Annotated in this window: 193 protein-coding genes, 3 tRNA genes, 2 pseudogenes and 3 riboswitches (1 of these 201 cut by a window edge); of the genes and pseudogenes, 71 read left to right on the top strand and 127 right to left on the bottom strand. The window is 72.7% G+C overall.

From position 1 onward, the window contains the following. Positions 1–73: 73 nt before the first annotated feature. From A6A08_RS10435 to mraZ, 4 genes are all read right to left on the bottom strand, one after another. On the bottom strand, positions 74–2,047 hold the full coding sequence (locus A6A08_RS10435) for a penicillin-binding protein 2 (protein ID WP_073702364.1): 1,974 nt from the start codon (positions 2,045–2,047) through the stop codon (positions 74–76). Then, positions 2,044–2,475 carry a hypothetical protein gene (locus tag A6A08_RS10440; RefSeq protein ID WP_073702365.1) on the bottom strand — a complete coding sequence of 144 codons (432 nt, stop codon included), beginning with the start codon at positions 2,473–2,475 and terminating at the stop codon, positions 2,044–2,046. Before A6A08_RS10440 ends, A6A08_RS10435 begins: the two co-directional genes overlap by 4 nt. Before the next feature lie 9 nt (positions 2,476–2,484). After that, complete coding sequence (gene rsmH / locus A6A08_RS10445) at positions 2,485–3,537, bottom strand: 16S rRNA (cytosine(1402)-N(4))-methyltransferase RsmH (RefSeq protein ID WP_073702775.1); 1,053 nt, start codon at positions 3,535–3,537, stop codon at positions 2,485–2,487. A 281-nt stretch (positions 3,538–3,818) separates the two neighbouring features. Beyond that, positions 3,819–4,250, bottom strand: coding sequence for a division/cell wall cluster transcriptional repressor MraZ (gene mraZ / locus A6A08_RS10450; protein WP_073702366.1), 432 nt, complete (start codon positions 4,248–4,250; stop codon positions 3,819–3,821). A gap of 510 nt (positions 4,251–4,760) precedes the next feature. Here mraZ and A6A08_RS10455 point away from each other — a divergent pair. From A6A08_RS10455 to A6A08_RS10465, 3 genes are all read left to right on the top strand, one after another. Next, positions 4,761–5,753: a MoxR family ATPase gene (locus A6A08_RS10455; protein ID WP_073702367.1), complete on the top strand. Its 993-nt coding sequence runs from the start codon at positions 4,761–4,763 to the stop codon at positions 5,751–5,753. A gap of 62 nt (positions 5,754–5,815) precedes the next feature. Then, entirely contained in the window at positions 5,816–7,078 is a 1,263-nt protein-coding gene (locus A6A08_RS10460) for a DUF58 domain-containing protein (protein ID WP_073702368.1), read from the top strand. 8 nt (positions 7,079–7,086) lie between these two features. Beyond that, positions 7,087–9,492, top strand: a complete 2,406-nt coding sequence (locus A6A08_RS10465; RefSeq protein ID WP_073702776.1) for a DUF3488 and transglutaminase-like domain-containing protein — start codon at positions 7,087–7,089, stop codon at positions 9,490–9,492. 327 nt (positions 9,493–9,819) lie between these two features. On the opposite strand, the gene A6A08_RS10470 is transcribed toward A6A08_RS10465, so the two are convergent. The 12 genes from A6A08_RS10470 to A6A08_RS10525 form a co-directional block, all read right to left on the bottom strand. Continuing rightward, positions 9,820–10,224 carry a DUF3040 domain-containing protein gene (locus A6A08_RS10470; protein WP_073702369.1) on the bottom strand — a complete coding sequence of 135 codons (405 nt, stop codon included), beginning with the start codon at positions 10,222–10,224 and terminating at the stop codon, positions 9,820–9,822. A 242-nt stretch (positions 10,225–10,466) separates the two neighbouring features. Next, on the bottom strand, positions 10,467–11,720 hold the full coding sequence (locus A6A08_RS10475) for a DNA polymerase IV (protein WP_073702777.1): 1,254 nt from the start codon (positions 11,718–11,720) through the stop codon (positions 10,467–10,469). A gap of 126 nt (positions 11,721–11,846) precedes the next feature. Then, a complete protein-coding gene (locus A6A08_RS10480) occupies positions 11,847–12,644 on the bottom strand; it encodes a methyltransferase domain-containing protein (RefSeq protein WP_073702370.1) in 798 nt (265 codons plus the stop codon). A gap of 48 nt (positions 12,645–12,692) precedes the next feature. Then, positions 12,693–13,106: a transcription antitermination factor NusB gene (nusB, locus tag A6A08_RS10485; protein WP_073702371.1), complete on the bottom strand. Its 414-nt coding sequence runs from the start codon at positions 13,104–13,106 to the stop codon at positions 12,693–12,695. Further along, the gene (gene efp / locus A6A08_RS10490; RefSeq protein ID WP_073702372.1) at positions 13,106–13,669 is read right to left on the bottom strand and encodes an elongation factor P; all 564 of its coding nucleotides are present in this window, start codon (positions 13,667–13,669) and stop codon (positions 13,106–13,108) included. Before efp ends, nusB begins: the two co-directional genes overlap by 1 nt. Positions 13,670–13,804: 135 nt before the next feature. Next, entirely contained in the window at positions 13,805–14,905 is a 1,101-nt protein-coding gene (gene aroB / locus A6A08_RS10495; protein WP_073702373.1) for a 3-dehydroquinate synthase, read from the bottom strand. Next, positions 14,902–15,414 carry a shikimate kinase gene (locus A6A08_RS10500; RefSeq protein WP_073702374.1) on the bottom strand — a complete coding sequence of 171 codons (513 nt, stop codon included), beginning with the start codon at positions 15,412–15,414 and terminating at the stop codon, positions 14,902–14,904. Before A6A08_RS10500 ends, aroB begins: the two co-directional genes overlap by 4 nt. Before the next feature lie 29 nt (positions 15,415–15,443). Further along, on the bottom strand, positions 15,444–15,905 hold the full coding sequence (locus A6A08_RS10505; protein WP_083609051.1) for a DUF998 domain-containing protein: 462 nt from the start codon (positions 15,903–15,905) through the stop codon (positions 15,444–15,446). A gap of 105 nt (positions 15,906–16,010) precedes the next feature. Further along, complete coding sequence (aroC, locus tag A6A08_RS10510) at positions 16,011–17,192, bottom strand: chorismate synthase (protein WP_073702376.1); 1,182 nt, start codon at positions 17,190–17,192, stop codon at positions 16,011–16,013. Positions 17,193–17,237: 45 nt separating this feature from the next. Continuing rightward, positions 17,238–18,284, bottom strand: coding sequence for an A24 family peptidase (locus A6A08_RS10515; protein WP_073702377.1), 1,047 nt, complete (start codon positions 18,282–18,284; stop codon positions 17,238–17,240). Positions 18,285–18,402: 118 nt separating this feature from the next. Beyond that, complete coding sequence (locus A6A08_RS10520; protein WP_073702778.1) at positions 18,403–19,170, bottom strand: SseB family protein; 768 nt, start codon at positions 19,168–19,170, stop codon at positions 18,403–18,405. 11 nt (positions 19,171–19,181) lie between these two features. Next, positions 19,182–19,688, bottom strand: a complete 507-nt coding sequence (locus tag A6A08_RS10525; RefSeq protein ID WP_073702779.1) for a MarR family winged helix-turn-helix transcriptional regulator — start codon at positions 19,686–19,688, stop codon at positions 19,182–19,184. Positions 19,689–19,839: 151 nt separating this feature from the next. Here A6A08_RS10525 and A6A08_RS10530 point away from each other — a divergent pair, with 151 nt between their 5' ends. The 4 genes from A6A08_RS10530 (at position 19,840) to A6A08_RS10545 (ending at position 24,859) form a co-directional block, all read left to right on the top strand. Further along, the gene (locus A6A08_RS10530; protein ID WP_073702378.1) at positions 19,840–20,382 is read left to right on the top strand and encodes a YceI family protein; all 543 of its coding nucleotides are present in this window, start codon (positions 19,840–19,842) and stop codon (positions 20,380–20,382) included. A 196-nt stretch (positions 20,383–20,578) separates the two neighbouring features. Next, the gene (locus tag A6A08_RS10535) at positions 20,579–20,890 is read left to right on the top strand and encodes a DUF2470 domain-containing protein (protein ID WP_073702379.1); all 312 of its coding nucleotides are present in this window, start codon (positions 20,579–20,581) and stop codon (positions 20,888–20,890) included. Positions 20,891–21,108: 218 nt separating this feature from the next. Beyond that, entirely contained in the window at positions 21,109–23,829 is a 2,721-nt protein-coding gene (locus tag A6A08_RS10540; RefSeq protein WP_073702380.1) for a serine/threonine protein kinase, read from the top strand. 112 nt (positions 23,830–23,941) lie between these two features. Further along, a complete protein-coding gene (locus tag A6A08_RS10545; RefSeq protein ID WP_073702381.1) occupies positions 23,942–24,859 on the top strand; it encodes an aldose 1-epimerase family protein in 918 nt (305 codons plus the stop codon). 20 nt (positions 24,860–24,879) lie between these two features. On the opposite strand, the gene A6A08_RS10550 is transcribed toward A6A08_RS10545, so the two are convergent. The 10 genes from A6A08_RS10550 to fmt all read right to left on the bottom strand — a co-directional run bounded on the left by A6A08_RS10550 (position 24,880) and on the right by fmt (position 35,007). Continuing rightward, positions 24,880–25,467 (bottom strand): NTP transferase domain-containing protein, encoded by a 588-nt coding sequence (locus A6A08_RS10550; protein WP_073702382.1) that lies wholly within the window; start codon positions 25,465–25,467, stop codon positions 24,880–24,882. A 173-nt stretch (positions 25,468–25,640) separates the two neighbouring features. Beyond that, positions 25,641–26,801, bottom strand: a complete 1,161-nt coding sequence (locus A6A08_RS10555; RefSeq protein ID WP_073702383.1) for an XdhC family protein — start codon at positions 26,799–26,801, stop codon at positions 25,641–25,643. A 114-nt stretch (positions 26,802–26,915) separates the two neighbouring features. Next, positions 26,916–27,377, bottom strand: a complete 462-nt coding sequence (locus A6A08_RS10560; protein WP_073702384.1) for a PH domain-containing protein — start codon at positions 27,375–27,377, stop codon at positions 26,916–26,918. A 104-nt stretch (positions 27,378–27,481) separates the two neighbouring features. Then, positions 27,482–27,955, bottom strand: a complete 474-nt coding sequence (ribH, locus tag A6A08_RS10565) for a 6,7-dimethyl-8-ribityllumazine synthase (protein ID WP_073702385.1) — start codon at positions 27,953–27,955, stop codon at positions 27,482–27,484. 105 nt (positions 27,956–28,060) lie between these two features. Then, positions 28,061–29,350 carry a bifunctional 3,4-dihydroxy-2-butanone-4-phosphate synthase/GTP cyclohydrolase II gene (locus tag A6A08_RS10570; protein ID WP_073702386.1) on the bottom strand — a complete coding sequence of 430 codons (1,290 nt, stop codon included), beginning with the start codon at positions 29,348–29,350 and terminating at the stop codon, positions 28,061–28,063. 91 nt (positions 29,351–29,441) lie between these two features. Further along, positions 29,442–30,068 carry a riboflavin synthase gene (locus A6A08_RS10575; RefSeq protein ID WP_073702387.1) on the bottom strand — a complete coding sequence of 209 codons (627 nt, stop codon included), beginning with the start codon at positions 30,066–30,068 and terminating at the stop codon, positions 29,442–29,444. 118 nt (positions 30,069–30,186) lie between these two features. Further along, positions 30,187–30,317: riboswitch (FMN riboswitch) on the bottom strand. A gap of 71 nt (positions 30,318–30,388) precedes the next feature. After that, positions 30,389–31,462 carry a phosphatase PAP2 family protein gene (locus tag A6A08_RS10580; protein WP_073702388.1) on the bottom strand — a complete coding sequence of 358 codons (1,074 nt, stop codon included), beginning with the start codon at positions 31,460–31,462 and terminating at the stop codon, positions 30,389–30,391. 228 nt (positions 31,463–31,690) lie between these two features. Then, complete coding sequence (gene rpe, locus A6A08_RS10585; RefSeq protein WP_073702389.1) at positions 31,691–32,362, bottom strand: ribulose-phosphate 3-epimerase; 672 nt, start codon at positions 32,360–32,362, stop codon at positions 31,691–31,693. Between the two features lie 169 nt (positions 32,363–32,531). After that, positions 32,532–34,001 carry an RsmB/NOP family class I SAM-dependent RNA methyltransferase gene (locus A6A08_RS10590; protein ID WP_073702390.1) on the bottom strand — a complete coding sequence of 490 codons (1,470 nt, stop codon included), beginning with the start codon at positions 33,999–34,001 and terminating at the stop codon, positions 32,532–32,534. Between the two features lie 70 nt (positions 34,002–34,071). Continuing rightward, complete coding sequence (fmt, locus tag A6A08_RS10595) at positions 34,072–35,007, bottom strand: methionyl-tRNA formyltransferase (protein WP_073702391.1); 936 nt, start codon at positions 35,005–35,007, stop codon at positions 34,072–34,074. Between the two features lie 249 nt (positions 35,008–35,256). On the opposite strand from fmt, the gene A6A08_RS10600 reads away from it, so the two are divergent. Both A6A08_RS10600 and A6A08_RS10605 read left to right on the top strand, forming a co-directional pair. Next, on the top strand, positions 35,257–37,416 hold the full coding sequence (locus tag A6A08_RS10600; RefSeq protein ID WP_073702392.1) for a primosomal protein N': 2,160 nt from the start codon (positions 35,257–35,259) through the stop codon (positions 37,414–37,416). A 70-nt stretch (positions 37,417–37,486) separates the two neighbouring features. Continuing rightward, positions 37,487–38,278 (top strand): class I SAM-dependent methyltransferase, encoded by a 792-nt coding sequence (locus tag A6A08_RS10605; RefSeq protein ID WP_073702393.1) that lies wholly within the window; start codon positions 37,487–37,489, stop codon positions 38,276–38,278. Between the two features lie 37 nt (positions 38,279–38,315). On the opposite strand, the gene A6A08_RS10610 is transcribed toward A6A08_RS10605, so the two are convergent. From A6A08_RS10610 to A6A08_RS10625, 4 genes are all read right to left on the bottom strand, one after another. Further along, complete coding sequence (locus A6A08_RS10610; RefSeq protein WP_073702394.1) at positions 38,316–38,855, bottom strand: DinB family protein; 540 nt, start codon at positions 38,853–38,855, stop codon at positions 38,316–38,318. Next, entirely contained in the window at positions 38,846–39,556 is a 711-nt protein-coding gene (locus tag A6A08_RS10615; RefSeq protein WP_242422323.1) for an SAM-dependent methyltransferase, read from the bottom strand. Before A6A08_RS10615 ends, A6A08_RS10610 begins: the two co-directional genes overlap by 10 nt. Before the next feature lie 313 nt (positions 39,557–39,869). Further along, positions 39,870–40,241 (bottom strand): hypothetical protein, encoded by a 372-nt coding sequence (locus A6A08_RS10620; protein WP_143181738.1) that lies wholly within the window; start codon positions 40,239–40,241, stop codon positions 39,870–39,872. Between the two features lie 333 nt (positions 40,242–40,574). Continuing rightward, complete coding sequence (locus A6A08_RS10625) at positions 40,575–41,930, bottom strand: aminotransferase class V-fold PLP-dependent enzyme (RefSeq protein ID WP_073702397.1); 1,356 nt, start codon at positions 41,928–41,930, stop codon at positions 40,575–40,577. Between the two features lie 60 nt (positions 41,931–41,990). Next, a riboswitch (SAM riboswitch) is annotated at positions 41,991–42,105 on the bottom strand. A gap of 215 nt (positions 42,106–42,320) precedes the next feature. Here A6A08_RS10625 and A6A08_RS10630 point away from each other — a divergent pair. The 4 genes from A6A08_RS10630 to A6A08_RS10645 all read left to right on the top strand — a co-directional run bounded on the left by A6A08_RS10630 (position 42,321) and on the right by A6A08_RS10645 (position 45,893). Next, positions 42,321–42,704 (top strand): DUF3870 domain-containing protein, encoded by a 384-nt coding sequence (locus A6A08_RS10630; protein ID WP_073702780.1) that lies wholly within the window; start codon positions 42,321–42,323, stop codon positions 42,702–42,704. A 4-nt stretch (positions 42,705–42,708) separates the two neighbouring features. Next, complete coding sequence (locus A6A08_RS10635) at positions 42,709–44,007, top strand: CaiB/BaiF CoA-transferase family protein (protein ID WP_073702398.1); 1,299 nt, start codon at positions 42,709–42,711, stop codon at positions 44,005–44,007. Positions 44,008–44,122: 115 nt separating this feature from the next. Further along, positions 44,123–45,313: an acyl-CoA dehydrogenase family protein gene (locus tag A6A08_RS10640; protein WP_073702399.1), complete on the top strand. Its 1,191-nt coding sequence runs from the start codon at positions 44,123–44,125 to the stop codon at positions 45,311–45,313. A 112-nt stretch (positions 45,314–45,425) separates the two neighbouring features. Then, positions 45,426–45,893, top strand: coding sequence for a nitroreductase/quinone reductase family protein (locus A6A08_RS10645; protein WP_073702400.1), 468 nt, complete (start codon positions 45,426–45,428; stop codon positions 45,891–45,893). 43 nt (positions 45,894–45,936) lie between these two features. Here A6A08_RS10645 and A6A08_RS10650 read toward each other — a convergent pair whose 3' ends face one another. The 6 genes from A6A08_RS10650 to ruvC all read right to left on the bottom strand — a co-directional run bounded on the left by A6A08_RS10650 (position 45,937) and on the right by ruvC (position 52,493). Then, positions 45,937–48,114 carry a bifunctional (p)ppGpp synthetase/guanosine-3',5'-bis(diphosphate) 3'-pyrophosphohydrolase gene (locus A6A08_RS10650; RefSeq protein ID WP_073702401.1) on the bottom strand — a complete coding sequence of 726 codons (2,178 nt, stop codon included), beginning with the start codon at positions 48,112–48,114 and terminating at the stop codon, positions 45,937–45,939. A 583-nt stretch (positions 48,115–48,697) separates the two neighbouring features. Further along, positions 48,698–49,252, bottom strand: a complete 555-nt coding sequence (locus A6A08_RS10655) for an adenine phosphoribosyltransferase (protein ID WP_073702402.1) — start codon at positions 49,250–49,252, stop codon at positions 48,698–48,700. Positions 49,253–49,431: 179 nt separating this feature from the next. Then, positions 49,432–49,797, bottom strand: a complete 366-nt coding sequence (yajC, locus tag A6A08_RS10660) for a preprotein translocase subunit YajC (protein ID WP_073702403.1) — start codon at positions 49,795–49,797, stop codon at positions 49,432–49,434. 324 nt (positions 49,798–50,121) lie between these two features. After that, positions 50,122–51,165 carry a Holliday junction branch migration DNA helicase RuvB gene (gene ruvB, locus A6A08_RS10665; RefSeq protein ID WP_158069276.1) on the bottom strand — a complete coding sequence of 348 codons (1,044 nt, stop codon included), beginning with the start codon at positions 51,163–51,165 and terminating at the stop codon, positions 50,122–50,124. A gap of 108 nt (positions 51,166–51,273) precedes the next feature. Next, on the bottom strand, positions 51,274–51,894 hold the full coding sequence (gene ruvA / locus A6A08_RS10670; RefSeq protein WP_073702405.1) for a Holliday junction branch migration protein RuvA: 621 nt from the start codon (positions 51,892–51,894) through the stop codon (positions 51,274–51,276). 50 nt (positions 51,895–51,944) lie between these two features. After that, positions 51,945–52,493, bottom strand: coding sequence for a crossover junction endodeoxyribonuclease RuvC (gene ruvC, locus A6A08_RS10675; protein WP_073702781.1), 549 nt, complete (start codon positions 52,491–52,493; stop codon positions 51,945–51,947). Positions 52,494–52,789: 296 nt separating this feature from the next. Here ruvC and A6A08_RS10680 point away from each other — a divergent pair, with 296 nt between their 5' ends. The 4 genes from A6A08_RS10680 to A6A08_RS10695 all read left to right on the top strand — a co-directional run bounded on the left by A6A08_RS10680 (position 52,790) and on the right by A6A08_RS10695 (position 57,241). Further along, the gene (locus tag A6A08_RS10680; protein ID WP_073702782.1) at positions 52,790–53,587 is read left to right on the top strand and encodes an NUDIX domain-containing protein; all 798 of its coding nucleotides are present in this window, start codon (positions 52,790–52,792) and stop codon (positions 53,585–53,587) included. Positions 53,588–53,612: 25 nt separating this feature from the next. Continuing rightward, positions 53,613–54,722, top strand: a complete 1,110-nt coding sequence (locus tag A6A08_RS10685) for a molecular chaperone DnaJ (RefSeq protein ID WP_073702406.1) — start codon at positions 53,613–53,615, stop codon at positions 54,720–54,722. A gap of 81 nt (positions 54,723–54,803) precedes the next feature. Continuing rightward, a complete protein-coding gene (locus A6A08_RS10690; RefSeq protein ID WP_073702407.1) occupies positions 54,804–55,799 on the top strand; it encodes a hypothetical protein in 996 nt (331 codons plus the stop codon). Beyond that, positions 55,796–57,241, top strand: a complete 1,446-nt coding sequence (locus A6A08_RS10695; protein ID WP_073702408.1) for an adenylosuccinate synthetase — start codon at positions 55,796–55,798, stop codon at positions 57,239–57,241. Before A6A08_RS10690 ends, A6A08_RS10695 begins: the two co-directional genes overlap by 4 nt. 81 nt (positions 57,242–57,322) lie before the next feature. Here A6A08_RS10695 and A6A08_RS10700 read toward each other — a convergent pair whose 3' ends face one another. Continuing rightward, the gene (locus tag A6A08_RS10700) at positions 57,323–57,832 is read right to left on the bottom strand and encodes a hypothetical protein (protein ID WP_073702409.1); all 510 of its coding nucleotides are present in this window, start codon (positions 57,830–57,832) and stop codon (positions 57,323–57,325) included. 144 nt (positions 57,833–57,976) lie between these two features. Here A6A08_RS10700 and A6A08_RS10705 point away from each other — a divergent pair, with 144 nt between their 5' ends. Then, positions 57,977–58,402 (top strand): PPOX class F420-dependent oxidoreductase, encoded by a 426-nt coding sequence (locus tag A6A08_RS10705; protein ID WP_073702410.1) that lies wholly within the window; start codon positions 57,977–57,979, stop codon positions 58,400–58,402. Positions 58,403–58,625: 223 nt separating this feature from the next. On the opposite strand, the gene A6A08_RS10710 is transcribed toward A6A08_RS10705, so the two are convergent. The 8 genes from A6A08_RS10710 to A6A08_RS10745 form a co-directional block, all read right to left on the bottom strand. Beyond that, a complete protein-coding gene (locus A6A08_RS10710; protein WP_073702411.1) occupies positions 58,626–59,375 on the bottom strand; it encodes a YebC/PmpR family DNA-binding transcriptional regulator in 750 nt (249 codons plus the stop codon). Further along, entirely contained in the window at positions 59,372–59,980 is a 609-nt protein-coding gene (gene pdxT / locus A6A08_RS10715) for a pyridoxal 5'-phosphate synthase glutaminase subunit PdxT (RefSeq protein WP_073702412.1), read from the bottom strand. Before pdxT ends, A6A08_RS10710 begins: the two co-directional genes overlap by 4 nt. A gap of 129 nt (positions 59,981–60,109) precedes the next feature. Further along, positions 60,110–61,021, bottom strand: coding sequence for a pyridoxal 5'-phosphate synthase lyase subunit PdxS (gene pdxS, locus A6A08_RS10720; protein ID WP_073702413.1), 912 nt, complete (start codon positions 61,019–61,021; stop codon positions 60,110–60,112). 241 nt (positions 61,022–61,262) lie between these two features. Next, on the bottom strand, positions 61,263–61,787 hold the full coding sequence (locus A6A08_RS10725) for a hypothetical protein (RefSeq protein ID WP_199866912.1): 525 nt from the start codon (positions 61,785–61,787) through the stop codon (positions 61,263–61,265). Between the two features lie 58 nt (positions 61,788–61,845). Beyond that, on the bottom strand, positions 61,846–63,039 hold the full coding sequence (locus tag A6A08_RS10730) for a glycosyltransferase family 4 protein (protein ID WP_073702783.1): 1,194 nt from the start codon (positions 63,037–63,039) through the stop codon (positions 61,846–61,848). An 8-nt stretch (positions 63,040–63,047) separates the two neighbouring features. Further along, entirely contained in the window at positions 63,048–64,034 is a 987-nt protein-coding gene (locus tag A6A08_RS10735; RefSeq protein ID WP_073702415.1) for a phosphatidylinositol mannoside acyltransferase, read from the bottom strand. Between the two features lie 28 nt (positions 64,035–64,062). Then, the gene (gene pgsA / locus A6A08_RS10740) at positions 64,063–64,713 is read right to left on the bottom strand and encodes a phosphatidylinositol phosphate synthase (protein WP_378699747.1); all 651 of its coding nucleotides are present in this window, start codon (positions 64,711–64,713) and stop codon (positions 64,063–64,065) included. Positions 64,714–64,836: 123 nt separating this feature from the next. Further along, positions 64,837–65,412 carry an HIT domain-containing protein gene (locus tag A6A08_RS10745; RefSeq protein ID WP_073702416.1) on the bottom strand — a complete coding sequence of 192 codons (576 nt, stop codon included), beginning with the start codon at positions 65,410–65,412 and terminating at the stop codon, positions 64,837–64,839. A gap of 187 nt (positions 65,413–65,599) precedes the next feature. On the opposite strand from A6A08_RS10745, the gene A6A08_RS10750 reads away from it, so the two are divergent. Continuing rightward, positions 65,600–66,055, top strand: coding sequence for a GNAT family N-acetyltransferase (locus A6A08_RS10750; RefSeq protein WP_073702417.1), 456 nt, complete (start codon positions 65,600–65,602; stop codon positions 66,053–66,055). Positions 66,056–66,309: 254 nt separating this feature from the next. Here A6A08_RS10750 and A6A08_RS10755 read toward each other — a convergent pair whose 3' ends face one another. From A6A08_RS10755 to A6A08_RS10775, 5 genes are all read right to left on the bottom strand, one after another. Next, on the bottom strand, positions 66,310–67,965 hold the full coding sequence (locus tag A6A08_RS10755) for a DUF885 domain-containing protein (RefSeq protein WP_083609057.1): 1,656 nt from the start codon (positions 67,963–67,965) through the stop codon (positions 66,310–66,312). Between the two features lie 118 nt (positions 67,966–68,083). After that, complete coding sequence (locus A6A08_RS10760) at positions 68,084–68,677, bottom strand: ATP/GTP-binding protein (protein WP_017572034.1); 594 nt, start codon at positions 68,675–68,677, stop codon at positions 68,084–68,086. 34 nt (positions 68,678–68,711) lie between these two features. Then, positions 68,712–69,128, bottom strand: a complete 417-nt coding sequence (locus A6A08_RS10765; protein ID WP_236567640.1) for a DUF742 domain-containing protein — start codon at positions 69,126–69,128, stop codon at positions 68,712–68,714. A 98-nt stretch (positions 69,129–69,226) separates the two neighbouring features. Then, on the bottom strand, positions 69,227–69,628 hold the full coding sequence (locus tag A6A08_RS10770) for a roadblock/LC7 domain-containing protein (protein WP_014909276.1): 402 nt from the start codon (positions 69,626–69,628) through the stop codon (positions 69,227–69,229). Positions 69,629–69,860: 232 nt separating this feature from the next. Next, positions 69,861–73,136: a nitrate- and nitrite sensing domain-containing protein gene (locus A6A08_RS10775; RefSeq protein WP_073702419.1), complete on the bottom strand. Its 3,276-nt coding sequence runs from the start codon at positions 73,134–73,136 to the stop codon at positions 69,861–69,863. A gap of 809 nt (positions 73,137–73,945) precedes the next feature. Between A6A08_RS10775 and A6A08_RS10780 the strand changes: the two genes are divergently transcribed. Beyond that, a complete protein-coding gene (locus A6A08_RS10780) occupies positions 73,946–75,028 on the top strand; it encodes a D-alanyl-D-alanine carboxypeptidase family protein (RefSeq protein WP_378699763.1) in 1,083 nt (360 codons plus the stop codon). Between the two features lie 75 nt (positions 75,029–75,103). Here the strand turns inward: A6A08_RS10780 and A6A08_RS10785 are convergent, their stop codons facing one another. The 6 genes from A6A08_RS10785 to A6A08_RS10810 all read right to left on the bottom strand — a co-directional run bounded on the left by A6A08_RS10785 (position 75,104) and on the right by A6A08_RS10810 (position 80,802). Then, positions 75,104–75,769 (bottom strand): hypothetical protein, encoded by a 666-nt coding sequence (locus A6A08_RS10785; protein WP_073702421.1) that lies wholly within the window; start codon positions 75,767–75,769, stop codon positions 75,104–75,106. A gap of 35 nt (positions 75,770–75,804) precedes the next feature. Then, entirely contained in the window at positions 75,805–76,029 is a 225-nt protein-coding gene (locus tag A6A08_RS28735) for a hypothetical protein (RefSeq protein ID WP_073702422.1), read from the bottom strand. Positions 76,030–76,150: 121 nt separating this feature from the next. Further along, on the bottom strand, positions 76,151–77,185 hold the full coding sequence (locus tag A6A08_RS10795; protein ID WP_073702423.1) for a LacI family DNA-binding transcriptional regulator: 1,035 nt from the start codon (positions 77,183–77,185) through the stop codon (positions 76,151–76,153). Between the two features lie 150 nt (positions 77,186–77,335). After that, positions 77,336–78,733, bottom strand: a complete 1,398-nt coding sequence (locus A6A08_RS10800; RefSeq protein ID WP_073702424.1) for a GH1 family beta-glucosidase — start codon at positions 78,731–78,733, stop codon at positions 77,336–77,338. A gap of 381 nt (positions 78,734–79,114) precedes the next feature. Further along, a complete protein-coding gene (locus A6A08_RS10805) occupies positions 79,115–79,849 on the bottom strand; it encodes a methionine ABC transporter permease (protein ID WP_073702425.1) in 735 nt (244 codons plus the stop codon). Next, positions 79,846–80,802 (bottom strand): methionine ABC transporter ATP-binding protein, encoded by a 957-nt coding sequence (locus tag A6A08_RS10810; protein ID WP_073702426.1) that lies wholly within the window; start codon positions 80,800–80,802, stop codon positions 79,846–79,848. Before A6A08_RS10810 ends, A6A08_RS10805 begins: the two co-directional genes overlap by 4 nt. Before the next feature lie 442 nt (positions 80,803–81,244). On the opposite strand from A6A08_RS10810, the gene A6A08_RS10815 reads away from it, so the two are divergent. Both A6A08_RS10815 and A6A08_RS10820 read left to right on the top strand, forming a co-directional pair. After that, positions 81,245–82,288: a hypothetical protein gene (locus A6A08_RS10815; protein WP_073702427.1), complete on the top strand. Its 1,044-nt coding sequence runs from the start codon at positions 81,245–81,247 to the stop codon at positions 82,286–82,288. Positions 82,289–82,795: 507 nt separating this feature from the next. Continuing rightward, positions 82,796–83,872: a hypothetical protein gene (locus A6A08_RS10820; protein ID WP_073702428.1), complete on the top strand. Its 1,077-nt coding sequence runs from the start codon at positions 82,796–82,798 to the stop codon at positions 83,870–83,872. Between the two features lie 102 nt (positions 83,873–83,974). Here the strand turns inward: A6A08_RS10820 and metE are convergent, their stop codons facing one another. Continuing rightward, entirely contained in the window at positions 83,975–86,290 is a 2,316-nt protein-coding gene (gene metE / locus A6A08_RS10825) for a 5-methyltetrahydropteroyltriglutamate--homocysteine S-methyltransferase (RefSeq protein WP_073702429.1), read from the bottom strand. Between the two features lie 150 nt (positions 86,291–86,440). Further along, positions 86,441–86,603: riboswitch (cobalamin riboswitch) on the bottom strand. 272 nt (positions 86,604–86,875) lie between these two features. Between metE and A6A08_RS10830 the strand changes: the two genes are divergently transcribed. Further along, on the top strand, positions 86,876–88,423 hold the full coding sequence (locus tag A6A08_RS10830) for a polysaccharide deacetylase family protein (protein WP_073702785.1): 1,548 nt from the start codon (positions 86,876–86,878) through the stop codon (positions 88,421–88,423). A gap of 228 nt (positions 88,424–88,651) precedes the next feature. Next, positions 88,652–90,193 carry a polysaccharide deacetylase family protein gene (locus A6A08_RS10835; protein ID WP_073702430.1) on the top strand — a complete coding sequence of 514 codons (1,542 nt, stop codon included), beginning with the start codon at positions 88,652–88,654 and terminating at the stop codon, positions 90,191–90,193. Between the two features lie 260 nt (positions 90,194–90,453). On the opposite strand, the gene A6A08_RS10840 is transcribed toward A6A08_RS10835, so the two are convergent. The 3 genes from A6A08_RS10840 to A6A08_RS10850 all read right to left on the bottom strand — a co-directional run bounded on the left by A6A08_RS10840 (position 90,454) and on the right by A6A08_RS10850 (position 94,654). Beyond that, entirely contained in the window at positions 90,454–91,605 is a 1,152-nt protein-coding gene (locus A6A08_RS10840) for a quinone-dependent dihydroorotate dehydrogenase (protein WP_073702431.1), read from the bottom strand. Next, on the bottom strand, positions 91,602–92,528 hold the full coding sequence (locus tag A6A08_RS10845; RefSeq protein ID WP_073702432.1) for a proteasome assembly chaperone family protein: 927 nt from the start codon (positions 92,526–92,528) through the stop codon (positions 91,602–91,604). The genes A6A08_RS10840 and A6A08_RS10845 overlap by 4 nt, the downstream gene beginning before the upstream one ends. A gap of 374 nt (positions 92,529–92,902) precedes the next feature. Then, positions 92,903–94,654 (bottom strand): ABC-ATPase domain-containing protein, encoded by a 1,752-nt coding sequence (locus A6A08_RS10850; protein WP_073702433.1) that lies wholly within the window; start codon positions 94,652–94,654, stop codon positions 92,903–92,905. Positions 94,655–94,786: 132 nt separating this feature from the next. Between A6A08_RS10850 and A6A08_RS10855 the strand changes: the two genes are divergently transcribed. Next, the gene (locus tag A6A08_RS10855) at positions 94,787–95,407 is read left to right on the top strand and encodes a hypothetical protein (protein WP_073702434.1); all 621 of its coding nucleotides are present in this window, start codon (positions 94,787–94,789) and stop codon (positions 95,405–95,407) included. Between the two features lie 773 nt (positions 95,408–96,180). Here A6A08_RS10855 and A6A08_RS10860 read toward each other — a convergent pair. Both A6A08_RS10860 and A6A08_RS10865 read right to left on the bottom strand, forming a co-directional pair. Then, positions 96,181–96,966: pseudogene (locus A6A08_RS10860) on the bottom strand (PhzF family phenazine biosynthesis protein); the annotation flags it as partial. Between the two features lie 86 nt (positions 96,967–97,052). Continuing rightward, positions 97,053–97,490 (bottom strand): Lrp/AsnC family transcriptional regulator, encoded by a 438-nt coding sequence (locus A6A08_RS10865; RefSeq protein WP_073702435.1) that lies wholly within the window; start codon positions 97,488–97,490, stop codon positions 97,053–97,055. Positions 97,491–97,624: 134 nt separating this feature from the next. Here A6A08_RS10865 and A6A08_RS10870 point away from each other — a divergent pair, with 134 nt between their 5' ends. Genes A6A08_RS10870 through A6A08_RS10880 form a run of 3 tightly spaced genes read left to right on the top strand, consistent with a single transcriptional unit; the run spans position 97,625 to position 101,091 of the window. Next, complete coding sequence (locus tag A6A08_RS10870; RefSeq protein ID WP_073702436.1) at positions 97,625–98,737, top strand: thiamine pyrophosphate-dependent enzyme; 1,113 nt, start codon at positions 97,625–97,627, stop codon at positions 98,735–98,737. Then, on the top strand, positions 98,738–99,766 hold the full coding sequence (locus A6A08_RS10875; protein ID WP_073702437.1) for an alpha-ketoacid dehydrogenase subunit beta: 1,029 nt from the start codon (positions 98,738–98,740) through the stop codon (positions 99,764–99,766). Further along, on the top strand, positions 99,763–101,091 hold the full coding sequence (locus A6A08_RS10880; RefSeq protein ID WP_199866898.1) for a dihydrolipoamide acetyltransferase family protein: 1,329 nt from the start codon (positions 99,763–99,765) through the stop codon (positions 101,089–101,091). Before A6A08_RS10875 ends, A6A08_RS10880 begins: the two co-directional genes overlap by 4 nt. Before the next feature lie 95 nt (positions 101,092–101,186). Here the strand turns inward: A6A08_RS10880 and A6A08_RS10885 are convergent, their stop codons facing one another. From A6A08_RS10885 to A6A08_RS10895, 3 genes are all read right to left on the bottom strand, one after another. After that, positions 101,187–102,083 (bottom strand): hypothetical protein, encoded by an 897-nt coding sequence (locus A6A08_RS10885; protein WP_073702439.1) that lies wholly within the window; start codon positions 102,081–102,083, stop codon positions 101,187–101,189. A 696-nt stretch (positions 102,084–102,779) separates the two neighbouring features. After that, a complete protein-coding gene (kynU, locus tag A6A08_RS10890) occupies positions 102,780–104,018 on the bottom strand; it encodes a kynureninase (RefSeq protein ID WP_073702440.1) in 1,239 nt (412 codons plus the stop codon). A gap of 97 nt (positions 104,019–104,115) precedes the next feature. After that, complete coding sequence (locus A6A08_RS10895; RefSeq protein ID WP_073702441.1) at positions 104,116–105,045, bottom strand: tryptophan 2,3-dioxygenase; 930 nt, start codon at positions 105,043–105,045, stop codon at positions 104,116–104,118. A 203-nt stretch (positions 105,046–105,248) separates the two neighbouring features. Between A6A08_RS10895 and A6A08_RS10900 the strand changes: the two genes are divergently transcribed. After that, positions 105,249–105,722 carry an Lrp/AsnC family transcriptional regulator gene (locus tag A6A08_RS10900; RefSeq protein WP_073702442.1) on the top strand — a complete coding sequence of 158 codons (474 nt, stop codon included), beginning with the start codon at positions 105,249–105,251 and terminating at the stop codon, positions 105,720–105,722. Positions 105,723–105,859: 137 nt separating this feature from the next. Then, positions 105,860–106,141, top strand: a complete 282-nt coding sequence (locus tag A6A08_RS10905; protein ID WP_073702443.1) for a DUF4031 domain-containing protein — start codon at positions 105,860–105,862, stop codon at positions 106,139–106,141. Between the two features lie 52 nt (positions 106,142–106,193). Here the strand turns inward: A6A08_RS10905 and A6A08_RS10910 are convergent, their stop codons facing one another. Genes A6A08_RS10910 through A6A08_RS10920 form a run of 3 tightly spaced genes read right to left on the bottom strand, consistent with a single transcriptional unit; the run spans position 106,194 to position 109,227 of the window. Further along, positions 106,194–106,883, bottom strand: coding sequence for a metal-dependent phosphohydrolase (locus A6A08_RS10910; RefSeq protein ID WP_073702444.1), 690 nt, complete (start codon positions 106,881–106,883; stop codon positions 106,194–106,196). Positions 106,884–106,915: 32 nt separating this feature from the next. After that, on the bottom strand, positions 106,916–107,578 hold the full coding sequence (locus tag A6A08_RS10915) for a response regulator transcription factor (RefSeq protein WP_073702445.1): 663 nt from the start codon (positions 107,576–107,578) through the stop codon (positions 106,916–106,918). Between the two features lie 41 nt (positions 107,579–107,619). Further along, positions 107,620–109,227, bottom strand: a complete 1,608-nt coding sequence (locus tag A6A08_RS10920) for a sensor histidine kinase (RefSeq protein ID WP_073702446.1) — start codon at positions 109,225–109,227, stop codon at positions 107,620–107,622. 265 nt (positions 109,228–109,492) lie between these two features. Between A6A08_RS10920 and A6A08_RS10925 the strand changes: the two genes are divergently transcribed. After that, positions 109,493–110,752: an MFS transporter gene (locus A6A08_RS10925; RefSeq protein WP_073702447.1), complete on the top strand. Its 1,260-nt coding sequence runs from the start codon at positions 109,493–109,495 to the stop codon at positions 110,750–110,752. A 96-nt stretch (positions 110,753–110,848) separates the two neighbouring features. Next, positions 110,849–111,316, top strand: a complete 468-nt coding sequence (locus A6A08_RS10930) for a VOC family protein (protein WP_073702448.1) — start codon at positions 110,849–110,851, stop codon at positions 111,314–111,316. Positions 111,317–111,430: 114 nt separating this feature from the next. Here A6A08_RS10930 and A6A08_RS10935 read toward each other — a convergent pair whose 3' ends face one another. Beyond that, the gene (locus tag A6A08_RS10935) at positions 111,431–112,201 is read right to left on the bottom strand and encodes a DeoR/GlpR family DNA-binding transcription regulator (RefSeq protein ID WP_073702449.1); all 771 of its coding nucleotides are present in this window, start codon (positions 112,199–112,201) and stop codon (positions 111,431–111,433) included. 234 nt (positions 112,202–112,435) lie between these two features. Here A6A08_RS10935 and A6A08_RS10940 point away from each other — a divergent pair, with 234 nt between their 5' ends. Continuing rightward, a complete protein-coding gene (locus A6A08_RS10940) occupies positions 112,436–113,155 on the top strand; it encodes a glycerophosphodiester phosphodiesterase (protein ID WP_073702450.1) in 720 nt (239 codons plus the stop codon). A gap of 124 nt (positions 113,156–113,279) precedes the next feature. On the opposite strand, the gene A6A08_RS10945 is transcribed toward A6A08_RS10940, so the two are convergent. Further along, positions 113,280–115,226, bottom strand: coding sequence for a GDSL-type esterase/lipase family protein (locus A6A08_RS10945; RefSeq protein WP_073702451.1), 1,947 nt, complete (start codon positions 115,224–115,226; stop codon positions 113,280–113,282). 328 nt (positions 115,227–115,554) lie between these two features. Between A6A08_RS10945 and A6A08_RS10950 the strand changes: the two genes are divergently transcribed. Beyond that, positions 115,555–116,256 (top strand): exonuclease domain-containing protein, encoded by a 702-nt coding sequence (locus A6A08_RS10950; protein WP_073702452.1) that lies wholly within the window; start codon positions 115,555–115,557, stop codon positions 116,254–116,256. Between the two features lie 35 nt (positions 116,257–116,291). On the opposite strand, the gene A6A08_RS10955 is transcribed toward A6A08_RS10950, so the two are convergent. The 3 genes from A6A08_RS10955 to A6A08_RS10965 form a co-directional block, all read right to left on the bottom strand. Then, positions 116,292–117,047, bottom strand: a complete 756-nt coding sequence (locus tag A6A08_RS10955; RefSeq protein WP_073702453.1) for a glycosyltransferase — start codon at positions 117,045–117,047, stop codon at positions 116,292–116,294. A gap of 2 nt (positions 117,048–117,049) precedes the next feature. Continuing rightward, on the bottom strand, positions 117,050–117,619 hold the full coding sequence (locus A6A08_RS10960; RefSeq protein ID WP_242422329.1) for a UTRA domain-containing protein: 570 nt from the start codon (positions 117,617–117,619) through the stop codon (positions 117,050–117,052). Positions 117,620–118,336: 717 nt separating this feature from the next. After that, positions 118,337–118,410: transfer RNA gene (locus A6A08_RS10965), tRNA-Ile, on the bottom strand. A 265-nt stretch (positions 118,411–118,675) separates the two neighbouring features. Here A6A08_RS10965 and A6A08_RS10970 point away from each other — a divergent pair. Continuing rightward, positions 118,676–119,665: a malate dehydrogenase gene (locus tag A6A08_RS10970; RefSeq protein ID WP_073702454.1), complete on the top strand. Its 990-nt coding sequence runs from the start codon at positions 118,676–118,678 to the stop codon at positions 119,663–119,665. 191 nt (positions 119,666–119,856) lie between these two features. After that, a complete protein-coding gene (locus A6A08_RS10975; RefSeq protein ID WP_073702455.1) occupies positions 119,857–122,367 on the top strand; it encodes an RNA helicase in 2,511 nt (836 codons plus the stop codon). Between the two features lie 30 nt (positions 122,368–122,397). Here A6A08_RS10975 and A6A08_RS10980 read toward each other — a convergent pair whose 3' ends face one another. Further along, entirely contained in the window at positions 122,398–122,868 is a 471-nt protein-coding gene (locus A6A08_RS10980; protein WP_073702456.1) for a deaminase, read from the bottom strand. Beyond that, positions 122,865–123,569, bottom strand: coding sequence for a dihydrofolate reductase family protein (locus tag A6A08_RS10985; RefSeq protein ID WP_073702457.1), 705 nt, complete (start codon positions 123,567–123,569; stop codon positions 122,865–122,867). Before A6A08_RS10985 ends, A6A08_RS10980 begins: the two co-directional genes overlap by 4 nt. A gap of 542 nt (positions 123,570–124,111) precedes the next feature. Here A6A08_RS10985 and A6A08_RS10990 point away from each other — a divergent pair. Continuing rightward, a complete protein-coding gene (locus tag A6A08_RS10990) occupies positions 124,112–124,999 on the top strand; it encodes an SAM-dependent methyltransferase (protein ID WP_073702458.1) in 888 nt (295 codons plus the stop codon). A 337-nt stretch (positions 125,000–125,336) separates the two neighbouring features. Here A6A08_RS10990 and A6A08_RS10995 read toward each other — a convergent pair. The 3 genes from A6A08_RS10995 to A6A08_RS11005 all read right to left on the bottom strand — a co-directional run bounded on the left by A6A08_RS10995 (position 125,337) and on the right by A6A08_RS11005 (position 127,741). After that, a tRNA-Asn gene (locus tag A6A08_RS10995) sits at positions 125,337–125,409 on the bottom strand. 233 nt (positions 125,410–125,642) lie between these two features. Next, entirely contained in the window at positions 125,643–127,268 is a 1,626-nt protein-coding gene (locus tag A6A08_RS11000; RefSeq protein ID WP_073702459.1) for a cellulose binding domain-containing protein, read from the bottom strand. 400 nt (positions 127,269–127,668) lie between these two features. Then, positions 127,669–127,741: transfer RNA gene (locus tag A6A08_RS11005), tRNA-Asn, on the bottom strand. A gap of 159 nt (positions 127,742–127,900) precedes the next feature. On the opposite strand from A6A08_RS11005, the gene A6A08_RS11010 reads away from it, so the two are divergent. Further along, positions 127,901–128,236: a hypothetical protein gene (locus A6A08_RS11010; RefSeq protein ID WP_073702460.1), complete on the top strand. Its 336-nt coding sequence runs from the start codon at positions 127,901–127,903 to the stop codon at positions 128,234–128,236. Further along, positions 128,236–128,757: a hypothetical protein gene (locus A6A08_RS11015; protein ID WP_073702461.1), complete on the top strand. Its 522-nt coding sequence runs from the start codon at positions 128,236–128,238 to the stop codon at positions 128,755–128,757. Before A6A08_RS11010 ends, A6A08_RS11015 begins: the two co-directional genes overlap by 1 nt. Before the next feature lie 10 nt (positions 128,758–128,767). Here A6A08_RS11015 and A6A08_RS11020 read toward each other — a convergent pair whose 3' ends face one another. From A6A08_RS11020 to dnaG, 4 genes are all read right to left on the bottom strand, one after another. Further along, positions 128,768–131,734: an FAD-binding and (Fe-S)-binding domain-containing protein gene (locus tag A6A08_RS11020; RefSeq protein WP_073702786.1), complete on the bottom strand. Its 2,967-nt coding sequence runs from the start codon at positions 131,732–131,734 to the stop codon at positions 128,768–128,770. A 117-nt stretch (positions 131,735–131,851) separates the two neighbouring features. Then, the gene (locus tag A6A08_RS11025; RefSeq protein ID WP_242422332.1) at positions 131,852–133,177 is read right to left on the bottom strand and encodes a glycoside hydrolase family 18 protein; all 1,326 of its coding nucleotides are present in this window, start codon (positions 133,175–133,177) and stop codon (positions 131,852–131,854) included. Positions 133,178–133,311: 134 nt separating this feature from the next. After that, positions 133,312–134,397, bottom strand: coding sequence for an RNA polymerase sigma factor RpoD (rpoD, locus tag A6A08_RS11030; RefSeq protein ID WP_073702462.1), 1,086 nt, complete (start codon positions 134,395–134,397; stop codon positions 133,312–133,314). Positions 134,398–134,501: 104 nt separating this feature from the next. Next, positions 134,502–136,385 carry a DNA primase gene (dnaG, locus tag A6A08_RS11035; RefSeq protein ID WP_073702463.1) on the bottom strand — a complete coding sequence of 628 codons (1,884 nt, stop codon included), beginning with the start codon at positions 136,383–136,385 and terminating at the stop codon, positions 134,502–134,504. Positions 136,386–136,699: 314 nt separating this feature from the next. On the opposite strand from dnaG, the gene A6A08_RS11040 reads away from it, so the two are divergent. Together A6A08_RS11040 and A6A08_RS11045 are read left to right on the top strand one after the other, a co-directional pair. After that, entirely contained in the window at positions 136,700–138,223 is a 1,524-nt protein-coding gene (locus A6A08_RS11040; RefSeq protein ID WP_242422334.1) for a hypothetical protein, read from the top strand. A gap of 123 nt (positions 138,224–138,346) precedes the next feature. Beyond that, positions 138,347–139,975 carry a substrate-binding domain-containing protein gene (locus A6A08_RS11045; protein WP_073702464.1) on the top strand — a complete coding sequence of 543 codons (1,629 nt, stop codon included), beginning with the start codon at positions 138,347–138,349 and terminating at the stop codon, positions 139,973–139,975. A gap of 31 nt (positions 139,976–140,006) precedes the next feature. On the opposite strand, the gene mmsB is transcribed toward A6A08_RS11045, so the two are convergent. The 15 genes from mmsB to ppdK all read right to left on the bottom strand — a co-directional run bounded on the left by mmsB (position 140,007) and on the right by ppdK (position 160,506). Then, entirely contained in the window at positions 140,007–141,296 is a 1,290-nt protein-coding gene (gene mmsB / locus A6A08_RS11050; protein ID WP_073702465.1) for a multiple monosaccharide ABC transporter permease, read from the bottom strand. Further along, positions 141,293–142,873: a sugar ABC transporter ATP-binding protein gene (locus A6A08_RS11055; protein ID WP_073702466.1), complete on the bottom strand. Its 1,581-nt coding sequence runs from the start codon at positions 142,871–142,873 to the stop codon at positions 141,293–141,295. The genes mmsB and A6A08_RS11055 overlap by 4 nt, the downstream gene beginning before the upstream one ends. Then, a complete protein-coding gene (gene chvE / locus A6A08_RS11060; protein WP_073702467.1) occupies positions 142,870–143,964 on the bottom strand; it encodes a multiple monosaccharide ABC transporter substrate-binding protein in 1,095 nt (364 codons plus the stop codon). The genes A6A08_RS11055 and chvE overlap by 4 nt, the downstream gene beginning before the upstream one ends. A gap of 30 nt (positions 143,965–143,994) precedes the next feature. Further along, entirely contained in the window at positions 143,995–145,518 is a 1,524-nt protein-coding gene (locus A6A08_RS11065) for an alpha-N-arabinofuranosidase (RefSeq protein ID WP_073702468.1), read from the bottom strand. A 70-nt stretch (positions 145,519–145,588) separates the two neighbouring features. Then, a complete protein-coding gene (locus tag A6A08_RS11070; RefSeq protein ID WP_073702469.1) occupies positions 145,589–146,659 on the bottom strand; it encodes an arabinan endo-1,5-alpha-L-arabinosidase in 1,071 nt (356 codons plus the stop codon). Between the two features lie 52 nt (positions 146,660–146,711). After that, positions 146,712–147,608 (bottom strand): carbohydrate ABC transporter permease, encoded by an 897-nt coding sequence (locus A6A08_RS11075; protein WP_073702470.1) that lies wholly within the window; start codon positions 147,606–147,608, stop codon positions 146,712–146,714. Between the two features lie 2 nt (positions 147,609–147,610). After that, positions 147,611–148,558: a carbohydrate ABC transporter permease gene (locus A6A08_RS11080; protein WP_073702471.1), complete on the bottom strand. Its 948-nt coding sequence runs from the start codon at positions 148,556–148,558 to the stop codon at positions 147,611–147,613. 17 nt (positions 148,559–148,575) lie between these two features. Beyond that, the gene (locus tag A6A08_RS11085) at positions 148,576–149,907 is read right to left on the bottom strand and encodes an extracellular solute-binding protein (RefSeq protein ID WP_073702472.1); all 1,332 of its coding nucleotides are present in this window, start codon (positions 149,905–149,907) and stop codon (positions 148,576–148,578) included. A 90-nt stretch (positions 149,908–149,997) separates the two neighbouring features. Then, positions 149,998–151,434, bottom strand: a complete 1,437-nt coding sequence (locus tag A6A08_RS11090; protein WP_073702473.1) for an L-fucose/L-arabinose isomerase family protein — start codon at positions 151,432–151,434, stop codon at positions 149,998–150,000. 23 nt (positions 151,435–151,457) lie between these two features. Continuing rightward, a complete protein-coding gene (locus A6A08_RS11095) occupies positions 151,458–152,150 on the bottom strand; it encodes an L-ribulose-5-phosphate 4-epimerase (protein ID WP_073702474.1) in 693 nt (230 codons plus the stop codon). After that, the gene (gene araB / locus A6A08_RS11100) at positions 152,147–153,823 is read right to left on the bottom strand and encodes a ribulokinase (RefSeq protein ID WP_073702475.1); all 1,677 of its coding nucleotides are present in this window, start codon (positions 153,821–153,823) and stop codon (positions 152,147–152,149) included. Before araB ends, A6A08_RS11095 begins: the two co-directional genes overlap by 4 nt. 126 nt (positions 153,824–153,949) lie before the next feature. Continuing rightward, entirely contained in the window at positions 153,950–154,966 is a 1,017-nt protein-coding gene (locus A6A08_RS11105) for a LacI family DNA-binding transcriptional regulator (RefSeq protein ID WP_073702476.1), read from the bottom strand. A 145-nt stretch (positions 154,967–155,111) separates the two neighbouring features. Then, entirely contained in the window at positions 155,112–156,362 is a 1,251-nt protein-coding gene (locus tag A6A08_RS11110; protein ID WP_073702477.1) for a deoxyguanosinetriphosphate triphosphohydrolase, read from the bottom strand. Between the two features lie 50 nt (positions 156,363–156,412). Then, the gene (locus A6A08_RS11115; protein WP_073702478.1) at positions 156,413–157,474 is read right to left on the bottom strand and encodes a YdcF family protein; all 1,062 of its coding nucleotides are present in this window, start codon (positions 157,472–157,474) and stop codon (positions 156,413–156,415) included. Positions 157,475–157,809: 335 nt separating this feature from the next. Further along, entirely contained in the window at positions 157,810–160,506 is a 2,697-nt protein-coding gene (ppdK, locus tag A6A08_RS11120; protein WP_073702479.1) for a pyruvate, phosphate dikinase, read from the bottom strand. Positions 160,507–160,923: 417 nt separating this feature from the next. On the opposite strand from ppdK, the gene A6A08_RS11125 reads away from it, so the two are divergent. Next, positions 160,924–161,697, top strand: coding sequence for a hemolysin III family protein (locus A6A08_RS11125; protein ID WP_073702480.1), 774 nt, complete (start codon positions 160,924–160,926; stop codon positions 161,695–161,697). A gap of 139 nt (positions 161,698–161,836) precedes the next feature. Here A6A08_RS11125 and A6A08_RS11130 read toward each other — a convergent pair whose 3' ends face one another. From A6A08_RS11130 to A6A08_RS11150, 5 genes are all read right to left on the bottom strand, one after another. Continuing rightward, entirely contained in the window at positions 161,837–163,219 is a 1,383-nt protein-coding gene (locus A6A08_RS11130) for a permease prefix domain 1-containing protein (protein ID WP_073702481.1), read from the bottom strand. Continuing rightward, positions 163,219–163,593 (bottom strand): PadR family transcriptional regulator, encoded by a 375-nt coding sequence (locus A6A08_RS11135; protein ID WP_073702482.1) that lies wholly within the window; start codon positions 163,591–163,593, stop codon positions 163,219–163,221. The genes A6A08_RS11130 and A6A08_RS11135 overlap by 1 nt, the downstream gene beginning before the upstream one ends. 371 nt (positions 163,594–163,964) lie before the next feature. Next, a complete protein-coding gene (locus A6A08_RS11140; protein ID WP_199866899.1) occupies positions 163,965–165,353 on the bottom strand; it encodes a glycine--tRNA ligase in 1,389 nt (462 codons plus the stop codon). A gap of 183 nt (positions 165,354–165,536) precedes the next feature. Then, on the bottom strand, positions 165,537–165,833 hold the full coding sequence (locus tag A6A08_RS11145; RefSeq protein WP_073702789.1) for an antibiotic biosynthesis monooxygenase: 297 nt from the start codon (positions 165,831–165,833) through the stop codon (positions 165,537–165,539). Positions 165,834–165,957: 124 nt separating this feature from the next. Next, the gene (locus tag A6A08_RS11150; protein ID WP_073702484.1) at positions 165,958–169,650 is read right to left on the bottom strand and encodes a CDP-glycerol glycerophosphotransferase family protein; all 3,693 of its coding nucleotides are present in this window, start codon (positions 169,648–169,650) and stop codon (positions 165,958–165,960) included. Positions 169,651–169,982: 332 nt separating this feature from the next. On the opposite strand from A6A08_RS11150, the gene A6A08_RS11155 reads away from it, so the two are divergent. The 4 genes from A6A08_RS11155 (at position 169,983) to A6A08_RS11170 (ending at position 172,607) form a co-directional block, all read left to right on the top strand. Then, positions 169,983–170,354: a DUF6703 family protein gene (locus A6A08_RS11155; RefSeq protein ID WP_073702485.1), complete on the top strand. Its 372-nt coding sequence runs from the start codon at positions 169,983–169,985 to the stop codon at positions 170,352–170,354. 156 nt (positions 170,355–170,510) lie between these two features. Continuing rightward, positions 170,511–171,347, top strand: coding sequence for a metal ABC transporter ATP-binding protein (locus tag A6A08_RS11160; RefSeq protein WP_073702486.1), 837 nt, complete (start codon positions 170,511–170,513; stop codon positions 171,345–171,347). Then, on the top strand, positions 171,340–172,239 hold the full coding sequence (locus A6A08_RS11165; RefSeq protein WP_073702487.1) for a metal ABC transporter permease: 900 nt from the start codon (positions 171,340–171,342) through the stop codon (positions 172,237–172,239). The genes A6A08_RS11160 and A6A08_RS11165 overlap by 8 nt, the downstream gene beginning before the upstream one ends. Continuing rightward, a complete protein-coding gene (locus A6A08_RS11170; RefSeq protein WP_073702488.1) occupies positions 172,236–172,607 on the top strand; it encodes a Fur family transcriptional regulator in 372 nt (123 codons plus the stop codon). The genes A6A08_RS11165 and A6A08_RS11170 overlap by 4 nt, the downstream gene beginning before the upstream one ends. Before the next feature lie 60 nt (positions 172,608–172,667). On the opposite strand, the gene A6A08_RS11175 is transcribed toward A6A08_RS11170, so the two are convergent. From A6A08_RS11175 to recO, 4 genes are all read right to left on the bottom strand, one after another. After that, positions 172,668–173,486 carry an SGNH/GDSL hydrolase family protein gene (locus tag A6A08_RS11175; protein ID WP_073702489.1) on the bottom strand — a complete coding sequence of 273 codons (819 nt, stop codon included), beginning with the start codon at positions 173,484–173,486 and terminating at the stop codon, positions 172,668–172,670. An 89-nt stretch (positions 173,487–173,575) separates the two neighbouring features. Further along, positions 173,576–174,373, bottom strand: coding sequence for an SGNH/GDSL hydrolase family protein (locus tag A6A08_RS11180; RefSeq protein ID WP_073702490.1), 798 nt, complete (start codon positions 174,371–174,373; stop codon positions 173,576–173,578). Beyond that, a complete protein-coding gene (locus A6A08_RS11185) occupies positions 174,373–175,197 on the bottom strand; it encodes an isoprenyl transferase (protein WP_073702491.1) in 825 nt (274 codons plus the stop codon). The genes A6A08_RS11180 and A6A08_RS11185 overlap by 1 nt, the downstream gene beginning before the upstream one ends. Next, the gene (gene recO / locus A6A08_RS11190; protein WP_073702492.1) at positions 175,194–175,925 is read right to left on the bottom strand and encodes a DNA repair protein RecO; all 732 of its coding nucleotides are present in this window, start codon (positions 175,923–175,925) and stop codon (positions 175,194–175,196) included. The genes A6A08_RS11185 and recO overlap by 4 nt, the downstream gene beginning before the upstream one ends. A gap of 328 nt (positions 175,926–176,253) precedes the next feature. Here recO and A6A08_RS11195 point away from each other — a divergent pair, with 328 nt between their 5' ends. Next, on the top strand, positions 176,254–177,141 hold the full coding sequence (locus A6A08_RS11195) for a CAP domain-containing protein (RefSeq protein ID WP_073702493.1): 888 nt from the start codon (positions 176,254–176,256) through the stop codon (positions 177,139–177,141). Between the two features lie 321 nt (positions 177,142–177,462). On the opposite strand, the gene leuA is transcribed toward A6A08_RS11195, so the two are convergent. Continuing rightward, on the bottom strand, positions 177,463–179,133 hold the full coding sequence (gene leuA, locus A6A08_RS11200) for a 2-isopropylmalate synthase (protein ID WP_073702494.1): 1,671 nt from the start codon (positions 179,131–179,133) through the stop codon (positions 177,463–177,465). Positions 179,134–179,586: 453 nt separating this feature from the next. Further along, on the bottom strand, positions 179,587–180,651 hold the full coding sequence (locus A6A08_RS11205) for an alkene reductase (protein ID WP_073702495.1): 1,065 nt from the start codon (positions 180,649–180,651) through the stop codon (positions 179,587–179,589). 165 nt (positions 180,652–180,816) lie between these two features. Between A6A08_RS11205 and A6A08_RS29350 the strand changes: the two genes are divergently transcribed. Further along, complete coding sequence (locus tag A6A08_RS29350) at positions 180,817–181,329, top strand: winged helix-turn-helix domain-containing protein (protein WP_143181740.1); 513 nt, start codon at positions 180,817–180,819, stop codon at positions 181,327–181,329. After that, on the top strand, positions 181,229–182,488 hold the full coding sequence (locus tag A6A08_RS11215) for a M14 family metallopeptidase (RefSeq protein WP_073702496.1): 1,260 nt from the start codon (positions 181,229–181,231) through the stop codon (positions 182,486–182,488). Before A6A08_RS29350 ends, A6A08_RS11215 begins: the two co-directional genes overlap by 101 nt. A gap of 45 nt (positions 182,489–182,533) precedes the next feature. On the opposite strand, the gene A6A08_RS11220 is transcribed toward A6A08_RS11215, so the two are convergent. From A6A08_RS11220 to A6A08_RS11235, 4 genes are all read right to left on the bottom strand, one after another. Further along, positions 182,534–182,884 (bottom strand): hypothetical protein, encoded by a 351-nt coding sequence (locus A6A08_RS11220; RefSeq protein ID WP_073702497.1) that lies wholly within the window; start codon positions 182,882–182,884, stop codon positions 182,534–182,536. 227 nt (positions 182,885–183,111) lie between these two features. Continuing rightward, entirely contained in the window at positions 183,112–184,827 is a 1,716-nt protein-coding gene (gene gcl, locus A6A08_RS11225; RefSeq protein WP_073702498.1) for a glyoxylate carboligase, read from the bottom strand. A gap of 226 nt (positions 184,828–185,053) precedes the next feature. Further along, the gene (locus A6A08_RS11230) at positions 185,054–185,935 is read right to left on the bottom strand and encodes a 2-hydroxy-3-oxopropionate reductase (protein WP_073702499.1); all 882 of its coding nucleotides are present in this window, start codon (positions 185,933–185,935) and stop codon (positions 185,054–185,056) included. 195 nt (positions 185,936–186,130) lie between these two features. Continuing rightward, a complete protein-coding gene (locus tag A6A08_RS11235) occupies positions 186,131–186,928 on the bottom strand; it encodes a hydroxypyruvate isomerase family protein (RefSeq protein ID WP_073702500.1) in 798 nt (265 codons plus the stop codon). A 398-nt stretch (positions 186,929–187,326) separates the two neighbouring features. Here A6A08_RS11235 and uraD point away from each other — a divergent pair, with 398 nt between their 5' ends. The 6 genes from uraD to alc all read left to right on the top strand — a co-directional run bounded on the left by uraD (position 187,327) and on the right by alc (position 193,569). Beyond that, a complete protein-coding gene (gene uraD, locus A6A08_RS11240; RefSeq protein WP_073702501.1) occupies positions 187,327–187,881 on the top strand; it encodes a 2-oxo-4-hydroxy-4-carboxy-5-ureidoimidazoline decarboxylase in 555 nt (184 codons plus the stop codon). Next, entirely contained in the window at positions 187,878–188,222 is a 345-nt protein-coding gene (uraH, locus tag A6A08_RS11245; protein ID WP_073702502.1) for a hydroxyisourate hydrolase, read from the top strand. The genes uraD and uraH overlap by 4 nt, the downstream gene beginning before the upstream one ends. A gap of 399 nt (positions 188,223–188,621) precedes the next feature. Beyond that, a complete protein-coding gene (gene pucL, locus A6A08_RS11250; protein WP_073702790.1) occupies positions 188,622–189,518 on the top strand; it encodes a factor-independent urate hydroxylase in 897 nt (298 codons plus the stop codon). Positions 189,519–189,740: 222 nt separating this feature from the next. After that, positions 189,741–191,252 carry a nucleobase:cation symporter-2 family protein gene (locus A6A08_RS11255; protein WP_073702503.1) on the top strand — a complete coding sequence of 504 codons (1,512 nt, stop codon included), beginning with the start codon at positions 189,741–189,743 and terminating at the stop codon, positions 191,250–191,252. A 174-nt stretch (positions 191,253–191,426) separates the two neighbouring features. Continuing rightward, the gene (locus A6A08_RS11260; RefSeq protein WP_073702504.1) at positions 191,427–192,353 is read left to right on the top strand and encodes a LysR family transcriptional regulator; all 927 of its coding nucleotides are present in this window, start codon (positions 191,427–191,429) and stop codon (positions 192,351–192,353) included. 88 nt (positions 192,354–192,441) lie between these two features. After that, a complete protein-coding gene (alc, locus tag A6A08_RS11265) occupies positions 192,442–193,569 on the top strand; it encodes an allantoicase (protein ID WP_073702505.1) in 1,128 nt (375 codons plus the stop codon). A gap of 123 nt (positions 193,570–193,692) precedes the next feature. Here the strand turns inward: alc and allB are convergent, their stop codons facing one another. Next, positions 193,693–195,042, bottom strand: coding sequence for an allantoinase AllB (allB, locus tag A6A08_RS11270; RefSeq protein ID WP_073702506.1), 1,350 nt, complete (start codon positions 195,040–195,042; stop codon positions 193,693–193,695). After that, positions 195,039–196,346, bottom strand: coding sequence for a DUF6986 family protein (locus A6A08_RS11275; RefSeq protein ID WP_073702507.1), 1,308 nt, complete (start codon positions 196,344–196,346; stop codon positions 195,039–195,041). The genes allB and A6A08_RS11275 overlap by 4 nt, the downstream gene beginning before the upstream one ends. Positions 196,347–196,629: 283 nt before the next feature. Here A6A08_RS11275 and A6A08_RS11280 point away from each other — a divergent pair, with 283 nt between their 5' ends. Next, a complete protein-coding gene (locus tag A6A08_RS11280) occupies positions 196,630–197,364 on the top strand; it encodes an IclR family transcriptional regulator (RefSeq protein WP_073702508.1) in 735 nt (244 codons plus the stop codon). Between the two features lie 179 nt (positions 197,365–197,543). On the opposite strand, the gene era is transcribed toward A6A08_RS11280, so the two are convergent. The 6 genes from era to A6A08_RS11310 form a co-directional block, all read right to left on the bottom strand. Then, on the bottom strand, positions 197,544–198,512 hold the full coding sequence (gene era / locus A6A08_RS11285) for a GTPase Era (RefSeq protein ID WP_073702509.1): 969 nt from the start codon (positions 198,510–198,512) through the stop codon (positions 197,544–197,546). Between the two features lie 9 nt (positions 198,513–198,521). Continuing rightward, positions 198,522–198,866: a cytidine deaminase gene (locus A6A08_RS11290; protein ID WP_073702510.1), complete on the bottom strand. Its 345-nt coding sequence runs from the start codon at positions 198,864–198,866 to the stop codon at positions 198,522–198,524. Then, positions 198,863–200,260 carry a hemolysin family protein gene (locus tag A6A08_RS11295; protein WP_073702511.1) on the bottom strand — a complete coding sequence of 466 codons (1,398 nt, stop codon included), beginning with the start codon at positions 200,258–200,260 and terminating at the stop codon, positions 198,863–198,865. The genes A6A08_RS11290 and A6A08_RS11295 overlap by 4 nt, the downstream gene beginning before the upstream one ends. Next, positions 200,257–200,745, bottom strand: coding sequence for an rRNA maturation RNase YbeY (gene ybeY, locus A6A08_RS11300; RefSeq protein ID WP_073702512.1), 489 nt, complete (start codon positions 200,743–200,745; stop codon positions 200,257–200,259). Before ybeY ends, A6A08_RS11295 begins: the two co-directional genes overlap by 4 nt. A gap of 142 nt (positions 200,746–200,887) precedes the next feature. After that, a complete protein-coding gene (locus tag A6A08_RS11305; RefSeq protein WP_073702513.1) occupies positions 200,888–202,003 on the bottom strand; it encodes a PhoH family protein in 1,116 nt (371 codons plus the stop codon). 311 nt (positions 202,004–202,314) lie between these two features. Then, entirely contained in the window at positions 202,315–202,665 is a 351-nt protein-coding gene (locus A6A08_RS11310) for a histidine triad nucleotide-binding protein (protein WP_073702514.1), read from the bottom strand. Positions 202,666–202,985: 320 nt separating this feature from the next. On the opposite strand from A6A08_RS11310, the gene A6A08_RS11315 reads away from it, so the two are divergent. After that, positions 202,986–203,516 (top strand): SigE family RNA polymerase sigma factor, encoded by a 531-nt coding sequence (locus tag A6A08_RS11315; protein ID WP_073702515.1) that lies wholly within the window; start codon positions 202,986–202,988, stop codon positions 203,514–203,516. Next, positions 203,513–204,298 (top strand): hypothetical protein, encoded by a 786-nt coding sequence (locus tag A6A08_RS11320; protein ID WP_073702516.1) that lies wholly within the window; start codon positions 203,513–203,515, stop codon positions 204,296–204,298. The genes A6A08_RS11315 and A6A08_RS11320 overlap by 4 nt, the downstream gene beginning before the upstream one ends. A 101-nt stretch (positions 204,299–204,399) precedes the next feature. Here A6A08_RS11320 and A6A08_RS11325 read toward each other — a convergent pair whose 3' ends face one another. The 3 genes from A6A08_RS11325 to hrcA are packed head-to-tail and all read right to left on the bottom strand — an operon-like array spanning position 204,400 to position 207,294. Further along, positions 204,400–205,137: a 16S rRNA (uracil(1498)-N(3))-methyltransferase gene (locus A6A08_RS11325; protein ID WP_073702517.1), complete on the bottom strand. Its 738-nt coding sequence runs from the start codon at positions 205,135–205,137 to the stop codon at positions 204,400–204,402. Continuing rightward, positions 205,134–206,276, bottom strand: coding sequence for a molecular chaperone DnaJ (gene dnaJ, locus A6A08_RS11330; RefSeq protein WP_073702518.1), 1,143 nt, complete (start codon positions 206,274–206,276; stop codon positions 205,134–205,136). The genes A6A08_RS11325 and dnaJ overlap by 4 nt, the downstream gene beginning before the upstream one ends. A gap of 4 nt (positions 206,277–206,280) precedes the next feature. Beyond that, on the bottom strand, positions 206,281–207,294 hold the full coding sequence (gene hrcA, locus A6A08_RS11335; protein ID WP_073702519.1) for a heat-inducible transcriptional repressor HrcA: 1,014 nt from the start codon (positions 207,292–207,294) through the stop codon (positions 206,281–206,283). 181 nt (positions 207,295–207,475) lie between these two features. Between hrcA and A6A08_RS11340 the strand changes: the two genes are divergently transcribed. From A6A08_RS11340 to A6A08_RS11350, 3 genes are all read left to right on the top strand, one after another. After that, entirely contained in the window at positions 207,476–208,315 is an 840-nt protein-coding gene (locus A6A08_RS11340; protein ID WP_073702520.1) for a DUF3097 domain-containing protein, read from the top strand. Between the two features lie 944 nt (positions 208,316–209,259). Next, positions 209,260–209,589 carry a DUF4870 domain-containing protein gene (locus A6A08_RS29240; protein ID WP_073702791.1) on the top strand — a complete coding sequence of 110 codons (330 nt, stop codon included), beginning with the start codon at positions 209,260–209,262 and terminating at the stop codon, positions 209,587–209,589. Positions 209,590–209,635: 46 nt separating this feature from the next. Then, positions 209,636–210,259, top strand: coding sequence for a DUF4870 domain-containing protein (locus A6A08_RS11350; RefSeq protein ID WP_073702521.1), 624 nt, complete (start codon positions 209,636–209,638; stop codon positions 210,257–210,259). 75 nt (positions 210,260–210,334) lie between these two features. Here A6A08_RS11350 and hemW read toward each other — a convergent pair whose 3' ends face one another. Both hemW and A6A08_RS11360 read right to left on the bottom strand, forming a co-directional pair. Further along, complete coding sequence (hemW, locus tag A6A08_RS11355; protein WP_073702522.1) at positions 210,335–211,567, bottom strand: radical SAM family heme chaperone HemW; 1,233 nt, start codon at positions 211,565–211,567, stop codon at positions 210,335–210,337. Positions 211,568–211,645: 78 nt separating this feature from the next. After that, positions 211,646–212,731: a LacI family DNA-binding transcriptional regulator gene (locus tag A6A08_RS11360; RefSeq protein ID WP_073702523.1), complete on the bottom strand. Its 1,086-nt coding sequence runs from the start codon at positions 212,729–212,731 to the stop codon at positions 211,646–211,648. Positions 212,732–212,828: 97 nt separating this feature from the next. Here A6A08_RS11360 and A6A08_RS11365 point away from each other — a divergent pair, with 97 nt between their 5' ends. From A6A08_RS11365 to A6A08_RS11385, 5 genes are all read left to right on the top strand, one after another. Further along, positions 212,829–214,430 carry a glycoside hydrolase family 13 protein gene (locus A6A08_RS11365; protein WP_073702524.1) on the top strand — a complete coding sequence of 534 codons (1,602 nt, stop codon included), beginning with the start codon at positions 212,829–212,831 and terminating at the stop codon, positions 214,428–214,430. Positions 214,431–214,571: 141 nt separating this feature from the next. Further along, positions 214,572–215,846: a maltose ABC transporter substrate-binding protein gene (locus tag A6A08_RS11370; protein ID WP_083609067.1), complete on the top strand. Its 1,275-nt coding sequence runs from the start codon at positions 214,572–214,574 to the stop codon at positions 215,844–215,846. A 263-nt stretch (positions 215,847–216,109) separates the two neighbouring features. Beyond that, positions 216,110–217,357 (top strand): extracellular solute-binding protein, encoded by a 1,248-nt coding sequence (locus tag A6A08_RS11375; protein ID WP_073702525.1) that lies wholly within the window; start codon positions 216,110–216,112, stop codon positions 217,355–217,357. Positions 217,358–217,359: 2 nt separating this feature from the next. Next, complete coding sequence (locus A6A08_RS11380) at positions 217,360–218,973, top strand: ABC transporter permease subunit (RefSeq protein ID WP_073702793.1); 1,614 nt, start codon at positions 217,360–217,362, stop codon at positions 218,971–218,973. Continuing rightward, positions 218,973–219,878, top strand: coding sequence for a sugar ABC transporter permease (locus A6A08_RS11385; protein WP_073702526.1), 906 nt, complete (start codon positions 218,973–218,975; stop codon positions 219,876–219,878). Before A6A08_RS11380 ends, A6A08_RS11385 begins: the two co-directional genes overlap by 1 nt. Positions 219,879–220,215: 337 nt before the next feature. On the opposite strand, the gene lepA is transcribed toward A6A08_RS11385, so the two are convergent. Next, positions 220,216–222,057: a translation elongation factor 4 gene (gene lepA / locus A6A08_RS11390; RefSeq protein WP_073702527.1), complete on the bottom strand. Its 1,842-nt coding sequence runs from the start codon at positions 222,055–222,057 to the stop codon at positions 220,216–220,218. 251 nt (positions 222,058–222,308) lie between these two features. Between lepA and A6A08_RS11395 the strand changes: the two genes are divergently transcribed. From A6A08_RS11395 to holA, 5 genes and pseudogenes are all read left to right on the top strand, one after another. Further along, positions 222,309–223,283 (top strand): hypothetical protein, encoded by a 975-nt coding sequence (locus tag A6A08_RS11395; RefSeq protein ID WP_073702528.1) that lies wholly within the window; start codon positions 222,309–222,311, stop codon positions 223,281–223,283. Between the two features lie 257 nt (positions 223,284–223,540). After that, the gene (rpsT, locus tag A6A08_RS11400) at positions 223,541–223,810 is read left to right on the top strand and encodes a 30S ribosomal protein S20 (RefSeq protein ID WP_073702529.1); all 270 of its coding nucleotides are present in this window, start codon (positions 223,541–223,543) and stop codon (positions 223,808–223,810) included. A gap of 144 nt (positions 223,811–223,954) precedes the next feature. Continuing rightward, positions 223,955–225,325: a helix-hairpin-helix domain-containing protein gene (locus tag A6A08_RS27055; RefSeq protein ID WP_083609069.1), complete on the top strand. Its 1,371-nt coding sequence runs from the start codon at positions 223,955–223,957 to the stop codon at positions 225,323–225,325. Between the two features lie 7 nt (positions 225,326–225,332). Next, a pseudogene (locus A6A08_RS11410) lies at positions 225,333–227,672 on the top strand (ComEC/Rec2 family competence protein); the annotation flags it as partial. A 101-nt stretch (positions 227,673–227,773) separates the two neighbouring features. After that, positions 227,774–228,736: a DNA polymerase III subunit delta gene (gene holA, locus A6A08_RS11415; RefSeq protein WP_073702530.1), complete on the top strand. Its 963-nt coding sequence runs from the start codon at positions 227,774–227,776 to the stop codon at positions 228,734–228,736. Between the two features lie 142 nt (positions 228,737–228,878). Here the strand turns inward: holA and A6A08_RS11420 are convergent, their stop codons facing one another. Beyond that, a protein-coding gene (locus A6A08_RS11420; RefSeq protein ID WP_073702531.1) for an amidohydrolase family protein crosses the window boundary here: on the bottom strand, positions 228,879–229,003 show its final stretch. It continues 1,084 nt past the right edge of the window; only the last 125 of its 1,209 coding nucleotides appear in the window; the start codon falls outside the window, past its right edge; the stop codon is at positions 228,879–228,881.

The raw sequence follows: 229,003 nt of genomic DNA on the forward strand, positions 1-229,003 counted from the left end.
CAACTTCTGGGGACCAGTTCAGTCCGCCGGGGAGTGCGGGCCTTCGCCGTGTCCGGGGTCGACCTCAGTACGTCTAAGGCGTGTTCTCGAACAGGCGGATGGCGGGCGGGTCCGTCTCCGTCGGCGGGACCTTCAGGGACTTCAGGGCGAAGGACATGATGTCGTTGAACACCGGCCCGGCGGCCTCGCCGCCGTAGTAGGTCTCCTTCGGGTTGTGCAGGACCACCTGGACCACGACCTGCGGGTCGTCGGCGGGCGCGAAGCCGGCGAAGGTGGCCGTGTAGCCGCCGCCCTCGTAGCTTCCCGTCTCCGGGTTGATCCGGTTGGCGGTGCCGGTCTTCCCGGCGACCCGGTACCCCTCGATGCGGGCCTCGGGCGCGGTGCCCTCGTCGCTGGTGACCGCCTCCAGCATCAGCGCGAGCTGCTCGGCGGTCTCCTCGCCGACCACGCGCCTTCGCTCGGGCTCCTCCGCCGGGGTGAAGCGGCCGTCGGGGTCCACGGTCCCGGCGACCACCCGGGGGGCCACCCGCACGCCGCCGTTGGCGATGGTGGAGTACACCGACGCCATCTGCACGGCGTTCACCGACAGGCCGTGGCCGATGGAGACCGACGGAAGCTGGGTGCCCCACCAGTCCTCGGGGTCGGTCAGCAGGCCCGCCTCCTCGCCGGGCAGCTGCAGCCCCGTCGGCTGGCCGAGCCCGAAGTCCTTCATGTAGGAGTGCAGGACCCCGGCGCCCACCTGGTCGGCGATCTTGATGGTGCCGACGTTGCTGGACTGGGCCATGATGCCGTTGACCGTGAGGCGCTGGGTGCCGTGGTCGGTGGAGTTGCGGAAGGTCTGGTCGAGGTACTCGATGCTGTAGGGCACGGTGTAGACCGTCTCCGGGGTGGTGACCCCCTCCTCCAGCGCGGCACCCAGGGTGATGACCTTGTTGGTGCTGCCCGGCTCGAAGGTCTCGGCCACCGCGCCGTTGAGCCACTCCTCCGAGCTGCTGCTGGAGATGTCGCTCGGGGAGTAGGTCGGGTAGTCGGCCATGGCGAGGATCTCGCCGGTGCCGACCCGTTCCACGATGACGCTGCCCGCCTCGGCCTCCAGCTCCTCCACCCTGTCGGCGAGGGTCTGGGCGGCGTACCACTGGATCTCCTGGTCCAGGGTCAGCCGCACGTCCTGGCCGGGCACGGGCTCCTGGACCAGGCCGCCCGCCATGGGGATCTGGGTGCCGTCCATGCCCACCTCGACCCGGCGCTTGCCCGCCTCCCCGGCCAGGGTGTCGTCGAGGTAGCCCTCCAGCCCCTCCAGGCCATGGCCCTCGGCGCCGACGAAGCCGACCAGGTCGGCGGCTCCGGTCTCCCCCGGGTAGGCGCGCTCGTAGGAGACCTGCGAACCCAGCCCGGACAGGCCCAGCTCCTCCAGGTCCTCCCACTCCCCCGGCCGGACCTCGCGGGCGATCACCTCGTAGCGGCCGGGCTTGGCGTCCACCTTGGCCGCGACCTCGTCCCTGTCGAGGTGGAACCGGGCGGCGAGCTCGTCGATGAGCCGGGTGCGCTCCTCCGGATCGACCTCCTGGGGGTCCACGAAGACGGTGCGCACCTCCAGCGACAAGGCGAACGGCTTGCCGTCCGCGTCGGTGATCTGGCCGCGCAGGGTGGGGATGTCGATGGTCTGCAGGCGCGTGTTGGAGGCCGCCTCGGCGTAGTGGTCGGCCTCCAGCCCCTGGATCTGCACCAGGCGCCCGGCGAAGAGCAGCAGGATCACCAGGATCAGTACCCCGCCGACCTTGATGCGCCCGTGCGGCCGGCCCCTGCGGAAGGTGCGGCGCAGCAGCGGCGGGGGCGGGGGTGGGGACGCCGGGCGGCGGCGGACGCGTTCGCCGCCGCGCGCCTCGCGCGGCACCCGTCCCCGGGAGCCCGCGGACGAGCGGGGACGCGCTCCGCCGTCGGGGCGCCGCGGTTCGCGCTGGGGGCGCTTACTGGGCCGAAAGCCCGAGCGGCTGGCCGCTCCGGGCCTGCGGGGGTCTCGGGGGCGCCGGTCCCTGGGTGTGCTCACTCACCGCTCCCTGCGTTCCCTGTGACCTCACCGCGCCCGGGGTCGAGGAAGCGCGGTGCCTCCCCCTGCTCCATGCCCATGGCCTCGGCCTCCTCCGCGATGCGCTCGGGGCTCTGCAGGCGGGCGACGGTGTCGCTCAGCTCCTGCTCCTCGTAGGACATCTGCTGGTTCTGCTCCTGGAGGTTGGCGATGGTGAAGGCCCCCTCGGCCACGACGCCGCGCAGCACGAGCAGGCCGACCAGGGCGCCGCCGAGCAGGCAGAGGATGAGCAGGACGAAGGGGATGCGCGGCGCCCGCGCCTGGGCGCCCGCCCTGGCGCGTGCGCGTTCCGCGGTCGGGGGCGCGGGGGCGCGTCCGGGGGCCGCGGCCCCCGCCGCGGCCTTCCTGCCGCGGGCGGGTGCGCGGCGCGTGTCCGTCCTCGTGCTCATCTGGTCTCCCTACTGCCGCGGCGGCCGCACGCGTTCGGCCGCACGGAGGCGGGCCGACTGGGCGCGCGGATTGCGTTCGTTCTCTTCGTCCGTGGGGAGTTCGGCCCCCCTGGTGAGAAGCCGGAGCTCGGGCTGCCGGTCGGGGAGGGGGACGGGCAGGTCGGCGGGGGTGGTGTCGGTGGACAGTGCGGCCAGCGCCCTCTTGGTCATCCTGTCCTCCAGGGAGTGGTAGGACAGCACGGCGATGCGCCCGCCCATGCCCAGGCGCGCGACGGCCGCGGGCAGGGCGCGTTCGAGGATGGACAGTTCGGCGTTGACCTCGATGCGCAGACCCTGGAAGGTGCGCTTGGCGGGGTGGCCCCCGGTGCGGCGGGTGGCCGCGGGGATGGCCTCGCGCACCAGCTCGGCCAGCTCGCGGGTGGACTCGATGGGCGCCTGGGCGCGGCGGCGCTCGATGGCCCTGGCCACACGCGAGGCGAAGCGCTCCTCGCCGTAGGTGCGCAGGACGCGGGTGAGCTCGGCGAACGGGTAGGTGTTGACCACCTCGGCCGCGGTGAGGGACTGGGTGCGGTCCATGCGCATGTCCAGGGGCGCGTCGTGGGCGTAGGCGAAACCGCGGTCGGTCTCGTCCAGCTGCGGCGAGGACACGCCGAGGTCGAGCAGGACCGCGTCGGCCTCGGCCGCGCCCGCCTCGTCCAGGGCTCGCGGGATGTCGGAGTAGACCGCGTGCACGAAGTGGGTGCGGTCGGCGTGGGGGGCCAGGCGTTCGGCGCTGCGCTCCAGGGCGGTGGTGTCGCGGTCGACGCCGACCAGGCGCATCTCGGGGCACGCCTTGAGCAGTGCCTCGGAGTGGCCGCCCAGGCCCAGGGTCCCGTCGACGAGCACGGCTCCGGGCCTGCTCAGGGCGGGGGCGAGCAGTTCCACGATCCGGTCGAGCATCACGGGTACGTGCAGGGGGTCGAGTCCGGCACGGGCCGCCGCCACGCGCGCCTCGATGCCTCGTTCGCCGTCCGGGCGGGCGCCGTCGTCCCCCGAGCCGCCGTGCTGCCGGATGTCCCCCATGCGCTGCTGTTCCTCCACGCTGTCACCGTCTTCCCCCGAGTCGCCGCGGCCGCACCATGACCGGTGCGCGCTCCACGGTGTCCCTGCGTGGCCCGGCGGATTCCGGCGGGCCTCCGGACACGGCCGCTATTGTCCACCTTTCGGCGGACCCGCGTTCACGACCTGGCACCGGGGAAGTCGCGCCAGCTCGCGGGACACCGCGCCCGGAGGCCGTTGCCGGACTCCGGCTTGCGAGGGTGTGGACTGTGTGCTGGTCGGACCGGCGGCGACTTCCGCCGGGGTCACAGCACCCCGGGCAGCACCTCCTCCGACAGCTGCGCGAACGCGGGCTCCTGCTCGGCCTCGTAGTCCGACCACGCCCCGGCGTCCCAGATCTCCAGGCGCGTGTTGGCGCCGATCACGACGCATTCGCGGTCCAGACCCGCGTACTCGCGCAGCTTGGCCGGAATGGTGACCCTGCCCTGCCTGTCGCAGCTCTCGTCCGAGGCGCTGGCGAAGAGGACCCTGCTGTAGTCGCGGACCGCCTTGGCGGTGACCGGGGTGCTGGCGAGCGCGTCGGTGATGCGCCGGAACTCCTCCGTCGGAAAGACGTAGAGGCAGCGTTCCTGGCCCTTGGTGATCACCAACCCCCCCGACAGCTCGTCGCGGTACTTCGCGGGAAGGAAGAGCCGTCCCTTCTGGTCGAGGCGCGGCGTGTGGGTGCCGAGGAACACGCTCCCACCTCCTCTCCCTCGAAGCGGAGAATTCACCCTCTCCACGTTGCTCCACCTTACTCCACTCTTCCCCACCGTCAACAGCTCCAATCAGGATTCAGACCCCGAAGAATCGATAAATGCGCAGGTCAGGACGCTGAGCGTGGAGGTGGGGGAGAGTGGAGCGCGAAGTGGGGGCGTGGAGTGTCGCCGGGTCGGCCCGAAGCGGTGTGCGGGTACCGCACGGGCGTCCTCCGACGACCCTCGCACTCCCGGCCCGGGCCACGTGCGGGTTTCGGGGAGGAGGCCGCGGTCCGCCGGTGCGCTGACCAGCGTCCCCGGCTCCCGCACGAGGGGGGGAAGTGACCCTGATTGGCGCATATTGTGCTCTCGCGGGTGGCTGGTGCGTATCCTGGTGGTCCTCCTTGGGCCACCCGGCCAGGGTTGAGACCGACCAGGGGGAACCGGGGGGCTTGCGAGCCTCGGTTCCGCAGACCGACACACGGAGCCATAGGGAGCGGGAGGGGTCTGGTGTCACTCGGCACACACCACGGCGGTCGCGGGGGCGGCGTCCAGGAGGACGTCGGTGAGATCGTCGCCGTGGCCGACCGCGTCCGCGGCGCCATCGAGACCGTCATCGAGGGCAAGCCGGAGGTCCTGCGCCTGGCGCTGACGGTCCTGCTCGCCGAGGGCCACCTGCTCATCGAGGACGTTCCCGGCGTCGGCAAGACCATGCTGGCCAAGGCCCTGGGCCGGGCCGTCGACTGCTCCGTGCAGCGCGTCCAGTTCACCCCGGACCTGCTGCCCAGCGACATCACCGGCGTCAGCGTCTACCACCAGGACCGGCGCGAGTTCGAGTTCAACCCCGGGCCGGTGTTCGCCAACATCGTGCTGGGCGACGAGATCAACCGGGCCTCGCCCAAGACCCAGGCCGCCCTGCTGGAGTGCATGGCCGAGCGGCAGGTCAGCGTCGACGGCCAGACCCGCACCCTGGAGCGGCCGTTCATGGTGGTGGCCACCCAGAACCCCGCCGACATGGAGGGCACCTACGCCCTGCCCGAGGCCCAGCGCGACCGGTTCATGGCCCGCGTCTCGGTCGGCTACCCCGCCCCCCAGGCCGAGCTCGACATGATCGACTCGCACAGTTCCCGCTCACCGCTGGACGGCCTGGCGCCCGTCACCAGCGCCGCCCAGATCCGCGACCTCGCCGACCGGGTGCACTCGGTACACGTGGCCCCGGGCATGCGCCGCTACGTCGTGGACCTGGTCAACGCCACCCGGACCGCCCCCGAGCTGCGTCTGGGCGCCTCTCCCCGCGCGACCCTGCACCTGGTGCGGGCCGCCCGCGCCTACGCCGCCCTGGACGGACGGCACTACGTCGTTCCCGACGACGTGCAGGCCCTGGCCGTGCCGGTGCTCGCGCACCGCCTCCTGCCCGGGCCGGAGGCGCAGATGGAGCGGCTCTCCCCCGAGCAGATCGTGGCCAAACTGGTCGCGCGCCTGCCCGTCCCCGGCCCCCAGTAACCCCGCTCCCCCGACACCCCGCCCCTTCGTCCCCTGTTCGCATCCGCCCCGAGAGAGGGTCCATGCGCCCGCACCGAACCCTCACCGCACGAGGCGCCTGCATGCTCGCCTTCGGCCTGGTCGCCCTGGTGTCCGGTCTCCTCGTGGGACAGCGCGAGATCGTGGGCGTGGGCGTGCTGCTGGTCGCCGTCCCGCCGCTGTCGGCGCTGACGGTCCTGGGCGCCGCCTCGCGCCTCGTGCACAGCCGTACCGTGACCCCCGCCCGGATCCGGGCCGGATACGACGCCCGGGTGCAGGTGCGCGTGGGCAACTCCTCGCCGACCTGGCCGGTGGCCTCGGTGTCGGTGTCGGACACGCTGCCCGTCCCACTGGGTGTCGAGCCCCGCTACACGGTGGGCTACCTGGGGCCGCGCGCCGTACGCGACGTCGGCTACCTGGTACGGCCCGCCGTACGCGGGAGCTATCCCATCGGCCCCCTGCGGGTCGGGGTGACCGATCCGCTGGGGTGCGTGCGGGTCAGCCGCCACGTGGGCGCGCCCTCGCACCTTCTCGTGACCCCGGTGACCGTCCCGCTGGGCCCGCTGGGCGCCGCCGACGGGTCCGCGGGCGAGGACTCCCCGCGCCGTTCGGTGAGCGGCGCCGGGGAACAGGACCCGGTTCCGCGCGAGTACCGGTACGGAGACGACCTGCGCAGGGTGCACTGGCGATCCACCGCCAAGCACGGTGAGCTGATGGTGCGCCGGGACGAGCAGCACTGGCGCGAGAACAGCACGGTCCTGCTGGACACGCGGCGCGGCGCGCACGGCGCCGCGGGCCCCTCGGGGTCCCTGGAGACCGCGGTGAGCGTGGCCGCCTCCGTGGCGGTGAACCTGCTCGGAAGCGGGCACGACCTGCGCTTCCACACCGAGCGGGGCCGGATGGAGACCGCGACCGCGGCCGGCGTCCTGGACGGCCTGGCCGTCACGGAGCCCTCCGACACCGCGGGTCTCCTCGGCGGGATCGGCATGATGGCCGACGCCCGAGGGACCGCCGGCCTGGTGGTGGCGGTACTGGGCGCGGTCGGCCCGGAGGAGGCCGCCGCGCTGTCCCGGACGGGCGGCGGGCTCCGCGTCGCCGTACTGTGCGTGCACGCCGCCTGGCCCGGACCCGACACCCTGGGCGGGGTCCGCGACGTGCTGGCCGGCGCCGGGTGGCACGTCATCGTCCTGTCCTCCGCCGCCGAACTGCCGCCGCTGTGGAGCCGCGCGACCGGGTCGACCGCGGCGGCGCCCACCGCGAGGACCGCACGCACCGGCCCGCACACCCCCGGGAGGGGACCGCGTTGAGAGCACTGATGCCCCTGGGTTCCCTGGCCTGCATGCTGATGGCACTGCCCCTGCTGGGTTCGCTCGTGCGCGGCGGGACGTGGTGGGTCCCGGCCTTCGTCATGATGGCGGCGGTGGCCGGCGTGTCCGCGCTGTACCGGTTGAGCCGGTGGAACACGTTCCCGGTGCCGTTCCTGCAGGCGCTCGTGGCGGCTCTCCTGGTCACCCCGCTGTTCGCCGGGCACGTCGCCCCCCTCGGGCTGCTGCCCACCGACCAGGTGCTGGCGCACCTGGTGCTGGCGTTCGAGCAGGGCGTGGACACCATCAACGGCAGCACGCCGCCGGTCTCCTCCTCCGCCGGGGTCATGCTAATCATCGCGCTGGCCCTCACGATCCTCACGGTCGCCGCGGACTTCCTCGCGGTGACGGCACGCTGCCCCGGCATGGTCGGCGGCCTGCTGCTGGCGCTGGTGTCGGTGCCGCTGATCGTGGACGACTCCGGAGTGGGCTGGCTGCCCGCGGCCGCCTGCGCGACCGGCTTCCTGCTGCTGCTCGCGATGGACATGTGGCTGCGCGGCCACGAGTGGGGGATGCCCGTCCCCGAGCCCGGCCGGCACGGTTCCCGAGCAGGGGCCCTGGGGGCGGTGCGCAGGGCGGTGACGGTGTCGCTGGCCTCGGCGGCCGCGGTGCTGCTGGCTCTGACGGTGCCGCTGGCGCTGCCCTCGCTGCGTACCGACGCGCTCCACACGATGGCCGACGGAACCTACATCGGCACGGGCGGCGACCTCATCACCACCACGCACCCGCTGGTCTCCCTGCGCCGTGATCTGGCCTTCTCCGACCGCACGGTGCTGACCTACCGGACCGACACCGAGCAGCCCGAGTACCTGCGCACGTACGTGCTGGACGAGTTCGACGGCGTGAACTGGACGATGACCCCGGTGAACGCCTCGATCGACGCCAGGGTCGACGGAGAGCTGCCGCTGCCGACCGGGTGGGGCTCGGCTCCCTCCGATGGCGTGGTGACCACGCGGATCTCGCTGGACTCGGAGACGCCGCGGATGGACTTCCTGCCACTGCCGTACTGGGCGCGCACGGTGAGGGCGACCGGTGAGTGGTACGTCGATCCCAGGAGCCTCATGGTGTTCACCACCGACAGCGCTCCCACGGGTCTGAGCTTCACCGTGGAGACCGTGGACCGGGTGCCGACGGCCGAGGAGCTGTCCGACACCGGGAGCCCGCGGTCGCTGCCGGGCGACTACCGGAACCTGCCGCGCGGGCTGGACCCGCGTGTGCAGGAGCTGACCGACGCGTTGACCGAGGGGGCGCGGACCCCCTACGAGCGGGCGGTGGCGCTGCAGGAGTACTTCACGGGGGGCGCGTTCACCTACGACCTGGACCCGCCCGCGGTGCCCACCGACGCCGATCCGCTCGTCCACTTCCTGCTGGAGGACCGGGTGGGCTACTGCGAGCAGTTCGCGGGGGCGATGGCCGTCATGGCCCGGCAGGCCGGCATCCCGGCGCGGGTGGCGGTGGGCTACACCGCGGGCGAGCGCCTGGGCGACGGCCGGTGGTCGGTGTCGTCGGGCGACGCCCACGCGTGGCCGGAGCTGTACTTCGAGGGAGTGGGCTGGGTGCGCTTCGAGCCGACCCCGGCCGCGGCCGACGGGCAGGGCTCGGCGTCGGTGCCCGACTACGCGCGGGGCTCGGAGGAGGGCTCGGACGGCCCGGGCACCGTCCCCGAGGAGCCCGACCTCCCGTCCGACGAGGCGCCGGAGCGGCCCGAGGACGACGGGGCACCCGAGGAGGTGCCGAGCCGGGCACCCGAGGAGAGCGAGGAGCCCGAGGACGAGCCGACCTCGTCGGCGGCGCCCGGCGACGACGCCGGGACCGGCACGGGTCCGGCGTGGCTGTCCGCGGCGGGTGCCGCGGCGGCCGGGCTGCTGCTGTTGGCGCTGCCCGCTCTGGTCCGCGCCCTGGTGCGCTGGTCCCGGATGTCCGCGCTGTCGGCGGGTGCCGCCGGAGCCTCGGGGGCGCACAGCGCCTGGCGGGAGCTGCGGGACACGTGCCTGGACCTGGGCGGTACGTGGGCTCTGGCGGAGAGCCCGCGGGCCACGGCCGAGCGTCTGGCCCGTTCGGGACCGGCGCCGAGGACGGCGGAGCCGGGAGGACTGATGTCGGGTGCGGCGCCGGGACCGGTGTCGCCGCAGGCCGCGGAGGCGCTGTGGCGCCTGGCCCTGGCCGAGGAGGCGGCGCGTTACGCGCCCTCGCCCAAACCCCCGGAGGGGCTGCGCGAGGACCTGCGGACGGCCCTCGCCGGGCTGGTCGCGGTGGTCGGCCCGGCGGCACGCGTCCGCGCGGTGCTGCTGCCCCGCTCACTGGCTCCGTGGCGCCGTCCGCGTCCGGCCCCGGGCCCCGAGCCCGTGACCCCGTAGCCCCGGCCGCGCACGCCGCCGGCTGACGTGCGGGGTCTCTCCCAGCGGCCCTGTGGTCCTGCTTCCGGTGGCACCGTCGGCGCCCCGCGGCGGCGCCGGGAGCGGGACCGCTCCGGGCGGGCGCGCCCGGTGGGCCTTCCCGGCCGGCGCCGCGAAAGGCCCGCGGGGGAAGCCGCTTCGGGACACGAGAACGTGGTGGGGCCCCGCACGATCATCGTGCGGGGCCCCACCACGTTGTGCTCCGTGCCCGGAGGGACCCGCTCCGGGCATCCACCGGCAAGAGGGTCGTGACCAGGTGCGCGGGGCGGCCGAGAGGCGGTCCGAGGACTACTCCTCGCCCTCCTGGCGGCGGCGCCAGCGCTCCTCGAAGCGGTTCATCATCCCGGGGCGGTTCCCGCCCTTGCGCTTTTGCTTGGGTTCCGCCGCGGCTGCGGCCTCGGCGCCGCCTCCCGATGCCCTGCGCCAGGCACTGGCCCCCCACAGGAAGCACAGCAGCATGACGAGGAAGCCGAGGACGCTGATGGCGACCTGGGCGACTGTGGACTGGAGCATCAGCCCCGTCATCAGCAGAACGACACCGACGACGAATCCGAGTCCGGCCTTGATGATCCAGCGCTTGTAATGGACCGCGGGGTTCGTTTGGCGAACAGTGTTCGCGAACTTCGGGTCCTCGGCATACAGCGCCCGCTCGATCTGGTCGAGCATGCGCTGCTCGTGTTCAGAGAGCGGCACGGCGCCTCCCTACGGCAGTCCCCGGTTGGGGTGACGGGTACTGGTGAACATTCTCTTGGTCAGTGGTATGCCCAGAATACGGTGCGCTAGCGCTCGGTGGAAAGAAAAGCTGCGTGCGTACCTGACCCACAACGGCCACGATACCCTCGCCCTGAATCGGAAACACCGGCTTCCATGCCTCTCTTGTACCCTGACTCCGGTCCTACCCTTGGAACGTTCCGCAGGCCCCGGAAGTTGCCGCATCATACGTCGTCTTCGTCACGCTTGGCCAACACGGCCGACTGTATCGCTCCCGGGCCGAAACGTGCCGTGACGCGGTCCATGACCCGTTCCACGTCCCTCCAGCCCGAATCCTCCTCTCCCAGGGCCAGTTGGCGGTGCGCCCGCTCCACCGGGACGACCCCCTCGACCCGCACCCCCACCAGGCGCAGCGGCACCCCGCGCAGACCGGATGCGGCGTACAGCTCGCGGGCGAGGGCGTTGATCTCGCGGGCCACGTCGGTGCTCTCGGGCAGGGTCCGCGACCGGGTGATCGTGGAGAAGTCGCCGCGGCGCAGCTTCACGCTCACCGTGCGCCCCGCCTGACCCGACGCCCTCAGGCGGCGTCCCACCTTCTCCGACAGCCTCAACAGCTCCCGGTCCACCACCTCCGGGTCGGCGACGTCCTCGTCGAAGGTCTCCTCCGCGCCGACGCTCTTGTCGGGGGTCTCGGGTACCACCGGGCTCCGGTCCACGCCCCGGGCCAGCTCGGCCAGCCTGGTCCCGGCCTTGTCGCCCAGCTCCATGCGCAGCATGTCCTGCTCGTAGCGGGCCAGTTGGCCGACCGTGCGCACGCCCAGCCTGGCCAGGGTCTGCTCGGTCCGGTCCCCCACCCCGGGCAGCGCCCCGACCGGGAGCGGGTCCAGGAAGCCGCGCACGTGGGCGGTGGGCACCAGCAGCAGGCCGTCGGGCTTGCAGTGCGTGGAGCCGAGCTTGGCGGTGAAGCGGGTGGCGGCCACCCCCACGGAACACGTGAGGCGCTGCTCGGTGCGCACCCGTTCGCGGATCATCGCGGCGATCCGCACCGGTCCGCCCAGGCGGCGGCGCGCGCCGGACACGTCCAGGAAGGCCTCGTCCAGGGAGAGCGGCTGCACCAGCGGGGTCACCGAGCGCAGGATGTCCATGACGGCCTCCGACACCCGCCGGTAGGCGCGGCCGTCGGGCGGGAAGACCAGGGCCTCCGGGCACAGGCGCGTGGCCCGCGTCATGGGCATCGCCGAGTGCACGCCCCGCGCGCGGGCCAGGTAGTCGGCGGAGGAGACCACGCCGCGCGGGCCGGTGCCGCCCACGATGACGGGGCGCCCGCGGGCCTCGGGGTGGCGCAGCTGTTCCACGCTCGCGAAGAACGCGTCCATGTCCAGGTGCAGGATGTGGCAGTCGGCGTCCGGTCCGGACCCGTCCGCGGGGAAGTCGGCGCCCAGCGCCGCGATGCCGCCCGGGGTGACCATGCCCCGCATCGCGGCACCGCGTTCCAGTTGGCGTCGGCTCATGGTGTCAGGTTATGTCCTGCCGGTACGTGTGCCTCCTGCGGGCCCGGAACCGCTGTCCGCGTCCCCGGGCGCCTCCCGTCGCGCCGGCGGGGTTCAGCCGCGGTGGGCGACAACGTGCAGCTGGGTGGCGATCCCGATCAGCTCGGGGTACTCGGCGGCGGCCTTCTCCAGCTCCACCAGGTGCTGCCCGGCGTGGGCGTCGCCCTCCCAGGCGTGCCCGGGCACGATGTCGGCGAACACCCGGACTCCGCGGACGCTCTCCCCGGTCAGTCCCGCGCCGCCGACCAGCTCCAGGACCTGCTGGCGGGTGAACCGGCGCGGCATGGGGTCGTTCCCGCCCCAGCGGCCGTCGGGGTCGCCGAGCAGGTGCTGCGCGTCGGTGATGTGTCCGGCCAGCGCGCGGTGCAGGGCGCCCGCGACCGCGTTGGTGACCAGCAGGCTCACCGCACCGCCCTCACGGGTGATACCGACCACGTCGCGCAGCGCCGCCGCCGGTTCGTCCACGTACTCCAGCACGTTGTGCACCAGTACGAGGTCGGCGCTGCCGGGCTCGAACATGGAGGCCAGGTCGCGGGTCTCCCCCTGGACCCCGCGCACGGACACGTCCCGTTCCGCGGCGCGGCGCTCCAGGGCGGCGAGCGAGTCGGGGCTGGGCTCGACCACGGTGACCCGGTGGCCGAGCTCAGCGAGCGGAACGGCGGCACCGCCGGTGCCGCCGCCCGCGTCGACGATCTCCAGGGAGCCACCGTGTCCGAGCCGGGACAGCAGTTGCACCAGGGCGTCCCACACGACGGCGGTCCGCGCCGCGTTGGCCGCCCGTCCGGGTCCGGTCGCCCCGCCCGCGCCGGGACCGCCGCCGGCGGCCGCGGTCGCGCTGGTCCTGTCAGTCACCTGCGTCCCCTCAATCCAGGTTGCCCCGACGGCCTCCGCTCGCCGGTGTCAGAGCGAGAGCGTCGACTTGTTCTCCATCAGCCTGGACAGGAGTCCGCTGACGAAGTTGGGCGACTCGTCGGTGGACAGCTCCTTGGCCACGCCGACCGCCTCGGCGATCGCCACGCCGTCCGGGATGTCGTCGGCCCAGAGCAGCTCGTAGGCGCCCATCCGGAGGATGTTGCGGTCCACGACGGGCATGCGCTCCAGGGTCCAGCCGATGGCGTAGGTGTTCAGGAGCTCGTCGATGCGCTCACGCCGCTCGTCGACCGAACGGGCCAGGCCCTCGGTGAACTCGTTGATCGGCGGCTCGGGCTGGGCCCGGCGGCGCTTGATGACGTCCTCCACCGAGATGCCGCGCACCTCCGACTCGTAGAGGACCTCGACCGCGCGCCGCCGCGCCTTGCGCCGTGCTCCGCTCATCAGTTGACTCGCCCGAGGTAGTCGCCCGTGCGGGTGTCGACCTTGATGCGCTCGCCGGTGGTGATGAACAGGGGCACCTGGATGGTGGCGCCGGTCTGGACGGTGGCGGGCTTGGTGCCGCCGGTGGAGCGGTCGCCCTGCACGCCCGGGTCGGTCTGGGTGATCTCCAGCTCGACGGCGGCGGGCAGCTCGATGTAGAGCGGGTTGCCCTCGTGGGTGGCCACCGTGGCCCTGGTGTTCTCCAGCAGGAAGTTCCTGGCGTCGCCGACGACGGTGTCCGAGACCGGGATCTGGTCGTAGGTCTGGGTGTCCATGAAGATGAAGGACTCCCCGTCGTTGTAGAGGTACTCCATCTCGCGGCGGTCGACGTTGGCGAACTCGACCTTGGCCCCGGCGTTGAAGGTCTTGTCGACGATCTTGCCCGTGAGGACGTTCTTCAGCTTGGTACGGACGAACGCGCCGCCCTTGCCCGGCTTGACGTGCTGGAACTCCAGGACGTTCCAGAGAACGCCGTTCTCGAGCCGCAGGGTCGTGCCGTTCTTGATGTCGTTCGTCGTGGCCACGTCGGTCGTCTCTCCAAGGGGTCTGACACGTCGGGAACCGGGCCCGCGGGGTCCGGTCGGTGGTCGGTGGGGCTGGGCGCGGGCACCTCGGGAAGCCTCCCGGGTGCGCCGGTACGCATGTCGCCTGTGTGCAGTCTAGTGGCTTTGTGGAACACGGGCGTCGCCCGTGACCGCGCGGTACGCCTCGTCGAGCAGCTCGGGGGCGGGACCGCTGAGGATGGCGGGCCGGGCCAGGCCGTCCAGGACGACGAAGCGCAGGGTGGACCCCCGCGCCTTCTTGTCCACGCTCATGGCGGCGCGCAACTCGGGCCACGCCTCCGGGGCGTAGGAGGTGGGCAGGCCCACCGACGACAGCAGGGAGCGGTGGCGCTGGACCAGGTCGGCGCCCACGCGGCCGTCCAGGCGGGCGAGTTCGGCGGCGTAGACCATGCCGATGGAGACCGCGTAGCCGTGCCGGAAGGTGTAGTTCTCGGCACGTTCGATGGCGTGTCCCAGGGTGTGGCCGTAGTTGAGGATCTCGCGGCGGCCGCTCTCGCGCAGGTCGCCGGAGACGACCTCGGCCTTGACCCGGATGGCGCGCTCGATGAGCTCGCGGGTGTGCCTGCCCTCGGGAGTGGCGGCGCCCTCGGGGTCCTCCTCGACCAGGTCGCAGATGACGGGGTCGTCGATGAATCCGGCCTTGACGATCTCGGCGAGGCCGCCGACGTAGTCGGCCCGGGGCAGGCTCGGCAGGGTGGACAGGTCGCACAGGACCCCGGCCGGGGGGTGGAAGGCGCCGACGAGGTTCTTGCCCTCGGGGGTGTTGATGCCGGTCTTGCCGCCGACCGCGGCGTCGACCATGCCCAGCAGGGTGGTGGGGACCAGGACCGAGCGCACACCGCGCAACCAGGTCGCCGCGACGAACCCGGCCAGGTCGGTGGCCGCTCCCCCGCCCACGCCGACGACGGCGTCGCTGCGGGTGAAGCCCCGCTGTCCGAGCCGGGACCACAGGTCGGCGGCGACGGCGGCGGTCTTGGCGGCCTCGCCGTCCGGGACGGGCATGGCGTGGGCCCGGTACCCGGCGCCCTCCAGGGCGCCGAGCACGGGGCGGGCGATCCCGCCCAGGCCCTCGGGGTGGATGACGGCGACCTGTGCGGCGTGGCCGACCAGCGAGGGGAGTTCGGAGAGGACGCCGCTGCCGACCACCACGTCGTAGCGGCCGGTGGGGTCTCCCACACTGATCCGTGTCACGGTCACTGCTGGGCCTTTCCAGCGCCCTGTCCGGCCAGCGAGGGCAGGATGGCGTCGACGATCTCTTCGGGGTGGTAGCCGGTCGTCTCCACGGTGACGGTGGCCAGGCGCTCGTAGACGGGAAGGCGCTCGTTGAGCAGCTGGCGGAGCCGGGTGCGCGGGTTGCCCGCGAGCAGGGGGCGGGCGACGTCCATGCCCACACGCTTGGCGGCCTCGCCGAACTCCACGTGGAGGTAGACCACGTGGTGCCCCTCCAGGTCCTTCTGCGTGGCCTCGTCGAGGACCGCGCCGCCGCCGACGGCGATCACGCCCTCCCAGGCCCGCAGGCCCTCCGCGACCACCTCGCGCTCCAGGGCGCGGAAGTGCTCCTCGCCGTCCTCGATGAAGATGTCGCCGACGGGCTTGCCCGCGCGCCTTTCGATCTCGGTGTCGGTGCACAGCAGGTCCGCGTCCAACCGCTCGGCCAGGGCCCTGCCGACGGTGGACTTGCCCGATCCGGGCGAACCGATGAGCACCGCGATCGCTTTTGCCACGCTCTGCCTGCCTAGGGAATCCGTGGGTCCGCCCCCGCCCGCGCGGGGAGCGGCACCGTGTTGCGTACTCGTCTCTGTCTAGCAGACCGGGCGCTCCCTCGCGTGGAACATCCCAGCACGTGGACACCCCGGCGCGCGGAAGGCCCCGGTCCGGGGCCGGGCCGCCCGGACCACGTCAGGGCTCCTCGTCCCCGCGCAGCAGGACGAGGGCGAGCACCGTCGTCCACGTCAGTCCCGCGAGGAGCGAGAGCCGCTGGCAGCGCCCCGGTGACCAGGAAGTTCGCGGTCTGGGCCCATCCGGCTCCGGTCAGCGCCAGCGAACCGACGGGATGGCGCGGCGGAAGGTAGTCGGGACGCACTGCTCCCGCGACGGTGAACACCGCGACGAAGAGGGGGCCCGCGACCGCCCCGCACCACAGGAGCCTGCGTGTCAGTGGCATGGGGGCCGCCTTCGTCGGGGGGACTCTCCACATCACGGTAGAGGGCCCCGGACTCCGGCGGAAGGCGGTCCGCGGGGAGCCGGAGGGACCGTGGTGGCGCCCCCCGACCCGCCCCGGGGGGAGGCCGGGGGCGCGGACTCACCGGATGGTGAGCGAGTCCAGGTAACCCCTGAGGTTGCGCGCGGTCTCGGGGACCGAGTCGCCGCCGAACTTCTCCACGGCGGCCTCGGCGATCACCAGGGCGACCATCGCCTCGGCGACCACACCGGCGGCCGGGACCGCGGTGACGTCGCTGCGCTGGTGATGGGCCTGCGCGGGCTCGCCGGTCTCGGTGTCGATGGTGTCCAGCGCCCTGGGCACCGTCGCGATCGGCTTCATCGCGGCGCGCACCCGCAGCGGGTCTCCGGTGGTCATACCCCCCTCGACGCCGCCGGCGCGGTTCGTGCGGCGGCGCACGCCGTCCGGGCCGGGCTCGATCTCGTCGTGCGCGGCCGAACCCCGGCGGGCGGCGGTACGGAACCCGTCGCCGACCTCCACGCCCTTGATCGCCTGGATGCCCATGAGCGCGCCGGCCAGGCGCGCGTCCAGGCGCCGGTCCCAGTGCACGTGGCTGCCGAGGCCGGGCGGCAGGCCGTAGGCCAGCACCTCGACCACGCCGCCGAGGGTGTCACCGGACTTCCTGGTGTCGTCGATCTCCTCGACCATGCGGGCGCTGGTCCGGGAGTCGAAGCAGCGCACCGGGTCGGCGTCGACCGCGTCCAGGTCCTCCGGGCGCGGCTCGGGCGCGTCCTCGGGCACCGCGACGGGTCCCATGGACACCACGTGGCTGAGGATCTCCACGCCCAGCGCCTGGCGACAGAACCGGCGGGCCACCTCGCCGACCGCGACGCGTGCCGCGGTCTCGCGGGCGCTGGCGCGCTCCAGGATGGGCCGCGACTCCTCGTGCCCGTACTTTTGCATGCCGACCAGGTCGGCGTGCCCGGGGCGGGGGCGGGTGAGCGGCGCGTTGCGCGCCACGCCCTCCAGTTCCTCGGCGGGGACCGGGTCGGGCGACATCACCTTCTCCCACTTGGGCCACTCGGTGTTCCCGACCTCGATCGCGACCGGTCCCCCCTGGGTGCGGCCGTGGCGGATGCCTCCGACGACGGAGACCTGGTCCTTCTCGAACTTCATCCGGGCGCCACGTCCGTACCCGGCGCGGCGGCGGAGCAGCGCGGCGGCGATGTCGTCAGAGGTGACGGACACACCGGCCGGGAGGCCCTCCAGAATCGCGACGAGTGCGGGTCCGTGGGACTCCCCCGCGGTCAGCCAACGCAACATGTGCACGATCCTCCCACGGATCGGTGCGCGGCGGCGCACCCGGGCTCAGGGTTGCGGCAGGAGGGGCCCTCCGGCCAGGACCGTGGCGAGGGCGGCGGCCAGCATGAACGGGCCGAGCGGCAGCGGATCCCTGCGGGTGAGCCGACGGAGCGCCATGAGGAGGAGCCCCACCAGCGAGAATGCGGCGAAGGCCCAGAAGACGGCGACCAGGGCACCGAGGGGGCCCGCGGCCCAGCCCGCGTACAGTCCGGTGAGCCCGGACAGTTTGACGTCGCCGAAGCCGAGTCCCGTGCGGTGCACCCGCCACAGCAGCCAGTACAGCACCGTGACCAAGGCCATGCAGGCCAGCGCCTCCACGAACCGGTCGGCCTCGGGGCCGCCGGGCGGCAGGAGGACGGCCGCTCCGACCAGTGCCGCGGCCACCGGGTAGGCGGGGGCGACGACGGCGTCGGGCAGGCGCATGACCCGCAGGTCGATGACGGACAGCAGGACGCCGACGGCGACCAGCCAGAGCACCGCGGGAAGGTCGAACGGGCACCAGTGGGGCCGGGCCAGGGCCCAGAGCCCGACGGCACCGAAGAGGAGGGCGGTCGTGACGACGACCGCGGGGTCGGAGCGAATGACCTGCTCGCAGTGGGGGCAGGCCCCGCGTTTGCGGAACGCCCGGGCCTCCACGACGGGGAGCCAGCGCAGGAAGCGGAGTTCGGCACGGCAGTGGGGGCAGCGGGGCGGCGGCGGCCCTTCGTCGTCCTCCTCCGGCGGCGGACGCTCCCCGGGCCCGTCCTCGGCGCCCTCACCGGGTCCGCCCCCGGCGCCCTCACCGGGTCCGCCCCCGGCGCCCTCGCCGGATCCGTCCTCGGCGTCCGCGGGGAGCGTCGCGGCGTCGTCCTCGTGCTCCGCCGGGAGCGGGCGGTCCCGGCGCGCCGCGAGCGCGCCCCGGGGGCCGGGGGGCCGCGGTGTCCGCGCCGGCCCGAAGAGGCCGACCAGGCGGCCGTTGAGCTGGCCCACCGCCGCACCGAGCAGAACGAGGAGGACGGCGGTGACGGTCGTCCACAGGTACGGGTGGAGCACGAATGCCGAGGGGATGGGCATGCTGGGAAGCTATCGTTTCGGGCCCCGCGGCGACACCACCAGGTCCGGCCTGTGGACAGCACCGAATCCGGACGGGCGGCTCCGCACGCGCGGGGGCGCCGACGCCCCCGCTCCGGGGTCACTCCTGGTCGGACGCCCTCCGGCCCGGCTCCTCGCCGGCCGCATCCTGCCCGGGTTCCCCGCCGTCGTCCCGCCGGGCGCGCACGACGGCGCTCAGCTCGATGCCTCCGGGCAGCACGTGCCGCAGCTCGGCGGTGAGCCGCTCGGCCACGCGTCGCAGGACCTCGTCGTCGCGCTCGTCGAGTTCGAGGCGGATGCCGATGTCGCCGCGCTCGGAGGGGTGGATGCGCACGCGCTCGATGCCGAACTCGGTGTGCGTGACCCGGTAGACGAGCGCCAGGACCTGCGGGTCCTCCTTGGGCTCGGGAACGACGCCGGTCTCGGCGAGCATGGTGAGGAAGCGGCCCTGGACGGTGTAGGGCACCGGCCCGGCCACGTCGACCACCAGGGCGTCCGCGTCCTCCTCCACGGCCGCCTGGCAGGCGTCCTTGGTGGTGAAGGGCACCGGTCGCGCGTCCGGACGCCAGCGGCGGACCGCGTCCACCGAGGTGAAGGCGAGCATGCCCCGGCGCCCGTCCTTGCCCGTCATGATCGGGACGGCCACCTCGCTGTGCTTGTCCTTGGTGAGCCCGCCGACGCCCTCCTCCGTCTCGGTGGCCACGGCGACCACCGGGATGAGCACACGGGAGCCGCTGAGCGCGGCCAGCACCTGGCGGTCGCCGGTCCGCCCCGACGCGTGCTCGCGCAGGCGCGCCTCGACCTCGGGGTCGGCGCCGCCGTCGTCGTCACGGAAGTTCTGGGCGCCGGTGATGGATGGTCTGCTCACGGGCACCGACTCTACCGGGGGCTGGTGGACGGCGTGCCCTGGGTCGCGCCGGCCTGTCCGCGGGGAGGGGTCCCGTCGTCCTCCAGGGCGTCGATGATCGCGCCGAGCTGGGAGACCTGTTCACCGGTGAGCTTGTCGAACATCAGGGAGCGCACGCACTCGGCGTGTCCGGGCGCGGCCTGGTCCAGGAGCTCGGAGCCCTTCTCCGTGAGCACGGCCCACAGTCCGCGCCGGTCGTCGTCGCAGTGTTCCCGGCGCACGTAGCCGTCGCGTTCGAGTCTGGCGACCTGGTGGGAGAGCCTGCTCTTGGAGACGATGACGCTGTCGGCGAGCATCCGCATGCGCATGCGCTGGTCGCGCGCCTCCGACAGGTGCACGAGGATGCCGTACTCGGTGAGCGAGAGCCCGGTGCGCGCACGCAGGTCCTTCTCCAGCTCGTCGTAGATCCAGGCGTTCATCCTGAGGAAACCACGCCAGACGTGCTGTTCCTCGCCGTCGAGCCACGTGGCCTTGTCCATGGGGATCATCGTAGTGGCGGCTTCCGTCGGGGCCTTGCACGAGCGCTCCGGAATACCTATCCTCTTCCAGGGAAGATACTTCTAGGTTACCTTGTTACTCAGCAGTGAGCAGGGCCCGGCCCCGGGTCCTCCGACCCGTGAGGGAGACACCATGGCAGCGCAGGAACTGAAGCCCGGCACCTGGAAGATCGACGCCGCCCACAGCGTCGTCGGCTTCTCCGTGCGGCACATGATGGTCAGCAAGGTACGCGGCCGGTTCGAGAAGTTCGACGCCACGCTGACGGTCCCCGAGGACCCCACGCAGTCCTCCGTCGAGGCCACCATCGACGCGGGCTCCATCAACACGGACAACGGCGACCGCGACAACCACATCCGCTCGGCGGACTTCTTCCACGTCGAGCAGCACCCGCAGTTCACCTTCCGCTCCACCGGCATCGAGGCCAAGGGTGAGGACTTCGTCCTCAAGGGCGACCTGAGCATCAAGGGCAACACCCGGCCGGTCGAGATCACGCTGGAGTTCAACGGCTCCACCATCGACCCCTACGGCCTGACCCGCGCCGGCTTCACCGGCTCCACGCAGATCAGCCGCAAGGAGTTCGGCGTGGACATCGAGATGCCGATGGACGGCGGCGGCGTGGTCGTCGGCGACAGGATCACCATCGACATCGACGCCGAGTTCACCCGCCAGGACTGAGCGGAGCCGGGTCCGGGCGGAACCGGCGAGCCGCACGGGGCCGTGGAGACGGGACGGCATCCATCCCTTCCGGAGTTTTGACGACACAGCGTCACCATCTCCGGAACCCCTCGGATATCGTCGGCGGGGGAGGGCTGCGCGCCCTCCCCCGCCCGCGTTCGCCCGTGTGCTCCCCACCCGTCGGCCAGGAGGTCCCGTGTCCTCGTACCACCCCTTCTCCCCGGAGGTCGTCGCCGCCGTCACCGCCCACATGAACGGCGACCACCCCGAGGACACCCTGCTCATCTGCCGCGCCCTGGGCGGCCTTCCCCAGGCCACCGCCGCCCGCATGACGGGCCTGGACGGCGACGGCGGCGACTACGCGGTCACCGTGGACGGTACCGAGCACACCGTCCGCATCCCCTGGTCCCGGCCGCTGACCGAGCGCGCCCAGATCCGCGCGGAGGTCGTGCGCATGTACCAGGAGGCCCGCGAGAGGCTCGGCGCGGCCCCGCGCGGAGGGCACTGACGCCTCCGCGCCCTCCGGCCCCCTTCCGGATCACACGTGTGCGGCGGAACTCCGCGGAGCCCTGAGGAGTCGAACGGAAAGAGCAGGGACGACACATCCCGGACCGGTGCCGCCGACGGCACGCGCGACGGGCCGCGTCGGCCTACTCTGGAAGAACCGTCGATCCCCCGCCCGTAGACACGACACCAACGCCTATCCGAAGGACGGCCCCGGCCTCCATGGTCATGCCCGACCCCGGCGACGACAACGCGCCGACCCAACGGATCGAACCCACCGCGCCGACCACGCGGACCGGACCCGGCGAGGGCTCCACCCGAGCGGGAGCCACACGCTGGGTCACGCGCGTCCTGCGTCCGGGATCCGCACGGCGGGGCGACACGGAGCCCACACGCGTCACCGCCCCCGGCGCGGAACGCACCAGGGTCCTGCCCGGCCCCGCCCGAGCGGAGCGCTCCGCCGCCCCCGCGGCGAGGACCGGTGGCCCGCGGTCCGCTCCCGCCGTCCCCGGCGGCGGCCGCGGTGACGGCCCCGCCCCCTGGTGGCGGACCCTGTTCGGCCCCCTCCTGGACTGGATGGCCCGCCTGGTCTCACGCGTGGTGGTCGGCCCCGCGGGCGACCTCGACTACGCGGTCCCCGCCGAGCTGCGCCGCCGCTACCGGGTGCTCGACCACATCGGTGCGGGCGGCGAGGCCGTCGTCTACCTGGCCGAACCCACCGACTCCCCCGGACGCGGGCTCGCGCTCAAGGTCTACCGGCCCGGGCACGACATCAACCGCGAGCTCCTCGACCGGCTCCGCGCCCGCGGCACCGCCTCGCCGCACGCGCCCGCCATCCACGGCTACGGCACCGCGGCCAGCACCTGGGGCGAGGACCTGGCCTGGGAGGCGCAGGAGTACTTCTCCCACGGGACGCTGCGCGCCCTCATCGACCAGGCCCCCCTGGAGGAGGAGAGGGCCCGCGCCGTGGTCTCCGCGGTCGCCGAGTGCCTGCACCACTGGCAGCACGAGCTCCAGCACAACCACACCGACGTCAAACCAGAGAACCTGCTGGTGCGGTCCCTGGATCCGCCGGTCGTCGCGCTCACCGACTTCGGCGGCGCCGTGCGCGCCACCATGAGCCGCGTCTACGGCGGGCTGGCCATCACCGAGGACTACGCGGCGCCCGAGGTCGTCGAGGGCCGCCGCGAGGCACCCGCCGCCTGGTGGTCCCTGGGGGTGATGGCGCACGAGCTGGTGACCGGGCGGCGCCCCGAGCGCGGCGGCAACTGGCTGACCGCCCGCAACACCGAGGTGGACATCTCCGCGATCACCGACGAGCGCTGGCGGCTGCTGGTCCGCGGCCTGCTCGCGCCCTCCCCGTCCGCGCGCTGGGGCCACGACGAGGTCGTCCAGTGGCTGGCCGGTGAGCGCCCCCAGATCCGCACGGCGCGCCGCCTGCGCCCCATCGACTTCGCGGGGGCCCACCACGAGGACCCGCCGAGCCTGGCCTTCGACCTGCTCGACCGCTCCGAGACCGGCGCCATGTGGCTGCGCAGCCACTGGCCGCAGCTGCGCACCTGGCTGGACCGCGAGGTCAACGACTACACCTTCGACCGCGCCTACCTGACCGGCCTGGACGAGTACCCCGAGCGGGCGCACGTGGCGATCAGCGCGCTGGCCGCACGGTACGTTCCGGGGATGCCGCCGCGCTTCCGGGGGCACGAGATCAGCGCCGACGGGCTTTTGGCCCTGGCCACCGGCGAGGCCAGCCGGCACGCGGTGGTACGCGAGGCCGTGACCTCGGGCGCGGTCGGGCTGGGCGCCCAGCACTGGTGCCCGCACCCGGGCTGCCGTTCGGGCGGTTCGGGCCGGTGCGCGCTGCTGGAGCGCGTCCAGCACGAGGTGCCCCTGATCATGCGGCGGGTGTCCGAGACCGTCGACCGGCTGGTCGGCCCGGGCCCGGACGCCCCGCGGAGTCCCGACACCCACGAGACGGACACCGCGTGGGCGCGGGCGGTCGAACTGGTGCTGGTCCCCGAGTCCGCGTCCCGCCACCGCTCCCTGCTGCGGCGCCAGTCCTGGCACCCCCGCCTGCGCAGCACCGCCCCGCACGCCCCCTGGTGGGCTGAGCAGCGGCGCCTGGCGCTGCGCGACGGCACCGGGAGCGATGCCCTGGCGACCCGGAGCGCCCTGGTCACCGCCGTGCTCCTGCTGCCCGAGGCGGTCCGGGTGGGCGGCGCGATCGCCGAACGCGAGCGCGCCGACGGCAGGGCGCGCCGCCAGGACCGCTGGGCGTCGTTGGCCGGTTCGGCCCGTGAGCGCTGGTCGCAGGTGCGGGAGGGGGTCTCCACCGCCAGACGGCGCAGGGCCGCGGCCGCCACGGCCCCGACCAGGCCGGACGACCCGGCGGTCCCCCCGTACCCCTACGGCCCCGAGGGCGCGCGGGAACCCGCGCCGAGCCCCCGCAAGCAGGAGCGCCAAAGGCGCCGGGCCGACCGGACCATGGGCCAGATCCAGCGGGCGATGACGGCGGGCAGGTGCCGCCGCTTCGCCTACCCGGCGGCCCTGCTGGGCCTGGTGGACGGCCTGGGTCGGGCACTGCGCCCGCCGGAGGGCTTCTACCCCGAGAGCGAGTTCGTGACCTCGGCCTACACCGGCCTGTTGGAAGCCGACGACGGCGCCGTCCTGGGATGGTTGTCGGAGGCGGCCGGCTCGGTGACCGGGCTGCTGCCGGGCGGCACGGGCGCCGCGTGGTGGTTCCCGGTGCTGCTCTCGGTGGTGCTGGTGGCGCTGGTGCGCTCGGCGGCCAGCCGGAAGCCCTCCTCCCGAGCCCGCCGACGCCTGGGGGCGTTCCGCCTGGCCGTGGTCGGATCGCTGTTCATGGTGGTGGTGCTGCTGTCCACGGGCCTGGTGGCTCTGGGCTCGGGCGTACTGATCCCCCTGGACGGCCTCCTCGGCTGAGCACGCCGGGGCCGGGCCCCGCCGTGCCGGGCGCGGCCGCCGGGGTGCTGGTGGGCTATGATCGGCCGGTTCGGCGTACGGCCGGACGACATGACGGGAAGGCGAGTGACAGGTGGGTGACGTGATCGAACTGCACGCCGGAGAGTACCGGGCGGGCATCGACCACACGGGGGCGGCTCTGCGATCACTCACCTGGCGCGGCCGGGACGTGGTCTGGCCCTACGGTGAGGACGGCCCCACCGCCTTCCAGGGCCAGGTGCTGGCGCCGTGGCCGAACCGGGTGACCGAGAGGGGCTACCGGTTCGACGGAGCCGAGTACCGCCTCGAACCCGACGACCCGGCCACGGGCACGGCCATCCACGGCCTGGTCCACGACCGGACGTGGTCGCCGGAGGCGGTGTCGGGGGACGCTGCCACGCTGCGCCTGGACTTCGAGGGCACGCCCGGCTTCCCCTTCCCCCTGGAGTTGGCCCTCACCTACCGGCTCACCGGGGACGGACTGGAGGTCACCGCCACCGCCCGCAACCGGGGCGGCTCGCCGGCCCCGTTCGGACTGGGCTTCCACCCCTACCTGACCCTGGGCGAGCCCCTGTCGGCTCTGGCCGAACGGGGCGAGCTCACGCTGGAGGTCACCGCGGGCACCCGGCAGCCGGTCGACGGGCAGATGCTGCCCTCGGGCTCGCCCGTCCCGGTGGACGGCGGCCCGCTCGACTTCCGCCCGCCGGGCCGCGAGCTCGGCGACACGGTCCTGGACACCGCCTTCTCCGCCCTGGAGCGGGACGGCGACGGGCGCGCGTGGGTGCGGGCGAGCGGCCCGGAGCACCGGGTGTCGCTGTGGTGCGACCACAGCTTCGGCTGGTTGCAGCTGTTCAGCGCCGACACCCTGGGCGGGGCCGACCACCGGGCCCACCTGGCGGCCGAGCCGATGACCTGCCCGCCCAACGCGCTGGCGAGCGGCACCGACCTGATCGTGCTCGCGCCGGGCGGGTCGACCGAGCACACGTTCGGCATCACCGCCGAGGCCCTCTGACCGTCGTCCCGGGCCGCGGCTCACCCCGAACCGGAGGGCTCGCGGCCAAGCACGCCGCTGAGCCGCTCCAGGTCCTCCACGGTGTCGATGTCCTCGGCGCTGGCGATGTCGTCGCAGGCCACGGCGGTGACCAGGTGCGAGTACGCCCGCAGGAACGGGCGCGCTCCCACGTCGTGCAGGGCCATGGCGTAGACGGTCGACCAGTGTTCACGGCCCAGCAGCACCGGGTTGCGCTGGTTGCCGTGGTAGGTGGCCACCGCGGCGCGGGCGCCCTGCTCGTGCGCGCGCACCAGGCGGCGCACCGCCTCGGGGGTGACCAGGGGCTGGTCGGCCAGCGCGATCAGCACGGCGTCCACCGTGCCGGGCAGGGCGTCGATCCCGGCGCGCACCGAGGACCCCATACCGGTCCGCCAGTCGGGGTTGTGCACCGTGTGTGCGCCGCCGACCGCCGTGTCGGCCGCGCCCAGCACCACCATCACGGGCGCGCACCCGCCCTCGGTCAGGGTGCGCACGCCCCGGTCGACCAGGCGTTCACCGCCCACCTCGACCAGCGCCTTGGGGCGCCCGAGTCTGCTCCCGGACCCCGCCGCCAGCAGCAGGCCCGCCACCCGGCCGGCCCCCGTCCGCTCCTGGTCCTGCCCGTCCCCAGTACCCATGACGCGATGATGCCACGCGAAGGCGCGCCGGACGGGCCGCCTGGCGCAGACGGTCCGGACGCCTCACACGGCGGCTTCCCCTCCCCCGCGATGACCAGGCACTTCAGCCTGGGGCAGGTTTCGGTTCACTCTTCGGAGTGACCGAATCCGGCCGGAATCAGGGACGTCCTCGGGGTGTCGTGGTGGATCCGGCCGCTGGTCTCGCGCAACGCGCGGCCGCTGCCACCCCACCGGTCGCGCACCAGCTCCGCGGCGATCGACACGGCCGTCTCCTCAGGGGTGCGCGCCCCCAGGTCCAGGCCGATCGGCGAGTGCAGGCGCTCCAGCGCCTCCTCCGCCACCCCCGCCTCGCGCAGCCGCTCCATCCGGTCCTCGTGGGTGCGCCGCGACCCCATCGCACCGATGTAGCCCGCACGGGTGCCCAGGGCGGCCCTGAGCACCGGTACGTCGAACTTGGGGTCGTGGGTGAGCACGCAGATGGCGGTGCGCTCGTCGATCTCGTCGGCGATCTCGTCCAGGAACACGTGCGGCCACTTGACCACCACCTCCTCGGCGGTGGGGAAGCGCTTGGCGGTGGCGAACACCGGACGGGCGTCGCACACCGTCACCCGGTAGCCCAGGTAGGTGCCGAGGTCGGCCACGGCCGCCGCGAAGTCGATCGCGCCGAACACCAGCATGCGTGGCGCGGGCGCGAACGACTGGACGAAGACCTCCAGCTCGTCGCCGCGCCGCTGCCCGTCGCTCCCGTAGCGCAGCAGGCCGGTGCTGCCCTGGGCGAGCATGCCCCGCACGTCGTCGTCGAGCGCGTCGGCCAGCCGGTCGCTGCCCAGGTCGCCCTCGGCGTGGCCGGGCCAGACCACGCGGCGCCGCCCCACCCGGCCCTCGTCGGAGGGGTCGGAGACGATGGTGGCCACGGCGACGGGCTGGTGCTCGTCGATGGCGCCGATCACCGAGCCGAGCTGGGCGTAGGTGGCCCGGCTGATCGGCTCGACGAACATGTGCAGGGTCCCGCCGCAGGTCAGCCCCACGCTGAAGGCGTCGTCGTCGCTGACCCCGTAGGTGCGGCGCACCGGCACTCCCGTGCGGATGGCCTCCAGTGCCTCCTCGTAGACCGCGCCCTCCACGCAGCCCCCGGACACGCTTCCCACGACCTCACCGGAGGCGCTGACCAGCATCGCCGCACCGGCGTCGCGTGGGGCGCTCTTGTAGGTGTCGATCACCGTGGCCAGCGCGAACGTCTCGCCTGAGGCGTACAGGTCGGACACGGCCGCTCGGATGTCGCGCACGCGGTACCTTCTTCCACGTTCCGTCAGGTGGCTCCCAGTACCAAACTACGTGTCCCACGCAACACCGCGGGAGCCCCCGATCATCAAGAATCCGGCGGCTCCCTCAGGAGGTTCCTACGAGTGGCCGGGCTCCTGGGCCTCGCCGCGGTCGCGCAGCAGCGCCCGGAACTCCGCCAGGCCGCGCCGGGCGGTTCCGCCGTCGGCGCTCTGGATGCCCATCACCGCCAGGGTGGTGCCGTCGGACAGGTCCATCGAGGGCCAGGGCTCGCCGACCGGCATCCGGATGTCCACCACCTCGGCCCACGTCAGAACGTGGGTGCGGATGCTGTTGACCACCGTCACACCCTCCTCGGAGGCCACCAGCCGGGGCCGGGCGAGCAGGTGCAGGGCGGCGGCGATGGCCAGGCCCGTCCCCACCATCAGGAACCGGTCCATGGGCCCCCACTCCCCCGGCATGATCGCGGCGAGCACCGTCAGGGTGGCCACGATCAACAGGGCCAGGCCGTAGGCGACCCACCGCACCGCCCGGGGTCGCCACGTCCTGGGCAGGACCGGCTGCTTCGACGCCTCGTCCACGGGCTGTTCCCTCGTCCGCACCTGCTACTCCACTCCTGACCGGCCCGCGTGCCCGGACGACCGTCCGGCCGGCGGGAACGCCGTTCCCGCGCGACCCGGCCCGGTCAGCGGCGCAGTCCGCGCAGGACCACCGCCGTGTCCAGTGCGGCCAGCGCGGCCTCGGCGCCCTTGTTCTCGACGCTACCCGGCAGGCCGGCACGGTCACGCGCCTGCTCCAGGGTGTCACAGGTGAGCACACCGTTGCCCACGGGGGTGGAGTGGCGCAGGGCCACCTCGGTCAGGCCGTGGGTGACCGACTGGCACACGTAGTCGAAGTGGGGTGTACCGCCGCGGATGACCGCGCCCAGAGCGATCACGGCGTCGTGCTTGCGGGCCAACTCCTGGGCGACCACCGGGATCTCGACCGCCCCGGCGACCTCCACCACGGCGGGCGCGGCCGCACCCGAGGCCTTCACCACGTCCAGGGCGTTGGCGAGCATCGGCTGCACGACGGGGGCGTTCCATCGGGTCACGACGATGCCCACCGACATCCCGGAGGCGTCCACGCCCTGCTGGTCCGGACGTCCTTCACCACTCATGGGTCCTGCTTTCTGTGTGTGCTGTGGAGGGGACCGCCCGGGCCGCCGGCCGCGGGTCCGCACCCGGCCCGCCCCGCGGGGTCCCGCCGTTGTCCGGGAGCGGCCTCAACGGGCGACGTCGGTCAGGTCGTGGCCCATACGGTCGCGCTTGGTGCGCAGGTAGGTGAGGTTGTCCTCGGTGACGAAGGAGGGCATCCCCACCCGTTCGCCGACCCGCACGCCGTGGCGCTCCAGCCCCTCGGCCTTGTCGGGGTTGTTGGTCAGCAGCCGCACCGAGGACACGCCCAGGTCGAGGAGGATCTGGGCGCCGGCGCCGAACTCGCGTGCGTCGGCGGGCAGGCCCAGGCTCAGGTTGGCGTCGACGGTGTCCACGCCCTGGTCCTGGAGGCTGTAGGCGCGCAGCTTGTGCAGCAGTCCGATGCCGCGGCCCTCGTGCCCGCCCAGGTAGACCACCACGCCGCGCCCCTCCTCGGCGATGCCGGCCATGGCGGCGTCCAGCTGGGCACCGCAGTCGCAGCGGTGGGAGCCGAACGCGTCGCCGGTGAGGCACTCCGAGTGCAGGCGGGCCAGGACGTCGGTGCCGTCGGACAGGTCGCCGTAGACCAGCGCGACGTGCTCGGCGCCGTCGGCTGTGCCCCTGAACCCGACCGCGCGCCACTGCCCGTACTTGTTGGGCATGCGGGTCTCGACCATGCGGGTGACCAGCGGCGGGTGCGCCTCCTCGTCGGTGAGGACCTCGCCGAGGGTGGCGCGGTGGGCGGCCAGCTGCTCCACCGACACCAGCTTGAGCCCGTGCTCGTCGGCGAACTCGCGCAGCCGCGGCAGGCGGGCCATGGTGCCGTCGTCGTTGACGACCTCGGCGAGCACGCCCGCGGGGCGCAGGCCCGCCAGCCGGGCGAGGTCGACGGAGGCCTCGGTGTGTCCGCGCCGGGCCAGGACGCCGCCCGGACGGGCGCGCAGCGGCAGGATGTGGCCGGGGCGCACGAAGTCGGCGGGACGGGTGCGGTCCGAGGCCAGCAGGCGGATGGTGCGGGCACGGTCGGCGGCGGAGATGCCGGTGGTGACCCCCTCGCGGGCGTCGACCGTGACCGTGTAGGCGGTGCGCAGGCTCTCCTCGTTGCGCGCGGTCATCAGGGGCAGGTCGAGCCGGTCCAGGTCCTCGCCCTCCATGGGCACGCACACCACGCCGGAGGTGTGGCGGATCATGAACGCCAGGAGTTCGGGTGTGGCGAGTTCGGCGGCGAAGATGATGTCGCCCTCGTTCTCGCGGTCCTCGTCGTCCACCACCACGACGGCCCGCCCGGCGGCGAACTCGGCGATGGCCTCCTCGATCGGGTCGAGGACGACGGCCTGGTCGATCTCGGTGGTGGCCGGGGTGGCGTCGGTGACGGTCATTGCCGCTCCCTGGGTGACTCGTGGGTGGAGATGGTGTGTCGGGTGGCGGCCCGACCGGGCGGGTCCGCCTCCTGGGGCCGTGTGCCGGGGTTCACGCCCGCGGGCGGATCCGGGCCACGGCGGTGATCCGCTCGACGTACTTGGCGATGACGTCCACCTCGATGTTCACGGCGGCGCCGGCGGCGAGGCTCCCCAAGGTGGTGGCCCGCAGGGTCTCGGGGATCAGGCTGACCTCGAAGAACTCCTCCTGCGCGTCGGGCTCGCTGACCGCGGAGACGGTGAGGCTGGTGCCGTCGACCGTGATGGAGCCCTTCTCGACCACGTACGGGGAGAGGTGGGCGGGCAGCCCGAAACGCAGAACGTCCCAGTTGTCACCGGGATTCCGGGAGAGCAGGCAGGCGGTGCCGTCGACGTGGCCCTGGACGATGTGGCCGCCGAGGCGGCCGTCCACGCGGGCGGCGCGTTCGAGGTTGACCGGGGAGCCGACCGTGAGCGAGCCGAGCGTGGAGCGGTCCACGGACTCCTTCATCACGTCGGCGGTGAAGGTGTCCCCGCCGCTGCCGACGACGGTCAGGCACACGCCGTTGACCGCGATGGACTCACCGTGGCCCACGCCCGCGCTGACCAGGGGTCCGCGCACGGTCAGCAGCAGGGCTCCGCCACCCGCTGGTTCGATGGAGACGACCTCGCCGAGTTCTTCCACGATTCCGGTGAACACGCCCTTGCCTTCCCTTCGCCTGACGGCTCCGGGGAGTCAGGGGTGTGGAACGGGTCCACGGCAAGGCGGTACCGGCTCTACCGCGTGCAAGGGGCACAGCGGTGGACGGACCGTCCCGACACGTACTGCCTCCCATCCGGACTTTCACCGTCGGTACCGGAGTTTCACCGGTTCAACCAGCCGATGGATTCGGCCGGGTCGCGGACTGTCACCGCCGGTTCGGAATTACACCGACCCCGGAGCACGTGTTTGACTGTTGTCTCAACTGTCTCGGATCCTAACCGCTCCCCAGCCGGAGCGCATAGTCGGTGTGACACGAATCATCCGCGTTCTCCCCTGTCAGAGGCATCGGCGGAGGTGCCTCCGGGCGTGTCACCTGCGGCGGCCCGTGCCCCGGGCCGCCCGGCCAGACCGCTGCGCACGAACATCTCCGGGGCGAGGTAGGAGCCCCAGAAGGCGATCCCCGCGTAGGCGACGAACGCCACGGCGGACGCGGCCAGACCGGTCAGGCCGCCGAAGACCACGTCGACGGCCACCTGGGCCAGCACGACCACCGAGATGCCGAGGACGAAGCGCGCGACCCGTGAGACGAGGGCGCCCCGGGCGCTGTACCAGCCGCGCCCGGCGAGCAGGGTGAAGCCGGCGATCCCGCCGAAGAGGGCGCCGGCGACGGTGTACAGGCCGGTGAGGGTCTCCCCCGCCGGGTCGACCGGGGTGGCGCCGGTCCATTCGACGGGAACCGCCCAGTCGCCGCGCACCAGCAGCTGCCACAGGGTCGCGGCCAGGCAGGGCAGCAGTGCGGCGGCGAGGGCGTAGCCCGTCCAGCGGACCGTGCTCAGTCCCAGCCACCAGGCGGTGATCCGCTCCTCCCAGCGCAGGGCCGCCCACAGCACGGCCGCGCCCAGCAGCAGGCCGGCCAGGACGTCGCTGATGAAGTGCGCGCCCAGGTAGACCCGGGAGAGGGCGACGAGCGCGATGACGGCGACGGCCGCCCACAGCACGGCGCGGCGGCCGGACCGGAGGCCGAGGTAGCCCCAGGTGACCGTGGCGCCCTGGGTGTGCCCGGAGGGGAGGCCGAAGCTGCCATGGGTCGCGTGGGCCTTGATCCGGGCGTCGAACCAGGAGGGGCGGGCGCCGTAGAGCACCGACTTGAACAGGTAGTTCAGCGCGCCCGAGGAGGCGACCACGATGAAGAGCCGGGCGCCCAGCCCGGGGCTGAGGCACCAGAAGACCAGGGTGAGCACGACGATGGCGACGGTGTGGGAGCCGAGGTGGGTGAGCGCCTCCAGCGGAGGGGCGAGCCAGTCCCCCAGCCCCTGGAGCCACAGGATGGGGGTGGTCTCCGCCTCCCACAACACGTCCAGTGCCACGTGCTCGGCCGTCCGGGTGTTCAACGCGTACTCCCCCAAGGGTCCGCGCCTGGCAACGCGCTCACGCCGCGCCGCTCCCCCACACGCACGGACGCGGAGGGGAAGACGGAGCCGCGACCAAGCGAGATCAACGACTACGAGTCGCACAGCCTAGGGCCGGGGGCCGTACGCGCACCACCCGCGCGCGTGTCCGTGTCGGGATCGTTGCGCGCGGTCGGTCCGGAAGGCGTGTGCGTGCCGGCCCGGCCGGGCTCACGTGCTCCCGGAGGCCTTCATGGCCAGGGAGCGCAGCGACTCGACGGCCCCCGCCGGGTCCTGGGCACCGTAGACGGCCGAGCCGGCGACGAAGACGTCGGCCCCGGCCTCGGCGGCGCGCTCGATGGTCTCGGCGCTGACGCCGCCGTCGACCTGGAGCCAGACGGAGGCGTCACGGCTGTCGAGGAGCTCGCGTGCCCGGCGGATCTTGGGCAGGACCATGTCGAGGAACTTCTGGCCGCCGAAGCCGGGTTCGACGGTCATGAGCAGGAGCATGTCCATCTCGCCGATGAGGTCGGCGTAGGGGTCGACCGCCTCCGCGGGGTTGAGGGCCAGGCCCGCGCGGGCGCCGAGGCGGCGGATCTCACGCAGGGTGCGCACGGGGGCGCCGGCGGCCTTGGCGTGGATGGTGACGCTGCCCGCGCCCGCCTCGGCGTAGGCCGGGGCCCACCGGTCGGGCTCCTCGATCATCAGGTGGCAGTCCAGCGGGGTGTCGGTCGCCTTGGCCAGGGACTCGACGACGGGCAGGCCCAGGGTCAGGTTGGGGACGAAGTGGTTGTCCATCACGTCGACGTGGAGCCAGTCGGCGGACGGGGACACGGCGGCCGCTTCGTCGGCGAGGTGCGCGAAGTCGGCGTTCAGGATGCTGGGTGAGATCTGGATGGCCACGGGTGCAGTGTAACCACGCTGCTCGGAGCCGTGCGTACACGGCCGGGCGGACTCCGTTTCCCCTCACGGGAGAGGTGGGAGACCCCATCTCGTGCCTTTACGACGTAGATCAGCAACGTGGGCCAACGGAGTCTCCCCGGAGCGCGGACCGGGAGCCCCGGGGCCGGGGTCAGGCCTGCCCGCCCTTGCGAAGCAGCGCCAGGAACATCGCGTCGGTCCCGTGGACGTGCGGCCAGAACTGGACGTACCCTCCCTCGGGGCCGGCCGCCAGGTCGGGCACCTCGTCCAGGTAGTCGGCGGCGCGCAGCAGCGTGAGGTCGCCGCGCTCGGAGAGGATCCCCCGGACGATCGCGTCGGTCTCGTCCAGGTGCGGCGAGCACGTCACGTAGGCGACCACCCCGCCGGGGCGGACGGCCTCGGCGGCGCTGTCCAACAGACCGTGCTGGAGGGACGACAGGTCGGCGGCCGAGGACTCGGTGCGCCGCCAGCGCGACTCCGGACGGCGGCGCAGGGCGCCCAGGCCGGTGCACGGCGCGTCCACCAGCACGCGGTCGAAGGCCCCCGGACGCCAGGCGGGCGCGGTGCCGTCGGCGACCACGACCCGTCCCGCGTCGCGCGGGGCCCGGCGTACCGCTCCGGCCACCAGGCCCGCGCGCGCGGGCTGCACCTCGGCGGCCAGCAGGCGGGCGTCGCGCTGCCCCGCCAAGGACGCCAGCAGGCCGGCCTTGCCGCCCGGTCCGGCGCACATGTCCAGCCAGCGCGCGTCGTCACCGTGGGCGTCGACCCTGGTCAGGGCCAGGGCGACCAGCTGGCTGGCCTCGTCCTGCACCGCGGCGCGGTTCTGGTGCACCTCGCGGATCGAGGCGGGATCGCCCTCGGGCAGGTAGGCGGCGAACGGCGAGTAGCGGGCCTCCTCGGCACCGGCGGCCACCAGGTCGGCGACGGTGGCGCGACCGGGCTTGGCCACGAGCGTCACCCGGGGGCGCTCGTTGTGCGCGGCGAGCAGGCGCTCGGTCTCGACCAGGCCGTCCTTGGACCTCTCCCCCAGGGAGCGGGCCAGCTCCTTGACCACCCAGCGCGGATGGCTGTGCACGACCGACAGGTACCCGCTGGGGTCGGCGGCGCGGTCGGGGGCGACCACGGACATCCAGCCGTCCAGGTCGCGGGCGGAGACCCTGCGCAGGACCGCGTTGACGAACCGTCCGCGGTGGTGGCCGACGACCCTGCGGGCCAGGTCCACGGTCGCGCTGACGGCGGCGTGCGGCGGGATCTTGGTGGACAGCAGCTGGTGGGCGCCCAGGCGCAGCAGCGGCAGCGCCTCGGCGTCCACCGAGGCGAGCGTGCGGTCCACACAGCGCTCCAGGACGGCGTCGTAGGTGCCCTGGCGGCGCAGGGTCCCGTAGGTCAGCTCGGTGGCCAGGGCGGCGTCGCGGCCGCTGATACCGCGCTCGGTGAGCAGGGAGGGCAGCAGCAGGTTGGCGTAGGCGTCGCGCTGGTCGACCGCCCGCAGCACGTCGTAGGCGACCCGGCGCGCGGGGTCGCGGGGCGCGGGCGGCGGCCCGGACCTGCCCTGACCGCCCTGGCCGGGCCTGCCGCCTCTGCGGGGGCGGCGGTACGGGGATCGGGACTGCTCGCTCAACGTGTGTGCCTCAACAAACCGGGGACGGGTCCTGGCGGGCTCCGGCCCGCCAGGTCGAGACTACGGCAGCTCAGCGGCCCAGGCGGTCGTCCTCGGTGGGACGCACGCCACGCGCCCAGTCGACCGCGGCCATGGCGCGCTTGCCCTGGGGCTGCACCTCGCCCAGGGCGACCGGGTGGGTGCTGGTGCCGACGACGACGCGCCTCTTGTCGGCGTGCAGCTGGCCGGGGTCGAGCGCCGGGGTGTCGGCGTCGGGGAGCGGGGTGACGGGGCCGAGCTTGAGGCGGCCGCCGCGGAAGGTGGTCCAGGCGCCGGGCGCGGGGGTGCAGGCGCGGGCCACCCTGTCCACGCGCAGGGCGGGGGCGGTGAAGTCCAGTTCGGCGTCCTGCGGGGTGAGCTTGGCGGCGTAGGAGACCCCGTCGGCGGGCTGCTCGACGGGGCTGAGCCGCCCGGCGGCGATGCCGTCGACCGTGCGCACGAGGAGTTCGGCGCCGGCGACCGAGAGCCGTTCGAGGAGTTCACCGCTGGTGTCGGTGGGACGCACGTTCTCGGTGAGGGTGCCGTAGACCGGTCCGGCGTCGAGTTCCTTGACGATCTGGAAGGTGGAGGCGCCGGTGACGTCGTCTCCGTGCAGGATCGCGTGCTGGACGGGCGCCGCGCCGCGCCAGGCGGGCAGCAGGGAGAAGTGCAGGTTGACCCAGCCGTGGCGGGGGACGTCGAGCGCGGCCTGCGGCAGGAGGGCACCGTAGGCGACGACGGGGCAGCAGTCGGGGGCGATCTCGGCGAGCCGTTCCAGGAACTCGGGGTCGCCCGCCTTGGCGGGTTTGAGGACCTCGATGCCCTCGCTCGCGGCGAGTTCGCCGACCGGGCTGGCGGAGACCCTCCGGCCGCGTCCGGAGCGGGCGTCGGGGCGGGTGACCACGGCCGCGACCTCGTGGCCGGAGTCGATCAGCGCCCGCAGGGACGGCACCGCCACCCGCGGTGTTCCGGCAAAGACAAGCTTCATGCGTGGTATCCCCTCCACTGGCCCGGGAGCGCTCACCGGCGTCCGCGGCCGGAAGGCCCCGTGCGCGGGGCCCGGCCGGGAGGCGAGGAGCCCACGAGCACGGTCTGTCGGGTTCCCAGTTCTACCAGTCGCCGGGAGCGGGGCCCGCCCGCGAGGGAGCGGTGTCGCCGCACCCGTGGAGGCGCCGGGACCGCGGCGCGCGGGAGCGTGCGCGGGTCGGTGTCGCAGGCCTCTGGTAGACAGAAAGCGATGACGACGCAGCCCGGCCAACCCGACGGGGTCCTCTTCGACCTTCCGGAGAAGAGCGAGGCCCCGGCGGCCAGGAAGTCCCGCCGCCCGGCCCCGCGCAGGCCCGCCGAGCGGCTGCCGGTCGCGCGCGTGGTCGTGGACACCCCGCTGCCCCACCTGGACCGGTACTTCGACTACCGGGTGCCCGCCGACATGGACGAGGCGGCGGTGCCCGGCTGCCGGGTGCGGGTGCGGTTCAACAACCGCCGTCTGAACGGCTTCCTGGCCGAACGGGCGGAGGCCTCGGAGTTCGCGGGAAGACTGGCCTACCTTGAGGCGGTCGTCTCGCCGGAGCCGGTGCTGACCCCCGAGATCCTGGAACTGGCCCGCGCGGTCGCCGACCGGTACGCGGGCACGCTGAGCGACGTACTGCGCCTGGCCGTGCCGCCCCGCCACGCCCGCGTGGAGAAGGAGGAGGCCGAGGCCGTCGAAGCAGCGGAAGCCTCCGGCGCCGCTCCGGAGGGGTCCGGGGAGCCGGCGGCCGCGGTGGACGGGCCCTCCGGCCGGGAGACCGCCGGGGCGGGCCCGGAGGGGGCGGAACCCGGCGGTGCCGGGCCCGGCCCCTGGGCGGACTACCCCGAGGGCCCCTCCTTCCTGCGGGCGCTCCGCGGGGGCCAGCCCGCCCGTGCGGTGTGGAACGCCCTGCCCGGCACGGACTGGGTGCAGGCGGTGGCGGTCGCCGCGCGGGAGGCCCTGGCCGCGGGGCGCGGCACGGTGGTCGTGGTGCCCGACGGCCGCGACGTCGAGGCCGTCGACACCGCGCTGGACCTCCACCTCGGCGAGGGCCGGCACGTGGCGCTCACCGCCGACCTGGGGCCCGCCGAGCGGTACCGGCGGTGGCTCTCGGTGCTGCGCGGGCGGGTCCGGGTGGTGGTCGGCACGCGCGCGGCGGTGTTCGCGCCCGTCCGCGACCTGGGGTTGGTGGTGCTGTGGGACGACGGCGACGACGTGCACGTCGATCCGCACGCCCCCTACCCGCACGCGCGCACGGTGCTGTCGATGCGCGCGCACCGCGCGGGCGCAGGTGCCCTGATCGGCGGGCACACCCGCACCACCGACTCCCAGCTGCTCGTCGAGTCGGGGTGGGCCCATCCCCTGACCGCCGACCGCGCCACCCTGCGCCGCCGCGCGCCGGTGGTGCGTGCGGCCGGGGACGACCGGGAGCTGGCCCGTGACGAGGCGGCGCGGTCGGCGCGGATGCCGAGCCTGGCCCTGCGCGCGGCGCGCGAGGCCGCCCGCACCGGGCCCGTGCTCTTCCAGGTGCCGCGCCGGGGCTACCTGAACACGCTGGCGTGCGCCGGATGCCGCGAACCCGCCCGCTGCGACTCCTGCCGGGGCCCGCTCGCGGTGCGCGGCTCGCACGCCATGCCCTCGTGCGGCTGGTGCGGCCGCGTGGCCGGCCAGTGGGCGTGCCCGGAGTGCGGCCTCACCCGCATGCGCGCCGTGGTGGTGGGCGCCCGCCGCACCGCCGAGGAGCTGGGCCGGGCCTTCCCCTCGCTGACCGTGCGCACCTCGGGCCGCGAGGAGGTCCTGTCGCGGGTGGCGGACGCGCCGTCGCTGGTGGTGGCGACCCCGGGCGCAGAACCGGTGGCGGAGGACGGGTACGCGGCGGCGGTGCTGCTGGACGGCTGGGCGCTGCTGAACCGGATGGACCTGCGCGCCTCGGAGGAGGCGCTGCGGCGCTGGTTGAACGCGGCGGCGCTGGTGCGGCCGGGCGGCACGGTGGTGGTGTCGGCCGACGTCTCGCTGCCGGTGGTGCAGTCGTTCGTACGCTGGGATCCGGCGGGCTTCGCCGAGCGCGAGCTGGCGGAACGCCGCGAACTGGGCTTTCCCCCCGCGGTGTCGATGGCATCGGTCACCGGCGGCCCGGAGCACGTGCGCGAGCTGCTCGACCAGATCCGGCTGCCCGAGGACACCGAACTGCTGGGGCCGGTGCCGGTGGGCTCGGACCGCGCGGTCGGCCCGGACGGCACCCACCAGACGGAGCGCGCGCTGCTGCGGGTGCCCCGCACCGGGGTGGGGGCGCTGACCCGGGCGCTGAAGGCGGCGGCCTCGGCCCGCAGCGCGCGCCGGGACGAGCACCTGGCACAGGTGAGGGTGGACCCGCTGCACGTGGTCTAGAGCCCGTGCGGTGCGCTCCCCCGGGGAGAACCGGTGGAGAAACCGCCGGAGCGCGTGGAGACTGTCCGCCATGGCAGACTCCACCGCGGGCCTCTTCGACTCGGTGGCCGACGTCTACGACGAGTCGGTGCCCTTCTTCGCCTCCTTCGCGCGACGGCTGACGGCCTGGGCCGGGCCGCCGCCCGGGGCACGGCTGCTGGACCTGGGCGCCGGGCGCGGAGCCGTGTCCCTCGCCGCCGCCGAGGCGCTGGGCCCCTCGTGCGCGGTCCTGGCCGTGGACGCCTCACCCCGGATGGTCGACGCCCTGGCGGCGCTGCCGGTCCCCGGACTGCGGGCCCGCGTCATGGACGCCGCCGCGCTCGACCTTCCCGACCGCTCCCGCGACGCTGTGCTCAGCGGGTTCCTGTTCCACATCCTGCCGGACCCGGGCGCGGTGCTGCGCGAGGTGGCCCGGGTGCTCCGGCCCGGCGCGGCCCTCGCCTTCTCCACCCCCGGTCCCAGCTCCGACGGAGGATGGTGGGCGCGTTACGGGGAGGTCTTCGAGGAGTTCAGGGCCGCGCACGCCCTGGAGGCGCCCGCCGGGATGGGCGGGCCGCACCCTCCGTGGGAGGAGCTCGCCGAGCGGGCCGGGCTGCGGTACACGCGCACGGCCGCCGTGGAGGTCGAACTCCCCCTCGACGGGCCCCGGGCGCACTGGGACTGGCTGCTCTCGCACGGCAACCGCTGGCTCCACGACGCCTTGGACGAGCCCCACCGCCGCGCCCTCGAACGCAGGGTGCTGCGCAGCCTCGAGGAGCACCACCCCACACGGGGGCACAGCCTCATCGCCGGAGCCGTCTTCCACGAGTTGACCAGGCCCTGAGCCGCGCGCGGCGCCTCCCGTTCCGCGGCGGGGCGGCTCAGCGCCCGTGGTCGGCGCGGTACAGGTCGCGCAGCACAGCCACCTCGGCGCCGTGGTGGATGACCTCCCGGTTGATGTGGAGCACCAGCGCGACCATCGGGAGGTCGTCCCACTGGGATGACTCGGCGCCGCCCACGGGGGCCGCCAGGCCGTCCTCGTCCAGCGCCTGGACGTGCTCGGACCAGGTCTCGTAGGCGTGGCGCAGCCGCTGCTTGGCGTCGGTGGCGGTCGCGGGCCAGTCGATGCCCCGGCTCGTGGCGGTGCGGTCGCCGAAGTGCCAGTTGATGCGGGTCTCCAGCACGTCCACGACGATGTGCCCGAGCCGCCAGGCGATGGTGGTCACCGGCGGCGGATCAGGTTCGGGCACGACGAGGTCGGGCTGGTGCCGCCCGTCCCGTACCTCGCGGACGGTCCAGGCGTCGGGCACCGGCTTCCAGAGGAACTCCTCGTCGGTGAGCCCCTCCAGCCTGGGCCACAGGGAGAAGTCCCAGTAGAACTTGAGCTGCGCCAGGACCTCGCCGGTCCAGTTCACCGCCATCGGCGCGTTCCTCCTCCCCGCTCGGGTGCTCGTCGGCCGAGTCCCGCCAGGATTCCGGTGCCCTGGCCGGACACGTCCTCGTCAGGGTAGGGCCACCACCCGATGTCGGCGACTCCCGGCTCGATCGGGCCGAAGGGGGACAGGGCCCGCTCGACCACCGCCCGCGGGACCGGTGAGGCGAGTGCGAGGTAGCCGCCGCCGCGCATGAGGGCGTGCAGGTCCCCGATCCCGGCGGGCGGGTCGTCGGCGGGGAAGGGCCGGGTCATCAGAACGGCGACGGGCTCGTCGAAGTCGACGAGCCCGGAGGTGCTGAGGCGGCGCAGGAGCGTGTCGGACCCGGAGCCGTCCCCGGAGAGCACGGTCGCGCCCGCTCCGGAGAGCATGCCCGCAGCGCCGTACGGGGCGACGTGGACCACCGAGGCCCCGGGGTCGGCGGTGTGGACGCGCTCGGCGGTACCGGGTACGGGGCACCCCCAGTCGACGAACTGACGCACGCCCGCGTCGGCGCACAGGTAGTCGATGACCCGCCCGAGGAAGGCCTGGTGCGGGCGGACGTGTCCGGTGTTCGGCAGGCCGGGCGGCTCGCCCCCTCGTGCGTCGAGGTTGACCACGCGCGGGCGCCGGCCGGGGACCGGTACGGGTTCGCGTCCGCGGAACATGGCCCTGAGCGGACCTGTCTCGGGTCCTCGGACGTTGGTCACGATCACGCTCCCCCAGCCGGTTCGCTCGCGGGAGGCAGGGCGCGCCGCGGAGCGGACCGGTCGGGTCCGGGCAGCGTCGCACCATGCCGTCAGGGCCCGATGGTACCGCCTGGGAACGTGATCCTCAGCACACGTGTGAGTGTTATGCGCCCTATTTCGCCGTTTATGGAGGCCTGTGGTCCAAGGGAAGTCATTGGGTGCTCTCCGCGGGGTACGTCCGGGGTCCCTCCCCCGCGCCGGTCAGCCTGCGTGCGGGCGGCCCCGCGCACAGCCAGGCCACCACGGCGACCATCAGCGCGGTCGCGAGCAGCAGTCACAGCGGCCCAACGGGCCACGGGCACCCCAGGAGCTCCATCCCGGCGAAGGCCAGGGGCACCGCCGAGGCCAGGGCACCGGCGACGGAGGCACCGACCGCGGTCATGGCGGCCTTCCGGCGCAGCGGCGACCGGGTCCGGGGCGGGGCCGTCCCGAGGGCGCGCAGGGCGCCGGTCTCCACGCGCCGCACCGGCCTCTGGGCGGACAGGCGGTCGGCCGCGCAGGGTAGCGCGTACCCGGCCGGCTCATCGGCCGCCCCTCCGCGCCAGCAGGACCAGGGTGACCAGTGGGACCAGGCCGCGGCACCGCAGGCCGAACCGGCCGGCTCGCGGCCGCTCAGGGACAGGGTGGCGTTGGCGGTGGCGAGCACCACGAACACGGTCCCGAGCAGGCGAGCAGGACCTTGTTCCCGGGCGTGTGCGAGGGCCGCGGGGCCGGCTCGGAAGGGGAGGGCCGCGTCCGGGCGGACGCGGCGCCGACGCGGTGGGGGTCTGCGGACATGGCTGCTCCCGGAGTCGGAGGTGCTGGGCGGCCACGACCGGCGGACCGCCCGCCGTGTCACCTCCGACGCTACGGAGCTGCGCTCCGGCGCAACATCCCGCGCACTGGCCGACCCCTGCTGCAGCCGGCCGTACCCAAGGGGACCCGCCCCGCCGCAGGGGGCCCGGCGGGGTGGGTCCCTCCCCCGGGTCGCAACAGCTTGTCAGAACACCCGGTCGGGATCGGGCACCGGGACCAGGCGACCGTCGCAGTCGGCGTACTCCCAGCGCGGCCCGTGTGCGACCAGGTCGGCGACCGCGCCGACGAGCCGGTCCACGTGCTCCCAGGTGGTGCCCACGCCCAGGCTCGCCCGCACCGCCTGGTCGTGGCCCCCGGGCAGCAGGTGTCGGGTGAGCGGGTGCGCGCAGAACAGCCCGTCGCGCACCCCGATCCCGTGCTCGGCGGACAGGGCGGCGGCCAGCAGGCCGGCGGGCAGGCCGTCCACGGTGAACGACACGATCCCCACCCGGGGGTGCTCCTCGCCCCACAGGGTCAGCTCGGTGACACCGTCGATTCCGGCCAGCCCCGCGCGCAGCCGCTCCAGCAGCACCGACTCGCGGATGTGCAGCAGCCCCTGCGCGTCGGGGGTGAGGGTGTCGCACGCGGCGGCCAGCGCCACGGCGCCCAGCACGTTGGGGCTGCCCGCCTCGTGCCGCGCGGGCAGGTCGTTCCACACCACGTCGTGCTCGGTGACCAGCCGGGTGGCGCCGCCCCCGGACAGGTAGGGGACGGCCTCGCGCAGCCAGTCGGCGCGTCCGGCCAGCACACCGGACCCGAAGGGGGCGTAGAGCTTGTGGGCGGACAGGGCGACGTAGTCGGCACCCGTCTCCTCCAGGCTGAAGGGCAGGTGGGGCACGTACTGGGCGGCGTCCACGACCACGCGCGCGCCCTCGGCGTGCGCGGCCTCCACCAGTTCCTCCACCGGCCAGATCTCACCCGTGACGTTGGAGGCGGCGGTCACGCACAGCAGCCGGGGCCCCTCGGGTGCCCCGCGCAGCGCGGTGCGGGCGGCCTCCACCGCGGCGCCGGGGGTGGCGGGCAGCGGCAGGCGCACCACGTGTCCGACGCGGGAGGCGGGGTGCTCCCAGGGCAGCAGGGCGGCGTGGTGCTCGGACTCGAACACGACCACCGTGCAGTCCTCGGGCACCGAGCGGGCCAGCAGGTTGAGGGCGTCGGTGGTGCCGCGCACGAAGACCACGGCGTCGGCCGGACGGGAGCGTGCGCCCACGAAGCGGGCCACGCTGCGTCGTGCGCGCTCGTAGGCCTCGGTGCTGACCTGGGAGTGGTGGCCCGCGCCGCGGTGCACGCTGGCGTAGCGGGGCAGCGCCTCGGCCAGGGCCTCGGCCACCGGGGTCAGGCAGGGGGCGCTGGCCGCGTAGTCGAAGTTGGCGTACTCGACGTGCTCTCCGGTGACCAGGGGGACGCCCTCCTCGGAGGCGACGATCGTGCACCGGTCGGTGCCGGACGAACGCGCCGAGCGGGCGGAACGGGCGGTCTGGATGGAGCTGACAGTGGTCATGGGACACCTCGCCTACGGGTCGTGGGACCCGCGGGGGTGCGCCTCACGGCGACACCTCGGGGTCCGCGCTTGTCCGACACGGTCGTGTCGGGACCTGGTCCTCACCCGGGGCACCCCACCGCGGAAGGAGGGTTGCCGGCCAGCAAGCCGGGGCTTGACGCTGGCACTCGTGACCTGCGAGGCAGGTTAACACAGTCGTCCCCCGGTGGACAGTGCGCGTTCCGTGTGGCCCGAACCACCGCCCCGCTTGACAGCCGCGAACGCGGTGGGGACATACTTGTCCCTGCCTGCCCTCACGCCGCGGGTGTCCGGTTCTCCCCGGCCGCCCTCCAGGCGCGAGACTCCAGTGCGTTGGAGTTTTCGCGTGCCCGCGAGCGAGAGGTGTGCATGGTGCAGGGCAACGACCGTATTCAGCAGGTCTTCCGCAATCCCAGGGTCGTCCTGGTCTCCGGCTACGCCCGTCTTCCCGACTCGGTGGCGAGCCACTCCCAGTACCAGCGCCTCGGCGTCGTCCTCGCCGTGGACACCGCGGACGGCCGCATCGTCGCCGCGGACACCACCCTGCTCACCGACCTGGCCAAGGACTTCTTCCGCGCCCTGGTCGAGGGATCCTCGGTGACCGAGGACATCGCCGAGCTCGTGCGGCGGGTACAGACGCGGTACGCGGGCCAGTCCGGTGCCGCGCTGACCACCGCCCTGCGCCGGTGCCTGGAGACCTACGGCCAGCTGCGGGAGGGCGACCAGCTGCCCGGCGGCCCCGACGGCGAGGAGTGACCCCGTGACCGACACCCGTTCCGAGTCCGGCTCCCCCGCTCCGCTGCCGCTGGCGGGGGTGCGCGTCGCCGACCTGTCCCGGGTCCTGGCGGGCCCGTACGCCACCATGCTGCTCGCGGACATGGGCGCCGAGGTGGTCAAGGTGGAACAGCCCGGGCGCGGCGACGACACCCGCTCCTGGGGGCCGCCGTGGGCGGGGGCCGCGAAGGCCCCTCCCGGGGGGCCCGGTGCGGACGAGCGCGGTTCCGGGGGGTCCGGGCCGGGCGAGGCCGCCTACTTCCTGTCGGTGAACCGCAACAAGCGCAGCCTGGCCGTGGACCTGAAGGACCCCGAGGGCCTGGCCGCCGTGCAGGAGCTGTGCGCGGCCTCCGACGTGGTGATCCAGAACTTCCGGCCGGGGGTGATCGACCGGCTCGGGCTCGGCTACGAGGCGGTCAGCGCCCGCAACCCGGCCGTCGTGTACTGCTCGGTGAGCGGGTTCGGGCCCGAGCACGAGCCGAGCACGCGCCCCGGCTTCGACATCGTGGTGCAGGCCGAGAGCGGCCTGATGGCCACCACCGGACCGGCCGAGGGGCCGGCGAGCAAGGTGGGCGTGGCCCTGACCGACGTGCTCACCGGGCTGAACGCGGCAGTGGGCGTCCTCGGGGCGCTCATGCGTGCCCGTGCGACCGGCAGGGGCGAGAACATCAGCGTGTCGCTGATCAACTCCACCCTGTCCGGCCTGGTCAACCTCACCCAGCAGGCGCTGGTGACGGGGGTCGAACCCGCCCGGGTCGGCAACGCCCACACCACGATCGTGCCCTACCAGGCCTTCCCCACCGCGGACGCGGAGATCGTCGTCGCCGCCGGGAACGACGCCCTGTACCAGCGGCTGTGCGCGGCCCTGAACCGCCCCGACCTGGGCGGGGACCCCCGCTACGCCACCAACCCGGGGCGGGTGGAGCACCGGGAGGAGCTGGTCACGGAGCTGTCGGCGACCCTGCGCGCCCGGTCCGCCGACCACTGGATGGAGATCCTGGTGGGGGCCGGGGTGCCGGTGGGACGGGTGCGCGGTGTGCTGGACGCGCTGCGCACCGCCGATGACAGCGGCGACGACGTCCTGCGAGCCGTGGAGCACCCCACCGCCGGGCTGGTCGAGCAGGTCCGCGCGGGCTTTCGGCTGGAGAACAGCCCGCCGCCGCTCACCGCGCCGCCGCTGCTGGGCCAGCACTCCCGTCAGGTCCTCACCGAACTGGGAGTGGACGGGGCGGCCGTGGACGGGATGATCCGGCGCGGCGCCGTCCAGCAGCCCGACCTCCCCTGAACCGGGACCGCCCGCGCACACGTCCTTCCGCACACGCACACGAACGACACGAGAATCCCGCATCCGCCTCCCCGACCGGCCGCACGGGCCGGACGCACCACGAAGGGACACCACCATGAGCGACTCCCGCAAGCCCGCCGCCCCGGACCCGCGCGACTTCCTGGCCGTGGACGCCGAACTGTCCGACACCGAGCGGGACGTCCGCGACGCCGTGCGCGGCTTCGCCGAGCGCGAGCTGGCGCCGAACGTGGCCGACTGGTTCGAGGCGGGCACCCTGCCCGACCCGCGCGGGCTGGCCAAGGCCTTCGGCGACCTCGGCGTGCTGGGCATGCACCTGGAGGGGTACGGCTGCGGCGGGTCCAGCGCGGTCGCCTACGGCCTTGCCTGCCGCGAGCTGGAGGCGGTCGACTCGGGCCTGCGCAGCTTCGTGTCGGTGCAGGGGTCGCTGGCGATGGCGGCCATCCACAAGTTCGGCTCCGAGGAGCAGAAGAACGCGTGGCTGCCGCGGATGGCCGCGGGCGAGGCGATCGGCTGCTTCGGCCTGACCGAGCCCGACTCCGGCTCCGACCCGGGGTCCATGCGCACCCGCGCACGCAGGGACGGGTCGGACTGGGTGCTCAACGGCACCAAGATGTGGATCACCAACGGCTCGGTCGCCGACGTGGCGGTGGTCTGGGCCGCCACCGACGAGGGGGTCCGCGGGTTCGTGGTGCCCACCGGGACCCCCGGGTTCTCGGCCAACGTCATCCACAGGAAGCTGTCGCTGCGCGCGTCCGTCACCTCCGAGCTGGTGCTGGAGGACGTGCGGCTGCCCGCCGACGCGCTGCTGCCCCTGTCGCGGGGGCTGGGGTCGCCGCTGTCGTGCCTGAACGAGGCCCGCTACGGCATCGTGTGGGGCGCGGCCGGCGCCGCCCGCGCCTGCTACGAGGCGGCGCTGGAGTACGCGAAGAGCCGCGAGCAGTTCGGTCGGCCCATCGCCGGGTTCCAGCTCACCCAGCGCAAGATCGCCGACATGGTGGTGGACGTCAACCACGCCAACATGACGGCGCTGCGGATCGGACGCCTGAAGGACGAGGGGAACTGCCACCACAACCACGTGAGCTTCGGCAAGTTCTCGTGCGTGGCCGCCGCCCAGCGCGTGGCCGCAGCCGCGCGCTCGGTGCACGGCGCCAACGGCATCACCCTGGAGTACCCGGTGATGCGGCACATGGTGAACCTGGAGACGGTCGCCACCTACGAGGGCACCGAGGAGATCCACGCGCTCAGCATCGGCCAGTCCGTGACCGGGATCTCCGCGTTCCGCTAGGAGGCCGGGGTAGGAAAGCCGGGCGGGGACGGGCGTGTCCCCCCGCTCCCCGGTGTCGCCGGCCGCGCGCAACCGCCAGAATGGGGAGCATCCGAGCGAGGGAGTTGCCGAGATGGGGAACGAGCCGACGAAGCGGTTCGAGATGACGCGGCTGCGGCGGACGGCCAACGCCTGCGTCAGCGGCTTCGTCAAGTACGGGGTGTGCCTGCCCGAGTTGCACCTGCTCACCACGCGTGGGCGCAAGACGGGCTTCCTGCGCACCATCCCGCTCAGTGTGCTGGACAGCGACCGGGGCCGGTTCCTGGTCGCGCCCTACGGGGAGGTCGACTGGGTCCGCAACCTGCGCAAGGACGGCTTCGCGACGCTGCGCCAGGGAGGCTGGATCGAACTGGTCAGCGTGCGTGAACTGGGCGCCGAGGAGGCCGCCCCGCTGCTGAAGGAGTACCTGGACCATCCGCGGGCCGCCGTGGTGGGACTGTACTTCGAGACGCCGCCGGACGCCCCGGAGGAGGCGTTCGTCGCCGAGGCCGAGCGTCACCCGGTCTTCGAGATCGTGCGTTCCACCACGATCCGCATCTGACCGGAGGGCTTCGCACGGGCTCCGGGCGCCCTGGCGCCCGGAGTCAGTTGCGGACGCGGTAGACGTCGTAGACGCCGTCCACCCCCCGCACCGCGCGCAGCACGCTGCCCAGGTGGGCGGGGTCGGCCATCTCGAAGGTGAAGCGGCTCTGCGCCACCCGGTCGCGGCTGGTCTGGACGGTCGCGGACAGGATGTTGACGTGCTGGTCCGACAGCACCCGGGTGATGTCGGACAGCAGCCGGGACCGGTCCAGGGCCTCCACGTGCAGCGCCACCAGGAACATGGAGTCCTCGGTGGGCGACCAGTCCACCTTCACCATGCGGTCGGTGTCCAGGGTCGCGGTGTTCACGCAGTCCCTGCGGTGCACGGACACCCCGTTGCCCCGCGTGACGAAGCCGACGATCTCGTCTCCCGGCACGGGCGTACAGCACTTGGACAGGCGCGCCCACACGTCGGCGTCGCCCTCCACGACCACGCCCGGGTTGCCGGACTGGCGCTGGCGGAGCGCCGCCTTGCCGGGCAGGGCCGACTCGGCGATGTCCTCGGTGTGGCTCTCCAGCCCGCCCATCGACTCCACGAGCTTGCCCACCACGTGCTGCGCGCTGACCTGGCGCTCGCCCACGGCCGCGTACAGGGAGTCCACGTCCGGATAGCGCAGGTCGCTGGCCAGGGCGATGATCGCCTCGCCGCTGAACAGGCGCTTGACCGGCAGCTCCTGTTTGCGCATGATCTTGGCGATCTCGTCCTTGCCCTGCTCTATGGCGGCCTCGCGGCGCTCCTTGGTGAACCAGTGGCGGATCTTGTTGCGGGCGCGGGCGCTCTTGACGAAGTTCAGCCAGTCCCGGCTGGGCCCGGCGTCGGGCGTCTTGGAGGTGAGGATCTCCACCGTCTCGCCGTTGTGCAGCTCGTTCTCCAGCGGCACCAGGCGGCCGTTGATACGGGCGCCCACGGTGCGGTGGCCGACCTCGGTGTGCACCGCGTACGCGAAGTCGACGGCGGTGGCGCCCTGCGGCAGGGAGATGACGTCGCCGCCCGGGGTGAAGACGAACACCTCCTGCACCGACAGGTCGAAGCGCAGCGACTCCAGGAACTCGCCCGGGTCCTTGGTCTCCTGCTGCCAGTCGATGAGCTGGCGCAGCCACTGCATGTCGGAGCTGCCCCTGGGCTTGCTCTCGCCCCCGCTGGTGCGGTCCTCCTTGTACTTCCAGTGCGCCGCGATGCCGTACTCGGCGCGCCTGTGCATCGCCCGGGTGCGGATCTGCAGTTCGACCGGGTTGCCCGAGGGCCCTATGACCGTCGTGTGCAGCGACTGGTACATGTTGAACTTGGGCATCGCGATGTAGTCCTTGAACCGCCCCGGCACCGGGTTCCACCGCGCGTGGATGGTCCCCAGGGCCGCGTAGCAGTCGCGGACGCTGTCCACCAGGACCCGCACGGCGATGAGGTCGTAGATCTCGTCGAAGCCGCAGTTGCGGGCGATCATCTTCTGGTAGATCGAGTAGTAGTGCTTGGGGCGCCCGCGCACGGTGGCCTTGAGCTTGGACTCGCGCAGGTCGGCCGAGACCGCCTCGATGACCTCCTGGAGGTAGACGTCGCGGCGCGGGGCGCGCTCGGACACCAGGCGGGCGATCTCGTCGAAGCGCTTGGGGTAGAGGGTGGCGAAGGCCAGGTCCTCCAACTCCCACTTGATGGTGTTCATGCCCAGTCGGTGGGCGAGCGGAGCGAAGATCTCCAGGGTCTCTCGGGCTTTCTTCTCCCGTTTGGCACGGGATGGCAGGTAGCGCAGGGTGCGCATGTTGTGCAGGCGGTCGCACAGCTTGATGACCAGTACCCGGATGTCGCGGGCCATGGCCACGACCATCTTGCGGACGGTCTCGGCCTGGGTGGCCTCGCCGTACTTGACCTTGTCGAGCTTGGTGACGCCGTCGACCAGTTCGGCGATCTCGTCGCTGAAGTCGGCGCGCAACTCATCCAGGGAGTACTCGGTGTCCTCGACGGTGTCGTGCAGTAGGGCGGCGGCCAGGGTGGCCTCCTGCATGCCCAGCTCGGCGAGGATCGTGGCGACGGCGAGCGGATGGGTGATGTAGGGGTCGCCGCTCTTGCGCTTCTGGTCGCGGTGGTGGTGGGCGGCGACCTCGTAGGCGCGCTCGATCAGCCGCACGTCCACCTTCGGATGGGTGGCGCGCACCGTCTTGATCAGTGGTTCGAGCACCGGGTTCATCGTCACTCCCCGCTGGGCGCCGAGTCGGGCGAGCCTTCTGCGTACTCGCACCGTGGAGGGCGTGGTGGAGGGGGGCGGCTGCCGCGTGGCCCCCGCTCCGGAGACGTCGGAGGGCGCCGCTCCACTCGCGGCGCCCTCCGGGCGGTCCTCCTGTGGTCTTGTGGCGGCGCTTGGCACACCGGTGCCGTCCGCGTGCCCTCCCGGCCTGGTCGGCCGCGGCTCCTGGGGGGCGTTCTGCCGTGTCTCGCTCGCCGCTACAGCCCCGGTCGAAACCACTTCGCTTGGCATGCCTACCTCCCGCGGATCCGCCCGGGTCGCGCGGGCGCCGTCGGCGCCGCCCGGCTCCACCGGTGCACGTGCGTGTCATCAGGGCCAGTCGTGACGTGGCCGCCGCGGTACCTCTCCCACCAGTCTAGTGGGACCGTACCCGCGGGTACGGGGAAACGGTCCGGTCCTTCCCGCGACCGGCGGGTGTGACGCAGGCCACCAGGGGTGTCACACCTGGTGGTGGAGTACGTCAACGATGACGGACCGTCGCGCATTCCCTGTGGGAGGACGCCGGTCGTGGCGCGGGTCGGCGGGATCAGACCGAGAGGAGGGCGTGCAGCTCCACGTCGGGCATCTTCTCGTGCCCCCGGAGCGCGGAGAGCTCCATCAGGACGGAGAATCCCACGACCGTACCACCCGCCTTGCGGATCAGGTCCACCGCGGCCCTTCCGGTGCCGCCGGTGGCGAGGACGTCGTCGACGACCAGCACACGGCTGCCCGGGGTGATGGCGTCGGCGTGGATCTCGACGGTCGCGGTGCCGTACTCCAGATCATAGGCCTGAGCGATGGTGTCCGCGGGCAGTTTCCCGGCTTTGCGCGCGGGAACGAAGCCGGAGCCCAGCGCCATGGCGACCGGGGCCCCGAAGATGAAGCCCCGCGCCTCCAGTCCGACCACGTGGTCCACCCCGGCGTCGCCGTAGGGCGCGGCGAGGCCCTCCACGGCGGCGGCGAGGGCCTCGCGGTGGTTGAGCAGCGGCGTGATGTCCTTGAACAGGATGCCGGGATGCGGGAAGTCCGGGACGTCGCGGATGTGGGCCCGGATGAGGTCCAGGCTCGGGGCGGTGTCCGCGGTCGCGGTGTCGTCGGGCATGTGCGGTGGGACCTTCTGCTGGAGGTCTCCCTGGAGACCTGTCGGGCGGATTCGGGCCCGACACGGCGGTACCGACCCCCGGGGCGGGGGCCGGTACCGAAGTCTGTCGGGCCGTGGGGCCTTGCGGCGGGGCCTGCCGCCCGCGCGCGGGCGCGGGCGCCGTCCGGGCGGCGGGGAGGCTAGCCCTTGGGCTTGTCGTCGTCGCCGAAGTCGGGACGGTCCTCCACCGGGGTGTCGTCGGCGGCCGGGGTGATGACCTCGCCGATGCCGGCCTTGAGCATGCGGATGCGGGTACCGGGCGCGATCTCCAGCACGACGTCCTGCTCGTGGATCTCGACGAGGGTGGCGAAGATGCCGGCCTTGGTCATGACCTCGACGCCGGGGACCAGGGAGTTCTGCATCTTCATCTCCTGCTGGCGGCGCTTCTGGTTCGGGCGCCAGAACAGCAGCCAGAACACCACGAGGATCAGCAGGAACGGGAACAGCATGCCGAGGAGTCCGCCCGTGGGCTCTCCTTCGGCTGCGAGGTGGTAAAGGCCCTGCACGGGGCGTCCTTCCTGACGTTTCGTCGTGTGGCCGACGGCTGTCGGCTCGGACACCGCAACGGCCACCTTCTTCGCGCCGGTTCGGACCTGTCGCGGTCCGAGCCGTACCCGGCACGTACAACGCGCCAAAGGACCGACTCGTTCCGCCGGTGTCGAACGACACGTACGGAGCGTTGCCCCGTATCGGCTGGTTCGTCCCAGCTTACGTGGCGCCGGTCACCGGTATCCCACCGGTCGAGATCGGAAGTGTTAACGGTTCGGCCCCGGATTCTCGCGCGTGCCACCCATTGTGCCCGCACCAGGGCCCTGTGTCAGCGCCCCCGGTCAGGGAGCCGACGTGCCGCCGTTCCCGGAGCCGCGCGCGGAGGAGTTGCCGTTGGCGGCCGCCGCGCCGAAGGCCGCGTCCGGCGGAGGTGTGAGCCCCATGTGCGCCCAGGCCTGCGGGGTGGCCACCCGGCCGCGCGGGGTGCGGGCCAGGAAGCCGGACCGGACCAGGAAGGGTTCGGCGACGACCTCCACGGTCTCGGCCTCCTCCCCCACCGAGACCGCCAGCGTGGACAGGCCGACCGGGCCGCCGCGGAAGCGGTTCATCAGCACGTCGAGGATGGCGCGGTCCAGCCGGTCCAGGCCCAGGCTGTCCACCTCGTACAGTTCGAGCGCGGCGCGGGCGGTGGCCAGCGACAGCCGGCCGTCACCGCGCACCTCGGCGTAGTCGCGCACCCGGCGCAGCAGCCGGTTGGCGATCCGGGGCGTGCCGCGCGAGCGCCCGGCGATCTCCCGGGCGGCGTCCTCGTCCAGGGGCGCGCCGAGCAGGCCGGCCGAGCGGTACAGGATCAGTTCCAGCTCCGCGGGCGTGTAGAAGTCCATGTGCGCGGTGAACCCGAAGCGGTCGCGCAGCGGGGCGGGCAGCATGCCCGCCCGTGTGGTCGCCCCGACCAGGGTGAACGGGGCGATGTCCAGCGGGATGGCGGTGGCTCCGGGGCCCTTGCCGACCACGACGTCGACCCGGAAGTCCTCCATGGCGACGTAGAGCATCTCCTCGGCGGGGCGGGCCATCCGGTGGATCTCGTCCAGGAAGAGCACCTCGCCCTCCTGCAGGGTGGAGAGCACGGCGGCCAGGTCGCCGGAGCGCTCGATGGCCGGGCCGGAGGTGATGCGCAGCGGGGCGCCGAGTTCGGCGGCGATGATCATGGCCAGGGTGGTCTTGCCCAGGCCCGGGCCGCCGGACATCAGGATGTGGTCGGGTGCCCGGTTGCGCCGCTGGGCGCTGTGCAGGACCAGGGAGAGCTGTTCCCGCACGCGCTCCTGGCCGACGAACTCGTCCAGGGCGCGGGGGCGCAGCGCGCCCTCGACCTGGTGGTCGTCCATGCTGGCGTCGGGTGAGACCGCTCCGCGCTCGTAGGCGGCGGCCTCGTCGGTGGCGGATCCGCGGTGGGATTCCTCGTGGGAGTCGTACACGGGAGTTCCTCGTCCCTCCTAGGCGCGGCTGAGCCTGCGCAGGGCGCTGCGCAGCAGGACGGCGACGTCGTCGGTCTCCTCGGCCTCGGCGGCCACGGCGGCGGCCGCGGCCTCGGCGTCCTTGGCGGGCCAACCCAGGTTGACCAGGCCGGACACGACCTGACCGCGCCAGGCTCCGTCTGGCTCGCCCGCGGGCGCGGCCGCCTCGGCACCGGGAAGGGTGCCGTCGTCGAGCACGGGGGCGTCGAGCTTGCCGCGCAACTCCAGGACGATGCGCTGGGCGCCCTTCTTGCCGATGCCGGGCACGCGGGTGAGCGCGGCGGTGTCCTCGGTGGACACGGCGTGGCGCAGGCTGGAGGGGCTGTGGATGGAGAGCATGGCCAGGGCCAGGCGGGGACCGACGCCCGAGGCGGTCTGCAGCTGCTCGAACAGGTGCTTCTCGTCGTCGTCGGCGAACCCGAACAGGGTCAGGGAGTCCTCGCGGACGACGAGGCTGGTGGCGACGGTGCCGGTCTCGCCCACGTGCAGGCGGGACATGGCGGAGGGGGTGCACTGCACGGTCATTCCGACCCCGCCGACGTCGATCACGGCGCTGCCCGCGCCGCGTGCGGCCACCCGGCCGGTGAGGAACGCGATCATCTCGTGTGGGCACCGGGGACGGTGCCCTTCTCCTTCCTGGGGGCGTGGCGCTACCGGCCGCGGGTGCGGCGGGCCAGTTCCACCTTGCGGGCGAAGTCCTGCTGGGCCTGGGCGACGCGGGCCTGGGCCCCGCCGCGCCAGATGTGGCAGATGGCCAGGGCGACGGCGTCGGCCGCGTCGGCGGGCTTGGGAGGTCCGTCGAGTCCGAGGATACGCGCCACCATGGTGCCGACCTGCGCCTTGTCGGCGCGGCCGCTGCCGGTGATGGCGGCCTTGGCCTCGCTGGGGGTGTGCATGGCCACGGGCAGGCCGCGGCGGGCGGCGCAGACCAGGGCGATGCCGCTCGCCTGGGCGGTGCCCATGACGGTGCTGAGGTTGTGCTGGGCGAAGACGCGCTCGACCGCGACGGCGTCGGGCCGGTAGTGGTCCAGCCACTCCTCGATGCCGCGCTCGATGCCGACGAGACGCTGGGGCAGGTCGGTGTCGGCGCTGGTGCGGATGGCGTCGGCGCCGAGCAGGACGAGCGGTCGGCCGATGGCGCCCTCGACGACACCGATGCCGCACCGGGTCAGTCCCGGGTCGATCCCCAACACGCGCACGCGTTCCACCCTCATCTTCTCGAACGTCAGTTCGCACCATGCTAGCGGCGGGCACCGACCCTTGCCGTCGACCCGGCCGCGTGTCGGTGCGCGGGCTCCGGCACGGAGGGAGGGACCGCTCCCCGCCCGGCCCCTCCGCCTGCGGCGAGGCCCCCTGGGGACAGTATCCGCCCCGAGCCCGGCGCGCGCACGTCCCCGCGGCCGGCCCCGGAAAAGGGGTGGACCGCGCCGGAGGGGCGTGCTAGGTTGTACTCAAAAAGAGAAAAACTCATCATGAGAAGAACTTGGCGGTGCACGTGACCGAGGAAGAACCGCGACGGGAGCAGGGCGAGGACCGCTTCCTCGCCGACTACGACCCGCACGCCTTCGCGCCGGCCGCCGTCACCGTCGACGTCGTCGCCCTCACGATCCGGTCGGGAGAGCCGCACGTACTGCTGACACGGCGCGCCGCCCATCCGCAGCGCGGCTGGTGGGCCCTGCCGGGCGGGTTCGTCCGGGCACAGGACGGACCGGACGGACCCGCCGACCCCGACCTGCCCGACGCCGCCCTGCGGGTGCTGTCGGAGAAGACCCTCCTGCCCACCGAACTGCACCTGGAGCAGCTGGGCACCTACGGCGCCCGGGACCGGGACCCGCGCATGCGCGTCTTCTCGGTCGCCTACATGCTCCTGGCCCCCGGCCTGCCCGACCCCCGTACCGGCCGCGGCACCGAGGAGGCCGCCTGGGTCCCGTGGCGCGAGCTCGGCCACGGCGACGGCGCCCGCGCCGGCCGCGAGCTGGCCTTCGACCACGGCCGCGTCCTCGCCGACGCCGTCGAGCGCGCCCGCTCCAAGCTGGAGTACACCGCGCTGGCCACGGCGTTCCTGCCGCCCGCCTTCACCATCACCGCGCTGCGCGAGGTCTACCAGGCCGTGTGGGGACAGGACCTGCACGCCGCCAACTTCCACCGCAAGATCCTGGCCACCCCCGGGTTCGTGGAGGACACCGGCGAGCTCTCCGAGCGCGGCGGCGCGGGCGGCGGGCGGCGGGCGCGGCTGTACCGGGCGGGCGGCGCGGCCCTGCTGCACCCGCCCCTGCTGCGGAGCACCCAGTGAGCCCCCGCCCCCCGGGAGAGAGCACATGAGATCCGGCCGGGACACCGCCGACGACTTCGACACGGCCCTGCGCGCCCTGGCACTGGCCGAGGATCCGACCGCCCTGTTCGGCCCCCTGCCGAGCAGCGAGGGCCCCCCGCCCCCGGCCGCCACCTCCGCCCACCGGCGCCTGGCCCGCCTGCTCCACCCCGACCGGGCTCCCGCGCGGCGCGGGGCGGAGGCCGCCGCGGCCTTCACACGGCTCACCGAGGCCTGGTCCCGCTACCAGGACATGGCCGGGGGCGGGCTCGGCCTCGACGACCTCACCCTGGCCACGCGCGCCCACACCTACCACGTGCGGCGGGGGCCCGGGCCGCTGGCCGCCGGCGACATCGCCGATCTGCACGAAGTCCGCTACAAGGACGGCGGCACGTGGCGGGAGGCGGTGCTCAAACTGCCGCGCTCCCACCGGGACAACGACCTGGCCACGGCCGAGACGACCGCCCTGCGCCGCATCCGTGAACGGGCCCCCGCCGGGTCCCGGGCCTTCTACCCCGAGCTCGTCGAGCAGATCCGCCACCGCGACGCCGCCACCGGGGCCGAGCGGCGCGGCAACGTCCTCACCCGGCTCCGGGGCTTCCACAGCCTGGCCGACGTACGCCGCGCCCACCCCGACGGCGTGGATCCGCGCGACGCGGCGTGGATGTGGCGGCGCCTGCTGGTCGCGGTCGGCAACGCCAACCGGGCGGGGGTCGTCCACGGCGCGGTCGTTCCCGAACACGTCCTGATCCATCCCGGACGGCACGGTCTCGTCCTCGTCGACTGGTGCTACTCGGTGACCTCCGCCGCCGCGCACACCGCGCCGCACATCCCGGCGATGGTCCCCCACCGCGGGGACCTGTACCCGGAGGAGGTCCTCGACCGTCGGCCCGCCGTGCCCGCCACGGACGTCCACATGGCGACCCGCTGCGTCGAGTACCTCACCGCGGGCCGCCTGCCCCGGCCGCTGCGCGCCTTCGTCCGCGGCTGCACCCTGCCCGCCCCCGAACGGCGGCCCGGCGACGGGATCCGGCTCCTGGGCGAGCTCGACGAGGCGCTGGAGCGGGCGTTCGGTCCGCGCCGGTTCCGCCCCTTCCACATGCCCGCCACCGTCTGACCACCCCTTTTTTTCCGGCCCCGCCCGACCGCCCCGCCCCGCGGTCGGCCGCAAGACCCGCACACCACCGAAGGAGTCCCCATGGGAAGCAGCAGCTGGTCCACCGACGCCTACCACGCCCGCGCGGCCTACAACGCCGCCGCGGGAGCCAGCAGCTTCGGCTACACCGACGACGTGGCCTCGTCCTTGCCTCGCGACGAGTGGAGGGTCCACGAGTCCCTCGACCCGAAGGGCGTGGCCCTCCGCGAGAGCCGCGACTCCGCCGAGCACCCGGACTCGCTCGCCATCTCCGTGCTGTTCGACGTCACCGGGTCCATGCGCAACGTGCCGCGCGTGCTCCAGACCAAGCTGCCGGACCTGTTCGGCCTCCTGCTGCGCAAGGGCTACGTGGCGGACCCGCAGATCCTGTTCGGCGCGGTCGGCGACGCCACCTGCGACCGCGCCCCGCTCCAGGTCGGCCAGTTCGAGTCCGGCAACGAACTGGAGGACGACCTGGGCAACATCCTGCTGGAGGGCGGTGGCGGCGGCCAGGTCACCGAGTCCTACGAGCTGGCCATGTACTTCATGGCCCGGCACACCTCCATGGACTGCCTGGAAAAGCGCGGACGCAGGGGCCACCTGTTCCTCGTCGGGGACGAGACGGCCTACGGCGCGGTCAAGGCCAGGGAGGTGCGCGAGGTGATCGGCGACGACCTCGACGAGGACATCCCGTTCCCGGCGATCCTCGCCGAGCTGCGGCGCAGCTTCGAGGTGTACTTCGTCATGCCGACCGGCAGCGGGCACTTCCACAACCCGAAGGTCCGCGGCTTCTGGGACACGTACCTGGGACAGAACGTCATCTACCTGGACGACCTCGACGCCGTGTCGGAGACCATCGCGGTCACCGTCGGGCTGGCCGAGGAGGCCATCGACCTGGAGGAGGGGCTGGCCGACCTCGCCGAGGCGGGGTCCGGCGCCGGCGACGTGGTCGGCAGGGCGCTGCGCCCGCTGTCGGACGCGCGCGGCTCGGCCGTGGTCTCGGGGGCGCCCGACGGCCTGGCCGGCGGCCCGGACGAGGGCGGGGTGGACCGGCTGTGACCACCGCTCCCCCGCCGTGGGCCGACGGGCACGCCGCCGTCGTCGACCTGGGGTTCGGTGACGCGGGCAAGGGCGCGACGGTCGACCTGCTGTGCGCACGGCGGCGCTTCGGCGCCGTCGTGCGGGCCAACGGGGGCGCCCAGGCGGCGCACAACGTGGTGGCCCCCGACGGCCGCCACCACACGTTCTCGCAGTTCGGCGCGGGCACGCTGGCGCCCGACGGCCCCGTGCCCACGCACCTGTCGCGGTTCGTGGTGGTGGACCCCCTCGCCCTGGCCGCCGAGGCCGTGCACCTGGCCGCGATCGGCGTCGCCTCCCCGTTCTCACTGGTCACGGTGGACCGGCGGGCGCTGATCAGCACGCCGTGGCACCGCGCCGCCAACCATGCGCGGGAGCGGGCGCGCGGAGACGGGCGGCACGGCTCCTGCGGGATGGGCGTGGGCGAGGCCATGGCCTACGCCCTGGCCCGCCCGGAGGACGCGCCGACCGCCGGCGACTGCGGGCACCCGGCGCGGCTGCGCCGCAAGCTGCGTCGCCTGGCCGACCACCTGGACGCCGTGCGCCGGGAGCTCGCCCGTCCCGGGACCGGGGCGGCGGAGACCGGGGAGGGAGGCGGGCCCGCGGACGGCCTCGCGGGCGCCCCGGCGAACGGCCCCGCGGACCCCGACATCGAGGAGTGTGTGGAGGCCTGCCTCGCCTTCGCCCGGCGGGTGCGGCTGGTGGACGAGGGGTACCTGCCCCGGCTGCTCGCCCGCTCCCCCGTGGTGTTCGAGGGGGCCCAGGGCGTGCTGCTGGACGAGTGGCACGGCTTCCACCCCCACACGACCTGGTCCACGACGACCACGGCGAACCCGCTCACGCTCCTGGCCGAGGCCGGCCGGCCCGGCGACGTCCGCAGGATCGGTGTGGTGCGCACCTACACCACCCGGCACGGGGCGGGCCCGCTGGTGTCCGAGGACCCGGGGCTGGGCGCGGTGCTGGCGGAGCCGCACAACGGCGCACACCCCTGGCAGGGGGCGTTCCGGGTGGGCCACTTCGACGCGGTGGCCCACCGGTACGCGGTCGCGGCCACGGGCGGGGTGGACTCCCTGGTGGTCACGCACGCCGACGCTCCCGCCCGCGCGGGCGGGAGGCTGCGCTGGTGCACGGCCTACACCGCCCCGGACGGGTCGTTCCTGGAGCCGTCCCCCTCCGAGGCACCGGATCCCACCCGGCCGGGTAGCGCCGTGGACGGCGCCTCCCACCTCGCACGTCAGGAGCGGCTCACCCGGGCCCTGCTGGCGGCCCGGCCCGTGCTGTCGGCGATGCCGGACTCCCCCGCCGAGGCGGTCGGCGAGGCACTGGGGCTGCCGCTGGAGGCGGTGACGGGCGGGCCGACCCGCGCCGACGCCCGCGTCCCGTCGCGGTCCGGCCGCCCTGTTCCGGTGAGCGCCCGCCCCTGACGGGCGGCGGTGCCGGGGGCGGCCGCGTCGGCCGGATCCCACCGTCGCCGCACGGGTCCCGACACGTCGGTCGGCATGTCCTCAGACGACGGTCAGGTGGTAGGTGGTGTCCACCCAGAAGCCCAGGCCGTTGTCCGCCTTGATCTCCAGCACGTATCCGCCGGGGCTCAGGGGGGCGATCGCGCCCCACAGTCCCCAGCTGTGCCTGCGGACCCACAGCGGGCTGCGGAACACCCCCTGGAACTCCTCCAGTTGCAGGGGAACGCCGTTGAGGTGCGCGTCGGCACGCAGAACCGGCATGGCCACCGGCTCCTTGGAGTGCTCGAAGGAGTACTGCATGTTGAACACCGGGAAGAACAGGGGGCGCCCCGTGGGAACCTCGCATCGGCGCACGACCCTGCCCCCGTAGGTACCGGCGAGGAACCACAGGTCGTCCGGCTGGTTGTGGGCCGCGTGCCGTCCGGTGGTGTCCTCGACCGGGTCACACCCCTCCGGCGCCGACCAGACCCACTTCCACCAGCGAGCCGAGAGTGCGACGCCCTCACGGGCTCCGACCCGCCACATCCCGCCGTCCGGCACGACCTCGCCCATGGCACCTCTCTCCCCTGTCCGGCGTCCACCGTGAACGCCCTCGCTGCGCGGATCGTACCGATATCGGGAGGGCGCGCCGACACGCGGTATCCCGCGGAACGTGTCCTCGGGTGCCCGCGAGCGGACGTGCGTTAGCGTGGCAACGTGACCTCCATCACCGAACCCAGGGTCCGCGACTTCCTGCTCCAGGGCACCCGCACCGGCATGCTCGCCTACACCGCCTCGGACGGGCGGCCGCTGGCGGCGCCGGTGTGGTTCACCGTCGAGGACGGCGAGGTCGTCTTCAACACCGGCGGGAAGACCGCGAAGGGCCGCTCGATCGCCCGCGACCCGCGCGTGACGCTCACCGTCGACCTGCCCGAGCCGCCCTACGCCTTCGTCCAGGTGCAGGGCGAGGCCCGTGTCTCGGAGGACCTCGACGAGCTGGTGCGCACCGCGACCGCGATCGCCCGCCGCTACGTGGGGCCGGAGCAGGCCGAGGAGTTCGGACGGCGCAACGGCGTTCCCGGCGAGCTCGTGGTGCGGGTACGCCCGACCAAGGTCGTCTCCGCCTTCGACATGACCGACTGAGCACCGTCCCGGCCCCTTCCGGAACCAGGGCCCCGCGCCACGGGATCCGCTCCCTCCTGGGCCCCGCCGGCCCTCCGTCGGTCCCGGCCTCCCCCGGCCCCCGCGCTGAGCGGAAGGCACCGGGCCTCAGCCGGTGAGGTCCGCGCGGCGAGGAACCGGGGCGGGCACGCCTGTGGCCGCGGCCCCGGAAGGGGGCGCGGCCACAGGCGTCGGGTCCGGCGGGTCAGCCGATCTCGGCCATGACCTCGTCGGGGATGTCGGCGTTGGTGTAGACGTTCTGCACGTCGTCGGAGTCCTCCAGCGCGTCCACCACCCGCATGACCTTCTTGGCGGTGTCGGCCTCGACCGGGACCTCCATGGTCGGCAGGAAACTGGACTCGGCGGAGTCGTACTCGATGCCCGCCTCCTGGAGCGCGGTGCGCACCTCGACCAGGTCGGTGGCCTCGCACACGATCTCGAAGGACTCGCCCAGGTCGTCGACCTCCTCGGCACCGGCCTCCAGCACCGCCAGGGTCACGTCGTCCTCGGTGGTGCCCTCCTTGGGCACGATCACGACGCCCTTGCGGTTGAACAGGTAGGACACCGAACCGGCGTCGGCCATGTTGCCGCCGTTGCGGGTCACGGCCACGCGCACCTCGGAGGCGGCGCGGTTGCGGTTGTCGGTCAGGCACTCCACCAGCAGCGCCACGCCGCCGGGCGCGTAGCCCTCGTACATGATGGTCTGCCACTCGGAGCCGCCGGCCTCCTCACCGGAGCCGCGCTTGCGGGCACGCTCGATGTTGTCGAGCGGAACCGAGTTCTTCTTCGCCTTCTGAATGGCGTCGTAGAGCGTCGGGTTCCCGTCGGGGTCCCCACCACCGGTACGCGCGGCCACCTCGATGTTCTTGATCAGCTTGGCGAAGAGCTTGCCGCGCTTGGCATCGATGACGGCTTTCTTGTGCTTGGTGGTGGCCCACTTTGAGTGGCCGCTCATGAATGTCCTTTCACGATGTCGACGAAGAGGCGGTGGACGCGCGTGTCGCCGGTCAGTTCGGGATGGAAGGACGTGGCCATCAGGCCGCCCTGTCGTACGGCGACGATCCTACCGGCCCCGTCGGGGCCGGGGACTTCGCCGAGCACGGTGACCCCGGCTCCCACCGACTCCACCCAGGGGGCGCGGATGAACACCGCGTCGAAGGGGCCGCCCTCCAGTCCGTCGACGTGTACGGCCGTCTCGAACGACTCGGTCTGGCGTCCGAACGCGTTGCGGCGCACCGACATGTCGATCCCGCCGACGGTCTGCTGGTCGGCGGTCCCGCCCAGGAGCCGGTCGGCGAGCATGATCATCCCGGCGCACGTGCCGTAGGCGGGCATCCCCGCCGCGATCCGCTTGCGCAGCGGCTCCAGCAGGCCGTACCGGACGGCCAGCTTGGACATGGTGGTGGACTCCCCTCCGGGGATGACCAGTCCGTCCAGGGTGTCGAGCTGGTCGGGGGAGAGCACCTTGACGGTGTGCGCGTCCAGTGCGTCGAGGACGCGCAGGTGCTCGGCGACGTCACCCTGCAGGGCGAGGACGCCGATGGTGGGTCTTGCGGTCAAGAACGGCCTCACTCGTGTGGCTCGCGTACTGGCTGGGCGGGGGCGGGGCCGCGTGGCACCGCCCCCGGGGTCGTCCGCCGGCCGGCGGACGCGCCGCCCCGGTGCGCGCGGGCGCGCCGAGGGCGGGTGCTACCAGCCGCGACCGGCGTAGCGCTGGGTGTCGGACAGGTCGTCCAGGTTGATGCCGACCATGGCCTCGCCCAGGCCGCGGGACACGCGCGCGATCACTGCGGGGTCCTCGTAGTGCAGGGTGGCCTGCACGATGGCGTCGGCGCGCCTGGCCGGGTCGCCGGACTTGAAGATGCCCGAGCCCACGAACACGCTCTCGGCGCCGAGCTGGCGCATGAGCGCGGCGTCGGCCGGGGTGGCCACGCCTCCGGCGGAGAACAGCGGCACCGGGAGCTTGCCCAGCGCCGCGACCTCCCTGACGACCTCGAAGGGGGCGCGCAGCTCCTTGGCGGCGCCGAACAACTCGGCCTCGTCCAGCGTGCCCAGGCGCTTGATCTCGGCGCGGATGGACCGCATGTGGCGGGTGGCCTCGACGACGTTGCCGGTACCGGCCTCGCCCTTGGAACGGATCATGGCCGCGCCCTCGGCGATGCGGCGCAGCGCCTCGCCCAGGTTGGTGGCGCCGCACACGAAGGGGACGGTGAACGCCCACTTGTCGATGTGGTAGGCCTCGTCGGCGGGTGTGAGGACCTCGGACTCGTCGATGAAGTCGACGCCGAGCGACTCCAGGACTTGGGCCTCGACGAAGTGCCCGATGCGGACCTTGGCCATGACCGGGATGGACACGGCCCCGACGATGCCGTCGATCATGTCGGGGTCGGACATGCGGGCGACGCCGCCGTCCTTGCGGATGTCGGCCGGGACGCGCTCCAGGGCCATGACAGCGACGGCACCGGCGTCCTCGGCGATCTTGGCCTGCTCGGGCGTGACGACGTCCATGATGACGCCGTTCTTGAGCTGCTCGGCCATGCCGCGCTTGACACGCTCGGTACCGACGGCGTTGTCGGAGGTGTTCGATGCGTTGTTGGCCACGGTTGTGGACTCCCGTTGTGTTGTTCTGCTGAAGGGCTGCGGTTCCCGGACAGCGCCGCTTCCTCCCGGCCGTGCCGGGCCCTGCGGGCGGTGCCGCGGTCGCGGGCAGCGGAGTCGGCGGCCTCACGCGGCGGTACGCGGACACCGTCGGCGCCACGCACCCTGGTCGACCAGCCTCCCATCCTACTTCCACCCCCTTTCGGGGGTTTTGGCCAGATCGGTGTTTTCGGGGCCCGCTTCCTTACAGGGTGTCGGGCCCGACCGGCAGGAGCGGCATGCGCGGCGGCTGGTCGTCGATCTCGAAGAAGTCCGGCAGCGGCGCCGTACCCGCCAGCCGGAACGCCCGCACGAGTCTGGACCGGCGGGCGCGGCGGGTGTCGGAGACGGCGCCGTTGTAGAACGTGCGCGCCATGTGGACGCCCTTGGCCGCCGCCTCCACCTCGGCCAGCTGGGGCCTCAGCAGTTCCCAACGCTCGGTGGTGCCGTGGGATTCCAGGGAGGCGCGCAGCACGCGGGAGAGCGTGCTCTCGGCCAGGTCGTGCTGGCCCTCCCCCGCGTCGCGCGCGGCCCCGGCCGCCCCGGCCAGCTCACCGAACGCCCCGGGGTCGGCGGCGGCCAGGGCGAGCGCGGCGTCGCGGCGCCGGAGCAGGGCGGCCTCCAGCCCGGCGCGGGCGGTGTCGACCCGGTGGTGCAGGCGGTGCAGGCGGGTGGCCCGCCAGGACAGGTAGAACCCGAACAGCGCCAGCGCCAGGAGGGTCCCGACGATCGCGATGACGAAGAGGGCGTCCTCGCTCAGGGCCGTTCACCCCGCTCGGACAGAATGGTCACGGTGTCCCCCGGTGCAGCAGTGCGGTGGCGCGGGGCCCGGTGTCCAGGCGCACCCCCTCGGGGCGGCCGTGTCCGGCCCCGTCCCACATCAGGACGGTCTGGTAGACGTGGGCGACGTCGGCGGCGACCGTGTCCCAGTCGTAGGCGCGTACCGCCCGGCGGGCGGCCAGGGACAGCTCGGCGCGCCGGTCGGGGGCCTCCAGCAGCGCCCCGGCGCGTTCGGCCAGGTGGGCGGGGTCGCCCACGGTGAACAGCTCCCCGGCGGCACCGCCGTCCAGGACGGCGGAGAAGGCCGGGATGTCGCTGGCCACGATGGCCGCGCCGGCCGCCATCGCCTCGGTCAGGACGATACCGAAGCTCTCCCCGCCCAGGTTGGGCGCGCAGAACACGTCGGTGGAGTGGTAGGCGCGCACCTTGTCGGCGTCGTCCAGGCGACCCAGCAGCACGACGCGTTCGCGCAGGTGCTCGGGAACGGCGTCCATGGCCGCCGAGGGGTCTCCGGGGCCGGCCACCAACAGGCGCAGGGACGGGCGTGCGGGCGCCATCAGCGCGAAGGCCTCCAACAGGACGCCCAGGCCCTTGCGGGGTTCGTCCAGGCGCCCCAGGAAGCCGATCGAGCCGCCCTCTCCCGGCCATCCGGGCAGCGGCTCGGCCCGGGAGAACCTGCGCACCGCCACCCCGTTGGGGATGAGCACGGCGTCCCCGCCGAGGTGTTCGACCAGGGTGCGCCGGGCCGCCTCGGACACGGCGATGCGCCCGTTGATCTTCTCCATCGCCGAGCGCAGCGCCGGGGAGCCGACCGCCATCGCCCGCGAGCGCGGGTTGGAGGTGTGGAAGGTGGCCACCAGCGGCCCGTCGGCCGCCCAGCACGCCAGCAGCGAGACGCTCGGCGAGGAGGGCTCGTGGATGTGCAGGACGTCGAACCCGCCCTCGGCGATCCACCGGCGCACCCGCGAGGCGGCCCTGGGGCCGAAGCTGAGCCTGGCCACCGAACCGTTGTAGGGCACGGGGACCGGCTTGCCGGCGGGAACCAGGTAGTCGGGCAGGCGGGCCCCGTCGGCGTCGCCCACCGGCGCCAGGACCGACACCTCGTGGCCCATGCCGGCGAGTGCCTCGGCGAGGTCGCCGACGTGCTGCTGCACCCCGCCGGGGACGTCCCAGGCGTAGGGGCAGACCAGACCGATACGCATGGCCGCGTTCACCCGTTCCGCTCGTGGCGTTCGAGGGTTCCCGCCCCGCCGCGCCCGGCGGCCCCGGGCGGCTCGGCCGCCGCGGCCCGTTCCCGGCAGGCGCGGTCGCGTTCGTGGTCGGAGCTGAACACCGGTTGGAGCATGTGCCAGTCCTCGGGGTGCTCGGCGATCGCCCCCTCGAAGACGCGGAGCAGTTCCTGGGTGGTGTTCCGGACGCGCTCGGAGCGGGTGGCTCCCTCCGCGACGGGGATCTCCTCGTGCACGCGGATGTTCCAGTACGGACCGTCGTACCAGAGCGAGACCGGCATCAGGGCGGCGCCGGTGTTCAGGGCCAGGGCCGCGGGTCCGGAGGGGACGCGGGCGCCCTCCCCGAAGAACTCCACCTCCAGGCCGGTGCCGCCGACGTCGCGGTCGGCGAGCAGGCACACCAGTCCGCCGTCGCGCAGCCGCCGGGCCAGGGTGCCCACGGTGCCCGAGCCGCCCCCGGTCAGCGGCAGCACCTCCATGCCCAGGGACTCCCGGTAGGCGGTGAAGCGCTGGAAGAGGCTCTCGGGGCGCAGCCGCTGGGCGACGGTGGTCAGGGGGATGCCGTGGAGGGTGATCCAGGCGCCGGCGTGGTCCCAGTTGCCCATGTGCGGCAGGGCGGCGACCACGCCGCGGCCGGACCGGATGTGCTTCTCCAGCACGTCGATCCCGGTGGCGCGGGTGCGGTCGAGGATGTACTCCTCGCCCATCGCGGGGAGGCGGAACATCTCGTAGAAGTAGCGCATGTAGGAACGCATACCCGCGCGCGAGAGCGCACGCGTCTGGGCGTCGGTGGCCCCGGGGCCGAGCAGGCGCCGCAGGTTGCGCTCCAGGCCGCGGGTCCCGGCGTCGTGGGCGCGCCAGGAGCGGTCGGCCAGTCGCTGGAACACCGCCCGCCCCACGCTGTCCGGCGCGCGGCGGACCATCGCCCAGCCCGCGGAGTAGGCCAGGTCGGCCATGCGTTCGTCCACGTCGTCTCCCCCGTCGTCCCGGTCTTGGTCAGGCCCCGCCGCCGGCGTCGCCCGCCCCGGTGGCGTCGTCGGCGAGGTCGGGGGCGTTGAGGCGGGCCCGGGTCTCCACCAGGCGCTGCAGGACGGTGATCAGGCTCATCCCGGCGAGCAGCCACAGGCCCCCGGCGAGGATGTAGGGCACGCCCAGCTCGCTGAGGCCGACGGCGACCAGGATGACCACCAGGCGCTCGGTGCGCTCGGCGACGCCGACGTCGCAGTTGACGCCCAGGCCCTCGGCCCGGGCCTTGATGTAGGACACCATGAAGCCGCTGATGAGGCAGAAGAGGGTGAGGCCCGCGAGCAGGGGGTCGTCGCCCTCCCCGATGAACCACCACAGGAGCCCGGCGAGGATGGAGGCGTCGGCCACCCGGTCCAGGCTGGAGTCGAGGAAGGCGCCGAACGCGCTGGCGCTGTCCCTGGCCCTGGCCACGGCGCCGTCGAGCATGTCGAAGAGGGCGAAGACGGTGATGACCACCGAGCCCGCGTACAGCTGGCCGCGCGGATAGAAGTACAGGGCGCTGACGACGACGCCGGTGGCGCCGACGATCGTGATGATGTTCGGTGTGAGGCCGAGGCGGGCCAGGCTCCGGCCGAGCGGAGCGGTGACCCGGGAGGTGATGGGGCGAAGGATTCTCAGCATGTCTTCTTGGGATCGTAGGGCGGGAACGGTCGCGGGGGTGGGAACCGCACCGGTGGGGGTGGCGTGCCGTCGGGCGCCGTCCTGGTGGAGCGGGGCGCGTGCCGGTCCTGCGGCCCCGGTCTCCTAGTCCCCGGGCCAGAGTTCGGCCAGTCGGGCCCGGGTCTGCTCCAGCATCTCGGGCAGCACCTTGGTCTGGCCGACGACGGACATGAAGTTGGTGTCGCCGCCCCAGCGGGGAACGACGTGCTGGTGCAGGTGCGCGGCGATCCCCGCACCCGCCACGGTACCGAGGTTCATGCCGACGTTGAAGCCCTGCGGCCCGTAGGCGGCGGTCAGCGCACGGATGCCCGCCCGGGTGAGCGCGGCCACCTCGGCGGTCTCGTCCTCGTCCAGGGAGGTGTAGTCCGCGGCGTGGCGGTAGGGGCACACCAAGAGGTGGCCGCTGTTGTAGGGGTAGAGGTTGAGCACCACGTAGGCCGACTTGCCCCGGGCGACCACGAGGCCCTCGGGGTCGGGCAGTCCGGGGGCGCGGCAGAAGGGGCAACCGTCCTCGGGGCGGGAGCCGGTGGGCTTGTTCTCCCCCTTGATGTAGGCCATGCGGTGCGGCGTCCAGAGCCGCTCCCAGCCGTCGGGGCTCCCGGTCCCCGCGCCGGGAGGGTCCTGCGGACCGTGTCCGTGCTCGTTGTCGGCACCGCTCATGGCTCGTCCGTTTCCGTCGCCTGTCCGTACTCTCTCGCGCTACCAAGCATAGGAGCGCGCCGGGGAGGGCGCACCGGAGCCGGTGTGCTGTGGACGACCGCGGCCCGGGGTGCTCCGGCGCGTCCCCCGGCGGCGTTCGCGGGGGCGCGAGGGGCCGCGGGGACGGCCGTGCGTAGTCTCGGTCTCCGTGTTGACTCTGCACCCCGCCGCTCCGGCGGACCACGAGGCACTGACCGCGTTCCTGCGCGGGGTCGACCTGACCCTGAGCGGACTCGACTCCCCCTCGGTACGCCTGTGGGTCGAGCGGGACGCCGACGGGGCGATCGCCGCCACCACGGGCTTCGAGCTCAGCGCCGACGGGCACGACGCGCTCATCCGCAGCGTGGCGGTCCGCAAGGACCGGCGCCGCGCGGGCGCGGGATCCGCGCTGGCCAGGCACGCGGTCGAGCGGGCCGCCGCGTGCGGCGCCCGGCGGGCGTGGCTGTTCAGCCGCCGCTCCGGCCCCTTCTGGCGCAAGCTCGGCTTCGGGCCCGCCGACCGCCGTGAGCTGGCCCGCAGGCTCCCCGACACGTACCAGGTGCGCCTGTTCACGGAGACGGGCCAGCTCGACCGGGAGGTCGCCTGGTGCAGGCCCCTTCCCTGACGCTCCGCCCGCGGCCGCGGGCGGGGTGCCGGGGCGTTGGCCGCCGTGCGGCGGTGGACGGGGCCCGGCCGGGCCTGTTCTTCGGACCGGGTCCTTGTCGCCCATGGGGTTGTCCGGGCGCCCGCGGGGCTCGGGAGGCGGCGCGGGCGGGTGCGCGGGCAGCGGGCGGGCCCGCCGTAGGCGCCGGGGTTCCCGCTCCCGGGGCGAGCCGGACACGGACCGAAGCGCGGCGCAAAGGCCCCGGAGGACACCGGCTAGAGGCCCAGCAGTGTGCGCAGGTGGCGCGGGGGCGGGCTGCCGTGGGCGAGCATCGCGTCGTGCCTCTGGCGCTCGGTGAGCGAGGGGCGCGCCGCCGCCAGGTCGCGGGAGATGTCGCCGACCTCGGCGTAGCCGACGTAGTAGGTGGACAGCTGGGCGCTGGTGAGCTGGGCCCTGCGCCACTTGCCCACGGCCTCGCCCTCCTCCTGGTGGCCGCGCTGGGTGAGCAGGGAGATCGCCTCGGACTCGGTGAGGTCGCCGGTGTGCAGGCGCACGTCCAGGATCGCGTTGAGGATCGTGCGCAGGCGCATCTTGAGCTGCACCAGGCGCAGGGCGAGGTCCTCCCGGTGGTCGCCCGACCAGCCGTGGCGGGCCATCGCCTCCTCGGCGTAGACCGCCCAGCCCTCCACGAAGGTACCGCTGGACAGGACGTTGCCCACCCGGGTGCCTCCGGTGTGGCGGACCGCGTGGGCCAGCTGCAGGGCGTGGCCCGGCACGGCCTCGTGGACCATGAGGTTGCGCAGCATGCCCTCGTGGTACTCGCGGAGGAACGACTCCCGCCGCTCGGCGGGCCAGTCCGCCGGCGGCGGGGACACCGCGACCAGGGTCGGCTGCTCCCTGGCCCGGGGGGCGAGCGGGCCGGGGGGCTCGCAGTAGGCCACGGAGATCCCCCGGCGGGACTCGGGCATCGGGACGATCCGCACCGGGTCGTCGTGGACCGTCACCATGTCGAGCCCGCGCACCCGCTCGTTCAGGTGCCGGAGCGCGTCGGCGCAGGCGGGGCGGACGGTGTCGGCGCTGGTGGCGTTCTCGTCGGCGAGCGCGGAGAGCACCTCGGCCACCTGTCCCCGGTGGCGCGGGGCGCCCTGGTACTCGGCGGCGGCCTCGGCGATCGCCTCCTCGGTGGCGAGCAGGTCGCTCTCGGCGCGGACCAGGAGCGCCTCGGGGGACAGCTCGGAGTCGAGCGTGTACCACAGCTGGGCGGCGAAGTCGCGCTCTCCCAGGCGGGGGTCGGCGGTGGCGCCCTCCAGCCGGCCGCGCAGCCAGGCCGTGTACTCCTCCACGGCGGCCAGGGCGGCCTCGCGGGCAGGTTCCACCTCAAAGGCCGCGGACGGCTCCTGCGCGGCCAGGGCGGGCACGTCGGAGAGGAGCATGGCGCGGGCCCCGTCGGCCTGCGCCAGGGCCGTCTCCACGTGCACGCGGGGCATCCCGGGGCCCTCGGACAGGCGCGAGCGCGCGGTGGCGAGGTAGTCGGGGAGCGCGGCGCAGCGCGCGGCGAGCGCGGAGAGGCGTTCGGGAAGGGGGAGGGTGTCGCGTTCCAGGAGGGCGTGAAGGGCCTCGCCGGGCGAGTGCAGGAGCGGGTCCCACGTGTGCGGCCGCAGCTCGGCGGTGTGCCACAGGTCGGCGCTGACGCGTGCGCGCAGGACCTCCAGGTCGACCAGGTCGCCCTCGGGGATCAGGTCGGCGTCGATCTCGTCCAGGGAGCCGAGGGCGTCGGTGAGCAGGGCGGCACGGCGCATGTCCGCGTCGGCGGAGTGGTCTGACAGGCGGGAGGCACCCCGGGTGTCCCCCAGGTCCAGCGCCCACTCGGGGGCGTCGTCGAGCAGGGAGTCGAGCACGCGCTCGGCCACCTCGCGGAACCGCCGGGTCATCGCCTCTGCGTCGGGCTGGGAAGAGCTCATTGCGCCATGATGCCAGCACGGACGCCCGGTTCCCGACCTGCGGGAACCGGGCCGTGCTCTGTGCGGGACCCCGGCCCGGGCGGCCCTCCTAGCGCCAGGAGTTCTGGCCGCCCGTGGAAGTGGGCTGTCCGGCGGCGCCCTCGGGGTCCCCCACCGTGATGGCGTGCTCGACGAGGGTGATGAGCGTCGACTTGGTGGAGGCCCGGTCGCGGGCGTCCACCTGGACGATCGGGATCTCCGGACTGAGCGTCAGAGCGTCCCGGACCTCGTCCGCGGCATGGGGGTAGTAGCCGTCGAAGCCGTTGATCGCCACGATGAAGGGCAGACGCGCCTCCTCGAAGTAGTCGATCGCGGGGAAGCAGTCCGCCAGACGGCGGGTGTCCACCAGCACGACGGCACCGATCGCGCCCTTGACCAGGTCGTCCCACATGAACCAGAACCGGTGCTGTCCGGGGGTGCCGAACAGGTACAGGATCAGGTCGGAGTCCAGGGAGACACGGCCGAAGTCCATGGCCACGGTGGTGGTCTGCTTGTCCGGCGTCTTGGCGAGGTCGTCCACCCCGACGCTGGCGCTGGTCATGACCGCCTCGGTGGTCAGCGGCACGATCTCGGAGACAGAGCCAACGAATGTCGTCTTCCCGACACCGAAGCCCCCGGCGACGACGATCTTGACCGACGTCATCGCGTTCCCCCCAGCACCGCCTTCCTCGGCTGGGCTAGAGCTTGCGAAGTCCACTGAGCACCCTTTCAAGCAGGTTGGTGTTGGGACGGGCATCGTTGTTGAGCGAGGACCTGATCTGGACCAGTCCCTGCTCGGACATGTCCGCCACAAGCACCCGCGCCACACCGAGCGGCATCCGCAACAGCGCGGAGATCTCCGCCACGGAACGCCATTCTCGGCACAGGTCACTGATCGCCTGCCATTCGGGCGTCAGCGTCCCAGACTCGTTACGGGCCGCCGCGGTGGCCGAGATCAGAGCTTCCAGGGGAAGCTGCGACTTCGGTTTGGTGCGGCCCTTGGTCACCGCGTAGGGGCGGACCAGAGAACTGGGCGCGCTCCCCGCGGCGGGTCGTTGTTCATACGGTTGTTGGATTGGTCGGGGAACATCTCCGCCGCCCGGAACCGCCGGCATTCCCCCCGTGGGGGGACCGCCCGGCTGTTGTCCGAACCACGAGGCGCTCCCGGCATCTCTACTGTGAGGTGCCACCACTTCCTCCTGTCGGTGGTGGTTCAGTGGATTCCCGAGGTGCGCGCCGTTGGTGTCAGCGCCCGCCCCGCCCGCTCGACGAGCAGAGTCATCTCGTACGCGACCAGACCCAGGTCGCTTTCCGCCGCCGCCAGGACCGCGAGGCAGGAGCCGTCGCTGATGGCCATGATGAGCATCAGCCCCCGCTCCATCTCCACGACGGTCTGGGCGACCGCGCCGCCCTCGAACACCCGGGCCGCGCCCTGCGTCAGGCTCGACAGGCCGGAGGCGATCGCCGCCAGCTGGTCGGCCCGGTCAGCCGGGAAACCCGCCGAGGAGGCCAGCGGAAGGCCGTCAGAGGAGACGACGATCGCGTGGGCGACATCGGGGACCCGGTCGGCAAAGTCAGTGATCAACCAGTTGAGTTCATTCACCTGTCGACTCATCTGATCTCCTGTCCAAATTCGCCGGCTGGTCTGTGGGCACTGCTACCGCCGGCACAGCATGTGACAGCACTGCCTCTACGAACTGCCCGGCCCCTCCCGAGGGGGCGACCGGGAGTCTGGTGTTCTGCTCTCGTCAAGCTACGGGTGTGGCGCGTCCGAGAAGCTCGGTCGATGCTATTGCATCCGGCGCCCGCGGATAAGAGGGACCCCGTCCCACCAGGTTTCACTGGAGTCATCCCTCCGTCGAGCCCTCACCGAGCCGGTTCCGGCCCTCCCGGACACCCTTCTGGAAGCCCGAGAAGCGGTTGCGGACACGGTCCGCGCTACGTGTGGGCATCTGCTTGAAGTTCTCCGGCTTGGGTGCCGTCCCCGGAACAAGGTTTGCCTTGGGAACCCGTTTTGGCAAGCCGGAGGTGGTCAGCCCGCCCGCGAGGGGCTCGGCCGCGGTACGTGCGGCCTTCCAGCCGCGGTCGGCGGCCGAGTTCCACTCCTGCTCGGAGTGGGTGCTCTGCTCGGCGCGCGCCGCGCCCCGGTCGACGCCGTTGCTCCGCCGGCCCTGTTCCGGCGAGACCTGCTGGATCGGGCCGGTCTCGGTGGTGTCCACGGTGGGACCGCCGCTGCGGCGCTTGAACCAGTTGGACTCGATCGCGTCGAAGATCGGCAGCGAGTCGCCGTCCTCGCCCGCCGGGGACGGCGGCACGACCGTGTTGTTGGGCCCCTGGGCACCGCCGTAGCGGCGGGAGAGGTAGGCGGTCGAGCCGTAGCCCTCGCGGGAGTCGGCGCCGGCGTCGGAGCGCCAGTTCCCCGTGTCCGAGGACGACGGAGCCTGCGAGGCGCTCCTCCAGTCGGAGGAGACGGCCGGGAAGGTCTCGGTGTCGTCCCCGCGGGCCGGGGCGGCGGGACGCTCGTGGGTGCCGGTGTCCCGGCGGAACACGTCGCCCGTGCCGCTGTCGGTGCCGGGGCGCTCCTGGGACGGCGTCCCGGTGTTGCCGAAGGCGTCGTAGGAGTCCTGCGACCCCACCGGGTGGCGGAAGGCTCCGGTGTCGGTCACCGGACGGCGGAACGATCCGGTGTCGGTGGTGGGGCGGCGGAACGAGCCCGTGTCGGAGGGCCTGCTGAAGGACCCGGTGTCGGAGGACCGGCCCACGGAACCGCCGTCGCCGAAGGGCGAGCCGCCCGCGTCGGAGCGGGGGGCCGGGTCGAAGAGGCTGCGTCCGCCGCTCTCGGGCTGCGGGCGCTGCGGCTCCTCGTCCTCGGGGACCTCGTAGGGGTCGACGACCGTGCGGCCGCTGTCACCGGCGTTGCCGGTGGTCCCGGCGCCTCTGGTGGTGTCCCACACCGAGCCCGGGTCCGACGGGTTGCCCCACAGGTCCTGTCCGCTGGGCGGGTGCTCCTCACCGCGGGCACCGCCGGGCTGGCGCTTGGGCAGTCCGCCCAGCTCGCCGGGGGCGGGGCCGGTCCCGTCCTCCTGGGTCTGCCAGGGATCGCCCGGCTCGGCGGGCGCCGGGGTGGAGGCGAAGGCCGCCTCGGCGTCGGCGTAGGTGTTGGGCGCGCCCGAGGTGAGCTCGGGACGGCTGTCCGCACCGCCCAGGGAGTGCTGCCCCTCGACGGGGGTGATCAGCAGGTCCGGCGGGAAGATGACGCGGGCGGTGGTCCCGCCGCCGTGCGCCTCCTCCAGGCGGAGCTTGACGCCGTGGCGGTGGGCCAGGCGCGAGACCACGAACAGGCCCATGCGGCGCGAGACCGCGACGTCGATGACCGGCGGGGCGGCCAGGCGGGCGTTGATCGCCTCCAGGTCGTCGGCGGCCATGCCGATACCGCTGTCGGTGACGTCGACCTGGACGCCGCCGTCGTCGAGGGTCTTGGCGCTGACCAGGACCTCGGTGTCGTGCGGGGAGAACGAGGTGGCGTTCTCCACCAGCTCGGCGACCAGGTGGATGACGTCGTTGACCGGGCGTCCGAGCACCGAGATGTGGGAGGGGGCGCGCACGTTGACGCGCTCGTACTGCTCGACCTCGGAGACGGCGCCGCGCAGGACGTCGACCAGCGGGATGGGCTGGGCCCACTTGCGGGTGTTGTCCTGGCCGGACAGGACCAGCAGGTTCTCGTTGTTGCGGCGCATGCGCGTGGCGAGGTGGTCCAGCTGGAACAGGTCGGAGAGGCGGTCGGAGTCCTGCTCGGACTGCTCCAGACCGTCGATGAGGCGCAGCTGCCGCTCCACCAGGGTCTGGCTCCGGCGGGACAGGTTGACGAACATCGCGTTGACGTTGCTGCGCAGGGCGGCCTCGTCGGAGGCCAGTGTCAGGGCCACGCGGTGGACGTCGTCGAAGGCCCGGGCCACCTCACCGATCTCGTCGTGGGTCTCGACCTCGATCGGTGCGACCCTGACGTTCTCGGGGACCGTGCCGGCCTCCTGCATCCGGTTGATCGCGTCGGGCAGGTCGCGCTCGGCGATCCGGCGGGCGCCGTCCTCCAGGGTGCGCAGCGGGCGCACCAGGGAGCGGACCACGAGGGAGGTGAGGACGAAGACCGCGAGGAGCACGCCCGCGACGACGACGAGGTCCATGAGGGCTCGGCCCATGGCCGCGTCGCGCAGCTTGTCGGCCTCGACGGCGATGCCCTCGGCGATCCCCTCCTCGACCTTCTGGAGGCGGTCCAGGGCGGTGTCGGCGATCTCCCTGTAGTCCCCGGGGCCGTCGTTGGCGGTCACACCGGTGAGGTTGTCGCCGCGCTCGGCGCGGTACATGACGCGCATGCGCATCGTGGAGACCTGGCTGACCTCCAGGCCGGTGAAGTTGTTGTCGAAGATCGAGCGCTGTTCGTCGTCCGCGGCCTGGACGAAGTTGGAGATCTCGTTCTCGTAGCGCGCGCGGCTGGAGTCGATGGCCTCGGCGATGCCGCCGGTCATCGTGTTCCGGGACAGGGAGTGGCTCATCAGCGCGGTCTCGTACGAGAGCTGGTCGCGCGCGTTGGACAGCGCGGTCAGCGTGCGCACGCTCTCGCGCAGGGCGGTGTCCCCGGTCGCGTCCGCGATCGTCTGGTTGAACTCGGTCAGCGAGCGGCTGATCGTGCGGTACTTGGTGACGACCGGCAGGACGGTGATACGCGTCTCGTCGACCTCGGTGCGCAGGGAGTCCAGCGTGGAGACCTGGCTGCGCATGGTGGACAGGCGGGTGGAGGCGTTGCCCTCGACCTCGCCCAGGTCCTCCAGCTTGGCGCTGAGGGACTGCTGGAGGTCGCGGGAGGCGTCGCGCTCCTCCTCCATCTGCTGGCGCAGGTCCTCCGACCGCCGCTCGGGGTCGGCGTTGTCGGAGATGTAGATCGCGCTGACGGAGCGCTCACGTCCCAGCTGGTTGGCCAGCTGCACGATGAGGACGCCCACCTCGGCGCGGTTCTGGATGTGGGCGTGGGTGACGGTGGACACCGCCGCCTCGTAGACCCGCAGACCACCGAGCGCGAGTGCTACCGCGGTGGGGATGACGATGAGGGCCACCAGTCGGGAGCGCACCCGCCAGTTACGTGGCCGCCACCAGTCGGCTCTGCGCTGGGGCGTGGCATCGGCATGTTCGGCCTGCGCTGCCTCGCTCTGCGCGCTGGCCCCGTTTTTCGTCGCTCGTGTCGACACGGACCCTCGCAACCTTTCGTGTCACCGCTTCGAGCGGCTGGTTGGACCCCAGGGGCCGACCACTCCGACCGAAGAATCTTCGGGAAAGCCGGTATAGACCAAGGTCCACCGAACCGGGAGCGGTGGGGAATGTGGGGAGATGTGAAGACTGTCCGCCGGACTCGCCTGGGAGGAGAAGAGCCGCACACCCCAAGGTTTCCGTGTAGGTGCGCGTGCGGTGGATAGCGTACCAATGGGCGCGAAGGACTCGCTTCGGCGGTTTGACGGCGATCGGCAAGATCATCTTCGGCTGCCCAGTCCCATAATGCCCACAATGTCGGCATTATGACCAATCCACCAGGTCAGACATGGGGACCGAAACCCCAAGGGGTACCGAGGTAACTTTTTGGACACACCGCCAGCTTCCCCATCAACACCGCCCTGACATGACATCGTGACAAGACGTATACGCAGGTCCCGGGGAGGAAGCGGAAATGCGTCCCTCGTCATGCCCTGACTCGGACACGCTCGGTGACAATTCGGAGGCGAAGGGTTCCACGCGCGTGCGGACCCGGGGGGTCTTCCGTCACACCTTTTCGGTCAGTGCCGCGCTTCCGGTGGGGATCGCGGTGCTGCTGGCCCTCTCCACCGCCGCGCCCGGGGGCGCCGACGATTCCGGACCCGCCGGGGCGGCCGCGCAGGGTGACGTGCGGGTGGAGCTGGCCGTGCTGCGCGCGGGCATGGAGACCCTGCGCCAGGAGGCCTCCGCCAAGATCGAGCGCTACCAGGCCGAGCGGGAACGCCTGGAGGAGCTGACCGAGCGCAGGGAGGCCGCCGACGAACGGGCGCGCAGGGCCGACGAGCGCGGCGAGACGGCGCGCCTGGCCGCGGCCCGTCAGGCCGCCACCGCCTACATGGGCGGTGACCTGGGCATGGTGAACGCCTGGGCCGGCCCGGAGGGCCCCGCCGGGATGCTCGAACGCGGCGCCTACCTCTCCCTGCTGGGCGCGCACCGCGAGGCCGACGTGGACCGGGCCGAGGCCGCGCGCGTGGCCACGGACACCCTCGCCGGGATGGCCGAGACCGCCGAGCAGGAGCAGACCGAGGCGGTCGAGGCCGCGGCCGCGGCCCGGGAGGAGGCCGTGCAGGCGGTCGCCGACCAGGAGGCCGCGGTCGAGGAGCTGCTGGAGGAGCAGACCCGGCTGGAGGCCCGGCTCGCGAAGGTGCGCGACACCGGGGCCGAGGAGAAACGGCGCGAGGAGGCCCTCCTGGACGCGCGCTCCGCGGCGGGGGGAGCGAAAAGCGACAATGACCATCGGCACAATGCCGAAAAGAAGGAAAATGACGGGGAAACGTACTCCGCGGCGGGAAATACGGACCACGGGTGCACCGGGGGTGAGACGGCCGTCCACGCCAACGGGCGCATCCCCGAGTCGGTGCTGTGCCCCCTGCCCCAGCCCGGCGAGCGGCTGCGGGCCGACGCCGCCGAGGCCTTCATCGAACTCGACGGCGCCTACCGGCGGGCGTTCGGTCGGCCGATGTGCGTGGCCGACTCCTACCGGCCCTACCACGAGCAGGTGTACCTGTTCCAGAAGATGCTGCCCGGTATGGCCGCCACACCCGGGAGCAGCCGGCACGGGCTGGGCGTGGCCGTGGACCTGTGCGGCGGCGTGAACCGGCTGGGCACGCCCGAACACGAGTGGATGCTGGCCAACGCCCCCGGTCACGGCTGGGACAACCCCGCCTGGGCCCGCGGCGGCTTCGAGCCCTGGCACTGGGAGTTCACACCCGCGTAGGGGCGGTACGCGGCGGGCCGCCGGCACCGGCGTCCGCCGCCGGGAGCCACGCCCCCGCGGGGCGGCCGGTCCCGCTCAGACCTGGGAGCCGACCCGGACCTCGAAGGTTCCCAGCGCGTCGGCGTCCACGAACAGCTCGTCGTCGGCCTCCAGCGGCGGGGTGGCCACCGGCAGCAGCGCGCGCACGCCCGCGGAGCCGGACGCCAGCCACGCGTGGGCGGGGTCGACCAGTCCGCGGCCCAGCTCGCGGTCGTCCACCGAGGCGCTCATCCGCAGCGGCCTCCCCGGAACCTCGTCGGCGGTGACCAGCACCGGGCCCAGGCTCAGCTGCACCGGCCGCCCCGCCCGGTCCAGCCACAGGCAGGCGGGTGTGTAGGCGCTCGCGGGGTTCCCTCCCCCGGCGACGGCGGCCACGCCCACCCTGGCCGAGCGCGCGCCGGAGGGCACGGCGTCGTCCGCACCGCGCACCAGTTCGGGGGCGACCTCCCACACGTCCTCGCCCGCCCGCACGGCCACCGGGGCCGTCGGCACCACGGGGGCGCACATACGCGCCTCCGGTTCGACGATGATCTCGATCGGCGCGTCGACGGCGCGCCCGTGGGCCGCCTCCAGGGCGTCGCCGCCCGCCTCCAGCAGGTCGGCGAGGCGCTCGGAACCGGGACTGCCCAGTACGTCGCCGTCGTCCAGGGCCCCGAGGCGCTCGCCGCCGCCGCTCGGCGACAGATAGGTCACCCAGCGCATGTACGTCTCCTTGTCCACCGCGGGAGCGGCCTCGCTCAGTGGGCGGCGGTCGGGCTGTGCTCCTTGCCCGTCCCCGCGCAGCCGCGGCAGGGCTCGTCGATCCGGAGCCAGACGATCACCCCGCTGCCGTCCCGGTGCGGCCGCTCCGGCCGCCACCAGCCCGTTCCGGAGCAGAACCGGCAGTCGAGGCCGTCCTGCTCGCACCATCCGCACGAGGAAATCGCACACCGGACGTGTGTCGGTTCCCGCATCGGGTCCATGCGCTCCCACCGTCTCCCGCGAAATCGCGACCAGCCTCGCACAGCGGCCGCGTGCGCGTCCAGCGGGAAGCGGCGCGAACGGGCGGGTCAGAGCCCCTCCCCGGCCCTGCGCCCGGCCCGTTCAGCCGGACGCGCGCGCCACCAGGTGGGTGTCGAGCATGATCGTCTCGGTCTCCCTCCCACGCGGGATCGCCACGTCCACCAGGAGCCGCGCCATCTCCTGGCCCATCTGCACCGTGGGCTGGTGGATGGTGGTCAGCGGCGGGTCGCAGTGCTGGGCCATGACGGTGTCGTCGTGACCGACCAGGGCGATGTCCTCGGGGACGCGCAGGCCGCGGGAGCGCAGCACGCGCAGTCCTCCGATGGCCATCATGTCGGAGGCCACGAACACCCCGTCGGGCTCCGCCCCGCTGTCCAGCAGCCGCTCCATCGCCGCCGCTCCCCCGTCCACGCTGAAGTCGCCCTGGACGACGAGCCTGTCGTCCACCCCGATCCCGGCGGAGGACATGACCTCGCGGTAGCCGCGCAGCCGCTCCACGCCGGCGTTCATGTCCTGGGGTCCGGTGATGGTGGCCACCCGTCGGCATCCGCGTTCGAGGAGGTGCCGGGTGGCCGCCTTGGAGCCGCCGATGTTGTCGATGTCGACGCAGAAGGGCGCGGGCTGGTCGGGCGAGTGGGGGCGGCCGCCGTGCACGACGGGCACGCCGGACTCGGCCAGGCGGGCGGAGAGCGGGTTGTCGCGGTGCAGGGACACCAGCAGCGCCCCGTCCACGTGGAAGCCGCTGAGGTAGTCGCCCACGCGCTTGTGCTCGGACTCGGTGCGGGCCGTGGTGAGCATCAACTGCAGGTCGCGCTCGTGCAGGACCGAGCTCACACCGCGGATGATGTCGGCGAAGAAGGGGTCGGCGAACAGCCGGTCCCGGGGTTCGGAGACGACGAGCGCGACCGTGTCGGTGCGCCTGGTGACCAGGGTGCGCGCCGCTTGGTTCGGGCTGTAGCCGAGTTCGGCGATCGCGCTGTGCACGGCATCCCGGGTACGCGGGCTCACCTGGGCGGAACCGTTGATCACGCGCGAGACGGTTCCGCGTCCGACCCCGGCGCGCTGCGCCACCATCTCCAGCGTCGGACGCTTCCGACCGTCACCGATCTTGACCACTTTCGGGGCTCCCTCTGGGATCGTGTGCCGCGGCCCGGCGCCTCGCACCGGGCCGCGGCGTGTTCGGCGGGCGTTCTTGTCATACCCACCGGAAACGACTGTGTGGGGTGTCCCGTGAGACACCCCACCGTCGTCCGTGGTTCACCGGCTCTAGCGCTCGGGGAAACTCCCCGTCCTGGCCAGCTCGGCGTACCAGTGCCCGCTGTCCTTGACGGTCCGCTTCTGGGTCTCGTAGTCGACGTGCACGATCCCGAACCGGCGGGAGTATCCCCACGCCCACTCGAAATTATCCAGGAGCGACCAGGCGAAGTATCCGCGCAGGGGCACTCCGGCCTGGACGGCCTCCTTGGCGGCCCTCAGGTGGCCCTCGTAGTAGTCGACGCGGTCGGTGTCGTTGACCTCGCCGTCCTCGGTGACGGTGTCCTCGAAGGCGCACCCGTTCTCGGTGACGTAGAGGTCGATGCCGCCGCTCTCCCCGGCCAGGCGCAGGAGCACGTCGTACAGGCCGGTGGGGTCGATCTCCCAGCCCATGTGGGTGACGGGCAGGCCCTGGGAGACGTGCACCTCCTCGGGCTCGGCGCCGAGCCAGGCGCCGCCCTCGCCGCTGACCAGGGCCGGGTCCAGGCCCTTGGCGGAGGCGGCGACGAACTCGGGCGAGTAGTAGTTGACGCCCAGGAAGTCCAGGGGGGCGGAGATGATGTCCATGTCCCCGTCGACGAGGAAGGAGAAGTCGCTGACGTCGGCCAGGTCCTCCCTCACGTCCGCCGGGTAGCGGCCCTTGAGCAGGGGGTCGGTGAAGACGCGGTTGCGCACGCCGTCGGCGCGGCGGGCGGCGCGGGCGTCGGCGGCGCTGGGCCCGTGGGGGCGGATGACCGCCTGGTTGTGGGCCAGGCCGACCCGGGCCGGGTTCCCGGTGGAGCGGATCGCCTCGGCCGCCAGGCCGTGGCCGAGCAGCAGGTGGTGGGCTGCGGCCAGGGCCGCGGCCTCGTCCTTGTGGCCCGGCGCGTGGTGGCCGTTGTGGTAGCCGAGGAAGGCCGAGCACCAGGGCTCGTTGATGGTCATCCAGTTGCCGACGCGGTCGCCGAGGGCGTCGGCGACGACCTGGGCGTAGTCGCGGAAGCGGTAGGCGGTGTCGCGGTGGGGCCAGCCGCCCGCGTCCTCCAGCGCCTGGGGCAGATCCCAGTGGTAGAGGGTGGCCCAGGGCTGGATCCCGGCCTCCAGGAGGGCGTCCACCAGCCGGTCGTAGAAGTCGATCCCGGCCTGGTTCACCGCGCCCGCGCCCTCGGGGAGGATCCGCGGCCAGGCGATGGAGAAGCGGTAGGCGCCCAGGTTGAGGCGGCTCATGAGCGCGACGTCGTCGGCGTAGCGGTGGTAGTGGTCGTCGGCGGGGTCGCCGGTGTCTCCGCCCAGGATCTTGCCGGGGGTCTCGGCGAAGGTGTCCCAGATGCTGCGGCCTCGGCCGTCGGCGGTTGTGGCGCCTTCGATCTGGAACGAGGCGGTGGCCGCCCCCCAGAGGAAGCCCTCAGGGAAATCGTTGCGGTTGCTCACTGCTGGTGTACGCCTTCCATGACGAGGGGACATCGTTTTGGGAGCGCTCCCATAAAAGAAACAGAGAAGTACCTTGATGTCAATCAAAGCACCTGGCACCGCAACCCAACCGTTACGGGCCAAAAGCGGTGGTGGCGCCGGTGTCCTCGCTCCGGCCCCGCGCTCCGCGGCCCCGGTTCGCGGGCCGCCGCTCCCCGGCGTCCGCCGGGGCGTGTCCCCCTCGGACCTCTGCGAGGAGCCGGCCCGTACGGGTCGTCGTCAGGCGGCTGTCAGGCGCTGTTCGACCGGCTCCTCACCGAGGTCCCGTCCGTCGCTCCCTCTCCGTGCCGCCGGCCGGCCCGTGGAGGCGGGAGGGCCCCGCGGACCGGCCGGCGTCTCCGGTCAGCGCCGGGACAGCCTGCGCACCAGCAGGTCGCCCAGGCTCTGCGCGATCTGCACGATCGCGATGAGCAGGATGACGGTGGCCCACAGGTAGTGGTCGTTGAAGCGCTGGTACCCCTCGCGGATGGCCAGGTCGCCCAGGCCGCCGCCACCGATGGCGCCGGCCATCGCCGAGTAGGAGATGAGGGTGACCACGGTCATCACCAGCCCCGCGATGAGGCCGGGGAGCGCCTCGGGCAGCATGACCTTGCCCACGATGGTGGAGCGGCGGGTGCCCATGGCGTGCGCGGCCTCGATCACCCCGCGGTCCACCTCCCGCAGGGAGGTCTCCACCAGCCGGGCGAAGAACGGGATCGCGCCGATGCTCAGGGGCACGACCGCGGCCGTGGGTCCCAGGGTGGTGCCCACCAGGAGGCGGGTCAGGGACAGCACCGCCACCATCAGCACGATGAACGGCAGCGAGCGGCCGACGTTGACGATCCCGCTGAGCACGGTGCGCACGGCCGGGGCGGGGGTGAGCCCGCCCTTGTCGGTGGTCACCAGCAGCACGCCCAGCGGCAGGCCGGCGAGGACGCTGAAGACGGTCGCCCACAGCACCATGTAGACGGTGTCCAGGGTGCCCAGCCACAGGTCGGGCCACATGGAGGGCCACGCCCGGACGAAGGCCGCGACGGAGTCCCAGGCGCTCGCGCCCTCCGTCGCCGCGGCGAGGATGAGGGAGGGATCGGTGGTCACTTCGCGGCCTCCTCGACCAGCAGACCGTGGTCGGACAGGTAGGTCAGCGCCTGGTCCCGGCGCTCGCCCCGCAGGTCCACGCTCAGGCGGCCCACGGACTGCCCGGCGACCTCCTCCACACCGCCGCCGAGGATGTTGACGTCCACGTCGAAGCGGCGGGTGAGCTCGGACATGAGCGGCTCGTCGAAGGAGCGCGGGTAGGTGACGTAGACCGTCTCCGGTCCGCTGTGGGCGGGCAGCGGGAAGAGCGACCGCGCCAGCAGCGAGCCGGGGGTGCCGATGAGGTCCAGGACCCGTCCGGACTCGCGGAACCCGCCGGCCTCCATGATCGCCGCGGAGTCGCAGATCCGCTTGATCACGTTCATCTCGTGGGTGATCAGCAGGATGGTCAGGCCGAGCTCGTCGCGCAGGCGGCGCAGCAGGGTGAGGATGGACTCTGTGGTGTCGGGATCGAGGGCGGAGGTGGCCTCGTCGCTGAGCAGCACCTTGGGGCGCGAGGCCAGCGCGCGGGCGATGCCCACCCGCTGCTTCTGCCCTCCGGAGAGCTGGGAGGGGTAGGCGCGCGCCTTGTCGCCGAGCCCCACGAGTTCGAGGAGCTCGCCCACGCGCGCCCGGCGGCGGGCGCGGTCGACGCCGGAGACCTCCAGGGGAAAGCCCACGTTGCCCGCGACGGTGCGCGAGGACAGCAGGGCGAAGTGCTGGTGGACCATGCCGATGCCGCGGCGGGCCGCCCGCAGGCGAGCGCCCCGCAGCGCGGTGAGCTCCTCGCCCGCGACGCGGACCGTTCCCGCGTCGGGGCGTTCCAGGAGGTTGACCGAGCGCAGCAGGGTGCTCTTGCCCGCGCCGCTCTGGCCCACGACCCCGAAGATCTCGCCGGGCTCGACGTGCAGGTCGACCCCCCTCAGGGCCTCCACCCGGTGCTTCTTCAACCTGTAGGCCTTGTGCAGGCCCACTGCGTCAATCACGGTCTTCCCATCGACGTCTCAACGGTGGTGCCACGACACGGCCGCCTGGCGGCGGTCGGCGCCACACGGTGGTGTCCGCCCAGGTGGGCGTCGTGGGCGCTTGGTCGTATGCGGGATACCTCACGCTTTCAACACAACCATGAGCGCATGGGTCGGTTCGCCGGAATCGCACCCTGTGGCTAGGTTATGTGGGCCACACCAAGGCCCTCACCGCACGGTGGAATCGTCCCGTCTCTCCCGAATCCCCGTACGAGTGCCTACACTCATGACCATCCCGTTACCTCCCGCCCCCGCCCGCAGGCGCGCGAGAGGCCGGGGCCGCGGACGCACCGGTAGCCGCGGGCCCCGCCCGGGGAAGACGAGAAACAGTGCCCGCCCCGCCCCCGCCGTCCGCGGGAGGGCGCGAGCGGGTTCAAGGAGCGACCACACCGTGCAGTCCGACCACCAGAGCCGAGTGGACGATTTCGCCGACTTCTGGGCTCCCGATCCCACCGACCCCGCCTGGGTCGACCGGGCCGAGGCCATGGCCGCCGCCCTCCCCGCGCTCCTTCGTCCCGGCCGCGCGCGGGTGGCCGCCCTCGCGCTGGCCCTGTTCGGGGCCTTCCTGGCCCTTCCCCAGACAGCCGTCTCGGCGCTGCCGGCGGAGCCCGAGAGCATGAGCTCCCTCAAGGAGCGCGCCGAGGCCCTGGGCGAGGAGTACAACGGCGACCTGCGGGACATGGAGGGCGTCATCCAGGAGGCCGAGCTCGCCCAGGAGCGCGCCGAGGGCACCCGGGAGGACGTGGAGGCCGCGCGCGAACAGGTGCGGGCCCTGGCGGTGGCCACCTACACCAGCGGCGGGGTCGACCCGTCGATGTCGCTGTTCGTCGAGACCGAGCCCGACGAGGTCATCGACCGGGCGGTGGTGATCGACTACCTGTCCACCAGCAACCAGGACAAGATCGACCAGCTCGCCCAGGCGCTGAGCCGGGACGAGACCGCCCAGGAGGCCGCGGAGGAGCGGCTGGAACAGGCCGAGGAGGACCTCCAGGAGCTGGAGGACCGCCGCATGGAGGTGCAACGGCTGATCGCCGCCCACCCCGAACAGCCCATGGGCGGCCCGCTCAACATCACCCCGCGCACCGAGCAGATGCGGGCCCTGGTCATCGAGAAGTTCGGCGAGGGCAGGGACGTGGGCGGTGTGGGCTGCTACCGGGCGGTCGGCGGCTGGGTGGTCGGCGAGCATCCCAAGGGCCGGGCCTGCGACTTCATGCTGAACCCCAACGGGAACATGCCCTCACAGGAGCAGGTCGACCGGGGCTGGGCGATCGCGGAGTGGGCCAGGGAGAACGCCGAGGACCTGGAGATCATGTACGTCATCTACCGCCAGCAGATCTGGGACAGGCGCCGGGGCGACACGGACTGGCGTGCGATGGCCGACCGCGGCAGCGTCACCCAGAACCACTTCGACCACGTGCACATCTCGATGTGGTGACTCCGGGCGGTCGGCGACCCCCGGTACCCGCCGGGGCCCGTCGGCCGCCCGCGTCGGAGACTCCCCCGGCGGGGCGGCTGATCCGACGCCTGAGCGCGGTCAGGAGCACCGAACACCGGAAAGGGCTCCTTTACCCCGAACGAGGCGTGTGCGTCCACCGCACGGAATCACGATTGCGTCACGCGCACGAGAGCTCCTGCACAACCGACACAAAACAGTGACGATTCCCCCCTCCGACCCCGGTCCGACCTGCCCCCGGGCCCTTGGTCACAGCTAGGATGCACACGTTCCGGCCCGGTCCGAGGAACCCCTCGACCCCCTCCGGCCTCCAACAGAACTGGTGGCCGGCGTCCCGGTCTGCCGGAACCCTCCTCACGCACACGGGGAAAGCCCCGCCCCACGCCCCCGCTTTCGCCCGCGGCAGGGCCGCGCGGGAAGTCGTGAGAACCCATCGGCGCACACACGCGTCCCAGACAACACGGTCAGCACACACGGGCGAGGGGAGCCATGAGCGAAAACGGACCTTACAACCAGCCACCGCAGAACCCCTACGGTGGCGGGGACAACAGTGGGGGCCAGCCGCCCTTCGGTCAGCCCTACGGCGACCCCAACACGGGCGGACAGCCCGGCTACGGTGCCCCCGGGACCGGCGGCCAGCCCGGCTACGGCGCCCCCGCGGGCTTTCCCGGTGCACAGGAACAGCAGATGTACGCGGGCGGCCAGCCGCCCTACCCCGGCGGTCCGGGCGGTCCCGGCGGCCCCGGCGGCCCCGGCTACCCCCCGCAGCAGCCGCAGCAGCCGCAGCCCCAGGGCGGCGGCAGCAAGGCGGGCCTGTGGGTCGTGATCGGCGGCGGTGCCGTGATCATCGTCCTGGTGATCGCGGTCGTGGTCATGCTCGTCACCAACGGCGGCGGCAGCGACCAGGTCGCCCCGCAGCCCGACCCGGGCCCCTCCCAGGGGACCGAGGAGACCACCGCCGAGGGCGGAGGCGAGGAGGAGCCCGCGCCCGACACCGACGCGGCCCCCGCGGGCGAGCCGCCCTACTCCGTTCCGGCCGAGCCCTGCAACGCCTTCACCGACCAGGTGGTCTCCGACTTCCTGATCCCCGACGGCGGCGACAAGTCCGTCCACGACGAGAGCTCCACCTGCAGCACCCTGGACGCCGCGGTCCCCGAGGGCAACCCGGCCGAGGGCTACGCGGCCTTCGAGATCGTCTACGAGACCCCCTACTCCGCGTCCGACTCCGTCGAGGCCGCCACGAGCGACTTCAAGGCCAGCGTCCAGGAGGCCACCGGCGAGGACCCCTACCTCGACTACTACAAGGCCGAGGACGTGAAGGAGAGCAAGGAGGTGGACCTCGGCGACGAGGCCCACTACGTCCTCACGAAGTACGACTTCCTGGGCGACAAGGTCCCCCAGGCCGTGATGATGATCCGCAGCGCCAACCTCAACATCCGGATCGAGTACCAGCTGCACCCGCCCTTCGGCGAGGAGGACTCCTCGGAGGACCTGGTCATGCCCGACAACGTCGAGGAGATCATGCTCAACGCCGGCGCCGACGCGCTGGCCGTGGTCGGCACCTGACCGGTTCCCGGACGGCATGACGTGAGGAGAGGGGGCCGCGGCGTTCGCCGCGGCCCCCTCTCCCGTGCCGCCCCTCCGGTGGGGCGGCCCGGTGGCGGGGGCTCAGGCTCCGGGCAGGTCGGCGCGCACCCGGCGGGCCGCCTCCACCATGTTGCGCAGGGCCCGCTCCGCCTCGTCGTAGCCGCGCGTCTTGAGGCCGCAGTCCGGGTTGACCCACAGGTTCCCGGCGTCGATGTGCGCGACCGCCAGCCGCAGCGCCCCCTCGATCTCCTCCACCGAGGGCACCCTCGGCGAGTGGATGTCGTACACGCCCGGCCCGATCCCGCGCCTGTAGCCGCGTTCGCCGAGGTCGCGCACCAGCTCCATGCGCGAGCGTGCGGCCTCCACACTGGTGACGTCGGCGTCCAGGGCCTCGATCCCGTCGACGATCAGCCCGAACTCCGAGTAGCACATGTGCGTGTGGATGGTCGTGGACGGCGACACCCCGGAGGTGGCCAGGCGGAAGGAGCCCACCGCCCAGTCCAGGTACTCCGCGCGCCGCTCCTTTCGCAGCGGCAGCAGTTCGCGCAGGGCCGCCTCGTCCACCTGGATGTGGCGGATCCCGGCGCGCTCCAGGTCGGCGGCCTCGTCGCGCAGCGCGAGGCCCACCTGGCGGGCGGTCTCGCCCAGCGGCTGGTCCGTGCGCACGAACGACCAGGCGAGCATGGTCACCGGACCGGTCAGCATGCCCTTGACCGGCTTGTCGGTGCGCGACTGGGCGTAGGTGGTCCACTCGACCGTCATCGGCTCGGGGCGCGAGACGTCGCCGAACAGGATCGGCGGGCGCACGCACCGCGAACCGTAGGACTGCACCCAGCCCTTCGACGTGGTGGCGTAGCCCTCCAGCTGTTCGGCGAAGTACTGGACCATGTCGTTGCGCTCGGGCTCGCCGTGCACGAGCACGTCCAGGCCGATCTCCTCCTGGAGGGCGACGACCCGGTCGATCTCCGCACGCAGGAGCTGCTTGTAGCCTTCCTCGGCCAGCTCTCCCCGGCGGTGCGCGGCGCGGGCCCGGCGCAGCTCCGGGGTCTGCGGGAACGACCCGATCGTGGTCGTGGTGAGCGGGGTCCGCGTGGGCGCGCCGCGGTCCCGGGGCCGCTCGCGGGCCTCCGGGCCCAGCGCGTCCAGGCGTGCGCGCACGCGGGGGTCGGTGAAGGCCGGGGGCCGGACGCCGCCCTCTCCCGTGTACTCGGCCTCGGCCCCCTCGGAGAGCACACGGCCGAGCAGGGCCGCCTCCTCCGCCTTCTGCCTGGCGAAGGCCAGGGCCCCGCGCAGCTCGGGGGCCAGGGAGGTCTCGGCGTCCAGGTCCAGGGGCACGTGCAGCAGGGAGCACGAGGTGCTCACGGTGAGCTCGTCGGTGAGGGCGAGCAGGGTGCCGAGCGCGGCCACGGCGGACGGGACGTCGGTGCGCCAGACGTTGCGTCCCTCCACCACGCCCGCGACCAGGCGGGTGGAGCCCAGGCCGGAGACCTTCACCAGGTCGTCCACGCCCTCGTCGTCCGTGACCAGGTCCAGGCCCACGGCCTCGACCGGGGAGTCCTTGAGGACACGCAGGGCGGGCGCGCCGATGGAGCCGAAGTAGGTGGAGACCAGCAGGGAGGGGCGGTCGGAGAGGGAGCCCAGGCGCTGGTAGGCGCGCTCCAGTCGGCTGACGGCGGCGCGTCCCTCGTCGGTGGCCAGGATCGGCTCGTCCAGTTGGACCTCGGTGGCGCCGGCGGCCCTCAGCTCGCCGAGGAGCCGGGCGTAGGCGTCCAGGAGCTGGTCGAGCAGTTCGAGGGGCTCCCACCCCTCGGGTGCGTCGTCCGCGGCCTTGGCCAGCATCAGGAAGGTGAGCGGTCCGACCAGGACCGGACGGGTGTGGAAGCCCGCTTCGGCGGCCTCGCGGAACTCGGCGACAGGCTTGTCACCGACCAGGCGGGGGCGGGTGCTCGGCGAGAGCTCGGGGACCAGGTAGTGGTAGTTGGTGTCGAACCACTTGGTCATCTCCAGCGGCGGCGCGCCCTGCTCGCCGCGGGCGAGGGCGAAGTAGCGGCGCAGCTCCCCGTCCCGGTGCTCCGCGGCGGCGGGCGGGGAGAAGCGGGAGGGGACCAGGTCGAACAGGACCGCGGTGTCCAGGACGTGGTCGTAGTAGGAGAAGGTGTTGGACGGGATGTCGTCCACGCCGGCCTCGCGCAGCTGGGCGTAGACGCCCCGGCGCAGGTCGGCCGCGACCGCGTCCAGTTCCCGGGCGCTGGTCTCGCCCCTCCAGTAGGACTCGCTGGCGCGCTTGAGCTCCCGGTCGGGGCCGATGCGCGGGTAGCCGTGCACGGTGGAGCGCACGGAGGGCCGGGGCGCGCCCGGAGGGGCGAAGGCCCCCGAAGGCCTGGGTGTCTCGGGCATGAGCTTCTCTCCCTCGTCGAAAGCCGGGTACCGGCCGCGAGGCGAGGAGCGGGAACGCCGACGAACGCGCCGTGAGCGCGTACACCCGCCCCCAGCCCTCCCTCGGGGCACGGGACCACCGGCGGCGCGCGTGCGCCGCCGGGTGGAGGCAGGTCTTCGGACTCGGGGGCGCGGGCGGTGCGGACACCGCTCCTCCTACTGGCCGCCGCTTCCCGGTTCCCGGCCTTTGCGACCGGATCACCAGTGCTTATGGCGACGCTCGTTCCCCCATACCGCTGCGGGGCAGTCCCGGATTCGCACCGGGTTCCCTCTTGCGACACGCCCCCTCCCCCGCCGGGCGGCGCCCGGACCTCGGGATGGCGCGTGTACCTTCCACGGCTGCAAGTATAGGGAGCGCCCCCCTTCGCCCCTGTACCCGGCGTACACCCCTTGTGTCCGGCCCGACGGCGTGAACCCCCGCCGCATGACCGGCGTCACACCCGATGTGAAGCGTTGCGCGGGCGGTCCTCCCCTGTCGTCGCCCGCGGACGTTCGTCTGACGATGGACGTGGAGATCCCCTCGTGAACAAGCAGTTCCGTTCGACCATGGCTCCGGACCACCCCCTGATCACGGTTCTGGTGGCGCTCCTGGTTCTGGCAGGGATGGTGTTACTGGCGATCAGGCCCTCCGACGAGGCCGACCCACCGGCGGACGAACGCCCGGCGTCCTCCGCCGAGGAGGAGGCACCGCCCCCGGCCGAGGGCGAACCCGACGGGCTGACCGTGGTGGACGCGGCGGACGTGGTGGGCGCCGGGGAGGCCGAACTGGCCCACGACGGCGGGGTTCCCGTCTCGGTGACCTACCCGGTCATCCCCAACGCAGAGCCGCTGACCGACTTCCTGGAGCGCGAACTCGGCCGCGAGGCGCACGCCTTCGAGGCCGCGAACCCCGGCGCGATCTCCTTCGAGGCGGAGTGGAACCTGACCGCCGCGGGCGACGGTCTGGTGGGGGTCAGGATGACCCGGGTCGAGACCGACTCCGAGGGGGCCCGGGAGGGGTACACCACCTACTGGTACGACACCGCCACCGCCGAGCCCCACCCCTCCACCGCACTGATCGCCGGACAGGAGGAACTGGAGGAGCTCAACGCCCTGGTACGCGAGACGGCGGGCAACGGCGACGGCGACTCCGCCGATCCCGGCGTCATCCACCCGATCAGCTCCCTGTACGACTCGATGGGCTTCAACCCCGACGGGGACCTGGTCGTGGAGTTCGACGCCGGGCAGGTCGCTTCCGCGGCGAAGGGCCGTATGCACGCGGTGATCGACGCGGAGAGGGCCGGGGCGCTGCTGTCCGAGCTGGGCGCGCGCGTGCGCGACGCCGCGACCGTGGGTGTGGAGGGCTTCGAGATCCCCGCCCCGCCCCAGGTCGCCGCGGACGGCGCCGCGGACGGCGGTGGGGACGGCCCCGCGGTCGGGGAGCTGGACCCCGTCGACGAGGGCGTCGACTGCTCCGACCCCGACACCAAGTGCGTCGCGCTGACCTACGACGACGGCCCCGGCGGGCGCACCCCCGAACTGCTGGACGTGCTGGCCGAGCACGGCGCGCGGGCCACGTTCTTCGTCACCGGCTACCCCGTCCTGGAGCACCCGCACACGGTGCGGCGCGCCTACGCCGAGGGGCACGAGCTGGCCAACCACACCCTGGGCCACCCCGACCTGGCCGGTCTGAGCACGGACGGGGTGCGTTCGGACCTGGACACCGTGCAGGCGCTGGTGTACCGGGAGACGGGGTACACCATGGACCTCATGCGTCCGCCGTACGGCTCAACCGACGAAGGTGTGGCGTCGGTGGCCGAGGACATGGGCCTGGCCCAGATCCTGTGGAGCGTGGACACCCTCGACTGGAAGGACCGGAACGCCTCGCTGGTCCGCGACCGGGTGCTGGGGGGCGCCTCGGACGGGGCGATCATCCTCATGCACGACATCCACGGCACCACCATCGACGCCTCCCGCGCGGTCATCGAAGGGCTGGACGCCCGCGGGTACACCATGGTCACCGTGTCCCAGCTGCTCGGGACCACGGCCCCCGGCGAGGTCTACGTCGACGGTGTCCCCGACGCCCCCGAGAAGGACGCGCGGGAGGACGCCTAGGAGGGACGGCTGCCGGGAGGCGGGGCCGACACTCCGGGGAGAGGGGACCGGCGCGTCGGGCACGGGGCGCCGAGGCCGTGAACGGGCGGGGGACAAGCGCGTCCCAGGCGCCTCCCCCTCCCGTGGAGGTGACCGCATGCGGTCACCTCCACGGGACCGGGCACCGCGTCCTCTATGTTGCTCCCAGCAGCCGCGTTAGCACCCGCACAGGGATGAGGGAGTCCGGTGTTGTCGTCGACCCGAGTTCATCCGAGCGAGACCGTCAGGTGTCCGGTGGGCGAAGGGCGCGGACCGCGGGAGCGCAGACCCCGGCGGACCGCGGCCGTGCTGGTGGCGCTGGTCCTGCCCTTGACGTCCTGCGGTGCCCAGGAGGCCACATCGGGGACCGAGGGCCCGGAGCTGATCACGGTCCTGCTGGACGCGCCGGGTGGGAAGGTCACCGAGTGGCGGGGTGAGGCGGACGACTTCGGGGACCACCCGTACAAGCCCGAGGGCCTGGAGGTCGACGTCGCCTACCCGCGGTTCGAGGGGGCCGAGCCCTTCGCCCAGGGGCTGGCCGCGCAGGTGGACCAGGAGGTACGGGACTTCCGCGGCGGCAGCCGGCAACCGGTGAGCCTGGAGATCGGGTGGGAGGTGGTCGCCGCCGGGCACGGCGTGCTGGGCGTGCGCCTGGTCCGGACCGAGGAGGACTACCACGGGCTGCGCCAGGGATACGGGACGTACTGGTACGACGTGTCCACCGGCCACACCGCGTACGCGACGGAACTGCTGGCCGACGACGCGGCGCTGGAGAGGCTCAACGGGATCGTGCGCGAGGCGTTCGCCGACGAGGAGGACGTGGACGTGGAGGGCCTGCACCCGGTGATGCGCACGTACGACTCGATGGGGTTCAACACCGACGGTGACCTGGTCGTGGAGTTCGACGACGGGCACCTGTCCCCTGTCGTGGAGGGCCACCCGCCGACGTCGGAACCGGGCCGGATGGTCGCGGTCGTGCCCTCGGAGCAGGCCCTGCCGCTGCTGTCCGACCTGGGTGGGCGGGCGCGGAAGGCGTCGCTGGCCGAGGAGCCCGTGCTGGCCGTCAAGGCTCCGGTCACCGAACCGGACTCTCCCCCGGCGGTGCCGGGGGTGGTCTCGGCCGGCGCCCCGGGCGTGGACTGCGCGAAGGACAAGTGCATCGCCCTGACCTTCGACGACGGCCCGGCCAGGGCGACACCGCACCTGCTGGACCTGCTGGCGGAGGAGGACGTGAGGGCGTCGTTCTTCCTGAACGGCGACCCGACCCTGACCCGGCCCGGTGTGCTGCGGCGCGCCTACGCCGAGGGTCACGAGATCGGCAGCCACAACGACCTGCACGAGCACATGCCGAAGCACTTCGCCGGAGAGGAGCTGGCCGGTCAGGTGGCCGCGGTGAGCGCGATGGTACGCCGCCAGACGGGGCACACCGTGAAGCTGTTCCGGCCGCCGTTCGGGGACAGCTCGCCGAAGGTGCTGGGAGAGATCGGCAGGCAGGGCATGGCCGAGATCCTGTGGAGCCAGGACAGCGAGGACTGGACCGACACGAGCCGCGACGAGATCGTGGAGAGCGTGGTGGAGCAGGCCGAGCCCGGCGCGGTGGTGCTGCTGCACGACACCCTGTCACCGACCCTGGCGGCGGTCCCGGAGATCATCGAGCGGCTACGCGGGCAGGGGTACGCGTTCGCGACCGTCAGCCAGGTCTACGGTGGCCCGGAGATCGGTGAGAGCTACCCGCCCGAGGGCCTGGCCTGACGGTCGCGGCGAAGGCCGCGGGGTGGGCGACCGCCCTCGGAGGAGGGCCGGCGCCCCGCCCTCCCGCGCCGCGCGACGGGGCTGGGGAGCGTTCTTCGGGGCCTTTCCGCCGCGCTTCGGTCCGTGTCCGGCTCGCCCCGGGAGCGGGAGCCCCCGGCGCCTACGGCGGCGGCCCGCCCGTCGCCCGCGCCGCCTCCCGAGCCCCGCGGGCGCCCGAACAACCCCATGGGCGAAAAGGACCCGGTCCGAAGAAGCAGGCCCTAACCGCCGGAGGCTGCGGAGTCCGGCCGCCGGCCGGTGTCCGCCGGGGCGGGGACGTCGGCGCCGACGGCCTCGCCGATGGAGCGGTAGCCGGAGGCGCGGACCAGCCGGGCGAGGCCCCGGTGGATGCGGCGGGGCCAGAGGGGGCCGCCGTAGATGAGGCCGGTGTAGCCCTGCACGAGGGTGGCGCCGGCGCGGATGCGGGCCCAGGCGTCCTGGGGCGTCTCGATACCGCCGACGGCGACCAGGGTGACGCGGTCGCCCACGCGGGCGCGCAGGCGGCGCAGCACCTCCAGGGAGCGCCGCTTGAGCGGGGCCCCGGACAGTCCGCCCGCACCGGCCGCCTCCACCTGGTCGGCGGAGGCGGTGAGGCCCTCGCGGGAGATGGTGGTGTTGGTGGCGATGATGCCGTCGAGGCCCTCGGCGAGGGCGAGGTCGGCGACGGCGTCGATGTCCTCGTCGGCGAGGTCCGGGGCGATCTTGACCAGGAGGGGCAGGTCCGGGTGGCCGGACTCGGCGAGGGCCCCGCGCACGGCGGCCAGGAGCGGGCGCAGCTGCTCCACGCCCTGGAGGTTGCGCAGCCCCGGCGTGTTCGGCGAGCTGACGTTGACCACCAGGTAGTCGGCGTAGCGGGCCAGGCGCCGGGCGCTGACGGCGTAGTCGGCGGGGGCCTCCGCCTCGGGGGTCACCTTGGTCTTGCCGATGTTGACGCCGAGCACGGGGCGGCGTCCGCCGCGCCGGTGGTGGAGGCGCTCGGCGACCAGGGCCGACCCCTCGTTGTTGAAGCCCATCCGGTTGACGATCGCGCGGTCCTCCACCAGCCGGAACAGGCGCGGCTTGGGGTTGCCCGGCTGGGGCTGGGCGGTGACGGTGCCGATCTCCACGAAGCCGAAGCCGAGCGCGGCCAGCCCGGAGGGGCTCTCCGCGTTCTTGTCGAAGCCCGCCGCGAGTCCCAGCGGGCCGGGGAACTCCCGGCCCAGGGCGTGCACGGTCAGCTCCGGCTCACGCGGCCCGAGCACCCTGCCCATCGCGGCGGCGACGCCGGGGAGGGCGGCCACACCGCGCAACGCGGCGAAGCTGAGCTTGTGGACCTTCTCCGCGTCCATGTGGCGCAGGACCGATCGGAAGACAATCTGGTAGAGCACGGTCATCCGTTTCCGTCGCCCTCGCGCTCTGCGAGGTAGCGTTCGAGTTCCGCGCCGAGCTCGTCGGCGGTGGGCAGCTTGGCCTCGTCGTCGGCCAGCGGGAGCGTGGGACGCTCCTCGGGGTCGGTCCGCGAGGACATGATGTCGTCGTACTGGCGCTCCAGGTTGGCCACGACACGCTGGACCTCCTCGGAGGCCGCGACCTGCTCGGCGATGTCGACGTCGGTCGTCCGGGCGGCCTCCTCCAGTCCGCTGGTGGGCAGCGCCAGGCCCGTGGCCCCGGCCACGTACTCGGTGGCGGCGATGGCGGCACGCGGATACTGGGACTGGGCCAGGTAGCTGGGCACGTGGACGGCGTAGCCGACGAAGTCGTGGCCGCTCTCCCCCAGCCGGTACTCCAGCAGCGCGGTGGCGCTGCCGGGCACCTCGACGCGGCCGATCCACGGGGTGTGGCCCTCGACCAGCTCGGGGCGGGTGGAGTGCGGGGTGACCGTGACCGGCCGGGTGTGCGGAACGGCCATGGGGATGCCGTGGGTGCTGATGGACAGCGTGACGGAGAAGTGGTTGACGAGTCGCTCGACGGCGGCGGCGAAGGCCTCCCACTCGCGGTCCGGCTCCGGGCCGTGCAGGAGCAGGAAGGGGGCGTCCTCCTCGTCGTGCATCCGGTACAGGGCCAGCTTGGGCGCGTCGTAGGCGGTCCAGGTGTTCTCGACGAAGGTCATCGTCGGACGGCGCGACCGGTAGTCCACGAGGCGGTCGGTGTCGAAGGTCGCGACCTCCTCCGCGGTGAACCGTTCGAACAGCGACGTGACCATCTGGCGTCCGGTGTGTCCGGCGTCCACGAAGCCGTCCAGACAGACAAGCATCGCCAGCCCGGCGACGTCGTCGAAGCCAGGGTGGAGTTCGTACAGGTCTGCGGAATCACGCACCGGGTTCTCGTCTCCAAAAGGGTCGGGGCCGCAGGGTCCGCGTTCACCCGGTGGCCGGAACACGGCCGGGTGGGCCCGGCTTGGTGCTGCCTGGGGTGTTGTGCCCTGCTTTTCCACAATACCGATCCGGTTCCCCCAGGACCGAGCCGTGGGACCACCCTCACACCCCCACACCCTCCCCCCACACCGGATCGGTGGGATCCGCCCCCCACACCGGATCGGTGGGAGCCGGCCCCCCAGGACCGAGCCGTGGGACCACCCTCACACCCCCACACCCTCCCCCCACACCGGATCGGTGGGATCCGCCCCCCAGAACCGAGCCGTGGAACCACCCCCACACCCGAAGGGCCCCGCCACAGCGGGGCCTTTCTCCGTCAGCGCAGGTCGGCCACACGCAGGGAGCGCAGCCGGTTGAGGACGGCGGCGACCTCGTACCGGCGCGGCAGGACGTAGTCCCCGCCGAAATCGGAGCCCAGCAGCGTGACACCCTTCCTGTCCAGGGCCTCTTCCAGGGAGTCGAGCGCCTCGGCGAGGGTACGGGCGCCGTCCAGGTGGCGGCCGCCGACGAGTTCGCGAAGGGCGAGGCCGGCCCCGGTGATCTGGCCGGGGTCGGCGAACTGCTCGATCGCGCGCACGTCGATGTCGCTCTCGCCGAACACCAGCACGTCCGTGTCACGGCGCTTGATCTTTCCCCGGCCGCGCGAGGTGGTGTCGTCCACGGAGGCGGGGTCGACCACCCGGGCGCGCGGCAGGGTGAAGTCGGCGTCGACGCGCTCGTGGGCCAGCTCACGGGCCCGCTCGGTGACGTCGTGCGGGTGGTAGGCGTCGAGCATGACCACCTGGTCGGCGACGTCGAAGTAGTCGCCGCTGCCGCCCATGACCAGGACCGTGGAGACGCCGTGCTCGCGGTACAGGGGCCGGACGAGGTCGATGAACGGGACCAGGGGCTCGCGGTCGCCGTGGACGAGGGCCTGCATGCGCTCGTCGCGGATCATCAGGTTGGTGGCGGTGGAGTCCTCGTCCACCAGCAGCGTGTGCGACCCCGCCTCCACGGCCTCGCAGATGTTGGCGGCCTGCGAGGTGGACCCCGAGGCGTTCTCGGTGCGAAAGTCGCCCGTGTCCGCGCCGGTGGGCAGGTTGCGCACGAAGGGGCTGACGTCCACGCGCTCGACCCGTCGGCCCTCCTCGGCACGGATCTTGACGGCGTCGTCCCTGGTCACCACGAGTTCGCGTCCGTCCCCGGGCACGTGGTCGTAGACGCCGCGCTCCAGGGCGTGCAGCAGCGTGGACTTGCCGTGGAAGCCGCCTCCGACGATGAGGGTGATGCCCTCGGGGACACCCATGCCGCTCACGGTGCCCCGGTGCGGCAGGTCGACGCTCACCCTCAGGCTCTCGGGCGGGCTGAAGGGCACGGCGCCCCGGGTCATGGGCTCGTCGCTGACGCCGCTGCGCCGGGGCAGGACGGCTCCCTCCGCGACGAAGGCGACCAGTCTCCGCTCCGCGAGCTGGGCGCGCAGGGCGACCGTGTCGGCGACGGTGTCGGCGAAGGCGACGGCCTCCTCGGCGTCGATCTCCTCCCAGTCCAGGTCGTCGACCAGGTCGGGCAGGGTCCGGCACAGCTCGCGTTCTGCGGTGCGGCCGTCGATGCGGCGGCCGTGGCCGGGCAGGTCGATACCGATGCGCAGGTCGATACCGCCGTCGGTGAGCTGGCAGGAGGATCGCTCGATGACCTCCTGGCCGCCGGTGTCGATCTTGAGCAGCGACCCCCGCAGCAGTCTGCGGGCGCGCCGCCCCAGGTAGTCGGCGGTGGCGCGGCGGCGCACCGGGTCGCCCCAGGCGCTCTTGGGGATGCCGGCGTCCGGGACGAGCACCCGCACGCGCGAGGGCGGTGCGAACGGGTCGGACTGGACCCGCTGCACGGTCAGGGTGAAGTCGCCGAAGTCCCAGTCGCCCTTGAGGGACTTGTAGCGCCCGTAGGAGGCCCCGTCCATGCGCAGCAGCTCACTGGAGAGCCTGGCGTCGTCGCGGACGCCGCGGATGGGCTCGGGCTCGGGCTTGCGCCCGCCGCCGCGGCCTCCTCCGCCGCCGTACCGGCGCCCCTGGCCGCCCCCGTACCGTCCCGTCATCACTGTCCCCCTGGGGTGTCGCTTCTGCTGCTCCGGCCAGGTTAGGCGTTTCGCGGATCCTCCGCAGAGGGCCTGTGGACGACCCGGGGCACCGGCAGACGGCGCGGGGAGCGCTTCCCGGATACTGAGCGCATGCTGATGATGGATGTGATCCTGGACGCCCGTCCCGCTCCCGGCTTCGACCTGTGGCCGACGGCCCGGATCCCCGCCGGCCGCGCGTCCGTGCTCTCCGGAAACCTGGCTCCGGCCGAGGTGGGCACGGCCCTGGCCGCGTGGGCCGACCGCAACCACGACGACGAGGACGGCGAGGCCCTCGCGTCGGCGCCGACCACGGTCGACTACCTCCGCCGCGCCCTCGCCAAGGAGCCGTCCATCGCTCCCGGCGGCCTGCGCCTCCGGCACACCGGAAACGGGATCACCTTGTCCCCGGGCTGCTGCTGCGGCCTGGAGGACTGGCGCGAGTGGCTCTTCCTCCTGGACGGCGATCTGCCCTGGACGGGGCACTCGCCCGATCCACGCATGGAGCACCACGGTGACACCGTACGGATCTGGCCCGACGAGGACGATGCCACGGGCGTACCCCTCGTACTCCCCCTCGCCGAACTGCCCGGTCTGCTGCGGTCCGCGCAGCGTGAGATGACCGCCTTCCTCACCCTCGTGGAGCGCTGGGCCGGGCACCACGCCCCGGGAATGGGGCCCGTCCTGCGCGCCAGACTCGACGCGGACCTGCACATCACCAAGCCCCTGCCGTGACGAGGAAGCGCTCTCCCGGTACCCGCGCGCCCGGGGCGGCGGAGGGACCCGGAGGACGAAACCGGCCCCGGGGGGTGCCGGGGCCGATCTCTCGGGGGTGCGCCACACGCTCCTCCGGTGCCAAGGGGGTGCACCGGGGAGTGCGGCGGGCACCTCCCCGGGAGGGGTGGGGAGGTGCCTCGGTTCAGTTTTACCGGAAGTCGGGGCCATGCGCGGGGAAAACCCGGATTTCGTCGGCCCGAGGTGCGCTTTCGACGGTCACAGGAACCCTTCCGGCGATGGCTGTGCCTGGTCGGCCCTGCGGACCGGGCCCCTCACCCCTCCAGGGCCACGCGCAGGGCCCGGTCGTGGTCGTCCACGGGCTCGTCGGCGAGATCGTCGACGAACACCGCGACGAGCTCCCCTCCTCCGTCGGCGACCCGGTCGAGCAGTTCCCGCCAGTGGTGCAGGTTGGGGTGCTCGAACTCCGTGCACGCCTCCGCCGGGGCCAGCTCCGCCACGGCCGCCCCCAGCTGGTCGGCGGAGACGGGGTGGCTGGCGGTGCCGCGCCGGTGACCGACCGCCCGGGCCAGGACCACCGCGGGCAGGTGGTTGCCGCCCTTGTTGGCCAGCGCGAACACCGTCCGCCCGCCGCGTACGAGGCCGACCCCGTAGGCGGCGGGCCTCCGCCAGTCCGGGTGCTCGGCCTCCAGGCGCTCGCGGACGGCGACGATCTCCTCCTTGGTGGTCCACCGCTCCGCGGAGGGTTCCTCCCGCCGGTCGCGTTCCGCCTGGATGTGCAGGGTCCCCGTGGCGACGGACACCGCCCGGCCGCCGATCAGCACGCGCTCGCCCCGGTCCTCCAGGAGCAGGTCGCCGCCGCGCGCGGAGGCCTGGTGCGCGGTCAGCGCGCTCCGGCCCAGGCGCTCGGCCCAGAACGGGGTGAGTACGGTGTGCGCCCTGCCGGTGACCGGGTCCTCGGGAACGCCGACGTTGGGGGCGAAGACTCGGGAGACGAAGTCGGGGCCGTCGCCACCGCGGGCGGTGGCGATCACCAGGTGGTACGGCAGTCGGCCGAGCGCGGCCGTGTCGGGGGCCAGGCCGCGCACGGTGCCCTCGTCGGCGAGTTCGACCAGCAGGTCGTCCTCCCCGCCCAGGCCCACCCACAGGGGCTCGGCGCCCAGGGCCTCGGCCAGTCCCGCGGGCGCGTCCACCTGCTTCGGGGGCTTGGCGGGAAAGTCCATCCACAGGCGCCCGTCGCGCTCGGTCACGGTGAGGACGCCGCTGCGGGTGGTGAAGCGGTAGGGGCCGGGGAGTCCGCGTTCGGCGAGGGTGTGGGCGGTGGCCAGGGTCGCGTGCCCGCACAGGTCGATCTCGACGGTGGGCGTGAACCATCGCAGCTCGTAGTCGGCGCCCTCCTCGTCCACGGGACGGACGAAGGCGGTCTCGGACAGGTTGAACTCGGCGGCCACCCCCTGCGCCCAGCTGTCGGGGTAGTCCCCGTCCAGGACCAGGACGGCGGCGGGGTTCCCGGCCAGGGGCCGGTCGGTGAAGGCGTCGACCACGCGGTACTCAGGCATGGGGCCAAGACTAGGAGTGCCCCGGGGGCGCGCCAAGGTCCGGTCGGCGGCGCGGTGGACCCTTTCCCGCGGTGCCCGGGAGGCCCCTACAGGGGCGGCTCGTCGAGGATGAACATGGTCTGCGTGCTCTTCACCTCGGGGAGGCGCTGGAGGCGTTCGAGGACGAAGGTGCGCAGGGCCGCGGCGTCGGTCACGCGGACCAGCAGGAGCAGGTCGACGTCCCCCGAGACCAGTGCGGCGTGGTCGACCTCGGGGATGTCGCGCAGGTAGCCGCGAAAGCGCTCCCAGGAGTGCTGTTCGATGCGCACGGACACGTAGGCGGACAGGGCCGTGCCGTACTTCTCGGGGTCGATGACGGCGGTGAACCCGCGGATGACGCCCTCGCCGCGCAGGCGTTCGAGGCGGGAGTAGGCGTTGGCGCGGGAGATGTGCGCCTGTTCGGCGACCGCGCGGATGGACATGCGTCCGTCGTCGCGGAGCAGGGAGATGATGCGACGGTCGGTGTCGTCCAACTGCACGGCCATGTGTCTTACCTCATACCGCTCACACGATGATCGAATGAGAACATCCGGGTCGCCGGGCCGCACTACTGGGCAGTTCGTCCAGCATCGGCGTAGGGATATCGACAATATGGGGTTATTCACCTCATATTCAAGACATGAAGCACACCGATGAGCGATCTCGTCAGGCTCCTCCACTCCCCTCGACGGAGCCCGTGCGCCTCGTGGACCGGCACGGCCGGCGTGTGGAACACCCGTTGTTCACCGCTCCCGACCCCGCCCGGCTCGCCGACCTCCACCGCGCGATGGTCATCGGACGCCGCTTCAACCAGCAGGCCGGCACACTCGCCCGCCAGGGCCGCCTCGCCGTGTACCCGTCCTCGACGGGGCAGGAGGCAGCCCAGGTCGGCGGTGTGCTGGCCCTGTCGGAACAGGACTGGCTCTTTCCCAGCTACCGCGACAGCGTCGCCCTCATCACCCGCGGGGTCGACCCGGCACAGGTCCTGACCCTCTTCCGCGGCGACTGGCACTCCGGGTACGACCCCCGCCGCCACCGTTGCGCGCCGCAGTGCACCCCGCTGGCCACGAACGCCTCGCACGCGGTGGGGCTGACCTACGCCGCGCGCCGCAAGGGCCACGACGTGGCCGCCCTCGCGCTGATGGGCGACGGGGCCACCAGCGAGGGCGACGCCCACGAGGCCTACAACTTCGCCGCCGTGTGGAACACCCCCGTGGTCTTCCTCGTACAGAACAACCACTGGGCGATCAGCGTGCCCCTGCGCCGGCAGACCGCCGCCCCGACCCTGGCGCACAAGGCGATCGGCTACGGGATGAGGGGCTACCACGTGGACGGCAACGACGCCGCCGCGGTGCACGCCGTGGTCTCCCGGGCACTGGCCGAGGCCCGGGCCGGGGGCGGGCCCGCCATCGTCGAGGCGGTCACCTACCGGGTGGACCCGCACACCAACTCCGACGCGCCGCAGCGCTACCGGGACGAGTCCGAGGTCGCCTACTGGGTCGAACGCGACCCGCTGCTGCGCACGGAGGCCCTGCTGCGCGCGGAGGGCGTACTCGGGGACGCCGAGGAGACGGACCGGGTCCTGGCCTCCTTCGGCGCCGACGCCGAGAGGGTCGCCGCCCTCGTGCGCGAGCGCATGGCCGGGGAGGACGCGCCGGACCCCGACTCCCTGTTCACCGACGTCTACTCCACGGTCCCGCCCCTGCTGGACCGGCAGCGCCGCGAGCTGGCCGCCGAGCTGCGGGAGGTCTGAATGACGCGTGCCCCCGGTGGTGACGCGCCCGCCGAGGTGTCGATGGGCGCGGCCCTCAACCGGGCCCTGCGCGACGCGGTCGCCGGGGACCCGGACGTGGTGGTGTACGGCGAGGACGTCGGGCCGCTGGGAGGGGTGTTCCGGGTCACCGACGGCCTGCACGGGGAGTTCGGCGACGAGCGGGTGTTCGACTCCCCTCTGGCGGAGTCGGGCATCGTGGGCACGGCGATCGGCATGGCCATGTACGGCCTGCGCCCCGTGGTGGAGATGCAGTTCGACGCGTTCGCCTACCCGGCCTTCGAGCAGGTGGTCTCGCACCTGGCCAAGACGCGCAACCGGACCCGGGGCGCGGTGCCGCTGCCGGTGGTCGTCCGGGTGCCCTACGGCGGCGGGATCGGCGGGGTGGAGCACCACAGCGACTCCTCCGAGGCCTACTACACCCACACCCCGGGCCTGCGCGTGGTCACGCCCGGGACCCCGGCGGACGCCTACTCGATGCTGCGCGAGGCCATCGCCTGCGACGACCCGGTGGTGTTCCTGGAGCCCAAGCGCCGCTACTGGTCCAAGGAGGCCGTCGAGCTGCCGGTGCGCACCGAGCCGATGGACCGGCCGGTGGTGCGCCGGCAGGGCACCGACGTGACCCTCGTCGCCTACGGGCCGATGGTGGAGACCGCCCTGGAGGCGGCCGGGGCCGCGGCCGGGGAGGGGCGTTCGATCGAGGTCGTGGACCTGCGCCAACTGGCCCCTCTCGACGACTCCGTCCTCGTGGAGTCGGTGTGCCGCACCGGCCGCGCCGTGGTGGTGCACGAGGCCTCGGTGTTCGGCGGGTACGGGGCCGAGGTCGCCGCCCGCGTCACGGAGCGGTGCTTCCACTACCTGGAGGCTCCGGTGCTGCGGGTGGGCGGGCTGGACGTCCCCTATCCCCCGCCGAGGCTGGAGGGGTACCACCTGCCCGACGCCGAACGGATCCTGGCCGCGGTGGACCGGCTCCAGTGGGAGTCGGAGTGGGTGGAGGGAGGCCCCGGGTGAGCGAGCGCGTCTTCGCCCTGCCCGACCTCGGCGAGGGGCTGGCCGAGGCGGAGGTCCTGGCCTGGCTGGTGTCGGTGGGCGACGAGGTCGCCGTCGACCAGCCCGTGGCCGAGGTGGAGACCGCCAAGGCCTCCGTGGAGGTGCCCTGTCCCTACGCGGGCACGGTCACCGAACTCCACGGCGCGGTGGGCGAGGTGGTCGCGGTCGGCGCTCCCCTGCTCACCGTCGCCCCGCGTACCGCACAGACCTCCGTGCCGGACGCCCGGGAGGGGTCCGGACCCGCAGGCGGCAACGGCGCCGCCACCGAAGCGGGTTCGGGAGCCGTCCTGGTGGGTTACGGCACGGGATCGGGCGCGCGGACACCGCGTCGGCGCGCCCGCGGGCGGGACGGGCCGCCACGGTCAACGGCGACCGGCGGCCCGCCCGCGTCCCCGGCCGGGCGCGTCCGCGTGGTCTCGCCGCTGGTACGGCGCCTGGCGCGCGAGCACGGGATCGACGTGGCCTCGGTACGCGGTACCGGGGAGGGCGGCCTGGTGCTGCGCCGGGACGTGGAGTCGCTGGCCGCGGCACGGGAGCCGGCGTCCGCGTCCGCACGGGAGACCGCCGCTCCCGGACCCGCGCGGGAACGTCCGGGGACCCACCGCAGGCCGCTGCGCGGAGCACACCGGGAGATGGCCGAGCGCCTCTCGCGGTCGCGCCGGGAGATCCCCGAGGCGACCGTGTGGGTGGACGCGGACGCGACCGGCCTGCTGGAGCTGCGTAGGGAGTTGAACGAGGCCGGGCCGGACCGCCCGGTGAGCGTACTGGCGCTGGTGGCGCGGTTCGCGGTCGCGGGACTGGCCCACTTCCCGGAGCTGAACGCGCACTTCGACCACGGGCGCCGCGAGGTGGTGCGCTTCGACGCCGTGCACCTGGGGTTCGCGGCGCAGACGCCGCGCGGCCTGGTGGTCCCGGTGGTGCGCGACGCGCACCGGTCGACCACACGTGAGCTGTCGGCACGGCTGGGCGAGGCCGCCGAGGCCGCCCGTGCGGGCACGTCGGCACCGGAGGACCTGCGCGGCGGGACGTTCACAGTGAACAACTACGGCGTGTTCGGCGTGGACGGCTCCGCGGCGATCATCAACCACCCGGAGGCGGCGATCCTGGGCTTGGGCCGGATCCTGCGCCGTCCATGGGTGGTGGGCGAGGACGTGGTGCCCCGCCCCGTGACGGAACTGACCCTGGCCTTCGACCACCGTGTGTGCGACGGAGGCGTGGCGGGCGGGTTCCTGCGGTTCGTGGCGGACTGCGTGGAGCGCCCGCGCCTGCTGCTCGGCGACGTGTAGGACGGCCGGTTCGGGGGCCGCGGCGCACCGCCGCGGCCCCGTCCGCTCCGCGGGGCCCTTCGGGGAACGGTTCCCCGGAAGGACCCCGCGGATGGTCACCTGCCGCGCAGCCTGTCGACCACGGAGCTCAGGCGCGAGCCCAGGCTGTGGCGTCCGCTGCTCGGGGCCGTCAGGCGCCCGCCCTCGTCGTCGGCACCGGCGTGCGCGCCCGTCGGGCGGCGGGTCCAGGCGAAGAACAGGGCGATCAGCAGGGCCGGGATGAGGGCCAGGGCCAGCAGCCCTGTGCCGCCCATGACCCCGTCCGAGCCCATGAGCTGGAATCCGGAGAGGTCGTTGGCGGCGGTCTCCGCGGTCACGCCGCCGTCACCGCCGTCGTCGCCCTCACCGTCGTCGGCGGCGCCCTCCTCGGTCTGCTCCTTCCTCGCGGCGTCCTGCCCGGAGCCGCCGTCGGTGTCCTTCTCGGGAGTCGCCTCCTCCGAGGGCTCCTCCGAGGGCTTCTCCCCGGATTCCCCGGCGGACTCCTGCTCCTCCTGGGGCAGGGCCTCCTCGGGGATCGGGGAGACCGCGTCCTCGCACTTGTTCCCGGGCTGCTGGAAGGGGTGCGGGGCACCCTCGGTGCCGTGGCCGTCGCCCCACTCGGTGATGTAGTACTCCACCTCGAGGTGGCCGTTGCCACCGCTCACGGTGTAGCTGGACTCGTCCCACGTCTCGCCGGTGATCTCGGCGAAGGTCTTGCCGTCCATGTCGAGCAGTACGTCACACCCCTGGGAGGGGGCGCCCGGACCGCGGTCGCCGATGAAGAACTCGGCTTTCTTGCCCTCGTAGACGATGTAGCCCTCGGTGCCGAGCGGCCAACTGGGGCTGGAGAACAGGCCCTTCTGCATGGGTTCCCCGCTCGCGGGGGCTCCCGTGTCTCCGTTGATTCCGGAACCGTCGTCCCAGAAATAGGTCGCGGTGACTTCGCCGTGCTGAATCGGAGTGTCTTTACTCATGAAGTGAAAGCCGGGTTGACGACAGGGCCGAGAAGACCGCGGACACGACGCGCCGAGTACGCGGGCACGCTGGGTGCGCCCCCGCGAGGGCGTGTCATGACAGGGGTTCTCCCGCGTCGCTGGCGGCGAGGACGGGCGGGAACGGGAGGTGTCTCCGCTGGCACGGGCACGTGGATTCGTGCGGCCCTGTTCCCGGGAAGAGGTCTCGACTCCCTTGCGGCACATGGCCGGTCAAGGGCTCGGCATCGGTTCGCCAAGAGGCAATAACGAACCGATCACGAGGGACCCTAACCCACCCTTTGAGTAAAGCGTGCGACCTTGCGGGTAAAATGACTTTGCGTGTCTGCCGCAATACGTTACGAATAGGGACGTACAAGGGTCCGGAAAAGCGAAAAACCCCTTGTGGGAAGGGGTTTACGGACCCGCCCGAGGACGGCGGGCGGGTCCGTTCCGTGGTCCTCGTCATACGACGGCACCCGCCCGCGCGGGCGGGTCGGAGTAGCCCGGAACCGCGCACACACCGGCAGATCGGGGTATTCCTGAGCAGACCACGCCAAACGCAGGCAAAGGTGGCAAAGACCACGCCACCCAGGTGTTCGGCGGAGGCCGACGACGGCCGGAGCGCTCCTGGCGCCGGGCGGGGGCGCGCCTTCCCGAGGAAGGGCCCCTCCCCCGCCCGGCGGCGGCCGAGGAGCGTCAGGTCACCTGCGCGCGCCGGGCGAAGCGCTCCTGGCGCCACTCGCCGGTCTCCACGACCTCCAGCAGGGCCGCCGCGGCGTCCCATACGTCCACGTAGCGCAGGTACAGCGGGGTGAACCCGAACCGCATGACGTCGGGGGCCCGGAAGTCGCCGATCACGCCGCGCTCGATGAGCGCCTGCACGATCGGGTACCCCGCACCCTCCTCCGGCTGCACCAGGGCGACCTGGCTGCCGCGCCGCCCGTGCTCCGACGGCGTGATCGAGGAGATCCCCGCCTTGGCCGCGCGGTCCAGGAACAGGTCGGTCATCGCCAGGCTCTTGGCGCGCACCTGCTCCATGTCCGCCCGGGCCCACACGTCCAGGCTCGCCTCCAGGGCGGCGTCGGCCACCAGCGGCTGCGAACCGCTCAGGAATCGCGACACCCCCGGCGCGGGCTCGTAGCCGGGGCTGAAGTCGAACGGACGGGCGTGCCCGTGCCAACCGCTGAGCGGCTGGTCGGCCACGGCGTGGTGGCGCCGGGCAGCGTACAGGAACGCGGGGGCGCCCGGACCGGCATTGAGGTACTTGTAGGTGCACCCCACCGCGAAGTCCGCGCCGCTTCCGGACAGGTCGACGGGAACCGCGCCCACGCTGTGGCACAGGTCCCAGACCACCAGGGCACCGTGTTCGTGGGCCAGGCGGGTGATGCCCGGCATGTCGCGCAGGACGCCGCTGCGGTAGTCCACGTGGCTGAGCAGCAGGACCGCGACGTCCCCCGCGGCCAGCGCCTCGGCCATCCCGGGACCGTCGGGGTCCACACGCCGCTGGGTGGCGCCCGCGAGGGCGACCGCGCCCTCGGTGACGTACAGGTCGGTGGGGAAGTTGCCCCGTTCGCCCAGCACGACCGAGCGGTCGGACATGCGCAGCGCCGCGACCAGGGTCTTGAACAGGTTCGCCGAGGCGCCGTCGCCGACGACCACCTCGTCGGAACCGGCCCCCACCAGCGGTGCGATCTTGGCGCCCAGGGTGCGCGGCTTGTCCCACCATCCGGCATCGTTCCAGCTGCGGATGAGGTCGCGCCCCCACTCGCGTTCGATCATGTCGGCGACCCGGCCGGGGGTGGAGCGCGGCAGCGCGCCCAGCGAGTTGCCGTCCAGGTAGACCACACCCTCGGGGAGGACGAACTCCTCCCGGAACGCGGCGAGGGGGTCGGCCGCGTCGAGCGCGACGCAGTCCTCACGGGTGGCGGGGATCATCGGGTCCTGCTTCCTCTGGGCGGGGCGAACGGGGTCACGGGCCGGCGGCGCCGCGGAGGAACCGCGGCCCGCGGGGAACGGGGGTGCGAAGAGCGGGTCAGATGGTACTGCGCAGGGACCACAGCTCGGGGAAGACGTCCTGCTCGGCGTTGCGCGCCAGCCAGGTCAGGCCGTTGGAGCCGCCGCTGCCGGTCTTGCCGCCCATCGTGCGCTTGACCGCGACGAGGTGGCGGTGCCGCCACCCGGTCACGCGCTCGGCGACGTCGAGCAGCGCCTCGGCCAGCAGGAACAGGTCGTTGCCGGGGTGGTCGTCGGCGTAGACGGCCTTCCAGGCCGCCTCGACCTCGGCGCTGGGCTCGTAGGGCCGGGTCCAGTCGCGCTCGGCCCGGTCGTCGGGGACCGACAGGCCGCGGCGGTGCAGCAGGCGCAGCGCGGCGTCGTAGAGGCCGGGGCGCTCCAGCAGGTCCGTGAGCTGGTCGACGACACCGCTCATGGCCTTGTGCGGGCGGATCATGGCGGCGGACTTGTTGCCGAGCAGGAACTCCAGCTTGCGGTAACCGTAGGACTGGAAGCCCGAGGCCTCGCCGAAGGAGTCGCGGAAGCGGTTGAACTCGGTGGGCGTCATGTCGGCGAGCAGACCCCAGGAGTCGTTGAGCACGTCCTGGGCCTTGCACGCGCGGCGCAGCCAGGCCAGGGCGCCGGGCACGTCGTCGGCCTCCAAGGCGTCGCGGGCGGCCTCCCAACGCTCCTGCACGAGGGAGAACAGCAGTTCCATGACCTGGGTGGCGATGATGAACGCGGACTCGGCGGGCTCGTCGGTGCGCGGCCTCTGCAGGCCCAGCAGGGTGTCGATACCGGTGTAGTCGACGTAGGGGGTGTTCTGGTCGAAGGACAGGGTCGGTCCGTCCTGCCCGGATCCGTCCCGCCCGGATCCGTCCTGCCCGACCCCGTCCCGCTGCGCCCGGGCCGCCTGGGCCGCATCGGCCTCCTCGGCGTACGGGCACTGCTGGGCGGTGGTGGAGAGCATGGGAACCCCTTGTCGGACTCGTGTGAGCGGCTGTGCGGTCACGGCGCCGCGGGGAGGGAGCGCCCCCGCGCACGGCACCGTACGTGTGAGATCACATCATCGGACAGCCACACCCCCGAGAGGAATGGTCACCGGACACGCAATCCGGGCGTTGATTTAGCATTCGTAAGTGAGAGCGCCCCTCGACTTTGGGAGCACAAAGCATGGCCTCACGGTTGGCGACCCCGTTGGACAGCGTTGACCAGCGCATCCTCTCCGAGCTCCAGCAGGACGGGCGGTTGTCCTACAACGAGCTGTCCCGCCGGGTGAACCTGTCGGCGCCCGCGGTGGCCGACCGCGTACGCCGCCTCACCGACCGCGGGGTGATCACCGGCTACCACGCGCACGTGGACCCGGCCGCCGCGGGACTGCCGGTGACCGCGCTGGTGCGCATGGAGTGCTTCGGCGCGCACTGCCTGCTGCGCGAGCACTCCTCGCTGGAGCTGCCGGAGATCCTCCAGGTCCACCGGGTGACCGGGGACGACTGCTGCGTCCTGCTCATCGCGGTCCGCTCCATGGAGCACTTCGAGGAGGTCATCGACAGGCTCGCCGAACACGGCCGCCCCTCCAGTACCATGGTCATGTCCAGCCCGGTGCCCTGGCGCGCCGTGACGGCGCCCGTGTCGGGGCGCCCCTGAGCGGCGGTCCGCCCCGGGCAAGCCCCATGCGGGCCCGACCCGCGCGAGAACGCGTGCCCCACCGGTTCGCCTAGTGGGCTGACCGGATACGTCGCCGGTGTGACAAGAGTTTCCGGTCACCCCACTAGAGTTCTGTGGTGAGCGTTCTCATCGACACACCCCTCTGGCCCGGACCGCGCGGCTGGCTGTTCGCCCATCTGGTCAGCGACCGCTCCCACGAGGAGCTGCACGCCTTCGCCCGCGCCCTCGGCGTGGGCCCCCGCGCGTTCGATCGCGACCACTACGACATCCCCGAGCACCTGCACGCACGCGCCCTGGAGCTGGGCGCCGAGCACGTCGGCAGCCGCGAGCTGGTCACCCGTCTGCGCGCGTCGGGGCTGCGGCGGCCCAAGCCCGCACGGGCACGCGGCCGCGCCTGAGCATCCCGGGCCGGGGTCGGTCGGGCCCCGCTGCGCCCGAGGCGCGGCCCGCTCAGGGCGGGGGCTCCTCCTCCGGGGGCAGCGCCTCCAGCCGGTCGAGCTCGGCGAGCATGTTCACCCGGGCGCGCGCCTCCCAGTGCGCGCGCCCGAACGGGGTGTGGAACAGGTGCGGCGCCTCCAGCAGCGACCGCAGCACCCCGGCGCGGCCCGCGCGGAACTCCTCGTCGGGAACGTGGCGGTACTCGGCGCGGATCGCCGTCGTGTAGGCCAGGTACTCGTCGGCCGGAGCGGCCAGCACGGACAGGTCGGCGTCGCAGACCACCGCACCGTCGGCGTCCCACCTGCCGGGCCGGTGCGTCGCGGTCACCCCGACCAGGCGCGCGACCTCGCGGGCGAACGCGGGCCCGGCCCCCATCAGGGACAGCAGCCGCTCGGCCAGTTCCGCGCTCTCCCTCTCGTCGCGTCCGGGGACCCCCTCGTAGACGGCGTCGTGGAACCAGACCGCGTAGCGGACGCGGTCGGCGTCGCGCGCCTCGTTCCGCAGGAGGCCGACCGCGCGCAGCGTGGCCTCCAGGTGGGTGAGCGTGTGGTAGCGGCGGTGCGGCTCACTCCAGCGGCCCAGGAGCTCGGCACCGACCGCGACCGCCTCGGGGGTGTTCCCGGCGAGCTCGCGCCAGGCGGCCTCCATCCGGGCCTCGACCTTCCGGTTCGGCGGCGCACCGCCGGGGCTGTGGGAGCTCATGTCCCCATTCTCCCCACACGGTCGCTCCGGACTCAGGTGAGGGAGGTGTCCACGAGCCCGGCCTCGTAGGCGAGGATGGCCGCCTGCACCCTGTTGCGCATCTCCAGGCGGTTGAGGATGGCGCTGACGTAGCTCTTGACGGTGCCCTCCACCAGGAACAGCCGCTCGGCGATGTCGGCGTTGGACAGCCCCGCGCCCACCAGGGCCAGCACCTCGCGCTCGCGCTGGGTGAGCTCCTCGATCCGTGCCGCGGCGGCCGCCTCCCGGGCGGCCCGGGCCCCGCCGAACCTGGCGATCACCTGCCGCGCCACCTGCGGGGACAGGTAGGCGCCGCCGTCGGCGACGGCGTGCACCCCGCTGATCAGCTCGCGCGGGTCCCCGGCCTTGAGCAGGAAGCCGCTGGCGCCGCCGCCGAGCGCCTGGGAGACGTAGCCGTCCTCGCCGAAGGTGGTGAGGATGACCACGGCGGTGGAGGGCGCGGCCCTGCGGATCTCGGCCGTGGCGGCGAGGCCGTCCATCCGGGGCATCCGGATGTCCAGCAGCGCCACGTCGGGGCGGTGGGAGAGCACCATCTCGACGGCCTCGCGCCCGTCCGCGGCCTCGGCCACCACCTCGATCTCCGGGTCGCTGCGCATGATCGCCCGCACACCGGCGCGGATCATCGCCTCGTCGTCGGCGAGCAGCACCCTGATCACGTCTGTTCCCTCCTTGCGGCGTCCGGTTCGGGGGTCCCTGGTCAACGTAGCGGCGCCTCTCCCTTGGTCAGCAGGCGCCCCTCGGCGAAGCACACCTGGTAGAGGACCGTCTCGGCCGCGAAGAGCCCCGTGTCGCTGCGGTAGTAGCTGCACGTGGCGCCCGGGGGGACGGCGTCCTCCTCCAGCATCCGGGCGTCCACGTACATCGAGGCCGCCGGAAGCACCTCCTCCACCTCGGCCTGGCTGTCCCCGACCCTCAGGGCGGCGAACTCCTCCGGGGCCAGCGCGGTCTCCTCCATGTTCCCGGCGGTGATCCAGCCCAGGACGAGGCCGACCGTCACGGCCGCCATGACCGGCAGCAGCACCAGGGCCAGCGACCAGCCGCGCACCCTGCGCCGGGCGGCCGACTGGAGCTGGTCGATCTCGGCGCCGCCCTCCGTCGAGGGCCCCGCCTCGACGGTGCCGTCCAGCGGCATGACCGCGCAGACCTCCCAGCCTCCGCCGCCGTCCGGTCCGGCGGCGAAGGAGCCCCCGGTCAGGCGGACGCGCTCGCGCAGGCCGATGAGTCCGCGCCTGCCGCCCTCCTCCGCCTTCGGACGCCGCCCCCGGGGCGCGGAGTTGACCACCCGGACCTCCACCCGCTCCCCGTTCGCGGTGAGCCACACGGTCACCTCGGAGCCGGGCGCGTACTTGGCGGCGTTGGTGAGCGACTCCTGGACGACCCGGTGGACCGCCCGGTCGACCATCGACGGCAGACCGGCGGTGTCGCCGTCGCGTACCAGGGCGACCCGCATCCCGGAGTCGCGGACCCGGCCGACCAGGGCGGCGACGCCCTCGTCCGCGGGGGACATGGGGACGGGTTCGGCTTCGGTGCGCAGCACGCCGATGATCTCCCGCAGGTGCTGGGTGGCGGTGACGGCTGTGGCGCGCAGCTCGGCGGCCGAGCGGCGGTGCTCCTCCGCCAGGTCGGGGGTGACCTCCAGCGCTCCGGCGCGCAGGGCGATGAGACTGAGTTCGTGGCCCAGGGAGTCGTGCATGTCCTGGGCGATGCGGGAGCGCTCGCGCAACCGGACCTGGTCGACGGTGAGCCGGTGCTCGCGTTGGAGCTGCCTGGCGTGTTCCCAGCCCGCGGTGGCCAGGGCGACGTGCTGGCGCCGGTAGACGCCCACCAGCCAGGGAAGCACGACGCTGAACACCATGGTGCTCACGGTGGTGGTCCACACCATCACGTCGTCGGGCCTGGTCAGGACCGCCGCCGCCAGCCACAGCACGGTGCCGGAGACGAAGAGGGCCACCGCGGACCACACGTCGGGCATGCGGCGCCCGACCAGGTAGGCCACGCAGAGCACCAGGACGCTGAAGCCGTACACCCAGAACGAGCCGAGCAGGGCCACGACCAGGGAGAGCAGCGGGTAGAGGCGGCCGAGCACGACGACCAGGGCGGTCAGCGCGGCGCTGGCCACCGCGGTGGCCAGCGCCTCGTCGGCGGGCAGGTGCCCGGAGGCCCACCGGAAGAGGACCTCCACCAGGCACAGGGCGGTGATCGCGGCCCCGAACAGCACGTCGCGCAGGACGGCGCCCCTGGTGGGCCAGCCCGCCAGGGGACGCAGTGCACGCTGGACGAACGCGCGCGGTTCGGACAGATCCATGCCGGTGAACCTACACACTCCGCCGGCGGGGCGGCACTGCCGAAAGTCAGGGTGGTGCTCCGTCCCTCCGTCGGAACCCGCGGTCCTCCCCGGCTCCGCCGGGCCTTCCCCGGGCGCTTCACGAAGGGGAGGAGGGAGCGGGAACCGGGCCCACCGCCGGGAACCGGCCATATCATGGGATGAATTTCGGCCCTCCCGCGATTGCCCGCGCCGCACCGCCGTGCTGGGATCCGGGAGGCGGGAACCACAACAGGACGAGGGACGGATGTCACCACTGCAGACCCTGCGGCGCATGCACGACATCGCCGGATGGCCGCTGCTCCTGACCACCTTCCTGGCCCGCCTGCCCATCTCCATGTCCCTGATCGGGCTGCTCACACTGGTCACCGCCACGACCGGCAGCGTGGCCGCGGCCGGTGCGGTGACCGGCGCCTTCGCCCTCGGCGAGACCGTGGGCGGCCCCGTCATCGCCCGCTTCGCCGACCGGCACGGCCAGCGGGTCCCCGTGCTGGTCACCGCGCTCGTGGACGCCGTACTGATCACCGTGCTCGTCTACGCCGTCCTGGCCGGGGCCTCCGCCCCCGTCCTGGCCGCGCTGGCCGCCGTGGCGGGTATGTGCATGCCCCAGATCGGCCCCATGGCCCGCACGCGGTGGGTGGTGCTGATCCGGCGGGCCGGGCACCGCGGCGTGCAGCGGGAGCGCTCGCTGGCGGCGGCCATGTCGGTCGAGGGAGTGCTGGACGAGGCCGCCTTCGTCCTCGGCCCCGCGCTGGTGGGCCTGCTCACCGTGGCCCTCTCACCGTCGGCGAGCGTCCTGGGCGCCGCGGCGCTCATCGGCCTCTTCGGGGCCGCGTTCGCCCTGCACCCCACCGCGCCGCCCGGAGCCCCTCCCGCCCCCGGCGCCGAGGGCCGCATCGCCACGCCCGCGCTGCTGGTACTGACCGTCCCCATGTTCTGCCAGGGCCTGTTCTTCGGAGGCATGTCCACCGGTGTGACCGCGTTCGCCGCCGCCTCGGGGCACGGCGACCTGTCCGGGCTGATGTACGCGGTGATGGGCGCCAGCAGCGCCGCCGCGGGGCTGATGATGGCCTCCCTGCCCGTGGGGTTCGCTCTCACGGTGCGCACCCGGGTCGCGGCGGGCGCGCTGTTCCTGCTCACACTGCCGCTGTACCTGGACCACGGCGCGGTCGGTCTGGCGGTGTCCGTCTTCGTGCTGGGCGCGGCGATCGGCCCGCACATCGTGAGCCTGTTCGGGCTGATCGAGCGGGCCGCCCCGGCCAGCCGCCTGTCCCAGTCGATGGCCGTCGTCCTGAGCTGCCTGATCCTGGGCCAGGCGCTGGGGTCGACGGTCTCGGGCGCCCTCGCCGGCGCCCACGGCCACCAGGGGGCGTTCGCGCTGGCCACCCTGGGCGGGCTGGTCTCCTTCGCGGTGGCCACGCTGGCCATGCGCACCCGCTGGTACGGCCCCACGGAGGGCGGATCGCCCTCCCCCGAGGCGATGACGGAACCCGCGCAGGAGGGCTGAGAGGGGCACCTTGCATGAACAGGGTGATCCCGGGAACATCGGGCGTTAAACCCGCGTTAAAGAGGCGCCCATCGTTCAGACTCCGACCTAGGCTCGATGATCGTGCTCGACCTACTGGCCACCATCGGCCCCCGCCGCAAAGAGGTGCCCGTGCCACAGCTCAACGGGCTCGCCCGCGTCACTCTGTCGGTCCGCGACCGCGACGAGAGTGTGCGCTTCTACCGCACGGTCCTGGGCTTCCAGGTCCTGGGCAAGCGCGATCACGAGGGCACACGGCGCACCGAGTGCCGGCACCCGGCCTCGGGACTGCTGCTGGCGCTCATACAGCACCGAGACAACTTCAAGGGCAGGTTCGACCGCAGGCACTGCGGCCTGGACCGCCTCACCCTGGGTGTGGCCAACCTGGGCGAACTGGAGGCCTGGGAGGAGCGCTTCGCGGAGATGGACGTGGAGCACTCTCCGGTGATGCACGGCGAGGAGGGCTCCACACTGCTCTTCTACGACCCGGACGGCACCGAACTGGCCCTGTTCGCCCGCGCCGAGCTCGACGCCGACGACAGCTGAGGGCGCGGCCGGGCTCCACGGCAGGGGCCCGCACCGTCGGACGGGCGCCCCGGCGCGGGTGACGGCGGGGGCGGCCGCGCCGCAGCCGTCCGTCCCCCGGCCCCGTGGAACTCCCTACTCCACCCCGACCAGCTTCAGCCGCACGTCGCGCTCGGCCAGGTCGTCCACGGCGGAGCGCGGCAGCCTGTCGTCGGTGATGATGAGGTCGAACTCCTCCAGGCTGGCCACCCTGAAGGTGCCGAACTTGCCGTACTTGGTGCTGTCGACGGTGAGCACGCTCTTGGAGGCGATCCGCAGCAGCGCCTGCTTGGCGACCACCTTGGCCTCCGAGGGTGTGGTCGATCCGCGCTCGGCGTCCCAGGAGCTGCTGGCGATGAAGGCCAGGTCCACGTTCACCTGGCGCAGGAAGTCGGCGGTGAAGCGGCCGACCGAGGAGTGGTCCGAGTGCGAGACCACGCCACCGGTGTGGATCAGCTCGATCCCCGGGTACTCCATCAGGTGGCCGACGACGTTGAAGTCGCTGGTGATGACGGTCAGGCCGACCTTGTCGGTCAGCAGCGGGACCATCTGCAGCGTGGTCGTGCCCGCGTCCAGGTAGATGGTGAAGTTCTCCCGGACCAGGTCGGCGGCGGCCCGCGCTATGGCCCGCTTGGCGGGCACCTCCAGCTGGGCCTTGGCCAGGTAGGAGGGCTCGCTCTTGAGCCGCGCGGCGAGACGCACCCCACCGGTGACCGACAGGACCTTGCCGTCGTTCTCCAGCGCCTGGATGTCGCGCCGAACCGTCATGTGGGACACGGACAGCATCGACGTGAGCTCGTTGATGCTCAGCACGTGGCGCTCCTGGAGGAGCTTGAGGATGTGCTCTCGTCGCTGGTCCGGAATCATCGTTCGCCTCACACTCAGGGGACGGCCATGGGAACGCCGTACGGTCACGACGCCGTGTAACAAAGTTTCCCAGTTCGCCGCAGCGCGTCGGCGCTCGCGGGGCGTGAATCCGCTCGCAATCGCGGCGCCGCGTGTGCGCGCCGCCGCCTCGCGCGAGATCCGGCCGTGTCGCCCGGGCGGACGTTTTTCCTGTTTACACCACGTGGAGCGGAAGTCTTTGCCACCCTTGGCACCATGACGTTGTCCATCGCACTACGCGGAGACACCGCACGCTTCCCGGGAAACACCCTCCCGGCCCTGCGTTCAGCCTCGCGCGCCGGGGCGGACCTGGTCAAGATCGACGTTCACCTGACCTTCGACGGGTACCTCGTCCTGATCGACGAACGAGTCGCGGCCGCCCCCGGTTCCCCTCCCCGTCCCGTGGGCGAGCTGACCCTGGCCGAGCTGGCCGCCGCGCGCGAGGACGTGGAGCGGCGCGTGCCCACCCTCCTGGAGGTCCTGGCCGAGTTCGAGGGCGACGCTCCCCCGCCCCTGCTGGTGGACGCCGGCGCGCCGGAGGCCGCGCTCGCCGCGGACACCCTGCTGCGCGGGCGCGGGTTCGGCGACCAGGTGCTCTTCACCGGTTCCACCGAGACCCTCGGCGCGCTGCGCGCCCGCAGCCCCGACGCCCGGCTGATGCTGGCCTGGGACCAACCGGGGATGCCTCCCGAGGACGTGACCCGGTCCCTGCGCCCGAACTTCCTCGGTACGCACTACACGCTGCTGACCCGGGAACTGGTCGAGGAGATACACCGTTCCGGCTGTCTCGTCACGGCCTGGACGGTGAACGACTTCCCGGAGATGGCCCGCGTGATGGGAATCGGCGTGGACGCGCTCGCCACGGAGCGGATCGAGGACCTGGTGTCGCTGACCACGGGCCGCGAGCGGGGGGAGCCGGCCCCCGACCCGGTCTGAGGCGGACCGGTGCGTTCCCGCGCACGGGTGTTCGCCGGGGACGGCCCGCAGGAACCGGCGATGTCCGCGCTGACCCGTCGCATCCCGGCCGGGACCGGCCCGGCGAGCCTTCGCGGTCACCGCGCTAGCTCCCGACCAGCTGGTACAGGTCGACGGACTCGGCCAGCGCGCGCAGGCCGGCGTCGCCGGGGTGGAGGTGGTCCCCGGAGTCGTAGGCGGGCCGCAGGCGGGTGTGGTCCTGCGGGTCGCGCAGGACGGCGTCGAAGTCCCACACCCCGTCGAAGGGCGACAGCGGGTCGTTGCTCTGGGACCGCAGGTAGGTGTTGACCTGCTGGCGTGCCCGCTCGACCTCGGCCGTGCAGCGCCGCTCGCCCGCGCACGGGGCGAGCGTGGCCACGAACACCCGCAGGTCGTACTCGTGGGCCAGCCGTGCGATCTGCCCGATGCCGCTGATCACCGCTTCGGGCGAGGTGCCCCAGCGCAGGTCGTTGATGCCGGCGAAGACGACGACGGTGTCCGCGCCGTTCTGGACGAGGGCGTCCCTGTGGAGCCGGCGGGTCATCGCGACGCCGCCGGGGTTGGTGGAGACCCCCTCGCCCGGGTAGCCGTCCCTGACCACGTGGTTGCCGGACACCCCGAGGTTGAGCACGCCCGGGTGGGGCAGTTCGGGCTGCGCGGCCAGGCGGGCGCTGAGCACGTCGGGCCAGCGGGCGTGGGCGTCGCGGGTGGAGCGGACGCCGTCGGTGATGGAGTCGCCGAGCGCCACGACCGCACCGGGTCCGTCGAGCACCTCCACACCGGTGAGGAAGGGCCACTGGCCCACCTTTCCGGTGAACGGCTCCCCGCTGGGATCCAGGGTGTGGTCGCCACTGCCGGGCTCGCTGGTGTAGTTGGTGTCCACCGAGGCGTAGTGCACCGGCGCTGTGGTCACCCGTTCGGGCAGGTGGACGCTGACCAGGAGGTCGGTCTGCGGCGGCACGGAGATCCCGGCGGGGTCGCTGAACACCTGTCCCCCGGCCGGGAGGACGGTCTCGGAGCGCCCGCCGAAGGTGAGCGGGACCGCGGCGCCGTCGGTGGCCGCACCGGTGCCGCGCAGTGCCAGGGAGGCCGCTCCCACGGTGACGGGGGAGGTGGCGAAGGTGTTGTCCAGGCGGATCCGCACGTCCCCGCCGCCGGTGGTGGTGCGTACCGACAGCCGCAGGGTCTGGTCCTCCCAGGGGCCGACCTCCATGTAGCCGGAGGTGGCCCGGGCCCAGGTGCCGGTCCACTCCGGGTCCGCCGCGCGCCCGCCCACGGAGAACAGGTGGATGCGGCCCCCGCCGTCGCCGGCCTCGGGCAGCACCACGTGGGAGATCTCGCGTGCGGGGTCGACGGGCACGTCGCGCGCGTACAGGCGCACCGTGCCGAGCCCGGGGTCGGGACCGGAGTCGGAGTTGGCGTAGGGCAGGGTGAGCGCGGCCTCGCTCGCGGGTCCGGCGGTCCAGTCGGGGACGGACAGGGCGAACTCCTGCTCCTCCCCGTCGGCGTAGACCACCCGGCCGGTGCCGTGGACCTCGGCGTCGGTGTCGGCGGCGCCGGTGCCGCCCGTCCCGGCCCCGCCGGTGCGGGTGGCGGTGGCCAGGAAGGTGAGTGACCGGTAGCGCCCGGCGTCGAGCCGGACGGACTGGCCGTCGGAGACCAGGTGGTCGGGACGCCCGGGGGCGTAGTCGGGCAGTCTCAGGGGCGCGCCGAGGAGGACGACCTCGCGTCCGGGAGTCCATCCGGCCGAGGCCAGGGTCTGCGAGGACAGGCTGTTGCCGGAGCCGTCGAGGTCGACGTTGGCGGAGGAGCCGTCCCGGGATATGCCGATCCGGTCGATGAGGGCGGCGAAGGGGGTCCCGGCACCCTGGTGGTTCGTCCGCTCGGACTGCTTCGGGGGTTCGGTGCCGACGCCGTAGGAGACCGTGACGGTGACGACCGTCGCGAGGAGCACCGCCGCCACGGCCGCCGCCGCGCCGCGCAGCAGGTGGGAGGCGGGATTCCCACGCCGGCGGTGCGTGCCGCTTCGCCGTGATGTCCCGTCCGATCCCAACACTCGCCTCCCCGAACGCACTTGTCCACCGAACTGTCGGACGACGCCGGGCACGCGGTGGTTGCCGAGACGTGGCGCACCCCGCCCCTTGGACCGGCCGTCAGTGTAAACGAGCACACTCCGCGCGGCGGGGAGGTTCCGGTGGACCCCCGGGCGGCGTTTCGCACCGTGTCCGGCTCGCGCGGAGGTTGGGAGAACGGGTGTCCGTGCCCCGGGAATGTGCGAAAGTCATGCTTGTCCACTCCATGGAGCCAGGCCTTCCGGGACCGCGTCCTCAGAGGAAGCGCCACGCCCCTCCCGTCGAACCCCCGAACCCAGAGAGGCCCGCATGACCTGGCACACCCGTCCCATGGCCGCGTTCGACGTCGAGTCCACCGGCCTGGACCTGGACCACGACCGGATCGTCACCGCCGCCCTGTGGCGCATCGATCCCGTCAACCGCGCCAAGGACGTCACCACCTGGCTCGTCGACCCGGGCATCGACATCCCCCAGGAGGCCACAGACATCCACCACATCACCACCGAGCAGGCCCGCGAGCACGGGCGTCCCGCCGCCGAGGCGGTACCCGAGATCGGCGCCGCCCTGGAGAAGGCCGCCGCGGACGGCCTGCCGGTGGTGGTCTACAACGCCCCCTACGACCTGGGACTGCTCACGGCCGAACTCCAGCGCCACGGCTCCGGGGTGCGCCTCGACGGGCTGCTGCGCGTCCTGGACCCCCTCGTGCTGGACAAGCACCTCGACACCTTCCGGCGCGGCTCGCGCAAGCTGGTCGACGTGTGCGCCCACCACGGCGTGCGCCTGGACGCCGACCAGGCGCACGGGGCCGCCGCCGACGCGCTGGCCGCCGCCCGGCTGGCCTGGAAGCTCGCCACCACCCACCCGGAGCTGGCGGACATGGACATCGACGGCCTGCACACCGCGCAGGCCGCCTGGAAGGCCGAGCAGGCCGCCAGTTTCCAGGCCTACCTGCGGCGCAAGGACCCCGAGGCGGTCGTGGACGGCTCCTGGCCGATCGCCGACCGCACCTGAGCACCGGCCCGGCCGCCTCCCCGGGCGCACGGCGGTCAGGAGGGCTCGAAGCACCAGCCCGTCTCCGCGAGGGCTCGCGCCCGTGCCTCCACGACGGCCGTACGGGCGTTCCGTTCGTGCTCGTCGGTGTGCGAGGCGGCGGCGGTAACCTGGCCGGGCCACTTGCGGTAGAGGAGTCCTGTCCGTGCCGTGAACCAGCCGCGGCTCACGGCGTTGAGGGCGAGGAGGAGCCCGGTGTCCTCGGACGCCGGCAGCGCCATCCACCCGCCCAGGGCCAGGAGCAGGTCGCGGCGTACGCACAGGGTCGCCGGATGGACGGGCAGGCGAAGTCCGTGCGCCTTCCAGGAGTCCAGGACGGCGCCCCGCTCGACCGGGCCCTCCGGCGGATCCCCCTCATGCCCGACGGTGGACCCGTCGGGCATGAGGTCCAGGGCCCGCGAGGTGGTCCAGCAGGTTCCGGGTGTTCGCGTCAGGGCCCCGATGTCCCGGGCCAGCGCGCCCGGCGTCAGCCGGTCGTCGGCGTCCAGGACCTTGACGAACTCGCCCTCCGCACGGGAGAGCGCCATCGTGCGCGCCGTTCCGGCACGGCCCGGCCGGCCCCGCCCGAAGCTGACGCGCGGGTCGTCCGGCACGTACGGCCTGACGGCGTCGGTCTCCCCGTCCTCCTGCACGACCCACTGCCAGTCCCAGCCGTCCGGGAGGGCCTGCCCGGACAGGGACTCGTACGCCTGCGGCAGGAACCCGGCGCCGGGGGCGTGCACCGCCGTGACGACGGAGACGGTCCCGCCCATGGTCACCACCGTTCCAGGCAGGTCGTGAAGACGGCCTCGGTCCGGTCGCCCGGAAGGACGACCTCCGACCAGTCCACGACGCGGCCGTCCGTGTCGACGGAGGTCTTCCGGAGCACCATCACGGCGGCGTCGGGCGGCAGCGCGAGCTCCCCGGCCTCCTCGGCGGTGGGGGGCCGTGCGGTGACCCGCTCCTCGACCCGGTCCACCTCGATGCCCACGGTGTACAGCTGGCTCTGGGTACCGCCGGGCCACGGTTCCCCGGACGCGTCGAGCAGGTCCGGGTTGGACGCCACCATCGCGTGTACGAGGTAGGAGCGCGTCATGTTGAAGGGCGCGGCCTCCTCCCGGTAGCGCGTCCGGTAGAGGCGTTCCACCAGCCTGGTCCCCACGCGCACATGGAGGGCTCCGGCCAGTTCCTCGTCGGCCTCCACCTCGTGGTACTCGGCGTGGAACACGAGGTCGTCCGCGGTGAGCCCGGTGTCGCGTTCCGTGGCGCCGGTCGCCACGCGCTCCTCCTGGCTCGTCCGGGCACGGTCCTTCTCCCACTGGTGCCGCTCGCTGGTCCTGCGCACGAGGCGCCGGGGTCCCCGTCCGCCCGCCCTTGTCCGAACCATCCTGGACCCGCCTTCCGTCGGCCGACACGCGCCGCCCGAGCCCTCGGGAGAGGCCGAGGCCCGTAGCTCCTTCCGAAGGAGGCGCGTCCTTCCGATCTATTCCGACGGCGGCCCGTTGTCCAGTCACCTCGCCAGCGCGACGCGACACGGGGCCGGACAGGGCAGAAACCGCGCCCGCCCGCGTCCGAGCCGCTCACCTGGCCGTGTGCTCCCCATGCGGGTGCCGCCGACCGTCCCCCGCTCCCACGGCTTCGCGGGGTGACTGCCGCCATGGGGCGAGAGCGGCGGACAGGCGGGCCATACTGTGGCTCCCCGAGGAGCAGGGGGTGCCGGGCCGAATCAGGGTCCACTCGCCCGGCGCCCCTGTGACCTACGAAGTGCGCGTGTCTCCACGTGGCCGAATCCGGGGAGTTAATCACCACAAGTGGCGGAATGGGAAGGACACATCCTTGATGTCCTACTTCGTATTCACGCCCGCCACCTTGACGAGGGCGAACGCGAATCACGGCACGGGCCGAGGCCGGTTTCCACGACTTCCGAGCCGCTAACGCGGCCGCGCATTCCCCGCGGCGGCCCGGAGCGGGCCGTATCCGGCCGTGGGACGATGGAGGGCGAAGAAAGCGCCGCTGGCCTGTATTCGCAGGTCGGCGGCGCTTTTTCCGTGTCCGGAGTGGGTAGGCCGGGCAGGACTCGAACCCGCGACCCAGGGATTATGAGTCCCCTGCTCTAACCAACTGAGCTACCGGCCCGCCGTCGTCGGCAAACGTCATCCTAACAGGGTGTGTCCTCCGTTTCCGCGCCGTAAATCCGTTACCGGGCGGAGCCCGCGGCCGCTGGTGGAAGGGCCCGGCCACCCCACCGGCGGACCTGGCTCGCGGTCCGCGGGGACACGAGGTCTAGGGTGGTGAGGTGCGCGGCGCGCACCTGGACGACCCCAGCGCCCGGTACCGACGCCGCGTCGAACCCGTTGGTAACATCGCGGGTCGCACAACGTCGTTCAGGAGAGTTCACGCCATGTCCAAAGCACCCGTCAACATCACCGTCACCGGCGCCGCCGGCCAGATCGGCTACGCGCTGCTGTTCCGGATCGCCTCCGGCCAGCTGCTCGGCGCCGACACCCCGGTGAAGCTGCGCCTGCTGGAGATCCCGCAGGCCGTCAAGGCCGCCGAGGGCACCGCGATGGAGTTGGACGACTGCGCCTTCCCGCTGCTCCAGGGCATCGACATCTTCGACGACGCCACCCAGGCCTTCCAGGGCGCCAACGTCGCCCTGCTGGTCGGCGCCCGCCCGCGCGGCAAGGGCATGGAGCGCGGTGACCTGCTCGAGGCCAACGGCGGCATCTTCAAGCCCCAGGGCGAGGCGATCAACGCCGGCGCCGCCGACGACATCCGCGTCCTGGTGGTCGGCAACCCCGCCAACACCAACGCCCTCATCGCCCAGAGCCACGCCCCCGACGTCCCGGCCGAGCGCTTCACCGCGATGACCCGCCTGGACCACAACCGCGCGCTCACCCAGCTCGCCAAGAAGCTCGGCGTGTCGATCAACGACATCAAGAAGCTCACGATCTGGGGCAACCACTCCGCCACCCAGTACCCGGACCTGTTCAACGCCGAGGTCAACGGCACCAGCGCCGCCAAGGCCGTGGGCGACCAGTCCTGGCTGGAGAACGACTTCATCCCGACCGTCGCCAAGCGCGGCGCCGCGATCATCGAGGCCCGTGGCGCCTCCTCGGCCGCCTCCGCCGCCAACGCCGCCATCGACCACGTCCACGACTGGGTCAACGGCACCCCCGAGGGCGACTGGACCTCCGCCGCCATCCCCTCCGACGGCTCCTACGGCGTACCCGAGGGCCTCATCTCCTCCTTCCCCGTCGTCTCGCGCGAGGGCAAGTGGGAGATCGTCCAGGGCCTGGAGATCGACGACTTCTCCCGCTCCCGCATCGACGCCTCCGTCAAGGAGCTCGTCGAGGAGCGCGACACCGTCAAGCAGCTCGGCCTGGTGTAGCACCCGGCCCCCGGACCCGCGCGACCCGGCGCGGGGTCGGCCCGGACCGCGCGAACGGGCACGCCCTCCGGGGGCGTGCCCGTCGCCGTCTCCGGAGCCTCCGGCCGGTTCGGGAACGCCTGGAGCGGGCTCCGGCCGCGGGCGCACGGCTCTGTCCCGGAGGGCTTCGGAGAGCAGGCAGTATAGAGACTGTGAGTCTCATCGATGTACTTCCGGCCGAACCAGAACCCGACTCCCTCTTCGAGGCGTTCGCTTTGTGGGCCGAGGAACGGGGTCTCACCCTCTACCCGCACCAGGAGGAGGCGCTCATCGAGGTCGTCTCCGGGTCCAACGTCATCCTCAACACCCCCACCGGCTCGGGCAAGAGCATGGTGGCCACGGGCGCGCTGTTCGCCGCCCTGGCCCGCGACGAGTGCGCGTTCTACACCGCGCCCATCAAGGCTCTGGTGTCGGAGAAGTTCTTCGACCTGTGCAAGATCTTCGGCACCGAGAACGTCGGCATGATGACCGGTGACGCCAGCGTCAACGCCGACGCGCCCATCGTGTGCTGCACCGCGGAGGTCCTGGCCCAGATCGCGCTGGCCGAGGGCGCCGACGCCGACATCAACACCGTCGTCATGGACGAGTTCCACTTCTACGCCGAGCCGGACCGCGGGTGGGCCTGGCAGGTGCCCCTGCTGGAGATGCCGCAGGCGCAGTTCCTGCTGATGTCGGCGACCCTGGGCGACGTCAGCCGCTTCGAGGAGGACCTGGAGAAGCGCACCGGTCGCTCCACCGCCGTGGTCGCCTCGGCCGAGCGCCCCGTTCCCCTCTACTACGACTACCGGGTCACCCCGCTGCACGAGACGCTGGAGGAGCTGCTGGGCAGCGGCAACGCCCCCGTGTACATCGTGCACTTCACCCAGGCCCAGGCCGTGGAGCGCGCGCAGTCGCTGACCAGCATCAACATGTGCACCAAGGAGGAGAAGGCGGCGATCGCGGCGGAGATCGGCAGCTTCCGCTTCACCACCAGGTTCGGCCGCAACCTGTCCCGGTACGTGCGGCACGGCATCGGCGTGCACCACGCGGGCATGCTGCCCAAGTACCGGCGCCTGGTCGAGCGGCTGGCCCAGGCCGGGCTGCTCAAGGTCATCTGCGGCACCGACACCCTGGGTGTGGGGGTGAACGTACCCATCCGCACCGTGCTGTTCACAGCCCTGAGCAAGTACGACGGGACCCGGGTACGCCGCCTGCGCGCCCGCGAGTTCCACCAGATCGCCGGACGGGCCGGACGCGCCGGGTTCGACACCGTGGGCAACGTGGTGGCCCAGGCGCCCGAGCACGTCATCGAGAACGAGAAAGCGCTGGCCAAGGTCGGGGACGACGCCAAGAAGCGGCGCAAGGTGGTGCGCAAGAAGGCCCCCGAGGGGTTCGTCGCCTGGGACGAGGCGACCTTCAACAAGCTGATCGAGGCCGAGCCGGAGCCGCTGACCTCCCGCTTCCGCGTGAGCAACGCCATGCTGCTGAGCGTGATCGCCCGGCCCGGGAACTGCTTCGCCGCCATGAAGCACCTGCTCACCGAGAACCACGACGACCGCAGGACGCAGCGCCGCCACATCCACGAGGCCATCGCCATCTACCGGTCGCTGCTGGACGGCGGGATCGTGGAGACCCTCCCCGAGCCCGACGAGCAGGGGCGCCCCGCCCGGCTGACCGTGGACCTGCAGGCCGACTTCGCGCTCAACCAGCCGCTGTCCACGTTCGCGCTGGCCGCGCTGGAGCTGCTGGACAAGGAGTCGCCCACCTACGCGCTGGACGTGCTCAGCGTGGTGGAGTCCACCCTGGACGACCCGAGGCAGATCCTGGGCGCACAGCTCAACAAGGCCCGCGGCGAGGCCGTCCAGCAGATGAAGATGGACGGGATCGAGTACGAGGAGCGCATGGAGCGGCTGGAGGAGGTCGACTACCCCAAGCCGCTGGAGGAGCTGCTCAGCCACGCCTACGACGTGTACCGGCGCGGCCACCCGTGGGTCGGCGACCACCCGCTGCGGCCCAAGACGGTGGCCCGCGACATGTACGAGCGGGCGATGACCTTCACCGAGTACGTGGGCTTCTACGAGCTGGCGCGCTCGGAGGGGCTGGTGCTGCGCTACCTGGCCAGTGCGTACAAGGCGCTCAACCAGACGGTGCCCGACGACGCCAAGACCGAGGAGCTGCGCGACCTCATCGAGTGGCTGGGGGAGCTGGTTCGCCAGGTCGACTCCAGCCTGCTGGACGAGTGGGAGCAGCTGACCAACCCCGAGACGGAGGTCTCCGGGGACGAGGAGCCCGCCGAGGAGAAGGTCCGTCCGGTGACCACCAACACGCGGGCCTTCCGCGTGCTGGTGCGCAACGAGATGTTCCGCCGCGTGGAGCTGGCCGCCCGCCGCCGCTACGCCGAGCTGGGCAGGCTGGAAGGCGACGGGGAGTGGGACGCCGAGGACTGGGAGGAGGCCCTGGAGGAGTACTTCGAGGAGCACGACTCCATCGGGATCGGCCCCGACGCACGCAGCCCGGCGATGCTGCTCGTCGAGGAGGAGCAGCCGGAGCTGTGGCGGGTCCGCCAGATCCTCGCCGATCCGGCGGGGGACCACGACTGGGGCATCAGCGCGGAGGTGGACCTGGAGGCCTCCGACGAGGAGGGACACGCGGTGGTGCACGTGGTGGACGTCAACCGGCTCTGACCGCTTCCGCCCCGCCTGGCGGGACCGGGGTCATCCCGTCAGGTGGGCGTTGACCTCGCGGACCCCCGGGGCCAGGTCGGGGCGCTCCACCACGGTCCGGCCCGCCGCGCGCAGGCGCTCGGCTCCGTCGCAGTCCACGAACAGGGCGGGCTCGCGCCAGGCGAAGACCACGCGCGGGACCGGCGTGGCCAGGATCAGGGCGCTGCAGGGCAGCGGCCGGGAGGAGCGGGAGCTGCACGGTTCCAGCGAGGAGTACAGGGTGGCGCCGGCCAGCCGGGGGTCGTCGGCGTCCACCTCGCGCAGGGCCGCCTCCTCGGCGTGGTCGCTCGGGTCGTCGCGGCGCGAGTAGCCCTCGCCCAGGACGGTGCCGTCACCGGCGACCACGACGCATCCCACCGAGAACGCGGTGCCCGAGGGCGGACAGGAGCGGGACAGCTCGACGGTGCGGCGCAGCCAGTACGCGTCGGCCTCTCCCCCGGCCGGGGGCGGACCGCTCCTCACGCCTGCTCCGCGGAGCCCAGGCGGTAGCGCAGGACGGCCACGTCGCCGAGCGCCCGCGCCTCCACCAGCCGCATCGGCGCGTCGGGGGTGTGCACGAAGGGACCGGGCACGACGAAGCGCGGGGCGCCCTCCTCCCCCACGAAGAACGGGGCGACCGCCAGTCGGAGCTCGTCGGCCAGCCCCGAGGTGAGGAACAGGGTGTGGATGTGCCCTCCGCCCTCCACCAGCAGGCGGGACACCCCCCGGTCGGCCAGGTCGGCCAGGATCGCCTCTGCGGTGGGGGGGTCCCCGGCGTCCACCACCTCGGCGGGCGGGTCGGCGGCGGGCCTTTTCTCCAGCGCGCGCCGGGCGGTCGCGACGCCGGCGCCCCCGGTGTAGACGACGGCGCCGGCGTCCCCGGTGGAGAAGAAACGGGCTCCGGGGGAGAACTCCCCGCTGCGGGTGACCAGGGCCTTCAGCAGGTTCCCGGTGCGCCCCTCACCGCGGCGGCGCTCGCGCAGCAGCGGCGAGCGCACCAGGAGGCGGGGGTCGTCGGCGCGCAGGGTGCCCGCGCCGACGAGGATCGCGTCGCATCCCGCGCGCAGTTCGTCGATCTCGGCGAAGTCGGCCTCGTTGGACAGGCGCAGCCGCTGGGGGCCGGTGTCGTCGATACGTCCGTCGACCGACATGGCGCAGCTGAGGATGGTGTAGGGGCGGTCCATACCTCCAGGCTAGGGCGTGTGCGGTGGATGCCGCCCGCCGTGCGCGCCCCGCTCGGGCGGCGCGCCCCGGTCGGGCGGCGGATTCCTTTCGGGAGCGGCGCACCGTTCGCCCGGTACACCGCATTTCCACGGCGAAGCGTGAATTGCCGCAGGCAGCGACCGCGGAAGCGGAATTTACCGCCGACCGTACGGTACGCACTTTTCCCGAACGGCCGCGCAAGGGCGTGTGATCTCACGAGGGCGACTCGGCGGCGCTTCCCCGGGGGGCACCGCAGTCGCACCATCGCACACGCGAAGCCGCGGAGCCCGCCTCCGCGGGCTTGCGGGCGTCTTCCTCGCCCCCAATTCCTCGCATAATGGACATTAGGCATATAAGTCCTAGCACGCCCAAGCGAGTCCTTCCACGTACCGCGCGACACTTCCCGGGCACGCCGAGCGACGATTTCTTCGACCTGTGACTGTGACTCGGTTAACAACACCGCACACTCGGAATACAATCCAGAGGTCGACCAGACTTCCCCACCTCAGACAAGAGGAAGGCGATGCCTCGATTCTCCTCCCCCGATTTCCTCAGGCAGGCGGGGGGCAAACACGTCAGGGCCAATCCTCCCCCCCTCCTCGACCTGGCGCAGCCCAGCGTGGCCCGGCTGCACTCCTTCCACCTCAAGGGCAAGGACCATTTCGAGGTGGACCGGGACCTGGCCGCCAAGGCGGAGCGGGCCGCGCCGGGGTTCCAGGACCTGGTCCTGGGCGAGCGGGCCTTCCTCCAGCGCGCCGTCCGCCACCTGAGCGCGGACCTGGGCATCCGGCAGTTCATCCAGTTCGGTGCGGGGCTGCCCGCGCCCGGCGACCCGCACGAGATCGCGCACGAGAGCGTTCCCGGGGCCCGGGTCGTCTACGCCACCGACGACCCGGTGGTGCTGACCCACCACCGCGCACTGCTCCGCAGCGGACGCGCCACCACGGCGGTGGACGCCTCCCTCACCCGGCCCGGCCAGTTCCTGCGCAGTTCCGGGATCCGGGGCTTCGTCGATCTGGACGAGCCCGTGGGCCTGCTGCTCACCGGTGCGGTCTCCCACACCTCCGACGCCGACACCCCGGCCGAGCACATCGCGGTCCTGCGCGAAGCCCTCGCTCCTGGCAGCCACATGGTCCTCAGCCACTACTGCCGCCCCGACCCGACCGTCTTCCCGAAGGACGCGGCGCGGGCCGAGCAGCTGGAGCGCGTCTTCCTGGACCGCCTGGGATCCGGCCGCTGGCGCTCCCGGAAGGCCATCGAGGCCTTCTTCGAGGGCTGGGAGGTCTGCGAGCCCGGTGTGATCGAGGTCCAGCGCTGGCGCACGCTGCCCGTGGCCCCGCCCGTGCCCGGCTGCTACCAGATGCCGCAGCGCAACCGGCGGCTGATCCTCGGCGGCATCGGCAGGATCTGAACCCCTGCCCCGTTCCCTCTCCCCGCGTCGGAGCCGTGCCGGACCGGCAGCGGGCGAGGGCCGCCCCCTCCGGGCGGGCCCCGGAGTGTTCCAGTGCACCCGTGGCCGACCCGCCGCGCGCGGCGGCCGTGTCCGAGCCGTGGATGCCGGGCCGGGAGCGTCGACGCCACGACGACGTGGGCGTCCCCGTCCGAGAACAGCCGTGGCGGAGCCCGAGGCAGGAGACCCTTCGCGCTTTCCCCGGCCCGCTCGAACGCACCCTCTCCCCCGCCGTCGCGGTGGGCGCACAACGACGACAGGGCCCCTCCCCTGGTGGGAAGAGACCCTGTCCCTACTGCTCCCGCGACTGGACTCGAACCAGTAACCTGCCGGTTAACAGCCGGCTGCTCTGCCGATTGAGCTACGCGGGATCGCGTGCGCCGGAAGGCCTCGGGCCCTGGCGACGCCCTCTAGCCTAGCGCCTCCTGAAGGGTGCTCGCGACGCGTTTTCCGCCGCGCTCCCCCTCACCCGCCCCGGGCCGGGTGAGGCACGCCGGAGGCCCGGGTTCCCGTGGCCGTCGCGGCGCCCCGTGCTCCGAGAAGGGGCCCCGCCCCGCGGGAGCGAACTCCTGCCGGGGCGGGACCGCCGGGGTGTGCGGAGGGGTCAGGGGCTGCTGCAGGTGACGCCATCGGGTTCGGTGGCCGGACCGCCGGTGGCGACGAAGCCGAAGGTGACCGTGCCGTCGGCCGCGACGGCGCCGTTCCAGGGGGTGTTGCGCACCGTGACGGATCCGCTGGTCCCGGTGCTCTCCCCGTTCCAGAGGTTGCTGATGGACTGGCCGGAGGCCAGGGTCATGTCGACGGACCAGCCGTCGAGCGGACCGGTGCCGTTGTTGCGGACCGACACCTCGCCCTGGAAGCCACCGGACCAGCTGTTGACCGTCCGGTAGTCGGCGGTGCAGGCGCCGTTCGTGCCCTCACCCGGGTCCTCGTCGCCGGGATCCCCGTCCCCCGGGTCCTCGTCACCCGGGTCCTCGTCACCCGGGGCCCCGCCGCCGTCGCCGGTCAGGACGGGGGTCTGCCAGTCCCGCCACCCGGACAGGTCGCCGGACTTGCCGGACGAGATCCTGAACACGCCGGGGGCCCGGCCCGTGTCCAGCAGGAAGGCCTCGATGCTCTGCCGCAGGGGACCCTGCCACTCGGACCTGGTGGCGCAGTGGGTGCCGTCCTGGACGTCGGACCAGTAGCTGATGTTCTCCCTCGCGCCGAGCGCCGCGTAGACCTCCGCCCCGCCCAGGGCCGCCACACTGCCGGACCGGGCGCCCAGCCAGTCGACGTGGGGGTTGTCCATGACGAGGAGGCCCCGCGGCGCGATCATGCCCACGATCTCGTGCGTGTCCACCGGCAGCGTGCTCGGGTCGCCCGTGTGGGGGCCGAAGGCGTCACCCAGCCACGGCTGCTCTCCGTAGGCGCTGTCCAGGGGCTGGGAGCCGCTCTCCTGGGCGATCCCGCGGAAGGCGGGGACACCGCCGGTGCCGGACTCGATCGGCATGGTCAGGTCGATGCGCTGGTCGAAGGCCCCGGCCACGAAGGCGCCCTTGCCGTACCGCGAGCAGCCCGTGACGCCGGTCGCGTCCGCCTGGAGGATGGTGCCGCCCGACTGCTCGATGACGTCGATGATGCGGCTCGTGCCCCAGGCCCAGGCCATGAGCAGCCCCGTGCCGCTGGAGGAGCCGTAGACGTCGTAGAACGCGCCCTGCTTGTCGCCGCGTGAGGTGCCCTCGGCCCCGACCGAGAAGGGGTCGTAGCTGATGACGGCGGCCCCGGCGGACTTGATGGTCTCCGTGTCCGCGCCGAACCCTCCGTAGACGACGACGGCCGGAAAGGGCCCGGATCCGCTCGGCAGGTCGACCGACGCCGAGAAGCTGGTGCTCCGTCCCTGGTCCGTCACGTTCACCGTGATGTTGGACGAGGAGACCGTTCCCGTGACGCTGTCCGGCGGCGCGGGCTTCTCGCCGTAGACGGAGCGTTCCGCCAGTTCGTGGATCTCCGCCCGCCGGCACTCCCACTCGGCCCTGGTGGTGACGCGCGTGCCGTCCAGCTTCGTGAAGGGGTCGGGGAGCCGGGACTCGAAGACCTGGGGGACGGAGCCGGGTACCGCGCAGTCGGCACCGTTGTGCTCGTCGGCGGCCGCGGCCGTCTGCGGATCGAGGGTGGTGGTGGCCAGGCTCGCGGCGACCGCGAGGGCCAGGGCCGTCCACACCCGGGGGCGATGTCGGGGAAAGCGCATGGGGACCTCCGAGAGGCAGGGTGCGCGGCCGCGGGGAGGCCCCTTTCCGGAGGACACGGGGCGTGCATCCGTCGGCGCACCGAACGGGGGGTGGTCGGTCCCGCCTGGCGAGGGCGCCACCGCGGACGCGGTGGCGGGGAGGGGACGTGTGGACCCGCCGGTGGGGGTTGCTGTGGGTCGCGGGACGGAACCGGATCGTGACCCCATACTAAGAAGAACTTCCGGCTTTTCTCCAGGAGAGGAACGGAGTTCTTCCGGAATGTTTCGGGCCAGACGTGCCGAACGAACGGGAAGGGCATGGTGGTCAGGAAGAACGTCCGTGGTCGGCGCGCCACGGCGTTTGTCGCCCGAAACGGCGACAGGGCCCCTCCCCTGCCGGGGAGAGACCCTGTCCCTACTGCTCCCGCGACTGGACTCGAACCAGTAACCTGCCGGTTAACAGCCGGCTGCTCTGCCGATTGAGCTACGCGGGATGGCGTGCTCCGCGGCCTCTCGGGGGCCGTGAAGACACCTCTAGCCTAGCGCCCCCGCGGAGTGCTCGTGACCGGTGTCCCTCACGTGTGCCCGGTCCCCTCCGGGGTAACGTCAAAGCAGGATCACGCCGATCGTCTCCAAGGCTGAAGAGGTACCCCATGCGCTACCGGATCACGTTCGCCGCCGGACTCGCCATCGGTTACGTCCTGGGGGCGAAGGCGGGCAGGGCCCGCTACGAGCAGCTCTCCCGCACCGCCCGCAAGGTGGCCGACAGCCCCGTCGTGCAGGAGGTCGCCGGACTCGTCGGCGCCCAGGTCAGCAACGCGGGCCGCACCGTCTACGACAAGGCCGTGGACCGGATGCCGGTCACGTCGCTGCGCGACTTCCTGGCCCGGCCCACCGACGAGGAGATCGAGTTCGTCGAGTGGGAGGCCCGCAGCTCCAACGGCACCCAGCCGCGGGGCGACAAGGGCGCTCCCGGCGGAGAGCGCTAGTGGCCCTGTTCTCCAGGGGCGTGCCCGCCGGGGTGCGCGCCCGGCTGGGGCGGGGCGAGCGCGTGCTCGCGCACGCGCCCGTCGTCGCCCCGGCCGGGGAGGACGCCCCGGTCCTGACCGCCACCACACGCGCCCTGCACCTGCCCGACGGCCGCGCCGTGCCCTGGCAGGACATCGACCAGGCCCGCTGGACCCCCGACACCTTCACGTTCCTGGAGGAGGGATCGGGTGAGCACACCGTACGCCTGCGTTCGGGCCCCGGCACCGACGGTGTGGACTACCGCCGCCTGGCCGAGACCGTCTCCGAGCGCGTCACCGCGACCATCCTGGTCAACCGGTTCGTGCCCTTCCCCCGCTCCGACTCCGCCACCGGTTTCCGGCTGGTGGCGCGCCGCCCTCCCGGCGGCACCGACGTGGCCTGGCGCATCCACCTGGGCGAGGGCGTGGACCCGCGGGACCAGCGCCTGCCCGACGCCGTCTCGCGGGCCCTGGACGCCCTCCACGACCAGATGGGCGTCTGACCCCCGGGCCTCAGCCCTTGTTCCCCTCACGGTTCTTCAGGCCCCGCGCGAGGACCTCGGCCAGGTGCAGGGCGCGCCGGTCCGTGCCCTGCTCGATCTGGGTGCGGCAGCTGTAGCCGTCGGCGAGCACCAGGGTGTCCGGCGCCGCCCCGCGCACACGGGGCAGCAGCTCGCGCTCACCGATGGCCGCGGACACCTCGTAGTGGCCCTCGGTGAACCCGAAGTCGCCCGCCAGCCCGCAGCAGCCCGAGTCGAGCACCTCCCCGTCGATCCCCGCGCGCGCGATCAGCGCCCGGTCGGCGTCGAAGCCCATCACCGCGTGCTGGTGGCAGTGCACCTGGGCCATCGCCGAGGCCGGGATCCGGGGCGGCTCCCAGTCGGGCGCGTACTCGTTGAGGAAGCCCGCCAGGGTGTGCACGGCGGCGGCCACCCCCTCGCTCTCCGGCCCGGGGAGCAGCTCCACGAGGTCGTGGCGCAGCGCGGCCGTGCAGCTGGGCTCCAGCCCCACCACGGGCAGCCCCTCCTCCACCAGCGGAGCCAGGGCCCGTACCGCGCGGCGCATCACCGCGCGGGCCACGTCCAGCTGGCCGGTGGACACCCACGTCAGACCGCAGCACACCTGGCCCCGGGGCAGCACGACGGTGAACCCGGCGTCCTCCAGCACGCGCACGGCGGCGGCGGGAACGTTCGGGTTGAGGTGGTTGCCGAAGGTGTCCGGCCACAGCACCACCCGGGGTCCGTCGGTGCGGGCCCCGCCGCGCGCCGCGCGGCGGCGGAACGCCCGGGTGAAGGTGGTGCGGGCGAAGGAGGGCAGGTCGCGCTGCGCGGCCACCCCGGCGGCCTTCTTGGCCAGGCGCGAGACCCCCGGCAGCCTGGTGGCCCGGTTGGCCTCGGCCGGGGCGAGCGAGGCCAGGCGCGCCCAGACCGGCAGCCAGCCCATGGAGTAGTGGGCGGCCGGGCGCACCCTGCCCCGGTAGTGCTGGTGCAGGAACTCGGCCTTGTAGCTGGCCATGTCCACGTCGACCGGGCAGTCGCTCAGACAGCCCTTGCAGGACAGGCACAGGTCCAGGCTCTCGCGCACCTCCTCCGAGCGCCAGCCGTCGGTGATCACCTCGCCCTTGGCCATCTCGAACAGCAGGTGGGCGCGCCCCCGGGTGGAGTGCTTCTCCTCCTGGGTGACCTGGTAGCTGGGGCACATGACGCCCGGCCCCTCCTGGCGGCGGCACTTGCCGATGCCGGAGCAGCGGCGCAGCGTCTTGGCGAAGTCGCCGCCGTCCTCGCGGTAGGCCATGGTGACGTCCGTCAGCGGGAGGGGGGAAGGGGACTGCGCCGAAGGCGTCCGCCGGGGGCGGTGGAGGGCGGCGGGCGGTCCGGTGTCCACCCTCACGTCGGCGTCGAGCGGCAGCGGATCGACGATGATGCCGGGGTTCATGAGGCCCGCGGGGTCCCAGATCCGCTTGAACTCGCCGAAGGCCCGGATGAGGCGCTCGGGGTACATGCGGGCGAGGAGTTCGGAGCGCGCCTGCCCGTCGCCGTGCTCGCCCGACAGGGAGCCGCCGTGCCTGACGACGATCCCCGCGGCCTCCTCCATGAACTCCCGGTACTCGCGGCGGCCCCGTTCGTGCGTGAGCTCGAAGTCGATGCGCACGTGCAGGCAGCCGTCGCCGAAGTGGCCGTAGACCACGCCGAAGCGGCCGTGGCGCTCCATGAGCCGGTCGAAGTCGCGCAGGTAGCCGCCCAGGTTCTCGGGCGGCACGGCGGCGTCCTCCCAGCCCGACCAGGCCTCGGCGCCCGAGGGCGTGCGCTGGGTGAGCCCGGCGCCCTCCTCGCGGATGCGCCAGAGCGCCTTCTGGTGGGCGGGGTCGGCGACGACGAGGGCGTCCTGGGGGCGTGAGGCGGCGGGAAGGCCGGCGAGCATGGCCTCGGCCGCCTCGGCGGCCCGCCCGGGGTCCTGTCCGGCGATCTCCACCAGGAGCCAGGCGCCTCCCCGGGGCAGCGGCACGCGCGACCCGGAGCCGTGGCTGTCCAGGGCGGCGACCATGCGCTGGTTGATGCCCTCGACCGTGAGCGGATGGTGGCCGAGCAGGTCGGGGACGGCGTCGGCCGCCGCGGGGGCGTCCGGGTAGCCCAGGACGGCCAGCGCGCGGGCGGGCGGGCTCTCGACCAGGCGCACGGTGGCCCCGAGCACGAACGCGCAGGTGCCCTCGGTGCCCACCAGCGCGGCGGCGACGTTGCGGCCCTTCTCCGGCAGCAGCCGGTCCAGGGCGTAGCCGGACACCCGGCGGCGGAAGTCCGGCATGGCCGTGCGCAGTTCGGCGCGGTAGGTGTCCACGAGGCGGGCCAGGGCCGCGTGGATCTCGCCCTCGCGGCCGGGACGGCGCGCCAGGTCCCGCAGTTCCTCGTCGCTGCCGCAGGAGCCCACGGTGAGCCTGGTGCCGTCGCTGAGCAGCAGGTCGAGGGAGACGATGTTGTCGGCGGTGGTGCCCCAGGCCACCGAGTGGGAGCCGCAGGCGTTGTTGCCGACCATGCCGCCGATGGTGCAGCGGCTGTGGGTGGAGGGGTCGGGGGCGAAGGTGAGCCCGTACTCGGCCGTGGCCTTGCGCAGCTCGTCCAGGATGACGCCGGGCTGCACGGTGGCGGTGCGGGCCTCGGGGTCGATGTCCTCGATGGCCCGCAGGTGGCGGGAGGTGTCGATGACCACGCCGGTGCCGATGGAGTTGCCCGCGATGGAGGTGCCCCCGCCCCGGGGGACGACGGGCACATCGTGCTCGGCGCAGGCGCGGACCGCCGCCACGCAGTCCTCGACGGTCTCGGGGACGACCACGGCGAGGGGCACGCGGCGGTAGTTGGAGGCGTCGGAGGTGTAGAGGGCGAGGGTTCCCGCGTCGAAGGCGACCGTGCCCCGGACACGGCTCTCCAGATCGCGGCGCAGGGCGGCGACGTCGGTCGGTTCTGTGGTGCTGTGCGGGTCGGCCATGGTGCACAGCGTGGCGGGTGGACCGTGGCGCCGCAAGCATGCCGCGCGGGCCCGTCCCGCCGGGCGGGCCCGGGGCCCGTGCCGGGCTCCGGGAGCCTGGCACGGACCCCGCCGGGGTCAGCCCCCGAGGGACTCGTCCATGGCCCGGACCAGTTCGCCCTCGGGGTCCATGTCCAGGCTCCACACCATGAGCCCGCCCAGGCCCCGCTCCCGCACGTACTCGCCCTTGAGGCGGATGACCTCGGGATTGTCGTAGGTCCACCACTCGTCGCCGTCGTAGACCCAGTAGGCGCCCGCCTCCTCGTCCAGGAAGCGCCGCCCCTCGCGCTCCTGCAGGTCGGAGAAGGCCATGGTCGGCCCGTCGTAGGCGTCGTCGGCGGGTCCGTCCGCCGCCTGCCCTCGCCCGTCGTCGGCGGGGTCGACCCCCTGCCAGCCCCGTCCGAAGGCGGGGACCCCCACCACCAGCCTCTCCCGCGGCGCGCCCATGTCGAGGTAGCTCCGGACCGCCCGGTCGACGCTGTCGGCGTCGGGGTCGAACCCGGGGCTGTACAGGTTCGAGTGGTAGGCGGTCTCCTCGCTCCACGGTCCGGCGAAGTCGTAGCCCTGCACGGTGGCGAAGTCGACGTGGTCGAAGATCTCGGCGTCGTAGGCCCCGCTGGCCGTGGCGCCGCCGGGCAGCGACACGGACAGGGTGTAGTCCTCGCCGGTCTCCCGGGACAGGGCGTCGAGCTGGCGGCGGAACTCGGCCACCAGGAGGGTGAAGTTGGCGGCGTCGTCGGGGTGCTCCACGTTGCCGGAGCGGCCACCTCCCCCGGGCCACTCCCAGTCCAGGTCGATGCCGTCGAAGATCCCGGCGGCCACTCCGTCTCCGCCCTGCGGCTCGTCCTCGAACACCGGCAGGTCGCCGCGCAGCCACAGGTCCAGGCAGGAGGCCGCGAACGCCTCCCGCGACCCCTCGGTGCGGGCCGCGGTGGAAAAGTGCGTGGACCAGTTCCACCCGCCCAGGGACAGGCTGGCCCCCAGGTGGGGGTGCTTCTCCCGGAGCAGGCGCAGCTGGTGGAGGCTGCCCGCGAGCTCCTGCTCGTAGTCGTCGGCCCGTCCGTCGACGCTCTCGTCCGCGTCGTACCGGCGCTGGTAGAGCTCCCAGGGCTGGTCGTGGTTGCCCGGGATGCGGCACAGGCCCTGCGGGCCGACGTCGCCGAACGCCCACATCAGCCGGGTCAGGTGCTCGGGGGCGCCGCTGTCGTCCAGCTCCTTGACGGTGAAGTCGCGGTTGGCCACGTTCCAGTCGGCGAAGTACCCGATGCGTTCGAGCTTCTCTCCGTTCACCACCGCGAAGACCCCCGTGATCAGTACCGCCGCGGCCACGGCCGCGCCCAGGGCGAGCAGTGGACGCCGCCGGAGGCGGGACCCGGTGCCCGGTGCGGGCGGGAAGGCGTTCACACCTTCGACCCTAGACGCCATGCGCCGCCGATCCCGGGGTTGTCGGCAGGTCGGCCACATCAGGCCGCCGCGGAACCCGCGCGGGTGCCCGCACGTTGGTGGTGGGCGTCCGGCGGACGCCCGTTCCGGGCCGCTCAGCCGCCGGTGAGGAAGTCGCGCAGGGTCCCGGCCCGCGAGGGGTGGCGGAGCTTGGCCAGCGTCTTGGCCTCGATCTGGCGGATGCGCTCGCGGGTCACCCCGAACTCGCGCCCCACCTCCTCCAGGGTGTGCGGGTGGCCGTCGGCCATCCCGAAGCGCAACCGGATGATACGCCTCTCCCGGTCGGACAGGCCGGCGAGGATGAGCCCCAGCTGCTCCTGGAGGACGGTGAAGGAGGCCGCCTCGACCGGGACGACCGCGTCGGAGTCCTCGATGAAGTCGCCGAAGTCGGACTCCTCCTCGCCGATGGGCAGCTGGAGGGAAACGGGTTCCCGTGCGATCCGCTGGATTTCCAGAACGCGTTCCCCGCCGAATCCGGCGGCCGAGGAGATCTCGGCGATACTGGGTTCGCGTCCGAGTTGCTGGTGCAGTTGGTGCTGGACCCGGGCGACTTTGTTGATCGTCTCGACCATGTGCACGGGAATACGGATCGTGCGCGCCTGGTCCGCGATCGCCCGTGTGATGGCCTGCCGTATCCACCACGTCGCGTAGGTGGAGAATTTGAAACCCTTTCGGTAATCGAACTTCTCCACGGCGCGGATCAGACCGAGATTGCCCTCCTGGATGAGGTCGAGGAAAAGCAGTCCCCGGCCCGTATAACGTTTGGCTATGGACACGACGAGGCGCAGGTTGGATTCGACCAGGCGCCGCTTGGCCCTCTCGCCCTCCTCGACCAGCGCGGTGAGCTCCTCCGCCGTGCACGCGCCCGCGGCGGGGTCGCGGTGGCGCGCGTACAGGCCGACCTCGATCGCCTTGGCCAGGTCCACCTCCTGCTCGGCACTCAGCAGCGGCACCCTGCCGATCTCACGCAGGTAGAGCCGTACCAGGTCCGATCCGGAGCGCCTATCGCCGTCGGCGGGGGGTCCGGCCTCCTCGGACTCGGCGACCTCCACACCGGCCCGGGCGAGGTGGGCGACCGCCTGGTCCAGGTAGTCCGGGGGAAGGTCCAGCCGGCTCAGGGCCGAGGCGACCTGGCCGCGGCTGACCGGGCCCCGGCCCGGCTCGGGGAGCAGCCGGACCACCTGTTGAATGGACGGCGTTTCCTTGGTCACAACTGTGGGAGGCACCACACCATTGTGCCCGCCCGGGTGCCGGTAAAGGGAGAACTATTATTGTCACCCCGGCGCTACATGCCGCTCGCCCGCTCCTCCTGGAGAGCGCGTTTTTGCTGCTGAAGCGCCATGAGTTCGGTGAATACCCGGTTGTGCTCCTCCGCCTGGGAGGCCGCGTCGAGCCGGGAGAGCAGAGACTTCAGGTTTGACTCGCGCCGATTGATGGAATGAGTCTTGACTGTGCCCAGTATTTGCCAGGCGTAATGCTCGTCGAGTTCTCCATAGAACTCCAGCTGCTCGACCGCCAAACGCGTGAGGAAATCACGCTGCGTGTCATTGGGCGCGGCCTCGCGCAACTCGTTCACCCACGCCGCGGGGTCGTGCGCGGCGGCCACGCCTCCCCGCTCCGCGATGAGCTTGAGCACCGCCCTGTGCTGGGGGACGGTGAAGTCCTCCTCGGTGAAGGCGTCGAAGCCGACGGCCAGCCAGGGGTACTGCACGGCGATCTTGAGGGCCTGGCGCTCACGCTGCACGGAGGGGTCGCCGAGGTCGTAGGGGGCCTCCCGGGCGTCCGGGCTGGGGGCGGGCCGGGCGGGGGCCTGCGGGCGGGCGCCCCTGCCGCCGCCCCGGCGCAGGTGCTGGTTGACCCGGCGCAGCACGAAGGCCTCGTCCAGGATGCCGATCCAGCGGTCGAGGTTCCTGCCGTAGTCGCGGCGCACGCCCTCGTCCCGGATGCTGGCGACCACCGGCGCCGCCGCGTCCAGGGCGGCCATCCTGCCCTCGGGCGTGGACAGGTCGTAGCCCTCCATGACGTTGCGGATCATGAACTCGTACAGGGGGGCCCGGTCGTTGACGAGGTCGATCACCGCCTGGTCCCCGTGCTGGAGCCGCAGGTCGCAGGGGTCGAGCCCGTCGGACTGCACGGCGACGAAGGTCTCGGAGGTGAACCCGTGCTCCTCGGCGAAGGCGCGCACGGCGGCCTTCTGCCCGGCGGCGTCGCCGTCGAAGGTGAACACCACCTCGCCGGTCTGGTGGGAGCGGCCCAGCAGCATACGGCGCAGGATCTTCACGTGCTCCTCGCCGAAGGAGGTGCCGCAGGTGGCCACGGCGGTGGTCACACCGGCGACGTGGCAGGCCATGACGTCGGTGTAGCCCTCGACGATGACCGCCCTGCCCTCCCGGGAGATGTCCCGCTTGGCCAGGTCGAGCCCGTAGAGCAGCCGCCCCTTGTGGAAGATGGGGCTCTCGGGGGAGTTGAGGTACTTGGGCCCGTCCTCCTCGGGGTCGAGTTTGCGGGCCCCGAAGCCGACGACCTCGCCGGTGACCTCGCGGACGGGCCACAGCAGCCGGTTGCGGAAGCGGTCGTAGGCGCCGCGCCGCCCCTGGCTGGCGAGCCCGGACTCGACCAGCTCCTTGTCGGTGAACCCCTTGTTGCGCAGGTGGGAGGTGAGGTTCTCCCAGCCCGCCGGGGCGTAGCCGAGGCCGAAGTGCTCGGCGTGCACCCGGTTGAACCCGCGCTCGTCCAGGAAGCGCCGGGCGGTGACCGCACCGGGCGAGAGGAGCTGTTCGGCGTAGAACTCGGCGGCGGCCCGGTGGGCGTCGAGCAGGCGCTGGCGCTTGCCCGTGTCGTGCCTGGCGGTGCTGCGGCCGCCCTCCTCGTAGCGCAGGGTGACGCCGATCTGTCGGGCCAGCGTCTCGACGGCCTCCGCGAAGCTGAGGCTCTCCATCTTCTGCACGAAGGAGATGGTGTCGCCGCCCTCGGCGCAGCCGAAGCAGTAGTAGAGGTTCTTGGAGGGGGTGACGTTGAAGGAGGGCGACTTCTCGTCGTGGAAGGGGCACAGTCCCTTCAGCGAGCCGCCCCCGGCGTTGCGGAGCTGGAGGTACTCCCCGATCACGTCGGCGATGGGGGTGCGCTCGCGTACGAGTGCGATGTCTTCGTCTCTGATCCGGCCTGCCACGGTCTCCAGGGTAGTTCTCCCCGCCGACCCTGCGACCGCCGTCCACGGGCCCGGGGCGGCCGGGCGGGCGGGGCCTGCGGGCGGTCCGGTGTTCACACGGCACGGGGTTCTGTGACGGGCTCCCGTATCCCCGGTTCGGGCGGCCCGTGAGGTCATACTCCGCGGTGACGACGTGACCTCGCTACGTGGCGGATCCCCGAGGATAACCGTGGGGAACCCATGGAGAGACCACCGGCCGGCCGGATCGCGACGGCGGCGGCGCTGGTGCTGTGCGCGTCGGCTCGTTCCGGGTCGGCGGCCCCGAGGGGAACGACATGGTCCGGCGCACCGACGGCAGCGCGGTGCTGAACGTGCCCGTGGGCCGGTTCGACGGCGGCCTCTTCGTCGCCCAGGACGGGGAGGACCAGCCCGACGCGACCGGTCCGGACGGCGAGGTCCGCGAGCAGACCAGCGTCGAGTCCGCCCGCTGGGACGACATCGCCGCCGGCTTCGAGCCCGCGCTCACCGTGGATCCCCGCGGCCGGCATCCCCGCCGGCAGGGCCGTGCCGGCGGGGCTTCCGCACCCGCCCGGGTTCCCCGCTCCGCCACCGGGCGGCCACCTCCCGGTCGGCTCGGCGCCGGTTCGCCCTGGCAGCGTGGGAGCCCCACTGGACGGTTCCGAGGAGGATCGGCACAGGTGCGTGGAATCCCCCACACGTCCGGCCGTGGCGCGTTCTGGTTCGTCGTGGTCGCGTCGGTCGTCGCGGTGGCCCTGGCCGCGGCGCTCGGCTTCGTCGTCCTGAACCGCCTGGCCGGTGGCGACCCGGTGCTCGTGGAGGGCGTGGTCGGCTCGGAGAAGGTCGAGCTGTTCGAGGACGAGCTGGTCGTGGAACGGTTCGCCGAACTCGGGTACGAGGTGCGGGTGCGGCCCCGGGGCTCGCGGCTGATGGCCGAGGAGGCCGACGGCGCGGACTTCGTGTCCCCCGGTTCGGGTCCGGCGTCGGAGCACGTGAGGGAGCTGCACGGGATCTCGACCGAGTACCGGCTCTTCAGCACGCCGATGGTCCTGCTCAGCTACCGGCCGATGGTGGGTGCGCTGGAGGCGGCCGGGGTCGCCGAGCAGGCCGGGGACGGGACCTGGTCCTTCGACCTGGCCGCCTACCTGGAGCTGACGCGGGAGCGCACCCGCTGGCGCGACCTGCCCGGGGACGCGGTCGGCTCCAGCAACCGCAACGAGGTGCTGGTGCGCACCACGGACCCGCGCACCTCCAACTCGGCGGCGATGCACGTCGCGGTCCTGTCCTACCTGCTCAACGGTGAGGAGGTCGTCGCGCCCGGAGGGGTGGACGGCGAACTCACCGGGACGCTGTCGCGCCTCTTCCTCGCCCAGGGCCAGCCGCCCGAGTCCTCCCAGCAGCCGTTCGAGCAGTTCCGCGACCTGGGTCCGGGGCACACGCCGCTGCTGTGGGCCTACGAGTCGCAGTACGTGGACGCGATGGTCAACGGGCCCGAGCTCGACCAGGAGGCGGTGGTGCTCTACCCGGGGCCGACCGTGTACGCGGTGCACACCGCCGTTCCGTTCACGGAGGAGGGCGACGCGGTCGGGCGGCTGCTCGCCCGGGACCCGGTGCTCCAGGAGCGCGCCGCGGCGCACGGGTTCCGCACCGAGGGCGGCGCCCACTTCGACGACCTGGTGGCCGAACACGGGCTGCCGGTGCGCACCCGGGTCGCCGACGTGGTGAACACGCCCACCTACGAGGCCCTGGAGACCCTGCTGACGGGCATCGAGGACGCCTACGACAGCAGCGGGGCGCGTCCTCCCGCCCCCGAGGAGGCGGCCCGCGGCGGCGGCGCCTGAGGCCTGCCGGCGAGCGCCCGCCCGGCCCCGGACGTGGTGGAGGACGGCGGGTGGGCGCGGCCCTTGAGCACACGCGGGCGGAGCCCGGAGAAACACTGCCCAGGACAGGAGAGCGGAGCGGGAATGGCCTCTGGAAGCAAGCGCGGACGGATCCGCGGCGTCTGCGCCCCGGTGCTCGCGGCGGCCCTGGCGGCGGCGGGCTGCTCCGCCTCCGAACCGGACCCCGACGTGACGCTGCGGGTTCTGGCCGGAAGCGAGATCGCCGACATGGAGCCGCTGCTGGAGGAGGCGGCCGAGCGGACCGGGGTGGCGGTGGAGCTGGAGTACACGGGCACGCTGGACGGTATGGCCCGGATCGCCGCCGGGGACCGCGAGGGTGAGACCGGGGAGTACGACGCGGTGTGGTTCGCCTCCAACCGCTACCTCACCCTGGACGAGGGGGGCCGGTCCGCCGTGCACGTCCAGACCCCGGTCATGGTCTCCCCCGTGGTGCTGGGCGTGGCCGCCGACCGCGCGGAGGAGCTGGGGTGGGACGACGGCGGCGAGGTGACCTGGGCGGACGTGCACCGGGCGGTCGCGGAGGAGGGCTTCACCTACGGGATGACCAACCCCGGTGCCTCCAACTCGGGCTTCTCGGCGCTGATCGGGGTGGCCTCCGCGATGGCCGACACGGGTGCGGCGCTGCGGTCGGAGGACGTGGAGCAGGTGGGCCCGGAGCTGTCGGAGTTCTTCTCGGGGCAGGAGGTGACGGCGGGGTCGTCGGGGTGGCTGACGGAGGCGTTCGTGCGGCGCGCGGAGCGGGGCAGGCCCGTGGACGGTCTGGTCAACTACGAGTCGGTGATCCTGTCGCTGAACGCCTCCGGTGCGCTGGAGGAGCCCCTGACTGTCGTGTACCCGGCCGACGGCGTGGTGACCGCCGACTACCCCCTCACCCTTCTGTCGGACCCCTCCGAGGAGGCGCTGGACGGATACGAGCGGCTGGTGGAGGACCTGACGTCGGTGCGGACGCAGCAGCAGATCGCCGACCGCACGCGGCGGCGGCCGGTCACGGCCGGGGCGGAGCCGTCCCCGGCCCTGCCCCCGCTGGTGGAACTGCCGTTCCCGACGAGCCGGGAGGTCGTCGACGGCCTGGTGTCGGACTACTCCGCCGCGCTGCGCCGTCCGGCGCGCACCGTGTACGTGCTGGACGTGTCGGGGTCGATGGAGGGCGACCGGCTCCGGGAGCTCCAGTCGGCCCTGAGCGCTCTGACCGGTACGGACGGCGGTTCGCTGACCGGGAGCACGCAGTCCTTCCAGGAGAGGGAGGAGGTGACGCTGCTGCCCTTCTCCACCGAGCCCGCGGACCCGCTCACCTTCGTGATGGAGCCGGGGTCGGCGGAGGAGGCCGGTGCCGAGCTGGCCGAGGCGGTGGCCGGCCTGGAGGCCGAGGGCGACACGGCCGCCTACGACGCCCTGGTGCGGGCGTACGGACTGCTGGAGGAGGGCCTCACGGGGCCGGGCGACGACCGCCTGATGTCCGTGGTGCTGATGACCGACGGCGAGGTGAACCGGGGCACGGGTCTGGCGGGGTTCGGCGACTCGCTGTCGGCGCGGCCGGACGCGGTGGCGGGGGTACCGGTGTTCACCGTGCTGTTCGGCGAGTCGGACGTGCCGGAGATGGGCGAGCTGGCGGAGCTGACGGGCGGCCGGGTGTTCGACGCCCGGGAGGAGGACCTGGAGCAGGTCTTCCGGGAGATCCGGGGCTACCAGTGACGCCCAGGACCTCCCGGAGGCCTCCCCCTCCTCAGGAGTTCGCCCGTTCCCTGTCCGCGAGGGGAGCGGAGCCGCCGCCGGACCCCCTCCCGTCCCCGCCCGGCTCGGAGGCGGCCGGGGCGGCGGGCCTGGTGTTGACGCGGCGCTTGTTGTAGATGTCGAAGGCCACCGCGAGCAGCAGCACCAGTCCCTTGATCAGCTGCTGCCAGTCCACGCCCAGGCCGATGAGCGACATGCCGTTGTTCAGCACGCCCATGACCAGCGCGCCGATGACGGCTCCGATGACGGTGCCCACGCCTCCGGAGGCGGAGGCGCCGCCGATGAAGGCCGCCGCGATCGCGTCGAGCTCGAACATGGTTCCGGCACCGGGCGTGGCGGCGTTGAGCCGCGCCGTGAAGACGACCCCGGCCAGCGCCGAGAGCACGCCCATGTTGACGAACACCCAGAACGTGGTGCGCTGGGTCCTGATCCCGGACAGCGCCGCGGCCTGCTCGCTGCCGCCGACGGCGTAGACGCGCCTGCCCATGGTCGTGGAGCGCATCACGAACGAGTACCCCGCGATGAGCGCGACGAGCAGCAGGCCCACGATGGGGAGCCCGTTGTAGTCGGCCAGCACGTAGGTGAACGCCAGGACGGCCGCGACGGTGAGGACCGAGGCGGCGGCGGTGACCGGCGCGGGGGCGACCGGCAGCCCGTACCCGCGCGAGCGCGACCGCGAGCTCCACTGGATCCACACGATCAGGGCGGCCCCGAGGGCGCCCAGCAGCAGGGTCGGCAGGTGCGGGCCGTCGCCGCCCTGGCCCGGCAGGAAGCCGCTGGCGATGCTGCGCAGGTTCTGGGGCAGCGGGGCGACGGACTCCCCGCCCAGGACCGCCAGGGTCGCGCCGCGGAAGACGAGCATCCCGGCGAGGGTGACGATGAAGGCGGGGACGCGCACGTAGGCGACCCAGAAGCCCTGCCAGGCGCCGATGAGCGCACCGATGACCAGGGCCAGGGGGACGACGGCGACCGTCGGCAGCCCCCAGGAGGTGAGCATGATCGCCGACACCGCGCCCGTGAACGCCACCACCGAGCCGACGGACAGGTCGATGTGCCCGGTGACGATGACCAGCATCATCCCGATCGCCAGGATCAGGATGTAGGAGTTCTGCATGATCAGGTTGGTGACGTTGAGCGGCGTGAGGAGCAGTCCGCCGGTCAGGATCTGGAACAGCACGATGATGGCCACCAGGGCGATGGCCATACCGTACTGGCGGGAGTTCCCCCGCATCAGCGCACCGCCGAGCTGTGCGAGGCGGGAGGTCGTGGTGGGCTCTTTCACGGGTGTCCCCCGGTTCGCGTCATCAGTCTCATGAGGGTTTCCTGGTCGGCCCCCCGGCCGGGGACCTCTCCGGTGATGCGCCCCTCGCACATCGTGTAGATCCGGTCGCACATGCCGAGGATCTCGGGGAGCTCGGAGGAGATCAGCAGTACGCAGGCGCCCTCGGCGGCGAGCCGGCGCACGATCAGGTAGATCTCGTACTTGGCCCCGACGTCGATGCCCCGGGTGGGTTCGTCGAGGATCAGGAGCTCGGGGCGGGTGAACATCCACTTGCCGAGGACGACCTTTTGCTGGTTGCCTCCGCTGAGGGTGCGCACGACCTGGGTCGTGCCGTGGCTCCTGACCCGCATCCGCTCGCTCATCCGCGCGGCCTCCACGGCCTCCAGGCCCGGGTCGAGGACCCCGCGCGCGGAGACGCGGCCCAGGGCCGCGAGCGTGGTGTTGTGGCGGATGTCGTCGTCCAGGACCAGGCCGAGCGACTTGCGGTCCTCGGGCACGTAGGCGATCCCGCCGCGGATGGCCTCTGCGACGCTCCCGGTGGCCAGTTCGGCGCCGTCCTTGAGGACGCTGCCGCGTACGTGGCGCCCGTAGGAGCGGCCGAACAGGCTCATCGCGAACTCGGTGCGCCCGGCGCCCATGAGTCCCGCCATGCCCACGACCTCTCCGGCGCGCAGGGTGAGGTCGACCCCGTCCACCACGCGCCGTCCGGCCTGGACCGGGTGGTCCACCGTCCAGTCGCGGACCTGGAAGCGCACCTCACCGATCTCGCCGGTCCGCGGGGGGTGGCGCTGGTCCAGCTCGCGGCCGACCATCCCGCGGATGATGCGGTCCTCGTCGATGGAGGGGGTGCCGTCGGCGTCGCGCTCCACGGCGAGGGTCTCGATGGTGCGGCCGTCCCGCAGGATGGTGACCTCGTCGCAGACGCGCACCACCTCGCCGAGCTTGTGCGAGATGAGGATGCACGTCACGCCCTGCTCACGCAGGTCCAGGAGGAGTTCGAGCAACCGTGTGCTCTCCACCTCGTTCAGCGCCGAGGTCGGCTCGTCCAGGATGAGCAGCCGCACCCGTTTGGCCAGGGCCTTGGCGATCTCCACGAGCTGTCTGGCGCCCACGCTCAGCGCGGAGACGGGCGTGGCCGGATTCTCGTCCAGCCCGACCCTGCGCAGGAGTGCGCGGGCCCGGGCGTGGGTGGCGCCCCAGTCGACCACGCCGTACCGGGCCTGTTCGTGGCCGAGGAAGACGTTCTCGCTGATCGACAGCTGCGGGATGAGGGCGAGTTCCTGGTGGATGATGGCGATGCCGGCGCGCTCGCTGTCGGCGACGCCGGAGAAGGCGCAGGGCTCGCCGTCGACGAGGACCTCGCCCGTGTAGGAGCCCGTCGGGTGGACGCCGCTGAGCACCTTCATCAGCGTGGACTTCCCGGCGCCGTTCTCCCCCATCAGGGCGTGGATCCGGCCGTGCCCGACGCTCAGCGACACCCCGTCCAGGGCCCGTACCCCGGGGAACTCCTTCTGGATGTCGCGCATCGAAAGGAGCGGCCCGCCCCGGGAGGCGGGCCGCCGCTCCTCCTGTCTCATTCGAGTTCAGACTCCTCGTAGTAACCGCTGTCGACCAGGGCCTCGCGGTAGTTGTCGGCGTCCACCGACACGGGTTCGAGCAGGTAGGAGGGGACGACCTTGACCCCGTTGTCGTAGGTCTCGGTGTCGTTGACCGGGACCTCCTCCCCCGCCAGGAGCGCCTCGACCATGTCGACCGTCTGGGCGGCCAGGGCCCGGGTGTCCTTGAAGACGGTCTGGGTCTGCTCGCCGGCGATGATCGACTTGACCGAGGCGGCCTCGGCGTCCTGGCCGGTGACGACGGGCAGCGGCTTCTCCCCGGTGCCGTAGCCGACCGCGCGCAGGGACTCGATCACGCCGAGGCTGATGCCGTCGTAGGGCGACAGGACCGCGTGCACCTCCTCGTCGGAGTAGTTGGCGCTGAGCAGGTTGTCCATGCGGTCCTGGGCGATGGAGCCGGACCAGCGCTGGGTGGCGATCTGGTCCATGGAGGTCTGGCCGCTCCGTACCACGAGGGTGCCGTCGTCGATGTGGGGCTGGAGCACCGACATCGCCCCGTCGTAGAAGTAGTAGGCGTTGTTGTCGTCGGGTGAGCCGCCGAACAGCTCGATGTTGAACGGCCCCTCCGCGTTCTCCAGGTCGAGGGCGTCCACGATGTACTGCCCCTGGAGGACGCCCACCTGGAAGTTGTCGAAGGTGGCGTAGTAGTCGACGTGCTCGCTGCCGCGGATGAGGCGGTCGTAGGCGACCACCGGGATGTCGCTGGAGGCGGCCATGTCGAGCACGTCGCCGAGGGCCTCGCCGTCGATGGCGGCGATGACCAGGACGTCGGCGCCCCTGGTGATCATGTTCTCGATCTGGGCGACCTGGTCCTCCACGACGTCCTCGGCGTACTGGAGGTCGGTGCCGAAGCCGCGGGACTCGAACTCGGCGACCATGTTGTCGCCGTCGTTGATCCAGCGCTCCGACGACTGGGTGGGCATGGCGATGCCGACGGTGCCGTTCTCCCCGGAGCTCTGGGCGGCGTCGCCGACGCCGTTGCAGGCGGTGAGCAGCAGCAGGGCCGTCCCGAGCAGCGCCGGGATGAGCGCCTTCCGATGGTGGTGTCGCATGTGCGTGTCCTCTTCTCTTCCTCGGCGTCCTCAGTTGTCGCCGGCGGTCAGGGTGAGCGCCGTCCAGGAGACCGGTGGCAGGGTCACGGTGAGGTGCCCCTCCTCCAGGTGGACGGACTTGTTGTCCTGGGGAACGACCCGGTCGGGGTCGTCCATGGTGTTGGCGGCGTACACGTCGTCGTCGGCGAGGGTGAGCGCGCGGGCCACGCCGGTCGGGCCGAGGTCGCGCAGGTCGGCCCGGAGGGTGAGCGGCTGGTCGGTGGAGCGGTTGACGAGGAAGAGGGCGGCGCGCCCTGTGTCCGGGTCGGAGGTGACCGCGGCGTCGACCACGGGGACCTCGCCGTACCGGGCGGTCTCCTGCACGGGTGCGGTGACCTCGGTGCGCAGCACGTGGCCGGAGGCGGAGGCGGCGGTGAGGGCGAAGGGGTGGAAGATGGTCTGGCGCCAGGCGGGGCCGCCCGGCTCGGTCATGATGGGCGCGATCACGTTGGCGAGCTGGGCCTGGCTGGCGGCGGTGACCCGGTCGCTGTGCCGGAGCAGGCTGATGAGCATGTTGCCGACCACGACGGCGTCGGCCACGTTGTACTGGTCCTCGATGACGCGGGGCGCGACCCTCCAGTCGTCGGTGGGCTGCACGGCGGCCTGCTCCTGGTGGCGGCTCAGGTACCAGACGTTCCACTCGTCGAAGGACAGCTGGATGCGCTTGGGGTCGCGCAGCCTGGCGCCGACGGCGTCGGCGGTGGAGACCACGGAGTCGATGAAGTGGTCCATGTCCGTGACCGCGCCGAGGAAGCTGGCCAGGTCGCCGTCGTGCTCCTCGTAGTAGGCGTGCAGGGAGATGTACTCGACGGCGTCGTAGGTCTCCTCCAGGACGGTGGCCTCCCACTCGCCGAAGGTGGGCATGCCCGACCCGGAGCTGCCGCACACGACCAGTTCCAGGTCGCGGTCGGCCATCTTCATGGCCCGGGCCGCCTGGGCGGCCTTGCGGCCGTAGGAGCGGGCGTCGAGGTGGCCGATCTGCCAGGGGCCGTCCATCTCGTTGCCCAGGCACCACATGCGGATGCCGTGGGGGTCGGGGTGGCCGTGGGCCGCGCGCAGGTCCGACAGGTGGGTGCCGCCGGGGTGGTTGGTGTACTCCAGCAGGTCCAGGGCCTCCTGGAGCCCCCGCGTGCCGAGGTTGACGGCCATCATCGGCTCGATGTCCAGGCGCCCGCACCAGGTCGCGAACTCGTTGAGGCCGAACTGGTTGGTCTCGATGCTGTGCCAGGCCAGGTCGCGGCGGACCGGGCGCTGGTCCTTGGGACCCACCCCGTCCTCCCAGCGGTACCCGGAGACGAAGTTGCCGCCCGGGTAGCGCACGGTGGTCACGCCCAGTTCGCGGACCAGTTCGGCGACGTCGCGCCGGAAGCCGTCGGGGTCGGCGGCGGGGTGCCCGGGTTCGTAGATGCCCGTGTAGACGCAGCGTCCCATGTGTTCGACGAAGGAGCCGAACGTGCGGCGGTGGACCGGGGCGACGGGGGTGGCGGCGTCGATGCGGAGGGAGGCGTTGAGCATGGGGGTCTCCGTAGGTTGTTCGGTGGCCCGGCCCGGGCGTACCCGGGCCGGGCGCGGTCGGTCGGCGGGTCTACCGGACGTAGGGCCAGCCGTCGGCGGTCCAGTGCAGCTTCCGGACGGCCATCCGGAAGTCGAAGTCGGGACCGAGGTCGGTGTCGTAGTAGTGGTAGGCGAGCAGGCCGCCGGAGACCGACTGCCCGCCCGAGCCGGTGATGGTGCCCTCGTCGGCGACGATCACGGTGCCGCCGCCCTCCAGCAGGGGGACTCCGTCGGCGTCCACGTACGGGCCGGTGACGTCGGTGGACCGGCCGACGGCGACCTTGTAGTCGCTGCCGACGCGGCAGCAGTGGTCGAGGGAGACGAAGAGGTAGTAGTGGCCGTCGCGGTGGGTGATGTGGGGCGCCTCGACGGCGTTGGGCGGTTCGCGGCGGTCGGCCAGGTGCAGCACCTCGGCGCCCTCGGCGGCCCTGCCGCTCGGCCAGTCCAGCTCGACCATGCGGATACCGCTCCAGAACGAGCCGAAGGTCAGCCAGTGGCGGCCCTCGGCGTCCTCGACGACGCCGGGGTCGATGGCGTTGTAGGGGTCGCCCTCGAAGGACTCGAACACCGGGCCCCGGTCGACCCACGCGTAGCCGGGGTCGTCGGGGTCCAGGGTGGTGTTGGTGGCCAGGGCGATGACCGAGCGGTTCGAGCCGAAGGTGGAGGCCGCGTAGTACAGGTAGTAGGTGCCGTCGGAGTGGTGGATCTCGGGGGCCCAGAGGGTCTCCACTCCGGGGATCGCCTCCGTGAGCCAGGCGGGCTTGGTGTCCCAGACGGTGCCGGTGTAGGTCCAGTGCCGCCCGTTCGGGGAGCTGCGGATCTGGATGCCGCCGTCGCCGATCTCGGGGTGTCCGGTGCCGAAGACGTACCAGTCCTGGCCGCGGCCGCCCCGGTACAGGGCGGGGTCGTGGACCCTCAGGCCCCCGGCGAAGGGGTGGATGTCGTCGGGCTGGTGGCCGAAGACCGGAAGTCCGGGGTTGTTGGGCGGGACGTCCCAGTCGGCGCGTGCCGCGGAGGCGGGGCCGGTCAGGGCGCTGGTCAGGGAGGTGGCCAGGGCCGCGGCGGTGAGGACCGCCGCGATCCGGGTGAGCGGACGTCGCATGGGAGGGGGCTCCTGGGGGGTCGTGGGAGCGGGTCGGGGTCGGTGGAGCGGGTCAGCCCTTGATCCCGGCACCCGCCACGCCCGTGACGATGTGCCTCTGGAAGAGCAGGTAGACCACGAGCAGGGGCAGGGCGCCCAGCACGGCCGAGGCCATGACCTGCGCGTACTGAATGCCGTACTGGCCCAGGACGGTGCCCAGGCCCACGGGCAGGGTCATCATCTCCGGATCGTTGATCACGATGAACGGCCACAGGAAGTTGTTCCAGGCTCCGATGAAGGTGAAGATGCCCACGGCGGTGAGGATGGGCCGGGACAGCGGCAGGATGACGCTCCACAGCACGAGCAGCGGTCCGGCGCCGTCCATCTTGGCGGCGTCCTCGTAGTCGCGCGGGATGGCGTCGAAGAACCGCTTGAGGATGAACACGAACACCGGGGCGACCACCTGGGGCAGGGCCACGCCCCAGTAGGTGTCCACCAGCCCGAGCTGGGTCATCAGCACGAACTGGGGCACGATGAGCACCTGCGGCGGGATGAGGATGCCGCCGATGACCAGGGCGAAGAGCCAGCCGCGGCCGCGGAAGTCGAACCGGGAGAAACCGTAGGCGGCCAGCACGCACACCACCAGGGTGAGCGCGGTGACGATCGTGGTGGTGATGAGCGAGTTCATCGTCCAGCGGATGATGTCCCCGCGGCCCAGGACCTGCGCGTAGGCCTCGAAGGTGGCGTTGGGGGTGAACCAGCTGGGCGGCATGACGGTGGTCTCGCCCTCGGGTTTGACCGAGGTGGCGAAGGCCCACAGCAGCGGGACGAACCACAGGAGCCCGGCCAGGGCGGCGACCGTGTACAGCGCGGCCGAGCCGACCGTGACGCGCCGTTTCCGGGAGGGCCGGGGCGTGCGCGCGGGGGCCGAGGCGGCGCGCTGCGCGGAGGTGGTGGCGGGGGCGGCCATGGTCAGCCCTCCTTCCGGGAGAACAGGCGGAACTGGGCGATGGAGGCGGCGATGATCAGGACCATGAAGATGTAGGCCATGGACGAGGCCAGGCCCACGCGCAGACCCACGAAGCCGGAGTCGTAGATGTACTGGATGACGGTACGGGTGGCGAAGTTGGGGCCGCCCATGGTCATGAGGTAGATCTGCTCGAACACCCGCAGCGATCCGATGAGCTGGAGCACCGCGATGAGCGCGGTGGTGCGGGCGAGCATGGGCAGGGTGATGCGGGCGATGCGCTGCCAGACGCCCGCGCCGTCGATGGCCGCCGCCTCGTAGACGTCCTTGGGGATGGACTGCATGGCGGCCAGGTAGAGCAGGTAGTTGAAGCCGACCTGCCACCAGGCGGTGGCGATGACCACGGAGAACATCGCCGTGTCCTCGCTGAAGAGCCACTCGGGGCCCGCGACGCCGAACCGCTCCAGGGTGCCGTTGAACAGCCCCAGGCTCGGGTTGTACATCCAGTTCCAGATGAGGGTCATCACCGCGACCGGGAGCACGAACGGCGCGAAGAAGGAGAGCCTCAGGAACCATCCGAGCCTGCGGGCGTGGTCGGTCAGCAGGGCCAGGCCGAGCGCGAGCAGGACCATCAGGGGCACGCTCAGGACCGTGAACCACAGCGTGTTCCACAGGGAGCCGTACAGGTCGGGGTCGGTCAGGCTCTCCCGCCAGTTGTCCATCCCGACGAAGGAGGTCTCTCCCCCGGCCAGGCTGCGGTCGGTGAAGGCGTAGCCGAGGCCGACCACGGAGGGCCACAGCAGGAACAGGGCGTAGAAGGCCAGGAAGGGCAGGACGAACCACAGTCCGGTCCACGTCGTGGGCCTGCGCCGGACGTCGACGAGGCCGCGGGGGGCGCTGGGCGGGGTCCCGGCGAAGGTGCGGGGCGGTGGGGCGCTGGTCTGGCTGGTCATGGTGGGCACTCCCTTCCCTACACCGGTGATGGGACGGTCAGCAGGTCGCGGATGGTCCGTTTGAGCTGGGCGAGGGCCTGCTCGGGGGTCTGGGTGCCCTGGTGCAGGGTGGTCAGCGGGCCGGCGGCCTCGTCCTGGAGACGCCCGGCCGATCCGCTGAACCAGGCCTGGGGCTCGAACTGCACGTTCTCGGCGGCCTCGCGGTACTCGGCCTGCGGCTGGAGTTCGTCGTACTCAGCGCTCTCCACGACCGGTTGGTAGGCGGGGATGTGCCCGCCCTTCGCCCAGGTGAGGCTGTGGCGTAGCATCCACGCGGCGTACTCCACGGCGGCCCGGGTGCGCCCGGGGTCGCGGTCGCGCTGGTGGGGGAACACGTAGCAGTGGGAGTCGCCGCGAGTGCGGTGGTTGCCGAACACGGCCGGGAACTGGGTGGCCGAGAAGTTGGTCCCGGCGGCCTCCAGCGTGGGGATCTCCCAGTTGCCGTGGATCATCAGCCCGGCCCGTGCGTTGACCAGGTTGGCGGCGGTGTCGGCGTCCCGGGAGTGGCGGGGGGAGAGCCCCTCCTCCGAGAGCCGGTAGAGCACCTCCATGGCGGCCAGGGCCTTGTCGTCGTCCATCTCGTAGTCGTCCTCGCCGAAGACGATGTCGCCGTCCTGCTGGCGGTAGAGCGCCCAGAAGTTGGACCAGGGGTTCCAGGTGTCCAGGGACAGGCCGTAGGTGCCGGTGACGCCCTGGATCTCGCGGAGCAGGTCGAAGTACTCCTCCGTCCCGGAGACCTCCACGAGCCGGTCGTCGGAGTCCAGGACGCCCGCCTCGCGGCACACGTCGAGGTTGTAGTACTGCACGAGGACGTGGGTGTCGATGGGGATGGCGTAGAGCCGGCCGTCGAAGAAGCACTTCTCCCAGATGTTGGGCAGCACCACGGTGTCGTCGATGCCCGCCTCGGCGAGCATCGCGGGGTCGATCGGGTCCAGCAGCCGGCCCGGCGCCAGGCTCTCCAGGCGGGAGACGTGCACGGTGGCGATGTCGGCGCCCCGGCCGCCGGCCGCGCCCATGGCGACCTTGGTGTAGAAGGGCGCGCCCCACGTGAAGGTGGTGGCGCGGAAGTCGATGCCGGGGTGCTCGGCCTGGTAGGCGCCGTGCATCTCGATCATGCGGTTGCCGTCGCCGCCGGCGAACAGGTTCCACTGGCGCAGCCTGGTCTTCCCGCTGATCAGGGTGTCGGGTGGCGCGCAGCCCGTGGCGGCCAGTCCCGCCGCGGCCAGGGCCCCGGTGACGAAGGCCCTGCGGCCCGGTCCGGCGGGGGCGGCCGGAGGCGGTGCGTGGTACGGGGGTGATGCGTCGCGCATGGTGTTCTCCTTGCGCTGAAGGGGGTCGAAGGGCTCCCCGGAGCCCTTCGGTGGGGGGTGGTGACGCGCCGGGGCGCTGGATGATCCGGGTCAGACCCGGACGTACTCGATACCGGAGAGCTCGCACAGGACCCTCCAGTCCTCGGCGCGGGCTCCGGTGTTCATGACCATGTGGTGGGTGCCGCCCGCGCGGAGCCAGGAGTCCATGCACGCCCGCACGCCCGTCTCGGGGCGGAACTGTCCGTAGGGCATCTCCAGGGACGGCAGTTCGGGCGCGTCGACGACCTCGCCCTCGGCCACGACCAGTCGGAACTCCTCACCGCCGAGGGCGACCAGGGAGGCCAGGGTGGCCGGACCCGGCCGGTAGCGGAAGAGGATGGTGGGCGGGTCGGCCAGACCGCCGATGCCCAGCGGGCGCTTGATCAGCCGGACGGGCTCGTCCTCGCGCGCGACCCTCCAGTTGCCCTCGCCCATGTGGCTCATGAGGATGGAGTCGCTGGGGAAGTCCATCGCGTACATCTCGGTGAAGTGGCCGTCTCCGGCGAGCTGGTGGCCCGCGTAGACGACCGAGGCGGCCAGGACGTCGCCCTCCCCGGCGAACCCGTACCCCTTGGCCATCAGGGTGGAGGCGGCGGCCATCGGCAGCCGGGCGAAGCGTCCGTCCTCCCCGATCGCGTCGAAGTGGGTGGAGTAGGCCCCGCAGCCCGTCTCCTCCAGCAGCCGTTCGATGCCCAGCTGCATGCGGGCGTGGTCGACGCGCTCCTCCTTGGACAGGCGCCCGTCCACCTCCAGGGCCGTGTCCTCCCAGTCCATGAGGCCGCGGACCGCGTCCTCGGGCAGGTCGGCCATCGTCCGGTGCAGTGCGCCCGGTGCGATGACGTGGACCTCGGGGCCGAGCTTGCGCAGCAGTGCGGTCTCGTCCACCCGGGCGTCGCCCATGCCGTTCATCGGGTAGCCGAACACGCCGACCCGGAGGGAGCGCAGCGCGCTGACGGCGCGCGCCGCGCGGGCCCAGCGGTCCACGCGCGCGGCGAACTCCGGGCTCTGCCACTCGCCGGTGATGACGTCGAAGGACAGGCCGGCGCGCACCATGGCGTTGGCGGTGTCCTGGGCCCCGTGGATGCCCTGGTTGTAGGTCATGTCGTCCATGTCCCAGGAGGGGCTGACCGCGGGGTCGGGCTGGATGTTGGCCAGCGCGACGGGCAGCCTCATCCGGCTGAACATCCGTGTGACGCGCAGGGAGGGTCCGTAGGTGAGCATGACGACGAGGACCCCGTCGAGGCCGTCGGCCTCGAACGCGCGCATCGCCTCCTCGGCGTCGGCGCGGCCGCGCACCGGCGGGCTGACGGTCCACTCGGCGACGCCGGAGAGCTTCTCGGCGACCCGGGAGGCGTAGGCCGCCTGGTGTTCGGTGATGCCGGGGATCATGTCGTCGTAGAGGGGCTGCATGATGCCGAGCAGGCCGATGCGGGGTTTGCGCGTCTGCACCGGCGGGTGCTCGGTGGGCGGGGGTGTGGGTACGGGCACTGTGACTGTGCTCCCTTGCTTCCTTATTGGCCGTAGACGTTCTGGTAGCGGTCGTGGAGCGCGTCGATGTGCTCCTGCGGAAGGCGGTGGAGGGGCCCGCCCTGGCGGGCGATGTGGACCGTGTGGGCGACGTCCTCGCACATCACGGCGGCCTTGACCGCCGCCTTGGCGTTCCCGCCGACGGTGAACACGCCGTGGCCGCGCATGAGGACGGCGGGCGAGCGGTGGCCGTCGAGGGTGGCGACCACCCCCCTGCCGATGTCGTCGCCTCCGATGAGGGCGAACGGGCCGACGGGGATGTCGCCGCCGAACTCGTCGGCCATCGCGGTGATGGCGCAGGGGATGGCCTCGCCGCGCGCGGCCCAGGCGGTGGCGTAGGGGCTGTGCGTGTGCACGACGCCGCCGACGTCGGGGCGGGCGCGGTAGATGTGGGCGTGGGCGGCGGTGTCGCTGGAGGGCTTGTGCCGCCCCTCGACGACCCGGCCGTCCAGGTCGCAGACGACCATGTCCTCCGGGGAGAGGTCGTCGTAGGAGACGCCGCTGGGCTTGATCACCATCAGGTCGGCGCCGGGGACGCGGGCGGAGACGTTGCCGCTCGTCCAGGTGACCAGGTTCCACCGGGTGAGCTCGGCGTGCAGGGCGCACACGTGGGCGCGCAGGCGCTCCACCTCGTCGCGGTGCCTCCCGGGAACCGCCGGGGACGTGTCGGTGGTCATCGGTCTCCCTTCTCGGTGCCGTCTGCGGCGGCGGTCAGGACGGAGTTGCGTAGGGCCCGCAGGCGGTGCAGGCTCCGGCTGCCGCCCCGGCCGAAGTGGTCGTGGAGTTCGGTGTAGACCTCGTAGAGCTCGTCGTAGGCCGCGGTCCTGGCCGGGTCGGGATCGACGGTCCCCTCGCGGACCCGGCCCATGGCGGCCGAGGCCGCGTGGATGTCGGGGTGGGCGCCCGCGGCGACGGCGGCGTGGATGGCGGCCCCGACGGCGCAGCCGTGTTCGGAGGCCACGATCTTCAGGGGGCGGCCGAGCACGTCGGCGTAGACCTGGAGGACGAAGGGGTTGCGGACCATGCCGCCGCCGATGGTGATGTCCTCCACCGGCACCCCGGAGGAGGCGAAGGCCTCGACGATCGTGCGGGTGCCGAAGGCGGTGGCCTCGACCAGGGCCCGGTAGACCTCCTCGGGCCTGGTGGCCAGGGTCATGCCGACGAGGACGCCGGACAGGTCGTGGTCGACCAGGACCGAGCGGTTGCCGCTGTGCCAGTCCAGGGCGACGAGGCCGTGCCCGCCCACCGGCGCCCCCGCGGCCTTGTCGGAGAGCAGTTCGTGGAGGGACAGGCCGCGCTCGCGCGCCTCCTCGTGGTAGGCGGGGGGCACGTAGGACCCGGCGAACCAGCCGAAGATGTCACCGACGCCGCTCTGGCCCGCCTCGTAGCCCCACGTCCCGGGGGTGATGCCGCCGTGGGCCAGGCCGCACATGCCGGGCACCTCGGCCAGGACGTCGGAGTTCATGACGTGGCAGGTGCTGGTGCCCATGATGGCGAGCATCCGCCCGGGGCCGGTGGTCCGCGCGGTGGCGGCGGTGACGTGCGCGTCGATGTTGCCGACGGCGACGGGGACGCCCTCGGGCAGGCCGGTCCAGCCCGCGGCCTCGGCGGTGAGGGAGCCCGCGCGCTCGCCGAGCTGGGACAGGGGGTGTTCGAGCTTGTCCCGCACGAAGTCGGTGAAGCGGGGGTCGAGCGCGGCCAGGAAGTCCGTCGAGGGCCAGACGCCGTCCTGGTGGATGCCCTTGTACCCGGCGGTGGCGACGTTGCGGGTCTCCCGCCCGCACAGCTGCCAGACGATCCAGTCGGCGCCCTCGATCCAGCGTTCGGTGCGCCCGTAGGTCTCCGGATCGTCGCGCAGGACCTGGAGCGCCTTGGCGAACTGCCACTCGGAGGAGATCTTCCCGCCGTAGCGCGCCAGCCACTTCTCCCCGCGCTCGGCGGCCAGGGCGTTGATCTCGTCGGCCTCGGGCTGGGCGGCGTGGTGGCGCCACAGCTTGGGCCAGGCGTGCGGGCGCCGGGACAGGTCGGGGAGCTCGCACAGGGGGGTGCCGTCCGCGGTCACCGGCATGACCGTGCAGGAGGTGAAGTCGGTGCCGATACCGATGACCTGACCGGGTGAGGCTCCGGAGGCGCGCAGGGCCTCGGGGACGGCGGTGCGCAGGACCTCGCGGTAGTCCTCGGGGCACTGGAGCGCGGTCTCCGGCTCCAGGGGGTCCTCGGATGCGGGCAGGCGGTCCGTGATGACGCCGTGCCGGTAGGCGTGGGCGGCGGAGCCGAGTTCGGCGCCGTCGCGGACCCGGACCACGACGGCGCGGCCGGAGAGGGTCCCGAAGTCGACTCCGATGACCACCGGGTCGGACGGAGGTGAGTTGTTAGCGTTCACATTCTGGCCCAAGGGGAGTCCTTCCAGGAGGGGTGGACAGGGGCGGGAGGGACGGGAAGGGGGCGGGGGACGGGCGCGGACGGGGTCAGGGGGTCACGGCGGCGGGGGTCCGCTGCTGCCCCGGACCCGCAGCCGCGCCGGAACGACCCTGCGCTCGGTCGCGGAGGGGCCCGGCGAACCGTTCCGTTCGGTTCCGATCTCGCCGAGCAGCAGCGCCAGACTCTCCTTGCCCACCTGGGCGAAGTCCTGGAAGACGGTGGTCAGGGAGGGGGTGAGGAACTCGGCCTCGGGCACGTCGTCGAAGCCGACCACGCTGACGTCCCCGGGCACGCGCAGCCCCGCCTCGTGCAGGGCGCGCAGTACCCCTATGGCCATCTGGTCGTTGCCCACGAAGATCGCCGTGACGCGCTCCCCCTCGGCCCGCCGGGCCACCAGCGAGCGCCCCAGCGCGTAGCCCGACCGGGGGCTCCAGTCGCCCTGGAGCGGTTCGGGGGCCGGCGCGCCGGCCTCCTCCAGCGCCCGCCGCCAGCCGACCACCCGGGCCTCCGACTCCAGCCACAGGGGGTCGCCCTCGATGTGGTGGACGGTCGTGTGTCCGAGCTCCAGCAGGTGGCGGACGGCGTCGTGGGCGCCCTGGACCTGGTCGACGCAGACGACGGGAAGACCCGACCCCTCGCCGCCCTCGACCGCGACCAGGGGGTGGGGGCCGGGCAGCGCGGCCAGGGCATCGACCAGGCTGCGCTGGGGGGCGATCGCGACGCAGCCCTCGACCGACTGCTGGACCAGGTACTCGGCGGCCGCGACGATCCCGTCGGGCGACACGTCGTCGAGGCTGACCATGCTCAGGAAGTAGCCCGCCTCGCGCGCCGCGCGCTCGATCCCCGACAGGGTCTGGGCCGGACCGAAGAGCGTGGTGTCGAAGGCGATGACGCCGAGCACGTTGGTGCGGCGGGTGACCAGGGCGCGCGCGGTGGAGTTGCGGTGGTAGCCGAGCTCCTCGATCGCGCGCCGGACCCGGAGCACCGTCTCCTCGCGGACGTTGGGGTGGCCGTTGACGACCCGCGAGACCGTCTGGTGGGAGACGCCGGCCAACCGGGCCACGTCCGCCATGACGGGGGTACGGCCACCTGGTGGATTCACCTGAACGACACCTCCGGGCCATGAGGGGGAAACACCTGTGATGTGAGCAACAGTGTTAACGCTCACATGGAGGAAGTCAACCCCTCGTTCCCAATCGTGAGGAACCGTTTCCGCCTCAGCCCACCAGGCGGGCGTGCAGGGAGGTCGCGGAGGTGTCGGTGAGCGAGGCGACCTGGTCGATCACCACGCGCAGCGCCGCGGTGTCGTCCCCGGCCTCGGCGAAGGCCGCGCGGAACTGCGGGTCCAGGCCCTCGGGGGCGTTCTTCCACAGGGCGCCGACCAGTTCGGCGATCAGGCGGCGCTCCTCGGCCTGGTAGGCCAGCGCCTCCTCGCGCGAGAGCACGAAGTGGGCGGCGACCGCCTTGAGCAGGGCGCACTCCAGCAGGGGGCGGCGGGGCACGATGAGGTCGGCGCCGTAGCGGGTGAGCCGACCGGGGCCGTACGCGGCGCGGGTGGCCTCCTCGGCGGCCCGGCAGAAGCGGCCGATGAGCTCGCTGGTGAGGTTCTTGAGGGCGGCGAGGGAGGGCAGGTCCCCGGTGAACGCGCGGGGCCAGACGGGGTCGGCGACCAGGTCGGTGAACACCTCGTCGAGCTCGGCGGCCTCGGCGTCGCAGTAGTGGGCGGCGGCGATGCGGACGATCTCGGCGCGCTCGGCGCTGCCGTGCAGGGCGGACGGGTCCACCAACCCGGCGTGCAGGGCGTCCTCGACGTCGTGGACGGAGTAGGCGACGTCGTCGGCCCAGTCCATGACCTGGGCCTCGAAGCAGGTGCGGCCCTGGGGCGCGTCCCTGCGCAGCCAGGTGAACACCCCGATGTCGTCGGGGTAGCAGTTGAACTTGCGGGTGTGGCCGCCCTCTCCCCTGCGCCAGGGGTACTTGACGGTGGCGTCGAGGGTGGCGCGGGTGAGGTTGAGCCCGGCGCTGCGCCCGTCGGGTTCGATGACCTTGCCCTCCAGCCGCACGAGCAGGCGCAGGCTCTGGGCGTTGCCCTCGAACCCGCCGCAGTCGGCGGCGGCCTCGTCCAGCGCGCGTTCGCCGTTGTGGCCGAAGGGCGGGTGGCCGAGGTCGTGGGAGAGGCATGCGGCCTCCACCAGGTCGGGGTCGCAGCCCAGGGCCTGGCCGAGTTCGCGGCCGATCTGGGCGCACTCCAGGGAGTGGGTGAGGCGGGTGCGCGGGAAGTCGCTCACGCCGGGCTGGACCACCTGGGTCTTGGCGGCCAGGCGGCGCAGGGCGGCGCTGTGCAGGACCCGGGCGCGGTCGCGCTCGAAGGGGTCGCGGGCCCGGTTCTTGCGGTTCTCGCGCGCCCGGCGCTCGGTGTCCTGCGGCGTGTAGCCGGGGGCTCCGCCCTCGCGGGGGTTGTTCCTCATCGTCTGCGACCCTACTTCCCAGCAGCGACAACACGTGCCGTCCGCGCTGGTCAGGCGGCGTTGACGTCGATCTCGCTGCTGTCGTTGAAGATCCAGTAGTACCAGAGCGCGGCGGTCTCCCTGGTGATGTACCAGAGCTGGGTGCGCCGCTCGATGACCGCGGGACCCGAGCGCGAGGGCGAGGTGCCCGCCTCGATGCCGTGGTCGGCGGCCATCTGCTCGGACCGCAGGCTGTGCCAGGGGTCCGAGACGAGGATGGCGCTGTCCCAGGCGTGCTCCTCGAAGACGAGCGAGACGGCCTGGATGCTCTGGAGCGTGTCGCGCCCCTCCTCCACGGCGATGATCTGGTCGGCGGGGACGCCCACCTCGATCAGCCAGGCGCGCCCCGACGCCGCCTCGGTGAAGTTGTCGGCGGGCTGCTTGCCTCCGACGGTGACGATGACGGGCGCGACGCCCTCCAGGTAGAGGACCTGGGCGTGCCGCAGCCGGGCCTCGAAGACGGGCGAGGGGACGCCGTTGTACTGGCTGGCGCCGAGCACGACGATGGCGTCGGAGGGGGTGCGGTCGTCCTGGCGGGCGGTGTACCAGACCCAGCCCCAGGTGGCGGGCGGCAGGGCCAGGACGGTGAGCAGCAGGAGGGTGACCAGCCAGCGCAGGCGGAAGCGGCGCCTCCTGCGGCGGGGCCGGCGAGGCGGCCTGGGCGGCTCGGGGCGGGCGCCGCGGGGTTCGGGCTCCGGGGCGGGCGGGAGGTCCTCATCGGGCAGGTCCGGCGCCGTGGGGCGCAGGGCCCGGCCCCGGCCGGGGGGCCGGTCCCGGACGAAGCGCCGGGTGAAGGCGGCGCCGCCGGGTGCGTCGCGTGCGGCGGCGCCCCGGGTGAACTCACTGGTCCGGACCGCGTCGGCGGGCGCCGGGAGCTCCTCGCGCCGGAACTGCCGGGTGGCCTCGCTGTCGGGGTCGCGGGAGAACTCGCGGGTGCCGTCGGCGCCGTCGGCGCCGGGGACGGGGGTGAGGGCCTCGCGGATGAAGACCCGGGTGGCCTCGTCGTCGGGAGAGGAGGCGGTGGCGGGATCCTCCCACGGCTCCTCGCCGCGGCCGTCGTTCGCCGTTCGCACCGGCTCACCTCCGCACAAATCTTCGGTCGGGGACGTGCACCCCCACTGGGACGGCCTCCGCCCGCCGCTGGTTCGCAGCGGTCTCGGCCGAGGGGACCGTGGCGGAGGTGGTGTCGGCGCGCCGCCGTCACCGCGTGTGGGGAGGCTTGCGGGAAACGGTGGCCCTTCTGGCGGCCAGAATACATCACGGACAGGTCACGGCTGTTGTGCGCCGTGACCGCCGACCGGGATGAGTCTAGAGCTTCTCGCGTGTGCTCCCGCACGTGCACCGGATCCCTGTACGAACCCGGACGCGGTGGCCGGGAGCCACCGCGTCCGGGCCGCGTCCGGATCGGTCAGGAGGCGGGGCGGCCGGCGGCCCGGCCCGCCTCCAGGCGGGCGACGGGTACCCGGAAGGGCGAGCAGGACACGTAGTCCAGACCCACCTGGTGGAAGAAGTGCACCGACGCGGGGTCGCCCCCGTGCTCACCGCACACCCCGAGCTTGATGCCCGGGCGGGCGGCCCGCCCCTCCTCGGCGGCGATGCGGACGAGGCGGCCGACCCCGTCCACGTCCAGGGACTCGAAGGGCGACACCCCGAACACGCCCTTCTCCAGGTAGGCGGAGAAGAAGGAGGCCTCCACGTCGTCGCGGGAGAACCCCCAGACCGTCTGGGTGAGGTCGTTGGTGCCGAAGGAGAAGAACTCGGCGTTCTCTGCGATCTGGCCGGCGGTCAGGGCGGCCCGGGGCAGCTCGATCATCGTGCCGACGGGGAAGTCGAGCTCGACACCGTGCTCCCGGCCCACCTCGCGCAGGACCCGCAGCGCGTCCTCCCGGATGATCTCCAGCTCCTGCACGGTGCCCACCAGCGGGATCATGATCTCGGGGCGGGGGCGGCCGCCCGCGGCGATCCGGTCCACGGCGGCCTGGGCGATGGCGCGCACCTGCATGGTGAACAGACCGGGCACGACCAGACCCAGGCGGACGCCGCGCAGGCCCAGCATCGGGTTCTGCTCGTGCAGCTTGTGCACGGCCTGGAGCACCCTCAGGTCGTTCTCGTGGCTCTCCCCGCGCGCCTCGGCCACGGCCACGCGCACCGACAGCTCGGTGATGTCGGGCAGGAACTCGTGCAGCGGCGGGTCGAGCAGGCGCACGGTCACCGGCAGGCCGTCCATGGCCTCCAGGATGCCGCCGAAGTCCTCGCGCTGCAGGGGCAGCAGCGCGTCGAGGGCCTGCGTCTGCTCCTCCTCGGTGTCGGCGAGGATGAGCCGCTCCACCAGCTGGCGCCGGTCGCCCAGGAACATGTGCTCGGTCCGGCACAGGCCGATGCCCTGCGCGCCCATGCGGCGGGCGCGGGCGGCGTCCTCGCGGGTGTCGGCGTTGGCGCGCACGCGCATGCGGCGGGCGGCGTCGACGTAGTGCATGAGCCGGTCCACGGCGCGCACGAGGTCGTCCGCGCGGTCGGAGGCCGGATCGATCTCGCCCTCGAAGTAGCGCACGACGGGCGAGTCCACCACGGGCACCTCGCCGAGGAAGACCTCGCCGCTGGCGCCGTCGATGGAGATGACGTCGCCCTCCTCGACCACCTCTCCGCCGGGCGCGGTCATGCGCCGGTTCTTGGTGTCGATGTCGAGCTCCTCGGCGCCGCACACGCAGGTCTTGCCCATGCCCCGGGCGACCACGGCGGCGTGCGAGGTCTTGCCGCCGCGGCTGGTGAGGATGCCCTCGGCGGCGATCATGCCCTCCAGGTCGTCGGGGTTGGTCTCACGGCGGCACAGGATGACCCGCTCGCCGCTGCGCGACCACTTGACGGCGGTGTAGGAGTCGAAGACGGCCTTGCCCACCGCGGCGCCGGGCGAGGCGTTCATGCCGCGTCCGATGCGCTGGACGCCGGCTCCGGAGGCGGCCCCCTCGTCGAAGCGCGGGAACATCAGCTGGGCGAGCTGGTCGCCGTTGACGCGCTGGACCGCCTCGTCCAGGGTGATCATGCCCTGGTCGACGAGCTGGTCGGCGATGCGGAAGGCGGCGGCGGCCGTGCGCTTGCCCACGCGGGTCTGGAGCATCCACAGCTTGCCGCGCTCGATCGTGAACTCGATGTCGCACAGGTCGCGGTAGTGGTTCTCCAGGGTGTCCATGATGCCCATCAGCTCCCCGTAGCTGCGGGCGTCGATCTTCTCCAGGTCGGCGAGGGGCACGGTGTTGCGGATACCGGCCACCACGTCCTCGCCCTGGGCGTTCTGGAGGTAGTCGCCGTAGACGCCGGGCTGCCCGGAGGCGGGGTCGCGGGTGAAGGCGACACCGGTGCCCGAGTCCATGCCGAGGTTGCCGAAGACCATGGAGCAGACGTTGACGGCGGTGCCGAGGTCGGCGGGGATGCGCTCCTGGCGCCGGTACAGGACGGCGCGGGGGGCGTTCCAGGAGTCGAAGACCGCCTTGATGGCGAGGGTCATCTGCTCGCGGGGGTCGCCCGGGAAGGAGCTGCCGGTCTGCTCCAGCACGACCTCCTTGAAGCGCTCGACGAGCCGACGCAGGTCGGCGGCGTCCAGTTCCAGGTCGCTCGCGACGCCCCTGGCGGACTTGACCTCGTCGATGGCGTCCTCGAAGAGCTCGCCGTCGATGCCCTGCACGGTCTTGCCGAACATCTGGATGAGGCGCCGGTAGGAGTCCCAGGCGAAGCGCTCGTCACCGCCCTGGGCGGCCAGACCGACGACGGACTCGTCGTTGAGGCCGATGTTGAGGACGGTCTCCATCATGCCGGGCATGGAGAACCTGGCCCCCGAGCGCACGCTGACCAGGAGCGGGTCGTCCGGCTGGCCGAGACGGCGGCCCATGGCCTTCTCCAGCTCCTTGAGGTTCACCTCGATCTCGGCGTCGAGCCCGGCGGGCACGCTGCCCTCGGAGAGGTAGTGGCGGCACGCCTCGGTGGTGATCGTGAACCCGGGGGGAACCGGCAGGCCGAGGTTGGTCATCTCGGCGAGGTTGGCCCCCTTGCCGCCAAGGAGGTCCTTCAGGTCCTTGTTGCCCTCGGTGAACTTGTAGACGTACTTGGCCACGGGGGTGCTCCCTCGTTCGTCGACGACTCAGCGCTGGGTCGGCGCCTGTGCCCGGATGGCGCGACTCTTCCACACTCTGCGACCTCGCTCCTTCATGAAGCCCCTTTTTCTGATGTATTCCCAGCTCAGGACCATCAAAAAGGTCTATACCAATGGTCCAGCAAAGATCGCCGGAGCCCCCGCCCCGAGTGTGGGGATCCGGACCCCGGTGGCCGTGACTGCACTGGTCAGCGGGGTGACCACGCCCACACGGGCCTCCCGACCCGCAGAGCACCGCCCCGGGAACGGAACCGACCAATCCCACGCCACCACCGCCACGGGAGGCGTCCTGTGCCACGGAACACAGGACTACCAGTGGGTAACCTACGGATCCGTAGGTTAGGCTGCCGACAGGCCCGCAGCGGGGCGGACCGCGGGATGGAGGAATGCAGCGTGTCGGAGGAACACAGGCGGGACACCGGAGGCGCGGAGACCGGCCCGACCGACCCCGCGTCCCACGACGAGGACGGCCAGCACAAGGGAGCCGCCGCGACGGCGGCCGGGGAGCTGCTCGAAGCGGTCAAGCCGCGGCTGCGCGGCTGGCTGCACCTGGGAACCGCTCCGTTGGCCCTGGCGGCGGGCATCGTCCTGGTGGCCCTGTCCCCCACCCCGACCGCGACGGTCGCCAGCGCCGTGTACGCGCTCAGCTCGGTGCTGCTGTTCGGCACCTCGGCGGTCTACCACGTGGGCCGCTGGTCGACGGGGGCGCAGAAGGTGCTGCGCCGCATGGACCACTCGAACATCTACCTCATCATCGCGGGCACCTACACACCGTTCGTGCTGCTGGTGCTCGAAGGCACGCTGCGCACCGCCATGCTGGCGCTGATCTGGGGCGGGGCGATCGCCGGGGTCGGCTTCAAGCTGCTGTGGCTCAACGCGCCGCGCTGGCTGTCCACCGCCCTGTACCTGGCCATCGGCTGGGTGGCGGTGCTGTTCGTCCCGGACCTGGTCGGCGGCACCCATCCGGCGACATGGATCCTCATCCTGGTGGGCGGGGTGCTCTACAGCGTCGGCGCGGTGGTCTACGCGCTCAAGCGGCCCGACCCGGCACCGCGCTGGTTCGGCTTCCACGAGATCTTCCACTCGCTGACCATCGCGGCCTTCGTCTGCCATTATGTCGCGGTGTCGTTCGTCGTCTACACCGCGGGCTGAACCAACGGGGCACCGCGACCGGGTGTGCCGTTCGTCGTCTACACCGCGGGCTGAACGATCCTCACCACGCCCCCGCGTGCCTCGGGCCCCTCCCCTTCCGGAAGGGACCCGAGGCGCGGGGGTGTGGTCGTCGTCCGTGTCAGGCGAAGCCGAACAGCGGCGGGAACACCAGCACGACCAGCCCCGCCCAGACCGCGTAGACCGGAAGGTAGGCCGTCTGCCACCGTTCGACCGCGGCGAACGGACGCGTGCCCCGCACGAAGCCCGCCATCAGCCACGCCGACCACACCAGGTGCACCAGCAGCACGAGGTTGAGCCCCAGCGCGGCGGTCTTGTTGGCGGTGAACCCGAACTCGGCGATGCGCGTCAGCATCGCCGTCAGCGCGACGGCGTCCACCGCGAGCGCCGCTCCGACCAGCGCGAGCTGGAGCCAGTCGAAGACGCCCGCCGGGGCCATCGGGTCACGGGCGGAGATCGAGTACAGCAGCAGGAACAGCACCAGCACCAGAACGGCGTCCATGAGGATGAGCAGGCCGCGGTCCACCGTGGTCAGCGGACCGTTCACCAGGAGCGCCACCAGGTCCGCGGCCAGCATCAGGACCGCCAGCGGCGTGAAGACACGGGTCAGGACGGGCGCGATGTTCTCCACCACGCTCTTCTTGGCCTCCACCAGCCACGCGGCCACCAGGAGCGCGCCGGGCGCGCCGAACGGCAGGAGCCAGTCCTCGAAGAACGGCTCGAGGTCGACGTCGACCAGGGCGAGCACGGCGAAGGTGAGGCCGACGAGGACCATGGACCCCAGCATGATCAGCACCAGGTACATCACCAGCTCGCCCATGAACCGTACGAAGTCCATGCGCCGCTCGTGGGACCGCCAGTTCCCTCCCGTGTGCAGGACGCCCACGAGCAGCCACAGGAGGACCGGAGCGTGCGTGAACGCGAGTACGGCGGTCATCCCGGGTGAGGGGACCGGGCCGGGGAGCGCCTCGAACGGGTAGAGGTTCACCGCCAGGGCCGGTACCGCCGCGACGGCGGTCACCGCCGCGCACACGCGCCACGTGACGCGCCGTTTCCAGGCGAACCATCCCGCGAGGAACGGGAGCACCACGAAGGCGAGGTTGCGGATCTGCGCGATCTCACCGTCGACCGACGTGAACAGGAGTTTGACCGCCAGACCCGCGCCGAGCGCACACGCGAGCACCACACCGAGCTCGCGCCAGCGCGAGAGGCCGCCCGCGCCGTCCTCGGCCTCGGGGACGAGGACCAGCTGTTTCCAGAGCCGCTGGGAGTGCTCGCGCGCGAACTCCCGCGACACCTCGTCCAGGTTGCCCATGCGCTTGACCGCGACGAGGAAGGCCTCCTCGTCATCGAGGCCGTTCGCCCCCAGGTCGGCTATCTGTTCGCGCAGGTGGTCCTCCATCTCCTCGACGTCCGACGGAGAGATGGCGCGGCGGCGGCGCACGAAGCCCCGCCACTGGTCGATCTGGTCCTCCAGGACCTCCCCTCGTGCGGCGTCGCTCATCAGGCGATCCCCTCTGCCGCGGTGCCCCCGAGGAGCGGAGGATGCGGTGTGGCCCGCCACACCTGCTTGAGCGCGTCGGCGACGACACTCCACTGCTTCTGCCGCTCGGCCAGCACCTCCAGTCCTGCCTCCGTGATCGCGTAGTGCTTGCGGCGGCGGCCCGCGTCGGACGTACGCCAGGACGCCTGGACGTGACCGTTGCGCTCGAGGCGGTGCAGCAGGGGGTAGAGCATCCCGTCCGTCCACTGCATCCGTCCGCCGGAGAGCTCGTTGACGCGTTTGACGATGGCGTAGCCGTAGGACTCGCCCTCGGCCAGGATGCCCAGGACGAGCGGCGTGGCCGACGCCGCGACCAGGTCCTTGTCGATGTGCACGTGTACTTCCCATACCTAGTTCCGCTAGGGGTCGTTACCCTAGCAGAACTAGGCATTGCAGAACGAGGCGTCGAGGCGGGCGCCCCCGCCGTGGCCATGAGGGCGAGCGCCCACGAGCCGGAGGAGGAATTCGTCGTCACGATTCACTTACGCGGTAGGACAATCCGCACCAAACAGCCAGGTATCGCACAGGCCCTACCACTAGGTTGAGACCCAGGAACCCTCAGCCGTGTGCGGCCGAGGGAGCCGAGGAGGCGGCCGGAGACCACGTCCCCCCGGGTCCGGCCGTCTCACTCCCTCCAGAACACGCGACGGCGCCCGCCACCCCCGAAGGGGCGGCGGGCGCCGTCGTCACGTCCTCGGGCCTGGCCCTAGCAGCCGGGCAGGCGCTCGAAGAGGTAGGTCTCCACACGGTCCAGGGACACGCGCTCCTGGGACATGGTGTCGCGCTCGCGCACGGTCACCGCGTCGTCGTCCAGGGTGTCGAAGTCCACCGTCACGCAGAACGGGGTGCCGATCTCGTCCTGGCGGCGGTAGCGGCGACCGATCGCGCCCGCGTCGTCGAACTCCACGTTCCAGCGCTTGCGCAGCCTGGCGGCCAGGTCGCGCGCCTTGGGCGACAGGTCGGTGTTGCGCGACAGCGGCAGCACCGCGACCTTGACCGGGGACAGGCGCGGGTCCAGGCGCATGACGGCGCGCTTTTCCAGCTTGCCCTTGGCGTTGGGGGCCTCGTCCACGTTGTAGGCGTCCAGCATGAACGTGAGCACCGCCCGGTCGACACCGGCCGCGGGCTCGATGACGTAGGGGATGTAGCGCTCGTTGTTCTCCTGGTCGAAGTAGGACAGGTCCACGCCGGAGGCCTCGGAGTGCGTCTTGAGGTCGTAGTCGGTGCGGTTGGCGATGCCCTCCAGCTCGCCCCACTCGGCGCCCTGGAAGTTGAAGCGGTACTCGATGTCGACCGTGCGCTTGGAGTAGTGGGACAGCTTCTCCTGCGGGTGCTCGTACAGGCGCAGGTTGTCCTTGGCGATGCCCAGGTCGACGTACCACTGGTGGCGGATGTCGATCCAGTGCTGGTGCCACTCCTCGTCGCTGCCGGGCTTGACGAAGAACTCCATCTCCATCTGCTCGAACTCGCGGGTGCGGAAGATGAAGTTGCCCGGGGTGATCTCGTTGCGGAACGACTTGCCGATCTGGCCGATGCCGAAGGGCACCTTGCGGCGCGCGCTCTGCTCGACGTTCTTGTAGTTGACGAAGATGCCCTGGGCGGTCTCCGGGCGCAGGTAGGCCAGGCCCTTCTCGTCCTGGACCGGGCCCAGGTAGGTGCGCAGCAGCCCGTTGAACATGCGCGGTTCGGTGAAGGAGTCCTTGGCGCCGCAGTTGGGGCAGGCGATCGCGGCCAGGCCCTCGGCGGGCTCGTGGCCGTGCTTGTCCTCGTAGGCCTCGATGAGGTGGTCCGCGCGGAAGCGCTTGTGGCAGGACTGGCACTCGGTGAGGGGGTCGACGAACGCCGTCACGTGGCCGGAGGCCTCCCAGACCTCGCGGGCCAGGATGACGCTGGAGTCCAGGCCGACGATGTCCTCGCGCTCCTGCACCATGGCGCGCCACCACTGGCGCTTGACGTTGTTCTTGAGCTCGACGCCGAGGGGGCCGTAGTCCCAGGCGGCGCGCAGACCTCCGTAGATCTCACTGGAGGGGTAGACCAGACCCCGGCGTTTGGCGAGGTTGACCAGTGCGTCCATTGCCTCTGACTTGGCGGCCATGGGTGACTCTCCATCCGGCTGGGTGTCGGTGGATCGCGGTTCGCGATACATCGGTTGTCGTGTGGGGCGGTGGACGTGCGTCGGAACCCGGGATCGGTACCGGCGGACGACCGCGTCCACCCAGGCTAGAGCACCCGGCAACCGCGAACACACGCTTTCCCCGTGCCCTGGAGGCGGGGCGGTTCAGGACGGGGCGTCACCGCCGGTCACGACCTCGAACGCGGTGGGCTCGTCGATGGCGCGTGAGAGCAGCGGCACAGCGTTGACCTTGACGTCGAAGTCGGACAGGGCCCGGCGGTAGAACCCGGCCCCCTCCCACTCGGTGACCACGGTCCACAGGCAGGGGTCGTCGGCGGCGCGGCCCACCCGGTGGCCCAGGAAGCCGGGGCGGCGGGAGAGCACCTCGACCGCCGCGGCGGCGTCGGTCTGGAAGGCCGCGGTGTCGGCCTCGGGCACGGAGTAGCGGGTGATGACGATCACGGGATCATTGTGGCCCACCCGGGAGCCGGCGCGGCGCGGGCCCCGGGGCGGGCCGGCCCCCGCGCCCACGGCGAAGGCCCCGGAGGGGCTCCCCTCCGGGGCGTCCGCGCCGCCGTGCCCTCCGTCAGTCCCGGCCGAAGACCCGGTCGACGACGCGCGCCGCCGCGTGCCCGTCGTCGAGCGGGCAGAACCGCTCGACGAAGGCCCGGTAGGCGGCCCCGCTGCGGGCGGCCACCTCGTCGATGTCCAGCAGGGCCTCGACGACCTCGTCGGACCCGGTCAGCAGCGGCCCCGGCGCGGTCTCCTCGAAGTCGAAGTAGAACCCGCGCAGGTTGTCCCGGTAGCCCTCCAGGTCGTAGGTGAAGAAGAGCATCGGGCGGCCGGTGTTGGCGAAGTCGAACATCATCGACGAGTAGTCCGTGACGAGCACGTCGGTGATCAGGAACAGTTCCATGATCTCCGGGTACAGGGACACGTCGTGGACGAAGCCCTCCCCCACGACCGGCACACTGTCCACCACCCGGGGGTGCCGGCGCACGAGCAGCACGTGGTCGTCACCGAGCTTGTCGTACATCCGCTGCAGGTCCAGGTGCAGGTCGAGCTTGTGCTTGCCGCGCGTGTAGTACTTGTCGTCGCGCCAGGTCGGCGCGTACAGCACCACCTTCTTACCCTCGGGCAGGCCGAGCAGCCTGCGGGTGCGCTCGGCGATCGCGTCCCGGTCGGGGGCGAAGAAGATGTCGTTGCGCGGGTAGCCGGTCTCCAGGATCTCGCCCTCGAAGCGGAAGGCGCTGCGCAGGATCGGGGTCGCCCACGGGCTCGGCGAGACCAGGTAGTCCCACTGCCGGGTCTCCCAGGCGAGCTTGTCGAAGTAGTCGCGCGACTTGCCGCGGATGTTCTCCACGTCGAAGCCGATCCGCTTGAGCATCGATCCGTGCCAGGTCTGCACGACCACCTGGTCGGGGCGGCGGTGGAACCACGCGGGCTGGCGGGAGTTGGTGACCAGGTAGCGGCTGCGCGCCAGGGCCTCGTAGTACTCCCGGCCCCGGTGGCGCACCGGGACGAGGTCGTCGGGCAGGCGCACCTGGCCGTCGGCGACCAGCCACGACATCGGGTAGTCCGCCCAGCGCTCCCGCCCGCGCAGCTCCGCGTAGACGCTCTGCGGGCTGTCGGAGTACTGGCGCCCGGTGTAGGTGTCGAAGAGGATGCCCTCGGTGACGGGCTCCCGGCGCTGGGCCGGGTAGTGGTGCTCGCGCAGCTCGCGCTGGGCGAAGGCGCCCCGCTCGAAGGGGCGCAGGTCGCTGCCGACCTGGAGCACGGGGATGCCGCGCCCCTGGTAGGAGAGGACGTAGGCGCGCTCCCTGGTCTGCATCTCCAGCGGCAGCTCGGGGATGAGCGCGTCGGAGAACTCCACGCCCACGTCCGTCGGGCCGCCCTCGGCCGCGGGGCCGCCGACCCGTCCCCACAGCTGGTAGGTGCCCGCGGGCAGGGACAGGGTGCCCGACAGGGTGGCGACGTCGGCCGGGGCGAACCGGGCCGTGAAGCGCCGGCCGGAGCGCTCCACCGCCAGGAGGTGCTCCTCGTCGCGGCCGCGCGCCCTGGCGACCAGGCGCAGCTCGGCGCGGTCGAGGAACTCGCCCTCCAGCAGCAGGGCGCGGCCCTGCCAGCGGGCCCGGTCGACCGTGGGGCGGGCGTGCCCGGCGCGCAGCCTCAGGTGGCCGGTCGGCGTGCGCTGCACGGCCAGTTCCCGGCGGACGCCCTCGTCCGCGTAGGCGGTGGTGTCCGCCTCGTCGGGCAGGACCAGCGGAACGCTCCGCTCCCGCGGGAGGACCAGGTGGACGTCCCACTCCTCCTGGCGGATCACGCCGCCGCACTCGACGACGCCGCGGTCGAAGAGCTCCTCGGCGCGCACACGCGCGGTGAGGCGGCCGCCGTGGACGGAGACCGGGTAGGTGAGCACGGCGGTGCCGGGGCGCCGTGTCAGGCGCAGCTCGGCGGCCCGGACCGCGGTCTCGGACACCAGTTCGCCCTCCAGCTCCAACTCCCTGGTGCGGGTGTCGAAGCGGTGGCCGGTGACGCGGACACGGGTCGGTTCGACGCCGACCACCAGCTGGCGGTCCCTGTTCCAGTACGGCCGCACCCACACGTCCTCGTCCACCTGGTGGTAGCCGGGCCGCTCGGGCGGGCCGGGGACGGGTCCCGAGACGAACTTGCGCCGGGTGATCCTCCGGTTGAGGATGACCAGTTCCAGTTTCCAGTCGCCGGGTTCCCAGGAGCCGGAGGCGCGCAGCCTGCGCGGATCGAGGACGGCGGTGAAGCCGCCGTAGTCGTGGCGGGCGGCGTCGGCGACGTCGGGCAGCCGGTACTCGGCGGCGCGCCGGACGCGCACGGGCACGCGGACCCTGCGTCCGGTGGCGGTGTTGACGGCGAAGGCCACCACGTGCTGCTGCCAGCGCCTGCGGGCGCGCAGGTGGCGGATGCCGATCCGGCCGCTGACGTGCAGGCGGCCGTGCTCCCAGCGGATCTCCTCGGTCTTCTGGCGGACCCGGATCTCCTCGTCCAGCCGGTACACCTCGCGGGGCACGGCCCTGGCGGGGTCCTCGGACTCGAAGAAGGGGTAGCGGACGTAGTAGCCGAGACCGCGCCGCACGACGGGGGCCTTCTTGATCTCGACGCTCTTGGCGAAGGTCGCGACCTCCAGGATGTCGGAGACGCGCCGCTTGCGCACCAGGTGGTACAGGAGGCGGTCGAGGACGCTGAGCCCGCGCAGGAGCCGCACCGGCACGTGGTCGAGGTAGTCGTTGAGCAGGTCGACGGCGACCGCGCGGACCTGCTCGTCGGCCTCGTCCAGCTTCAGGAGGAGTTGGTGGAGTTCGCCCCGGAGGAGGGTGCGGTCCCACAGGTCGCGGTCGGGGCCGTGCAGGTCGGCGGCGAGTTCTCCCATGGCGGTGAGGCGGCGGGTCAGGGCGGTCTTGTCCAGGGGGACCCGCGCGGCCTCGTGCTCGCGCCTGAGCAGGACGGGCCCGGGCAGGACGTCGACGGTGCGGGCGGACAGGAGTGCCCGGCGCAGGCCGAGGTCGGCGTCCTCGGGGTCGAGGGAGTGGTCGGCCAGGGACTCCCAGAACCTCCTGCTCCAGAGCTTGTTGCCGAGGGTGCCGTCGGCGACCAGGCCGGGGACCTCACGGGGGTTCTCGGCCACGCGGTGCCTGGCGCAGGACCTGCGGTGCGCCTTGGAGGGGGAGGCGCCCAGTTCGTTGAACTTGTACACGTTGCCGGCCACCAGGTCCGAGTGGGTGTCGGCGGCGCTGCGCAGGAGGTAGTCCAGGGCGTAGCCGGTGAGGGCGTCGGAGCCCTCCAGGAAGAGCAGGTGGGTGCCGTGGGCGGCGGCGGTGGCGCGTGCGCGCGCGGCGGGCCGGTCGGGGGCGGGTCCGCCGGGCAGGAGGGCCACTGCGAGGCCGGGGGGCGGGGACCCGGCGAACGCGGCGGCGACGGCGCGTGCGTCCTCGCGCGCGGACTCCACGGACTCGTCCCCCTGGTCCCCCTCCTCGGCTCGGACGGGGTTTCCGGTCTCCTCCACGGTGTCGTCCTCACCGTGGGAGCCGGAGTCCGCGCTCCCGGAGGCGGCTTCGGGCCCGGGAGGTGTCCCGTCCGCGGCCGCACGGCCGCGGACGGGAGCGAGGAGGACTTCGACGGGCGCCGCGGACTCGGGCGCTCGGGCCCCGCCCCGGTCACCGCCGTGTTGGCGGGCCAGGGAGTCGAGGCAGTTCTGCAGGTGGGGCTCCGTGACGTCGAACGTCACGACGACAGTGGCTTGGGGCACGGAAGTCGACACCCTCCGAGAAAGTGGTTACTAAGGGCAATGTGGTCGTAACCATAAGTGTCACCCGCGTTCGCGGGACGAACGGCGGCTCAAAGTGATTTCTTTGTTACCCCGGATGTGCGGAGCCCCGACGGGTTCCGCCGCACGGAGCGGGGGCGCGCGGCAAAAGGAGCCGCCCCCGGGCGCCCGGCGGCGCGCCGGGGCCCTGCACTAGGGTTCGGGAGACAGGCACCACAGGCCCGGCGGGCCCGCCGACCGTCGCCCGGGGGCGGGTGCGTCCGGCCGACGGACCCCCCGGCGGCGGCACAGGACCAGAAGCGGATACGGACAGCATGGCCCCTCCCGAACACGGTGACGAGAAGCGGCGTCGAGACCCGGACCACCCCCCGCCCGAGGGGAACCCCCTGTACACGCCCGGCGCGGGCAGGCTGCGCCGGTCGGTGGAGGAGCGCAGCGCGGTGCCGCTGGTGTGGCTGCACCAGCGCCCCCGGTGGCTGGCACCGCTGGTGCTGGGCGCCCTGTTCATCGCGGGCCTGATGGCGCCCGGCCTGGTCGGGGCGCTGTGCCTGCTGCTGGCGGCGGCGTTCCTCGCGTGGCTGGCGTTCCTGACGTGGCCCTCCCTGGACGGTCGGCTGCGGATGGCGCGCGTGCTCACGGTGACGGTCGTGCTGGTGCTCGCGGCGGCACGCGTCCTGGGCTACTGATCCGCGGACGCGCCGGAGGCCGGGACGGGGCCGCCCCGGACCGGACCGGCGCGCTCCCGCGGCCCCGCCGCGCCCTGACGACGCGTCGTGTCCTCCCGGTGCGCCGTGAATCCGCCATATTTTGACAACCGTTTTCGTTTTCGTGATAATGGGACGGTGTCTGACCAGTTCACGGACGTCGGGGCCGACGTACCGCTCGCCTTCCAGGTCGTCGACGCACGTGTGGCCTACGACGGAGTCCCCGTGCTCGACGGGGTGGACGTCGGCGTACCCGCAGGCCAGACCATGGCCGTCCTCGGCCCCAACGGGTCGGGCAAGTCGACCCTGATGCGCACGATGCTGGGCATCGTGCCCCTCACCTCCGGACAGGTCCTCGTGCACGGCGCCCCGCTGCGGCGGTTCCGCGACTGGCGGCGGATCGGCTACGTGCCCCAGCGGCTCACCGCCGGAGGCGCCGTTCCCGCCACCGTCCGCGAGATCGTCGCCTCCGGACAGGTCGCCTCGCGCCGCCGCCTGTCCCTGTCCACCCGCGCCGACCGGACCGCCGTCGACGAGGCACTGGAGACCGTGGACCTGGCCGGCCGCGGCCGCGACTCGGTGCGCGAGCTGTCCGGCGGACAGCAGCAGCGCGTACTCATCGCCCGCGCGCTGGCCGGACGGCCCGACACCTTCGTCATGGACGAGCCCATGGCCGGTGTGGACGCCGAGAACCAGCAGGCGCTGGCCCGCACCATCGCCCGCCTGCGCGAGCGCGGCTCCACCGTGGTGCTGGTCCTGCACGAGCTGGGCCCGCTGGAGAACGTGATCGAACGCGCCGTGGTGCTGGAGTCCGGACGTGTCGCGCACGACGGCGCCGCGCCCGAGCCCACCGGCGAGTGCGCGCGCCCCGGCCACGAGCACCAGCACCCGCATCCCGACCCCAACGCCCCCGAGGCCGTGGAACCCACAACGGCCGCGGAGATGATCCGACTCGAGGTACCCGGCCGTGACTGAGCTGCTCGACTACGAGTTCATGCGGCGCGCCCTGATCGCGGCCGTGCTCGTGGGCCTGGTGACCCCGGTCATCGGCACCTACCTCGTCCAGAGACGCCTGGCCCTGCTGGGCGACGGGATCGGCCACGTCGCCCTGACCGGGGTGGCCCTGGGCCTGCTCACCAGCACCTCCCCCGTACTCACCGCCGCCGTGGTGGCCACCCTGGGCGCCGTCCTCATCGAACTGGTGCGCGTGCGCACCCGCACCAGCGGGGACGTGGCCCTGGCGCTGCTGTTCTACGGCGGCATCGCGGGCGGTGTGCTGCTCATCGGCCTCACGCCCGGGGCGAGCAACGCCACGCTGGTCTCCTACCTGTTCGGTTCGGTGAGTACGGTGGAGGAGGCCGACCTGTGGGTGGTGGGCGTACTCGCCGCCGGGGTGGCCGCGGTGGTGGCGGTGTTCGGCCGCGAGCTGTTCGTCCTGTGCCAGGACGAGGAGGTGGCGCGGGCCCACGGCCTGCCGGTGCGCTTCCTGAGCGTGCTGCTGGCGGTGACCGCCGCGCTGACGGTGGTGATCGCCATGCGGGTGGTGGGCGTGCTCATGGTGAGCGCCTTGATGATCGTCCCGGTCGCCGCCGCCCAGCAGCTCACCAAGAGTTTCCGGGTGACCATGCTCCTGGCCGTGACGATCGGCCTGCTGTCCTCGGTCGGCGGCCTGGCCACGTCCTTCTACGCCGAGCTCTCGCCGGGCGCGACGATCGTCGTGCTGGCCCTGGCCGTCTTCTGCGTGTCGGTGGCGGTCGGGGGTGTGGCGCGCCGCGTCTCCGGGCGCCGGGCCCTGGCCACCCGCCGACCCGCCGGGGCGGGTGCGGCCGGTACGATGCCCCAGACTGATCGGGGGAGGGTGACATGAGTACACGACGCGAAGCGGTACGCCAGGCTCTGAGCGGGTCCTCCGGTTTCCGCAGTGCCCAGGACCTGTACGCGGACCTGCGCGCCGAGGGTTCCAAGATCGGGCTGACCACCGTCTACCGGGCGCTGCAGGCACTGAGCGACTCCGGCGAGGTGGACGTGCTGCGCACCGACGAGGGCGAGGCCGTCTACCGGGCGTGCGACACCGAGAGCCACCACCACCACATCGTGTGCCGGGTGTGCGCGACCGCCGTGGAGATCGAGGGTCCGACCGTGGAGAAGTGGGCCGCCGAGATGGGCGCCAAGCACGGCTTCACCGGCGTGACGCACACCGTCGAGGTCTTCGGCACCTGCGCGAGCTGCTCCTAGGGCGGGCCGGGTCCGCCCGGCACTCCCCGGCGGTGCGCCCGGTCGCGGCGCCGGCCGTCCCTAGTCGTGGTACAGGCGCAGCGGTTCCAGGCTGGGGCGCTTGGGGCTCACGTTGTCCCCCGAGGAACGGCCGGTGAGGCGGCGGCCGATCCACGGCACCAGGAACTCGCGGGCCCAGAGCAGGTCCTCCTGGCGCGCGGCCCGCCAGTCGCGGGGCTCGGCCACCGGCCAGGCCTCCTTCCAGTCGCCCTCCGCCGGCACCCCGAGCACCTCGCACACGCGCAGGGCCATGCGGCGGTGCCCCTCCGGGGACAGGTGCAGGCGGTCCCAGTTCCAGGCGCGGGGGTCGTCGAGGATGCGCATGCTCCACACGTCGACCACGTCGCAGCCGTAGCGGTCGGCGATGGCCCGCAGGTGCATGTTGTAGGTGGCGATCCTGCCGCGCATGTGGCGCATCACCGGCTGCCAGTTGGTGTCGAATCCGGTGAAGACGACGATGCGCGCTCCGGTCCGGCTCAGCTCCTCCACGGCTCCGGCGAAGGACACGGCCACGGCGTCGGGGTCGCTGCCGGGGCGGATGATGTCGTTGCCGCCCGCGCACAGCGTGATCAGGTCCGGTGCGAGCTCGACGGCCCGGGGGACCTGTTCGGCGATGATCTGGTCGATGAGCTTCCCGCGCACGGCCAGGTTGGCGTAGCGCACCTCGGCGACGTGGTCGGCGAGGTGCTCGGCCACCCGGTCGGCCCAGCCCCGGTAGCGGCCGTTGGGCACGCTGTCGCTGTCCGGGTAGGGGTCGCTCATGCCCTCGGTGAAGCTGTCACCGAGGGCGACGTAGGAGATGATGTCCTGCTGCGCCGCGTCCGTCCCAAAACCGCTCATGGTGAACGATGATGCAACTCCGCGCCCGGGTTACGCGACAGTAGGTTGATGCTTCTCCGGCTTTTGGGTGCCACGTCACACCGGGAGGGTCAGCGGTCCTTGGTGATCCGGGTCAGTTCCGGGTACTTGGCCGTGACCGAGTCCCCCGAGGAGCGCCCCGTCAGGCGGCGCCCGATCCACGGGCCGAGCGACTCCCTCACCCAGGTCAGGTCGTCCCGGCGCGCCCGGGCCCAGCTGACCGGCTCCAGCGCGGGCCACGGCTCGTCCCAGCGCTCCTCCACCGGCACGCCCAGCACCTCGGCCACGCGCAGGGCCAGGCGGCGGTGCCCCTCCGGGGACATGTGCAGCCGGTCCTCGTCCCAGGCGCGGGAGTCGGTGAGCACCTTCATCGGCCACTGGTCCACCAGGAAGCAGCCGTACTTGTCGGCGACGGCGCGCACGTGCATGTAGTAGCGCGCGAACAGGCCGATGGTGCCGCGCATGTAACCCGTGGTGACGTTGACGCCGGTGAACAGCACGACCTGGCTCCCCGCGCCTCGCAGGCGCCCGACCGTGTGGTCCAGGATCCGGGCCATCCGCTCGGGGTCGCCGCCCGGGCGCAGCAGGTCGTTGCCGCCCGCGCTCAGGGTGACCACGTCCGGGGACATCGCCAGGGCGGGCGGGACCTGGTCGGTGACGATCTGGCGCATCAGCTTGCCGCGCACCGCCAGGTTCGCGTACCGGATCTCGCCCAGGTGGTCGGCCAGGTGCTCGGCCAGCCGGTCCGCCCAGCCGCGGAACCGCGCCTCCGGACCCGGGTAGGGGTCGCCCACGCCCTCGGTGAAGCTGTCCCCCACCGACACGAGCGACATTCCCGGCCTGAGCACCGAACCGTCCTGCGATGACATCACTGCTTCTTCTCCTCCGGTACGGGGTTGGGCACGGCTCCGCCGTAGCGGCGGTCCCGGCTCGCGTAGATCTCACAGGCCCGCCACAGGTCGCGGCGGTCGAAGTCGGGCCAGAGCGTGTCCAGGAACACGAACTCGGCGTAGGCGGACTGCCAGAGGAGGAAGTTGGACGTGCGCTGCTCACCGGAGGAGCGCACGAACAGGTCCACGGGCGGCACCTCGGGGGCGTACAGGTGCTGGGAGAGGGTGTCCTCGGTGATCTTGTCCGGGGAGACCAGCCCCGCCGCGGCCTTGCGGGCCAGTTCGCGCGCGGCGTCGACGATCTCGGCCTGGCCGCCGTAGTTCACGCAGAACTGGAGGGTGAGCCCGGTGTTGTCCTTCGTCATCTCCTCGGCGTCCCGGAGCTCCTTGATGACGCTCTTCCACAGCCGCCCCGCGCGCCCGGCCCACTTGACGCGGACTCCGCGCGCGTGCAGGGCGTCGCGGCGCCTGCGGATGGTGTCGCGGTTGAAGCCCAGCAGGAAGCGGACCTCGTCGGGGGACCGCTTCCAGTTCTCGGTGGAGAAGGCGTAGGCGGACAGGTTGGGGATGCCCATCTCCAGGGCGCCCTCGATCACGTCGAAGAGCGAGGCCTCACCGGCCTTGTGCCCCTCGGTGCGCGCCAGCCCGCGCTCCTTGGCCCAGCGGCCGTTGCCGTCCATGACCACCGCCACGTGCCTGGGCACCAGGGCGGCGGGCAGTTCGGGGGGACGCGCGCCGCTGGGGTGCGGAACGGGCGCGGTGTACTCCCGCCGTTTACCGGTGTCGAAGCTGAACAGACTCAAGAACGCTCCACGTGGCGCAGTGATCGGATGCCGTTCTCCAGGTGCCACTGCAGGTAGGCCGCGACCAACCCGCTGCACTCGGAGCGGTGCCTGCCCTCGCTGGCGTCCGCGCCGTCCCAGTCCCCTCCGAGCAGGGCCGACATCAGTCGGACCGTGTCCGGGGAAGGGTGCACGGAGCCGTGGGGACGGCACACCGAGCAGACCATACCGCCAGCGTGGACCGCGAACGCGCGGTGCTCTCCCCTGCTGCCGCAGCGGGCGCACTCGTCCAGCGCCGGGGCGTACCCCGCGACGGCGAGTGAGCGGAGCAGGTAGGCGTCCAGGACCAGCCGGGAGTCGTGGCTGCCCTCCCCCAGGGTACGCAGGGCGCCGATGAGCAGGAGGAACTGGCGCAGCGCCGGGTCCTTCTCCACGGAGACGACCTTCTCGGCGGTCTCCAGCATCGCGGTCGCGGCGGTGTAGCGGGCGTAGTCGGCCACGACCGCCTTGCCGTAGGAGCGCACCGTCTCGGCCTGGGTGATGACGTCCAGGGTCCGACCGGTGTGCAGCTGCAGGTCGACGTGGGTGCACGGCTCCAGCCGGGCACCGAAGCGGGACTTGGTGCGGCGCACCCCCTTGCCGACGGCGCGTACCAGGCCGGTTCTTCGGGTCAGGAGGGTGACGATGCGGTCGGCCTCGCCCAGTTTCTGGTTGCGCAGGACGACACCCTCGTCGCGGTAGAGACTCACTCCCCCATTGTCGCGGATGCCGCGGACCGTCCACGCGGCCGGTCGGCTCCGAAAACCCCATCTTGACCAGCTTTATTACAGTTTGGTTTCCCTTTTCGGGATATTTGCTCTACTCTCACGCGCTAGGCGCTCCATGTCGGGCCCGCCGCCCTTCCCCCGCGGCACTCCGGCGCCACCGCGCGCGTACGCGCGCTCCCGACACCGGCCACCGGGAACCCGTGTGGCCACGGGCACGAGCAGCACGGGCTGCGGAAGGACGCCTCCCGCCACCGGGGAGGCCCGACCCACCCGCGGTGTGTCCGACCGATCCCATCCCAAGGAGAGCGACATGGCGCGTGGTCGCCGAGGCAGGCGCAGGATGAGCGCCCGCGGACACCGCTCCAACCGCCGCGTACACCGGCGCCGCGGGGTACCGCTCGCGGTCTCCCTGGCCGCCGTACCGGTCGGCCTGGTACTGGCGGGTGCGCTGCTGGTCACCGGCGTGGGCGAGGACCTCGACCCCTTCCGGAACACGGCGGACGGCCAGGCGTCGGGGCAGACCGGGGCCTCCGTCACCGAGTCCCCTCCCGAGGCCTCCGAGGACGACGACTTCTTCGCCCGACCCCCCGCGACGCCGGAAGGGGGACAGGAGCAGGAGCCGACGCCCTCCGGCGACAGCGGGCCCCGGAGCGCGGACGTGACGGCCTCCTCGATCCCGGAGGAGGACTCCGGCGACGGGGAGGGCGACGGCGGTGGCCGCGACGGTTCCGACTCCGGCTCCGGCGGCGGGGGCACGGGCGGGAACGCAAACCCGGGCGGGAACGGCGGCGGGGGCCGCGGTGAGGACGGCGGCATCTCCGGCGCCTCCGCCGGCGCGGTGGCCGACCAGGTCGTGTCCCTGGTCAACGCCGAGCGCGCCGATGCCGGGTGCGGTCCGCTGAAGGTGGACTCGCGGCTGACCGCCGCCGCCCAGGAGCACAGCGAGGACATGAACCGGCGCGACTACATGAGCCACGAGAGCCCCGAGGGCGAGGGGCCGGGCGACCGTGCCCGCCGCCACGGCTACGACGCCTGGGGCGCGGAGAACGTCGCCAAGGGGCAGACCAGCCCCGAGCAGGTCATGGAGGCGTGGATGAACAGCGAGGGCCACCGCCGGAACATCCTCAACTGCGACCTGGTCTCGATCGGTGTCGGCGAGTCCGGCAACGCGTGGACCCAGATGTTCGGCTGGAAGTAGACCGGGCGCCGGGCCGCCTCCCCGTGCGGGGGGCGGCCCGGCGCGTGCGAGGGGAGTGCGACGGCTGCCTGCGAAGGAGTGAGGAGGCAGCCGAGGTGCCCGGCCCCGTCCCGCGTTCACGCGGTCTTCGTGGCGGGCGCCGCCGCACGCGCCTCCGGACGGTCTCGCCGTACACCGCGCACCGCATGGTGGCACCGGGAGGACCCCAGCCGCCACGGGTCCAGGGGGCCGCCGCCCTCGACGGGCCGGGGCCCGGAGCCGCCGCGGCGAGGCGGTCGGCTCCGGGCCCCGGTACGCCGCCGGACGGGCGGCGAAGGCGTGTCAGACGCGGCCGATGGCGCTGCACAGGGCCTTCAGCGAGGCCGTGGTGATGCTGCTGTGGATTCCCACGCCCCATACCACGCGGCCGTCGATGTCGGCCTCCACGTAGGCGGCGGCGCGGGCGTCGCCGTCCCCGCCCATGGAGTGCTCCACGTAGTCCATGACGCGGACCTTGATGTCCACGTCGGCCAGGGCGTCGCAGAACGCGGAGATCGGGCCGTTGCCGGTACCGGCCAGCTCCCGGATCTCGCCGTTGACGCGGGCGTCGGCCTCGATCCGGTACGTGCCGTCGCCGTCGGTGGAGGAGCGGTGCGCCAGCACCGCGACCGGACCGCCGTCGGACAGGTAGGTGTCGGAGAAGATCTCCCAGATGCGCTCGGCGGCGAACTCCCCGCCCTCGGCGTCGGTGAACTTCTGGATGACCTGGGAGAACTCGATCTGCAGGCGGCGCGGCAGGTCCAGCGCGTGGTCGCGCTGCATGATGTAGGAGACGCCGCCCTTGCCGGACTGGCTGTTGACCCGGATGACCGCCTCGTAGTTGCGGCCCACGTCCTTGGGGTCGATGGGCAGGTAGGGCACGTCCCAGGCGTCGGCCTCCTCCTGGACGGCGAAGCCCTTCTTGATGGCGTCCTGGTGGGAGCCGGAGAAGGCGGTGTAGACCAGGTCGCCGCCGTAGGGGTGGCGCGGGGCCACGGGCAGCTGGGTGCAGTGCTCGACGGTACGGCGGATCTCGTCGATCCCCGAGAAGTCGATCATCGGGTCCACGCCCTGGCTGAACAGGTTCATGCCCAGGGTGACCAGGCAGACGTTGCCGGTGCGCTCCCCGTGCCCGAACAGGCAGCCCTCGACACGGTCGGCCCCGGCCATGACGGCCAGCTCGGCCGAGGCCACGCCGGTGCCGCGGTCGTTGTGCGGGTGCACCGACAGGACCACGTGCTCGCGCCGCGACAGGTTGCGGCTCATCCACTCGATCTGGTCGGCGTAGACGTTGGGCGTGGAGCGCTCGACGGTGGCGGGCAGGTTCAGGATGATCTCGCGGCCCGGTCCGGGCCGCCAGACGTCCATGACGGCCTCGCAGACCTCCAGGGCGAAGTCCAGCTCGGTGTCCACGAAGATCTCGGGCGAGTACTCGTAGCCGAAGTACTCGGTCCCCTCCAGGTACTGCTCGGCGAAGCGCACGACGTGCCGGGTGCCCTCGACGGCGATCTCCTTGCAGGCCTCGCGGTCCACGCGGAAGACGACGCGCCGGAAGGTGGGGGCGGTGGCGTTGTACAGGTGCACGGTGGCGCGCTTGGCGCCGACCAGGCTCTGCACGGTGCGCTCGATCAGGTCCTCGCGGGCCTGGGTCAGCACCGAGATCTGCACGTCGTCGGGGATCAGGTCGCCCTCGATCAGGGACCGGACGAAGTCGAAGTCGGTCTGGCTGGCGGAGGGGAAGCCGACCTCGATCTCCTTGTAGCCCATCCGGACCAGCAGCTCGAACATCTCGTGCTTGCGGGCGGGGTCCATGGGCTCGATCAGCGCCTGGTTGCCGTCGCGCAGGTCCGTGGACAGCCAGCGCGGCGCCTCGGTGATGGTCTTCGTCGGCCAGGTGCGGTCGGGCAGGTCCACCGGCGCGAAGGGCGCGTAACGGTGGAAGGGCATGGAACTGGGCTTTTGCTGCGGCACCATCTCGGTGGCTCCTCGGGTGGTTCTGGCGCGTGGTCACGGTCGACCAGGGCAAGCCGAATTCCCGCGGCGAGGGAGTCGACCTTTTAACGACCCCCGCCGCGGCCACTAAGGAGGAGCAGCTCGCGCAGCATAACGGTCATCACGCTAGCAGACCGGCGCGAAATCCTGGTACCTCACGTCCGCATAGTGGGACGCATGTCACCTGAACTGGGCATCCTCCGGCCGGCGCGGTGGGGCGACGCCGCCCGCGCCACTACAGGTACCTCGATTTCGAGAGACCCTCGACAGGTCTGTACCATTTCAGTGAACCCTTCAGTGCTAGGGGGGTTGTTGCAGATCCCGCCGACGGGACCCAGGGTGCGGCCAACACCCGAGGCCGCCATCGGGCGCGCCGCACAGCGCGCCGGTGGCCGGGCCGGTACCGTCGGCGGGATTTCTCTTCCGCGCGGGCCCTCAGCCCTCCAGGGCCGGGTAGTCGGTGTAGCCGCGATGGTCGCCGCCGTAGTAGGTGGCCCGGTCGGGCGCGTTGAAGGGCCCTCCGGCCCGGATGCGGGCGGGCAGGTCGGGGTTGGCGAGCCAGGCCGCGCCCACGGCGACGGCGTCCGCCCGCTCCTCGGCCAGGGCCGCGGTGACGGGACCGAGGTCGGTGCCGGAGGCGGTGTTGAGCACGAACGCGCCCGCCCACTCCTTGCGCAGCCGCTGGGTGTACTCGGCCGACCCCGACTCGGTCAGGTGCAGATAGGCCAGCTCGGAGGAGCGGTGCCGCAGCCCGTCGAGCAGGGCGAGGTACTGCTCCAGGGGGTCGCTCTCGCTGATGCCGTTGAAGGCGGTGCCCGGGGAGACGCGCAGGCCCGTGCGGTCGGCGCCGATGGTGTCGGCGACGGCGTCCACGGCCTCCACCGCGAAACGGGCCCTGTTCTCGGCGCTGCCGCCGTAGTCGTCGGTGCGCCGGTTGCTGCCGTCGGCGAGGAACTGCTGGATGAGGTAGCCGTTGGCTCCGTGCACCTCCACCCCGTCGAACCCGGCGGTGACCGCGTTCCGGGCGGCGGAGGCGAAGTCGTCCAGGGCCTCGGCGATGTCGGAGGCGGTCATCTCGCGCGGCACCGGGTGCGGAAGCATCTTCTCGCCGTCGAACAGGGAGGCACCCGAGCGAACGGCGGACGGGCCGACCGGCAGGCCTCCGTCGGGGTAGAGGACGGGGTGGCCGATCCGGCCCGCGTGCATGATCTGCGCGAAGATGCGGCCCCCTCTCTCGTGGACGGCGCCGGTGACGCGCTTCCACGCCTCGACCTGCTCGGCGCTGTGCAGACCCGGGGTGTCGGTGTAGCCCTGGCCGCGGACGCTGGGCTGGACCCCCTCGGTGATGATCAGTCCGGCCGAGGCGCGCTGGGCGTAGTACTCGACGGTCAGGTCGCCCGGGCTGCCGCCACGGGAGCGCGAACGGGTCATCGGGGCCATGAACAGGCGGTTGGGCAGCTGCATCCGGCCGATCCTGACGGAATCGAACAGGTCGCTCACGGTGTACTCCGTAGGTCTGGGTCGTGAGGGTGGTGCCCTCGGGAACGCCCTCACGGTAGAAGGGGCCGCTTTCCGGCTCCTTGCCGGGCCCTGTCCGTCCGCTGTCACGACGGATGTCCCGCCGCCCGGAGGGGGCGCGGAGGCCGTGTGGACAGGGTTCCCGGTATGCGGTTCGGGGTGCTCGGGGAACTGGCCGTGTGGACCGACGAGGGCGACCCCGTCGACATCCCGGGGGCCAAGGTCCGGGCTCTGCTGGCCGTGCTGCTGGTACACCGGGGCGAACCGGTCCCGGCCGACCGGCTCCGCGAGGAGCTGTGGGAGGAGCCGCCGCCCGACCCCGCCGCGGCGCTGCAGACGGCGGTGTCGCGGCTGCGGCGCGCCCCGGTGCCCGTGGCCGGATGTGGCCACGGGGCGCGCCCGTGTACGCGGACGCGGAGCGGGCTTCACCTGCCCGGGTGGTCAAACAAGTCAGTTCGCCACGCATATGACGGAAAGTTAGCCATATTGACAGAACGTATGGCTTTCTCGTGCAATAACGCCACGTATCCGACGCCTCACCCCCGCTCACGGAGGCATCGTGGCAATCAATCCCCTTTCCAGAACCCTCGTTCCCGCGGCCGTCGGCGCCCTGCTCCTGGGCACCCTGGCCACAGGCGCCGAAGCCGAACCGGCCTATGACCTCTACGAGGTCCACGGCGTCCGCACCGCCCAGGAGCGCACGGCGATCGCCGCCACCGGCGCCGCCATCGACCAGGTCGGCGACGACTCCGTCCTGGTCACCGCGACCCCCGACGACGCCGCGGAGATCGGCCGGCTCGGACACGGCGTCGAGGAGTTCGACCCGCCGGTCCCCTTCAACAGCCCCGACCCGGGCTACACCACCTACGCCGAACTGCTCGGCGTCGTCGACCAGGTGGTGGCCGACCACCCCGGTATCGCGGAGAGGTCGGTCATCGGCCGGTCCCACGAGGGACGCGACCTGGTCGCGGTCAAGATCAGCGACGACGTGGACACGGACGAGGACCAGCCCGAGGTGTTGTTCGTCCACGCCCAGCACGCGCGCGAGCACCTCACCGTGGAGATGGCCGTCCACCTGATGCGCATGCTCACCGACGGGTACGGCAGCGATCCACGGATCACCGACCTGGTCGACAGCCGCGAGATCTGGATCCTGCCCAACGTCAACCCGGACGGCAGCGAGTACGACATGTCGGGCACCCGCTGGCGGAACTGGCGCAAGAACCGGCAGCCCAACCAGGGCTCCTCCGCCCTCGGCACCGACCTCAACCGCAACTGGGACTACATGTGGGGCTGCTGCGGCGGCTCCTCGGGCGACCCGCGCAGCATCACCTACCGGGGCCCGTATCCCGAGTCCGCGACCGAGGTGCGCGTGATCGCCGACTTCGTGCGCGGCCGGGTCGTCGGCGGAGAGCAGCAGATCACCGCCGCCGTCGACTTCCACACCTACAGCGAGCTCATCCTGTGGCCGTTCGGCCACACCTACTCCGACGTCGCCGAGGGCATGACCCGGGAGGAGTACGAGACCCACGCGGCGCTGGGCGAGTACATGGCCGACGCCAACGGCTACACGCCCCAGCAGTCCAGCGACCTCTACGTCACCGACGGGTCGATCAACGACTGGCTGTGGGGCGACCAGCGCATCGTCAACTTCACCTACGAGATGTATCCGAGCAGCGCGTGGGAGGGCGGCTTCTACCCGCCCTCGTCGGTGGTCGAGCGCGAGACCGCGCGCAACGAGGAGGCCGTGCTGCGCCTGCTCGACTACGCGGACTGCCCGTACCGGATCATCGGCGCGGAGGCGGCCCACTGCGGCTGACCCGACGGATCCGGCCCCGGGCGCGCGGCCCGGGGCCGGCCCCCGTCAGAACTTCCCCTCGCAGGCCCGCTGGACGTCGTCGACACCGAAGTCCTCCACGTGGGTCTCCTCCGGGGCCTCCCGGAGGTAGCCGTCCGCCTGGGCCCCGTAGAGCACGACGGGGCCCGCCCCGTTCCACTTGAACTGCAGCTGGCAGTCGCCGCTGACGTCGTAGGTGGCCCACCAGAACCCCTGGGAGTCCGGTGCCGTGATCCTGAGCTCCTCGCCGGGGAGCCCGTTCTCCACCAGCAGTTGCCGGAACTCCTCCTCCGAGCCGCCCTCGGGGGAACAGGCGGAGAGGGTGAGCGCCGCGGCCGCGGCCGCGGCCGCCGAGAGGAAACGCGCGTGGGGGGACATGCTTTTCCAACTTCCGAGAGTGCCGACGACGGTCCGTTGTGTCCGCCGCTCTCTGACACGGCGGCCCCGTCGTCCACGTGTTTCCCACGTTTCCCCAGGTCCGCGCCGGAGAAAACCCACGCCGCGACACACTCCGGACACAACACCGTAACGAGCGGTTCATCCGTGCGCGCGATCCCGGCCGGTCCGCCGCGGCGGACCGGCCGGGATCCCTCCGGGGAGGGCGGTCAGGCGCCGGGGAGCGGCTCGAACTCCTTGACCGCGTCGATCGCCGGGCCGTGCGGGGTGTTGGCCTCGCGCTCGATCATGATCTCGACGAGCACCGGCCGCGAGGTGGCCTGGGCCTGCTTGCGGGCCCACTCCAGGGACTCGCGGATCTGCCCGGGCTCCCACACGCGGCGTCCGGAGCAGCCGTAGGCCTCCATCAGCTTGACGTTGTCGGTGCCGTACTCGTCGTAGTGGATGTCCACCTGGTAGTTCATGTCGAACGGGATCGAGGCCTGGCGGATCAGGCCCAGGTACTCGTTGTTGAGCATGATGATCACGTAGGGGACGTCGTACTGGGCGGCCACGGCCAGTTCCTCGACCATGTACTGGAAACCGTAGTCGCCGACGATGCCGACGACCTCGGCGTCGGGCTCGGTGTCCTTCAGGGCCTTCTTGACGCCGATGGCCGCGGGGATCTCCCAGCCGAGCGGGCCCGCCTGGCCGCAGATCTGGTAGTGGCGCGGCTTGTGCGCCTTCTGGTGCTGGCCGCCCCAGATCTGGTAGAGGCCGATCGCGGTGACGAAGTAGGTGTCCTCGTCGAAGACCTCGTTGATCTCCTTGTACACGCGCGGGGCCTTGACCGGGACCGTGTCGAAGTCCTCGCGGCGGGTCAGGGTGGCCTTGAGCTCGCCGATCCGGTCGATCCAGGGCCGCACCTTCGCCGTCGCGCCGCGGCGCCTCGCGGCGGCCAGCAGCTCGCGGAGGAACACCTTGGCGTCGGAGACCACCCCCAGGTCGGGTTCGAAGACCCGACCGATCTGGGTGGCCTCGACGTCGACGTGGACGAACCTGCGCTCGCCCCGGTAGACGTCGATCTGGCCGGTGTGGCGGTCGGCGAACCTCGCGCCCACGGCCAGGACCAGGTCCGACTCCAGGAAGGACGCGTTGCCGTAGCGCTGGGAGGTCTGCACGCCGGTCATCCCGGAGTACAGGGGCGAGTCCTCGTCGAAGGAGCCCTTGCCCATGAGCGTGACCTGCACCGGCACCTGGAGGTGGTCGGCCAGCTCGCGCAGCTCCTCGGAGGCCTCGGCCAGGATCACGCCGCCGCCGGCGAGGATCAGCGGGCGCTCGGCCTCCAGCAGCATGTCCAGCGCGCGCTCGACCCGCGGCAGGTGCGGCTCGACCGTGTTGACCGCCAGCGGGGCGTCGATGGAGGGGTCGTAGTCGATCATCTGCTGGGCGACGTCCAGCGGGATGTCCACCAGGACCGGGCCGGGGCGGCCCTGGCGCGCGATGCGGAAGGCCTCGCGGAAGACCCAGGGCGCGGTGGCGGCCTCCTTGATCTGGACGGCCCACTTGGTGACGGGCTTGGCGATCTCGACGATGTCGACCGCCTGGAAGCCCTCCTTGTCCAGCAGGTCGGTGCGCTGCTGGCCGGTGATGCACACGATCGGGACGGAGTCCGCGATGGCCGTGTACAGACCGGTGATCATGTTGGTCCCGGCGGGACCGGAGGTGCCGATGGCCACGCCGACCCTGCCGGTCGTGCGGGACCAGCCGTCGGCCATGTGGGTGGCGCCCTCCTCGTGGCGGACGGTCAGGTGCTCGATACCGCCGACCTGCTCCATCGCCTTGTAGAGCGGCAGGATGGCCGCCCCGGGGCAGCCGAAGGCGGTGTCGACGCCCTCGTCCTTGAGGACCTCCACGACCGCGTTCATCGCGGGCATCTGTGGCATGGGAAGTAAACCCTTCGGTACTGGGGCCCGTGGGTGCCCGGCCGCCCCGGGGCGTCGTCCGTGCGCTCCGGGGTCGGGGACCCTCGGAACGCACGGACACGGGGGGCGGCGGACGGAGCCCCGCGAAAGAGGACAGTGCTAGGGGGCCGCGCCCGCGGTGTCCCGGGTGCGGCCAACACCGGGGACATCGACGCGGGGCGGAGCTTGTGCGGAGCGGGCGGGGCCGCTACCGGCCGGAGAGCTGCTCGACGATCTTCAGCAGCGCGGAGTGGTCGAGCGAGCCGTGGCCCTGGTTCTTCAGCGCGGCGACGTACTGCGCCACCTGCGCGCCGAGCGGGATCGCGACCCCGGCGGCGTGCGCGGAGTCGGTGACGATGCGCATGTCCTTGTCGTGCAGGGCGATGCGGAAGCCCGGGGCGAAGTCGCGCTCGCGCATGGCCCTGCCCTTGCGCTGGAGCACGGTGCTGCCCGCGAGCCCGCCGCCCAGGACCTCCAGGCCGGACTCGGTGTCCACCCCGTGCGCCTCCAGGAAGACCAGCGCCTCGGCCAGGAGCTGGATGTTGCCCGCGACGATGAGCTGGTTGGCGGCCTTGACCGTCTGGCCGGAGCCGCTCGGACCGACCAGGACGGGAGTGGTGCCCAGGACGTCGAAGACGGGCCGGGCCGCCTCGAAGTCGTCCTGGTCTCCACCGACCATGATGGAGAGCTTGGCCTCGACGGCACCGGCCTCGCCACCGCTGACGGGGGCGTCCAGGACGCGCAGGCCGCGTGCGGTCCCGGCTTCGGCGACCTCCCGGGCGACGTCCGGCCGGATGGTGCTCATGTCGATGACCAGGGTGCCGGGCTTGGCGTTGTCGTAGACGCCCCCCTCGCCGAGCATGGCCTCCTGCACGTCCGGGGAGTCCGGGACCATGGTGATGACGGCGTCGGCGTCGGCGACGGCCCCCGCGATGCTCCCCCCGCGCAGGCCGCCCTCGGCCACCAGGGCGTCGACGCGGTCTTCGCTGAGGTTGTGCCCGGTGACGGTGTAGCCGGCGCGGACGAGGTTGACGGCCATGGGCAGGCCCATGATGCCGAGACCGATGAAGGCGATCTTCTTGATGGGCACGTCGGCCCCCTTCGTGGCTGGTGTTCGTGTGGCTGTTCGAATGCTGCGTGGCTGGTGTTCGTGCGGCTGCTCGGTGCCGCGTTCCTGTGGTCGTCCGGTACCGCGCGGGGCCGGTGCTCGTGCGGCTGCTCGGTGCCGCGCGGCCGCCGTGGGCCGGATGGCCGTGTCACGTCCCCGGTGAGGCGCTCCGGGTGCTCAGTCGAGCCAGCCGAAGCTCTTCTCGCTGGGGACGGTCGGCTTGTACTCCAGGCCGACGAGGCCGTCGTAGCCCGTGTTCTGGGCGGAGGTGAGCAGGTCCTCGATCGGCAGCCGTCCGCTGCCGGGCTCCCCGCGCCCGGGGGTGTCGGCGATCTGGATGTGTCCGAACTCGGCGGCGTGGTCGGCGACCACCGCCGCGGCGTCGTCGCCGTTGACCACGAGGTGGTACAGGTCCGCGAGCAGGGCGACGTTGTCGGCGCCGGCCTCCCTCGCCCGGGCCACGAACGCGAGTCCGTCCGCGGCGGTCTTGAGCGGGTAGCTCTCGGCGCCGCTGATGGGCTCGATGAGCACGGTGCCGCCGACCCCGGCCACGGCCCGGGCGGCCGCGAGGGTGTTCTCCAGCGCGGTCCGGTCCTGTTCGGCGGGGTCGGTTCCGGGCTGGCGCAGCCCGTAGAGGGCGTTGAACCCGGTGGCGCCCGTGCGCTCGGCGATGCGCACCACGACGTCGATGTTGGCCTGGAACTCCGCGCTGCGCGAGGGGTGCGAGAGCACGCCCCGGTCGGGGCCGGGGAGCACCCCCGCGAAGAAGTTGAGGCCGGTGAGACGGACTCCGGCCCCGTCCAGGGCCTTGACGAAGGCGTCGACCTCGTCCTGGGGCGGGGTCGGGCTCTCGAACGGCCACCAGAACTCGACGGCGTCGAAGCCCGCCTCACGTGCGGCCCGGGGGCGCTCGTGGAGCGGGAGTTCGGTGAACAGCAGGGAGCAGTTCACCGTGTACCCGAGGGTGTGGCTCATACCTTGCCTCCAGCTCCTACTTTCGCAATGTGGAAAGTAGTTTTCGCTTTAAGGAATGATTGAAGTGTGCGACGGCCACCCCCGCTTGTCAACCACCCTTCTCGCATCCCGACGGACGCCGACCGCTCCGCCCGCCGGCGCGCCGCCGCCCCCGATCGGCCGCCGCGCCCCTCCCCGCCCTTGGTACGGAGATACGGATCTTCCTGGTGCGATGACACGAATCTCCTCGCTTCCAGACGATTGCGCCGGGGGTGTTGACAGGGTCACACTGCTATCAACTAGAGTCCCTCCAATCCGCCATGCGGAATTATTTGTCTGTACTACGAAAATCTCGGAGAGCGTTCCACGGGGCCCACGGGCCGAGGACCGCGGGCACGCGCCGAGCCACGGGAGAGCACATGCCCGAGACCACCCCGCAGGAGCGGGTGACCGGACCCGACCCGGGCCTGGACCGCCTGAACAAGCTGCCGGAGGAGGAGTTGCGCGCGCGGCTCGCGCAGTGCCTGAACGTGGACCGCTGGGTCGGGGCCCTCGTCGCCGAGGCGCCCTTCCCCGACCGGGCCGCCCTGCTGGCCTCAGCCGACCGGCACGCGCGCTCGATCACCGCCGACGAGGCGGCCACGGCCCTGGCCCGCCACCCCCGTATCGGGGAGAAGGCCTCGGGCGGCGACACCGAGTCCGCCTGGTCGCGCGGGGAGCAGTCCGTCTTCGCCTCCGCCGGGGACGACGCCTCGGCGCGCGTGCAGCGGATCTTCGCCCACGCCCAGCGCGAGTACGAGGACAGGTTCGGTCAGATCTACCTGGTCTGCGCCAGCGGCCGCTCCAGCCGCGAGCTCCTGGCCGACCTGGTCGACCGCCTGTCCAACGACCGCGGCACCGAGCTGCGCGTGGTGGGCGACGAACTGCGCAAGATCGCCGGGCTGCGCCTGGTCAAACTCCTGGAGGACGCATGAGCCATGTGACCACCCACGTGCTCGACGCCGCCCTGGGGCGTCCCGCCCGCGACGTCCCCGTGCGGCTGGAGGCCGCGGCCGACGGCGACCGCAGGTCCTGGAAGACCGTCGCCGAGGGGCGCACCAACGACGACGGGCGCGTGCCCGACCTGGGACCCGACCAGCTCGCCGCCGGGTTCTACCGGGTCGTCTTCGACACCGCCGCCTACTTCGACGCGACCGGCCAGCGCGGGTTCTACCCCGAGGTCTGCATCGTGTTCGACCTCGCGGACGAGGACGCGCACTACCACGTCCCGCTGCTGCTGAGCCCGTTCTCCTACTCGACCTACCGGGGCTCCTAGCGCCCGTGCGGTGAGCGTCCGCGCCCCCCGGGGTCGTTCGGGCGCCGGCGGGGTTCTGGAGGCGTCGGAGGAGAGTCCGCGAGGAACGGGCCGACTCTCCGAGGGCACCGAGGGTTCCCGCCTTCCAGGCGCACGGACGGGGAAGGGCCCCACGCCGCGGGCGTCCGTTGAGGGCGGTGCGGTGCGGGGCGACGGGCGGGCAAGGCGAAGCGGAGCCCCGGAAAAGCACGACCGAAGGGAGCGGTTGACAGGAGAGGTCCCCACCAAGGTGCGACACCTGAATCTTCGAGTGCGTGACAGGTCCTTCCGCATGACCACAGCGGTCCTCCCTCGTACGCACGGCGCCACATGCGCGCACGATGACGACTTCACGTATCCACACGGATGGAGTTCACCCTGATGGGCATCCGACTCGGAGATAACCAGTACGGCAAGGCCGAGGTCCGCCTCGTCCACGTCAACCGCGACACCGACGTCCACCGGATCAAGGACGTCAACGTCACCTCCCAGCTGCGCGGGGAGCTGGAGTCGGTCCACACCGCCGGCGACAACAGCACGTGCCTGCCGACCGACACCCAGAAGAACACCGTCTACGCCAAGGCCCGCGAGTGGGGCGGCGTCGGCGCCATCGAGGAGTTCGCCCTGCGCCTGGCCCGGCACTTCGTGGACGAGCACTCCTACGTGCACGGGGCCCGTCAGGAGGTCCAGGAGTACTCCTGGGACCGGATCGAGACCGCCGGCGGCCCGCACGACCACGCGTTCTCCCGCCGGGGCGCCGAGACCCGCACCACGGTCGTCAACAAGGACGGCGACCGCGAGTGGGTGGTCTCCGGCTTCGAGGGCCTGACCGTGCTCAAGTCCACCGGCTCGGAGTTCCACGGCTACCCCAAGACCAAGTACACGACGCTGCCGGAGACGACCGACCGCATCCTGGCCACCGACGTCACCGCCCGCTGGCGCTACGTCGGCGTGGACCACGACTTCGACGCGGCCTACGCCTCCATCCGCGCCCTGTGCCTGGAGGCCTTCGCCGATACGCACAGCCTGGCCCTGCAGCAGACCCTCTACGAGATGGGCAGGGCCGTCCTGGAGGCCCACCCCGAGGTCGCGGAGATCCGCTTCTCCATGCCGAACAACCACCACTTCCTGGTGGACCTGTCCCCCTTCGGCCTGGACAACCCGAACGAGGTCTTCTTCGCCGCCGACCGGCCCTACGGCAAGATCGAGGCCACCGTCGAGCGCGACGACGCCCCCGACGCCGGAGACGCCTGGAAGGCCGTACCGGGCTTCGTGTAGCCCCTGGTCCCCGGGGCCCGCCGTGCGGCCGGGCCCCGGTCCCTCCCCTGCCATGCCCGGGGGTCCTCCCCCCGGTCCCCGGCCCGCTCACCGCGGCGGGCTCCCCGGCCTCGGCGTGCCCGGACCACGGGCCGCCCTGCCGGTGCGACACCACCGGGCCGTGTGCCCGAGATCCCGGCCCCCTCCCGGGTGGCCGCCAAGCGCAAAGGCTGGAAACTGGCCATGTCGAACAGTCCGTCCACGAAGGACCCGGCCACAACGAACGCCTCACCCCCCGCCCGCCCCGAGGACGAGAAGCTGCCCCTGCGCCTGCTGCTCGTCTACGGGCTCCAGCACATCCTGACCATGTACGCCGGCGCGGTGGCGCCCGCCCTCGTCATCGGCGCCTCCGCCGGACTCGCGAACGACCCGGCGGCCATGGGCATCCTGGTCAGCGGCGCGCTCCTGGCGGCGGGCTTCGCCACACTCCTGCAGACCGTGGGCCACCGGCGCGTCGGCGCCCAGATGCCGATCGTGGTGGCCTGCTCCTTCGTCCCCGTCAGCGCCATCACCGCGCTCGCCGCGGGCCAGAACGGGGAGAACCTGCCCGTCGCCTTCGGCGCCTCCCTCGCCGCCGGGCTCTTCGCCCTGGCGCTGACGCCGTTCTTCGGGCAGCTCGTCCGCTTCTTCCCCCCGATCGTCACGGGCACCATCATCACCGTCATCGGCGTCAGCCTGATGCCGGTGGCCGCCCGGTGGATCATGGACGGGGCCACCCGCACCCTGGAGGACGGCTCCTCCGTCCCGGCCGCGCCGACGGCCAACCTCGCCCTGGCGGGACTGACCCTGGGGGTCATCCTCGTCGGCTCCCGGGTTCTCCCCGGCATCTGGGGGCGGCTGTCCATCCTGCTGGGCCTGCTCGTGGGCACCCTGGCGGCCCTCCCCCCGGGCATGGCCGACTTCAGCCGGATCGGCGAGGCCGACGCCGTGTTCGACCCGACCTCGCTGTTCTACTTCGGCGCGCCCCGGTTCGAGGCCGCCGCGATCATCACCATGTGCGTCATCATGCTCGTGGTCCTGACCGAGGGCGCCTCGCACATCATCGCGGTCGGTGAGATCACCGGTTCCGAGGTGGACGCCAAGCGCATCTCCGCGGGTCTGCGCGCCGACGTGAGCGGCTCCCTCATCGGACCGATCTTCAGCGCCACCCCCACCAGCTCGTTCGCGCAGAACATCGGCCTGCTGGCCCTGACCAAGGTGCGCAGCAGGTACGTGGTCGCCACCGGGGCGGGCATCCTCATCGCACTCGGGCTGTTCCCCGTGCTCGGCGGCGCCATGGCCGCCATCCCCACCCCCGTGCTCGGCGGGGCGGGCCTGGTCCTGTTCGGCAGCGTGGCCGCCAGCGGGATCAAGACCCTGGCCAAGGTGGACTTCACCAACAACCTCAACCTGGTGCTGGTGGCGGCCTCCATCGGCGTGGCGGTCATCCCGCTGGCCTACCCGACCTTCTACGCCCACCTGCCCGAGTCGGTCGAGCTGATCGCGCACTCGGGCATCATCGGGGCGGCCGTCGTCGCGATCGTGCTGAACGTGTGCTTCAACGTGGTCGGCCGCGGCCGGGACACCGCCTCCCCGACCGCCATCGACACCGAGGAGATCGGCAGCGCCGGCCCCGGCGAGGCCAAGTACACCGACCAGGCGGGCGCGGCCTACCGGCGCGACGGCGCCGAGGACCTGGGAGAGCCCCGGCCCTGACCCCCGGACGGGGGGAGGGCCCCGCGTGCGGGGCCCTCCCCGTGCCGGTGGGGGCGGGACGCGCGTCCCGTCCCCACCGGCACCGGCAGGGACGAACACGACCGACGCAGACGAACACAGACGGCACGGACACCGGTGTTCCGTTCAGAAGGGCTGAATGGTATCCCTGGGAACGTGACCGACTGGGATCTGCGCAAGCTCCGCGTCCTTCGCGCCCTGGAGGAGTTCGGGACCGTCAGGGCCACGGCCGAGGCCCTGAACATGACCCCCTCCGCCGTGTCCCAGCAGCTCTCCTCCCTCTCCCAGCAGGTGGGGGTCGCGCTGCTGGAGGCGCACGGGCGAAGGGTCCGCCTCACCGAGGCGGCGCACGCCCTGCTCCGGCACACCGACATCGTGCTCGCCCAGCTGGAGCGGGCCGAGGCCGAGCTGGACGGCTTCGCCCGGGGCGAGGCCGGGCACGTGCGCGTCGGCGCCTTCGCCACGGCCATCCCCAGCCTCGTGGTCCCCGCGCTGAACACGCTCCGGCGCGATCACCCCGGCCTCACGACGAGGGTGCACCAGGCCGAGGCCGCCGAGGTCTACGACCTGCTCTCGGCGGGCGAGATCGACATCGGCCTGTCGCTGGCCGCCCAGGCCCCCAACGGCCACGACGGCCGCTACGAGCGGCGCGAACTGCTCACCGACCCCCTGGACGCGGCCCTGCCCGTCCACCACCGCCTGGCCACCTCCCGGGCCCTGCGCCTGCGCGACCTCGCCGAGGAGCCCTGGATCTACGGGGCGGCGGGCCCCTGGCGCGACATCACCGTCGCCGCCTGCGCCCAGGCCGGCTTCGTGCCCGAACAGGCGCACGTGGCCTCCGACTGGAGGGCCATCCTCGACATGGTCGCGGCGGGCATGGGCGTCGCGCTGGTCCCCCGGCTGGCCGCCGCGGACGACACCCCCGGCGTCAGCCTGCGGGTCCTGCGCTCCGACCAGCCGCGCCGCCACGTGGTCTGCGCGGTGCGCTCCGGCTCGGGCGGGCGGCCGCAGACCGCCGTGGTGCTGCGCGCCCTGGCGGACGCCGCGGCCGGGCTGGGCGGCGACATTGTTCAGCCCACCTGAACAGAGTGATCGGAAAGTTTCGCTAGACGTAACAGTTTCTCTCTTGGGACTCTGGAAGACATCCGACAAGTCCACCTTTGGGAGAAACATGAGCGGGGCCCAGCCCACCGATCCACGTGCCTACAACGCCCAGCCCTACTCGGGCGGCGACCCCTACGCCGACTACCGCCACACCGACCTCGACTTCTCGGCCCGGGTCGACCTGGCCGACCGCCGCCTGGGCGCCGGCGTCGTCGCCGCCAACGACGAGTTCTTCGCCCACCGCGAGAACCTGCTGCGGACCGAGCCGGCCGTGTTCGATCCGCACGCCTTCGGGCACAAGGGCAAGGTCATGGACGGCTGGGAGACCCGCAGGCGCCGTGGCGTGAGCGCGGACCAGCCGCACCCCGCCGACGACGACCACGACTGGGCCCTGGTCCGCCTCGGCCTTCCCGGGGTGGTCCGGGGCGTGGTCGTGGACACCGCGCACTTCCGCGGCAACCACCCCCGCGAGATCAGCGTCGAGGCCACCCGCCTGGCGGGCACCCCCACCACCGACGACCTGCTCAAGGCGGAGTGGACCGAGATCGTCCCCCGCACCCCCGTGTACGGGCACGCCGCCAACGGCTTCACGGTGGAGGCCGAGCGCCGGTGGACCCACCTGCGCCTCAAGCAGTTCCCCGACGGCGGCGTCGCACGCCTGCGCGTGTACGGCGACCCCGTTCCCGACCCCGACTGGCTGACCGCCCTCGGCGGCTTCGACGTGGCCGCCCTGGTCAACGGGGGCACTGTCGAGGACGCCTCCGACCGCTTCTACTCGTCGCCGGACAACATCATCTCCCCCGGGCGCTCCCACAAGATGGACGACGGCTGGGAGAACCGCCGCCGCCGCGACACCGGCCACGACTGGGTGCGCTTCCGCCTCACCGCCCAGGCCTCGGTCCGCGCCCTGGAGCTGGACACCTCCTACTACAAGGGCAACGCCGCGGGCTGGGTGACCGTCCTCGGCAGGGACGCCCACTCCGACGCCCCGGACGAGTGGTTCGAGATCGTGGGCCGCACCCGCCTGGAGCCCGACAGCGCCCACCGCTTCGTCCTGGACGCCCCGGTCACCGCCACCCACGTGCGCACCGACGTCTTCCCCGACGGCGGCATCGCACGCCTGAACGTCTTCGGCTCGCTGACCGGGACCGGCACCGCCGAACTCCGGCGCCGCTGGGACGCCCTCGGCGGCTGAGGCCCGGCAGCCGCGACGACGCCTCCGGGCGCCCCCGTCGCGGCTGCGGTTCCTCCTCCGCGCAACCGGGGCGGGTGGCACCGGCGTGCCACCCGCCCCGGTCCGTGGAAGGGGCCCGGAGTCCTACTCCCGCACGAGCATCCGCCCGGCCGTACTGTCCGGGCCGACGTCCTCGCCGCGCAGGACGGTGCGCCGCACGCGTCCGAACAGCTCCGCGCCGTCGTAGGGGCTCACCGGGTTGCGGTGCCGGAGCTCACGCACGTCCACCCGGAAGGACTCCTCCGGGGCGAGCACCGCGAAGTCGGCGTCGTGGCCCGGGGTGAGGCCCCCCTTGCGACGCAGGCCGGCCACACGCGCGGGACCGGCGGACATCCACCGCACCACGTCCTCCAGCGGCACGCCCCGTCGGCGCGCCTCGGTCCACACCGCGGAGAAGCCGACCTGGAGCCCGGACACCCCGCCCCACGCGGTACCGAAGTCACCGGTGTCCAGGTCCTTGAGGTCGGGGGTGCTCGGCGAGTGGTCGCTGACCACGCAGTCGATCAGCCCGTCCGCGAGCGCCCGCCACAGCAGGTCGCGGTTGGCGGAGTCCCGGATGGGCGGGCAGCACTTGTACTGGGTGGCTCCGGCGGGCACCCCCTCCGCCTCCAGGGTGAGGTAGTGCGGGCAGGTCTCCACGGTCAGCGGTACACCATCCGCCCGGGCCTGGGCGATCAGCGGCAGCGCGGAGGCACTGGACAGGTGCAGCACGTGCACCCGTGTCCCGGTGGCCCTGGCCGCCTCGATCACCCGGGCGATCGCCGCGTTCTCGGCGGTGTCGGGCCGCGAGGCCAGGAAGGCGGCGTAGTCGCGCCCAGCGGCGGAGGGCGCGTCCTCCAGGACGGAGGGGTCCTCGGCGTGCACGATGAGGCGGCCGCCGAACTCCCCGATCGCCTCGGCCGCCGAGAACAGCTCCTCCGGGGACAGGTGGCCGAACTCCTCCACCCCGGACGGGGACAGGAACGCCTTGAACCCGTACACCCCCTCCTGCCAGAGCGCGGCGAGCTCCTTCGTGGCGCCGGGGCGGCTGTTCTCGGGCACGGCGCCGCCCCAGAAGCCCACGTCCACGGCGAGCTTGCCCTCGGCTGCGGCGCGCTTGGCCTCCAGTCCGCCGACGGTGGTGGTCGGCGGCACGCTGTTGAGCGGCATGTCCACCAGCGTGGTGATCCCGCCCAGGGCGGCGGCGCGGGTGGCGGAGGCGAAGCCCTCCCACTGGGTGCGGCCCGGCTCGTTGACGTGCACGTGGCTGTCGACCAGTCCGGGCAGCAGCACCTCGTCGTCGGCCAGGACGATCTCGCGGCGGGCGATGAGGGCGGCGTCATCCCCGGACAGGACGCTGGCGACGCGCCCGCCGCTCACCCCGACGGTGACGGGGCGCTCCCCCTCCGGAGTGAGGGCGCGGCGGGCGCGGACGGCGAGATCGTGTCGGGTCATCGGTCCTCCTGTCCGACGCGTCGGCTGGCCAGGGCGGCGAGCGTACCGGTGTCGGTTCCGGTGGCCTCGGCCACCTCGGCCTCGTCCAGCGCACCGCAGCGTATCCCGCTCACCAGGGCCGAGGCCAGTGCCTGGGCGGTGGCGGGCTCGTCCAGCACTCCCCCGGAGACGGCGCCCAGGTAGGAGCGCAGGCGCGCCGCCGCGGGTGCGAAGGCCTCCCGGTAGAAGACGTAGGTGGCCAGGTATCGGGTGGGCAGCTGGTGCGGGTGCAGGTCCCAGCCCTGGTAGAAGCCGCGCTCCAGGGAGCGGCGGACCAGGGAGGCGTGCAGCAGCCAGGCGGCGTGCACCTCCTCGGTCCCGCCGACGGGCAGCACGTTGGTGGAGCCGTCGGAGAGCCACACCCCGGTTCCCGCGGCGGCCACCTGCATCACGGCCTTGGCGTGGTCGGCGACCGGGTGGGCCATGCTCTGGTAGGCGGCGGTGATCCCGCAGGCGGCGCTGTAGTCGTAGGTGCCGTAGTGCAGGGCGCTGACCCGGCCCTGGCCGGCGCGGATCATGCGTGCGACGGCGACCGTGCCGTCGGGCAGCAGGATCGACTGCGGGGTCTCGATCTGCAGCTCGAACCGCAGGCGGCCCTCAGGCAGGTCCAGGCGCTGCTCCATCTCCTCGGCGAGCCAGGCCATCGCCTCGACCTGCTCCACGGAGGTGATCTTGGGCAGGGTGAGCGCCAGCCCGTCCGGCAGGGCGCCGAGCTCCTCCAGGAGGGTGTGCAGGAACAGGGCGAGGCTGCGGGTGCCGCGCGCGCGTCCGGCGGCCTCCATGCCCTTCATCCGGACTCCGAAGACGGGCGGGGCCTGTCCGGCCCGGGCGTCGGAGCACAGGGCCTTGGCCGCCGCGACCACGTCGTGGTCCTCCTGCGCGTCGCCCCGGTCGCCGTAGCCGTCCTCCAGGTCCACGCGCAGGTCCTCGACCGGCTCGCGGACGAGCTTGTCGCGCAGGCGGGGCAGGACCCCGGCGACGGCGTCCTCCTCCACGCCGGTGGCCTCGGACAGGGCCGCGGCGTCGGGCGCGTGTTCGTCCAGGCAGGCCAGAGCCGCCTCCCCCCACTCCCGGGCCAGGCCGGTCCGGATCCGGTCCGCGGGCACGTAGACCGTGTGCACGGGCTGCCGCCCTCCGGAGGGCCCGGGGTAGTCGAGGGCGAGCCGGGCGTCGGCGTCGGCCAGGCGCGCGTTCAACCCGGCGGTGAGCACGTCCAGCCCCGACACGGGGTCCGTGCGCGGGTTCTCGGGCCGGTCCTCTTCCACGTGTGTGTCCTTTCCCCCAATATTTTCCCTATCGCGGATACTAACTTTTGCTATCCGGAATAACAAGAAGCACAGGAGTGTCCGCGAAGGAGAGCGAAGCGCCCGCAGAAGCGGACCGCCGCCGCCCCACGTGCTATAGAAGAAGTGATGCCGGGAACCGCCCTCGCATCCACGAAGGCAGGAACCCGAACCCACGGCCCTCAGCATGGGAGCACGATCGTTGTCAGCCCCACATACCCCTCTACACATCGATGAGCAGGGAAAACGCGAACGTTCCAGCGGCGTGCAGTCCCTCGACCGGGCCTTCTCCCTGTTGGAGATCATGGCGGACGCGGGCGGCGAGACCTCGCTGAGCCAGCTGGCCGACTCCTCCGGGCTGCCCCTGCCGACCATCCACCGCATCATCCGCACCCTGGTCGGCAACGGATACGTGCGCCAGCTCCCCTCGCGCCGCTACGCGCTGGGACCGCGCCTGATCGGCCTGGGCGACAAGGCGTCGCAGATGCTGGGCACCTGGGCCCGCCCGCACCTGGCGCAACTGGTCGAGGACCTGGGCGAGACGGCGAACCTGGCGATGCTGGACGGCGACAAGGTCGTCTACGTGGCGCAGGTGCCCTCGCAGCACTCCATGCGCATGTTCACCGAGGTGGGCCGGCGCGTACTGCCCCACTCGGCGGGCGTGGGCAAGGCCCTGCTGTCCCAGCTCGACGACGAGGAGGCACTGGCCACGGTGCGCCGCACGGGCATGCCCGCCGCCACCGAGCGCACCATCACCGACCCCGGCAGGTTCATGGACGAGCTGCGCCGGATCCGCTCGAACGGCTTCGCCATCGACGACGGGGAGCAGGAGGTCGGCGTGCGCTGCGTGGCCGTCCCGGTCGTGGGGGCGCCCTCGGGGATGGCGGTGTCGGTGTCGGGGCCCGAGGCCCGCGTGAGCTGGGAGTTCGTGGACCGGGCAGCGCCCATCGTGCGCCGCTGCGCGGCCATGCTGGCCACCGACCTGAACAACCAGGCCTAACCGGCCGGCCGTGACCGTCGCCGGTGCGGCGTACGGGCCCGGCCGCAGACGGTCCTGCTCCTGGTGCCGCTCGCGGCGCCCCGGAGTACCACCAGGAGCAGGGCCACGGCGCGTGGGACGGGCCGGAGCGCGTGCCCCGGCCCGCCCGGAGGCGGGAGAAGGCCCCGGACGGGCACCGCCTACGTCTGCTGGTCGAAGCCCAGCCTGCGCAGCTGCTTGGGGTCGCGCTGCCAGTCCTTGGCCACACGCACCCGCAGGTCCAGGAACACCCGTCGGCCCAGCAGGGCCTCGATCTGCTTGCGGGCCTGCGAACCCACGTCCCGCAGCCGCGAGCCCTTCGAGCCGATCACGATCGCCTTCTGGCTGGGCCGCTCCACGTACAGCGACGCGTAGATGTCCACCAGTTCCTTGCCCGGACGGGTGTTCTCGCGCTCGTACATCTCGTCCACGACCACCGCGATGGAGTGCGGCAGCTCGTCGCGCACGCCCTCCAGGGCCGCCTCGCGCACCAGCTCGGCCACCAGCATCTCGTCCGGCTCGTCGGTCAGGTCGCCGCCGGGGTACAGCGGCGGCCCCTCCGGCAGGTGCGAGCACAGCACGTCGGCGACCGTCTCCAGCTGGAAGTCCCCCTGGGCGGACACCGGGACGATGTCGGCCCACTCCCCCAGCTCGTCGACCGCCATCAGCTGACGCCCCACGGCGTCCCTGCCCACCAGGTCCGTCTTGGTGACCAGCGCGACCACGGGGGTGTTCGTCTGCTCCGCCAGCTCCTTGGCGATGTAGGTGTCGCCCCGACCGATCGGCTCGTCGGCGGGCAGGCAGAACGCGATCACGTCCACCTCGACCAGGGTGGACCGCACCAGCGAGTCCAACCGCTCGCCGAGCAGGGTGCGCGGCTTGTGCAGGCCGGGCGTGTCCACGATGATCAGCTGCGCGTCGGGCCGGTGCACGATCCCGCGCACCGTACGACGGGTGGTCTGCGGCCGGCTGCTGGTGATCGCCACCTTCTGCCCGACCAACGCGTTCATCAGGGTGGACTTGCCCACGTTCGGGCGGCCCACGAAGCACGCGAACCCGCTGCGGAAGCCCTCCGGGTGGGAGGGCATCTCCAGCGGTACCCGCAACTTCTCCAGGTCGAGCTCGTTCATCGATCCTTCTCAGCGCCGGGTGATGCTCGCGGGCACCCCGTCCGGGGCGGCGATCACCACCACCTGGGTCTTCAGGTCGTCCGCCACCGCGCGGTCGTCCTCGGTCAGCTCCACGGCCTCGGTGACCACCGCGGCGGCCTCCAGAGCCGAGGCCTCGCTGGAGACGGCCGCGGCCACGGCGGCCTGGAGCGCGCTCAGCCGCAGCGAGGGCAGCGACACCGTCGTGGCCACGTAGGTGCGCCCGGTCTCGTCGCGTACCGCCGCGCCCTCCACCGCCGCGTTGCGGGCACGCGAGGCCCGCGCGAGGGTCACGAGCTTGGCGTCCTCAGGGTCCAGCCCCGTCGTATCCGTCACTGGTCCATGCTCCTCATGTCGTCGTTCTCGGCCTGGGACGCCTCCCCGGCGCCGTGGGGCAGGCGCTCCACCAGGACCGTGGTCATCCGGTTCCGGCGGCTGCTCTTGCCCTCAAGGGTGAGCCTGAGACCAGCGTATTCGGCCTGGGCCCCGCCGACCGGCACCCGGCCCAGCACGAAGGCCACGAGTCCGCCCACGGTCTCCACGTCCGGCACGTCCAGGTCCCGCTCCGGGAACAGCTCGTCCAGCTCACCCAGCGGCAGGCGCGCGGTCACCCGCACCCGGTCGTCGTCGAGCCAGACCACCGGCGGGATCTCGTGGTCGTACTCGTCGGTGATCTCACCGACGATCTCCTCCACGATGTCCTCCAGCGTGACCAGCCCCGCCGTGCCGCCGTACTCGTCGATGACCACGGCGACGTGGTTGCGCTGCTTCTGCATCTCGCGCAGCAGCTCGTCGATGGGCTTGGTGTCGGGGACGTAGGTCGCCTGGCGCATCACGTCCCCCGCGGTGAGCGGCACGTCGCCCCGGCTACCCGCGGCCGCCGCCCAGCGGTCGCGCAGCCGCTCCACCAGGTCCTTGAGGTAGACGATGCCCACCACGTCGTCCTCGTCCTCACCGGTCACCGGGATACGCGAGTACCCGCTCGACAGGGCCAGGGCCAGCACCTCGTCGGCGTCCTCGTCGCGGCCGGTGAACACGATGTCGGGGCGCGGCACCATCACCTCGCGCACGGAGGTGTCGTCGAGCTTGAAGACCGAGTGGATCATCTGGCGCTCCTCGGGGTCGATGACCTCCCCCTGCTCGGCCAGGTCGACCAGCTGCCGCAGCTCCACCTCGGTGCTGAAGGGGCCCTCGCGGTCGCCCTTGGCGCGCGGGGTGAGCGCCCGGCCCGCCCCCACGAGCAGCTGGGCGATCGGGCCCACCACGACCTGGACCGGGTGGACGACGGTCGCGCTGGCCCGGGCGACCGGCCCGGAGAACTGGCGGCCCAGGATGCGCGGGGCGATCGCGATCAGCACCGACTCCACCACGACCATCGCCACGGCGGTCAGCGCCAGCGCGGGCCAGCCCAGTCCGAGCAGGAACACCATGCCCACGGCCGCGGCCAGCACCGCGCACACCTCGCACACCACGCGCAGGAACAGCAGCACGTTGAGGTGGCGGGTGGGGTCGTCCATCACCCGCTCCCAGCGGCGGTCGGCCTCGGCGGCGCGCTCGGCACCGCTCACCGCGGGCAGGCCCACGGACATGACGCGCGTGACGGCCACCTCGGCCGCGACCAGGAAGCCCGCGACGGCGGTCAGCGCGAGGGCCACCGCGAAGGCGGTGAGCCACTCGACGGGCTCCCCCGTGGTCAGCGGGGCGACGTCGGGCCACTCCGACGGGCTCATCGGGTGCTCTCGTCCCCCTCGGTCCCGGCCGCCTCGCGCTCACGCCAGGCGGCGAGGATCTCGCCCTGCAGCCCGAACATCTCCTTGTGCTCGTCGGGCTCGGCGTGGTCGTAGCCCAGCAGGTGCAGGATGCCGTGGGTGCACAGCAGGTCGATCTCGGCCTCGGTACTGTGCCCGGCCTTCCTCGCCTGGCGCTCGGCGACCTGCGGGCAGATGATCACGTCACCGAGGACACCCGGCTCACTCGTGCGGCCGGGACCTCCGGGACGCAGTTCGTCCATGGGGAAGGAGAGCACGTCGGTGGGCCCCGGCTCGTCCATCCACCGCACGTGCAGGTCGGTCATCGGGTCCTCGTCGACCAGCACGACGGACAGCTCGGCCAGCGGGTGGACGCGCATGGCGTCGAGCACGTGCCTGGCCAGGCGGGAGAGCCTCTCCTCGTCCACGCTGGCGACGCCGGACTCGTTGGCGACGTCGATACTCATCGGTTGCGGCTGCCTCACTTGGGATCGCGGCGGCCGGGCGGCGCGCCCGGCCGGTGGTACGGCGCGCCCGGACGGCGCGCCCGTGGCACTCGAACCGGTGGGCCCACCTCGGCGGGCCCACCGGTTCGAAACGCCTACCGGCTCAGTCTGCCTGTTCCTCGGGCCCGGTACGGCCCGTCTCCGGCTCCGTCGGGGCGTCGGCGGGCCCGCGCCGCTCGGATCCGCCCCGGGAGCGGCCGCCGCCGGGGCCCCGGCGCTCCCCGCGGGAGGCGTCCTGGGCGGCGTCGTAGCGGCCGTAGGCGTCCACGATCTTTCCGACCAGCTTGTGCCGGACGACGTCGTCACTGCTCAGGCGGCAGAAGGCGATGTCGTCGATGTCACTGAGAATGTTCTCGATGGTGCGCAGTCCGCTGGTCTGCCCGCCGGGCAGGTCGACCTGGGTGACGTCACCGGTGACCACGATCTTGGAGCCGAAGCCCAGCCTCGTGAGGAACATCTTCATCTGCTCGGGCGAGGTGTTCTGGGCCTCGTCCAGGATGATGAAGGAGTCATTAAGCGTACGCCCGCGCATGTACGCCAGGGGGGCGACCTCGATCGTCCCGGCCGCCATCAGCTTGGGGATGGAGTCGGGGTCGAGCATGTCGTGCAGGGCGTCGTACAGCGGACGCAGGTAGGGGTCGATCTTGTCGTAGAGGCTGCCGGGCAGGAAGCCCAGCCGCTCCCCCGCCTCCACCGCCGGGCGGGTGAGGATGATCCGGTTGATCTCCTTGTCCTGGAGCGCCTTGACCGCCTTGGCCATCGCCAGGTACGTCTTGCCGGTACCCGCGGGACCGATGCCGAACACCACGGTGCGCCGGTCGATGGTGTCGACGTAGCGCTTCTGGTTCAGCGTCTTGGGCCGGATGGTCTTGCCCCGGTTGGACAGGATGTTGGTGGTCAGCACCTCCGCGGGCCGCTCCGCGCCGGGAGAGCCCAGCATGTGGACCATGCGTTCGATGGTGTCGGGAGTGACGTGGGTGCCGCTCTTGGCGAGCTCGATCAGCTCCTCCACGAGGCGGACCACCACGGCGGTCTCCTCGGGGCTGCCGCTGATGGTGAACTCGTTGCCGCGCACGTGGATGTCGCTGTCGAAGGCCCGCTCCAACGCCCTGAGGAGTTCGTCCCCCGAGCCCAGCAGGCTGACCATCGTGTGCTCGTCGGGCACCACGACCTTGACCTGTGTGTCCCGTGGCGGGTGCGTGTGCGTTGTCTCGGACATGGTCTGGCCTGGCGGCCGCTGTCCCTACCCTTCGGTCGGACGCCTGCCGCCCCTTTCGGGCGGCGCGTCTCGTGGACGGTTCCCGACACCGCGGACGACGGCGTCGGCCCGGACTCCTCGCCGGCGTTCCCAGCGGTCACACCGAACCCTCGAAGCCCACGGCCCCGAGTCTATCAACGCGGCTCCACCCCGCTCGATCGGTTATTTCCCGGCCCTCTCGGGGCTCTGGAGTGGGCACGGGCGCCCGCGGGACCACCGGGACGCCGGGCCGCCGCCCCGGCGCGTCCGGGCGGGGCCGGAGCGGACACGGCCTACCCGGGGGGCCAGTTCAGGCCGCGGCCGCCGAGCAGGTGCCCGTGGAGGTGGAAGACCGTCTGCCCGGCACCGCTGCCGGTGTTGAAGACCAGCCGGTACCCGAGGTCGGCGACGTCCTCGGCGGTGGCCACCGCGTGCGCCTCGCGGACGATCTCGTCGATCAGGCCGGTGTCCGCGGCGGCGGCGGCGTCGGCGGTGGGATAGTGCTCGCGCGGGATGATCAGCACGTGGGTGGGCGCCTGGGGGTTGATGTCGCGAAAGGCCACCGTGCGCTCGCTCTCGCGGACGATCTCGGCGGGTACCTCCCCCTTCGCGATCTTGCAGAAGAGGCAGTCGTCCTGGGCCATCGAGAACCTTTCCGTCCGTGCGGCCGCCGTCATGGCCGCCGCCTCACGTTGTCCGGGACCATGATGCCGCAGGTCGACCGTGGACGAACTACTGGAAACAACCTTTTCGTGATCTTCCGGAAGCCTGTTCGGCGTTGGCCTGAGTTCCAGTCGCGATAGGCTTTCCACCCGTGCGCGTCAGACCGTCGGCTCCGTCCGGCCGCGGCCGTGTTCCCACGTGTTCGGATGCAAAACGCACGTCTACCTGGAAAAGAAGAGGTATGCCCTTTCGTAAACCCCGCGACAAGGGTGTGCGTCGAACTGATGTGACGACAGAAACCATGGTGGCTGGAGCCACCACGGCCCCCCTCTCGGTGGAGTGGGACGCCGACCACGCCGTGACGGAGCTCTACCGGGAGCACTATCGTCCGCTCGTTCGGCTCGCCGCACTGCTCGTCCGCGACCACGCGACCGCGGAGGAGGTCGTCCAGGACTCGTTCGTCGCCATGCACAACGCGTGGCGCCGCCTGCGCGATCCGAACAAGGCACTGTCCTACCTCCGCCAGGCCGTGGTGAACAAGGCCAGGTCCGTGCTCCGCCACAGGGCGGTTGTGGAGAAGCACGCCCCCAAGGCCCTGCCCGACGCACCCAGCGCCGAACATGGCGCTCTGAACATGTTGGAGCGCGAAGCCGTCATTCGCGCTCTGCGCAAACTACCCAACCGTCAGCGAGAGGCCATCGTGCTCCGGTACTACGGCGACCTGTCCGAGGCACAGATCGCGGATGCCATGGGGATCAGCCGGGGCGCGGTCAAGAGCCACACGTCCCGCGGTATCTCCGCGCTCCGCTCTGTTCTGGAGCAGACGACATGACCAGCCCGACAGATCCGACGAACGACCCGTTCGAGGAGCAGCTCCGCCAACTGCTCAAAGCCGAGGCCGACACGGTCACGACCTCGCCCGAGGCGTTGAACCTGATTCGTGAGCGCACCGAGCGCAACCGCGGTTCGATCTGGTTCGGCCTGCCCTGGCTGCGTCCCGCGCTGGCCGTGGCGGGGGCCACCCTGATCGCCGCCTCCGTGATCATGTCCAGCCCCCAGGTGCGCGACCACGTCCTGGAGATCGTCCCCGCGGGCGCCGACCGCGAGGGCACGCTCACCGACCAGGGGCGGGGCGACGACGTTCCCGTTCCCGAGGCCTCCACCGGCTCCGTCGACGGGGCCACCCAGCCGGAACCGGCTCCCCCGGAGAAGCCGACGGCCCCGCCCAGCCCCGAGGTCGAGGAGGCGGACCCCACCTCCGAGGAGGCCCCGGAGACCGCATCCACCACGTGTCCGAGGCCCGTGGAGAAGCCCTCCCCGACGGCGGCCGGCGGCGGGGACGGCGAGGGGGCCGCGGCGACCGGCGGCGGGAAGGACTGCGAGCCGTCCGAGAAGCCCAGCCCCGACACCGGCGGTGACGGCGGTGACGGTGACACTGGCGAGACCGGCACCGGCGGCGACACCGGTGAGGGCGGGACCGGCACCGGCGGCGGCACCGACGACGGTGGGAGCGGCCCCGGCACCGGTACCGGCGGCGGTGAGGAGACCGGCGGGACCGGCGGCTCCGACACCACCGGCGACGACACCACCAGCAAGACGGTGACGGGGAACTGACCGACCCGCACACACGCTGAGAGGCGCCCCCGACCCTCGGGTCCGGGGCGCCTCTCGGTGTCCGCGGCCTCGCCGTCCTCGGGCGAGGGGTCCGGGACGGCCTACCAGCGGCCGGTGCGCGCCTGGAGCACCGCCAGCGCCGCGACCCCGGCCGTGGAGGTGCGCAGCACGCTCGGGCCCAGCAGCGCCCGGACCGCGCCCGCTCCGGTGAACGCGTCGAGTTCGGCGTCGGAGAAGCCGCCCTCGGGACCGACCACCAGGACGACTCCCTGTCCCTCGCCCGTGGGCGGTTCCAGCTCGGAAAGGCGGCTGTCGCCGTCCTCGTGCAGCACGATCCCCAGGTCGGCGGCGGCCAGCAGGTCGGCCACCGCGGAGCGGTCCGCGAGGTCGGCGACCTCGGGCAGCCGTCCGCGCCGGGCCTGTTTGGCGGCCTCTCGGGCGGTGGCACGCCACTTGGCCAGTGACTTGGCCGCCCGCTCGCCCTTCCAGCGGGTGACGCAGCGCTCCGCCGCCCAGGGCACGACCGCGTCGACCCCGGCCTCGGTCATCATCTCCACGGCCAGCTCGCCGCGGTCGCCCTTGGGCAGCGCCTGGACCACGGTCAGACGGGGGCGGGGAGCCGGCTCCTCCCGGCGCTCCACCACCGCGCAGACGATGTGGTCCCTGTCCACGGCGGCCACGGTGCAGCGGGCGACCAGGCCCCGGCCATCGGACACATCGACGGTCTCGCCCTTCCGGACGCGCCGCACCACGGCGGCGTGACGGCCCTCGGCGCCGCCCACCGTCACCTGGTCGGCCGCGAGCTCCGCGGTACCGACCAGGAAGACCGGCGGTGTCACTTGGCGCCGAAGGCGTCGCGGATCTTGGAGAAGAAGCTGCCGTGTCCGGGACTGAAGCGGCCCGGGGACTGGTCCTCACCGCGCAGTTCGGCGAACTTGCGCAGCAGCGCCTCCTGCTCCTCGTCCAGCTTGCCCGGGGTCTCCACGTCCACGCGGATGCGCAGGTCGCCCCGGCCGCCGCCGTCGAGGTGGCTGACGCCCTTGTTGGGCAGGGTGATGACGTGGCCCGAGTTGGTGCCCGGGCGCAGGTCGATGTTCTCGGTCCCGTCCAGGGTGTCGAAGGCGAAGGACGCGCCCAGCGCGGCGGCCGTCATGGGAACGGTCACCGTGCAGTGCAGGTCGTCGCCCCGGCGCTCGAAGGTGGGGTGCGGGCGCTGGATGATCTCCAGGATGATGTCGCCCCGAGGTCCGCCGTTGGGGCCGACCTCCCCCTCGCCGGCGAGCTGGATGCGGGTGCCGTCGTCGACGCCCGCGGGGATCTTGACGGTCCGGGTGACCTTCTCGCGCACACGGCCCTCGCCCGCGCAGTCGCCGCACGGGTTGGTGATGACCGATCCCTGGCCCGAGCACTGGGGGCAGGGGCGGGAGGTCATGACCTGGCCCAGGAAGGACCGGGTGACCTGGGAGACCTCTCCCTGGCCGTGGCACATGTCGCACGTGGTGCGGTGCGACCCGGCCGCGGTCCCCTCGCCCTGGCACGTCTCGCACAGGATGGCGGTGGGGAAGGTGATCTCCTTGCTGACCCCGAACGCGGTCTCCACCAGGTCCAGCTCGACGCGGATCTTGATGCTGCGACCGCGGCGAACCCTCTCCCGGGGGCCGCGCCCGCCGGGCTGGCCTCCGCCGAAGAACGCGTTCATGATGTCGTCGAAGGCGAACCCGCCCGCGCCGCCGAAGCCTCCGGCGCCGCCGCCACCGCCCGGGGCGTACGGGTCCTGTCCCATGTCGAACATCCGACGCTTGCTCTCGTCGGAGAGGACCTCGTAGGCCTGGGTCACCTCTTTGAAGCGCTCCTGGGTGGCCGGGTCCGGGTTGATGTCCGGATGCAGCTCGCGCGCGAGCCGCCTGTAGGCCTTCTTGATCTCGTCCTTGGACGCGTCCCGACGCACCCCGAGAACCTGGTAATAGTCTCTGGCCACTGAGTTACTGTCCTGCCAAAATCTGTCCGATGTACCGAGCCACGGCGCGTACTGCTCCCATCGTCCCCGGGTAGTCCATCCGGGTGGGCCCCACCACGCCGATCTTGGCGAGCGACTGGTTTCCCACACCGTAGTCGGCCGAGACGACGGAGGTGGACCTGAGTCCCTCGTGGAAGTTCTCCGCGCCGATGCGCACCGTGAGCATCGACGGGTCCTTCGCCTCCCCCAACAAACGGATGAGGACCATGTTCTCTTCCAGTGCCTCCAGGACGTCCCTCAGGCTGGCGGCGAAGTCGACGGCGGCGAGGTTGGCCGTCCCGGCGAGGACGATCTTCTCCTCGTGCCGCTCGACGAGGCTCTCCAGCAGGACGGAGAGGACCGACACCGCCATCTGGCGGTGTTCGGGCGGGACCTGGGAAGGCAGGTCCTCCACGGCGTCGGGCACGTCACCGAGATGGAGCCCGGAGATGGCCCGGTTGAGCATGCCGCGGAGGTCGTTGACGGCGGTTTCCTTGATCTCGCCCAGACCGTCGATGACGCGTTGTTCGACACGGCCCGTGTTGGTGATCACGACCATCATGACCCGCTGTCCCCCGAGGGGGATCAGCTCCACGTGCTGGACCGACGAGCGGGTCAGCGAGGGGTACTGGACGATCGCGACCTGACGGGTGAGCTGGGAGAGGAGCCGCACGGTGCGGGCGACGATCTCGTCGAGGTCGACGGCGCCGGTGAGGAAGGACTCGATGGCGCGCCGCTCCGCGGACGAGAGCGGTTTGACCGAGGAGAGCCGGTCGACGAAGAGCCGGTACCCCTTGTCCGTGGGCACCCGGCCGGCACTGGTGTGCGGCTGGGTGATGTAACCGTCCTCCTCCAGGGCGACCATGTCGTTGCGGATCGTCGCCGGGGAGACCCCGAGCCGGTGACGGTCGGCCAGGGCCTTGGACCCCACCGGCTCGTTGGTGTTGACGAAGTCCTCGACTACGGCACGCAGGACCGCGAGCTTGCGCTCATCCAGCAACTCGCCACCTCCTGGCACTCCATGGTCCTCAGTGCTAATTCTATGCCCGGCCGCAAACCCGGTCGGCTACCCGCGGGTAGAACAACGGGAACCGGCCTCTTCCTTCCTTCTTCCCACGGGATCGGCGGCACGCACCACCGCGGCCGGGAACCGGGGCCCTCCACCAGTAGACTGCACGACCGTGGCAACCAAGGGAACCAGCCGTTACGGCCGCGACGTGCTCGCCGGGGACTGGCGCAGGCCCGGGAAGAGGGCCGTGCCCGAGATGCCCCTGGCCCGGGACCTGGTCGTGGAGGACGCCGACGAGACCTTCTGCGGAGCCGTGGTGGCCTGGGACAAGGCGACCGTGACCCTGGAGGACCGGCACGGCCGCCGCCGGGTGTTCGACCTCGCACCGGCCGCCTTCCTGGTCGAGGGCGAGCCGGTCACGCTCGTGCGCCCCGCCGCTGCTCCGCGGGGGCCGCTGCGCAGCGCCTCCGGGTCGGTGGCGGTGACGGACGCGCGGGCGCGCACCGCCCGGGAGAGCCGCATCTACGTGGAGGGCGTCCACGACGCCGAACTGGTGGAGCGGGTCTGGGGCCACGACCTGCGCGTCGAGGGGGTGGCCGTCGAGTTCCTGGAGGGGATCGACGACCTGCCGTCGATCGTGGCCGACTTCTCACCCGGGCCCGGCAGGAGGCTGGGAGTCCTGGTGGACCACCTGGTCCCGGGCTCCAAGGAGACCCGGATCGCCGAACGGGTGCGCGGCGAACACGTGCTGGTCGTCGGCCACCCCTACGTCGACGTGTGGCAGGCGGTGCGGCCGCGCGCCGTGGGCATCGCGGAGTGGCCCGAGGTACCGCGCGGTGTTCCCTGGAAGGAGGGGGTCGTGCGGGCTCTGGGGTGGAGGATGGAGACGGGCGAGGCGTGGCGCCGGATCCTGGGATCGGTCCGTACCTATGCTGATCTGGAGCCGGCCCTGCTCGGCCGGGTGGAGGAGCTGATCGACTTCGTCACCGGACCGCACCCCGACCTCCCCTAGAAGCACCGCGCGAAAGGAACGGCGGCAGGACCTAGGATTCTGCCCAGAGCGAGGTGTCGGCGCCGCCGGCGCCTCGGGTCCCCCGCCTCCGGCCCTGCGCGGTCGTCGGTACAGCCCGGTAGTACAAGAACCGCCCCCCACCAGCGGAGCCAAGGAAGAGCATGAGCGAGACCCCGACGAACCCCCCTTCCCCGGAGGACCCCCACCAGGGGAGGCAGCCGGACAGCGGGCAGGACGGGCAGGACGAGCACGGACAGCGGTCCCAGGAACCGGACCAGGAGAGGCGCCAGCCGGAGTACGGGCAGCCGTCGGGGGCCCATCCCGCCTACGGACGGCCCTCCGGTGCGCAGTCGCCGTACGCGCCCCAGCCCGACCAGGGACAGCAGCCCCCGCACGGACAGCCCCAGCAGCCCGAGCACGGCCAGCCTGCTCCCGGGCAGCCGTCCGGGGCGCAGCCGGGCTACGCGCCTCCCCCGGAGTACGGCCAGCAGCCCCCGTACGGACAGCCCCAACAGTCCGAGTACGGCCAACCCGCCCACGGACGGCCCTCCGGCGCGCAGTCGCCCTACGCGCCCCAGCCCGACCAGGGACAGCAGCCCCCGTACGGGCAGCAGCCCTCCGGCGGCCAGCCCGGATACGGACAGCAGCCCAGTTTCGCTCCTCCCCCCGGCTCCGAGCAGCCCGGGTACGGCCAGCAGCCTCCGTACGGGCAGCCCCAGCAGCCCGGGTACGGGCAGCCGTCCGGGGCGCAGCCGGGCTACGCGCCTCCCCCGGAGTACGGCCAGCAGCCCCCGTACGGACAGCCCCAGCAGCAGGGCCACGGCCGGCCCGGGTACGGCCAGCCGCAGCCCCAGTACCCGGGGGCTCCGGCGGCGTACGGGCAGCCGGGTGCTCCCGGCCTGCCCCAGCAGCAGCCCGGCGGCGACAACGGCACGCTGGTGGCCATGCTCGCCCACCTGTCGGGGTTCGTGATCGCCTGCCTGGGCTGGATCCCGCCGCTGGCGGTCTACCTCGCCAAGCGCAACCAGTCGCCCTTCGTACGCCATCACGCGGCGGAGGCGGCGAACTTCCAGATCACGCTGCTGATTCCGTACGCCATCGCCTGGGTCGCCTTCATCGGACTGGGTATCTTCTCCCCAGAGCTGTCCTGGATCGGTTCCCTCCTGATCGCCCTGATATGGATCGTCGCCATCGTTTTCGGCGTCATAGGTGCCAGCGGCGCGAACAAGGGGACGTGGTACCGCTATCCGGTGAGTATCCGCCTGCTGAAGTGATCCCCGCCCGCACGTAGTCCGACGCATCCGCACGAAGGAACCAACGATGTCCTACCCCAGCAATCCGCCAGAGGATCCCTACGGCCAGGGCCGGCAGCCCGGCCAGGGGGAAACCGGCGGCCACCCCTCCCAGCCCGGACACCCCGGCGGGGGGCACCCCGGCCCACAGGGCCAGCCCGGTTACCAGCAGGGCGGCTACCCGCCCCCGCCCGGACAGCCCGGCGGCTACCCGCCCCCGCCCGGGTACCAGGAGCAGACCGGCGGCTACGAGGCCGGCCACTACCAGCACCCCCAGGGCGGTTACGGGCCCCAGGGCGGATACGGCCCCTCCTCGGCCACGACCGGCCAGCCCAACCCCGACGAGCGCCAGATGGGCCTGTTCGCCCACCTGGGCGGCGGCCTCCTCGGCTGGCTCGTCCCGCTGATCATCTACCTGGTCAAGAAGGACGAGTCGCCGTTCATCCGCGACCAGTCGGCGCAGGCGCTGAACTTCCAGCTCCTGATCCTGATCGGCTACCTGGTCTCCAGCATCCTGATGATCGTCATCATCGGTGCCCTGACCTGGTTCGTCGTCTGGGTCGTGTCCATCGTCTTCGGCATCCTGGGCGGCATGGCCGCTAACCGGGGCGAGTGGTACCGCTACCCGTTCAACGTCAGCTGGATCAAGTAGGGCCGTACGCGGCGCACTGGGGGTTCGGCCACCGGCCGGACCCCCTCGCCGTGTCCGGGCACGGGCCCTCGGCCCTCATGTGAGATCGCGCACCACGGCGTCGGCGAGCAGGCGCCCCCGTCGGGTGAGGACCGCTCTGCCCTCCCTGTGGGCACCGGGGTCCAGCAGACCCTCGGCCACGGCCCTGGCGGCGGCGTCGCGGCCGTGCGGCTCCAGCAGGTCCAGCGGGCAGCCCTGTTCCACGCGCAGTTCCAGCAGGATGCGCTCGAATCGGCGCTCCTCCCCCGTGAGCACCTCGCGGGCCAGGCCGGGGCTGTCCCCGGCGGCCAGGCGGGCGGCGTAGGCGGCGGGGTGCTTGACGTTCCACCAGCGGGTGCCGCCGACGTGGCTGTGCGCGCCCGGCCCCACGCCCCACCAGTGACCGCCGGTCCAGTAGAGCAGGTTGTGCCTGCTGCGACCCTCGGGGGTACGCGCCCAGTTGGACACCTCGTATGCGGTGAACCCGGCCGAGGAGAGGATCTCGTCGGCCATGAGGTAGCGGTCGGCCATCGCGTCGTCGTCGGGCTCGGTGAGCTCTCCCCTGCGGACCCGCGCGGCCAGCCGGGTGCCCTCCTCGACGATGAGCGAGTAGGCGGAGACGTGGTCGGGGCCGGCCGAGACCGCGGCCTCCAGGGAGGCGCGCCAGTCGTCGTCCCCCTCGCCGGGCGTGCCGTAGATCAGGTCCAGGTTGACGTGCTCGAACCCGGCCCGGCGGGCCCACTCCACGCACTGCTCGGGACGGCCGGGGGTGTGGCCGCGCTCCAGCACCCTGAGCACGTGGGGGCGGGCGCTCTGCATGCCGAAGGAGACCCGGGTGAACCCGGCCGCGCGCAGCCGCGCCAGGTAGTCGGGGGTAACGGTCTCGGGGTTGGCCTCGGTGGTCAGTTCGGCGTCGGGGGTGAGCCCGAAGCGGTCGCGGACGGCGGCGACGATCCGGCCCAGGTCCTCGGCGGACAGCAGGGTGGGCGTTCCCCCGCCGACGAACACGGTGCTCACCGGCGGGCGCTCCCCGGTCAGGACCCGGTCGGCCAGCTCCACCTCGGCGACGGCCTGGTCGGCGTAGTTGTCGCGGGAGGCGGTGACGGCGCCGTCCCGGGAGACCAGCTCCTCGGCCGTGTAGGTGTTGAAGTCGCAGTAGCCGCAGCGGGTGACGCAGAAGGGCACGTGGACGTAGAACCCGAGGGGCCGGTCGCCGAGTTCGGCGAGGGACTGCCCGGGCAGTTCCCCGGTGCGCGGTACGGGATCGCCGTCGAGGGCAACGGAAGGCATGTCCCCAGTGTCGCCGACGGGACGGCGTGCCCTGGTCGGAGTGCCCGTGCGTCCCGGGCCCGCCGGCCGCCGCGGACCTCAGACCCGGGGGCGGTCGGCCCGGTGGTCCGCGGAGGCGGCGTCGACCGCTGAGATCCGTGTGGTGGCGGGGGTGCGCTCCCGGGCGGGGGCGATGGCGGTGGAGCCGCGGACGACCAGCTCGGGGTCGAAGACGTACTCGGTGTGGGAGACCGGGTGTCCTGCGATCTCGTCGCACAGGGCGCGCACGGCGGCCAGCGCCATGGCGTTGACCGGCTGGCGGACGGTGGTCAGCGGGGGGTCGGTGAAGGCGATGAGCTGGGAGTCGTCGAAGCCCACCACCGAGAAGTCCCGGGGGACGCGCATGCCGCGCTGGCGGGCGGCGCGGATGGCGCCCAGGGCCATCATGTCCGAGCCGCAGACCATGGCGGTGACGCCGCGCTCGATGAGCCTGGAGGCGGCGGCGTGGCCGCCCTCCACTCCGAACAGCGACAGCTCCACGAGGTCGTCGCCGTCCAGGCCGTGCCGGGCCAGGGCCTGGTGGTAGCCGTCGAGCTTGCGGCGGACCGGCACGTAGCGCTCGGGACCGCTGGTGAAGCCGATGCGGGTGTGGCCCAGGGCGACCAGGTGGTCGACGGCCAGGCGTCCGGCCTCCCGGTCGTCGCAGGAGATGAACGCGGCGGGAATGGTCTCGGCGAACCCGTTGACGAGCACGATCGGGAGCCTGTGCGAGACCAGGGCGTGGTAGCGCTCATGGGAGGCGGTGGTGTCGGCGTGGCGCCCGGAGACGAAGAGGATGCCGGAGACGTTGCGCTCCAGGAGCAGTTCCACGTACTCGTCCTCGGTTATTCCGCCGGGGGTCTGGGTGCACAGCACGGGCGTGTACCCGCGCTGGGCGAGGGCTCCCTCGGCGGCCTGGGCGAACATCGGGAAGACCGGGTTCTCCAGCTCCGGGATGACCATGCCGACCAGCCCCGCCGAGCGCTGGCGCAGCCGGGCGGGACGTTCGTAGCCGAGTACGTCCAGAGCGGTCAGGACGGCTTTGCGCGTGTCGCTTCCGACACCCGGCTTGTCGTTGAGCACCCGCGAGACGGTCGCCTCGCTGACGCCTGCGTGCCGCGCGATGTCGGCAAGTCGTGGACCCATAGGCGCAACTCTAGTCGAGATCGGCGTCACATGGCCGAAAGGTGGCGGTAATCTTGCGCAAGAACTTGCAGTCGCCCATAGGGAAGGACCCCCACTGATGGAGCCTCAGTCGCACTGGTGGCGTGACGCGGCCATCTACCAGATCTACGTGCGCAGCTTCGCCGACTCCAACGGTGACGGGGAGGGCGACCTCGCTGGTATCCGTGAGCGCCTCCCCCACCTGGCCGAGCTCGGCGTGGACGCGATCTGGCTGACACCGTTCTACGTCTCCCCCCTCGCCGACGGCGGCTACGACGTCGCCGACTACCGCGACGTCGATCCGCGCTTTGGCACCCTGGAGGACTTCGACGCCCTCCTGGCCGCCGCCCACGATCTGGGTATCCGCCTGATCATCGACGTCGTGCCCAACCACTCCTCCTCCGCCCACCGGTGGTTCCGCGAGGCCGTGGCCGCCGAGCCGGGCGACCACGCCCGTTCGCGGTACATCTTCCGGGACGGCCGGGGGCCCGAGGGGGAGGAGCCGCCCAACAACTGGAAGTCGATCTTCGGCGGCCCGGCCTGGACCCGCCTCAAGCGGCCCGACGGCACCCCCGAGCAGTGGTACCTGCACCTGTTCGACCCCGAGCAGCCCGACTTCGACTGGACCAGCCAGGAGGTGCACGACGAGTTCGACGACGTGCTGCGCTTCTGGCTGGAGCGGGGCGTGGACGGCTTCCGCATCGACGTCGCGCACGGCATGGTCAAGGACCCGGAACTGCCCGACATCGCCGAGGACGCCAAGGCCGACCTGCTCGACGGCAGCACCACGCTGCCCTACTTCGACCAGGACGGCGTGCACGAGATCTACCGCCGCTGGTCGCGGATCGCGGCCGAGTACCCGGGCGACCGCGCCCTGGTGGCGGAGGCGTGGGTGGAGAGCGCCGACCGGGTGGCCCGCTACCTGCGTCCGGACGAGCTGCACCAGGCGTTCAACTTCGAGTACCTGACCGCGCCGTGGGACGCCGGACGGCTGCGCGAGGTCATCGACGGCTCCCTGGCCGCCAACGGCGCGGTGGGCGCGACCACCACGTGGGTGCTGTCCAACCACGACGTGACCCGGCACGTGACCCGTTTCGGCGGTGGCGAGCAGGGGCTGCGCCGGGCGCGCGCGGCGACGCTCCTGATGCTGGGGCTGCCCGGTTCCGTGTACCTGTACCAGGGTGAGGAACTGGGCCTTCCCGAGGTCACCGACCTGCCCGAGGACGCGCTGCAGGACCCGACGTGGGAGCGTTCGGGCCGCACCGACCGCGGCCGTGACGGCTGCCGGGTGCCGCTGCCGTGGGAGGACGGAAGCGCCCCGTACGGGTTCGGTCCCGAGGGCAGCGTCCCGTGGCTGCCGATGCCCGAGGGCTGGGGCGCCCTGTCACGCGCCTCGCAGCGCGGTGTGAAGGACTCGACCCTGGAGCTGTACACCAGGGCCCTGCGCCTGCGCCGGGAGCTGGACGCGCTCGGCGACGGGTCGATGACCTGGCTGGACGCCCCCGGGGGCGTGCTGCACTTCGAGCGCGGACCCGGCGTGCGCGTCGCGGTCAACCTCACCGGTGAGGCCGTGGAGATCGCGGCTCCGGACGAGGTGCTCGTGGCCAGCGGCCCGGTCGACGAGCCGTCCGGGAACACCCTGGCGCTGCCCGCCGAGACGGCGGTGTGGCTGCGCGGCTGACCCCGCGCGGGCGGTACCGGGACGCGTACCCGGTACCGCCCCCTGTTCCCTCCCCGCTTCCCCATCCCCCGTCCGTCCGGCGGCGCCCTCCCTCTCCCCCGAGAACGCCGGGGCCTCGCCGCATCCCCCGGAGGCCGTGCCTTGAGGTCCCATCCCCCCTCTTCGTCTCACCCGTCCCCCCTCCCCCGCCCGCTGCCCCTGCTGTCGGCCGCCTGCGGCGCCCTGCTCGTCCTGACCGCCTGTTCCGCCGACACCGGTTCCGGCCCCGACCAGTCCGAACGTGTCCTGACCGTGTGGGCCGACGACGGGCGCGCCGTGGCGCTGACGACCTTCGCCGAGGCCTACTCGCGCACCTCCGGCACCCGGATGGAGGTGATCGTGGTCGAGCACGAGGAGCTGCGCGCCAGTTTCGTGAGCACGCACACCAGCGACATGGGGCCCGACCTGGTGGTGGGCCCGCACGACTGGACCGGCGAGCTGGCCGAGGCGGGCGCGATCGTCCCGGTCGGTCTGGGGGCGGAGGACGCCGACGCGTTCACGCCGGGCGCCCTGGAGGCCCTCACCTACGAGGGGCTCGTGTACGGGGTCCCCTACGCCACCGAGAACGTGGCCCTGCTGCGCGACACTGGCCTGGTACCGGAGGCCCCCGAGACCTTCGAGGAGCTGGTCGAGGTCGGAACGGCGCTGGTGGGGGCGGGCCGGGCCGAGCGCGCGCTGAGCCTGCAGGTCGGCCAGGAGGGCGACGCCTACCACCTCCACCCGCTGTTCACCTCCGCCGGCGGCTACCTGTTCGGCGAGGACGAGTCGGGCGATCCCGACCCCTCGAACCTGGGGGTGGCGGCGCCGGAGTCGGTGGAGGCCTTCGAGCGGCTGGCCGGGCTGGGCGAGGCCGGGTCGGGAGTGCTGACGCGGGAGACGGACGCGGCCAACGCGACCCTGCTGTTCACCGAGGGCGCGGCGCCGTTCCTCGTCACGGGGCCGTGGAGTGTGGCGGCGGTCAAGGAGGCCGGGGTGCCGTACGCGATCAGCCCGGTGCCGCCCTTCGCCGACGGCGGTCCGGCCCGCCCGCTGATCGGCGTGCAGGCCTTCTTCGTCTCCTCGGGCTCCTCGGACCCGGGACTGGCGGAGGAGTTCGCGGCCGGCTTCACGGCCGACCCGGAGCTGTCGGTGACCCTCTACGACGCCGATCCGCGGGTTCCGGCCCTCCTGGCGGCCCTGGAGGAGGTCGCGGAGCGGGACCCGGACCTGAAAGCCTTTCAGCAAGCCGGAAAGGGCGGTCTGCCGATGCCCGCGATCCCCGGGATGGACGCGGTGTGGGGCCCGTTCGGGCAGGCCGGCGCGGACGTCATCGGAGGTGCGGACCCGGCGACGGCGCTGGTCGCGGCGGAGGCGCAGATCACGGCCGGGTTCGAGTAGTCGGTCATGGTGTGTTCAATGGTGTTACTAAACTTCTGTTCATCACACGGATGATCAGCCTGGCGTCACGACGCCGCTACGCACCGCTGGATGTCACGCTCCCGTTTCCGCTACGTTTCCACATCTTTATGCAGGAGCTTCGCAAAGTCTTTCAAAGCTTGCAAGTTATTGCTAGCGTCACATCACCACGCATGCCCGGCCCGGGGCCGCCGACGAAGAGCATGCGCGACCTCCTCAGTACGGCCCCCCGGAAGGAAGACACCATGAGATTCCGCAGCGCACCAGTGATCACCGGCATCGCCGCGATCACGCTGCTGGCGACCGCGTGCGGCGGCGGTGGCGCCGACGAGGGCGGCGAGAACGCGGCCGAGGGCACCCTCGTCATCTGGTCCGACCCCGAGCGCGCCGACGCCATCAAGGCCGCCGCCGCCGAGTTCGCCGAGGCCAACGGCATCGAGGTCGACGTCCAGGGCCTGGCCTTCGGCGACATCCAGGGCGACCTCCTCAACGCCCACCAGGCGGGGAACGCCCCGGACGTCTTCATCGGCGCCCACGACTGGACCGGCAACCTGGTGCGCAACGGCGCCGTCCAGCCCATCGAGCTTCCCCAGGACCGCGCCGCCGGCCTGGACGAGACCTCGCTGCAGGCCCTCAACTACGACGGACAGCTCTTCGGCGTGCCGTACTCGCAGGAGAACATCTTCCTCATGCGCAACGCCGACCTGGCGCCGGAGGCCCCCGAGACCTTCGAGGAGATGGTCGAGGTCGGCACCGAGCTCAAGGACTCCGGTGAGACCAGCGAGGTCCTGTCCATGGCCGTGGGCCAGGAGGGAGACCCCTACCGGATGAACGCCCTGTTCACCTCCGCGGGCGGCTACCTCTTCGGCCAGGACGAGGAGGGCGACTGGGACCCCGCCGACCTGGGCGTGGGCTCCGACGAGTCGGTCGAGGCCATGGAGAAGATCGCCGAGTACGGAGAGGCCGGGGAGGGCGTGCTGCGCCGCTCCATCACCGTCGACAACGACGCCTCCCTCTTCTACGAGGGCGACGCCCCCTTCTTCGTCGCCGGCCCGTGGAACATCGCCGACGCCGACGAGTCGGGCATCGACTACGAGATCAGCCCCATCCCCGGCTTCGAGGGTGAGGAGCCGGCCAGCCCCTACATCGGCTACCAGGGTTTCTTCGTCACCGAGGGCAGCGCCAACAGCGCCCTGGCCCAGGAGTTCGTGACCAACTACGTCACCGACACCGAGTTCGTCCTCAGCCTCTACGAGGCCGACCCGCGCATGCCGGTGCAGACCGAGGCCCTGGAGAAGGTCTCGGCCGACGACCCCAACGTCGCCGCGATCAGCGAGGCGGGCGCCGAGGGCATGCCCATGCCGTCCATCCCGGAGATGGGCGAGACCTGGGAGCCGCTCGGCATCGCGCAGGCCGCCATCATCGGCGGTGAGGACGTCCGCGAGGCCATGGAGGGCGCCCACAACACGATCGCCGAGCAGATCGGCGAGTAGTGGTGGCAGCCAAGAGAGCCGACGGACCGGGCGCCTCCGGGCAGGGGGCGCCCGCCCGTCCGCACCTTCCAGGAGGCCGGTTCGCCGGCAGCGGATCACTCGGCGGGCAGCTCGTCAAGATCGCACTGCTGGGCCTGTTCACCGCCCTGGGCGTGTGGGCGGTCCTGCCCCTGTACGTGGGGGGCAACTGGTGGGGTATCGGCCTGGTCGTCGCCGTGGTGGGACTCGTCTACTGGGTCTACCTGTCCAAGCGCGCCGTCCCGGCCAAGTACCTGCTCCCGGGCGTACTGTTCCTGGTGGCCTTCCAGATCCTGCCGGTGCTCTACACGATGAGCACCTCGGTGACCAACCTCAGCGACGGCCACCGGGGCGACAAGGAGCAGGCCATCGCCTCCATCGAGGCGTACTCGGTGACCAGTTCCGAGGACGCCGAGGAGTACACCCTGACCGTGGCCACCACCGGCGCTCCCGAGAGCGGCGACCTGGTCTTCCTGCTCACCGACGCCGGGGGCGGGACCTACGCCGGGACCGAGGAGGGGCTCAGCGAGCTCGACGGCGCGACCGTCGGGCCCTCGGGCAAGGTGACCGAGGCCTTCGGTTACACGATCCTGTCCCCCGCCCAGGTCAACGCGCGCAGCGACGAGCTCCAGGAGTTCGCGGTGCCCACCGGGGAGGGCACGGGCATCCGCTCCAGCGGGCTGTCCACCGCCTTCGAGGGCAGGGCGACCCGCGTGTACGACGAGGCGTGCGACTGCGTGACCGACACCCGGACCGGGGTGGTCTACCACGCGGACGACGAACGCGGCGCCTTCTACAACGAGGACGGCGAGCGGCTGGCGCAGGGCTGGCAGGTCGGCGTGGGCTTCGACAACTTCGCCCGCTTCCTGTTCAACCCGACCTTCGCCTCCTCCTTCTTCACCATCCTGGTGTGGAACATCGCCTTCGCCGTCTCCGTCACCTTCCTGGTGTTCGTGCTGGGGCTGGCGATCGCGCTCACCCTGCACGTGCCCCGGCTGCGCGGCAAGGTCGCCTACCGGGTCCTGGTGGTCCTGCCGTACGCGATGAGCTCGCTGGCGATGTTCCTGCTGTGGCGGGACATGTTCAACACCGACTTCGGCCTGTTCAACCGGGTGCTCGGCCTGGAGGTGGACTGGCTGGGGGACGCGTGGTCGGCCCGGGCGGCGGTGATCCTGGCCAACGTGTGGCTGGGCTACCCGTACATGTTCCTGGTGGCCACCGGCGCCCTCCAGGCCATCCCGCGCGAGCTGGGCCAGGCGGCGCAGATCGACGGAGCGGGACCCTGGCAGTCGTTCCGGCACGTCACCCTGCCGCTGCTGATGGTCGCGATGACGCCGATCCTGATCTCGACGTTCGCGTTCAACTTCAACAACTTCAACGCGGTGTGGCTGATCACCCAGGGCGGGCCGTTCTCACCGAACAACCCGACGGCCGGCGCCACGGACCTGCTCATCACCTACACCTACCGGCTCGCCTTCAACGAGGCCACCGCCCAGTACGGGTACGCGGCGGCGCTGTCGGTGATGATCTTCCTGATCGTGTCGGTGATGTCCGTGGTCAGCCTGCGCAGGAGCAGTGCCCTCAAGGAGGTGGACTGATGGCGGTCGACACCCCCGGCACGGTACGCGCGCCCTACCGGCGCGGCACCGGAGTCCGTCTGAGCCTGTGGGCCCGGAGGAACGGATGGCGGCATCTGGTGATGCTGGTGGCCGTGGCCTTCGCCCTGTTCCCGGTGATGTTCGTGGTGTCGGCGGCGCTCAACCCGCTGGGCACCCTGTCCAGCGCGCAGCTGTGGCCCTCCGGGGCGAGCCTGGGCAACGCCGTCGACCTGTTCGAGAACACCCCGTTCACCACCTGGTACGCGAACTCGCTGTTCTTCGCCGTGACCAACGCCGCCGTGACGGTGCTGTTCTCGGCACTGGCGGCGTACGCGTTCAGCCGGATGCGCTTCCGGGGACGCCGGGTGGGGTTGATCGGGCTGCTGGTCATCCAGATGTTCCCGCAGTTCCTGGCGATCGTGGCGATCTACCTGATGTTCTCCAACATCGGCGACTACTATCCCGCGATCGGCTTCGACACCCGGTGGGGGCTGCTGCTGGTGTACCTGGGCGGCGCCCTGAGCATCAACACGTGGCTGATGAAGGGCTTCTTCGACACCGTGCCCAAGGAGCTGGACGAGTCCGCGCAGATGGACGGCGCCTCGCACGCGCAGGTCTTCTTCCGGATCATGCTGCCGCTGGTCACGCCGGTGCTGGCGATCGTGGCCCTGCTGGTGTTCATCGCCACCATCAACGAGTTCCTGCTGGCGAGCGTGTTCCTGCGCGACACCGACGCCAAGACGCTGGGCCTGGGGCTGTACCAACTGGTGGCCTCGCAGCGCAACGCGAACTTCGGCATGTTCGCGGTGGGCGCCATCATGCTGTCCCTGCCCACCCTGGCGGTGTTCTGGTTCCTCCAGCGCTACATCACCGAGGGCCTGACCGCGGGAGCGGTCAAGGGCTGAGGCGGCCGTGGGAACGTGGGAGGGGCGCCCCGGCGGGGCGCCCCTCCTCCGCCGTTCCGAGCCGGCAGATACCCCAGGGGGTTCCGCGAGGGGCGTACCGGGTTCTGCAGGAGGAGCCGAGCCGCGATGGGTACTGCGCCGCAGGCGTCCGTCGAGGGTGGTGGCGGGCGACGGCGTGGGCACGGGCGTCAGGCGTAGGCGACGACGCTGTGTTCCCCGAAACCCGGATCCCGGTTCTTGGCGCCCCGAGCCCTTCGTGAAGAACCACGGCCGAAGGCCGACCGTTGAGGGTGGTGGAGGGTGACGGGCGGGCCTGCGAGCACGCAAAAAGCGCAGACTACTTCTTCTTCTTGTCCTCGGCACCGCCGCCGTCGGTGGACAGGGCGGAGATGAAGGCCTCCTGGGGTACCTCGACCCGGCCGACCATCTTCATCCGCTTCTTGCCCTCCTTCTGCCTCTCCAGCAGCTTGCGCTTACGGCTGATGTCACCGCCGTAGCACTTGGCGAGCACGTCCTTGCGGATGGCGCGGATGTTCTCGCGGGCGATCACCCGGGCGCCGATGGCCGCCTGGACGGGCACCTCGAACTGCTGCCGGGGGATGAGCTCGCGCAGCTTCTTGGTCATCTCCACGCCGTAGGTGTAGGCCTTGTCCCGGTGCACGATCGCGGAGAAGGCGTCGACCGCCTCGCCCTGGAGCAGGATGTCGACCTTGACCAGGTCGGAGAGCTTCTCGCCGATGGGCTCGTAGTCCAGGGAGGCGTAGCCCTTGGTGCGGGACTTGAGGTGGTCGAAGAAGTCGAAGACGATCTCGGCCATGGGCAGCACGTAGCGCATCTCCACGCGGTCCTCGGACAGGTAGTCCATGCCCTGGAGCTCGCCCCGCCGCTCCTGGCACAGCTCCATGATCTGGCCGATGTGGTCGGCGGGGCTGAGCAGCGTGCCCTTGACCATCGGCTCGTAGATCGCGGCGATCTTCCCGGACGGAAACTCGCTGGGGTTGGTGACCGTGTGCTCCTCGCCGTCCTCCATCTCCACGCGGTAGATCACGTTGGGTGCGGTGGAGATGAGGTCGAGGTTGAACTCGCGCTCCAGGCGGGCCCGGGTGATCTCCAGGTGGAGCAGGCCGAGGAAGCCGCAGCGGAAGCCGAAGCCCAGCGCGGCGGAGGTCTCCGGCTCGAAGGCCAGGGAGGCGTCGTTGAGCTGGAGCTTCTCCAGGGCGTCGCGCAGCACCGGGTAGTCGGTGCCCTCGATCGGGTACAGGCCCGAGAACACCATGGGCTTGGGCTCCTGGTAGCCCGCGAGCATCTCGGTGGCGGGCTTGGCCAGGGTGGTGATGGTGTCACCGACCTTGGACTGGCGCACGTCCTTGACCCCGGTGATGATGTAGCCGACCTCGCCCACGCCCAGGCCGTCGCACTTGGTGGGCTCGGGCGAGCTCACGCCGATCTCCAGGATCTCGTGCGAGGCGCGGGTGGACATCATCTGGATGCGCTCGCGCGGGCTGAGGTTGCCGTCCACGACACGGACGTAGGTCACCACTCCGCGGTAGGTGTCGTAGACCGAGTCGAAGATCATCGCGCGGGCCGGGGCGTCGGCGTCGCCGACGGGCGGCGGGATCTGGTTGACGATCTCGTTGAGCAGCTCCTCGACGCCCTCGCCGGTCTTGGCGCTGACCTTGAGCACGTCGGAGGGCTCGCAGCCGATGATCCCGGCGAGCTCCTCGGCGTACTTCTCCGGCTGCGCGGCCGGGAGGTCGATCTTGTTGAGCACCGGGATGATGGTGAGGTCGTTCTCCAGCGCCATGTACAGGTTCGCCAGGGTCTGCGCCTCGATGCCCTGCGCGGCGTCCACCAGCAGGATGGCGCCCTCGCACGCGGCCAGGGAGCGCGAGACCTCGTAGGTGAAGTCGACGTGGCCGGGGGTGTCGATGAGGTCGAGCGTGTAGGTCTGGTCGTCGAGCGCCGTGAAGGGGATCCGCACGGCCTGCGACTTGATGGTGATGCCGCGCTCGCGCTCGATGTCCATGCGGTCCAGGTACTGGGCGCGCATCTGGCGGTCCTCGACGACCCCGGTGATCTGGAGCATCCGGTCGGCCAGCGTCGACTTGCCATGGTCGATGTGCGCGATGATGCAGAAGTTGCGGATCAGCGCGGGATCGGTCCAGTTCGGCTGTGCCACCGTGCTCCGTTCACAGGTTGGGTCCGGGTCGTGCGCGCCTCACGGCGCCGCCGCCCCGCCGCGGCGTGGGCCAACGGCATCGTCCATCATCCCACGGCGGCCGGGTCGTCCTCCCCTGGGACGGCCGCGCTCTGTGCGGCAGTATGGGGCGCGGGCGTGGGACTCGTGTCCAGATTATGCGACCCGGCGCCGGGAACGGGCCGCATCGGAGCGTGCGGCGCTCAGGACTCGGACGTGGGAGGAGCGGGCGGGTGAAGTGGCTGTTGACACGACTGCTGGCCGGTGTGGCCGCGGTCGCGGTCGTGGTGGTGGGAGCGGGGGGCCTGCTCGCCCACCAGTTCTCGGGGGAGCCTGCGCCGTGGGCCTCCTCCCGGGGCGCCGACGCGGCGTGGGTGGGCTCGTGGGAGGACACCGGCGCCCTGGAGCGGGTTCTCGGCACCGGCGGGGTGGACACGGTGTACGTGTACGCGGGCGACATCGACTCCGGGGGCGCCGTCGAGCGCGTGGAGGACACCGGAACGCTGCTGTCCTGGTTGGAGCAGGAGTACCCGGACGTGCGCGCGCTGGCGTGGCTGCGGCACGTGGAGAGCGGGTCCTCGCTGGTTCGGGACCGGCTCGGCGAGGAGGCCCGCGAGGCGCTCGCCCCGGCGGTGGCCGAGGTGGCCGCGGACGGGTTCGCGGGGGTGCACCTGGAGATCCGGCCGGTGACCGTGAACGACCCGTCGATCCCCACGCTGGTGTCGATGGTGCGCGATGAGCTGGGCGAGGGCCCGGTCCTGTCGGTGCAGTCCCACCACGTGGAGCTGGTGCCGGGCGGGCGGGTGCCGTCCTTCCTCATGGAGCGCGAGGAGAAGTACTGGTCCAAGGGGTATCTGGCGCGGGTGGCCGAGCACGCGGACGAGGTGGTGCTGCCGGGCGTGGGCGCCGGGATGCCCGGGGACGCGCTGTACGGCGGGTTCATGGTCCGGCAGGTGACCGAGGCGGTGACCGCCCTGCGCGGGCGCGAGGACGTGGCCGTGCGGTTCGGGCTGCCCACGCACGGCGGCGGCGAGTGGGCGCCGCAGGACCCGGAGGAGTCGCTGGTGACCGCGCTGGCCGCCGTCCGGTTGGGGGTGACCAGGGCGGAGCCGCCGGAGGGGATGACCGTGGGGGTGGCGTTCTACCTCGGTGACGAGGCGACCGAGAAGGACGTGGCCGCCTACACCACGGGATGGCTGCTCTCCTGAGGGTGCGGCGGGCGCGCCCCGGGGGCCGTACGGGCTCCCGCAAGGGCACGTGTGCGCCCCGTGCGGGTCCGAGCGGTGCCTCGTGTGAGGCATACTGGAAGTCCGTGTCTCGGACTTCCACGTTCGAATTTTGAGCCCCGTGGACTCACACACCCGGCGCCGGTACCCATGCTGGCCTCTCGCGGAACGGCTGCCCGCGAGCTGAGCCGCTGGTCCGACCGGCGCGATGATCAGATTAACTTGGAGCACGTTTTCGCATGGCGAACATCAAGTCGCAGAAGAAGCGCATTCGGCAGAACGAGAAGGCTCGTGTCCGCAACCAGTCGGTGCGCTCCTCGCTGAAGACGGCCATCCGCAAGTTCCGCGAAGCTGCCGAGGCCGGGGACGTCGAGAAGGCCACCGTCACGCAGCGCACCGCCGCGCGTGCGCTGGACAAGGCGGCCAGCAAGGGCGTCATCCACAAGAACCAGGCCGCGAACCGCAAGAGCGCGATCGCCAAGCGTCTGCACGAGCTGCAGTCCGCCTGAGGAACGACCTCGCAGGCCCCGGCCCGGTGCTCGTCACCGGACCGGGGTTCTTTTTCCGTCCGGCTCGGAGCACCGACGCCATAGGTTGTCCACAGCCCGCGATCGACTGCTGACACGGCGTTCCCGGCTTCCTAACGTAGCCTTATGACCGCTCAGCGCCGTTCCCGGCGCCGCTCCCCCGTGCCCGACCAGCAGGACCGACTCCGCGCGCTCACCCTGGACGCCTCCCCCGCCGCCCGGCGTCTGCGCGCGCGTATCCCCCGGCCGCCGACGGAGTCCGCGCCGCCTCCCGGCGGCCCGCCGATCCCGAGCGCGCCCTACGCCGTGACCGCGCGGACCCCGTACCGGCCCCCGGACTCCGGGGGCGCCCCGCCCCGGGACCACGGAGCCCGCTCCCCGGGCGCGCTCCTCCGGGGCCGCGGTGCCCGGCCCGAGGAGGCCGCCGTTCCCGGCCGCGCGATCCGGCCCTCACCGGGGAGCAACACCCAAGGCCGCGGTGGGCGACCCTCCACCGAGGACCGCACCCGGTCCGACGAGGCCCGCGCACGGGACCGCACGGCCCCCTCCCCCGACGAAACCCGCACCCGGCCCCACGACGCCCGCCCCGCCCCCGGGGAGTCCTCCGCCGCCCCCGGCGCGTGGCCCGGGCGCGACCCGGGCGGCCTGCTGCCGCCCCCGTTCTCCGACACCGAACCGGAAAGGTCCGCCCGCAAGCCGGACGAGCCCACCGCAGACGGGTCGTCCCGGAAGACCGGCCCGGACCCGTGGCGCGATCCGGCAGAGGGGCGCCACCGGCGCCCGGAGCGTTCCCCGTCGGGGTACACGGAGTTCGGCCCGGAGCCGGACTCGCTCCTGGAGCGGCTGGCCCGGCGGTGGGCGCCCAACGCGGTGCTGTCCCGCCGTGCGGTGCTCGCCCTGGTCGTGCTGGGGGCGCTGGCCGTCGCGCTGGTGCTGGCACTGCACGACCGGCCGACCACGGTTCCCGCGCCGGAGATGGTCACCCGGGCCGCGGCCGCCGACCCTCCTGCCGGGGAGGGCGGTGGCGCCTCCGAGGCGACGGAGGACTCCTCGGCGCCGGAGGCCGCGGCTGCGCAGGAGGACCTGGTCGTGCACGTGGGCGGTGAGGTGGAGGACCCGGGACTGTACACGCTGCCCCCGGGGTCGCGGGTCGCCGACGCGGTGGAGAAGGCCGGCGGCGCGCTCTCGGGGGCCGACCTCGACCTGCTCAACCTGGCGCGTCCGCTGGTCGACGGCGAGCAGGTCCTGGTGGGCGTCCCCCCTCCCGCCGGCGGATCCGGGGCCGGGGCGCAGGGGGTCGGCGGGCCGGTGAACATCAACCAGGCCGACAGGGCTCTGCTGGAGACCCTGCCGGGCGTCGGCCCGGTGATCGCCGACAACATCATCGCCTACCGGGAGGAGCACGGCCCCTTCGGCAGTGTCGACGAACTCCTCAACGTGAGCAAGATCGGCGAGAAGGTGCTCGACAGCCTCGCGGCCCACGTGACGGTGGGGTGACCGGGCGGTGGTGACGTGGCTGGGAACGGACGCCTACGGACTGGACCGGCCACCCGACCTCCGGCTCCTGGTACCGGCGGTGGCGGCCTGGCTCGCCGCGCTGGCGGCGCTGGCCGTGCCGCCGTGGACGGCCTGGGCGTTCGGCGGGGCGGCGGGGTGCGCCGCACTCGTCCTGTTCGCGGTGGCCCGCCCGCCGCTGGAGGCGGTGGCGCTCACCGTCGTGGCGTCGCTGGCCTGCGCGGCCACGGTGGCGGCGGTGGCCGGCGTCCACGTGCACCGGGTGGCCGGGAGCGCGGCCCTGGAGGCGTCGGAGCACCGGCGCGAGACGGAGTTCGGGGCGGTCGTGAGCGCCGATCCGGGTTCGCGGTCGGGAACGCCCCGGCCGGGGCGGGCGGAGTGGGTGGTCGGGGCCAGGACCTCGTGGGTGCGGACGGGGGACGGGGTCCGTGCCTCCCGGGCACCGGTGGTGGTCCTGGCCTCGGGCGGGGGCTGGCACGAACTGCTGCCCGGCCAGTCCTTCCGGGCGCGGGGCGTCTTCCTGGACACCGAGGACGACCCGCTCACCGCCGCGCTGGTCCTGGTGCGCGGACCGCCCGAGGAGGTGGGCTCACCCGGTCGGTCCCAGGCCCTGGCCGGGCGGGTGCGGGCGCGGCTGCGCGAGGCCGCCTCCGTGCTGCCCCAGCCCGTGCGCGGGCTCCTTCCGGCACTGGTCGTCGGCGACGTGTCCCTGGTGCCTCCGGAGACCGCCGAGGACTTCCGGGCGACGGGGATGACGCACCTGCTGACCGTCAGCGGGGCCAACCTGGCGGTTCTGACGGGTCTGGTGCTGGCGGCGGCCAGGCTGGTGCGGGCCCCTCCGTGGTGCTCGGTCCTGGGAGGCGCGGCGATGATCTGGGTGTTCGTCCTGGTGTGCCGGCCGGAGCCGAGTGTGGTGCGCGCCGCGTTCATGGGATCGCTGGGGTTGCTGGCCATCGCCACCGGACGCGCCCATGCGGCGCTCGGCGCGCTGAGCGTCACCGTGGTCGGGGTGCTGTTCGTCGCCCCGGGGCTGGCCGCCTCCTTCGGGTTCGCGCTGTCGGCGCTGGCGACCGCGGGCATCCTGCTGCTGGTACCGCCGTGGACACGGGCGTGGTCGGGGCGCCTGCCGCGCCCGGTGGCGGAGGCCCTCGCCGTGGCGGTGGCCGCCCAGGTGGCGGTCTCCCCCGTGCTGGTCCTGCTGTCGGGCGAGCTGTCGTGGGTGGCGGTCCCGGCGAACGTGCTGGCCGCCCCGGTGGTCGCGGCGGTGACCGTGGCGGGGTCGGCGGTGGCGGCCCTGGCCGCGGTGTGGCCGGACGCGGCGGCGGTGGCGGTGCACCTCCCCGGGCTGGGGGTGTCGTGGATCGCGGCGGTGGCCCAGGCCGGGACCCGGATCCCCCACGGCGCGCTGCCGTGGCGCTCCGACGTGGCGGGGGGCCTGTTCCTGGCCGCCGTGCTGGCGGTGCTGGTGTTCACGCACGGGCGGTTCCGCCGCGTGGTCGCCGCCGTCGTGGCGGCCGTGCTGGTCCTGGCCCTGGCCGCCAGGTGCGTGCCGGGCGGCTGGCCGCCGCCGGGGTGGGCGCTGGTGGCGTGCGACGTCGGCCAGGGCAGCGCGTTCGTGCTGTCGGCGGGCCGGGGCTCGGCGGTCGTCTCCGACACCGGCGAGGACCCGGAGGTGGTCGACGCCTGCCTGGAACGCCTGGGGGTGCGCGAGGTCCCGCTGCTGCTCCTGAGCCACGACCACGCCGACCACGTGGACGGCACCTCCGGAGTGCTGCGGCACCGGCGGGTGCACACCGCGCTGGCCCCACCGGGGTTCGGCGACAGCGCCACCGGCCGGCTGCTCGCCGGGGCCGGTGTGGAACTGTTGGCGGCCGAGCGCGGACAGCGGCTGAGGGTGGGGCCGTGGATGCTGCGCGTGCTGTGGCCGGGTCCGGGCTTCTCGGGTTCGGTGAACGACGCCTCGGTGGTGGTGCGGGCGGACGGGGCGGCCCTGTCGGTGCTGCTGACGGGCGACATCGAGGAGGAGGCGCAGCGGAGCCTGCTGCGGGGGCCGGACGCGGACCTGCTGCCGGTGACCGTCCTGACCGTCCCGCACCACGGGGCGGGCACCCAGGAGCCGGCCTTCCTGGAAGCCGTGGACCCGGTGGTGTCGGTGACCTCCGTCGGTGCGGACAACACCTACGGGCATCCGGCGCCGTTCACGTGGAGGACGCTGGAGCGGGTGGCGCGGGTGAACCTGCGCACCGACCGGGACGGGGACGTGGCGGTGCTGGACGGCAGCGGTTCCGGGCCGGGTGCGGCCGTGGTGCGCGGACCCGGTCCCGCGCGGCGGAGGCGTCCTCCCCGCACCGCCCGTCGCGCGACGGTGCGCGCCCGCCGGACGCGCTCTGTGCGCCCGGTCGGTCGGCGGGGCGTGGCATGCTCTGTTGTATGCCTGCACCCGCCCTGCTCACGATCATCGTCGGGGACGAGGAACTCCTCGTCGACCGGGCCGTCGCCTCCGTCGTCGCGGCGGTCCGCGAGGCCGACCCCGAGGTGGACGTCCACGACCTGGTGCCCGCCCAGGTGGGGATGTCCACGCTCGTCGAGGTCACCTCGCCCTCGCTGTTCGGCGACCGGCGGGTGGTGGTGCTGCGCTCGTCCCAGGACCTGACCAAGGACCTGGCGGCGACCGTCACCGACTACCTCAAGGACCCCGCCGACGACGTCAACCTCGTGCTCACGCACGCGGGCGGCAACAAGGGCAAGGCGCTGCTGCAGGCCGCGGTCAAGGCGGGCGCCCAGCGGGTGGACTGCAAGGGGCCGAGCAAGCCCGCCGAGCGGGTGGCCTTCGTCAGGAGCGAGTTCTCCCGGGCCGGGCGCCAGATCACCGCCGACGCCGCGCAGGCGCTGGTGGACTCGGTCGGCAGTGAGCTGCGCGAGATCGCGGCGGCCTGCACCCAGCTGGTCGCCGATACCGAGGGCCGGGTGGACGCCGCCGCGGTGGCCCGCTACCACTCCGGCAGGGCGGAGGCCTCCGGGTTCACGGTGGCCGACCGCGCCGTGGAGGGCCGCCTGCCCGAGGCACTGGAGCAGCTGCGCTGGTCGCTGGCGGTGGGCACCGCTCCGGTGCTGATCAACAGCGCCCTGGCCGGTGCGGTGCGCGGGATCGCCGTGGCCGCCCAGCCGCCGCGCGGCGTCTCCGAGGCGGAGCTGGCCAAGCGGGCCAAGGTGCCGCCGTGGAAGCTGCGCACCCTGCGCCAGCAGGCCCGCGGGTGGAGCCCGGCGGGGGTCACCCGGGCCATGGCGGTGATCGCCGAGACCGACGCGCTCATCAAGGGTGCCGGACGCGACCCCGAGTACGCGCTGGAGCGTGCCGTGATCGAGATCGCCCGGGCCCGCGCCAGAGGTTGAGCGGCGGCCCCTCGGACGGGGGCTGGTTCGGGCGTCGGCAGGATTTGGGAGGCATCGACGTGCCGCCGGCGAGTATGCACCGCGGGCGTCGTTCGAGGGTGGTGGCGGGCGGAGCGAAGCGGCCCCCGGAAAGCACTCTGCCTCAGCGGATGGTCCGGCCGCCCTGCCACACGCGCAGGGTGTTCAGGCCCATCGACCAGGCGAACGCCCCCTCGTGGTCGGCGTCCCACTGGACCAGGTCGGCCAGGCTGCCGGGCGCGAGCACAC

Source organism: Nocardiopsis sp. TSRI0078, from assembly GCF_001905145.1.
Taxonomy (GTDB): domain Bacteria; phylum Actinomycetota; class Actinomycetes; order Streptosporangiales; family Streptosporangiaceae; genus Nocardiopsis.

What these genes read in the sequence shown, in the direction of transcription:
- A6A08_RS10440 (WP_073702365.1), bottom strand. Translation starts at nt 2,475, where the DNA reads ATGAGCACGAGGACGGACACGCGCCGCGCACCCGCCCGCGGCAGGAAG.
- rsmH (WP_073702775.1), bottom strand. Translation starts at nt 3,537, where the DNA reads ATGGGGGACATCCGGCAGCACGGCGGCTCGGGGGACGACGGCGCCCGC.
- A6A08_RS10460 (WP_073702368.1), top strand. Translation starts at nt 5,816, where the DNA reads ATGCGCCCGCACCGAACCCTCACCGCACGAGGCGCCTGCATGCTCGCC.
- A6A08_RS10465 (WP_073702776.1), top strand. Translation starts at nt 7,087, where the DNA reads ATGCCCCTGGGTTCCCTGGCCTGCATGCTGATGGCACTGCCCCTGCTG.
- A6A08_RS10475 (WP_073702777.1), bottom strand. Translation starts at nt 11,720, where the DNA reads ATGCGGGGCATGGTCACCCCGGGCGGCATCGCGGCGCTGGGCGCCGAC.
- nusB (WP_073702371.1), bottom strand. Translation starts at nt 13,106, where the DNA reads ATGAGCGGAGCACGGCGCAAGGCGCGGCGGCGCGCGGTCGAGGTCCTC.
- A6A08_RS10505 (WP_083609051.1), bottom strand. Translation starts at nt 15,905, where the DNA reads ATGTGGAGAGTCCCCCCGACGAAGGCGGCCCCCATGCCACTGACACGC.
- aroC (WP_073702376.1), bottom strand. Translation starts at nt 17,192, where the DNA reads ATGTTGCGTTGGCTGACCGCGGGGGAGTCCCACGGACCCGCACTCGTC.
- A6A08_RS10515 (WP_073702377.1), bottom strand. Translation starts at nt 18,284, where the DNA reads ATGCCCATCCCCTCGGCATTCGTGCTCCACCCGTACCTGTGGACGACC.
- A6A08_RS10525 (WP_073702779.1), bottom strand. Translation starts at nt 19,688, where the DNA reads ATGGACAAGGCCACGTGGCTCGACGGCGAGGAACAGCACGTCTGGCGT.
- A6A08_RS10530 (WP_073702378.1), top strand. Translation starts at nt 19,840, where the DNA reads ATGGCAGCGCAGGAACTGAAGCCCGGCACCTGGAAGATCGACGCCGCC.
- A6A08_RS10540 (WP_073702380.1), top strand. Translation starts at nt 21,109, where the DNA reads ATGGTCATGCCCGACCCCGGCGACGACAACGCGCCGACCCAACGGATC.
- ribH (WP_073702385.1), bottom strand. Translation starts at nt 27,955, where the DNA reads ATGAGTGGTGAAGGACGTCCGGACCAGCAGGGCGTGGACGCCTCCGGG.
- A6A08_RS10570 (WP_073702386.1), bottom strand. Translation starts at nt 29,350, where the DNA reads ATGACCGTCACCGACGCCACCCCGGCCACCACCGAGATCGACCAGGCC.
- fmt (WP_073702391.1), bottom strand. Translation starts at nt 35,007, where the DNA reads ATGAAGCTTGTCTTTGCCGGAACACCGCGGGTGGCGGTGCCGTCCCTG.
- A6A08_RS10600 (WP_073702392.1), top strand. Translation starts at nt 35,257, where the DNA reads ATGACGACGCAGCCCGGCCAACCCGACGGGGTCCTCTTCGACCTTCCG.
- A6A08_RS10605 (WP_073702393.1), top strand. Translation starts at nt 37,487, where the DNA reads ATGGCAGACTCCACCGCGGGCCTCTTCGACTCGGTGGCCGACGTCTAC.
- A6A08_RS10610 (WP_073702394.1), bottom strand. Translation starts at nt 38,855, where the DNA reads ATGGCGGTGAACTGGACCGGCGAGGTCCTGGCGCAGCTCAAGTTCTAC.
- A6A08_RS10625 (WP_073702397.1), bottom strand. Translation starts at nt 41,930, where the DNA reads ATGACCACTGTCAGCTCCATCCAGACCGCCCGTTCCGCCCGCTCGGCG.
- A6A08_RS10640 (WP_073702399.1), top strand. Translation starts at nt 44,123, where the DNA reads ATGAGCGACTCCCGCAAGCCCGCCGCCCCGGACCCGCGCGACTTCCTG.
- A6A08_RS10645 (WP_073702400.1), top strand. Translation starts at nt 45,426, where the DNA reads ATGGGGAACGAGCCGACGAAGCGGTTCGAGATGACGCGGCTGCGGCGG.
- A6A08_RS10650 (WP_073702401.1), bottom strand. Translation starts at nt 48,114, where the DNA reads ATGAACCCGGTGCTCGAACCACTGATCAAGACGGTGCGCGCCACCCAT.
- A6A08_RS10655 (WP_073702402.1), bottom strand. Translation starts at nt 49,252, where the DNA reads ATGCCCGACGACACCGCGACCGCGGACACCGCCCCGAGCCTGGACCTC.
- ruvB (WP_158069276.1), bottom strand. Translation starts at nt 51,165, where the DNA reads ATGGACGACCACCAGGTCGAGGGCGCGCTGCGCCCCCGCGCCCTGGAC.
- ruvA (WP_073702405.1), bottom strand. Translation starts at nt 51,894, where the DNA reads ATGATCGCGTTCCTCACCGGCCGGGTGGCCGCACGCGGCGCGGGCAGC.
- A6A08_RS10685 (WP_073702406.1), top strand. Translation starts at nt 53,613, where the DNA reads ATGAGATCCGGCCGGGACACCGCCGACGACTTCGACACGGCCCTGCGC.
- A6A08_RS10690 (WP_073702407.1), top strand. Translation starts at nt 54,804, where the DNA reads ATGGGAAGCAGCAGCTGGTCCACCGACGCCTACCACGCCCGCGCGGCC.
- A6A08_RS10700 (WP_073702409.1), bottom strand. Translation starts at nt 57,832, where the DNA reads ATGGGCGAGGTCGTGCCGGACGGCGGGATGTGGCGGGTCGGAGCCCGT.
- A6A08_RS10710 (WP_073702411.1), bottom strand. Translation starts at nt 59,375, where the DNA reads ATGAGCGGCCACTCAAAGTGGGCCACCACCAAGCACAAGAAAGCCGTC.
- A6A08_RS10730 (WP_073702783.1), bottom strand. Translation starts at nt 63,039, where the DNA reads ATGCGTATCGGTCTGGTCTGCCCCTACGCCTGGGACGTCCCCGGCGGG.
- pgsA (WP_378699747.1), bottom strand. Translation starts at nt 64,713, where the DNA reads ATGCTGAGAATCCTTCGCCCCATCACCTCCCGGGTCACCGCTCCGCTC.
- A6A08_RS10745 (WP_073702416.1), bottom strand. Translation starts at nt 65,412, where the DNA reads ATGAGCGGTGCCGACAACGAGCACGGACACGGTCCGCAGGACCCTCCC.
- A6A08_RS10755 (WP_083609057.1), bottom strand. Translation starts at nt 67,965, where the DNA reads ATGACCCGGCGGTTCCGCGAGGTGGCCGAGCGCGTGCTCGACTCCCTG.
- A6A08_RS10760 (WP_017572034.1), bottom strand. Translation starts at nt 68,677, where the DNA reads ATGACGTCGGTCAAGATCGTCGTCGCCGGGGGCTTCGGTGTCGGGAAG.
- A6A08_RS10765 (WP_236567640.1), bottom strand. Translation starts at nt 69,128, where the DNA reads ATGCCGGCGGTTCCGGGCGGCGGAGATGTTCCCCGACCAATCCAACAA.
- A6A08_RS10770 (WP_014909276.1), bottom strand. Translation starts at nt 69,628, where the DNA reads ATGAGTCGACAGGTGAATGAACTCAACTGGTTGATCACTGACTTTGCC.
- A6A08_RS10785 (WP_073702421.1), bottom strand. Translation starts at nt 75,769, where the DNA reads ATGCGCTGGGTGACCTATCTGTCGCCGAGCGGCGGCGGCGAGCGCCTC.
- A6A08_RS28735 (WP_073702422.1), bottom strand. Translation starts at nt 76,029, where the DNA reads ATGGACCCGATGCGGGAACCGACACACGTCCGGTGTGCGATTTCCTCG.
- A6A08_RS10820 (WP_073702428.1), top strand. Translation starts at nt 82,796, where the DNA reads ATGAGCGAAAACGGACCTTACAACCAGCCACCGCAGAACCCCTACGGT.
- metE (WP_073702429.1), bottom strand. Translation starts at nt 86,290, where the DNA reads ATGCCCGAGACACCCAGGCCTTCGGGGGCCTTCGCCCCTCCGGGCGCG.
- A6A08_RS10830 (WP_073702785.1), top strand. Translation starts at nt 86,876, where the DNA reads ATGGCTCCGGACCACCCCCTGATCACGGTTCTGGTGGCGCTCCTGGTT.
- A6A08_RS10840 (WP_073702431.1), bottom strand. Translation starts at nt 91,605, where the DNA reads ATGACCGTGCTCTACCAGATTGTCTTCCGATCGGTCCTGCGCCACATG.
- A6A08_RS10850 (WP_073702433.1), bottom strand. Translation starts at nt 94,654, where the DNA reads ATGACGGGACGGTACGGGGGCGGCCAGGGGCGCCGGTACGGCGGCGGA.
- A6A08_RS10855 (WP_073702434.1), top strand. Translation starts at nt 94,787, where the DNA reads ATGCTGATGATGGATGTGATCCTGGACGCCCGTCCCGCTCCCGGCTTC.
- A6A08_RS10865 (WP_073702435.1), bottom strand. Translation starts at nt 97,490, where the DNA reads ATGGCCGTGCAGTTGGACGACACCGACCGTCGCATCATCTCCCTGCTC.
- A6A08_RS10870 (WP_073702436.1), top strand. Translation starts at nt 97,625, where the DNA reads ATGAAGCACACCGATGAGCGATCTCGTCAGGCTCCTCCACTCCCCTCG.
- A6A08_RS10875 (WP_073702437.1), top strand. Translation starts at nt 98,738, where the DNA reads ATGACGCGTGCCCCCGGTGGTGACGCGCCCGCCGAGGTGTCGATGGGC.
- A6A08_RS10885 (WP_073702439.1), bottom strand. Translation starts at nt 102,083, where the DNA reads ATGAGTAAAGACACTCCGATTCAGCACGGCGAAGTCACCGCGACCTAT.
- kynU (WP_073702440.1), bottom strand. Translation starts at nt 104,018, where the DNA reads ATGATCCCCGCCACCCGTGAGGACTGCGTCGCGCTCGACGCGGCCGAC.
- A6A08_RS10895 (WP_073702441.1), bottom strand. Translation starts at nt 105,045, where the DNA reads ATGCTCTCCACCACCGCCCAGCAGTGCCCGTACGCCGAGGAGGCCGAT.
- A6A08_RS10900 (WP_073702442.1), top strand. Translation starts at nt 105,249, where the DNA reads ATGGCCTCACGGTTGGCGACCCCGTTGGACAGCGTTGACCAGCGCATC.
- A6A08_RS10910 (WP_073702444.1), bottom strand. Translation starts at nt 106,883, where the DNA reads ATGAGCTCCCACAGCCCCGGCGGTGCGCCGCCGAACCGGAAGGTCGAG.
- A6A08_RS10920 (WP_073702446.1), bottom strand. Translation starts at nt 109,227, where the DNA reads ATGGATCTGTCCGAACCGCGCGCGTTCGTCCAGCGTGCACTGCGTCCC.
- A6A08_RS10925 (WP_073702447.1), top strand. Translation starts at nt 109,493, where the DNA reads ATGTCACCACTGCAGACCCTGCGGCGCATGCACGACATCGCCGGATGG.
- A6A08_RS10930 (WP_073702448.1), top strand. Translation starts at nt 110,849, where the DNA reads ATGATCGTGCTCGACCTACTGGCCACCATCGGCCCCCGCCGCAAAGAG.
- A6A08_RS10935 (WP_073702449.1), bottom strand. Translation starts at nt 112,201, where the DNA reads ATGATTCCGGACCAGCGACGAGAGCACATCCTCAAGCTCCTCCAGGAG.
- A6A08_RS10940 (WP_073702450.1), top strand. Translation starts at nt 112,436, where the DNA reads ATGACGTTGTCCATCGCACTACGCGGAGACACCGCACGCTTCCCGGGA.
- A6A08_RS10950 (WP_073702452.1), top strand. Translation starts at nt 115,555, where the DNA reads ATGACCTGGCACACCCGTCCCATGGCCGCGTTCGACGTCGAGTCCACC.
- A6A08_RS10955 (WP_073702453.1), bottom strand. Translation starts at nt 117,047, where the DNA reads ATGGGCGGGACCGTCTCCGTCGTCACGGCGGTGCACGCCCCCGGCGCC.
- A6A08_RS10970 (WP_073702454.1), top strand. Translation starts at nt 118,676, where the DNA reads ATGTCCAAAGCACCCGTCAACATCACCGTCACCGGCGCCGCCGGCCAG.
- A6A08_RS10985 (WP_073702457.1), bottom strand. Translation starts at nt 123,569, where the DNA reads ATGGACCGCCCCTACACCATCCTCAGCTGCGCCATGTCGGTCGACGGA.
- A6A08_RS10990 (WP_073702458.1), top strand. Translation starts at nt 124,112, where the DNA reads ATGCCTCGATTCTCCTCCCCCGATTTCCTCAGGCAGGCGGGGGGCAAA.
- A6A08_RS11000 (WP_073702459.1), bottom strand. Translation starts at nt 127,268, where the DNA reads ATGCGCTTTCCCCGACATCGCCCCCGGGTGTGGACGGCCCTGGCCCTC.
- A6A08_RS11010 (WP_073702460.1), top strand. Translation starts at nt 127,901, where the DNA reads ATGCGCTACCGGATCACGTTCGCCGCCGGACTCGCCATCGGTTACGTC.
- A6A08_RS11020 (WP_073702786.1), bottom strand. Translation starts at nt 131,734, where the DNA reads ATGGCCGACCCGCACAGCACCACAGAACCGACCGACGTCGCCGCCCTG.
- A6A08_RS11040 (WP_242422334.1), top strand. Translation starts at nt 136,700, where the DNA reads ATGGTCCGGCGCACCGACGGCAGCGCGGTGCTGAACGTGCCCGTGGGC.
- A6A08_RS11045 (WP_073702464.1), top strand. Translation starts at nt 138,347, where the DNA reads ATGGCCTCTGGAAGCAAGCGCGGACGGATCCGCGGCGTCTGCGCCCCG.
- A6A08_RS11055 (WP_073702466.1), bottom strand. Translation starts at nt 142,873, where the DNA reads ATGAGACAGGAGGAGCGGCGGCCCGCCTCCCGGGGCGGGCCGCTCCTT.
- chvE (WP_073702467.1), bottom strand. Translation starts at nt 143,964, where the DNA reads ATGCGACACCACCATCGGAAGGCGCTCATCCCGGCGCTGCTCGGGACG.
- A6A08_RS11065 (WP_073702468.1), bottom strand. Translation starts at nt 145,518, where the DNA reads ATGCTCAACGCCTCCCTCCGCATCGACGCCGCCACCCCCGTCGCCCCG.
- A6A08_RS11070 (WP_073702469.1), bottom strand. Translation starts at nt 146,659, where the DNA reads ATGCGACGTCCGCTCACCCGGATCGCGGCGGTCCTCACCGCCGCGGCC.
- A6A08_RS11075 (WP_073702470.1), bottom strand. Translation starts at nt 147,608, where the DNA reads ATGGCCGCCCCCGCCACCACCTCCGCGCAGCGCGCCGCCTCGGCCCCC.
- A6A08_RS11080 (WP_073702471.1), bottom strand. Translation starts at nt 148,558, where the DNA reads ATGACCAGCCAGACCAGCGCCCCACCGCCCCGCACCTTCGCCGGGACC.
- A6A08_RS11085 (WP_073702472.1), bottom strand. Translation starts at nt 149,907, where the DNA reads ATGCGCGACGCATCACCCCCGTACCACGCACCGCCTCCGGCCGCCCCC.
- A6A08_RS11095 (WP_073702474.1), bottom strand. Translation starts at nt 152,150, where the DNA reads ATGACCACCGACACGTCCCCGGCGGTTCCCGGGAGGCACCGCGACGAG.
- A6A08_RS11105 (WP_073702476.1), bottom strand. Translation starts at nt 154,966, where the DNA reads ATGGCGGACGTGGCCCGGTTGGCCGGCGTCTCCCACCAGACGGTCTCG.
- A6A08_RS11110 (WP_073702477.1), bottom strand. Translation starts at nt 156,362, where the DNA reads ATGAGGAACAACCCCCGCGAGGGCGGAGCCCCCGGCTACACGCCGCAG.
- A6A08_RS11125 (WP_073702480.1), top strand. Translation starts at nt 160,924, where the DNA reads ATGGAGGAATGCAGCGTGTCGGAGGAACACAGGCGGGACACCGGAGGC.
- A6A08_RS11130 (WP_073702481.1), bottom strand. Translation starts at nt 163,219, where the DNA reads ATGAGCGACGCCGCACGAGGGGAGGTCCTGGAGGACCAGATCGACCAG.
- A6A08_RS11140 (WP_199866899.1), bottom strand. Translation starts at nt 165,353, where the DNA reads ATGGCCGCCAAGTCAGAGGCAATGGACGCACTGGTCAACCTCGCCAAA.
- A6A08_RS11155 (WP_073702485.1), top strand. Translation starts at nt 169,983, where the DNA reads ATGGCCCCTCCCGAACACGGTGACGAGAAGCGGCGTCGAGACCCGGAC.
- A6A08_RS11170 (WP_073702488.1), top strand. Translation starts at nt 172,236, where the DNA reads ATGAGTACACGACGCGAAGCGGTACGCCAGGCTCTGAGCGGGTCCTCC.
- A6A08_RS11175 (WP_073702489.1), bottom strand. Translation starts at nt 173,486, where the DNA reads ATGAGCGGTTTTGGGACGGACGCGGCGCAGCAGGACATCATCTCCTAC.
- A6A08_RS11180 (WP_073702490.1), bottom strand. Translation starts at nt 174,373, where the DNA reads ATGTCATCGCAGGACGGTTCGGTGCTCAGGCCGGGAATGTCGCTCGTG.
- A6A08_RS11195 (WP_073702493.1), top strand. Translation starts at nt 176,254, where the DNA reads ATGGCGCGTGGTCGCCGAGGCAGGCGCAGGATGAGCGCCCGCGGACAC.
- leuA (WP_073702494.1), bottom strand. Translation starts at nt 179,133, where the DNA reads ATGGTGCCGCAGCAAAAGCCCAGTTCCATGCCCTTCCACCGTTACGCG.
- A6A08_RS29350 (WP_143181740.1), top strand. Translation starts at nt 180,817, where the DNA reads ATGCGGTTCGGGGTGCTCGGGGAACTGGCCGTGTGGACCGACGAGGGC.
- A6A08_RS11220 (WP_073702497.1), bottom strand. Translation starts at nt 182,884, where the DNA reads ATGTCCCCCCACGCGCGTTTCCTCTCGGCGGCCGCGGCCGCGGCCGCG.
- gcl (WP_073702498.1), bottom strand. Translation starts at nt 184,827, where the DNA reads ATGCCACAGATGCCCGCGATGAACGCGGTCGTGGAGGTCCTCAAGGAC.
- A6A08_RS11235 (WP_073702500.1), bottom strand. Translation starts at nt 186,928, where the DNA reads ATGAGCCACACCCTCGGGTACACGGTGAACTGCTCCCTGCTGTTCACC.
- uraD (WP_073702501.1), top strand. Translation starts at nt 187,327, where the DNA reads ATGCCCGAGACCACCCCGCAGGAGCGGGTGACCGGACCCGACCCGGGC.
- uraH (WP_073702502.1), top strand. Translation starts at nt 187,878, where the DNA reads ATGAGCCATGTGACCACCCACGTGCTCGACGCCGCCCTGGGGCGTCCC.
- pucL (WP_073702790.1), top strand. Translation starts at nt 188,622, where the DNA reads ATGGGCATCCGACTCGGAGATAACCAGTACGGCAAGGCCGAGGTCCGC.
- A6A08_RS11255 (WP_073702503.1), top strand. Translation starts at nt 189,741, where the DNA reads ATGTCGAACAGTCCGTCCACGAAGGACCCGGCCACAACGAACGCCTCA.
- alc (WP_073702505.1), top strand. Translation starts at nt 192,442, where the DNA reads ATGAGCGGGGCCCAGCCCACCGATCCACGTGCCTACAACGCCCAGCCC.
- allB (WP_073702506.1), bottom strand. Translation starts at nt 195,042, where the DNA reads ATGACCCGACACGATCTCGCCGTCCGCGCCCGCCGCGCCCTCACTCCG.
- era (WP_073702509.1), bottom strand. Translation starts at nt 198,512, where the DNA reads ATGAACGAGCTCGACCTGGAGAAGTTGCGGGTACCGCTGGAGATGCCC.
- A6A08_RS11295 (WP_073702511.1), bottom strand. Translation starts at nt 200,260, where the DNA reads ATGAGCCCGTCGGAGTGGCCCGACGTCGCCCCGCTGACCACGGGGGAG.
- ybeY (WP_073702512.1), bottom strand. Translation starts at nt 200,745, where the DNA reads ATGAGTATCGACGTCGCCAACGAGTCCGGCGTCGCCAGCGTGGACGAG.
- A6A08_RS11305 (WP_073702513.1), bottom strand. Translation starts at nt 202,003, where the DNA reads ATGTCCGAGACAACGCACACGCACCCGCCACGGGACACACAGGTCAAG.
- A6A08_RS11310 (WP_073702514.1), bottom strand. Translation starts at nt 202,665, where the DNA reads ATGGCCCAGGACGACTGCCTCTTCTGCAAGATCGCGAAGGGGGAGGTA.
- A6A08_RS11315 (WP_073702515.1), top strand. Translation starts at nt 202,986, where the DNA reads ATGGTGGCTGGAGCCACCACGGCCCCCCTCTCGGTGGAGTGGGACGCC.
- A6A08_RS11320 (WP_073702516.1), top strand. Translation starts at nt 203,513, where the DNA reads ATGACCAGCCCGACAGATCCGACGAACGACCCGTTCGAGGAGCAGCTC.
- A6A08_RS29240 (WP_073702791.1), top strand. Translation starts at nt 209,260, where the DNA reads ATGCTCGCCCACCTGTCGGGGTTCGTGATCGCCTGCCTGGGCTGGATC.
- A6A08_RS11350 (WP_073702521.1), top strand. Translation starts at nt 209,636, where the DNA reads ATGTCCTACCCCAGCAATCCGCCAGAGGATCCCTACGGCCAGGGCCGG.
- hemW (WP_073702522.1), bottom strand. Translation starts at nt 211,567, where the DNA reads ATGCCTTCCGTTGCCCTCGACGGCGATCCCGTACCGCGCACCGGGGAA.
- A6A08_RS11360 (WP_073702523.1), bottom strand. Translation starts at nt 212,731, where the DNA reads ATGGGTCCACGACTTGCCGACATCGCGCGGCACGCAGGCGTCAGCGAG.
- A6A08_RS11365 (WP_073702524.1), top strand. Translation starts at nt 212,829, where the DNA reads ATGGAGCCTCAGTCGCACTGGTGGCGTGACGCGGCCATCTACCAGATC.
- A6A08_RS11375 (WP_073702525.1), top strand. Translation starts at nt 216,110, where the DNA reads ATGAGATTCCGCAGCGCACCAGTGATCACCGGCATCGCCGCGATCACG.
- A6A08_RS11385 (WP_073702526.1), top strand. Translation starts at nt 218,973, where the DNA reads ATGGCGGTCGACACCCCCGGCACGGTACGCGCGCCCTACCGGCGCGGC.
- rpsT (WP_073702529.1), top strand. Translation starts at nt 223,541, where the DNA reads ATGGCGAACATCAAGTCGCAGAAGAAGCGCATTCGGCAGAACGAGAAG.
- A6A08_RS27055 (WP_083609069.1), top strand. Translation starts at nt 223,955, where the DNA reads ATGACCGCTCAGCGCCGTTCCCGGCGCCGCTCCCCCGTGCCCGACCAG.
- holA (WP_073702530.1), top strand. Translation starts at nt 227,774, where the DNA reads ATGCCTGCACCCGCCCTGCTCACGATCATCGTCGGGGACGAGGAACTC.